This window comes from Microbacterium sp. Au-Mic1 (assembly GCF_021341785.1).
In the GTDB taxonomy this organism is placed as follows: domain Bacteria; phylum Actinomycetota; class Actinomycetes; order Actinomycetales; family Microbacteriaceae; genus Microbacterium.
Map to the genome: position 1 here is coordinate 1 of NZ_JAJTTF010000008.1, position 212,214 is coordinate 212,214.

Genomic DNA, 212,214 nt, shown 5'->3' on the forward strand with positions numbered 1-212,214 from the left:
GCCCGCGGGCCCGCCGACTCCGGCGACAGGGTTGACGACCAGTCCGATCACGCGATCAGGCTCCGACCGCTACCGGCTCGGCGACGACGAGCTCGGCGTCCGGCAGCGCACTCGCCGCGGGTCCGGCCGGCACCTCGCCGAAGTACTTGCGGCGGTAGGCGCGCCAGGTGATCGCCCAGCGCTCCGGGTCGTCCAGATCGTCGTGATGCGTGTGGTGCACGGTCTGGTTGTGCGGGGCGGTGCGCACGAGTTCAGGGTTCTCCCGCGCCTCCTGCGCGACCTGCGCGAGCGCCGCGACGTACTCGTCGATCTCGGCCTTCGAGTAGCACTCGGTGGGCTCGAGCGTGAACGGCTGCGGCACGACGTAGGGGTGGTGGCTCGTCCAGTAGTGGAAGCCGTAGTCGGCCATCCTGATGCCGATCTCCTCCGAGGAGATCCCGGTCTCCTCGAACAGCTCCTGCCACGAGTACCGCACCTGCTCGATGCGGCGGCGGCCCGTCGCGTAGGGCGCGGACGCCCCCGGGATCTCCAGCACCTTCTTCAGCAGGTAGTTGTTGTTCAGCACCGCGATCCGGGAGGCCTCGAGCATGCCCTCGGCCCCCAGCGCCATGATCCAGGCGTACGCCCGGACGACGTGCAGGATGACGCCGTGGGCCGGAGCGACGTGCCCGATGGACAGCGCGCCCGGCTCGCGGACCACGAAGCGTCCGTCGACTCGCTCGACGCGGGGGCCGGGCAGGAACGGCGCCAGGGCCGCGCTCACCGCGTTGGCGGCGGCCCCCGGACCGCCGCTGCCGTGCGGGGCGGAGAACGTCTTGTGCAGGTTGAACTGGCACACGTCGAAGCCGGCGTCACGGGCGCGCGTGATCCCGAGGATCCCCGCGGCGTTGGCCTGATCGTAGGAGGCGAGGGCGCCGACCTCGTGCGCGGCGTCGACCCACTCCTTGATCGCGGGGTTGTAGATGCCGGTGTCCTCGGGGTTCGTCACCATGATCGCCGCGGTGCGCTCCGAGAGCGCGGCCTTGAGCGCCGCGAGGTCGGGGTAGCCGTCGGCATCCGGGTAGATGGTGATGACCTTGTATCCGGCGACCTTGGCCGCGGCCGCGTTGGAGGGGTGGCTGAAGATCGTCGTGATGACCTCGTCGCGCTGCTCCGCCTCGCCGCGGGACGCGTGGTACGCGCGGATCATCGCGATGTTGGTCCAGATCCCCGCGGATCCGCCCGGGGACGCCAGGGAGACGGCGTCCATGCCGGAGATCTCGGCCATGAGCCGCTCCAGGCGCCAGATGGTCTCGAGCGCGCCCTGGGTGTCGGCCGGATCCTGCGCGGGGTGCAGTGCGCGCAGCTCCGGCACCTCGATGAGCTGGTCGTTGATCTTCGGCGAGTACTTGATCGTGCACGTGCCCTGGCCGATGTCGACGTTGAGGTCGGATCCGAGGTTCTCCTGCGAGAGACGCAGGTAGTGCTTGAGCACGCGCATCTGCGCGATCTCGGGCAGCGCGGGCGGGGTCGGCCGGCGCATGCCCTCGGGGAGGGCGGCCACGACATCGCCGACCGCCTCGCGCACGGCGGGCTCGACGGGCGTCACGAGCACGCCGCGCTCGCCGGGGGTGGACAGCTCGAAGACGATCGGCTCGTCCCAACTGGCCTGGTGGAACCGGCGCGGGCTCTGCTTGGGGGCGACGGGGAGGCTCATGCGGTCTTCTCCTCGGGGTGGATGGCCGCTGCGAGCGCGGCGGCGAGGCGGTCGATGTCGGATGCGGAGGTGGCCTCGGTCACGCACACGAGCAGCGTCTGCTCGTCCACGACGACGCCGGGCTCAATACCCTCGGCGCGCAGCGCGGTGACGACGTCGGCCGCACGGGCGCCGTCGAAGCGGATCGTGAACTCGCGCAGGTGCAGCGCGTCGTCGCCCAGGGCGACGCCGGCGATCGCGGCGAGCTTCTGCCGGGCGTACGCGGTGCGGGCGAGCAGCAGTTCGCCGAGGTCGGCCATGCCCTGCGGCCCCATGAGCGCGAGGTGCACGCCGGCGGCGATGCCCCACAGCGCGGCGGCGGTGCCGACCCATTCCTTGCCCTCTTCGCGGTGCGCGAAGGAGGTGCGGTCGTAGGCGACGTCGCCGAAGCCGTACTCGCCGGGTACGTCGGTGGACTCCAGGCCGAACAGGCGCGAGGGCATCTCCATCACGAACCGCGGCTCGTCGTGTACGGCGATGAAGCCGGCGTGCGCGCCGCCGAACCACTGGTGCAGGCCGAGCGACTGGATGTCGCCGGTGACGATGTCCGCGCCCTGGAGCGCGGGCGGGGTCAGCACCCCGTAGCCGACCGGGTCGGTGCCGACCACGACCACGGCGCCGGCGGCGTGCGCCGCATCGGCGATCTCGCGCAGCTGCGTCTCGACGGCGCCGGTGAAGCTCGGCGTCTCGATCCAGACGGCAGCGACGTCGTCGCCGAGCCGATCCCGCAGGGCCGCGACGTCCGCGATGCCGCCGGCGGTGGGGATCCGCTCGATCTCGAGGCCGGCGCGCGTGTAGTCGCGCACCTTCGAGTCCTTCTCCGGCAGCACGTCGCTCACCGCGAGGACGCGACTGCGTCCGGTGAGGCGCCCGGCCATCGAGAGGCCGGTCGCGGTGGCCTGGTAGCCGTCGTAGGTGGGCACGTTCACGACGTCCATGGCGAGCAGCTCGGCCATGAGCGATTGGTACTCGAACAGCGCCTGGAATCGGCCGTGGTCCTCGTAGGGCTCGCCGGCGTAGGCGGTGAGGAACTCGCTGCGGCGGATCACCTCGTCCACCACCGCCGGCACGTAGTGGTTGTATGTGCCCGCGCCGAGGAAGCTCAGACGCTCCTCGGTGGTGCGGTTCTGCGCCAGGATCCCGCGCACATGCCGGGCGAGGTCCTGCTCGGCCGGCAGCGGCGCGGGCACGTCCAGCGGACGGCGCAGGCGCAGCTCCTCCGGCACGTCGGCGTAGAAGTCCTCGACCGAGGCGGCGCCGACGGCGGCGAGCATCTCGGCGTGGACCTCGGGCGCCGTGTTCGGGATGTACGGGTGCACGAACGTCTGCGTCATGCCAGCTCCTTCGACGGGGTGGTGAGGGCGAGGGTGAGGAAAGGGATCTGCGCGGCGCGCGGCGTGGCGACGACGGCGACGCCGTAGGCATCCAGCGTCACGGCGTCGCCCGTGTCGGATCCGGTGATCAGATCGACACCGGCGAGCGGCAGGTGGAAGGTCACGGGGCCGGCCGCATGGTTCAGCAGGAAGGTGTAGTCGGTCGTGTCGTCCGAGCGGGTCACCGCCTCGGCCTGCACGGACACCTCGTCGCGCGCGGGCAGGCCCGCGGTGCGCACGATGTCGCGGAACACGGCGACGAGCCCCTCGGGCTGCAGCATCGCACTGACGTACCAGGCGGATCCGGAGCCGTGCGCGCGACGGGTGACCGCCGGCAGGCCCGCGAGCTCGCCCGAGGCGTAGGCGCCGCGGATCTCGACGTCCGCGTCGGCCTCGATCCATTCGCTCCAGCTCGGCACCTCGAGCTCCTCGGCACCGTAGGCCAGGGCTTCGGTGCACCCGTCGGCGATCGGCCACTGCTCGTCGACCTCCACGCCGAGCAGGTCGCGCAGCGGGCCGGGGGCGCCGCCGTCGTGCACCTTCTCGGTCGCATCGACGACGCCCGAGAACGGCCCGACGACCAGGGTGCCGCCGCGTTCCACGAACGCGCGCAGGGCGTCCGCGTGCTCCTCCTCCAGGATGTACAGGTTCGGCGCCACGATCACGTCGTAGCCGTCGAAGGGCGTCCCTGCGTCGGCGCCGCCCACGCGCACGGCGTCGACCGGATGCCCCAGGGTGTAGAGCGCGCGATGCCAGGCGCGGGCCTGCTGCGCCCACTGCAGCCGCTGCGACGGCAGCGATTCGATCGCGCTGGACCCCCACCAGGAGTCCCAGTCCACGACGAGCCCCACGCGCGAGCGCACCCGGCTGCCGCGCACCGCCTCGAGCCGGCGGAGCTCGTTGCCGAGCGCCTTCGTCTCCCGGAAGCTGCGCGAGCGCTCGCCGCGGTGGCCGAGCATCGACGAGTGGAACTTCTCCTGGCCGTACTTGGCCTGGCGCCACTGGAAGAACATGACCGCGTCGGATCCGTGCGCGACGGCCTGCAGGCTCTCCACGCGGATCTTGCCGGGAGCCTTGGGCACGTTGATGTCGCGCCAGCTGGTGGCGCTCGCCGACGACTCGAGCAGCAGCCAGGGCCGGCCGCCCTTGAGGGAGCGCATGAGGCCGTAGTTCAGTGCGGCGCCGACGTGCGAGGTCGGATCCATCGGGTCCGGGTAGCCGTCGTCGGTCACGACGTCCTCACGCTCGGCGAAGCGCCAGTAGTCGAGGTCGCGGAACATGCTCATGAAGTTCGTGGTCACGGCGATGTCGGGGGTGACCTCGCGCAGCACGTCGATCTCGACCTGGAAGAGCTCGAGCATCGCGTCGGAGGAGAACCGCTCGAAGTCGAGGAGCTTGGTGGGGTTGATCGGGCCCGGCGCCTTCTTCGGCGTCTCGATGTGCTCCCACGACGTGTAGCGCTGGCCCCAGACGTTCACGCCCCAGGCCTCGTTCAGCCCGTCGAGGTCGCCGTAGCGGGCCTGCAGCCAGCGCCGGAAGTGCCGGGCCGACTCGGGGCACCAGCACCGCGAGACATGATCGCCGTACTCGTTCGAGATGTGCCACATCGCGAGCCCCGGATGCGCGCCGTAACGCTCGGCGATCGCGCGGGTCATGCGGGCCACGTTCTCGCGCCAGATCGGCGAGGAGGGGCAGTACGTCTGCCGGGATCCGAACTCCAGACGGTGCCCGTCGGAGTCCCACGGCGCCATCTCGGGGTGCGCCCGCAGCAGCCAGGAGGGCGGGGTGGCGGTGGCCGTGGCGAGGTCGATCCTGATGCCCGCCTCGTGCAGCAGATCGAGGATGCGATCGAGCCAGGCCCAGTCGTAGACGCCGGGCTCGGGCTCGAGCTGCGGCCAGCTGAAGATCGGCAGGCTCACCATGTTCACACCCGCGTCGAGCATGAGGCGGATGTCCTCGCGCCACACCTCCTCCGACCACTGGTCGGGGTTGTAGTCGCCGCCGAACGCCAGGGCGTCGATCCGGACCTCGCGGATCCGCTCGTCGTCGAGATGCTGGGCCACCAAGGCTCCTCCCTGAGTCTGTACAGAAACGCTGTTCAATGTATTCTGTATACAGCAAGGGTATGGCGAATGCCGGATCCGGTCAAGCCGTAGGCTGACCGCACCGGCCGAAGGGGAGAACGAATGGCTATCGAACGCAAGAACCTGCGTTCCCAGGTGCGCGAGGAACTGCTCACCCGCATGCGCGCCGGACAGGTCAGGCCCGGCGAGGGCATCAACGAGGTCCAGCTCGCCGCTGAGCTGGGCGTCAGCCGCACACCCCTGCGAGAGGCGCTGATCGCCCTGGAGTCCGAGGGGCAGATCAGCAGCGAGAACGGCAAGGGATTCCGTTTCGTGCCGCTCAGTGCGGGCGAGTTCGAGGATCTCGCGCCGGTGATGGCGACGCTGGAGAGCCTCGCTCTCGAGCTCAGCCCCGTCGAGGACCTGAAGAAGGTCGGGGTGCGTCTCGTCGAGCTCGCCGACGCGTTCACCGACGAGCACGTCGAGCACGCTCTCGTGATGACCAAGGACGACGAGTGGCACGCGCTCATGCTGTCCGTGTGCCCGAACCGGCGCCTGCTCGATGTGATCGAGAGCGTGCGCGGATCCTTCCATCGCTATGAGGCCCTGCTCGTCGCGGACGACGTGAAGATCGACCGGGTCGCGGCCGAGCACGCCGCGATCGCGCATGCCCTGGCGGACGGCGACGTCCCTGCCGCCGTCGAAGCGCTCAAGGTCAACTGGACCCACGGCATGCAGCGGATCCTCGACAACTCCTCGAGCGCCTACTTCTCGGCCTGAGCCCCGCCCGGTCACGCGACCGTCTGCACGACCCAGGAACAGATGCACGACGGATCCGGTGGTCCCATCGTGCATGCGTCCCCGAGTCGTGCAGACGGCACGGCCACCGCACGGACGGCACGCCCGCCGGCACGGCCGGACCGGCCCCAGGCACACCCGGGCCGGCCTGGCCGGGTGCACTCAGCCCTTGACGGCTCCCCCGAGCAGGCCCGCCACGAACTGCTTCTGGAACACCAGGAACAGCACGAACAGCGGCAGCGTCGCCAGCAGGGATCCGAGCATCAGCCCCGAGTAGTCGACCCGGCTGAGCCCGATCATCGTGTTCAGCGCGACCGGAACCGTGTACCTGTCCTCGGAGTTGAGCATGAGCAGCGGCCAGATGAACGAGTTCCACTGGCTGATGAACGTGTAGATCACGAGCGCCGCGATCTGCGGACGGGCGACCGGCAGCACGATCCGGTAGAACGTGCGCAGCTCGCTCGCACCGTCGATCCGGGCCGCCTCGATGAGCGAGGTCGGGAAGTCGAGAAAACCCTGCCGCATCAGGAAGATGCCGAACGCGTTCGCGAGGAACGGGACGATGAGCGCCTGGTAGCTGTCGATCCATCCCGCACTGGCCATCATCTGGAACAGCGGCACGAGCAGCACCTGCATCGGAATCATCATGGTGACGAGGATCACGCCCAGGAGAACGCCCCGGCCGCGGAACCGGTAGGTCGCGAGACCGTAGCCGCACATGATGCTGATCAGCGAGCTGAACACCGTGTAGACCATGGCGACGAGCACGCTGTTGAGCATCACCTGCCCGAACCCGACGCTCTCCTGCAGCCGTCCGAGGTTCTGCCAGAACTCGCCACCCGGCAGGAGCGGCAGCGGAGTGACGAAGAGGTCGCTGGTCTTGTGCGTGGAGGCGATGACCATCCACAGGAACGGGATGAGCGCGAGCACGCTCGCCACGATCATGACCGCGTAGACCGGCGCCCGCAGCACGATCCGGCGCAGCAGCGGCTCACCGGCGCGGGTCGTGGGCTGACCGGCGCGCCGGCCGCGGCCGGTGGTGATCAGCTGCGTCGTCATGGCTTCTCCCTCATGATGCGGAACTGGATCACCGCGATGATCCCGGTGAGGATCACGAGCATCCAGGCGATCGCGCTCGCGTAGCCGAAGTCGAACTGCTGGAAGCCGATCTTGTACAGGTAGAGCACCGGGGTGAGCGTCGCGTTGTTCGGCCCGCCACCGGTGAGGATGAAGTTCTCGTCAAAGAGCTGCAGCGCGCCGATCGTCGACGTGACGCTGGTGAAGATCAGCACGGGCCGCAGCTGGGGCACGACGATGTGCCGGAAGGTCTGCCAGCGTCCGGCGCCGTCGATGCGGGCCGCCTCGTACAGCTCGGGCGGGATCGACTGCAGGCCGGCGAGGATGATGACCATGTTGTAGCCGGTCCAGCGCCAGGTGATCGAGGCGATCACGGCCACTCTCGCCCACCACTCGTTGTTGAGCCAGTCGATGGGGCCGGCCCCGAACAGGGCGAGCACCTGGTTCAGCATGCCGCCGTCCGTGGTCATGATCACGCGGAACACGACGGAATAGGCGACGAGCGTCGTGATGGACGGCAGGAACGTGAGCAGACGGAACCCCGCCCGGAAACGCAGCCATGCCTGATTCAGCAGATAGGCGAGCCCGACGGCGAGCGCCATCATGATCGGCACCTGCACGACCAGGATCAGCAGCGCGCTGCCCAGACTCTTCAGCACCAGCGGATCCCGGAACATCCGCGCGTACTGGTCGAGTCCGACGAAGGTGCTCACCCCGCCCGAGGTGCGGAAGAAGCTCTGCAGCAGCGACACCACGAGCGGGTAGGCGAAGAACAGCGCCAGCAGCACGGCCGCCGGAAGGGCGAACCACAGTCCGGGGCGCTGCATGCGAGCGGCGAAGCGCCGGCCCTTCGGAGGGGAGTCGCGACGGTTCTCGTCGTGGCTCCCCTCCGCGGAAGGCCGCCGCACAGTGGCGACCGTCATGTCAGCCCGCGATCTTGCGACCGGTCGAGTTCGCGATCTGCGCGGCCGCGTCGTCGAGCGCCTTCTTCGGATCCTCGCCGTTCAGCACGGCGGCGCCGACGGCGTTGATGACGGCGTCGCTCGCGACCGACTGGTCGGACGTGAAGGCGACGGACGGGATCTTCGGCGTCAGCTCCGCGAACGTCTGGAACACCTTCTGCCCGCCGAAGTAGTCGCTCGGCTGCTCGAAGAAGTCGGCCTTCAGCGCCGGCAGATAGGCCGGGAACAGGCCTTCCTTCTGCATCATGCTCGACTGGTTGTCGGTGTTCGCCAGCACGTAGGCCATGAAGTCGGCCGCGAGCTGCGGGTTCTTCGCCTGGGAAGGGATCGCGAGCCCGGATCCGCCGTTGTTCGAGGTCGGCGCGCTGCTGTCGTCGAAGACCGGAAGGTCGCGCACGGCGTACTTCCCGCTGAGCTCGGGGGCCTCGCCCTCGAGCGTGCCGATCCACCAGACCGCCTCGGGGGTGACGGCGGAGTCGCCGTCCTTCGCGCTCGTGACGCTCGCGTCCCAGCCCTTGGCGTTCTTGATGAGCCCCTTCTGCTGCATGGTCTGCAGCAGGGTGAGCGCACGCACGGCGTCCGGCGAGTTCACCGTGATGTCGCCCTTGTCGTCGAAGTAGCCCGCGCCCTGCTGCTGCAGATACATCGAGAGGGATCCGCCCGAGGCGAGATCGGCGGTGAGCAGCGTGTGCCCGGTCGCGGCCTTGATCTTCTCCCCTGCGGCGACGAGGTCGTCCCAGGTCTTGATCGAGGCGGGATCCACGCCCGCGGCCCGGAAGTAGTCGGTGCGGTAGTAGAGGCCGACGGTCCCGGAGTCCCACGGCGCCATGCGCAGCGCGCCGTCCTTGCCGGTGCCGGTCGACCACTTGAACGGGTCGAAGTCGGCCTTCTTGTCGCCGAGCACGGGCGAGAGGTCGACGAAGCCCTTGGGGAACTGCGTGAGGTAGCTCTGGTTGTGATCGGTCTCGAGCGTGATCAGGTCCGGAAGGCCGGTGCCGGCCTGCAGCCCGACCGAGATCTTGTCGTAGGCGTTGTCGTAGCCGATGTCGACGACCTTGATCGTGGTGCCCTTGTGCGCCTTCTCGTAGTCGGCGCCGAGCCGCTTGAGCGCGGTCGCGGCGACATCCCACGACCAGATCGTGATCGTGCCCGTCGCCTGGGCATCCGGCTTGAGAGCCTCACCACCGCTCGGCGCCCCGCCACCGAACGCGCACCCGGACAGGGCGATGGTCGCCACAGCGCCGATCGCCAGCGCGAGCATGCCGCGTCGCTTCATCATGACCTCCTCGTCAGAATTGGATACTGCATACAGTACACATGTGTTCACGTGAACACCAGAACCGTCGAGAACTCCGGAGCGGGGCACCCGGGCAGGGCCGTCCGGCGCGCACCCACCCTCTCGGAACACCGAAAACACCCTCTCCGCCGCGGCCGGTCGGCGCCCCGAACCCCCACGAAACGCCGAGACCCCCTCTCCGCCGCGCAGGCAGGAGGGGGTCTCGACGCTCTGAGGGGGTCTCGACGCTCTGGAGGGGGTGCGCCCGCCTCAGCGGCTGAGGGTGACCGCGAGATCCAGGAACAGCGCGGCCGACCAGCCGAATGCCGTCGTCGCGCGCTCGGCCTTGAGACCCGTGCGCGGATTGAAGTACTCGTGCGGTCCGCCGCCGTGGATCACCAGGCGCACGGTCTGCTCGCGCAGCTCCCTGGCACGCTCCGGCCGTCCTGCCTCGTCCAACCCCTCGGCGATGAGCGCGCTGGTGTTGATCCAGATCGGGCCGCGCCACATCCGTTCCGGGGAGAAGTCCGGATCCGACGCCGACACGGTCGGCAGTCCCCACTCCAGCGCGTACCGTTCCGGGTCGTCGATCGCTGCGAGCAGGGCGGCGCGGGCGTCCTGCGGCAGCCCTTCCACGCGCAGCGGCATGAGCCCCACCACGGTGTCGCTCGCGATGCGCACCCCGTCGCGGTCCGACACGGGCCCGCGCGCGATGAAGCGCCGTTCGGCCGGATCCCACAGCTTCTCCATCAGGAGCGCGACCGTGCGGTCGGCGCGAGCGAAGTGCGGCGCGATGTCATGACCCGGCAGGTAGCGCGCCGCGAGGGCGGCGATCTCGCGATCCTGTTGCACGAGGTAGGCCGCGAGATCGGGCGCCGTGGTGGGGATCGGCCCGTCGAACACCGGGCTGTCGTCGAGGCCGGAGGAGTACGGGTGGCCGTACTCCGGCAGCCCGTCGCCGTCGAGGTCGGATCCGTTCTGTTCGGGCCCCGCGAACCACCAGTCCTGCGAACGGATCACCCGCTCCAGCTGGTCCGCGGCCCATTCCGGCGCGTCCTCGACCTCGAGCACCTTCCGCAGCGCCCACGCGGCGAGCGGCGGTTTGGTGAGCGGCACGGGAGCGGTCGGATCCGCCACCTGCGAACCCGCACGCCGCAGCGTCGCCCGATCCGACTCGGGCAGGTCGTCGCTCGTGGCGAGCACGCCCTGCTCGTGCACGACGTCGGGCAGCTGCCCGTTGGCGCGCGGGAACCGGAACGCGAGCTCGAGCTGCTCCCTGGCGAGCTCCGGGTCGCCGTGGCGCAGCCCGACCGCGATGAAGTACGCGTCCCACTGCCAGAGCCCGACGTAGCCGATCTTCGACGGCACGATCGCCCGAGCCCCCTCGAGCGCCGGCAGCTCCACGATGTTGGCACCGAGCACCCACCAGCAGAACGCCGCCATGTCCTGCAGATCCTCGCGCACCCGCGGGCAACGGTCGAACCACTCCTCCCACAGCGCCCGCAGAGCCGCCACGGCATCGCGATGCGCGCCATCGGCCTGCGTCGCGACCGCGACCGTCCGGTCGGCGGCGACGTCGATGCGCAGACCGGATCCGATCTCGTGCCGGGACTCGGTGCCGTCCGGCAGCGTGAGGAGCACCGACGCCGAGGGGTCGCCGCCGATGCTGAGCGCGCGCAGGCCGTCGAAGGCGAGGGTAACGCTCCCGAACGAGATCCGGTGCGGTTGCACGTCGACGACCGGGAGGACCCGGCCGGCCCCGTCGTGCACGAGGAGCCCGTCCAGCACGCGGCACTGGTCGAGCCGCCGTTCGTATTCGGAGGTGTGCACGCGCACGCCGTCGCCCTCGCGGAAGACCAGCAGGCGCGAACGGGGCATCGTGAACGGGGCGGTCACCAGGTCGAGGTGCCCGCCCGCGGCGAGCGCGAGCTCCGCAGCGGACGGCGTGTCCGACACGGACGGCGTGTCGGACACGGACGGCGGGGCCGACGCCGCTGAGGTGCGGGGATCCGTCACGTCAGCGCCCGCCGAGGCCGGACGCGGCCATGCTGTTCAGGATCCGGCGCTGTCCGATCACGAACACGATCAGCATCGGCACGGTCGAGATCGCCGAGGCGGCCATCACCAGACCGTAGTTCACCGAGCCGAACTGCCCCTGGAACGACTGCAGTAGCAGCGGGACCGTGAACAGGTCGGGCGTGTTGAGCAGCACCAGCGGGAACAGGAAGGAGTTCCACACGTCGAGGGCGACGATGATGCTGAGCGCGGCGAGCCCCGGCTTGAGGTTCGGCAGGATCACCTGGAAGAAGGTGCGGATCCGTCCCGCGCCGTCCACGAGCGCCGCCTCCTCGAGCTCCCGCGGCAGCGAGAGCACGAACTGGCGCATCAGGAACACGGCGAAAGGGTTGGCGATCATGCCCGGGATGATGAGCGCGAGGTGCGAGTCCACCCAGCCCAGCTGCGACATCAGCAGGTAGAACGGGATGAGCGTGACCTGCTTGGGGATCATCTGCGTGGCGAGGAAGACGATGAACAGCACCTTGGACCCGCGGAAGCGGATGCGCGCGAACGCGTAGCCCGCCATCGACGCGGTGATGAGCGTGCCGATGACGACCAGCACCGCGATGTAGGCACTGTTCAGGTACGCCTGCGCGAACGGCACCGCGTTCCACGCCTGGACGTAGTTGTCGACCGTCCACGGGCTCGGCAGCAGCGACAGCGGGTTCTTGAGCAGCTGCGGCAGCGTCTTGAACGAGGTCAGCAGCATCCACACGAACGGGAAGACCATGCCGAGCCCGGCGACGATCAGCACCACGTGCAGGACGGTGGCGGACAGCCGGCGACGGCCCTTGCCCGCGGGGCGCGGACGGATCCGCCTGCCGGGCGCGACGAGCGCGATCGTGGAATCGGTGGCGGGCGCACGGTCGCCGGTGGCGAGGCGCGGGGTGTCGACGCTCATGCGGGGTCATCCTCGTAATGGACGAACTTCTTCTGCGCGGCGAACTGGATCCCCGTGATCACGAGGGTCAGCAGCAGCAGGATGATGCTCGCGGCCGATGAGAGTCCGAAGTCGAACTTCTTCATGCCGAGGTCGTAGATGTGGTAGACGATCGTGCGGGTGGCGTTGTCGGGTCCGGCGTTGTGCACGAGCACGTACACCGTGTCGAAGGTCTGCAGCGACGAGATGAAGGCGATCACCGAGGAGAAGAAGACGATCGGAGACAGCAGCGGCAGCCGGATCGCGGTGAACAGCCGCCAGGCGCCGGCTCCGTCGATCCGCGCGGCCTCGATCACCGACGGCGAGATGTTCTGCAGCCCGGCGAGGAAGATGATCACGTTGAGACCCAGCGACGACCAGATCGTCACGATGCACACGGCGATCAGGGCGAGTCGCGGATCCTGCAGCCAGTCCGGCGGCGCGACGCCGAAGATCTTGGAGATGGCCGACGACAGGATGCCGTCCGCGCGGAACATCTGCTGCCACATCATCGCGACCGCCACCGTCGAGGTGACCACCGGCGCGAAGAAGAGCACCAGGTACAGCGTGCGGGTCTTCAGTTTCTCGAGCGCGACCGCGATGGTCACGGCCAGCGCGAGGCCGATCGGCACCGTGATGATCGCGATGAGCAACGTGTTCAGGATCGCGCGGCCGAAGAGCGGATCGGCCAGTTCGGTGCTGAAGTTCTCGAAGCCGACCCAACTGAGGTCGGTCAGGCCGTCCCAGTGCGCGAACGCGAGCACGAGGCTCGCGAGGAACGGCACGAGCACGAACAGGCCCATGCCGATCAGCTGCGGCCCGACGAAGGCGTAGCCCCAGCGCCGGTCGCGGCGCCGCCAGGCGGCCTCGCGCCGCCACCCGGGCGCCGTCGACGACGACGCCCGGGTGCTCACCGACGGTGCGCTCATGCTCACTTGCCGTCCTGGACCAGCTTGCCGACCGCGTCGAGCGTGGCCTGCGCGTCCTGCTTGCCCTGGTAGAGGGCGAGGAACTGGTCGCCGATGCCACCGCGGATGCCCGGAAGGCGCGCCTCGGTCGGATAGTTGACGAAGCCGATGTCGCGCATGTCGAGGAAGCTCTGCGCGTGCGCCGGGTAGCCGTCCAGCACCACCTTGTCGGCACCCTTGATGGACGGCACCGCGTTGCCGCCGCCCTGCAGGCGGAGGGTCTGCCCCTCGGCCGAGAGGAACTCGGTCCAGAAGGTGAACGCCGCGTCCTTGACCTTGGTCCCCTTGTTGATCGCGAGGAACGAGGTGGCGACGCCCGTGGGCGCGGCCTTGCCGTCGGGCGTCGGCCACGGTGCGATGTCGTACGAGTCCTTCACACCGGCGGCCTCGACGGTGCCGATCGTGTAACGCCCCTGTACGAAGAACCCGGCCTTGTGCGAGACGAAGACACTGTCGGCGCCCGCCCCATCGGGAAGGGTGTCGGCGACGAGGAACGTCTTGTCCTGGAACAGGGATCCGAACTGATCGAGCGCCTTGACGGCGTCGGCGTCCTTGTTCGCGACGAACTTCCCGCTCTTGTCGTAGGGGGCGGAGACGCCCTGAGAGCTCAGCCAGCTCCACTGCGTGGCCCAGTAGTTCCAGAACATCGTGCCGGTGAGCCCGGCGTCGTGGAGCTTCTTGTTCATGTCCAGGAACGCGCTCGTGGTCCACTTGCCCTCGGCGGCGAGGGTCGCGGGGTCGTCGGTGACGCCTGCGGCCTTCAGCGCCTCCTTGTCGTACCAGAACACGTCGGGGTTCGAGTCGTTCGGAGCGGCGTAGATCTCGCCGTCCTTCTCCGCCGCACCGAACAGGCCCGGCGAGAAGTCGTCGACCTTGCTCTGGCTCTTGGGGCCGTTCATCAGGCTCTTGAGCGGCATCAGCCGATTCGATCCGACGAACTGGCCGATCATGTCGTCGCCGACGTAGAAGACGTCGGGCGCCGTGTTGCTGGTGAGCTGCGCGAGGAGCTTGGAGTGATAGTCGTCATAGCCGGCGACGGGCTGCAGCTTGACGGTGATGTCGGGGTGGCGCTTCATGAACTCCTTGTCGAAGTCCTGATAGCGCTTGAGCTCGTCGGCGCTGCCCCACGTGGACCAGACCACGGTGGTCTTCCCGCCGGCGGCACCGCCGGACGCGCCACCGCTGCACGCGGCGAGACCGAGCATCAGGGCGCCGGCGGACACTGCCGCGAGCGTGCGCAGGAGTCGAGGGTTCGAGCGGGGCATGGCGCCACCTCTTTCGTCGTTGAAGGGCAGATCAGAGGGTCGGGACGCACTCAGTATTATGTATACAGATGACATTTGTCAACGCCTGCCCGGCCAGGTCGGTCTGCGTCGGGCCCGGTCGGGCCACGCACTGTCGAGTGGTCCGATCCGGAGTCGCGCCGCGGGGCCTACGCTCGAGGGGTGAGCCTGCTCGTCACCGTCCCCACCGCCGAACTCGCCGCCGACATCGCCGCCCAGGGCCCGCTGCCCGAGGGCGTGGCGGTGCAGGTCTGGGACATGACCACGCCCCCGCCCGCACCTCGGATCGACATCGTCGTGCCGTCCTACCTCGGCCGGCAGCGCTTCTCCGCGCTGGACGGCGTCGACGTGGGCCTCGTGCAGGGGCAGATGATCGGCTACGAAGCCGTGATCGACCGGGTGCCCGCGGGCGTGCCGTTCGCCAACGCCGCCAGCGTGCATGAGCCGGCGACCGCCGAGCTCGCGCTCGCTCTGACCCTCGCGGCGCAGCGCGAACTGCCGAGGTTCGTGCGCGCGCAGGATGCCGGAGTGTGGGACAGGGCGTTCACCTCGAGCCTCGCGGACCGGCGCGTGCTGCTGGTCGGCATCGGCGGAGTAGGCAAGGCCGTCGCCCGGCGCCTGGCCGGCTTCGAGACCACGATCACCGCCGTCGCGCAGACCGCCCGCACCGAGGTGATCGACGGCGTCGGCGAGATCACCGTGCACGCCCTCGCCGACCTGCCCGCGCTGCTCCCCGACGCCGAGATCGTCATCCTGTCGCTGCCGGGCGGATCCGCCACGCACCGGCTGTTCGACGCCGGCATGCTCGCGCACATGGCCGACGGAGCACTGCTCGTCAACGTGGGCCGCGGCACGCTCGTCGACACGGAGGCACTGGTCGCCGAGAACGGCCGGATCCGCGCCGCGCTGGACGTCATGGATCCGGAGCCGCTGCCCGAAGGCCACCCGCTGTGGAGCACCCCCGGAGTGCTGTTCACCCCGCACGTCGGCGGCGCCTCGACCGCCATGAGCCCGCGCATCGCCGCGCTGATGCGCACCCAGATCGACCGCATGCGCGCGGGCGAGGAGCCGGTGAACCTCATCGCCCGCTGAATTCCGAGCGAAGACGGATCCGCTTCCGCTCGAACCGATTCGATCCGCGCGTTTCCGGGATTCACCGGGTCCCGGTACCCTGATCGCATGGCCGAGATCGAGCAGCAGTCCGCCCCCGGATCCGAGTGGTGGCGCACCGCCGTCATCTACCAGATCTACCCGCGCTCCTTCGCCGACGCCGACGGCGACGGCATCGGCGACCTGCCCGGCATCACCTCCCGGCTGGACGCACTGCAGGAGCTCGGCGTCGACGCGATCTGGCTGAGCCCGTTCATGCCCAGCCCGCAGAAGGACGCCGGCTACGACGTCTCGGACTACCGGGGCGTCGATACGCTGTTCGGCACGCTCGACGACTTCGACGCGATGCTGGCCGCCGCGCACGCCCGCAGCATCCGCGTGATCGTCGACCTGGTGCCGAACCACTCCTCCGACCAGCACCGCTGGTTCCAGGAGGCGCTGACCGCGGCCCCGGGCAGCCCCGAGCGAGCGCGCTACATCTTCCGCGACGGCAAGGGCGAGCACGGCGAGCTGCCGCCGAACAACTGGCAGAGCGTGTTCGGCGGCGGTATGTGGACCCGGGTCACCGAACCCGACGGCACGCCCGGCCAGTGGTACCTGCACATCTTCGATGAGAGCCAGCCCGACTTCGACTGGACGAACGAGGAGGTGCGCGAGGAGTTCCGCGGCGTGCTGCGCTTCTGGCTCGACCGCGGCGTCGACGGCTTCCGGGTGGATGTCGCGCACGGCATGATCAAGAAGGCGGGGCTGCCCGACTACACGCCCGGCGACGGGGCCGACTCGATGGGCGGCGATCAGGAGGACGTGCCGTACTGGGGCCAGCCCGGCGTGCACGAGATCTACCGCGACTGGCACGAGGTGCTCGCCGGTTACGACGGCGACCGCGCCCTGTGCGCGGAGGCGTGGCTGCCCACGCTCGATCAGATCGCGCTGTGGGTGCGCCCCGACGAGATGAACCAGGCGTTCAACTTCAACTACCTGATGACGCCGTGGGACGCCGCCGAGCTGCGCGCCGTGATCCGCGACTCCCTCGACGCGTTCGGCGCGGTCGGCGCGCCGAGCACCTGGGTGCTGTCCAACCACGACGTCGTACGTCACGCCTCGCGGCTCGCGCTCACCTGGGACAACCCTCAGGGCGAGGGCATCGGCCCGCGGGACGAGCCGAAGCCCGACCGTGCCCTCGGCCTGGCGCGCGCCCGCGCCGCGACCACCGTGATGCTGTCGCTGCCCGGATCCGCCTACCTGTACCAGGGCGAAGAGCTGGGCCTTCCCGAGGCGATGGAGATCCCCGACGAGTTCCGGCAGGATCCGACCTGGTTCCGCACGGACGGCGAGCGCTACGGCCGCGACGGCTGCCGTGTGCCGTTGCCGTGGAGCGGCACGACCCCGTCGTACGGCTTCAACGAAACCGGCGCCTCATGGCTGCCGCAGCCCGCCGAGTGGGCGGAGTATGCGCGCGCCGCTGAGGAGGGCGCGGGCGGGTCCACTCTGGAGCTGTACAAGACGCTGCTCCGGCTGCGCAAGGAGCGCGGGCTCGGATCCGGCTCCCTCGTCTGGGAGGAGCTCGGATCCGACGCGGTCGCGTTCCGGCGCGGCGACCTGCACGTCGCGGCGAACCTCGGCGAGACGCCCCTGCCGCTCCCGCCGGGTGCCGCGGTCGTGGTGCACAGTGCCCCGGAAGCGGGGACGGTATTGCCGCCGAACTCCGCCGCCTGGTACACGATCGGCTGAGGCGCCGACGATCGTCGGGTCGTCGAACACGACTTTCCCCCGGGGTCGTTGAGCGAGGACGCCGAAGGCGACCGAGACGAAACGCAGCGGTCTCGCGAGAGCGCCGCGTTTCGTCTCGCTCCTCGCTACGCTCGGTGCTCGCTCAACGACCCCGGGAAGCGACCCCTCAGGCGGGCTCGACCGCGCCGATCGGCGGCTCAGCGGGCCCGACCGGACCGGAGCCGAGGGGGCCGACTTCGACATGCGCTCGGGCGCGGCGCCGGTGCCCCACCGCCGTGGCGACCTGCACCCCGAGCGTCACCGCGAGCACGACGCCCGACAGCAGCAGGAGCTGATCCGGCAGGGCACCCTCGGCGAGCGCGAGTCCGCCGAGGGCGCTGCCCAGCGCGCTGCCCAGCATCATGGCGCTGTTGTTGAGCGCGAGCACGAGCGCGGCCACTGCGGGCGGCACCATCGTGGCCAGCCGCGTCTGGGCGGCCACGCCCGATCCGCCGTTGAAGAACGCGCAGACCAGGAACCAGGCGAGCCCGGCGACCGCGCCTGCAGCGCCCGGGAGCATGAGCCCCGCCCAGCCGAGCAGAGCGGCGGCGAGCACCGTGGCGACGATGACCGTGAGCACCGCGACGGGTCCGCGGCGGTCGGTCACGCGACCCGACACGATGTTGCCGGCCAGGCTCACGATGCCGTAGCCGAACAGCGCGCCGATGATGGGGTACCCCTCACCGATCCGCGGGCCCAGGATGAGCGTGGCGTAGGTGAAGCAGAGATAGCTCGCACACATGAGACCCATCGGCACCAGCAGCACCGCCAGGATCGCCGGGCGCGTGAGCGGACTGAGAGCCTCGCGCAGCGACAGCGGCGGCAGGTGCAGCGGGCGCACCTTCGCCAGGATCCCCACGAGTGCGGCAGCGCCGACGCCGACCACGAGGAACAGCGGGATCCGCCAGTCGCTCTGCCCGATCACGAGCCCGACGGGCACGCCGAGAGCGGTCGCGAACAAGAATCCGCCCATCACGAGCGAGAGCGCGCGACCACGGTACTGCTCGGGGGTGCGCGCGATGACGTAGGAACCGATCACGGCGTTCAGCAGCGCGCCGCCGAGGGCCGAGACCACCCGGCCGCTCATCGCCCAGAAGTAGGTGGGCGCGAGCCCGACCATCAGGTTGCCGAGCACGAACACGCTGAGGGACAGCACGATCGTGGACTTGCGCTCCCACCGTCCCGTGAGCGCGCCGAGCACGGGTCCGGCGATCGCGCCGGTCGCCGCGAACACGCTCATGAGCTGCCCGGCCGCCGCCGCATCCACGTCGAGGTCGGTCGCGATCTGGGGCAGCAGCCCCGCCAGCACGTAGCCGTCGATCCCCATCGAGAAGGTCGCGACAGCGAGCCAGATCAGCGCTCCGGGCTGGAAGCGGGTGTCGTCAGCAGTCGTTCGCACCAGGTCATCCAACCAGAGCGGATCCGGTCCCCGCTCCCCTTTTGCAAGGATTCCGGACGAATCGTCGGATCCGCCTCAGCCCACCACCTCGAACGCGGCCGACAGCAGGGTCTCCTCACGCGAGGACGGGCCGACCAAGAGCTCGAACGCGCCGGGTTCGACGCGGCGGATCCCCTCCGCATCGACGATCGTGCAGTCGCCGACCGGCAGCTCCAGCCGCACCCGAGCGGACTCCCCCGGCGCGAGCTGCACCTGGCGGTACGCCTTGAGCTCCTTGTCGGTCCAGCTCGCACTCGTCACGACGTCGCGCACGTACACCTGCACGGTCTCGCGGACCGGGCGGGATCCGGCGTTGGCCACCGTCACCTCCGCGATGATCGTGTCGTCCGCGCCCAGTGTCGAGGACACCAGCCCGAGCGCGGAGTACTCCACGGTCGTGTACGAGAGCCCGTCCCCGAACGTCCACGCCGGCGCCTGGGTCAGGTCGGCGTACCGCGTGCCGTGCTGCCCGCGGATCTGGTTGTAGTAGGTCGGCTGCTGACCGACATGGCGTGCGAACGAGATCGGCAGGCGCCCGGATGGCTCGATCGCTCCGGTGATGAGCTCGGCGATCGCACGCCCTCCGCGCATGCCGGGGTTCGCGGCCCAGATCACCGCGGCGGCCTTCGCCGTCGAGGCGGGCAGCACGAGCGGCTTGGAGGCGAGGAGCACGACAACCACGGGCGTGCCCGTCGCGATCAGCGCGTCCAGCAGGGCGTTCTGGCCGCCGATGAGCTCCAGGGTCGCGGTCGAGCGCCCCTCGCCGACGAGCTCGATCCGATCCCCGACCACCGCCACCACGACGTCCGCGGCCTCCGCGGCCCGCACCGCCTCGGCGAGGAGTCGCGGATCGGATGCGGCCGGCACCACGACCGGCGGCCGGGGCTGCCCGTCCGGGAAGGTCGCACCGAGCGGGTCGTCCTCGAGCGTGAGGATGTCCGCCCCGTGCGCGTGGCGCACGGCAAGTCCGTCGACGGCGCGGAGTCCGTCGAGCACGGTGGTGATCATCTCGCGGGGCTGCCCGTCGAGCCAGCCCGCCTGGCCGGATCCGCCGGCCCAGTCGCCGAGCTGCGTCTGCGCGTCGTCGGCGAGCGGGCCCACCACGGCGACGCGGATCGGATCCGCCGACGTCAGCGACGCGGCCCCACCCAGCGGCAGCACCCCGTCATTCTCCAGGAGCACGAGGGAGCGCCGCGCCACCTCGAGGTTGAGGTCGGAATGCGCTCCGCTGCCCACCACGGCGTCCAGCCCGGGCGAAGGCAGACGCGGGTCTTCGAAGAGGCCGAGGTCGAACTTCAGCGTGAGGATGCGCGCGACGGCGGCGTCGAACGCCTCGGGCTCGAGCATGCCCTGCTGCACGGCCTCGAGCGCGCCCTCGTAGAAGTGCGGTGTCGTCATGACCATGTCATTGCCCGCGGTGACCGCGGCGGCCGCCGCGTGCGCGTAGTCGGGCTGCACGCGCTGCTCCCAGACCATGCGGCCCACGTTGTCCCAGTCGGTGATGAGGGTGCCCGTGTATCCCCACTCGCCGCGCAGCACGTCGCTGAGCAGCCAGTCGTTGACCGTGATCGGCACCCCGTCGGTGGTCTGGTAGCCGAGCATGAACGTCCGGCAGCCCTCCCGGGCGACCCGCTCGAACGGCGGCAGGAACCACGATCGCAGCTTGCGGCGGGAGATGTCCGCCTCGGACGCGTCCCGCCCGCCCTGCGTCTCCGAGTAGCCGGCGAAGTGCTTCGCGGTGGCCAGGATCGCGGTCGGATCCGACAGCCCCTCTCCCTGGTACCCGCGCACCATCGCGGACGCGAGCTCGCCGATGAGGAACGGATCCTCGCCGAAGGTCTCGCTGATCCGCCCCCAGCGCAGGTCACGCGCGATGCACAGCACGGGCGAGAACGTCCAGTGGATCCCGGTCGCCGCGACCTCCTCAGCCGTGGCGCGGGCCACGTGCTCGATCAGGGCCGGATCCCAGGTGGCGGCCATCCCGAGCTGGGTCGGGTAGATGGTCGCGCCGGGCCAGAACGAGTGCCCGTGGATGCAGTCCTCGCCCACCAGCAGCGGGATCCGCAGCCGCGTCTCGGCGGTCAGCCGATTCGCCTCGAGGATCCGCTCGGGCGACGTGTGCAGGATCGAGCCGGCATGACGCCGCAGCACGTGGTCGCGCAGGTCGTCGCGCGCGTCGAGCTGCAGCATCTGACCGACCTTCTCCTCCACGGTCATGCGGCCCAGGAGGTCGGCGACCCGCTCGGCCGTGCCGAGGCTCGGGTCGCGGAAGGGCAGGAGGTCGCTCATACGGGGGTGCTCTCTTGATCGGATCCGGTCGTCGCCGGGGAGGGGATGGTCCGCACGGCGGTCACCGCGGCGTTCGCGTCGATGCCGCGCTTCTTCAGGGCGCGGGCCCGCTCACCGGCGGAGCGCAGGCGCGGGTTGACGTACTCGTCGATGCCGAAGTTGATGAGGGCAAGTGCGACGCCGAGCAGCGCGATGCACAGACCCGCCGGCACGTACCACCACCAGTAATCGGGGAACGCGCTGTTCTGCTGCGCCCAGAACAGGATGGTGCCCCAGTTCAGGTTCGACACCGGGATCACCCCGATGAACGCGAGGGTCGTGAGCCCCAGCACCGCGGCGGTCATCGTTCCGACGAAGCTCGAGGCGATGATCGCCATCAGGTTCGGCAGCATCTCGACCAGGATGATCCGGTGCAGCGGCTCGCCGTTGGCGCGCGCGGCCTGGATGAAGTCCCGGTTGCGCAGCGACATGGTCTGCGCGCGCAGGACCCTCGCTCCCCACGCCCATCCGGTGAGTCCCAGCACGGCCGCGATGACGACCAGCGGCGGATCCTCGAACTGCGAGGCGATGATGATCATCAGGGGCAGGCCGGGCAGCACGAGGAACACGTTCGACAGCGCCGACAGCGACTCGCTCTTCCACCCGCGCAGGTAGCCCGCGGTCACCCCGACGACGATCGCGACGACGGTGGCCATGATCGTGGCGAGGAAGCCGACCACGAGCACGCCGCGGGTTCCGTACACGAGCTGGCTGAACACGTCCTCGCCGATGTGCGTCGTCCCGAGCAGATGCTGCCAGGACGGGGGCTGCAGCGTCGCATCGAGGTGCTGCACGCTCGGTCCGTACGGGGCGATCCACGGTGCGAAGACCGCCACGAGGATGAACACGCCGAGGATGATCAGCCCGGCAGCCGACTTGCGGTTGCCGAACATCGCGAGCGAGGCCCCCAGCTGGGTCCAGAACGTCTTGCGAGGCGCGGGAGTGCGCTCTGCGGTGAGAAGGACGGCGGTGGCGGGGACGCCGGCACCGGTCCGGTCGTCTGCGGGAATCGTCATGATCAGGCCTCCGTCTGACGGGTGCGGGGGTCGAGGATGGCGTACGCGATGTCGGCAATGATGTTCGCGACGAGAACCGCCATGACGAGCACGAGGAAGATGCCCTGCATGAGCGCGTAGTCCTTCGCATTGGTGGCGCTCAGCAGCAGCAGGCCGATGCCCGGATAGGAGAACACCATCTCCATCACGATCGTGCCGCCCACGATGAAGCCGAGGGAGAGCGCGAAGCTCTGGATCTGCGGCAGCACCGCGTTGCGCGCGGCATAGCGCCAGAGCACGCGGCGGTTCGGCATGCCCTTGGCCTGCGCGACCGTGATGTAGTCCTCGTCGAGGACGGTGAGCATCATGTTCCGCATGCCGAGCACCCAGCCGCCCACCGATGCGATCACGATCGTGATCATCGGGAGCGCGCCGTGCGAGAGCACCTGCCCGATGAAGTCGGCGTTCCAGCCCGGATCCACACCGACCTCGTACGCGTGTCCGGCGGGGAACCAGCCGAGCACGGTCGAGAACACGGCGATGAAGATCAGCCCCAGCCAGAAGTAGGGCACGGTGCCGAGGAACGTCGTCACCGGGACCAGCACGTCGAGACGTCCGCCGCGCCGCCATCCGACCACGGCGCCGAGGCTCGTGCCGACGAGGAAGGAGACGATCGTGGCGAAGCCGACCAGCCCCAGCGTCCAGGGCAGCGCCGCGGCGATCGCGTCGCCCACGGGCGCCATGCCGGTGGAGATCGAGACGCCCAGGTCGCCGCGCAGCAGCATGCCCCAGTAGTCGAGGTACTGCTGCCACAACGGCACCGAGGAGTCGAGGCCGAACATGAGGCGCAGAGCCTTCTCCGCCGCCGGCGTGAGCTGCCCCTGGCTGCGGGCCATGTAGGAGTCGACCGCATCGCCCTTCATCATGCGGGGGATGAAGAAGTTGATCGTGATGGCCGCCCACGCGGTGAACAGGTAGAACGCCGCGCGACCGCCGATGAACCGCCACGGCACGCGGATCCGTCCGCCGCGTTCGGCCTTCGTCGCCGTGGTCCCGACGAGGGTCGGGTCGACGGCCGTCGAGGCGACGGCCTCCCGCTCGGTCGCGGGCGCGGACGTGTCGGCGCTCATCGCGCACCTCCGGAGGTCTGAACCGACCGGGCGCGGAAGAACGCTTCGGGGTCGGGGGATGCGGCGCGCAGCTCCCGGGTGTACGGGTCCTGCGGGGTGAGGATGACGTCGTCGGCGGGGCCGCGTTCCACGACCCTGCCCTGGTTGAGCACCATGATCTCGTCGCTGAAGTGCCGCGCGGTGGCGAGGTCATGGGTGATGTAGAGCACTCCGAGCCCCTCTTCGCGCTGCAGGTCGGCGAGCAGGTTCAGCACCCCGAGGCGGATCGACACGTCGAGCATCGACACGGGCTCGTCGGCGACGAGCAGCGCAGGGCGGGAGGCGAGCGCGCGGGCGATCGCGACGCGCTGGCGCTGGCCGCCGGAGAGCTCGTGCGGGCGGCGCTCCATCACCGCGTCCGGATCCAGGCGCACCCGCTCGAGCAGACGGCGCACCTCGCCCTCGATCTCCCTGCTCGGCACGACGTGGTCCAGGCGCAGCGGACGCTCGACGTGATGCCGGATCGAGTGGTACGGATTCAGCGACGCGAACGGATCCTGGAACACCATGCGCAGCTGCTGCCGATATCTGCGCAGTCCCTTCCCGCGGCTCGGGATCGGAGCGCCGTCGAGCAGCACCTCGCCGTGCGTCGGCGTCTCCAGCTGGGTGAGGATCTTCGCGATCGTGGACTTGCCGCTGCCCGACTGGCCGACGAGCCCGATCGTCCGGTGCGACTCGAGCGTGAAGCTCACATCGTCCAGCGCCTTCATCTGGCCGGAGCCGCGGACGTTGTAGATCTTGGTGACGCCCCGGAACTCGAGCGTGGTCATCGCACCACCACCCCCCGCTCGCCGGTCAGCCGCGGGAACGAGCGCAGCAGGTCGCGGGTGTACTCGTGCTGCGGATCGGTCCACAGCCGTTCGGCGTCGGCGAGCTCGACGATCTCGCCCTCGCGCATCACGGCGATGCGATCGCTGATCTCCAGCAGCAGCGGCAGGTCGTGGGTGATGAACACGACCGAGAAGCCGAATTCGTGGCGCAGCTGCGAGATCTGCTTCAGGATCTCGCGCTGCACGAGCACGTCGAGCGCGGTGGTCGGCTCGTCCATGACCATGAGCTGCGGTCGCAGGGCGAGCGCCATCGCGATCATCACGCGCTGACGCATGCCGCCGGACAGCTCGTGCGGGTAGGACCGGATCCGCTGCCCGCCCACCTTCACGATCTCGAGCAGGTCGATCACCTCGGCCCGCCGCTGCGCGCGGCTCATCCCCGGCCGGTGCACGCGGAACACGTCGTCCAGCTGCGCGCCGATCGTCGCCACGGGGTTCAGGGCGTTCATCGCACCCTGGAACACCATCGACACCTTGTCCCAGCGGAACCGGCGCATCTGCTCGGCGTCCAGCGCGTGCAGGTCGATGTCGGAGCCGTCGGCGTCGTGGAAGACGACGCTGCCGCCGGTGATCACCGCCGGCGGCTTCAAGAGCCGCTGCACGCCGTAGGCGAGGGTGGTCTTGCCGCTGCCGCTCTCACCGGCGAGGCCGACGATCTCACCACGGCGGATGTCAATCGTGACGTTCTTCACCGCCTGCACGGGCGGATCCACGTCGTACACGACGGAGAAGTCGCGCACCGAGAGAAGGGGGTCTGTCATGGGGTGCTTTCGTGCTCGAGCGGGCAGGATCCGCGGGGTGAGGGGCCGCCGGCCCCTCACCCCGCGTGCGTCGTGCGACCTACTTGGCCGGCTTGAGGTTCATGATCACCTGAACGGCCGACGGCTGCGTCGGGTCGGCGGTCGCGTACTGATCCTTCTCACTCGGCCATCCCGTGTAGGTGCGCGTGTTGTACTCGCCCAGCTGCGGGTGCGTGCCGATCGGAATGGCCGGGACGTCCTCGACGAAGATCTTCTGCAGCTTCTCGAGGGCCGCGGTGCGGGTCGACTCGTCCGAGGCCTGCGCGTACTCCTTGAGCAGCGCCGTCGCATCGGGGTTGTCGTACCGGCCGAAGTTGTCGGAGACCTTGCCGTCGGCGGCCTGCTCCAGGTAGGAGCCGTTCATGACGTCGTCATAGATGTGCCACGGGTTGGATCCGGAGCCCGTCCAGTGCAGTGCCGCGTCGAAGTTGCCGGTCGCCATGTTCGTGAACCACGTGTCCGCGTCGGGCGTCGCCACCTTGGCATCGGCGCCCAGCGTGCTCTTGATCTGCGTGGCGACCAGCTGGATGCCGGTGACGTAGTCGTTCCAGCCCTGCGGATCCTGCAGCGTGAACGACACCGGGTTACCGGAGGGATCGATCAGCGCGCCGTCCTTCCAGGTGTACCCGGCGTCGGTGAGCACCTTCTTGGCGCCGTCGACGTCGATGCTGAAGGTCTTGTCCTTGTACTCCGCGGCGATGTACTGGTCCCCCGTCGGCTGGGGGATGCCCGTCACGCTGGTGAGCTCGGGACCGGCGTTGCTGCGGGCCTTGTCCGCGTGCGCCTTGCGGTCGACGACCATGTTCACGGCCTTGCGGAAGGCGACGTCGTTGAACGGGGCCTTCGTGGTGTTCACGAGGATCATGTCGGGGCTGAGCACGTTGGCGCCCCAGAACACGTTGTGCGCCGGATCCTTGTCGACGTAGTTCGTCTTGTAGTCGGTGATGAAGATCTGCGCCCAGTCGGCCTCCTTGCTCTGCAGTGCGCGCAGCAGTCCGGTGTTGTCGTTGTACTCGAGGTACTTGAGCTGGCCCACCGGGACCTTGCCGCCCCAGTAGTCGGTGCGGGATTTCAGCACGACGCCCTGCGAGGAGAAGCTCTTGATCGTGTAGGGACCGGTTCCGACGGCCTCCTTGACCGGATCCTTGGTCGGATCGGCGATGCTCTTCCACTGGTGCTCGGGAACGATGCTCACCTGCAGCACATCGCCCTGCTTGACGAACTTGGACTCGCTGAAGGAGAGCACGACGTTCTCGCCGTCCTTCTTGACGTCGGCGAGCTTGAGCCCGCCGAGATCGAGGGCGGGCGTGTTCTTGATGAGGTTGTAGGTGAAGACGATGTCATCCGCGGTGAAGGGCTTGCCGTCGCTCCACTTCACGTCGGCGCGAGGGGTGACGGTCAGCTGCGTGTAGTCGGCGTTCCACTCGACCTTCGATGCCAGCCAGGGTGTGGTCTCGTTCTTGCCGACCGGGTTCACCATGGCGAGCGGTTCGTAGATCATGCGGTCGTAGCCGAGGGACATGCCGGATCCGGTGGAGATGAACGGGTTGTTCGTCTGGGTCGAGAGGATGGCGGCGCCGTCCGGTTTCGCGACCGTGAGCGAACCGCCGCTCGCGCCGGAGGCGCTGGCGCCTCCCGATGAGCAGCCGGTCAGCGCCACCGCGCTGATCGCCGCGAACGCCGTCACCGCGATCAAGGTCTTCCTGAGCCTCATTGCTTCTCCTTCTGGTGGGGCACGGCCGTCGTGCGCCCATCTGGTGCGGGGTCCCGCTTCCTGGGGAATTAACTTACTAGCGGGAAAGTAAGTAAAGGTGAGGTTACCGATCAGTAAGCTGGATGACAAGCAGGGGAGGGAAACGGAATGGTCACGACCACATCGAGCCGCGTGAAGTCGCGGCCGGAGACCGAGCGCAAGCGGACCGAGATCCTGAAGGCGGCGATCGAGATCTTCGGCGCCAAGGGATCCACGAACGGCACCCTCGCCGACATCGCCGAGCAGGTCGGCATGACGCACGCCGGAGTGCTGCACCACTTCGGATCCAAGCAGAAGCTGCTGCTCGAGGTGCTCGCCTACCGCGACGAGAGCGACGTCGCAGGACTCGCCGAGAAGCACATCCCCGACGGCCCCGCGCTTTTCCTGCACCTGGTCAAGACCGCCTTCGCCAACGAGCTGAGGCCCGGCATCGTGCAGGTCTACACCGTGCTCTCCAGCGAATCCGTGACCGACGACCACCCCGCTCGCGGATTCTTCGAGCACCGTTACGCGAAGCTCCGGGCCGAGGTGTCCGCCGCATTCGGCGAGCTGTGCACCCAGGAGGGCGTGACCGACACGTCGATGATCGCGCGCGCATCCGCCTCGATCCTCGCGGTCATGGACGGCCTGCAGCTGCAGTGGCTGCTCGACCCGTCGGCCGTGGAACTCGCCGAAGCCAGCGCGTTCGCGATCCGGGCGATCGTGAACGGGGTCCTCCACCCGGGTCCGGCCCTCGAGACCTACGTCGAGGAGGCCACAGCCGGCGGCAGCGCTCCCGCCGAACCCGCTTCGCGCACCGCCCGGGCGGACCGCACGTCCCGCTGACGACACCAGGGCGTCATGCGACGAATCAGGACCGATGGCGGATCCGCGTAGGCTCAGCCCTATGACGATCGACCTCGAAGCGCTCTTCATCGACCTGCACCGCAACCCCGAGCTGTCGTTCCAGGAGGTGCGCACCGCGGGCATCGCCGCCGGGCACCTGCGAGACCTCGGGCTGGAGGTCACCGAGGGCGTCGGGCACACGGGCGTCATCGGCGTGCTGCGCAACGGCGACGGCCCCGTGGTGTGGGCGCGCGCCGACATGGATGCGCTGCCCGTCGTCGAGGAGTCGGGCCTGCCCTACGCCAGCACCGCGACCGGTGTCGACGCCGAGGGGCACGAGGTCGGCGTCATGCACGCGTGCGGACACGACATGCACGTGACCGCGATGATCGGCGCGGTGGAGGAGCTGGTCAGGACCAAGGACGACTGGTCCGGCACGCTGGTCGTGGTCATCCAGCCCGCCGAGGAGTTCGGCGCCGGCGCGCGCGCCATGCTCGACGACGGCGCCCTCGATCGCTTCCCCCGGCCTGACGTCGTGATCGGCCAGCACGTGACCCCGTTCCCCGCCGGCATGATCGGCGTGCGGCCCGGACCCCAGATGTCGGCCTCCGACGGCCTGCACGTCGTGCTGCACGGCCGCGGCGGGCACGGCTCGCGTCCGCACTCCACGATCGATCCCGTCGTCATGGCCGCGGCGACGGTGATGCGCCTGCAGACCGTGGTCTCGCGAGAGGTGGACCCGCACGATCTCGCCGTCGTCACCGTCGGTGCGATCCACGCCGGCACCAAGAACAACATCATCCCGGCCGAGGCGACGCTCGACCTCAGCCTGCGCTATCCGGACGACGCGCTGCGCACCAAGGTGCTGGCGAAGGTGGAGCGGGTGATCAAGGCCGAGGCGATGGCGAGCGGCGCGACCCAGGATCCGACGATCGAGACGCTGCACACGCTGCCCGCGACGATCAACGACGACGCCGCGACGGAGCGCGCGACGCAGGCCTTCCGCGCCGCGTTCGGCGAGGAGAACGTGATCGATCCGGGCCTGTTCACCGGCAGCGAGGACGTGTCGTGGTTCGCCCGGGATGCGGGCGTGCCGCTCGTGTTCTGGTTCTGGGGCGGCATCGCGCCGGCGCGCTACGCCGCCGCGGTGGCGCAGGGCACTGTCGACAGCGACATCGCCACCAACCACTCCCCGTTCTTCGCCGTCGAGATCCACCCCACGATCGAAGTGGGTGTCAGGGCGCTCACGGTCGCAGCCCGGGAGTTCCTGGACTGACGGATGCCCCTGCGACCGCGTCTGCTCCGCGGTCGGAGTCACGGCGAGGGCGCCCGGCGGCCACGACGACACCGGCCAGCAGAACAAGAGCGGAGCCGATCACGACCGTCCACCAGGGGAACCCGGGGATGTCCGGCGGCGTTCCGGCGGCGTCGAGGTCCTTCTGCGGGGTCGGCGTCACGCGCTCACCCGTGACCAGGATCCTGTGGCTGTTGATGCCGAGCGGGGTGCACGTCACGAGAGTGACGAGGTCTTCTCCGGGCTGCGCGCTCAGGGTCTGCGTCTCCTCGGGGAGCACGACCTTGGTGTCGCGCACCCGATAGGTCAGCACCTGCCCGAACACCTCGACCGTGAACGTGTCTCCGACCTTCAGCTGATCGAGGTTGTCGAACAGGGTCGCGCCGGCCAGGCCTCGATGCGCGGTGAGAACGGAGTGCTGATCGGCACCGCCGATGGGCAGAGAGGTGCCCTCGAGATGTCCGACGCCCTTGGTCAGGGTGGAGTCGGACGTGCCGTGGTAGATCGGGAGGTCGACGCCGATCGAGGCGATGCGCAGGCGGCCCATGACGCCATCCGCGTCGGCCCGGAGGATGCGGGGATAGTCGAATCCGGGCGCTGCTGCGGTGCTCGTCGGGATGCGCGAGCCCGGCGCGACGAGCGCCCCGCCGACGAGGGCCCTGTTGTACGCCCTCGCCTCCTCGAGCGCCTTGTCGCGCGCATCGGCCGCGGAGCCGCCGACTTCGGAGTCCACCTTCACGATCAGCTGCGACTGGTTGTACTGCGACCACCAGCTCGCCACCGTCGGGTACATCAGCACGAGGACGCCGACGAAGGCGATGGCGGCGAGGATCGCCGTCGCCCAAGGCATCCGCCATCGCCGGCGGGGTGCGGGCCTCGCGTCGCGGCGACGCATCGGCGAGGTCTGGGACACGACTGCTCCTCTCAGCCTCGATGTGCTGGGGCTAACGGATCCCGACTCCGGCCCCGGACAGCACCGGGAAGGGGCGGGAAGAAGAAGAGGAGGGCAGGAGCCTGGGGGCTCCTGCCCTCCTCGGGTCCGTGAATGCGCCTTGTGGGAAGGATCACTCACGGACGACGGATCAGTGGCGACGAGCGCGCACGCGGCGCACCAGGATCGCACTGACACCGGCCACGACCAGCAGACCGCCGACGACGGCGAACAGCGTGCTGCCCGCACCACCGGTCAGCGGCAGGTTCGGGCCGAACTGCTGGGTGTTGGAGATCGTGATGCTGGTCGGGTTGGCCTGACCGTTGGCGGTCACCGTGACCTGCGTCCACGGGTCGGCAGGGAGCACGTAGCCGGCCGGAGCCTGGGTCTCCTTGAGCCAGTAGTCCTTGCTCTTCACGTCGTTGTTTCCGACCCACAGGCCGTCGATCAGGATCTGGCCGTTGGCGTCGGTCGTGACGGGGCCGGCGACCTTGGTGCCGTTCTTGGCGTCGTAGACCTCGAAGATCGCACCCTGGAGCGTGTTCTTCGTGGTGCCGTCCTGCTTGACGACCTTCAGCGGACCCCAGTTGGTCTGCGGGGTGTTGGTCGTGCGGTCGGAGCCGTTGGTGTTGACGACGGCCGTGTTCAGGATCTGGCCATCGGCACCGAGCGAGGTCACGGTCGTGGTGATGTCCGCGGTCACGGCGGTCTTGCCTGCGAGCTTGCCCAGTCCGGTCGCCGTGAAGGTGATCACGGTGTTGCCGGAGACGGTGTAGTCCGTGCCCTCCACGAGGGTGGTGCCGTCGACCTTGACCACGGCGCCGACGTAGGTCAGGCGCGGGTCGAGGTTGTCGGTGATCGAGAAGCTGCGGTAGGTGTCACCTGCGGCCAGGGCGGGGATCGGCGCGTTGACCGTCCACACGATCTGCGAGCCCAGCACCGGCGCCTTCGGGTCGGCGACGGTCTTGGTCGGCTCCGTGGAGTTCAGCTTGTTCTTCGGGTAGACGTGCACGTTGTAGAGCCAGGTGCCCTGGTTCGGGTACGGGACCGACACGAGGAACGGCTGCACCGGCGAGACGATCGGGTTCGCGCCGGGGCTGGTCTCGGTCACCAGGTACAGGCCGTACGGCAGGTTCGAGACCACGGCCTGGCCGGAGGCGTCGGTGGTCGCCGTGGTGCCGGCGGCGAGGGAGAACGGCGCCGACGACACGTTCGCGGGCGTCGCGGTCTTCGCCTGGTCCCAGCCTGCGGCAGTGGTGAGGTCGATCGGAGTGCCGTTCGCGCTCACGCGCTGAACGCTGAACTGCACACCCTCGAGGCCCTGCCCGAGTGCGGCGATCTTCGCGGGGTCGGTGATCTGGGTGCCGTCACCCGCGGCGCCGGGGTCGCCGGCGTGCTTGTGGATGGTGATGCTGCCCGTGGTGCCCGTGATGTTCGACGGGCTCAGGGTGTCGGCGGCGTTCGCGGCCGGCGACACGGCGAGGGCGCCGAGGGCGGCGAGAGCCGCGACTCCGAGCCCGGCTGCGAGCTTGCGCAGCCCGAGAGACCTGCTGGTCATTTCCGTTCCTGCTTTCTTTGTCGTTCGTCGACCGACACCCGTCGGCCGACAGTTGTCCTGCTGTCGGTTGAGGCGGGTGATGGGTCAGGAGGCGCGACGCGTGCTGCGGCGCAGGCGGAGGATGCCGAGGAGCGCGAGCGCGGCGAACACGATGGCGCCGCCCGCGAGGAGGAACGCGTCGCTTCCGACGCCTCCGGTCAACGGCAGCACCGCGCCAGGCTGCTGCTCGTTCGGCTGAGCACCGATGTCGAGCGTGGTGCCGGCATTGGCGGCGTTCACCGTGAAGGTGAAGGATCCGGCTGCGATGTAACCGGCGGGAGCCAGCGTCTCCTTGGCGGAGTAGGTTCCCCAGGCGAGCTTGTCGAGGCGGAAGGCGCCCGGCGCCGGGTCGAGGTCGGGGCCGGCGCAGGGCGCTGTGGTGCAGTCCTTGACGACGAGCCCCTGGGCGGGCAGGCCGGGGCCGGTGAGCGTCCACTCGGATCCGGCGAGCTGGGCGCCGGTCGCCTTCGACGTCTTGGTCCAGGCCACGGATCCGGGCTTGCTCGCGTTCGTGATCGTGCAGACCGCGTTCGCGTTCGCCGCGACGGTGACGGAGGATCCGGTCGCGGTCGCGCCGGTGCAGGTCCAGGCCCCTGCGGCATAGCCCGCGGGGCTGCCGCTCTCCGAGAGCGCGTAGGTCCCCGGGGTCACGACCGCGCTCGTCACGCTCGCGTCTCCGGTCTTTCCGGTGATCGTCTGCGTTCCGCTCGCGGTGAGCGTCCAGTCCGAGACCACGGAACCGCCGCCGTAGGTGTTGTCGACCTGCTTCTTCAGCGTCAGCGTCGCCGCCGACGGCTTGTTCGTGATCGTGCAGGCCACCGCATCGCCGGGGGCGACGCCGGTGACGTCCGCACCCGCGGCGCCGGGCAGGGTCACGGTGCGCTGCGAGCCGCCCAGCGACGTGACGGTGCAACTGCCGTTGACGAAGTCCCACCCGCTCTTCTGCGTCTCCGAGACGCGCACGGTCGCCCGCGACGTCGTCTTGTCGAACGCGACGGTCCAGTTCACATCGCCCGAGGTCGGCGTCGTCTGCGCGGTCGCGGAGGGCGTGGAGGTGGCGGTCCCTGTGGTCGCGGTGGTCGCCGCGCCGAGGCTCCAGCCGGCACCGGGTGCCGGGTTCTTGCCGGTGATGTCGAGCACGGTCTTGTGCACGACGACGGTCGCGAGCAGCGGCGCGTTCGTGATGGTGCACACGACGCTGGCGCCCGAGCGGTTCGGGATCGTGAGCTGGCCCGCGGCGTTGGTCGGCACCGTCGCACCGGTCTCGTCGACGCAGGCGAGCGAGCTCGCGTAGTCGGCCAGCGTGCCGGGCGACCCGGAGGCGATCGCCTCGGACACCGTGTACGCGTTGTTCTGGATCACCGGCAGCGGACCGATCTGGGCGGCCTGGACCCCCGTGGCGTTCCCGGTCGTCGTCGCGGTCGCGGACTCGGTCGTGCCGCTCTTGACGGACAGCCGGAACTGGTCGCCGACGTGGGCGCGGGCGACGACGTTCTTCTTGACCGTGAGGTTCGCGGGCGAGTTGCAGCTCGCCAGATCCGTGCTGGAGAGGTTGTTGGTGACGTCGCCGCCGATCTGGGCGCCGGTCGAGGCGTTGTACTCGCGAACGGTCGATGCGTTGCCGAGGTACATCGAACCGGTGGTGTTGAACGCCATGCCGTTGATGTTGGAGAACCCGGACGGCGTGAACGAGAAGGACGGCGACGACGCGAGCAGCCCGCCGTTGCCGGAGGCGAGCGCCGCCGCGGTCACCGAGTACACGGTCGTCGTGGACGCACTGCCGACGACGTACAGGTTGCCGTTCGCGTCGAAGGCCATGTCGCCGTTGGTGCCGCCCGCGGCCGAGGTGTCGATCGTGCCGACCAGCGAGAACGTCCCGGTGCTCAGCACGTACTTGTAGATGTAGAAGCTGCCGGAGGCGAACCCTCCGAAGAAGTAGTCACCGGTCTTCAGGTCGATCGCGCCGGCGATGAGCGTCGCAGACGTCGTGTAGCTGTCGCCCGTGGGCTTCCACGCGGATCCGTCGAAGTACCAGATGGTCGCGGTGCGGCTGCTGTTCGTCCGCTCGTACGCGATCGCCGTGGCGCCGTTCGCGCCGATGCCCAGACCGTTGAACGACGAGACCCCGGTGGCCGCGGTGCCGACCGAAGAGACGGCGCCGTTCGCGACGCGCTGCAGCTGTCCGGTGCCCGACAGCGCGTAGAAGGTTCCGGTCGCGCAGACCAGGCCGGCACTGGTCGCCGGTGCGACGCGCGCCGGCACCGGAGCCAGCGCGGCGGAACGCACCGAGGTCGCCGCGGGCGAACCGCTCAGCGAATGCGAGGCGGTTGCGGCCTGCGCGGCGGGCGTCGCGACGAATGCGAGCGCGATCGTCGTCCCCAGCGCCACGACGGCGCGCGCGAAGTGGTCCCCAAGCTTCATTGTGCTCCCCAGCCACAGAAGAAGGGCGCCCGCTCCCCGCGGAACGTCCTTCAGGAGGGCCGATCGCTCGACCCTCTCCTCCCCATCGGACCATCCCCTGGCCCGTTGTTCGGGAACCCATTTCCCGTGAGTCCCCTACGGCCGCCAATTCCCCTGACGACCTGGATCCCGTCTTCGCCCGCATCCGGCCCCAGGGTCGGATGCACGACCGCGCGCGGACAGTGGATCTGATCAAGACGCTACGACACGTTGGGTCGATTCACAAAATCGACCTCCGCACGGCACCTCGCACGAGCACGCCGTCGCGACCGCGGTCCGACGCGATGCGTCGCCCTGGATCCCTCGTGCCCGCCCGCGTGGGGAAGGAATCGGTTTCAGCCACGACCCCGGATTCTCATGGGCGGCTGATAGCAATCGGCAGAAGGATGGCAGCTGCTCGAAGGGGGAGCCATGTCCACACCGTCAGAGGAGACGACGACCGACAAGCATGCGGGCGGCGGTGCCGTCCTCGAGGTCGACGGACTCGTGGTGAGGTACGGCTCCCGCACGGCGGTCGACGGCGTCGCGTTCCGCATCGCGCGCGGCGAGATCCTGGGCCTCCTCGGGCCGAATGGTGCGGGCAAGACGACGACGCTGAGCGTGATCGAGGGCCTGCGCAGGCCGGCGAGCGGATCCGTGAACGTGGACGGGATCGACGCTCTGCGCCATCCGATCGATGCCTGCTCCCGGCTCGGCGTGCAACTGCAGAGCTCAGGCTTCCAGCCCGAGCTGAGCATCGAGCAGCTGCTGCGACTCTACGCAGGGCTGTACGGAGTGCGCCTGACCCGCGCGACCGCCCGGGAGGCGCTCGACGGCGTCGGTCTGGAGCAGGAGGCGTCGAAACGCCTCAAGGGCCTGTCCGGCGGCCAGGCGCAGCGCTTCTCCCTCCTCATCGCGACGCTCCACGACCCCCTGCTGCTCCTGCTGGACGAACCGACGAGCGGTCTGGATCCGCAATCGCGGCGCAGTCTCTGGCAGCGCATCGAGGCTTCCCGACGGCGCGGCGGCAGCATCCTGCTCACGACCCATTCGATGGAGGAGGCCCAGGCCGTGTGCGACCGCATCGTGATCATCGATCATGGCCGGATCGTCGCGACGGGCAGCCCCGCCGAACTCATCGCCGCGCATCGCGAGGATCCGCGCGTGCTCGCGATCGCACACGGCGAACCGACACTCGAGGACGTCTTCATCGCCCTGACGGGAAGTGACCTTCGTGACTGACACCACCATCACCCGGCCGCCACTCGGGCTGACTCTGCGCTCGCTCGTGGGCGCCGACTTCACCGTCCTCGTGCGCAGCAAGCAGACCCTGATCCTGAATCTCGCCGTGCCGATCCTGATGCTGATCATCACGAACCAGGCCGCCCGCCGGGGCGGCAGCGGATTCGGCGCCGCGGGGCCGGCCCTGATGATCGCCCTGGCGCTGAGCTACGGCCTGTTGTCATCGTCGCTGCTGGGCTACTCGATCATCGTCGCACGCGATCGCGAAGCGGGTGTGTTCCAGCGACTGCGCGTCACGCCGACGCCGACCTGGGCGATCATGCTGAGCCGTCTGCTCGTGCAGTTCGCGGCGGCGATCGCGACGGCGGTCGTCGTGATCGTCGTCGGCGGCATCATGCACGGGCTGAGCTACGGCGTGGGCACGTACCTGCTGATCTTCGTCGTCGCGATCTACGGCGCCGCGATGTTCCTCGGGATCGGGCAGGCCGTGGTCGGGCTGCTCCGTTCCTCCACCGCCGTGAACGCCCTCGGCCGGGTGCTGTACGTCGTGCTGCTCCTGCTGGGCGTCCTCGGCATCTCGGGCGTCCTCGGCGACACCTTCACCGCCATCGCGAAGTGGTCACCCGTCGGCGCCCTGATGACTCTGTTCACCGCGGTGCAGTCGGCATCGGCCTGGACGAGCGACGACACCTGGGCGATCGTCGCGATCGGCGCCTATCTTGTGGTCTTCGCCGGGATCGGGATCCGCTGGTTCCAGTGGGAGGCGCGTTGAGCGGATCCGCACGTCCCTGGCGCGGATCCGTCTCCGGCCGGCTCGGATCCGCACGCCGGCGCTGCCACGATCAGCACAGGTTGTGACGATCGGCACACGGATCCCCGGCGACACGCGTGCTGATCGTCACAGGGTGTGCTGATCGTCACACACCCCGCGAGCTCGCGCTCGCGCACCCGAGCCCGCGCCGCGCCGCGTCAGACGTCGAGGGGCACCGGCGGGAGCGCTGCGAGCGGAGCGTGCGCTTCGTGGTGCAGCCGCTCCATGCGATCGTCGAGCTCGCTCGCGGCGTCGGCCGCCGCGGTGAGGTCGTCCACGAGGCGGGCGGGCACCTGGCCCTGGAACTTGTAGTGGATCTTGTGCTCGAGACTCGCCCAGAAGTCCATCGCGATCGTGCGGAACTGCACCTCGACCGGCACCATGATCGGGCCGGAGGAGAGGAACACCGGCACCTCGAGGATCGCGTGCAGGCTGCGGTACCCGTTGGCCTTCGGTGTCGCGATGTAGTCCTTCACGATGCGCACGGTGATGTCGTCCTGCGCGGTGAGCAGATCGAACAGCCGGTACACGTCGGCGACGAAGCTGCAGGTCACACGCACGCCCGCGATGTCGGTGATGTGCTCGCGGATCGTGTCGAAGTCGGGCTCGATCCCCCTTCGAGCCACCTTCTCGACGATGCTGTCGGGCGACTTCACCCGGCTCTTCACGTGCTCGATCGGGTTGTAGGAGTGATGGTGGGTGAACTCGTCGCGCAGGATCGAGATCTTCGTCTCGATCTCGCGCATCCCGAACTCGTACTCGTGCAGGAAGCGCTGGAACTCGTCTCGCAGCTCTCGCGCCTCGGACAGGGTCTGGTTCAGCGCATCGTCATCGAGAGGGACCGTGCTCATGCCTGCGACGCTACGCAACAGGTGTTCGGATCTCCTGTGTGTTCGTTCTGAGCGGACCTCCGAACGCGCAGAGAGCGCTCTCCGCGAGTGCGCGGATACCCGATCCGGACACGCCCGGGATCCGTCGGCGGCAAAGAGTGATGGAACAGTGATGCAACAACCCGCGCGCGAAATTGCATCCGCGCCGTTCCAGGCGTAGTTTTGCCGCTCGTGGCAAATGACAGCCGTGAGAGCGCCGACGCCCCGCAGGTAGCCAAACGCATCCTGCTCGGCGAGCCGCTCAGCACAGAGAAGGCGAACGAGCAGCTCCTCCCGAAGCGGATGGCGCTGCCGATCTTCGCATCCGACGCGCTCTCCTCCGTGGCCTACGGTCCGCAGGAGATGCTGATGACCCTCGGCCTGGGCGGTCTGGCGTTCCTCACCTTCGCCCCCTGGGTCGCCGCGGCCGTGGTGCTGCTGCTGATCGTCATCGTGCTGAGCTACCGCAAGCTCATCCAGGCCTACCCCTCGGGCGGCGGCGACTACGAGGTCGCGTCGAAGAACCTCGGTGAGATCCCCGGCGTCGTGGTGGCTGCCGCGCTCCTCGTGGACTACATCCTGACCGTGTCCGTGTCGATCGCCTCGGGCGTGGACAACATCATCTCCGCGGTGCCGCAGCTCGACCCGTGGCGCGTGGAGCTCGCCGTCGGCTTCGTGATCCTCATCGTGATCGTGAACCTGCGCGGCGTGCGCGAGGCCTCGACGTTCTTCGCGGTCCCCACCTACATCTTCATCGGATCCGTCGGCGTCATGATCGTCACGGGTCTGGTGCGCACCTTCCTCGGCGACGCGCCGATCGCCGAGAGCTCGCAGTACGCGATGCACGGCGACCAGCTCGCGAACGCGGCGGTCATCCTGCTCGTGCTGCGCGCGTTCTCCAGCGGCTGTTCCGCGCTGACCGGCGTCGAGGCCGTCTCCAACGGCGTGCAGGCCTTCCGCATCCCGAAGATCGGCAACGCGCAGGCGACCTTGGCGATGATGGGCGGCATCGCCATCCTGCTGTTCACCGGCCTCACGGCGCTCGGCCTGATCACGCAGGTCCACTACGCGGAGGACCCGTGCCGCGACCTGGTCGGGTTCGCCTGCGGAACCCCGCAGCAGAGCCTCATGGCGCAGATCGCCTCGGCGGTGTTCGGCGGCGGATCCCTGCCGTTCTTCATCATCCAGGCTGCGACCGCCTGCGTCCTCCTGCTCGCCGCGAACACCGCGTTCAACGGCTTCCCCCTGCTCGGCGCGGTGCTCGCCCGCGACGGCTACGCCCCCAAGGCGCTGAACACGCGCGGCGACCGCCTCGTGTTCTCGAACGGCATGATCCTGCTCGGCATCGCCGCGATCGGCGTGCTGGTGCTGTTCCAGGCGAATCTGACGAACCTGATCCAGCTCTACATCATCGGCGTGTTCGTGTCGTTCTCGCTCGGCCAGGTCGGCATGGTGCGGCACTGGCGACGACTGCTCGCCGGCACCAAGGTCATGAGCGTGAAGGACGCGCAGCCGGTGCGCCGCACGGCCTACACGGGTCTGGCGATCAACTCCCTCGGTGCGTCCATGACGATCGCCGTGCTCGTGATCGTCACGGTCACCAAGTTCACGCACGGCGCATGGATGGTGTTCATCGCGATCCCGGTCCTCGCCCTGCTCATGATGGGCGTGAAGCGCTACTACCGCGACGTCGAGCACGAGATCTCGATCGACGACACGACCCACTTCGGATCCGAGGGCGACGTCGCGATCATCCTCGTCAACCGGCTGCAGAAGCCGGTGATCAAGGCGATCGACTACGCCATCGCGGCGAAGCATCAGAAGACCATCGCCCTGCACGTCGCCGCCAATCCGGAAGATGGCGTGCAGCTGCAGAAGGACTGGCAGCAGCACCGGATCCCGATCCCGCTGGTGATCGTCGAGTCGCCGTTCCGGCACTACGCGGCCCCGGTCGAGGCCTACATCAACAAGTACCGGCAGAAGCACGGTCCGGCGGTCGTCACCGTCTACCTGCCGCAGTACATCGTCGGGCACTGGTGGGAGTCGATCCTGCACAACCGCCGCGCGCGCCGCGTGGCGAACCAGCTGATGATGGTGCACGGCGTGACCATCACGCTGGTGCCCTGGCTGCTCGACTCCTCCGAGCTCATCTACGGCCGGCGCTCCCGTCCGGTCCCCGGCCAGCAGCGTGCGGGCCGCCCGCTGTACGGCGAGGACACCTCCAAGCCCGCACGTCGGGTGCAGCGTCCGGCGGGCCCGCCCGAGCTGGGCTGACCCCGCCCGGCCGACCCGTTTCGAAGCGCGCACGCTGCGGGATCCGCGCCCGAGACACCGCCACGTGCGCGCTTCGAAACGGGCATCCTTGGCGGGTCCTTGGTGACGGCTTCCTAGCGTCGAAGCATGACGACGACGAGCACGGCGAGAGCGGCGACCGCGGGACGCCTGCTGAACAAGGTCCCCGAGGTCACGATCTGGTTCTGGATCATCAAGATCCTGTGCACCACGGTCGGCGAGAGCTTCGCGGACTGGATCAACCTCACGCTCGGCGTGGGCCTGAGCAGCACCGCGTGGATCTTCACAGGCGTACTCGTGGTGGTCCTCGCGGTGCAGCTGAGCCTCAAGCGCTATTCGCCGTTCCCGTACTGGTTGACGGTCGTGGTCATCTCGATCACGGGCACCCTGTACACCGACATCCTGACCGACCAGCTCGGCGTGCCCCTGTGGGTGTCCTCGGCGGTGTTCTCGGTGCTGCTGGCGGTCGTGTTCGCGATCTGGTGGGCGCGCGAGCGCACGCTGTCGATCCACGCGATCGACACCCGCCCGCGTGAGGGCTTCTACTGGCTCACCGTGCTCGTGACCTTCGCCCTCGGCACCGCCACGGGGGACTGGACGCTGGAGCTGACCGGCTGGAGCCCGGGCGTCGCCGTGCTGCTCCCGCTCGGACTGATCCTCGCGATCACCGCGCTGTGGCGCGGCGGCGCGAACCCGGTGCTCTCGTTCTGGCTGGCTTACATCCTGACCCGGCCGCTCGGCGCCAACATCGGCGACTTCCTCGGATCCCCGGCGCAGCCCGCCAACCCGGGCGATCCCGTCGGCCTGGGCCTGGGCACTTTCGCGACGAGCATGATCTTCCTCGGCCTGATCCTCGCCACGGTGGTCTATCTCGCCGTCACCCGGCGCGACGTCGTGGAGACCTACGACGCCACGCACGCCTCCCGGGTGATCACGAGTCCGGGCCGCGAGCGCGCCGGACTGATCGGATTCGTCGTCCTCGCCGTCGTGACCGCGGCGATCCTCACCGTGGCCTCCCTCCTTCCGCACCAGACGGCCGCGGCCGCCGACGACGGAGCCTCGAACGGTCCGGTCGCGGCCCTCACTCCGCAGCAGGTCACCGCGCACCTGCCGAAGGACGCCGTCGCGAAGTACGTGACCCTCGCGCAGACCGCCGTGCACCAGGACAAGGCCGGCGACACGGCCGGATCCCACGCGACCGTTCAGAAGATGCGCGACACGTGGGATGCCGACCAGAGCGCACTGCAGGCGGCGGACTCCACCGCATGGACGTTTCTCGACCAGGAGATGGATGCCGTGCTGCGGGCGTACGCGATCGATCACCCCGGAGTGAAGGCGGCCGCACCCGCGGCCCAGGAGGCCGAGCTCGCCGTGCTGCTGAAGGATCTCGGCGCCTGAGCCGGAGGACGACGCCGTGCACCTTCTCGCCTCCTCCGTCCTGGCACCGACAGGACTCCTCCCCGATGCCTCCTCGATGCTGCACGCCTTCGGCCCGTGGGTGCTCGCGGGCATCGCGCTGCTGATCTTCATCGAGTCCGGCGTGCTGTTCCCGTTCCTCCCCGGCGACTCCCTGCTCGTCACGGCGGCGATCCTGGCCGGCCCCCTCGGGATCCAGCCGTGGCAGGTGCTCTTGGTCGGCATCCCGGCGGCCGTGCTCGGCGACCAGGTCGGGTACGTCCTGGGCAAGCGCTTCGGTCGACGGCTGTTCCGCGACGACGCGCGTGTGCTGCGCACCAGCCGCCTGGTGGAGACGGAGCGCTTCTTCGAGCGTTACGGCCCGCTGTCCCTCGTGCTCGGACGGTTCGTCCCGATCGTGCGGACGTACGTGCCGCTGGTCGCAGGAACCGCGCGCCTGCCGTACCGCCGGTTCCTGCCCTGGAACGCGATCGGCGCGGTGGCATGGGTGTGCGGGATGACGGCGATCGGCCTGCTGCTCGGCGGGATCCCCGGCGTCGTCGACAACATCGACCTGCTCATGATCGCGATCGTCGTCGTCTCGGTCGTGCCGGTCGCGATCGGCGGGGTGCGCGGGATGCTCCGCGCCCGCCGACAGCGGGAGGGCGCGGCCCAGGCCTCGCATCAGGGCCGCGTGCAGACGGCGGCCGACCCGGATCAGGCCGGCGTCCCCAGCCGGTAGCCGGATCCGCGGACCGTCTGGATGAGGTCCCGATCGGTCTTGCGGCGGAGGTAGTGCACGTAGGTCTCGACGGTGGTCAGGCTCTCGCCCCGGGCGAACACCGCCTCGAGCAGGTACTCGCGGGAGAAGGTGCGCTCGGGCTCGGAGGCGAGCACCGCCAGGAACGCCGATTCGGCCTCGGTGAGCAGGATCCGGCCGGCATACGGCGAATCGATGCTGTGGTCGTCGGGATGGAACGTCCAACTGCCGATCGCCGTCCCCGCGACCGGTGCGGCGTAGTCGCGCGTGAGGGCGCGCAGCCGGGCGCTCAGCTCCTCGAACTCGAACGGCTTCACCAGGTAGTCGTTGGCGCCGGCATCGAGTCCCTCGACCCGGTCGCGCAGCTCGCCGAGGGCGGTGAGCATGAGGATGGGCGCGCCGACCCTGCGCCGGCGCAGCTCGCGCACCAGCTCCTCGCCGCTCATGCCGGGCAGGCGCCGGTCCACGACGATCGCGTCGAAGCCGCGCGCCAGCACGGCATCGAGCCCTTCCTCCGCCGAATCGCACAGCTGCACCGACCACCCGGCCGAGAGCACGTCTCGCATGATCGGGCCGAGGCGGGGATCGTCCTCGACGATCAGCAGCCGGCCGCTCATCGATCCGCTCCCTCGTCGGCGAACGGCACGACGAGCTCGAACACCGTGCCCCCAGGCCCGGTCCGCGCCACGCGCACCGCGCCGCCGTGGCGCTCCGCGAGCTCGGCGACGAGCGCGAGTCCGATGCCGAACCGGGTGCGCGGCCCGCTCATGCCCCCGGCCGACCCGGTGGACATGCTTCCGGCCACGGGAGATCCGTGCGCGAAGCGGTCGAACACCCGGGCCGGATCGATCCCGGTGATCCCGGATCCGCTGTCGGCCACGGCGATGCGGGCGACGGCGCGCTCCGCGACGGCCGCCACGGACACGGTGCTGTCGGCCGGCGCATGGTCGACGGCGTTGTCGATCAGCGCGACCAGGCATCGGCGCAGGTCGGCGGCGGGGAGCGCGACCTCACGGGACAGGGGCGACGTGGCGATGCGCACCCCGCGGCCTTCCGCGAGCAGCGCCATGTCCGCGGCGGCGGCGTTCATGACCTCGGCGAGCGCACAGCTGCCGCGCTGCGGTGCCGTCCCGGTCGCTGCGGCCAGCATGTCGTCGACGATCCCCGACATGATCCCGGCGTCTTCGCGCAGCGCATCGAGGACCTCTCGACGCGGGTCGCCCGCAGGGGTGAGCAGCGCGAGCTGCTGCACACGCGCGTTGAGCACAGCCAGAGGCGTGCGCAGCTCATGACTCGCGTCGGCGACGAAGCGCTGCTGGATCCGCGCCGCCTCCTCGAGGGGGCGCACCGCCCGCCGGGCGATGAGCCACGCGGCGGCGCCGGCGCAGACGATCGCTCCGAGCCCGACCACGACCCCGCCGAGCACGAGATCCGCCGGGTCAAGGAAGATCCGCACGGAGCCCGGTTCGGGCGGCCCATTCACCTCGGCCGGCCTGGTCTGCCAGAACATGTATGCGAGGGCGAGCCCTGCGCCCAGCAGCACCAGCCCGGCGCACACGGCGGCGACCTGCCAGCCGATCGCCCTGCTCGAGCGCCGAAACTCCGCCTGCGTCTCCACCGTCCCATCTTCGCGCCCGCGGCTGTCCTCGCGCTGCAGGCGGGGAGCGAGGACCCACCACCCCACCGGTTTCGGGGAGCGATGTTCGCTCGATTCCGACCCCCAGGCCGACAGACATCGCTCCCTGAAAGCGGGGATCCGATCGCCAGGTCGTGTGGGACCCGCATGGGTTCCCGGCGCGCGGCGTGAGCAAACCGTGAGGAAGCCCCGTCTGCGGCGAGGGAGCCGGTTCGATCGGATCCGTGCTCGACATCATCTACGTCGCGGGAACGCTCGCGCTTTTCGCCCTGGTCGCGCTGATCGCGAAGGGGGTGGAGAAGCTGTGATCGTCATCGAGATCGTGGCCGCCGCCCTCGCGATCGCCGCGATCGGCTACCTCGTGGTCGCCCTCGTCGCCCCGGAGAAGTTCTGATGGGCGCGGCGGGCATCTGGCTCGGCGTGCTCCAGGCCGCCACCCTCATCGCCGTCCTCGTGCTGTTGTACCGCCCTCTCGGCGACTACATGGCCCGGGTCTACACCGGCTCCCGTCATCTGCGCGTGGAGCGCGGCATCTACCGCCTGATCGGCGTGGACGCGTCGTCCGAGCAGACCTGGCGGGCCTACGCGCGCAGCGTCCTCGCGTTCTCCGTCGTCGGCATGCTGCTGCTGTACCTGCTCCAGCGCGTGCAGCAGCTCCTGCCGCTCTCGCTCGGCCTGCCCGCCGTGCCGGAGGGGCTGGCGTTCAACACCGCCGCCTCGTTCGTCGCCAACACCAACTGGCAGTCCTACTCCCCCGAGCAGACCATGGGCCACCTGGTGCAGCTCGCGGGCCTCGCCGTGCAGAACTTCACCTCGGCCGCAGTCGGGATCGCGATCGCGATCGCCCTCGTCCGCGGCTTCGCCCGCCGCGGCAGCGCCACGATCGGCAACTTCTGGGTCGATCTCATCCGCGGCCTGATCCGGCTGCTGCTGCCCCTCGCCGTGCTCTCCGCCCTTGCGCTCATCCTGGGCGGCGTGGCTCAGAACCTCTCCGGGTTCACCGACGTGCACACGGTCGCGGGCGCCGCGCAGTCGATCCCCGGCGGGCCCGTCGCGTCGCAGGAGGCCATCAAGCTCCTCGGCACGAACGGCGGCGGCTTCTACAACGCGAACTCCGCGCACCCCTTCGAGAACCCGACCCCGTGGACGAACCTGCTCGAGATCCTCCTGATCCTCGCGATCCCGTTCGCACTGCCCCGCACATTCGGCCGGATCGTCGGCGACCACCGCCAGGGCTACGCGATCGCCGCGGTCATGGGCACGATCTTCCTGGTCTCGCTGTTCGCGCTCAGTGCCCTCGAGATCGGCGGCGGGGGCACCGCCACGCAGGCTGCGGGAGCAGCGATGGAGGGCAAGGAGCAGCGCTTCGGGATCCTCGGATCGGCCCTGTTCGGCACCGCGTCCACCCTCACCTCCACCGGCGCCGTTAACGCCATGCACGATTCGTTCACGCCGCTCGGCGGGATGATGCCGATGATCAACATGATGCTCGGCGAGGTCGCCCCCGGCGGCGTCGGATCCGGCCTGTACGGCATGCTCATCCTCGCGGTGATCGCTGTGTTCGTCGGCGGCCTGCTCGTCGGCCGCACCCCGGAATACCTGGGCAAGCGCCTCGGCCCGCGTGAGATCAAGCTCGCCAGCCTCTACATCCTGGTCACGCCGACCCTCGTGCTCGCCGGCACCGCGCTCAGCTTCGCGATCCCGCCGATCCGCGCCGACGTGGAGAAGACGTCGATCCTCAACCCGGGCCCGCACGGGCTCAGCGAGGTGCTCTACGCCTTCACCTCGGCGGCGAACAACAACGGATCCGCCTTCGCCGGCCTCACCGCGAACACGCCCTGGCTGAACACAGCACTCGGCGTCGCGATGCTGCTCGGACGGTTCATCCCGATCATGTTCGTGCTCGCGCTGGCCGGATCCCTGGCCCAGCAGCAGCACGTGCCGGAGACGGCGGGCACCCTGCCCACCCATCGCCCGCAGTTCGTGGGGCTCCTCATCGCGGTCTCCGTCGTGGTCACCGCCCTCACCTACTTCCCCGTGCTCACGCTCGGGCCGCTCGCAGAAGGACTCGTCCGATGACCGTCGTCGACACTCCGCTCACCCACCCCGCTCCCGAACCCGCATCAGGCAGCGGATCACCGAAGCGCCCGCAGCGCGCCTTCGGCTGGAGCCAGCTCGTCCAGGCGCTGCCCGGAGCCCTGCGTCGACTGAACCCCGCCCGGCTGCTGCGCAACCCCGTGATTCTGCTCGTCTGGGCCGGGGCCGCGGTCACGACCGTGCTCGCGATCGCCGAGCCGTTCCTGGGATCCGGGGCCGCCGAGTCCGGCGGAACCCCGGTGCCGAACGGGTTCACCTGGTCGATCGCGGTGTGGCTCTGGCTCACCGTGCTGTTCGCGAACCTCGCCGAGTCGGTCGCAGAGGGGCGCGGCAAGGCGCAGGCGGCGACGCTGCGCAAGACCCGCACGAGCACGATGGCCCGCCGCGTGACCGGCTACGACGCGGCGGTGGATCCGTCCGCCGAGCGCGCCGCGACCGAGGAGGTCTCCTCGTCCGACCTGCGCCGGGACGACGTCGTGGTCGTGGTCGCGGGTGAGTCGATCCCCGGAGACGGCGACATCGTCGCGGGCATCGCGACCGTCGACGAGTCCGCCATCACGGGGGAGAGCGCCCCGGTGGTGCGCGAGTCGGGCGGCGACCGCAGCGCGGTCACGGGCGGCACGCGGGTGCTGTCGGACCGGATCGTGGTGCGGATCACGTCCAAGCCCGGCGAGACGTTCGTCGACCGCATGATCGCCCTCGTGGAAGGGGCGGACCGCCAGCGCACGCCCAACGAGATCGCGCTGAACATCCTGCTCGCGAGTCTGTCGATCGTGTTCCTCGTGGTCGTGCTGGCCCTCAACCCCATCGCGTCCTACTCGGCGTCACCGGTGAGCATCCCCGTGCTGATCGCCCTGCTCGTCTGCCTCATCCCGACCACGATCGGCGCCCTGCTGAGCGCGATCGGCATCGCCGGTATGGACCGGCTCGTGCAGCGCAACGTGCTCGCGATGTCGGGCCGCGCGGTCGAAGCCGCCGGCGACGTCACGACGCTGCTGCTCGACAAGACCGGCACCATCACCTACGGCAACCGCCGTGCCACCGACGTGCGACCGGTCGGCGGGGTCTCCGCCGAGGAGCTGCTGCAGGCCGCCGCACTGTCCTCGCTCGCCGATCCGACACCCGAGGGAGCCTCGATCGTCGAGCTCGCCGCCGCCCGCGGCATCGCCGTCGCCACCCCCGAGGGTGCCGAGACCGTGCCCTTCACCGCCCAGACCCGCATGAGCGGCGTCGACCTCGCCGACGGATCCCGGATCCGCAAGGGTGCGGGCTCGGCGATCCGCGCCTGGATCGAGGCGGAGGGCTCCGGTGACGCCGCGGCGGCCGCTCAGGCCGCGGGATTCGCCGACGAGATCGCCGCCTCGGGCGGCACCCCCCTCGTGGTGGCCGTCGCCACCACAGGGTCGTTGAGCGAGGACGGCGAAGCCGACCGAGACGAAACGCGGCACCCCGACGAAGGCGGCGTTTCGTCTCGCGCCGACTCCGTCGGTGCTCGCTCAACGACCCCGGGAGGGAGCACCAGGATCCTCGGCGTCGTGCATCTCAAGGACGTGGTCAAGGAGGGTCTGGCCGAGCGCTTCGGCGAGCTGCGCAGCATGGGCATCCGCACCGTGATGATCACGGGCGACAACCCGCTCACAGCGAAGGCGATCGCCGCCGAGGCCGGTGTCGACGACTACCTCGCAGAGGCCACCCCGGAGGACAAGCTCGCCCTCATCCGCCGCGAGCAGGAGGGCGGCCGCCTCGTCGCGATGACCGGAGACGGCACGAACGACGCCCCCGCGCTCGCTCAGGCCGACGTCGGCGTCGCGATGAACACCGGCACTTCGGCGGCCAAGGAGGCCGGGAACATGGTCGACCTCGACTCGGATCCGACCAAGCTCATCGACATCGTGCGCATCGGCAAGCAGCTGCTCATCACCCGCGGGGCACTCACCACGTTCTCGCTCGCGAACGACATCGCCAAGTACTTCGCCATCATCCCGGCGATGTTCATGGGTGCGTTCCCGGGGCTCGCGGCGCTCAACATCATGCAGTTGCACTCGCCGGCGTCCGCGGTGACGAGCGCGATCGTCTTCAACGCGATCGTGATCGTCTTCCTCATCCCGCTCGCCCTGCGCGGCGTCAGGTACAAGCCGGCCAGCGCCTCGCAGATCCTGCAGCGCAACCTGCTCGTCTACGGCGTCGGCGGCGTGATCCTCCCGTTCGTCGGCATCAAGCTCATCGACCTCGTCGTCGCCCTCATCCCCGGCTTCTGACCCTCAAAGGAACGCACACCATGTCGAACCTCCGCGGCACCGTCCGCCTCACCGGCGTCGCCGTCCGCGCGATGCTCGTGCTCACCCTCGTCCTCGGGGTCGGGTACACCCTCGCGATCACCGGCATCGGCCAGCTCGCGCTGCCCTGGCAGTCGAACGGATCCCTCGTCGACGCGAAGGGGAACCCCACCGGCGGCTGGGCCGGCGGCGAAGCCGCCGCCGGCAGCGCGCTGATCGGGCAGTCCTTCACCGATGCGAAGGGCGATGCGCTGCCGCAGTACTTCCAGCCCCGTCCGTCCGCGGCGGGCAAGGACGGCTACGACCCCACCGCGTCGGGCGGCAGCAACCTCGGACCGAACGACCCCGACCTGGTGAAGGCGATCGGCGAGCGCCGTGCGGCCATCGCCGACCGTGAGCACGTCGCCGAGTCCGCGATCCCCGCCGACGCCCTCACCGCCTCGGCGTCGGGTCTGGATCCGCAGATCAGCCCGGCCTACGCGCTGCTGCAGGTGAACCGGGTCGCCGAGGCGCGCGGACTTTCCGCCTCCGCCGTGCGCTCGCTGGTGGAGTCTAGGATTCAAACGCGCGATGCGGGCTTCCTCGGCGAAGAGCGGGTGAACGTGCTCGCGCTGAACCAGGCCCTCGACGCCCTGCCGCGGTGACACGCGGCGACGAGAGGGCACGTGCAGTGAGCGAGGCGATGATGGGCGCGAGGCGCGAGGGCGGATCCGGCTCCCGCGGGCGCCTGCGCGTGCTCCTGGGCGCGGCGCCCGGCGTGGGCAAGACCTACGAGATGCTCGGCGAGGGCCGACGCCTCGCCGAGGCCGGGCGCGACGTGGTGATCGGGATCGTGGAGACGCACGGCCGCGAGGCGACGCTCGCGCAGACCCGCGGCATCGAGGAGGTGCCGCGCCGAGCGGTGTCGCATCGCGGGGTGCAGCTCGACGAGCTCGACGTCGACGCGGTGCTCGCCCGCCGGCCCGCACTCGCGCTCATCGACGAGATGGCGCACACCAACGCGCCCGGATCCCGCAACGGCAAGCGCTGGCAGGACGTGCAGGAGCTGCTGGACGCCGGCATCGACGTGATCACCACCGTGAACGTGCAGCACATCGAATCGCTCAACGCCGTGGTCGAGAAGATCACGGGCGTCGTGCAGCAGGAGACCGTGCCGGACGCGGTGATCCGCGACGCGGACGAGGTGGAGGTCGTCGACCTCGCCCCGCAGACCCTGCGCGACCGGCTGTCCGCGGGCCAGGTGTATCCGGCCGAGCGCATCGACGCGGCGCTGTCGAACTACTTCCGCCTGGGCAACCTCACGGCGCTGCGCGAGCTGGCGCTGCTGTGGCTGGCCGACGAGGTGGACAACGCTCTGCGCAGCTACCGCACCCAGCACGGCATCGACAGCGCCTGGCAGGCCCGCGAGCGCGTGGTCGTCGCCCTCACCGGCGGCCCCGAGGGCGAGACCCTGCTGCGCCGGGGCGCGAGGATAGCGGCGCGCTCGGCCGGCGGCGAGCTGCTCGCGGTGCACGTCACCACGCAGGACGGCCTGCGCGGCGATCGCCCCGGTGCCCTCAGCGCCCAGCGCGGTCTCGTGGAGTCGCTCGGCGGCAGCTATCACCAGCTCGTGGGCGACGACGTGCCGGGCACCCTGGTCGAGTTCGCGCAGTCGGTCGACGCGAGCCAGCTCGTGATCGGCGTGAGCCGGCGCTCGCGCCTCTCCGCGGCCCTCACGGGGCCGGGCATCGGCGCGGAGATCATCCGCCGTTCCGGTGACATCGACGTGCACATCGTGACCCACGCCGCGGCCGGACGTCGGGGACCGCTCCCGTCGATCAGCGGCGGGGCGCTGGGATGGCGGCGCCAGCTCATCGGCTTCGCCGTGGCGCTGGTCGGCGGACCGCTGCTGTCCTGGCTGCTGTTCGCGCTCAAAGCACCCGGGTCCATCACCACCGACGTGCTCAGCTACCAGCTCCTGGTCGTCGTGGTGGCCCTCATCGGCGGGCTGCGCCCCGCGCTGTTCGCGGCCGTGCTGAGCGGATTCACGCTGGACTTCCTCTTCGTCGAACCGCTTTTCACGGTCACGATCGCGGATCCGCTGCACGCCCTCGCGCTCGCCCTCTACGTCGTGATCGCGGTGCTCGTGAGCATCGTCGTGGACCAGGCGGCTCGACGCGCCCGCGCCGCTCAGCGTGCGGCCGGTGAGGCCGAGCTGCTCGCGGCCGTCGCCGGCAACGTGCTGCGCGGGGACAGCGCCCCCACCGCCCTCGTCGCGCGGGCGCGCGAGGCGTTCGGGCTGAGCGGCATCCGGCTGCTCTCCCCCGACGGTGCGGTGATCGCCGCGGACGGAGAGCCGCTCGGCGGCAATGTCGCCGGAGGGGATCCGGACCACGCCGCGGACGACGCGGACGACGTGGCGCACCCTTCGGTCGACCGCGAGACCGAACCTCGGTCCCGAGACCGAGGTTCGGATCGTCGGTCTCGCAGCGGAGGTTCGGTCTCGCGGCCATCCGGCGCGCCGGCCGGCGGCGGCCGACAGGATCCGCAGGTCGAGACCGTGCCCGTCGGCATCGGCGCGGACGGACAGCCGCGCGCGGTCCTCGAGCTGCACGGGGCGGATCTCGACGCCGCGGGCCGCCGCCTGCTCGACGCGATCGTGGCGCAGCTCGCCGCCGCGATCGAGCACACCGATCTGCGCGAGACGGCGAGCCACGCCGCGGTCCTCGCCGAGACGGATCAGGTGCGCAGCGCCCTGCTCTCCGCCCTCAGCCACGACCTGCGCCGGCCTCTCGCCGCCGCCGTCGCCGCCGTCGGCGGGCTCCGCAGCGCGCACCGCCTCTCGGCGGAGGACCGCGCCGAGCTCGTCGAGACCGCGGATGAGAGCCTCGCCACCCTGTCGCGCCTGGTCACGGATCTGCTCGATGTCAGCCGTGTGCAGGCCGGGGTGCTGGCGGTGTCACTGGGCCGCGTGGACGCCGCAGGCGGCGTGGTCTCGGCACTCGACGAGCTGTCGCTCGGGCCCGCGGACGTCGAGCTCGCCCTGGATCCGGCGCTGCCCGGCCTCCGCGCGGATCCGGTGCTGCTGCAGCGCGTGCTCGTGAACCTGCTCACCAACGCGGTGCGCCACTCCCCGGCCGGCGAGCGCGTGATCGTGTCGACGAGCCGGCTCGGCGAGCGCGCCGAGATCCGGGTCGCGGACCGCGGCGAGGGCATCCCCGAGGATCAGCGCGAGAGCGCGTTCCTGCCCTTCCAGCGGCACGGCGACACCGACAACACGACCGGCCTCGGTCTGGGTCTCGCCCTGTCCCGGGGTTTCGCCGAGGGCATGGGCGGTACGCTGACGGCCGAGGACACCCCCGGCGGCGGTCTCACGATGGTGGTGTCGCTGCCGCTCGCCGAAGCCCCCGCCGGTTTCGAGGAGCAGAGTCTGCTCGGTTTCGACGCCGGAACGGACGAACATCGCTCCTCGAACACTGACAGCGCCAGCCCCGCGACGGACGGAGACCCGCGATGAAACTGCTCGTGGCCGACGACGACCCGCAGCTCGTGCGCGCCCTGCGGATCACGCTCGCCGCGCACGGCTACGAGGTGATCGCCGCTGGAGACGGCGCCGCCGCGATCGCGATGGCCGCCCAGGCCCACCCCGACATCGTGCTGCTCGATCTCGGGATGCCGAAGCTCGACGGGATCGCGGTGATCGAGGCGCTGCGCGGCTGGAGCGACGTGCCGATCCTGGTCGTTTCGGGACGGACCGGATCCGCCGACAAGGTCGAGGCGCTCGACGCGGGCGCCGACGACTACGTGACCAAGCCGTTCCAGATCGACGAGCTGCTCGCGCGACTGCGCGCCCTCGCCCGCCGCCGCGGCGGAGCACCGGCCGAGTCGTCGGTGGCGTTCGGCGAGGTCGAGGTGGATCTGGCGGCAAAGGCCGTGACGCGCGGCGGATCCCGCGTGCACCTCACGCCGACGGAGTGGCAGATCCTGGAGCATCTGGCCCGCCACCCCGGCGCGCTCGTCACCCGGCAGGAGCTGCTGCGCGAGATCTGGGGCACCGAGCAGATCACCGACACCGGATATCTGCGGCTGTACCTGTCACAGCTGCGCAAGAAGCTCGAGCGCACCCCCAGCGCGCCGGAACACCTGCTCACCGAGCAGGGCATGGGCTACCGCCTGGTGCTGGACCCGGCCTGATCCGCGCGCACTGACAAGCGACCGAGCCCGGCAGTCTGAGATCCCAGACAGCCTCCTTCGGAGAGCCGTTGGTATCGCTCTCGTCGAGTGCCAGCATGAGGCAACGGCGGTCGAAGACGCCCGCCACCGGCCTTTGGGAGCCCCATGTCCACCAATCACACCCCGTCCTTCGGACGACAGCTGGTGCGTCGCAAGCCGATCATCTTTCAGCGCCGGCACCATCAGGGCGAGGAGCTGTCCCGCAATCTGGGCACGTTCCAGCTGATGATGTTCGGGGTCGGCGCCACCGTCGGCACCGGTGTCTTCTTCGTCCTCAGCAGCGCGGTCCCCCTGGCGGGACCGGCGGTCATCCTCTCCTTCCTGCTCGCGGCGATCGCCGCCGGGTTGTCAGCGCTGTGCTACGCCGAGCTCGCCTCGGCGATCCCGGTCAGCGGATCGAGCTACTCGTACACGTATCACGCGCTGGGCGAGGGGCCGGCGGTCCTGGTCGGCGGTGCGGTGCTGCTCGAGTACGGCCTCGCCGTCTCGGCCGTCGCGGTCGGATGGAGCGGCTACTTCAACGAGCTGCTGCTCCAGCTGTTCCACTTCGAGCTGCCGACGGCGCTGTCACTGACGTTCATCCCGAACCCCGACGGATCCCCGAACGGCGGGTTCATCAACCTGCCCGCCGTGGTGCTGATCGGCCTGTGCATGCTGCTGCTGATCCGGGGCGCGTCGGAGTCCGCGACGGTGAACGCGATCATGGTGTGCATCAAGCTCGGCGTGCTGCTGCTGTTCGTGGTCCTCGCGTTCACCGCGTTCAACTCCGACCACTTCGCGAACTTCTTCGGGCAGGCGTCCGGGATCAGCGGCGCGGCGGGTGTGATCTTCTTCTCCTACATCGGACTCGACGCGGTCGCCACCGCGTCCGAGGAGGTGCGCAACCCGCAGAAGGCGATCCCCCGCGCGATCATCGGCGCGCTGCTGATCGTCACCGTGATCTACGTCCTGGTTTCCGTCGCGGGCCTCGCCGCCGAGCCCGCCGGCTGGTTCGCGACGAAGGAGGCCGGCGAGGCCGGCCTGGCGAAGATCCTGCTGAACGTGACCGGGAACCCGATCTGGCCGATCATCCTGTCCGCGGGTGCGGTGATCTCCGTGTTCTCGGTGACGCTGGTCACCCTCTACGGCCAGACCCGCATCCTGTTCTCCATCTCCCGCGACGGCATGGTCTCGAAGAAGTTCGAGCGCGTCAGCCCGCGGTTCGGCACCCCGGTCTTCAACACCCTCACGGTGTCGATCATCGTCGCCCTCGTCGCCGGGTTCGTGCCGGCGGACTACCTGTGGGACAGCGTCTCGTTCGGCACGCTGGTCGCGTTCAGCATCGTCGCGATCTCCCTGATGGTCCTGCGCCGCACCCACCCCGAGATCGAACGGCCGTACAAAGTCCCGTTCGGCCCGTGGGTCGTGCCGATCCTCACCGTCCTGGTGTGCGTGTACGTGCTGACCCAGCTGCAGCCCATCACCTGGATCATCTGCGTGAGCTGGCTCGTGATCGTGTTCCTGTTCTATGTCCTCTACGGGCGCCGCAAGGCCACGCTGAACACCTACACCTCCGACGAGGAGATCTCCGAACCCATCCACCCCGAACTCGAGGATCAGAGCAAGTGACCTACCTCGTCGGCTACGGCCCCCACAACAACGACCGCTCCGCCATCGAACTCGCCTGCCAGTTCGCACGCTCCGAGCCACAGCCGGTCCGCGCCGTGTCCGTCGTCCCCCAGGGATGGCGCACCCCGCTCGCCGGCGGCACGGACCGGGAGTTCGAGGACTGGGCGGCGAGCGAGGGCGAGATCACCGCCGAGGAGGCGCGCGCCGACCTCGCACAGCACCCCGGCGTCGACGGCACCGCGGTCTGGGTGAGCGGGCGCTCCGTGCCGCAGGCCCTCGTCGAACAGGCGACGGAGCACGAGGCGCGGATGCTCGTCGTCGGCTCGAGCGGCGACGCCGAGCCCGGCCGCATCAGGCTCAGCTCGAAGACCGACCGGCTCGTGCACTCGTCGCCGATCCCCGTGGCCATCGCGCCGCGGGGCTACCGCACCGACAGCGGCGTGAACCGCGTCACGGTCGCGTTCCGCGACGACGACGCGAGCTGGTCGCTGCTCACCGGCGTCGCCGAGATCTGTCGGCGCACAGGGGCGCGGCTGCGCGTGGTGACCTTCGTCGTCGCTCCGCCCCGCCGTCCCGTGACGTCCCGGATGGGCCACGCCGAGACCCAGGTGATCGACCTGTGGCGGATGCAGGCGGGCAACGCTCAGCACGATGCGGAGGAGTTCCTGCGCTCGCAGGGCTTCGACGACGACACGCTCACGTTCACGATCGCCGAGGGATCCGATTGGGCCCGCGCGATCCGCCGGCTCGACTGGGAGGAGGGCGACATCCTCGCCATCGGCTCCTCGTCGACGCATCCGATCGCCCGCGTGTTCCTGGGATCCAGTGCGGCCAAGATCATCCGCTATGCGCCGGTCCCCGTCGTCGCCGTGCCCGGTGCGGCGACGACCGAGTGAGCCGGATCCGCCTGTCCGCCGCGACGAACGAGGACCTCCCATGCCCGACGACAAGACCCCCGACTACGACGCCGTCATCGTCGGAGGGGGCCACAACGGACTGACCGCCGCGGCCTATCTGGCCCAGGCCGGCCGCCGCGTGCTCGTGCTCGAGCGCGACGACCACGTCGGCGGGGCGGCCGTGTCCGCGCAGGCGTTCGAGGGCGTCGACGCGCGGCTGTCCCGCTACGCGTACCTGGTGAGCCTGCTGCCGCAGCGGATCATCGACGATCTGGGGCTGGACATCAGCCTGGTCCGGCGGCGCTACTCGTCGTACACGCCGGATCCGCTCGACCCGACCCGCGGCCTGCTCGTCGACCGCGCGGCGGACGCCGAGGGGGCCAGGGCCGACTTCGCCCGCGCCGGGGTCACGGCCTCCGACCTGGCCGCCTGGGGCGAGTTCTCCGACGAGACCCGGCGGATCGCGGAGGCGCTGTTCCCGACCCTGACCGAGCCGCTGCCGACGCGCGCTGCGGCGAAGGCGCTCCTCGGCGACGACGAGGTCTGGGACGCGTTCATCGAGCGCCCGCTCGGCGCGACGATCGACGCGCGGTTCCGCAGCGACCTGGTGCGCGGTGTCGTCGCGACCGACGGGCTGATCGGGACCTTCACGAGCCTCGACGATCCGGCGCTCGACGCGAACCGGTGCTTCCTGTACCACGTGATCGGCGGCGGCACGGGCGATTGGGACGTGCCGGTCGGCGGCATGGGCGCGGTCTCGGGCGAGATCGCCCGGGCCGCCGCGTCCGCCGGCGCGACCGTGCTGACCGGGGCCGAGGCGCTGTCCGTCGTCCCCGCGTCGGAGGCCGGCCTCGCGACCGTGCAGTACCGCCACGACGGCGAGCTGCGCACCGTCGCCGCCCGCACGATCCTCTCGAATGTCGCGCCCGCCGTGCTCGACCGGCTGCTCGGCGACGCCGCGGCGATCGACAGGCCCGGCTTCGCGGATGGCGCCGTCGTCGTCCGCCCCGAGGGCGCACAGGCGAAGGTGAACCTGTTCCTGACCCGGCTGCCGAAGCTGCGCGACGAGACCGTCGCGCCCGAGGCGGCGTTCGCGGGGACCTTCCACATCAACGAGCTCGGCGTGCAGCTGCAGGCCGCCTTCGAGCGCGCGGAGACGGGTGAGCTCCCGGATCCGATGCCGTGCGAGATCTACTGCCACACGCTGAGCGATCGGACGATCCTGGGCGAGTCGCTCCGCGACACCCCCGCGCAGACGCTCACCCTGTTCGGCCTGCACGTGCCGGACCGCCTCGTCGACCGGATCGGCAACGACGAGCTGCGGGACCGGATCCGCACCGCGGTGCTCGCCTCGCTGAACTCGGTCCTCGCGGAGCCGATCGAGGACGTCCTCGCCATCGACGCGACGGGGAAGCCGTGCATCGAGGTCAAGACGACGCGCGACCTGGAGGAGGCGCTCGCGATGCCGGGCGGCAACATCTTCCACGGCCCGCTGTCCTGGCCCTGGGCCGAGGACGACGCGGAGCTCGGCACCCCCGCCCAGCGCTGGGGTGTGGCGACCCGCTTCCCGGACGTGCTGCTGTGCGGATCCGGCGCGGTCCGCGGCGGCGCGGTCTCGGGCATCGGCGGGCACAACGCCGCGATGGCGGTGCTCGAGGCCGACGCCGCAGGCTGAGCCGACCGGAAATGGTTGAGCGAGCACCGGCGCAGCCGGCGCGAGGCGAAACGCCGCACCCTCTCAGCTGACCGCGTTTCGTCTCGGTCGGCTTCGCCGTCCTCGCTCAACGACCCCGGAAAGTCGGCTTCGCCGTCCTCGCTCAACGACCCCGGAGGGGGGAGGCCCGGCCTCACACGTCGCGGGAGCGCCAGAGCAGCCAGACGAAGTACGGAGCGCCGAGGACCGCGACCACGAGCCCGGCGGGCAGCTGCGCCGGCGCGATGACCGTGCGGCCCACCGCGTCCGCGAGACCCACCAGCACCGCCCCCAGCAGTACCGCGACCGGCAGCACGCGCGCGTGCCGGCCGCCGACCAGGGCGCGCGCGGCGTGCGGGGCGACGAGCCCGACGAATCCGATCACGCCGACGGCCACCACGCTGAACGCCGCGAGGAGCGCGGCCACCGCGAGGATCAGCAGGCGCGAGCGCTCGAGCTTCACGCCGAGCGCGCGGGGGGTGTCCTCGTCGAGGGCGAGCAGATCCAGTTCCCGATTGCGCATCAGCACCACGGGCAGCGCGATCAGCAGCACGACGGCCAGCGGCACGACCTGCTCCCAGATCCGGCCGTACGTCGTGCCGCTCAGCCAGGTGTAGATCTTCGGTGTGTCGAACGGGCTCGCCCGCAGCAGCACGAACGAGGTGAGCGCGACCGCCGCCGACGAGACGCCGAGCCCGATGAGGATGAACCGGTCCGCGCTGAGCCCGCCACGCCAGGCCAGCAGGTACACGAGTGCGAACGCCGCGATCGCGCCGACCACCGCCGCCACGAGCATGCCGAACGTCGAGGCCGCAGCGCTCGTCACCACGAGCACCGCGCCGAGGCCCGCGCCGCCCGTGATGCCGAGCAGGCCCGGATCGGCGAGCGGATTGCGGCTCACGGCCTGCGTCAGGCACCCGGCGAGCGCGAGCGCCGCACCCGCCGTGACGGCGGCGATCACCCGCGGCGCCCGCTCGTCCAGCGCGAACGCGATCTGCGGCGGCGCCTGACCCTGCAGCCAGAGCAGCACGTCGCCGGTGAGCAGCGGCGTCGCACCGAGCAGCAGGCCGCCGACGCTGACGGCGACAACCAGCACGGCCGAGATCGCGAGCATGAGCCGGAAGCGCAGCGGCCCTCGTACCCCGAACCGGATCGACGGCGGCCGCCGTGTGGGCCCGGAGTCGCGCAACCGGCGCGCCATCACCACGAGCACGACGGATCCGAGCACCGTCGTCGCCACGCCCGTGGGCACGGCGATCGCACCCTCAGCCCCGATGACGAGCCGCAGCAGAGCGTCGGCGAGGATCACCACGAGCGCGCCGATGAGTCCGGAGGCGGGTAGCAGCAGCGCGTGTCGGCCGAGCCCCGGCACGACCCGCACCAGCAGGCGGGCGAGCACGGGCGCGCACAGTCCGACGAACCCGAGCGGACCGGCGAGGGTGACGGCGGTCGCGGTCAGCAGCACCGCCAGCAGGATCCCGAGGATGCGCGTCGAACGGATCCGCACGCCCAGGGATGCGGCCAGGTCGTCACCGAGCGCGAGGACGTCCAGTCGGCGGGCGAGCAGCAGCGCCAGCAGTCCGGCGACCACGACGACCGGCGCCGCGCGCAGGAACGCGTCCAGCCCGAGCTGGGACAGGCTGCCGCTCCCCCAGGCGAGCAGTCCCTTGGTCTGCTCGCTGAACAGGATCAGCAGCGCCGAGGTCGCGGCCTGGAAGGCCAGGGCCAGCGCGGATCCGGCGAGCACGAGCCGGGTCGTCGAGGATCCGGCGCCTCCCGCGAGCCCCAGCACGATCACCGCGGCGACCAGCCCGCCGGCGAATGCGACGATCCCCGACGCCCAGAACGGGATCGAGATCCCGAACGCGGCGACCGCGGTGATCGCGAGGTACGAACCCGCCGTCACACCGAGCGTGTCGGGAGAGGCCAGGGCGTTGCGCGCCAGCGACTGCATGAGCAGGCCGGCCATGCCGAGCGCGATGCCCACGGCCACGCCGGCGGCGAGCCGGGGTAGGCGCGCGCCGAGCAGGATGTCGGGGTTCGCCCAGACCGCGCCGCTCGTACCTTGAGTGAGGTGCCAACCCGCGGCGGCGGCGAGCGCGATGGCGAGCAGGACCAGCACCCCGACGGCACCGAGGCGCGCCCGGACGCCGGACGCGGGGCTCCCGCCCGCTCCGGTCGTCGCCCGCGCGTCTGCGCGCGCCCCGGCCGGCGATCCCGGCACCTCCGCCGTGATCGCCGATCCCTGCTCTTCCACCCGCATCGTGCTCACCGCCACCGGCTCACTTGCGGAACGCGTCGACGTACGCGTCGGCGATCTTCTCGGCCGAGCGCGGCCCGCCGAACGTCCAGATCCCGGTGGGGAACGCGTGGATCCGCTTCTCCTTGACCGCCGGGATCGAGGCCCAGGCCGGGTTCTTCTCGGCTGCGGCGATGAAGCTGTCGCTGTCGGGATCGTCGGTGCCGGTGTGCAGCAGAGTGGCGGATCCGACCGTGGTCATGCCCTCGACGTCGGTGCTGCCGAGTCCGTATGCGGGATCGGTCTCGCCCTTCCAGACGTTCGTGAGACCCAGCTCGCCGCCGATCGCGCCGATCAGCGATCCGGTGCCGAACGGACGCAGCGACACCGTGCCGCCGTCCACCCAGCCGTCGAAGTAGACGAAGTCGGTGCTGGAGGGCTTCGCCGCGGCGAGCGTCTTCTTCGCCTCCGCGAGGTGGTTCTTCATCTCCGTCGCGACGTCCGCGGCCCGCTCGGTGCGACCGGTGGCCTGCGCGATGAGGTCGAAGGTCGCGAGCAGCTGCTTCACCGGATCCTTCGCGTCGGCGCCGACCGTGACGAGCACCGGCACGCCGTACTTCTCGAGCTGGCCGATGATCGCGTCATCGCGGGTCTGCGCCTCGACGATGACGAGGTCGGGCTTGGTCTGGAACAGCGCGTCGAGGTTGGGCTCCTGGCGGGTGCCCACGTCCTTCACGCCCTCGGGGAGAGTCTCGGCCTTGTCCCACTGTCGATAGCCGGCCGCGTCGGCCACGGCGACGGGTGTCACGCACAGGGTGAGCGCGTCCTCGACCTGCTGCCACTCCAGCACGGCGACGCGCTCCGCGGGCTTGTCGAGCTTCACGGTGCGGCCGAGGGCGTCGGTCATGGTGACGGGCCCCGTGGACGTCGCCGTGGCATCGGTCGCGCACTCGGCGCTCGCGGCGGGGGCGGCGCTGCCGGTGGGCGCGGCGACGGAGGTCGTTCCGCAGCCGGCGAGGGCGAGGGTGCTCGCGGCGAGCAGCGAGAGGACGGCGAGGGGCTTGCGCATGGTTCTCCAGGGTCGGTGGGGTGCGGGGTCGAGGGTGGTCGAGGACAGAGGCCCGGTTCGGCGGATCCGACGCCCGGGCCGCGAGGCGGCGGCGCGGTGCAGTGAGGCGGCCCGGCGGCGGACGCGGTGCCAGGGCTCCGGCCCGCGTCAGGCGAGTTGCGGTTCGCGGGCGAGGCGGCGGGCGCTGTGCCGGCCTCGCGGTATCACCCGCACGCGGCCGTCGTCGAGCGCGGTGTCGATGCGCAGCCCGTAGGCGGCCGACAGGTTCTCGCCGGTGAGCACTTCGGCGGGGGTGCCGAAGGCGCGCACACGACCGTCGTGCAGGAGCACCACCCGGTCCGCGACCGCGGCGGCGTGGTCGAGGTCGTGCAGCACGACGCCCAGCGCCGTGCCCGCGTCGGCGAGGTCGCGGATGAGGTCGAGCGTCTCGATCTGGTAGCGCAGGTCGAGGTGGTTGGTGGGTTCGTCGAGCAGCAGGATCGGCGTGGTCTGCGCGAGCGCAGTGGCCAGCCAGACGCGCTGCAGCTCCCCTCCGGAGAGCTCGTCCACCGGGCGGGCGCCCATGGCGCCCAGGCCCGTGAGCGCCAGCGCACGGTCGATGGCGGTGCGGTCCTCGTCGCGCAGACCCGAGAACCGGCCCCGATGCGGGTGCCGGCCGAACGCGACGACGTCGCGCACCTCCAGGCCGGAGGGGTGCGGCCGCGACTGCGACAGCATCGCGACGGTGCGCGCGAACTCCTTCGCATCCAGTGCGGCGGCGTCCCGGCGGGTGCCGTCGGCGTCGATGTGCACGGATCCGGCCTGCATGCGGTGCAGCCGCGCGATGGCCCGCAAGGCCGTCGACTTGCCGCTGCCGTTCGGGCCGATGAGCGCCGTGACGGTCCCCGGACGAAGGGCCAGCGCGACGTCGTGCACGACGGGTGTGCGGCCGTAGTGCAGCGTGAGGCCCTCCGCCTCGAGCCCGGACGGGGCGGAGGCGACGGAGAGGATCCGATTCGTCATGTTAGGGGAGCCTAACCTATCCTTGAGGGCGTGTCACATCATCCCTACCGGACCTACCGCACCACCGTCGCCCGCCGCGAGCAGCTGTCTCCGAACTTCCTGCGGATGACGCTGACCGGCCCCGATCTCGTGCATTTCGGCACGGCGGGCCTCGATCAGCGCATCAAGCTCGTGCTGCCGCTGCCCGACGGATCCTTCACCGATGTCGGCCAGTTCGACGAATCGGTCGGCATGATGGAGTGGTATCGCCGGTGGCGAGAACTCCCCGATGAGATGCGCAATCCGATCCGCACCTACACGATCCGCGCGGTACGGCCGCAGAGTCGCGAGATCGACGTCGACTTCGTGCTGCACGGCACGGAGGGGCCCGCGTCCGCCTGGGCCTCGGCCGCCGCGCCGGGCGCACCGCTGGTCGTGATCGGTCCCGATGCGCGCGCCGACGAGACCGGAGGGCTGGAGTGGAATCCGGGTGACGCCGACTCCGTTCTCATCGCCGGCGACGAGACCGCCGTGCCGGCGATCTGCGCGATCGTCGAGTCGCTGCCCGCGCACGTCACCGGATCCGTCTACATCGAGGTGCCCACCGAGGCCGACGCCCTGCCGCTCGCCGCACCCGAGGGCGTCGCGGTCCGGTGGCTGGCCCGCGGGAGCGCGGCGCACGGGCTGCGGCTGAGCGCGGCCGTGCACGCCTGGGGTGAGACACGGGCCGTCGAGAGCACGCCGCCGGCCGGCGCCGCAGCCACGTCCGGCGCCGCAGGTCCCGCCGCGCCCGGAGCGGGGCTCGACGCGGCCGCGGGGGCGGAACTCGCGGATCCGAACGAGGACGACGTGCTCTGGGAGGTTCCGGAGGCCACCATCGGATCCTGCTACGCCTGGCTCGCCGGGGAGGCGTCGACGATCACCGCACTGCGCCGGCATCTCGTGCGCGGCCTCGGCATCGACCGCCGCTCCGTCGCATTCATGGGCTACTGGCGCCGGGGTCGGGCCGAGGCTGCCTGAGAGCGCCACCCCATTCCGACGCCGACGTCCGCCTCATGATCGCCCCATGCCCGCGAGACCGAACCTCCGTCCCGAGACCGACGATCTGAGACGCGGTCTCGGGGTGGAGGTTCGGTCTCGCGGTCGGAGCGCGAGCCGAGGGCGCAGCGCGGATCCGCGGGGCGTCAGGCGGAGACGGCGCGCTGGATGAGGCGGTCGAAGACCCGCGTGGGCAGGATCCGGCGCGCGAGTACGAGCGGCTTCGCACCGAACCCGATGCGATAGCGAGGGCGCGGACGCCGCGCCGTCGCCGCCCTCACGATCGCCCGTGCGACGACATCGGGCGAGGAGGTCAGACGAGCATCCGGGCGCGAGCTGTTGCCGAGGGCGTTCGCGACCGCCTCCGCCTGCGCCCGGTACGGACCGTCGCCGGAGGTCTCGAGCACGGTGGCCGCGGCGATCGCGCCCCACTCGGTGCGGATGGATCCAGGCTGAACCACGACGACGTCGATGCCGAACGGCCCGAGCTCCATGCGCAGCGCGTCGCTGATCGCCTCGACCGCGTACTTGCTGGCGTGGTACCAGGCTCCGAGCGGTGTCGTGAAGTTCCCGCCCATCGAGGAGATGTTGATGATCGTCCCGCTGCGCTGGGCGCGCAGCTGCGGCAGCACGAGCCGCGCCATCCGGGCGAGGCCCAGCACGTTCACGTCGAGTTGCGCCTGCGCCTCGGCGAGCGGCACGTCCTCCAGCGCACCGTACGATCCATAACCCGCATTGTTCACCAGGACGTCGATCCGCCCCTGCTCGGCGAGGATCCGCTCGACCGCGACGCGCGCGGAGGCGTCATCGGTCACGTCGAGGGCGATCGTGCGGATGCCCGCCCGCTCCAGCCCGGCCATCCGGTCCACCCGTCGCGCGGCCGCGTAGACGATGAACCCGGCGTCCTTCAAGTGGCGCGCGGCGGACTCCCCGATTCCGGACGAGGCCCCCGTGACCAGTGCGACCTTTGCTCCCATGGCGACTTCTCCCGCTCTCCTCGCGTCCGCGTTCGTATCGGACCGATGGTCTCTAAGATAAAGAACCATTGGTCCCTTGTCAAGAGACCGCCAGTCTGTAGAATCGCGGGATGACCACGTTCCAGCGCGCGCGCACCGAGGAGCAGCGTGAGGTCCGGCGGCGGGCGATCCTCGACACCGCCGCCGCGATGCTCACGGAACTACCCCTGGCCGACGTGAGCCTGAACGAGCTGAGCCGCCGCGTGGGCCTGGCCAAGTCGAACGTGCTGCGCTATTTCGAGTCGAGGGAGGCGGTGCTCCTCGACCTGCTGGGCGAGCAGGCGGCGGAGCTGTTCGCCGAGGTGCACGCCTCGCTCCCGGGAGCGATCGACGCCCGCGACGACGTCCGCCGCCGTGTCGCCGCCACGGCGTCCGTGCTCGCATCCGCCTTCGCCCGGCACGAGATGCTCTGCGAGCTCATCGCCGCGCAGGCCGGGGTCCTGGAGCACAACGTCACCACCGACACGATCGTCAGGTTCAAGCGGAACGGCTATGAAGCACTCGCGCGCTTCGGCGCACTGGTGCGTCAGGTGATCCCGGAGCTGACCGAGCCGCAGGCGGACGAGGCGGCGCGATCGATCCTGATCGCCGTGGGCGGGTACTGGACGCACACGCATCCGCCCCAGGCCGTGCACGACGCCTACGCGCTCGACGCGACGCTGGTGTTCCTCCCCGAGCAGTTCCAGGGATCCCTCGCCCGGATCATCGAGGTGCTGATCCTCGGGACGCTCGCCGCCTGACGTTCGCCGCCTGACGCACGCGGCCGGCCTCAGCGAATCCGCTGGGCGACGGCGGCCTCCGTGCGGCTGGAGACTCCGAGCTTGCGCAGGATCGCGGAGACGTGCACGCTCGCGGTCTTGCCGCTGATGAACAGCCGCTCGCCGATCTGACGGTTGCTGAGCCCCTCGGCGATGAGGTCGAGCACCTGCTGCTCGCGCGCCGTGAGCTCGATGCTCTCCGCGGTGTGCGCACCGCGCGTCGCGGCGCGGTTGAGCCCCGCCGCGTCCATGAACTCCGTGGTGCGGCGGCGCAGCCGGTCGTGGCCCAGCCCCTCCGCGATCGCGGCAGCCTCGGTCACCAGCTCGACGGCGGTCGTCCTGTCGCCCTCCGCCACGAGCACTCGGGCGCGCTCCAGCCGGACGAGCGGGCGGAAGACAGCGGGCACGTCCTCACCGTCGACGAGCACGACGGCCGCCTCGAGCCGTTCCGGATCCGCGTCCAGCAGAGCCGTGAGCACGGCGGCCCAGTGCGGGTGCTGCAGCTCGGCGGGCAGGGAGAGCCATCGTGTGCGCACGAGCTCGGCCGTCGCGTCGGCGAGCGCGCCGTGTCCGTCGGCGCGGAGGTCGGCGACGACCCGCCCGCCCTCGAGCAGGATCCGCCCCATCAGGGCGAGCCGCTGACCCGGATCCTCGATCACGATGCGCAGCTCCGCGGCGGCGCGTACCGAGTCGCCGAGTCCGAGGGCGATGAGGATCTCGACGTCGTGCAGCGAGTACCAGACCTGCCGCTCCACGGCCGCGACGCCCTCGGCGATCGAGCGCCACTCGCCGAGCACACGGACGGCCTCGTCCATCTCGCCGCGCCAGGCCAGCGCCCGGATCCGCGACATCGTCGAGTACATCCGGAAGACCTGCAGCGTGCGCACGGCGAGGTCCCGCGCGGAGATCTCCTCCACCCGGTCGATCTCGCCGAGCTCGAGGAGGGGTTCGACCATGTTGTGCGACAGGATCGCACCGGTCGACCGCTCGACGCCGAGCGTCCGCGAATGCGCGACACCGGCCTCGGCCACCTCGACCGCCTCACGGAAGCGGCCGAGCATGTTGAGGCTGTCGGCGTAGTTGACGCGATAGCGCAGCTGGGCGTCGTGATCGGCCGCGTGCTCCCAGGACAGTCGGAAATCGGCGAGACCGGCAGCGACCTCTCCGAGATGGATCCGGCTGCAGCCGCGCAGATTCGCGGCGACGGACATCACGTTGTCGAAGCCGATCGACTCCGCCAGCCGGAACGCCTCGTCAGCGGTCGCGACGGCGTCCTCCAGCCGTGCGCCGATGAGGTAGCGGCCCGCGAGATAGCCGAGCAGGGCGGCCCTCAGTCGCTCCTGGCCCGGCTCGGACTCGACGATCGCGAGCGCCTCGAGGAACAGGTCGGCAGACCCGCCGCGGCCGAGATTCTGCAGGTAGAGCGCCTTGTCGCGCAGCAGCCGCGCATGCACCGAACGGTCGACGACCGCGGGGTCGATCTCGTCGAGGGCGAGCGAGACCACGGCGAGCGCGCGCTCCCCGTCGCCGCCGTTGCGCAGGATGGATCCGACCTGGGCGAGCAGGGGGATCCGCTCGATGCCGGCGACCTCCGCCGGGTCGGGCACCTGCTCCCACAGTTCCAGGGCGAGTTCGCCGAAGCGTGCCGCGGTCGAGAAGGCGTAGCTGTTCTTCGCCTCCTGCATCGCGGTGACCGCCGCCGCGAGCGCACGCGGGGAGTCGTGGGCGCGGTGCCAGTGGAACGCGAGGGTCGACGGCGCCGCGCCGGCCGCCTCCAGGGCGTCGGCATAGGCCCAGTGCAGGCGAGCGCGCTCACCGGGCAGCAGGTCGTCGTGCACGGCTTCGCGCAGCAGCGCGTGCCGGAACCCGTAGCTCTCCCGATCCGCGACCCCGACGATGCCGGCTCCCATGGCCTCGCGGACGGCCTCGTCGAGGCGCTCGTCGCCGAAGCCGGCGAGCGTGGCCAGCAGGTCGTGGGAGATCGCCCCGTCGGATCCCGAGGCGACCCGCACCACGCGCTTCGCGTCGTCGCCGAGGGCGTCGAATCGGGCGAGGAGGACATCCCGCAGCGTGTCGGGCATCGGGCCCTGCACGTTGCAGAGCAGCTCTTCGACGAAGAACGGCACGCCCTCGCTGCGCTCCATGAGCTTGGCCAGGCCGACGTCGCCCACCGGTCCGCGCAGGCGCTGCACGAGATCGCGCACGGCGTTCGCGTCCAGGCGGTCGAGGGTCACGCGGTCGAGGAGGCGGGCGCGCTCGGCCTCGGCGAGGAACGTGCGCACCGCTCCGCCGCGGCGCACCTCGTCGATGCGGCAGGTGAGCAGGAACAGCACGGGGCGGCCTGCGAGGGCTCGGAGCAGGAAGGACAGCATCGACAGGGTCGCGGCGTCAGCCCAGTGCAGGTCTTCGATCACGACCACCACCGGACGGACGGACGCGGCCGCCTCCAGCAGGTTCGCGATCGTCTCGCGCAGCCCCTCGGGGCGGATCGTCGAGCGATCGACCGGACCGACGGCGCGCTCGGGCAGCAGCAGCTGCAGGGCGTCGCGGCCCGGCCCCGCTGCCTCGTCGGCGCGGTCACCGAGTTCGTCGAGCACCCCGCGCAGGATCGCCGGGAGCGGGCCGAAGGGCGCCGGCGTGGATCCGTAGTCCAGGCACCAGCCGGTCAGCACCGTGGCCTCGTCCGCCACGCGGCGGCGGAACTCCGCCGTCAGCCGGGACTTGCCGATGCCCGCCTCACCGCCGACGAGCACGGAGGCGGACTCGCCGGCACCGGCACGGCGCAGAGCGTCGTCGAGGAGCGCGAGTTCGGCATCGCGCCCGACCATGGCGGCCGACGTGGTGGCGAGGGACATGTCTTCATCGTGCCATCCGCCACGGACATCGGGCGCCGCCGTGCGGGCGGCGCCGCTCTCGGCAGAACCGGCGGCGTCGGCGGCGGACGCGGAAGAGCCTCCCGACGGCAGCGGATCCTGTGCCGGATCCGTCGTCGGGAGGCTCTTGCGTTCGGGGGCGCCCGCAGTCGATGACAGGGCGGGCGCCGTGGCGGTGGGCACCGGGACGGGCGCCGCTTCGCTCATGCGGCGTGCGAGACGCAGCCGACGAGCTCGCGGTCGCGGGTCTCGTCCGACGCGGAGACGAGCTCCGCGATCTGCGTGGTGGGGGCGACCGCGGAAGCCGCGGGGGTGGCCACGGCCGTCTCGGCCTCGCGCGTCTCGACCGCGGGGGCCGGCACGACCGCGGCACGGCGGGCCTGCAGACGACGCAGCGCGCGGCGCAGGATCCCGTCGCGGCGGACGATCAGGTCGGCGTTCTCCGCGGCCATCCTGGCGCGCTCGGCGCGGATCGCGGCCTGCTCGAGCTCCAGCGTGGTGATGCGGTAGCTCATCGCGTAGTTCAGTTCCATGATGTCTCCTTCTCCGGTACTCATACGCTCGTCGCTAAGGCACCCTGCCCCCATCGGGCAGATGCCCTAACTTCCGACGCGGGTACCTCAGATCGCGGACTACCGTGGGAGCATGCGTCCGCTCGCCGCCCTCCGCGCCGCCCGACGCGCGCCGCTGCTGCAAGTGGCGAAGTCGGCGGCGGCGACGATCGCGGCCTGGCTCGTCGCCGGCTGGCTCGTGCCGGGGCACCTGCCCGTGTTCGCGGCGATCGCCGCGCTGCTCGTGGTGCAGCCGAGCGTGAACCAGTCGTTCGCGAAGGCCGTGGAGCGCAGCATCGGCGTGATCGCGGGCGTCGTGATCGCGGTGCTGCTGAGCCTCGCCCTCGGCGGCCTCAGCTGGGTCGTGCTGCTCGCGGTCGTGGTGGCGATGGTGGTGGCGTGGTCGTTCAAGGCCACCCCCGGCACCGCGAACCAGGTCGCGATCTCGGCGATGCTCGTGCTCGCGCTCGGATCGGCGAGCCCCGACTACGCGGTCGACCGGATCCTGGAGACGCTGATCGGCGCCGCGATCGGCTTCGTGGTCAACGTCGCCGTGGTGCCGCCCGTGCTGGTCGCCCCGGTGCGGCGCGATCTGGCTCTGCTCGGCGGGGAGCTCGCGGCCACCCTCGACCGCCTGGCCGACGCGATCGCCGTGGAGCAGAGTCCCGCCCGCCTTCAGGAGCTCATGCTGGAGGCCCGGCTGCTGCGCCCGATGAAGGATGCCGCCGACGCCTCGCTCACCGCCGGCGAGGAGTCGCTCACCCTGAACCCCCGCGGATCCCGCCATCGTGCGGAGTTCACCGCGATGCGTGCGCTGCTCGAGCGCCTCGGCCCGATCGTGACGCAGGTGATCGGCATGACGCGCGCCTTCGTCGACCAGTACGACGACACGCTCCCGGCTGAGCCCTCGGTCGCTCCGATCGCCGATCAGCTGCACCGGGCGGGCCACGACGTGCGCCTCGCCGTGCAGCTCGCCGAGGTGGTTCCCGAGCCCGAGGCGCTCACCTCGGCGATCCCCGCACTCACCTCACCGCTGGACATCCGCCCGCCGTCGTCGCGCAACTGGGTGCTGATCGGATCCCTCACCGAGGACCTGCGCCGGATCCGCGCCGGCCTGCGCGACGAGGCCTGAGCAGCGGGCGGACCCGGCCTCGGTCAGGATCCGATGAACTCCTCCACCGGGCCGAAATCGGGCTCCTCGCGGACCTCGACGGCGGATCCGATCCCGTCGGTGTCGAGCACGCGGATCTCGTTGCGTCCCTCCCGCCACAGCGGGCCGGGGGCGTAGAGCGTGACCTGCGGGCCGACCGCGCGGTGGCGCCCGAGCAGGAACCCGTTCAGCCACACCAGGGCGTTGACGGCGCCGGGGAACGCGAGCCAGGCGTCGGCCGGGTCTGCGACGTCGAACACGGCGACCGCGAGGCCGTCGGCCGACGCGGCCGCGGCGAAGGGGTCGCCCGCGACCGTGCCGGCCGGCGCGTCCTGCGGGATCACCCGATGGGTCCAGCCGTGCGCGAAGCGGCGTCCGACCCTCACCCCCGCCATGATCCCCTTGCCCTCGCCGGTGAGCGGTCCGTAGTTGACGCGCCCCTGGCTCTCCACGACGAGGGTGAGCAGGCCGGATCCGCCCGTCCCGGGAAGGTCGAGCGTCCGCTCGCCGTCGCGCTCGAGCACACCGAGGCGCACCCCGTCGAGGAACACGACCGCCCGGTCGTGCAGCACGTCGACGGTCAGCGCGGCGCCCGGAGCGAAGGAGATCTCCGCCTCGTAGGCGACCAGCCCGTCCTCGGCGCCGAGCTCCTCGAAGGTGAGCGGCATCGGCGCCGTGGCACCGGCGGGGACCGCCCGCAGGACGTCGAGCAGCGCGGTCACCGGCACCAACGGCGTCGACGCGGCGGGCTGCCGGCGGAGCGCGGCCGGGATCGGCGGCAGGTCGCCGTCGTGGAACGGGGCGAACGCGGCCCGCAGCGCATGGAACTTGTCGTTCAGGGATCCGTCCTCGCCGATCGGCGCATCCGAGTCGTAGCTCGTGACGGTCGGCTGCAGCACGCGATCGTGGTTGGCCCCCGCCCAGAGGCCGAAGTTCGTGCCGCCGTGCGCCATGTACAGGCTCACGGATCCGCCCTCGGCCAGCAGCTCCTCGACCGTGCCGATCATGCTCGCCGCCGAGCGCACGTGGTGCTGCTCGCCCCAGTGATCGAACCAGCCGCCCCACAGCTCGGCGCAGAGCAGCGGCTGGTCCGGCACGCGCAGGCGCTGCGCCTCCGCCACGCCGGTGCCGAACGTAAACGACCCCATCGCCCCCTCGACGCTGCCGTTTCGGACCATGTCCGCCGTCGTGCCGTCGGCGGTGGTGAGCAGCTCGACGATGCCCCGCGCACGCAGACCGTCGCGCAGGTGCACGAGGTAGTCGTGGTCGCTGCCGAAGGATCCGTACTCGTTCTCGATCTGCACCGCCGTGATGGGGCCGCCGTGCGCGGCCTGCAGCGGCGCGAGCCGCGGGATCAGCGCGTCGTACCAGGCGTCGACGGCGGCGAGGAAGACGGGGTCGCTCGTGCGCAGTGCGCGGGTGCGTCCGCTCAGCCAGAACGGGATCCCGCCGTTCGACCACTCGGCGCAGATGTACGGGCTCGGGCGAACGAACACGTCGAGCCCGACCTCGCCGGCGAGCCGGATGAACCGCTCGGCGTCGCGCCAGCCGCTGAAGTCGACGGCGCCCTCGACCCGCTCGTGGAAGTTCCACGGGACATAAGTGTCGACCGTGTTCGCGCCCATCGCGGCGAGACGGCGCAGCCGGTCCTCCCACTGGTCGGGGTGGATCCGGAAGTAGTGCACCGCGCCGGAGAGCATCCGGAACGGCCTGCCCTGGCGCTGCAGTACGCCGTCCTCGTAGGTGAGCGCGGCGCGCAGGGACTCGGTCATGGCTCTCCTCGGGGTGCGGCACGATGTTTGCGTCACCATTGTCGCATCCCGGGCCCCTCGCGCTGCTGCGACATAGGCTGGCGGCATGTCCACGACCCTCGCCCAGGCGCTCGCCGATCTGGCCGCCCTGGAGGATCCCAAGGCCCGCGCCGTCAATGAGCGGCACGGCGACGCGCACGGCGTGAACCTGTCGCAGCTGCGTGCGCTCGCGAAGCGGATCGGCGCCGATCCGGAGCTCGCCCGCGAACTGTACGACTCCGGGGATGTGGCCGGGCAGCTCCTCGGCATCCTGCTCGCGAAGCCCCGCGGCCTCGACGCCGACGACCTCGACCGCATGGTGCGCGCGACGCAGAGCGCCAAGGCGCACGACTGGCTCGTGGCATACCTCGCGAAGAAGTCGTCGCACGCCGAGGAGCTGCGCCTGCGCTGGCTGGACGACGCGGATCCCGACGCCCGCGCCGCGGCCTGGTCGCTCACCTCCGCGCGCGTCGCGAAGGACCCCGAGGGCCTCGACCTCGACGGCCTGCTCGACCGGATCGAACGCGAGCTCGCCGCCGCACCGGCCCGCGAGCAGTGGGCGATGAATGAGACGCTCGCCTACATCGGGATACACCACCCGGCACTGCGCGACCGCGCGATCGCGATCGGCGAGCGGCTGCAGGTGCTCGCCGATTACCCGACGCCTCCGAACTGCACCTCGCCGTTCGCGCCGTCGTGGATCGCGGAGATGGTGCGCCGCCAGGGCTGAGCCATGCAACGGGCAGGGCCGGCCGGACCGGTGCCCAGTGGCCTTCGGCCAGCGGCCCCCGTGAACGGCGAACGGGGCCCATTGCGCAGCCCCGGGGCTGCGGCGGATAGACTCCTATCCAGGTCGACCTGACCGACCGATAGCGAGGTTTGGTATGCCAGAGGCTGCTCCGCACCTGGACGAAGAGATCGACGTCGATCACGACACCGCCCTCGACGCACTCGCGTACGAGTGGATCCGCGACCGCATCATCGACGGCACGATGAAGCACGGATCCCGCGTGCGCGAACGTGACATCGCCGCCCAGCTCGGCGTCTCGCGCAACCCGATCCGAGAGGCACTGCCCCGGCTCGAGGCCGAGGGGTACATCCGCACGCTGCACCGGCGCGGCGCGGTGGTCACCCCGATGCGCGTGCGGGAGATCATCGAACTGTTCTCGGTGCGCGCCGTACTGGAGCCGCTGAGCGCCCGCGAGGCCGCGCAGCGCTGCGCCGAGGGCGCCTCCGCGGAACCGCTGCTCGCCTGCCTGGCTGCGGCGGAGGAGGCGATGAGCAGCGGCGACGCGCACCGGATCGCGGACGCGACGGCGGCGTTCCACGACGTGATCGTCGAGCTGAGCGGCAACGTGCTGCTGCAGCAGATCAGCCTGCCCATCAGCGGGCGAGTGCGGCGCTACTTCAACATCATCACGCAGGAGGGCGACGCGAACACCCACGACGAGCACCGCCTGCTCTGCGAGGCCATCGCCGGCGGGCACGTCGAGTGGGCGGGCAGCCTCGCCGCGGCGCACCTCGAGCACGGCAGGGTGAGTTCGATGAAGATCGTGGACCAGCTCTTCGAGCCCTGAGCTCCGGACGCACACCTGGCATGCCAGATCGCCCCCTCCTCGAAGGAGGGAGCGATCTGCATCAGAGGGTCGGGAGCAACCCGGACCAGTCCGGCGCGAAGCGCTCTCGACGCACCCAGAGGCGCTCGCTCCCGCCCTCGACGAGGAAGCCCTCGGCATCGCGCGAGAGCAGCTCCTCCCCGCGCGGCGAGTCGAACAGCCGCTCGGTCCAGTCCTCGACCGTCGGGAACGTCGACTCGTAGAACCCGTCGAACACGGTCGCGCCCGGCGTGCTCCAGATCCGGTAGCTCTGCACGTAGCGGACGGCGCCGGGGTGGTGCCGCCGAACCAGCTCTGCGTGCACTCCTCCCCAGTGCGCGACGAACCCGTTCCGATCCAGGTGACTCTGTCGCACCTGCGTGCCGATGCGGATCCAGCCGAGGGCGCCGTTCGGATCGCCTTCGTCGTGGCGGCGATCGAAGACCACCCGCTCCAGGATGCTGCACTCGGCCCCGCCGAGCTCGGCGCAGAGCGGGGAGGCGTCGGCCGGGCCGGATCCGACCGGCAGTCCGTACAGGTGCAGCAGCGCCCCGAACTCGCCGGGACCGGCCTCGGACTCGTTCACCAGCGGCCCCGGCGAACGCAGATCGAGCGACACCTCGACCGCGCTCCCCTGCGCGACGAGGTCCCGGGCCACGGCGCGCAGTGCGAGCGGATCCTGCGGACCGCGCAGCATCCAGACCCGCTTGTGCCGCAGCGAGACGTCGGAGAAGGACGGGCCGGTACGCACCACGTCAGACCACGTTCAGCCGGTTCGGGATGGAGTTGAGCTCCTCCACGCCGTTCTCGCCGAGCAGCACCGTACCGCCGACGCACACGCGCTGACCGTCGCGCAGGGCGTTCGGCTCGAAGGCGAACGCATGTCCCTCCTGGATGACGAAGTCGCCGTCGATGCCGACACCACCGGGCAGCTTCGGCAGACCGGCGAGGGCCGGGTCCACCTCGGGGTGCAGACGGGTGGCGCTGTTGTAGATCGGCGAGACGGTCTGCACCATCGGACCGGTGTTCCACGTGCGCGAGCTGCGCAGCGGCTCCTCCATGATCGCGGCGAGCTCGGAGAACAGCATGCCCGGCTTCAGTGCGGCCAGACCCGCCTGGTAGGAGTCGACGCAGACCTGCTCCAGCTCACGCAGCAGCGGGCTCGGCTCGCCGAACGACACGTCGATCTGCTGCTGCGATTCCTGACCGCCGTAGAACGCGAACACCTCGGCGGCGATCGTATCGCCGGTCTTCAGGATCCGCGGGGCCCCGCCCATCTCGAACCACTCCGGCACCGACCACGCGAACATGCTCTCCCCGGCGCGCTCCAGCATGAAGGGCCAGCGCACCCAGCCGCCGCCCGCGATCACGGCGTGGAACGCGGCCGCGGCGATCTCGTGCTCGCTGCCGCCCCGACGCGCGGTCTCGACGAACGCGCGGCAGGCGTCCTCGCCCAGCGATGCCGCCTTGCGCAGCAGCACCCGCTCCTCGGGGCTCTTGATGATGACGATCGACTCGTATGGATCCGACACGTCCACCCATTGCACGTGCGGCATCGCGGCGATCACGTTCTGCCACTGGGTGTGCGAGATCGTCCCGGCCCACTGCGAGACCATGCGGCTGGTGAGCCCGACGACCCCGAGCCGGGCGTCCTCCATGCCGCGCTCCTTCAGGGTCGCGGCGAGGTTGGCGATCGCGTTGCCGGGCACCCAGTCCTCGACCCAGCGCTCCCAGCGGTGGCCCTGCGCGTCGTATCGCTCGAGCGGCACATCGCCGATGAAGTACGTGGGGTCGTCGGTCGCGGTGAGCAGCACGACGCCCCGCTTGCCCTCGTTGGTGAGGTAGGAGTCGGCGATGTCGCGGCCGGTGCCGAACACGACGATGCCGTCCAGCCCCTCCTTCGCGATGAGGCCGCGGATCGCCGCCCAGCGGCGGTCGCGCTCCGCGAGGCTCAGCGTCGGGTAGTTCGCCTGGATGTCGGTCATTGCTCTTTCCTTCACTGCGTGTGTGTTCCTGTGGTCTCCAGCGCCGAGAGCTCGCTGCGGAGCCGTCGGACGCTGCGGACGATGAAGTCGAGGGCGTCGCCCTCTCGGGCCGGTGCGCGCAGGGCGTCCAGCCCCGGCGCGCGACCGCGTGCGACCCGTTCCTCGTAGGCGCGGGCGAGCCGTACCAGCTCGATCACCTCGCCGGGTGCGAGGTCGGGGTGCCCCTCGCGCCAGTGCGCATCGAAGAGGTGGATCCCCATCTCCGCGCGGCTCGAGATGATGCCTTCGATCGAGAGCATCACGTCCAGCTCCGGGCCGAGCGCCGCCAGCAGTGCCGGCCAGTCCAGCACGCCCTCGCCGACCGGGAGCAGGAACCGGCTGAGTCCCTCGTCGGTGAAGACGAGCGCGACATCCCGGATGTGCGCGGCCCGCAGGTACGGCGAGACGCGCACCGCCGCGGCGACCGGATCCTCCCCGCGCACGGCCACGTTCGCGCTGTCGAACGTGATCCCGAGCACGTCGGGGCCGACCGACTCCACCAGTCGCACGAGCTCGTAGGTGGTGATCTCCTCGTGCGTCTCGATGTTCAGATGGCTGCCGTGTGCGCGCAGCACCGGCGCGAGCGACTGCAGGAACCGCTCGGTCGCGACCAGCTGCTCCGGCCAGTCCACGTCGGTGCGGAACCGATCGAAGGCGAACCTGCCCTTGTCGGCCAGTCGGAACTGATAGTTGCTCAGCGCGCTCCACAGCTCGTGGATCCCGGCTGCGGCGGACACCTCGATCATCCGCACCATCGCCGCGCGGTAGTCACCGCCCATCCTGCGGATGTGCGGTGACTCGGGCGTCGAGAACGGGTTGACCTTGCCGACCCCTGCCTCGAGCCGCAGCCCGAGGTCGGCCGCGCACTGCGCGGCCGACCGCACTTCGTCCTCGTCGAGGTCTGCGCTCAGCTCGAGCACGGACCGGAAGTACACCCCGTCGAGGGAGTGCTCGGCCGCGCGCTCGAGCATCCAGCACGCCCCGTGCTCGTCCGAGCCGGGGAACTTGGTGCTGTCGACGCCGACCAGCACAGGCGCCTACTCCCCGGCCCACTCGACGCCGGCCGGAACCGTCTCGAGCTCGATGAGGCCGTGCGCGAACACGTTCGTCGGGTCGTACTGCGTCTTGATCGCGGCGAGACGGTCGTACTTGTCGCCGTAGATGTGGCGGGCCTCCGCTGCGTCGTTGTGCTCGGATGTGAAGTTGATGTAGCTGCCCGCCTCCCATTGCGCGACCGCCGCGCCGAAGCGCTTCACCCAGGCGACGAGCTCCGGGCGCTCGTCGGCGTACAGCCAGTCGGCGCCGATGTTGCCGCCCCAGCGGGAGTGGATGCCCGTGGTCGAGTCGTTGCTGTGATCGCGCGGCGTGAGCTTGCCGGCGATGAGTTCGAACGGGCACATCGTCTGGTGCGCGATGAAGGCGCTCGAGTTCAACGGCTGCCCCGGGTAGGCATCGGCATGCTCGATCGCGAGGTCGAGCAGCTCATCGGGCAGCTCGCCGAACGCGACGTGGCGCCAGTAGTGCGAGATGCCGTAGCGGAACTCGTCGTCCGTGGAATGCTGCAGCGTGACATGAGGGATGGAGCGCAGGCTGGTGTAGATCGGCTCGTATCCCTCGAAGATCGGCGCGGTGATCGCCGGCTCATCGGCCGGGTCACCGTAGGTGACGGTCGCGATGGAGATGATCGGCTTGCCGCGGTGCTCACGGGGCAGCTGACTCCAGTAGTGCGGTGCGCGGTAGAGGCGCACGTAGGTGGTCGAGCTGTCGGGCTGCGCGGGCCCGAGCTCGCGGAACCGCTGCAGCAGCGCCTTGCGGTCCTCAGCCGGGAACAGGGCGAGGCGCACGGTGGCGAGACCCGGCAGATCGACGTAGTCGAAGACGAACTGCGTGGCGATGCCGAAGTTGTGGCCGGCGCCCTTGAGCGCCCAGAACAGCTCAGGCTCGCTGTCCTTGTTCACGCGGCGGATCTCGCCGTCGGCCGTGACGATCTCGACTTCGCGAAGGAAGTCGACGGTCGATCCGAACATGCGCGAGAGGTAGCCCATGCCGCCGCCGAGCACCAGGCCGGCGACGCCGGTGTGCGAGACGACGCCGGCAGGCAGCGCCACGTTGAACGGCTCGGCGGCGCGGTCGACGTCGCCCCAGCGGCAGCCGGGGCCGACGGTGAGGGTGCGCTGCTCGGTGTCGACGACGACGTCACGCATGAGGCTCATGTCGATCATGACGCTGCCGTCGGCGACCGAGGTGCCGGCGAGGTTGTGGCCGCCGCCGCGCACGGTGAGGGCGACGTCGTTCGCGACGCACCACCGCAGCGCGTCCGCGGCGTCCTGCGCGGTGGTGCAGCGCACGATCGCGAGCGGGTGCTGGTCGATGTCCGCATTCCAGATCCGGCGCAGCGTCTCGTAGCCGGGCGCACCGGGATGCACGACGTCGCACGAGACGGCGGTGTCCAGCCCGGCGGGCAGAGTGGGGTACGGCATGGTCGTGATCTCCTTCGTCACTTTCTGGGTTCTGGTCGCAAGGCTCGTGGGGCTCATGAGACCCTCGCCTCGGTTCGCGCTCCGACGGTTTCGAGCACCGCCTGCAGGGCGGCGAGCGAACGGCCGAGGAATTCGCGCAGCTGGGCACCCGCGTCGCCGCCCTCGAGTCGCAGCTCCGCGAGCCCCGGGGCCTCGCCCCGCGCGGCGCGGATGGCGTGGTCGTCGGCGAGGCGGCCGAGCTCGGCGAGTTCGATATCGTCGAGTCCCGGATCCCCAGCCCGCCAGAGCGAATCCTCCGGGTCCAGGATCATCTCGGCCCGCGAGCCGCCGATGCCCTCGATGAACAGCTGCACGTCCGGCGAGGCCGTCAGCAGCGTCGCCAGGAGGGGTGGCCAGTCGATCGCACCGTCGCCGACGGGGGCGAGGAAGCGGCTGAGGCCGTGCTCGGAGCGGGCGACGATCGCGTCGCGCAGGTGGGTGGTGCGGGTGATCGCGGCGACCCGGTCGACCGCAGGGCCGAACGCCTCGCCGCGCACCGGCAGATTCGCCGGATCCAGGCAGACGCCCAGCACGTCGTCGCCGTGCTCCGCCACGAGACGCAGGAGCTCCCGGGTCGTGATCTCCTCGTGCGTCTCGATGTTCAGGCGCACGTCGGTCGCACGCAGCGTAGGCGCGAGCTTGCCGATGAAACGCGAGGTCGCCTCGAGCTGATCGGCCCAGGTCACATCGGTGCGGAACCGGTCGAAGCAGTACGGCGCGGGCAGGCCGTGCTTGTAGCCCCCGCTCGCGGTCCACGGCTCGGTCCAGCCGTATTCGGCGCAGATCCGGATCAGGCGCTGCATGCCGGCGAGGTAACTGCCGTCTCCGAGGTCGCGCACGCGCGGCAGCTCGGCGGTCATGTACGGGTTGATCTTGCCGACCCCCACCTGCACCGCGAACCCGCGCGCGTCGGCCTCCCGCGCGAATGCGGCGATGCCGACCGGGTCGAGCGTCGGGAACGCCTCGTCGAGAGTGCGCACCAGGATCCCGCGGAATCCGAGCTCCTCGAGCACGTCCAACGTGGCGACAGGAGAGGGCGCGAGCGTGGAGGATCCGCCGGAGAACTTGACGTCGGCGCCGATCCTCATCGTGCCCCCGATCCGGCGCGAGCGCGCAGCGCGATCCGCTGGGCGCGGCGCTCCCGCTCGATCGCCACATCCGGCACGGGTACGGCCTCGAGCAGCGCGCGGGTGTACTGCGCCTGCGGGTCGCCGTAGATCTGCGCGACCGGGCCGCGCTCCGCGACCACGCCGTGGTGCAGCACGACGATGCTCGAGCACAGGTACTTCACCACGGCGAGGTCGTGCGCCACGAAGAGCACGGTCAGATCCATCTCGCGCTGCATGTCCTTGAGCAGGTTCAGCACCTGCGCCTGCACCGAGACGTCGAGCGCCGAGACCGGCTCGTCGCAGAGCAGCACCTTCGGGCCGACGCTCAGCGCGCGCACGATCGCGATGCGCTGCCGCTGGCCGCCGGAGAAGTGCCGCGGATAGCGGTCGAGGTGCTGCTCGCCCAGCCCCACCCGCTCCATCAGCTCGATGACCCGGTGACGCCGTTCACGCGCGGAGAACCCGCCGACGACGAGCATCGGCTCCTCGACGATCTGCCGCACGGTCATCCGCGGATCAAGGCTGGAGTACGGATCCTGGAACACCATCTGCACATCTCGGCGGTAGCGGCGCAATTCCGCCGCGCTCGAGGAGCGCAGGGGCGTGCCGCGGTACGAGATCGTTCCCGCGGTGGAGTGCTCGAGACCCACGATGCAGCGGATGGCCGTGGACTTGCCGGATCCGGATTCGCCGACGAGACCCAGCACTTCGCCTTGGCGCAGTTCGAACGACACGTCGTCGAGGGCGAGGGCGCCTCTGCGGACGGAGCCGAACCGCTTGGTCAGGTTCTGCACCGAGATCAGCACATCGGACTCAGACATCGACGCTCACTCCCTCCGTGGCCGGTTCCGCCGCGGCCGCGTGCTCGGCCTCGGCATGCGCGGCCATGTAGTCCTGGACGGTGGTCAGACGGACGTTCGGATCCGCGTCCAGACGCGGGACGGATCCGATCAGCCCGCGCGTGTAGGGATGCTGCGGCGTCACGAAGAGATCCTCGACGTCCTGCTGCTCGACGAGGTTCCCGCGGTACATCACCGCGACGCGGTGGGCGAGCCCGGCGACGATCGACAGGTCATGGGTGATGAACAGCACGGCGAGGTCGAGCTCGCGAGACTGCTCCTCGATGAGGTCGAGCACCTGCTCCTGCACGCGCACGTCGAGTGCCGTGGTGGGCTCGTCGGCGATGAGCAGCCGCGGCTGCGCGACGAGGGCCGCCGCCATCACCACGCGCTGTCGCATGCCGCCGGAGAACTGACTCGGGTAGGCCCGCAGCCGCTCCTTGGCCTTCGGCACGCCGAGCCTGTCGAGCGTCTCCGCGGCCCGCGCGTACGCCTCCTTCTTGGAGGTGCCTCGTACCAGCAGCGGCTCGGCCACCTGCTCGCCGATCGTGAGCACCGGATTCAGCGCCGTCATCGGATCCTGGAAGATCATCGAGATCTCGGCGCCGCGGATCCGCCGCATCGACTTCTTCGACGCACCGAGCAGCTCGGAGCCGGCCCAGCGGATCGATCCCTGCAGTTCGACGTCGCGGTCGAGCTGCAGGATCGACCGCGCGGTCATGGTCTTGCCGGAACCCGACTCGCCGACCAGCGCGAGGCGCTCGCCGGGACGGATGCGGAACGACACGTCGTCGACCAGGGTGAGGTCGCCGTCGCCGCCGCCGATGCGGAAGCGCTCGGGGACCACGACGGAGAGGCCGCTCACCTCGAGGATGGGCTCGGTGGACATCATGCGCGCCTCCTCGAGGCAGGGTCGGCGATCGCACGCACGGCGTCGCCGACGAGACCGAAGGTGATGGCGGCGATCGTGATCGCCAGACCGGGGAAGAACGCGACCCACCACGCCGTGGTGATGTAGGCCTGGCCCTGCGCGATGAGGGATCCCCAGTCGGCGCTCGGCGGCGGAGCGCCCACGCCCAGGAAGGCGAGGCCCGCCATCATCACGATCGTGCCGGACATCTCCATGCTCACGTGCACGTAGATCGCGTCGAGCGAGTTGGGCAGCGCGTGCCGGAGCATCAGGCGCGTACGGGTCATTCCGGTGATCTGCGCCGACTCGACGTAGGCGCTGGTCATGGTCTCGCGCAGGATCGTGCGCATGATCCGGGCCGTGCTCGGCCACGCGGCGAAGATCATCGCGACGATGATCGAGACGAGCGACGGCCCGAGCGCGGCGGCCAGTCCCAGGGCGAGCACGAGCGAAGGGATCGACATGAACATGTCGCAGATCCGCATGATCGCCTCGTCCAGCCAGCGCGGGGCGAGCGTGGACAGGCTGGCGACGAGCACGCCCAGCGCGGTCGCGGCCAGCACCACGAACACGGCGGCGAGGAGGGTCATCGGCGCTCCGGCGAGCACGCGGGAGAGGATGTCGCGGCCGGTGTCGTCGGTGCCGAGCCAGTGCCCTGGCCCGGGCGGCAGCAGCGCGTCGGTCGGCTTGATCGCGTACGGATCCTTCGGCGCGAGGAGCGGGCCGACGAGCGACAGCACGAGCAGCAGGCCCGCGAGCACGAACGCGATCTTGTCGACGACGGGGGCGTGGCGACCGAGGAGCTTGCGCGAGATCGCACCGATCCCGCGCCCGAGGGCGCCGGGCGAAGCCATCTGGGACAGCCGTCGCGCGGTGCCGGTGCCTTCGACGGTCTCGACGGAGACGGTCACGGCGCCGGTGGGCTGTTGCGTCTGCGTGTTCATGCTCTGCCTACCTGGGAGGTGCGGACACGGGGATCGATCGTCATCTGCGTGACGTCGACGATGAAGGAGGTCACGATGAACACGAAGCCGATGATGAGCACGGCTCCGAGCACCGAGAACGTGTCGTGGTTGATGATCGACGCGTACATGTAGCTGCCCACGCCGGGGAGCGAGAAGACCACCTCGACCAGCACTGCGGCGCTGACCATCCAGCCGAACTGCATGCCGACGATCGCGAGAGTGGACCCGAGGGCCGAGCGCAAGCCGTGTCTCAGCACGATCCGCCCGCTCGGCACGCCCTTGGACACGGCGAACGTGATGTAGTCCGACTTGAGCGCGGTCATCATGTTGGAGCGCACGTTGCGCGCGAGCGTCGAGATGAACGGCGTGCTCAGCGCCATCGCCGGCAGCAGCAGGTGCCAGATCGAGTCGAGCACGTTGCCGATGTTCCCGAACAGGAGCGAGTCGAGCACGCTGAACCCGGTCACTTTCGGCGGGGCCATGCCGACGCTGTTCACGCCGGAGATCGGGAACCAGCCGAGGATCGAGCCGAACAGGAACCGCGCCATCAGCGCGAGCCAGAAGATCGGGATCCCGCCCTGCATCACGAGGATGATGCGCGTCGCGGTGTCGCCCGCACGACCCTCGTTGAGCGCCGCGACGAGTCCCAGCGGGATCGCCACGCACAGGGTGATGAGCATGCCCAGCACGACCACCTGGATCGTCGTCGGCAGCACGTGCGCGATGTCGGCGAGCACCGGCTGGTGCGTGTACGCCGAGCTGCCCAGATCACCGCGCAGCGCCCGGGCCAGGAAGTCCCCGTACTGCACGATGAGCGGCCGGTCGAGGCCGAGGACGTGGCGCATCTGCTCGATCTGCTGAGCGTTGGCCATCCGGCCCGCGGCGACAGCGGCGATGTCCCCGGGGATGAGCCGCGACATCAGGAAGACGATCGTGGCGACGCCCCAGAGGGTGAGGACCGCGAGACCGATCCTGCGAAGGATGAAGGAGAGCATGTTCTTCCGTCCGGGAGGAGGGACGGGGCGAGCCCCGCCCCTCCTCGGATCCGATTGCGCCGGCTTACTCGGCCAGCGTCAGCAGTGAGATGTCGTACGTGGCCGCGATCGGCGAGTACGGGATGGGCGCGAACTTCTCGTTCTGCACCTGGACGCGCGACGGGAACGCGATCAGCATCGTCGGGCGATCCTGGATGATCGCCTTCTGCGCCTGCTCGAAGTCCGCACATGCGGTCTTCTGGTCCGTCGAGGTCGTGCCCTCGGCGAGGAGCCTGTCGACCTCCGGGTTCGAGTTGCGCGCGAAGTTCGACTGCCCGATCGATGACGAGCTCCACGTGTGCGTCAGCATGGATCCGATGTCGGGGTACTGGGCCAGATCCCACAGGATCGAGACGTCCGGCGTGGTCTCCGGCTTCTTGATCATCTCCAAGTACTGCGAGTACGTGATCTGCTTCACGTCGACGTTCAGGCCGATGTCACGCAGATTGGCCTCGAGGATCGTTCCCGCGGTGCCCTGCTCCGGGATGATCGACTGGTACGCGATCGTCACGGTCTGTCCCGCGACGCCCGCCTCCTGGATGAGCTGCTTGGCCTTGGCCACGTCCTGCTTCGCCGGATCGGTCGTGTACCGGCACTGCATGTACGCCGGGACCAGGCTGTCGGCCGGCTTGCCCCAGCCCTTCAGCGCATTCTTGATGTGGGCGCTGTAGTCGTACGCCAGCTGGATCGCCTCGCGCACCTTGATGTCCTTCGTGATGCCGCTCTCGGTGTTCATCGCGCCGATCGTCACGAGCGGGCTCTGGTGCTCCGTGATCTGGAACCCCTTCTTGCCCTTGAAGGTGTCGAGGTCGCTGACTGCCATGCTGGTGCCGATGTCGGCCGTGCCCGCCAGCGTCTCGTCACGCAGCGCGCTGTTCTCCTTGAAGATGCGCATGACGAGGCTGTCCGGGCGGTTCTTCTTGTCCCAGTACTTGTCGTAGACCGCGAGGTCGACCTCGGACGCGGGGTTGTAGCTCTTCAGCGTGTACGGCCCGGATCCGGCGTCGTTGCTGCTCAGCCACTCCTGTCCGTCGTCGGATCCGGCGTGCTCGGAGACGAGCTTGGAGTCCACGACGTAGATGAGCGCCAGCGCGCCGGCGAATGCGAGGTTCGGCTTCGCCAGAGTGATGGTGACCTGGTTGTCGCCGATCGCCTTCGACGACACGTAGTCGGTGATGAAGCCGGCGCTGCCGGAGGCGATCTTGTGCACGCGCTCGAGCGTGTAGACCACGTCGGCCGCGGTGAGCTTGTTGCCGGAGTGGAACGTGACGCCATCACGGATGGTGAGCGTGATCGAGGTCGCGTCGGAGGAGTATTCGTACTTCGACGCGATGCTCGGCACGATCTTGCCGTTCGCGTCGTAGTTCAGGATCCGGTCGTAGAGGCCGGCGATGTAGAAGTCGTTGTTGGCGTTCGAGCCCTGCTGCGGGTCGAGCGTCTCGGGCACGATGTGCGAGGCGATCACACCGGCCTTGCTCTGCGTTCCGCCGGTACTGCCCGCATCTCCTTTGCCGGTGGACAGACCGCAGGAGCTGAGTGCGAGCACCGATGCGGTGACGAGGACGAGCAGTCCTGCCCTCTTTGGCAAGGTCTTCATCCCTTTTCCCTTCCTTACTGCGTCGAGTGATTGAGGACGGAGCGGATGCTCGATCGCGTTCGGGCGGGTTCCCGGGGATCTGATCGACAGCGCCGTCGGAATCAGGATGGCATACCAGAAGGCGCTTGTCACGCTCTTTCTTGACCAATTGATCCTGTTTGGCATTCCAAACGGGATTCGGACTCTCGCACTTCCTCCCCGGCGAGACCCGGGCCGGGACCGCGATCGCTAGCCTGGCCGCATGAGCACGCACATCGCCGCCGCACCCGGTCAGATCGCCCCCGTCGTCCTCTTCCCGGGGGATCCGCTGCGCGCGAAGTGGATCGCGGAGAACTTCCTCGACTCAGCGGAGCTCTACTCCGAAGTCCGCGGCATGCTCGGCTTCACCGGCACCTGGCAGGGACATCGCGTCTCGGTGCAGGGATCGGGCATGGGGCAGCCGTCGATGTCGATCTACGCGAACGAGCTGTTCCAGGACTACGACGTGCAGACTCTCGTGCGGGTCGGCTCCTGCGGTGCGCTCACCGAGAAGGTGGGCATGCGCGACATCATCATCGCGAACGGGGCGTGCACCGATTCGGGGATCAACCGGATCCGCTTCCACGGCCAGGACTACGCACCCGTCGCCGACTTCGCGCTGCTGCGCCGTGCCGTCGAGGCGAGCGAGCGGATGGACCTTGAGCACGGGGTCCACATCGGCCTGCTGTTCTCGGGCGACCAGTTCTACAACACCCGCCCCGAACTCACCGAGCCGCTCGTCGCGCACGGGGCGCTCGCCGTCGAGATGGAGACCAGCGCGCTCTACACGCTCGCCGCGTTCTACGGCCGCCGCGCGCTCAGCATCTGCACCGTGTCGGACCACCTCGTCACCCACGAGGAGACGACGGCGCTGGAGCGCGAACAGAGCTTCGGCGACATGGTGCGGATCGCCCTGGAGGCCGCGATCGCGGTCTGAGCCGGCCGACGAGGTCGATCAGCGCAGGGCGATCGGCACGTCGGATCCACCCTCGTGGGTGAGCCGGGCCCCCATCTGCACGAGCTGAGGCCGGGGAGCGAAACCGCCGGCGAAGAGCGCCTGCCCCTGCGCGAAGAGCGGCGACCGCGCGATGGCATCGGCCGGCGCGAAGCCGAACACCTCCGCCAGCTCGGCGAGGTCGCGCTCGGAGCTCATCTTCATGAGCGCGAGATTGTCGCACTGCGAGATCACATTCGGGTGCACCTTCGAGGGGCGCTGCGTGGAGAGCAGCAGCCACAGCCCGTACTTGCGCCCCTCGGCGGCGATCTGCTCGATCCGCTGCGCAAGCAGACGCTGCAGCGGGGTCGATGCATCCGGACCGCAGAGATTGTGCGCCTCATCGATCACGATCAGTCGCCCGATGCGCTCCTGACGTCGCGCCCAGAGCTCGTCGAGCACCGCCAGAGCGGCGGTCTGCATCTGCGCCGGGGTGGCGAAGTGCCCCAGGTCGATCACCGTCGCGTCCGCACGGTCTCCGACGATGTCGGTCACGTCTCGTCGATCCCATGCCCACATTTCCCAGTCCGGGAGGCCGAGGTTCTCGATGCGCTTGGCGATGCGCAGATAGCCCGGATCGCCACTCTCACGCAACCACTCGACGACGGGCTTCTGCTCGTCGGTGAGGTACTGGGCATCGATCCGCAGCATGAGGTTGTAGTCCTCCGCGTCCCGGATCGGATCCAATTGGAGGATGGCGGCCCGCGAGCGGACGTCCATGTCGACGAAGCGCACCAGGAGCCTGTCGTCTCGCCCCGGTGCGGAGTGCAGCACCCGCACGTCGCGCTCGCGCAGCGCGGCGGCCTCCGCGGCCGGGGCGTCGTCGCGCACCTTCCCCAGCGCGACGAAGTCGGAGTTCGGATCGAACACGACGACGGGAAGTCGCGTGTGCAGCAGCACCTGCTCGAGCAGCACACCGAGCGCGTAGGTCTTCCCGGATCCGCTCTGCCCGCACCAGAACGTGTGCCGGTTGAGCCGAGAGGCGTTCAGGAAGGCGGGCGCCTCCGAGTCGAGGAGGCTTCCGATGGGCAGATCCGCGGGCATGACCGTCATCCTAGGGCGGCGGGCGCGGCCGGACTCCTCGCGTCCCGCCGTTCACCCGTCGGTGGGATGATCGAGACATCATGTCTGCGCGCCTAGATCCGTCCGTCGTCCGCCCCGCCGAGGGGGACCCGGATCCCGACGCGGTCTACATGGCGTTCGTGGAATGGGCGGAGTCCACCGGGATCTCGCTCTACCCGGCGCAGGACGAAGCGGTCATCGAGATCGTGTCGGGGCAGAACCTGATCCTCAGCACCCCGACCGGCACCGGCAAATCGCTCGTCGCGGTCGCCGCGCACTTCGCCGCCCTCGCCGACGGGCGCCGCACCTACTACACCGCCCCGATCAAGGCGCTCGTCAGCGAGAAGTTCTTCAGCCTGGTCGACGTGTTCGGCGCCGAGAACGTCGGCATGGTCACCGGCGACTCCGCCGTGAACGCCGACGCCCCGATCGTCTGCTGCACGGCGGAGATCCTCGCCAACCTCGCGCTGCGCCAGGGACCCGATGCCGAGGTCGGCCAGGTCGTCATGGACGAGTTCCACTTCTACGGAGACCCGGATCGCGGGTGGGCGTGGCAGGTGCCGCTGCTCACTCTGCCGCAGGCGCAGTTCATCCTCATGTCGGCCACGCTCGGCGACGTGACGGAGCTCGCCGCGGACCTCACACGCCGCACCGGACGCGAGACCGCGGTCGTCACAGGCGTGGAGCGGCCCGTCCCCCTGCACTTCTTCTACGAGACCACCCCGATCCACGAGACGATCGAGGATCTGCTGCACACCGACCGCGCGCCGGTCTACATCGTGCACTTCTCCCAGGCCGCCGCGATGGAGCGCGCCCAGGCGCTCGCGAGCGCGAAGGTCGCCACGCGCGAGCAGCGCGACGAGATCGCGGAGCTCATCGGCGGGTTCCGCTTCACCACGTCGTTCGGCAAGACCCTGGCGCGCCTGCTCCGGCTCGGCATCGGCGTGCACCACGCGGGCATGCTGCCGAAGTACCGGCGCCTGGTCGAGCAGCTCGCGCAGCGGGGCCTCCTGCGCGTGATCTGCGGCACGGACACTCTCGGCGTCGGCATCAACGTGCCGATCCGCACGGTTCTTCTCACGGCGCTCACGAAGTTCGACGGCACGCGGATGCGCCAGCTCAACGCCCGCGAGTTCCACCAGATCGCCGGCCGGGCGGGCCGCGCGGGGTTCGACACCGCCGGGACCGTCGTCGCGCAAGCGCCCGAGCACGAGTCGGAGAACCTCGCCGCGATCCGCAAGGCCGGAGACGATCCGAAGAAGAAGCGCAAGATCATCCGCAAGAAGGCCCCGGACGGCTTCGTGTCCTGGGGGGAGCCCTCGTTCCAGAAGCTCATCGCCGCCGAGCCCGAGACGCTGACCTCGCACATGCAGATCACGAGCGCCATGATGCTCAACGTGATCGGTCGCGGCGGCGACGTGTTCGCCAATATGCGCGCACTGGTATACGACAATCACGAACCACGTGCGAAGCAGCGCATCCTCGCGATCCGAGCGCTCGGGATCTACCGGACGCTGCGGGAGTCGGGGATCGTCGAACGCGATCCCGACGGTTCGGTGCGGCTCACGGTGGACCTGCAGCCGAACTTCGCGCTGAACCAGCCGCTGTCGCCCTTCGCGCTGGCGGCGTTCGAGTTGTTGGACCCTGCTGACGCGGCCTTCGCGCTCGACATGCTCTCGATCGTGGAGGCGACCCTCGACGATCCGCGGGCGATCCTCAGCCAGCAGGAGTTCGTCGCCCGTGGCGAGGCCGTCGCCGCGATGAAGCGCGAGGGCATGGAGTACGAGGAGCGCATGGAGGCGCTCGAGGAGATCACCTACCCGAAGCCCCTCGAAGAGCTGCTGTCGGCGGCGTTCGAGACCTTCAGCGCCGCTCAGCCGTGGATCCGCGACTTCGAGCTGCACCCGAAGTCGGTCGTCCGCGACATGTACGAGCGAGCCATGTCGTTCGGGGAATACGTCGCCCTGTACAAGGTCGCGCGCTCGGAAGGAGTGGTGCTCCGCTACCTCTCGGACGCCTACCGCGCGGCCTCGCAGACCATTCCCGAGCACCTGAAGACCGAGGAGCTGCGTGATCTGATCGAGTGGCTGGGCGAACTGGTCCGCCAGGTCGACTCCTCCCTGCTGGACGAGTGGGAGGAGCTCGTCTCGGGCCACCCCGTCTCGCACTCCGACGAGCCCGTCGTGCCGCCGGCCCCGAAATGCCTGACGACGAACGTCCGCGCCTTCCGGATCCTCGTGCGCAACGAGCTGTTCCGCCGCGTGCAGCTCGCCGCCCGAGAGGATCTGGACGGCCTCTCCGCGCTGGATCCGGAGTTCGGCGCCGACGGCTGGGATGCCGCCCTCGACGCGTACTTCGCCGAGCACGACGAGATCCGCACCGGACCCGACGCCCGCAGCGCGGCACTGCTCATCATCGACGAGACCGGCGGGCCCGATCACGAGCGGCCGGCGCGCGCCTGGGCGGTGCAGCAGATCCTTGACGATCCCGTCGGCGACCACGACTGGCGGATCTCCGCGATGGTGGATCTCGACGCCTCCGATGAGGCCGGCGAGGCCGTCGTCGCCGTGACCGGCGTGGCCCGGCTCTAGCCGGATGCCCATCTCATCATCCCCGGAGGGATCCCCGCGCTCCCGGAGCCGATGTCCTCCGCCCGGCGTATCGTCGAGGACACGGAGCGGAACGGAGGACGTCATGACGATTCACGAAGGGCGCGGGGGGCCGCGAACAGCGCGGCGGGGGCCGATCCACCAGGGAATCATCCCCTCCTATCTGCTGGCGAAGCTCGCTGAGTCGGAGCGATACACGCAGGCCGCCGAAGCGGCCAGGCAGACCCTGATCGCGCCGGCGCCCGCGCAGCACCGCGCGCAGCTGCAGCTCTCCATCGACGAGAACGGCACGCTCGTCGCCACGGTCGAGGCCGCACCGAATCGCACCATCAGCGACGCGCACGGCACCGAGAACCTGCCCGGCACCGTGGTGCGCACGGAGGACGAGCCGACCGTCGCCGACGTCGCCGTGAACCAGGCTTTCGACGGGCTCGGCGCGACGTTCCAGATGCTGCTCGACGCCTTCCAGCGCAACTCGATCGACGGCCAGGGCCTGCCTCTGGACGCGACGGTGCACTACGGATCCGGATACGACAACGCGTTCTGGAACGGCGAGCGCATGGTGTTCGGCGACGGCGATGGCCAGGTGTTCCAGCACTTCACCGCCTCGGTGACCGTGATCGGCCACGAACTGGGCCACGGTGTGATCCAGCACACCGCGGGCCTGGAGTACCAGGGCCAGCCCGGCGCTCTGAACGAGTCGCTCGCCGACGTGTTCGGCGCTCTCACCGAGCAGCACCTGCTCGATCAGACCGCGGATCAGGCGACCTGGCTCATCGGCGCCGGCATCTTCACCCCTGCGGTGCACGGCAAAGCGCTGCGGTCGATGCTGCACCCTGGCACCGCCTACGACGATCCCGAGCTCGGCAAGGATCCGCAGCCGGCCGACATGAGCGGATACGTCACGACCACCGACGACAACGGCGGGGTGCACATCAACTCGGGCATCCCGAACCGGGCGTTCGCGCTGTTCGCCGTCGAACTCGGCGGTCTTGCCTGGGAGGCCGCCGGAGCCGTCTGGTACCGCGCGCTCACCGGCGGACTTTCATCGTCGGCGACGTTCGCGCAGTTCGCGAACGCGACGATCAAGGAGGCGGACGCGGTGAGCACGGCGACCGGGGACGCCGCGCGCATGGCCTGGGCCTCGGTCGGCGTGATCAAGGCGACAGGCGATGAGCGACACGCCGGCTGATCCGCCCGTCGGCCTCCCCGCCGACTCCGCTGCCGCCGGCGACGACGGCGTCGCGATCCGTGTCGCCCGCAGCGGCGGGATCGCCGGGATGACGCGGCGCTGGAGCGTCCAGCCATCCGGCGGCGAGACCGAGCACTGGATGCTGCTCGTCGAGCGCTGCCCCTGGGACGAGAAGCCGCCAGCCGGCACCGGGGCGGATCGCTTCGTGTGGCGGATCGAGGTGCGGATCCGTCGGGAGCGCCACGAGCAGGTGATCCCCGAGGAGCACCTGCAGGGTCCGTGGCGGGCGCTCGTCGACGCCGTGCAGGAGGCCGACGCCGGCACCCCCCGGGCCTGATCTCGTCAGCCGAGCCCCTCGCCCGAGGGGCGGGAGGCGACCCGCGTCACCCCCGCCACCCAGGGCGTACATCTCGCGCCGAGCGCGCCGGCCGTGTCGCTCCCGGCACCTGCCGGTCAAGACCTGCGGGACGCCGCCCAGCGCCGGCGGATCCTGTGCAGCAACGGCATGAGCCCGTAGATCACGATCGGGACGGCGATCGTCACCGTGATGATCGTGCGGGGGATCACGGGGATTCCCGCCATCAGCGGACCGAGCAGCAGGTTGATCGCCAGGAGGGTCGGCGTCACGGCGATCCAGATCATGAGGGCGAGCGTGTGCTGACTCGGCGGCCGAGGGGTCGCGGGAGCCGTCGAGGCGGGCGGAGCCGCAGCGGCGGGCGGGACCATCGGGCCGGACGGGTGAGTCATGCGCCAACCGCCTCTCCGCTCAGCGCCGGCATGCGACGTGCGCCGCGGACATCCTCGTCCACGAGATCGGCGTTGACGTCCATCGCGACCGCATTGGCGTGACCTGCGGCGGTGATCACCTGCGCACGCGGATTCACGAGGTTGCCCGTCACCCACACACCGGGAACGGCAGTGCGCCCCGACCCATCGACGTGCACGAAGCCTGCGCCGTCGACGCCGCCGCCGAGAGCCACCACGAGTTCGGTGCGAGGGCGGGAATCCGGCCGGAGGAACAGCGCGTCAACGGGGACGGCGTCACCGCTGTCGAGCCGCACTCCGCCGAAGCGCTCACCGTCGACGAGCAGTTCGGTGACTCTGCCGTCCTGCATGCGGATGTCCCGCGCGCGGAGCTGGTGCTCGTCCTCCTCCGTGAGCACGCTGCCGTTCGTGAAGAAGGTCAGATCCGGCGACCATTGACGGACGAGGAGCGCATGCCGCACCGCGCCCGGAGCGCCGCCGAGCACCCCCAGTGCCCGATCGCCGACCTCGTAGCCGTGGCAGTAGGGGCAGTGCAGGAGGAAGCGCCCCCAGGCCTCTCGGGCGCCGGGGATGTCCGGAAGCACATCCTCGACACCCGTGGCGAGGATGATCCGACGGGCGGAGATCTCGGATCCCTCCTCGGTCGTCAACACGAACCCGTCCTCGGCGTCGCCCGTGGCCGACCCCACGGGGTGCGGGATCAGGCGCACGCCGTAGGACGCGATCTCCTCGCGTCCGATCTCCAGCAGTCGCGACGGCGGGAAGCCGTCGCGCGAGAGGAAGCCGTGAATGTGCGCGGCGGGCGCGTTACGCGGTGCGCCGGCGTCGAGGAGCACCACAGAGCGGCGGGAGCGGGCGAGGACGAGGGCGGCACTGAGTCCTGCGGCTCCGCCTCCGACGATCGCGGTGCCGAACAGTTCTCGGGTCATGCGTCCAGGTTCGCGTCGGACTGCGCGATCTGGCAATCCTTCTTGCAGAAACCGCAAACCCCTGGTGTTCTTGTCGATGTGGACACGAACGCAGACCTCGCCGCCGCGCTGGACGGGATCGGACCGCGCCTGCAGCGCATCAGGACCAGTCGGGGCCTCACCCTCGCCGAGGTCGCGGAGCTCACCGGCACCTCGGCGAGCACCGTATCCCGGCTCGAGAGCGGCCTGCGCCGGCCCGGCCTCGAGCTGCTGTTCCCCCTGGCGCGGGCGTACGGGATGAGCCTGGACGACCTCGTCGGCGCGCCCGAGTTCGGGGATCCGCGCGTGCAGCTTCGTCCACGGCGCAGGAACGGGCGCATCGTGATCCCGCTGAGCCGCAATCCCGGGGGCGTACAGGCGTGGAAGGTCGTGCTGCCCGCCTCTCCCGGCCCCGGCGAGCTGCGCACGCATGACGGATCCGAGTGGATCTACGTCCTCAGCGGGCGCATCCGCCTCATCGTCGGCCAACGGGACCTCGTTCTCGGACCGGGCGAGGTCGCCGACTTCGACACCCGCACTCCGCACTGGTTCGGGGCCACGGGCGACGCGCCCGCGGAGATCCTCAGTCTCTTCGATCGCAACGGCGCACGGGTGCACATCCCGGAGGCGAGCGACGACACCGTCGTGCACTGAGCAGGACACCGGCGACGGCAGGTCGGTCGCGAGCGACATCGACGTCGACGCGTCCGCGCCCTCAGCCGGACGCCGCTACCAGGCGGGCGGCGACCGCGCGCAAAGCCGTGCGCACCTCGTCGCCCTCGAGGACGACGAAGCGGATCCCCGTGGCTCCGAGGTAGAGCGCGAACTCCTCCGGCGAGCGGGACCCCGCGACGAGGATGCTCGTCTCAGGCCCCTCCTCGGTCACGACCGCGACCGTGGCGTCGAAATGACGGCGCACCTCGGTCGCCGGAGCGCACATGCGCACCCGCGCGCGGTAGCGATAGGGCGCGGTCGTGATGCTGTGCGCCGTGAACTCCCGCAGCGCCTCCTCCGGGATCTCCCGGGCCGGGAAGCCCTCCCGCAGCATCAGCGGGCCGCGGATCCGGTCGATCCGGAGCGTGCGCCATGCCTCGCGCTCGGGATCGAGTGCGATCAGGTACCAGCGCCGGGCGGTATGCACGATCCGGTGCGGCTCCACGATGCGGCGCACCTCGACGCCGTCGTGGCGGGTGTAGTCCAGGCGGAGGCGCTGCCGGGCATGGATGGCGGCCGCGATCGCCGCCACCACACCCGGATCCACCGCCGCGTCCGCTGTGCGGGTCGGATCCAGCGGCACCAGGGCGCGCTCGACCTCGGCGATGCGGGTGCGCGCCGCCGAGGAGAGGGACTGCTCGAGCTTCGCCAGCGCGCGCCCCGCGGCCTCCTCCATCCCTGTGACAACGCTGTTCGCGGCGGCGCGCAGCCCCACGGCGATCGCGATCGACTCGTCATCGGAGAGGGCGAGCGGCGGCACGCTCGCCCCCGGCCCCAGCCGGTACCCGCCGTGTCGGCCGCGCGTGGCCTCGATGCCGTATCCGAGCTCGCGGAGGTCGTCGATGTCGCGGCGCAGCGTGCGATCGCTCACCTCGAGCCGCTCGCGCAGTTCGACGCCGCTCCACTCGCGGCGGATCTGCAGGAGCGAGAGGAGAGCGAGCGTGCGTCCGGTGGTGCGTGTCATGCGACCATGCTTCTTCCCTATCCGGTCATATTCTGGCCGTTGATGGCGAGAAGCTGAAGTCATGAACGCACAACAGAGCGAATCCGCCGTCCTCCCGTTCCGCATCGAGATCGCCGAGACCGCCGTCGAGGACCTCCGCGCCCGGCTCCGCGGCGCCCGTTTCCCCGCCCCTCTGCCCGGAGACACCTGGCACGACGGCGTGCCCGTCGAGGTGCTCCGCGACCTCGTCGCCCGGTGGGAGCGGCACGACTGGCGGGCCACCGAGGAGCGCCTGAACAGCCACCCGCAGATCGTGACGCGCATCGACGGGCAGACGATCCACGCCGTGCACGTGCGCTCTCCGCATCCGGGGGCGACCCCGATCCTGCTCATGCACGGCTGGCCGGGATCCTTCCTGGAGTTCGAGGGTCTGATCGGGCCGCTGACGGATCCTGTCGCGCACGGCGGGGACGCCGCCGATGCGTTCGACGTGGTGATCCCCTCACACCCCGGATTCGGCTTCTCCACGCCGCTCGAGGATGCGGGCTGGACCGTCGCCCGCACGGCTGCGGCCTACATCGAGCTGATGACGCGACTCGGCTACGACCGTTTCGCGGTGCAGGGCGGCGACCACGGCGCGGCGGTGGCGCCGGAGATCGCGCAGCAGGCGCCGGAGCGCGTGCTCGGCGTGCACGCGAACGGATCGCTCGGCGGATCCTTCCTCGGCGAGCTCGACGAGGAGACGACGGCCCGGCTCACCCCGCTGGAGCAGGATCGGGTGCGCCGCGTCGGCGAGTTCATGCAGCGAGAGTTCGGCTACATCGCGATCCAGGGCACACGGCCGGGCCTCATCGGCGCCATGACCGCGGACAGCCCGGTGGCCCAGTTCGCGTGGATCTACGACAAGCTGCAGGCGTGGACCCACCCGGTCGACGCCGACGCGGTCGACGTGCTGGGCGAGCGCTTCGTGTTCGAGAACGCCGCGCTGTACTGGTTCACGGCCAGCGGCGGATCGTCCGCGGCGCTGGTCTATGCGCTGAACACGGCATGGGAGGCGCCGAAGCCGAGCTCCGGAGTGCCGACCGCCGTGATCGTGTTCGCGCACGACATCGGCCTGCGATTCGCCGAGGAGCAGCACCACCGCATCGTGCGGTGGACCGACGTCGAGGATCGCGGCGGCCACTTCGCGGCCATGGAGGAGCCGGGCCTCCTCATCGACGACATCCGCGAGTTCTTCGGATCCTTGCGGGCCTGACGCGGACGGGGCCGTCGCTCAGCGCGCCGACTCGACACCGGGCTCAGCGGGCCGGCTCGACACCGGGCTCAGCGGGCCGGCTCGGCACACGGCTCAGCGCGTGGGCTCGGCCGCACCGCCCGTGTCCGGTTCCACGGGCGGCAGCGGGATCGCCACGCTCGCCGCGGACGTCGGCGTGCCGAGACCGAGCCCGAACGGATCCGCCGTCGGCTGCTCGGGGAGCAGATCAGCCTCGTCGCGGTCGAACAGCTCTCCGGGCAGCGCCGCCCATTCGCTCGGCTCTTCCGGCTTCTGCGTGAACATGCCCATGCGTCCATTGTGCGCCCGCCGGTGCGGGAGCGGATCCGCCGGATCCCCGAGGGTCAGCCGCGCAGGAGCGTCGCCCGGGCGCTGATCCGCGGAGCGTCCGGCACCAGCACGGCCAGAACGCGCACGAAGGTGGTCATCCAGACCAGGCCCAGCCCCACGGCGATCGCCTCGAGCCCGGCCGAGGAGTACAGCCCCATCGGCCAGTGCAGCAGCACCGCCGCCACCAGCAGCACGCCGAGGCCCACCGTGGCGATCACGAGCGCCCGCGGCGGGCCGGGCAGCGCCCGCGTCGAGATCAGGGCGGCGAGCGCGAACAGCGCGAGTGTGCCGATGGCCGCGATCCAGTGCACGACGCGGTTCAGCTCGATCGGCACGAAGCCCACGACGGCGAGAGCCGCCCCGGTCGCGCCCCAGAGGGCGACGACCACGGCGATCCCGCGCAGTGCGCCGTCACCGCGCAGCCGGTGCAGGTCGCGGCCGATGTACGCGCCGACGGTGGCGAACAGCAGCCCCGCCACGACCAGGGTGCCGTTGAACGCCCAGCCGCGGGCGCCGAGGCCGAGCTGCGAGAAGTTCTGCTGCCACCACAGCGGATCCGACGCGGTCGCCATCGCGAACAGCGTGCCGATCGTGAGGAACCCGAACAGCAGGGTCGCCAGATCCCGCGTGCGGATCCCGACGCCGGCGGTGTAGGCGAACCGTCCGCCGATCGCCGCTGCGACGCCGGCGACCAGGGCGCCGCCCAGGGTCGGGGCGGTGAAGTCGTGCAAGCCGGCGCCGAAGACGACGCCCCCCAGCAGCACCCCGAACGCGGTCACCGCCGCGAAGGCCACGGTCAGCGCGACGGCCGACACGTGCGACACCGCCGTCTGCCATGGCGGCATCGGGTCGGTCTCGCCACGGCGGTGCTGCACCGTGCTGACGACGAACGCGGCCGCCGCGATGACACCGGCGATCACCGCGACGGGCTGGCTCAGCGATCCGGGTCCGGTGAGCGCGCGGGACGGACCGAGCAGCGCGACAAGCCCCGCGAGCGTGCCGAGGGCGAAGCAGACCGCCGTCGCCCACACCGTGCGCGTCTCGTTGCGCAGCCCGCGCGAGGTGTCCATGCCGTCATCGAACCACGTCCCGCCGACGTCGGCCCGGCGACCGTCCGCGGGCCGTGGATCCGGATCCGATCGGCCGCCGCGGACACCGGAGTCCGTCAGCGCGCGACGGGGCCCGTGCCTCCGTGCATCTCACCGCGGAGGGGCCAGCGCCCGTTTCGCTGACGGAACTCGTTCGCGCGCAGGAGCGGCGAGACGTCGAAGAGACGTGGATTCAGCCGCAGCCGCGGACCGGACGAGCCCCGCACGGTCAGCCGGAACCCCCCGCCGGACGCCTGCACGGAGAAGTCGGTGATGTCGGCGTAGGCGATCACGGCCTCGCGCCCCCAGACCGTGCGGAACGCGATCTCGTCGACCCGGGGCTCGACGTAGAAGTTGCGGTACATCACGAGGAACACCACGCCACCGAGCAGGATCCCGATCGAGGCGATCCGCAGCGGCCACAGCATGCCGTCGCTGTTGTTCTCGGTGAAGGAGGCCAGCCCCATCATCAGCCCGACGGCGACGAACAGCGCGCCCGCGAGCGGTACGAACACCGGCATACGCTGCCGCACGGGTCCCACCGATCGGCGCCCGCGCATCCGCGACACGGCGGCCGCCACGAGGATCAGGACGGCCAGCACGAGGAGGACCTTCACCACGACCGCGGACACCCCTCGAAGGTACCGCGTCGAACCCCCGTCGATGTCCGCCCGCTCGCGCCCTCGCCCGAGGGCTGTGCCCGGAACGCAGGAGATCCCGGCCGGAACCGCTCCCGAGACGGGAGGGGCGACCAGGATCTCCTGCGTTCGGGGCGGCGGTCAGACCAGGACCAGGTCCTCCATGCGCGCGTACGACGCCTCCATGCCATCGACCATGCCGGTCGCCAGGATCATGTCGCGGGTCTCGACATCGGGGTACTCGACGAGAAGGGTGATCAGCGTCGCGCCGTCCTCCTCGTAGAGGTTGAGGTCGTTCAGCGTGACCGGGCCGTCGGCACCCTGCATCTTCTCGGTGGTCACCGCGCGGCGCGTGGCATCGACGAACAGCGCTTCTCCCTCGAAGCCGAAGGCCTGGCCCGCGGTGTCGCCGGTCGGAGCCCAGGAGTAGCGGTACGCCTGACCCGGCTCAGTGGCGATCACGCATTCGGTCATCTCCCAGCCGTCCGGCCCGAGCAGCCACTGCTTCACGAGTTCCGGCTCGTGGTGGGCCCGCCACACCAGATCCTGCGGACCTTCGACGAGCCGCGTGATGCGCACATGCGTGTCGTCCAGCAGCTCGACGCGGGTGCCCTTGCCCTGGGCGTAGGCGCGCAGATCCTGCAGCACCGTGTCGAGCTGGCTCATCGCGGCCTTCGTGCCCTCGATCACTCCCATCGCGACGACCTGCTCGAGCGCCTCGGCCGACTCGAAGTGGCTGGTGCCGGTCATGCGGGTGCCCTCGGCGGTCGGAGCGAACTCCAGCGTCATCCGCATCGCCGGGAAGCCGTCGATCGGCAGCCCGGAGTCGTCGACGAACGAGTCGAGCACCTCGAACAGCGCGGGCGCCTCGATGCGGGTGAACTCCCATCGCCCCGACGACTTCTCGCCGCGGGGGCCGTCGAGCCGGTACTGCGCGATGCCGCCGACCGTGTGGTCGAACTCGGTGAAGGTGGCCGGCCATCCGGGCGGGCCCCAGAAGCGCTCGAGCTGGCGCGGGTCGGAGTATGCGGCCCACACGCGCTCCACCGGGGCGGCGAAGTCGGCGAGGATCGTCAGCGTCAGGTTCTCGGGATCGGTGATCACGTCGGTGACAGGCATGTCACCCTCCTTCTGTGTCGGTCAGGTGGTGGTGGATCCGCGCGGCGCGGATCCGGGATCGGTGTCGGTGTCGACGTCAGGGCCGGAGTCCTCGGCGAGCAGCTGGTCGAGCAGCGAGATGCGGCTCCGCCACAGGTCCTCGTAGCGGGCGAGCAGTGCCCGGGCGCGCGCGATCATCTCGGGATTAGCGCGGACCAGCCGCTCGCGTCCCTCGGCGCGCTTGACGATGAGTTCGGCCGCCTCGAGCACCGCCACGTGCTTCTGCACCGCCGCGAACGACATGTCGTAGTCGCGAGCGAGCTCGGACACGGACTGCTCCTGGGCGATCGTGCGGCGCAGGATGTCGCGCCGCGTGCTCGCCGCCAGGGCCTGGAACACTCGGTCGATCTGTTCATCGCTCAGTTCATCTCGTACAACCATTTGGTTGTAGATTAGGCCGGCCGGATCCGGATGTCAAGACCCGGACTTGTCGGAATCCAGCGATCGTCCGCCCCGGTCGACCACGCCCGGACACGACACCCCCCTCCGATGCGGCCAGCCCCGCCGCCTGAGCGGGGTTCCCGGCCCGGGCGGCCCGCAGAGCCGCCCTACCGCCATGCCAGTCCCGCCAGGCCTATCCTGACCGCATGGACGAGAACCCGGATCCGCACATCGTCGCCGAGGGGCTGCTGCCGACGCCGTTCACGGCCGACGAGATCCGCGCGGCGCTGCGCCACGGGGCGGTGATCCGGATCCTCGATGAAGCAGCCGACGGCACCTCACTCGAACGGATCAACCGCTTCTCGGACGGCGATGACGACGGTGCCACGCTGACCAGCCACGCCCTCGCCAGCCCCGGCGCAGCCGTCTCGAAGCGCGTCACCTGGCGGGATCTGCAGGCGCACGCCGCGTTCCCCGCGGATCGGACCGCCGTGGTCACCGAGACGATCGAGCACCCGCTCGGGCGCCTCGAATGCCTACGCTACGACGTGAGCGATGGCGACGGCGGCGCCGTGTTCTGGTTCGCGCTCGCGCATCCGGGGATGCCGGTGCAGTACGAGGCGACGGACGCGGCAGGCCGCACCCGCACCACCGCGCAGGAGATCACCCCGGGCTGACCGCCGGAACAGCGCGCGCTCCGGATCCCACTCCCGCTCAGGCCCCCTGCGAACCCAGCACCGCGTCGAGCAGGCCGGGGAACTTCGCGTCGAGGTCATCCCGGCGCAGGGTGAGCATGCGGCGGCGGCCGTTGGGCTCGTTGCGGATCACGCCCGCCTCGCGCAGCACCTTCATGAAGTGCGACTTCGTCGACTTCGGCAGGTCGGGGTCCGTCGCGTGGCACGCCGCCATGTCGAGCGGACCGGCGACGAGCTGGCGCGCGATGGACAGTCGTTCCGGATCGCTGAGCGCGAAGAGCACCGCGGTGAGCTCGATCTCGGAGCGTTCCGGATGCGGAAGGTCGACGGCGCCTGGCATGGTTCGATAATACTTGAACCTTTCCGTCGGGGCGAGTAGTCTGCACAACGTTCGATAATTCTCGAACGGATGAGGAGCACTCATGACCACCCAGCCGATCGTCACTCCGCGGATCTCGGACTCGGGCGCCCTGACGCCGCGCCCCGCACGCACGCGGTTCGGGTTCGTGCTCGGGATCGTCGCGCAGATCCTGATGATGGCGGGGGCCAGCGCGCCGTCACCCTTCTACCCGGTGCTCGCGCAGCACCTGGGATTCGACGCCATCGTCATCACGGCGGTGTTCGCCGTGTACGCGGTCGCTCTGCTCCTCACCCTGCTGACGGCAGGCTCGCTCTCCGACCACGTCGGTCGCCGCCCGGTGATCGCCGTCGGCCTCGTCCTGCTCGCCGCGAGCATGGTGCTGTTCGGGAACGCCGGATCCGTGACGCTGCTCGTGCTCGCACGCATCCTGCAGGGCGTCGCGAGCGGATTGCTCATCGCATCGCTCTCCGCGACGGTCCTCGACCTCGCCCCGCCGGCCCGGCCCGGATCGGCCGCGCTCTGGAACGCGCTGAGCCCCGGGATCGGCCTGGCCGCCGGCGCGCTGATCGCCGCGCTCGCGCTCGACACGACCCCGGATGCGATGCTCGACGTCTTCACCCCGCTCGCGGTGGTCTACGTCGTGATCGCGATTCTCGTGCTCCTCGCGCCGGAGACCGCCCCGCGGCTGCCCGGCGCCTGGGCGTCGCTGCGCTTCCGGCTCTCGGTTCCGGCGGGGATCCGTGCCGAGTTCTGGCGGGCCGCGCCCGCCGTCATCGCGGGCTGGGCCACGGGCGGACTGTTCCTCTCGCTCGGCGCGACGATCGTCCGCAACGAGCTCGGCGGCACCGCGCACCTCTGGCAGGGGCTCGCCGTCGCTCTCCTGGCCGGGGTCGGCGCCATCACGGCGTTCGTGATCCGGCGCCGCAGCGCCCGGACCATCGTGATCTTCGGCACCGCCGCTCTGGCCGTCGGCACCGCGCTCTCGCTGCTGGCGCTCGGGCTGGGCTCGCTCGCCGCCTACCTCGCGGCCGCCTCGGTGACGGGGATGGGTTTCGGCACCGCGTTCTTCGGCGTCGTCGGATCCCTCGCGCCCCGGATCCCCGCGACCCAGCGCGCCGACGCCTTCGCCGTGCTGTACCTGCTCGCCTACCTCGCCTTCGGCGTGCCCGCAGTCATCGCGGGCGTGCTGGTCGCCCCGCTCGGGCTCGGCACGGTGTGCCTCGGATACGGCGTCGTCGTCATCGCGCTGTCGCTGATCGCACTCGTGCTGCGCGCCCGCCGTCGCGCCTGAGCCACGACCGGCGGTCGCACGCTCCGCCGAGGAAGGGCTACGGCGGCCTGCCGGGCGGCGGACGTCACCGACTGTTCATCCCTCCGCAACCCCGCGTCCGCCTGGGCTGGCCAGGGTCGAATCGGATCCCGCGCGTGGACGACTGACGTCCGGATCGCGGATCCGCAATCGACCACGCATCCCTGGAGACCCCCGTGCCCCTGCTCCGCTCGCGTCGCACGCTCGCCGTCGCGCTCGCCTCCTTCCTCACCCTGGGCGGATCCGTCCTCGCCGCCGCCCCCGCCTCCGCCGCGGACGCGCCGACCGACATCAAGGACGCGTCGTGCGCCGTCGGCGACGTCCGTGATCTGTGCGCACCCGTGGGCGATCTGCTCGACGTCCGCATCGGCGACGTGCACCCGACCCAGCCCTCGCTCGGCTACGACGAGGTGTACTACAAGCTCGGCCGCTACGACGCCGACCTCTCGAAGGACGCGATCAACAAGAAGTTCGCCGACTGGTGCGAGGCGAACGGCCAGCAGGACGCCGCGAGCGCCCAGCCGGACGCGACCCTGACGGATCCGTCCACCTTCACCTGCACGGTTCCGGTCGGCAGTGAGACGGCCGACACGATCGCCCCGATGAAGACCGTGGTGATCGGCCCGCGGGGCGTGCTGTACCTCACCGACGGGCACCACACCCTCACCTCGTTCCAGGAGAACAGCGGCCCCGACGTGCACGTGCGGCTGCGGGTGCTCGGCAACCTGTCCGGTCTCTCGGACGCCGACTTCTGGGCGGCGATGCAGGCCAACAAGTGGACCTGGCTGCGCGACGTGAACGGCGACGCGATCACGCCCGCCCAGCTGCCGTCGAACGTCGGCCTGTCGAACTTCGAGGACGACCGCTTCCGCAGCATCCTCTACTTCGCGCGCGACATCGGCTACTCCGCCGACGGCGCCGTGCCGTTCCAGGAGTTCTACTGGGGCACCTGGCTGCGCACCCGCGCCGACATCCCGGTGGCGGCCTGGAACCAGGACGACTGGGCCGGATCCCTGGCGCTCGTGAAGCAGCTCACCCAGGCGCAGGTCGCGCTCGGCGCCGGCACCGTCGTCGATCCGCAGTCCGGCTACACCGCCGGTGACCTCAGCGTGCTCGGCGCCTGGAACGACGGCAAGGCCGAGTCCAAGGGGGAGTGGGCCAAGCTCGCCAAGCCGTACTCCGACGCCAAGCCCGGAAAGCTCGCGTACATGACCGAGTATCGCCTGCGCCACGTGACCCCGGCGCCGACCGCGCCCGCGGCACCGGCCGCGCCCACCGCGCTCGTCTCGGGCGCTTCGACCGCGGGCTCCCACGTCGCGGCCTCCTGGGCCGCTCCGGCCGACGGCGGATCCCCGATCACCGGCTACACCGTCGCGCTCGGCGCCGGCCTGTCCGCGGAGGTCGACGCGCACAGCACGTCGTTCACGTTCGACGGCGTCGCACCGGGCTCGTACGCGCTGACGGTCACCGCGCACAACGCCATCGGATCGACCGCCTCCGCCGCGACGCCCGTGACGGTCGCCGACCCCGCCGCGATGCAGGGCTCGGTCGCGATCGCCGGCGACCTCCGCCCGGGCGGATCCGTGACCGTGACCGCTAACGGCCTCGCCGCGGATGTGGAGGGCTTCGCGGTCGAGGTGCACTCCGACCCGGTCTCGCTCGGAACCGGATCCACGGACGCGTCCGGCACGTTCGCGCTGCAGGCCGCACTGCCCGCATCCCTGCCCGCCGGGGCGCACACGGTGACCGTGTCGTTCAACGGCACCACGGTCGCCTCGGCCTCGTTCACGGTCTCGTCCGGCGGTGACAGCGGATCCGGCAGTGGCGACACCGGATCCGGTTCGGGCTCGGCCGGTTCCGGATCCGGAGCCTCGGGAGCGCTCGCGACCACCGGATCCGACGCGCCCATCGCCCTCGGCATCGCGGGCGCCGTCGTCATCGCCGTCGGCGTGCTGCTGCTCGTGCGACGCCGCGCCGGGCTCCATCAGGACTGACCGCCGCACGACGAGGGGCGCATGACCGGCGATCCGGTCGTGCGCCCCTCGTCGTGCGCGGTGCGCCCTACCGCGGTCCGCGGCGGAACAGCCCGGCGAACAGCGTGTGCAGCAGCGGCAGCACCGAGACGCTCATCAACACGGTTCCCAGCACCGGATTCACGGCGAGAACGACCGCCCCGCCGATGAGCAGCGCCGCGAACAGCAGGCCCGAGACGCCCCGGCGGATGAGGCCGTCGATGCGGTCGAGCCGGCGCTCGATGCGCGACGTGTCGAACGTGACGGATCCCTCGTCGACCCGGGTGATGATCTCGTCGATCCGCTTCGGCAGCCGCCAGAGGGTCGCGGCGTTCGCGCCGGCCTGCTGCGCGAAGTCGCGCACGAGGTTCCCGCTCTCATCCGCCAGCAGGCGGGTGGCGTAGGGCTCGATCGATTCCCAGATGTTGAACTGCGGATCCAGCCCGCTGCACATGCCCGAGGTGAGCGAGACGGCGCGGATGAGCAGGAGCAACCCCTCCGGAAGCTGCACCGGCAGCGAGCGCATCGTGTCGCCGAACTCGACGGCGAAGCCCTGGAACTCCCGCGGATCCACATCGCGCAGCTCGGCGAAGCCCATGCCGCCGAAGCGGGCGAACACGGCGGTGAGCGCGCGCTCCAGCTCGCGGTTCTCGGCGGAGGGCATGACCACGCCGATCTCCTGTGCGGCGGCGACCATGCCCTTCCCGTCGCGCGAGGCAGCGGCGATGAACAGCGTGCGCAGGCCGTGCCGGATCCCCTCTGGCACCTCCGCCATCATCCCGAAGTCGATGAACGTGAGTCGCCAGGCCGGGTGGGACTCACCGCCCTTCGGGAAGCCGCCCATCGCGGTCGCTGAGCCCGTCGAAGCGCCCGGCATCCCCACCCCACCGGCCCGGTGCGGGGTGACGAAGATGTTCCCCGGATGGGGATCCGCGTGCACGAACCCGTGGGTGAAGAGCTGGTCGAACATGACCTCGGCGAACACGCGGGCGACGTCGGCGGGGTCGATGCCGGCCGCGCGCAGAGCGTCGATGTCGTTGATCTTGATCGCGGTGACGTCCGAGAGCGTGAGCACGCGACGCGTGGTGCGCTCCCAGGCCACGAGCGGCGCATCGACCCTCGGATCATGGGCGAAGTTCTCGGCGAACCGCTCGGAGGCTGCGGCCTCGTGCAGGTAGTCGATCTCCTCGAGGCTGGTCTGCGCGAACTCCTCGACGAGGGCGGGGGCATCGACGCGGTCGGCGATGAACCTGATACGTCGCAGCCAGCCCGCCACCCGGCGGAGCGCGGCGAGGTCCGTGGCGACCACCTGGTCGATCCCGGGGCGCTGCACCTTGACCACGACCTCCGCGAATCCCGCGTCGGCGGCATCGAGCTCGGACAGCCGCGCGCGATGCGCCTGCCCCAGGGACGCGGCGGCGAGCGGCGCCTCATCGAACCATGCGAAGGCGCGCTCGAGGGGTACGCCCAGTTCGGCCTCGGCGAGCGTGCGGATCTCCGCCACGGGCACGGGCGGCACCTCGTCCTGCAGGCCGGCGAGCTCGGTCGTGATCTCGGGGGGCAGCACGTCCAGGCGCGACGACATGAACTGGCCGACCTTGATCATCAGCCCGCCGAGTTCGACCGCGAGCACATGGAACCGCTGCGCGAGCGTGCGCATCCGGCGCTCGCGGCTGTTGTCGGCGACGCGGGTGAAGCCGATCCGCGGCAACGCCAGCTCGAACCACCACGTCTGCACGAGCACGCGCGCCGCGAATCCCAGGATCCGCCGGTATCTGGCGCGCAGGGGCGGTCCCGCTTCGCCGCCAGGGCGGGAGGCCGACGTCGTGGGTGCGGATACCGCCGGCGAAGGTGCCGCCACCGGTATCGATCTCGCAGACGCAGCTGGAGCCGGCATCGCTGCGGCCGGCGCCGGCGCGGCTGCGTCCGGTGCGGCCTGCGCCGGTGCCGCCTGCGCGGCTGCGGCCGGCGCGCTCGATGCCGTCGCCGGATCAGTGGCTTCCGCGCGCGCGGAAGTCACCGCCGGCGCCTGATCCGGGGGCTGGCTCAGGAACCAGTCGTCGTTGTTCTCCCCTGCCGCCATCAGTCGGCGAGGATCGCGTACAGCTTGCGGCGAGCGTCGTCGAGCACCTCGATCGCCTGCTGCACCTGCTCCGGAGTGCCCGTGCGCGCGACCTGCGCCGCGGCGCCGGCGAGGTCGACCCCCGCCTTGGGCAACGCGCCGAACTGCCCGCCGAACGGCCCACCGAACGGTGCGCCGCCACGAGCGCCCTCCCACGGCGGCGCCCCGGCCTCGTCGGCGACGGCGCGGCCGGCCTCGGTGAGCGAGTAGGTCTTGCGGCCGCCCTGCTCGGCGGCCTCGATGAGGCCCTCGTCCGCGAGCAGCTGCAGGGTCGGGTAGACGGATCCGGCGCTCGGCTTCCACGACCCGCCGCTGCGCTCCTCGATCTCCTGGATGATCTGGTACCCGTGCATGGGCTGCTCGGCGAGAAGCGCGAGCACCGCGGTGCGCACGTCGCCACGAGCCATCCGCGGAGTGGTGGTGGGACGCTGCTCGAACGCGGAGCGCAGGTGCTCCATCGCCTCCCAGAGCCCGGCGGTCGGGTTCATCCCCGGGCGTCCGCCGAAGCCGCGGCCCCCGCCCGGACCGAACCCCGGTCCACCGAAACCGCGCGATGCATAGCTGTTGTCCATGACGACCTCCTCGAGTGGCACCCGTTTCGAGCGATAGTCAACGATATGTCGCTATGTATCGGAAGGGAAGAGCGGATCGAGATCCGATGTCAGAGACCGGCCTTACTGTCCGGGCATGGCATTCAAGACACGGAGCGGACGTACAGTCGCCATCGGACGAGGCGCGATGATAACTGCGAGGTGGATCTGGGGCGCGTCTTCGATCCTGCTGATAGCGCCTTTGGCCCTGGTTGTGCTCCACCTGGTCTGGTTTGCAGATCAGGATCGGCGCGAGGTGCTAGAGCCAGCGCTGCTATCAGCCGCACGGACCGCTCTTTACCTGATGCTGATGCTGATGCTGATCCGTGTCTTCGTCGTGCTGTGTGCCATGGGGACCTTCTTCGGGCCGAGCGCGCGGATTAGCGATGCGCTCGCCGCTATCATCCAGTCTCGGACTGGCCGCTGGACCACGCTCAGTGCAGCCGCAACGCTCACACTCATACCGATCCTTCGATTTCAGCCGCTCAGCACCGCGCTGATCACCGCACTCACACTGCTGCTCGTTGTCATGGACATCTTTGTCCTCCGGGGATTGCGCCACCTCAGTTTGGCCAGTCGCGCACGACCGTTCTTCGAGGGGATGACCGAAGAGGAAAAGACGGCAGCGGCCCGCCCCTGGCCACAGGGCGACCGGCCAAGCTTCCCAGACCCCACCACAACTGAATCGATCCGCGACGCTCTGCTATATCAGGCGCGGGCGACAAACATCGCCCTTGCACACAGCTGGTCGGGCGCAGGGATCGCACTAGTGTTCTCCGCATTCATCGGATCAGCCATCGTCGCGAGCTGGACCGATCAGGGGCCCGGGACCATGTTCTTGTTGATACTGGTCCTCGGCGCTGTATCGCTCGGATATTGGCTGCAGCGACGCGCTCAATCCTACGAAGGCCTTGCCGAGCGCTTCGCGGCGCGCGCCGAGACGCTTCGAACCGCTCGCCCACCTCGTACCCTGCATGCTCGTGGTCGAAGCAGAAGGCGCGAGACTGGCCGCCGGTCCATCCCATGACGCCACGCCCGGACCGCACCGCTTCACGCCCTACGGTTGAGGGATGACGATCACCGCCGCGGCAGACGGATCCGCCCTGGGAAACCCCGGACCCAACGGCTGGGCCTGGTACATCGACGACGACAACTGGGCCGCCGGCGGATCCCCTCACGGCACGAACAACCAGGGCGAACTGCGGGCCGTGCTGGAGCTGCTGCGCGCGACCTCGACCGCCGCGGGCGAGAAGCTCGTGATCGAGTGCGACAGCCGGTACGTCATCGACTCCGTCACGAAATGGATGCCGGGCTGGAAGCGCAAGGGCTGGCGCAAGTCCGACGGCGGGCCGGTGCTCAACCGCGACCTACTCGAGGGCATCGACGAGGAGCTTCGCGGGCGCGACGTCTCGTTCACCTGGGTCAAGGGCCACGCCGGGCACCCTCTGAACGAGGCCGCGGACCAGCGCGCGAACGGCGCGGCGACCGCGTACCAGCGCAAGCAGGAGCCCGACCGCGGACCGGGCTTCACCGCGGGCGCGTCGACGATGAGCACTCCTCCGGCGGTGCTCGACGAGCCCGCTGCGGCGGCACCTTCCGGAACCTCCTCTGCAGCGTTCGCGCTTCCCGTCGTCGCCTCCTCCGCCGCGCCCGCGCCCGCCCTCTGGGCCGAGGCCTCCGACCTGCTCGACGGCCTCGACCTCCCCGCCGACACGACCCCGATCGACCTGCGCATCACGCTCAGCGCCGAGGAGCACGCCCGCCTCCGCGACCGCGCCGATGCACAGGGTGTGTCGCTCGAAGAGGCGCTGCGCCGGTTGATCTGATCGGATCCGGTACCGGCGAGATGCAGATCCGCCGGATCCGCGCTATCGCCCCTCGAGCAGCTCGCGCAGCCGGGTGACCTCTTCGGCCGGCATCGAGTAGGTGTGCTCGGGCGCGGGGTACACGCGTCCGCGCACCTCGTCGGCGTAGGCGGTCACGCCGCCGATCGCCGCGGTCCGCAGATCTGCATAGCGCTTGACGAACTTCGCCGCGCCGCCGTCGTAGATGCCGAGCAGGTCGTGGAACACGAGCACCTGACCGTCGGTGGCGGATCCGGCTCCGATCCCGATCACCGGGATGTCGATGAGCGGCATGAGCGCGGCGGTGAGCTCGCTCGGCACGGCCTCGACGACGAGCAGCGCGCAGCCCGCGTCCTGCAGCGCGATCGCGCTGTCGATCACGGCGAGCGCGGCCTCGGCGGTGCGGCCCTGTGAGCGGTAGCCGCCGAGCGACGTCGCCGTCTGCGGGGTGAGGCCGACGTGGCCGACGACAGGGATCCCGGCCTCCACCAGCGCCCGCGCGCGCTGCACCGAGGTGCCGCCGCGCTCGATCTTAACGAGGTCGCAGCCGGTCTCCTTCACGAAGCGCTGAGCCGTGGCGAGCGCCTGCGCGTCGGAGGTCTCGTACGACCCGAACGGCAGATCGGCGACGAGCAGCGGCTTGGTGAGCCCGCGCCGCACGGCCTTCGTGAGCATGATCATCTCGTCGACCGACACCGGCACCGTGCTGTCGTAACCGAGCACCGTCATCGCCGCGGAGTCGCCCACGAGCACCATGTCGACGCCCGCCGCCTCGACGATCTGCGCACCGGGGTGGTCATAGGCGGTGACCATGACGATCGGCTCGCCTGCAGCCTTCTTCTCGGCGAGGTCGCGGAGGGTGAGGCGGCGGGTGGGGGCGGCGTGAGCGCTCATGCGACGGCCTCGGTCAGGAGAGTCTCGACGGCGTCATCGACCTGGATGATCCGGTTCGTCCGGTCGACGTGCACCACCACGGGTGCGTAGTCGGCGAGGTCCTCGCGGGAGTAGTCGGCGTACGAGATGACGATCACGGTGTCGCCGGTGTGCACGAGCCGCGCGGCGGCGCCGTTGACCTGGATCATTCCGGATCCGCGTTCTCCGGCGATCGTGTACGTCTCGAACCGGGATCCGTTGTCGACATCGACGACGTGCACCTGCTCGTGCGGCAGGATGTCGGCTGCGTCGAGCAGGTCGGGATCGATCGTGATGGACCCCACGTAGTGCAGATCGGATCCGGTGATCGTCGCACGGTGGATCTTCGACTTCAGCATGGTGCGTCGCATCAGGCGCTCACTCTCAGGAGGCGGTTGTCGATGAGGCGGGCGGCGCCGACGTAGGCGGCGACCGCGAGGAGGCCGTCGCCGGTCAGCGTCGTGACGGGCTGCAGCGTGTCCGCATCGCGCAGCTCGAGGTACTCGGCGCTGATGCCGGCGTCGTCCAGGATCCGTCGCGCGGCGTCTTCGATGACGGCGGCCCTGCGCTCCCCCGCTTCGACCATGGCGTCCGCGGCCTCGAGCGCCCGGTTCAGCGCGGCGGCCTGTTGCCGCGCCGCGGGGTCGAGGTAGATGTTGCGCGAGCTCATGGCGAGCCCGTCGGGTTCGCGCACGGTCGGGACGGCCTCGATCCGCACGTCGATGTTCAGGTCGCGCACGAGCCGTCGCACCACGAGTACCTGCTGCGCGTCCTTCTGGCCGAAGTAGGCGACGTCGGGGGCGACGATGCCGAACAGCTTGGCGACGACCGTCGCGACGCCGTCGAAGTGGTGCGCGCCACGACTCGCGCCGTCGAGCACGTCGGTGATGCCGGCGATGTGGATCGTGGTCGCGAACCCATCGGGGTAGACCTCGGCCGGCTCGGGAGCGAACAGGATGTCGACGTGCTGCTCCTCCGCCATCGCGGCGTCGCGCGCCTCGTCGCGCGGGTAGCGGCTGAGGTCTTCGTTCGGGCCGAACTGCGCGGGGTTCACGAACAGGGACACCACGACGAGATCGGTGCGCTTCCGGGCCTCCTGCATCAGCGACAGGTGTCCGGCATGGAAGGCCCCCATGGTGGGAACGAGCCCGACGGTCTTCTGTTGGCGCTTGGCCTCGCGGACCGCATCGCGGACCTCGGCGATGGTACGGATGATCCTCATGCGCGGGTCCCTTCGGAATCCGTGGTCGTTCCCTGGCCGGCACCCGGGATCGTTGAGGACCCCGCGCCGACCGCACCTGTGGTCGTTGAGCGAGCGAAGCGAGACGAAACGCCGTCGCTTTCGGGATCGGCGAGCACGCGGGTCCGCGCGATCAGTGCATCGAAGAACTCCAGGAGCTCCGGGTCGCCGTCGGCGATCGCCGCACGCTGCCGAGCGACAGTGGCGTCGTCACCGCGGGCGATCGGTCCGGTGAGCACTTTCGCGGCGCCGCGATCCGCCCAGTTGTCGACGGTCTGCCGGACGAGCGGCGCGAGGACCGCGCGCGCCTCAACCGACGGGATCCCCACGGATCCGGCGACCCGCTCGGCTGCATCGAGCACGGCCAGGAGCAGGTTCGAGGCGATCGAGGCAGACGCGTGATACCCGGCGCGGTGCGCGTCCTCGACCCGGAACGGGTGCGCGCCGAGAGCCCGAGCCAGCTGCTCGGCGGTCGCGAGCGCCTCCGACGTGCGCCCGTCGACCGCGGCGCCGATGCCGTGGAAGACGCTGGGCTGCTCGGATCCGGTGAAGGTCTGCAACGGGTGGATGCTGAAGTCGACGTCGTCCAGCCCCGTCGCTCCGGAGGCGTGGCCGACGAGCATCGCGTGCGGGCGCGCTGCCAACGCAGCAACGTGGATCGCCGCATCGGGCACGCACAGAATCGCGATGTCGACCGCCGGAATCGCGTCGTCGCGGCGGAACGGTCCGCTAACCGTGAACCCGGCGTCCGTCAGGGCTCGCGCGAGCACGCCACCGAGCCGCCCAGCACCGACGACGGCGATGCTGCGGTCAGGGCTCGCAGGCAGCGAGGGGGAGATCGAGTTCATTGTTGGACCCCGGCCGGGATCGACGTCCGGGACGGGTCGAGTATCCGCCCGCGACGGGATCCGAGCCAAATCGGAGATCATTAGGGCAACCTGCTTGGAGCATGCAGTGCGCAGAATGCTCACATGTTTCAGCTTCTGCTTTTTGAATCGATCCCACCGGTGTTTGCAACTTCAGCGCCCGTCCGCTATTCCGCCGGTTTGCCCGTCCCGGACCTTGCCGACGTAACTCACACCTCACGGACACGCGAGGCCGACCACACGCGTCGATAGGCACGGCACTTGACTAATCGCAGGTTGAGGACCGCCTTGAGTCAGGCTCCGCAATAGCCGTCCGCACGCAGCGGCACCGTCGCGTCTACACGCAGAGATCAAGCGGCAGGTCCGCAATGTCACGCAGACGCTTACCATTGATCAAAGTCTCCAGGATAGAAAGCGACTCGTCGTTGTCGAGCGCGCGGGTCGCCTCCACGAGTTCGGGAAGCGCGAAATGGTAGACGGTATCGACATCGCCGGTTCCGAGTGCAAGTGAGGCAATGCGGGCCGGGGACGGCTCGCCCGTCACGACCGCAATATGAGGGGCACGCCCCTTGCGGTTGCGCAGCACTCCGAGAGCTTCGGTGCGGGCGTTCTGTGCCCGATCCGACCGCAGCGTCCACTTGCACGAAACGACAGCGTGAACAATCCCGTGGGGCTGATTTGCCTGACGAATGGGAGTTAGCAATCCGTGCTCTCCGTCTACGAGGACACCCGCCGCGTTGATCTCGCTATCCGGCACCGGGAGACGGATGACGATTACGTCCGGGGAAACGTCATAGGCGTTGCCGAGTACGGCCGCCAGCGTTGGGCTTTCGTCGACCATCTGGGCCAGCTCCGCGAGATGACGATAAGGCTCGTATCTAGCAAGGTGATAGCCCTTCCGCGAGCTCCCGACATTTTCCACAGCCCAACGCCCAGGCCTCAGCATGTCAAAAAGCGGAAGCGTGCGTGCGAGGAACGTACGTACGGAAGCCTCAAACTGACTCCCTGCTCGCTGCCCATCCAACTTGACACCACCGCTCCCGGCTCCCAGGCGCGTCGCAATCGCCAACGCAGCTTCCCGCGAAAAGCGCTGGCTGGAGTCGGCGTTGGATGCGATTCCCTTGTCATCGACGACGAGAGTCCGATCGGCGATCAACTCGCGATGAAAAGTGGTGCGCGCCAGTGTGAGTTGAGCCTTTTCGTGCATGCTTTGCTCCCGTCAGCTCACACGGCTCGTGAATTTGGCAACCGCCTCGTGGCGCCAGTGGTTCGACTGTCCCGTGAAGCCCTTGAAATCACCGAGGCGATACCGCTGGGTGCCGTGGTCATCGATCACTTCTAGCTCGAAGTCGCGCTGCAGAGCCGCAAGCCGCTGCTGCACAGCGACCTCACTCCCCTCGTTGTAGACCTCGACAAGCTCGGCGAGGCTCAGTGGGTGCGCACTCTTGGCGAGAGCGCGATAGACCGGATCGTGCAGCTGCGCGACTCCCTCGAGGTCAGTTCGCGGTTCGCCTTCGTGGCGCAGCGCAGCGATAATGCTCTCCCCAATGGCCTGGGCCACCGGCGGCGGAAATGCGTTGCCGATCTGGCGATATTGAGAAGTCTTTCTCCCCGAGAACTCATACTCGTCCTCAACTCTCCAACCCTGAATGCGAGCGGCCATCTCGATCGTCAGGCGCGGCATCACGTCGGTCGGCGCTGGCGCATCGGCTCCCGGAACCGCATCCGCGATCCCCCGACCATCAACGCCGAGCTTGGCCCACGCCTGCTTGGCCCTCGTGGGTCCTAGGTCTGCTCCTCCATGTTTCTTGCTGCCCCCGACGAGTGTCGGTCCGATATCACTAGCAATTGCACGCCATGCGTCGGCGTGCTTCCACCCCTCGGAAGCCATTAGCTCATACAACGCGTCACCCACGGTGACACGCTCATTGGCATCCGTGTCTGGCCAACGGAAGTACTGCATGTCAGCCATCGGAAGCGCAACCAGAACGAACCGAGGCCGCAGTTGAGGAACTCCGAAGTCGGCAGCGTGAAGGAGCTTCCACTCCCCCACGAATCCCAGCTCATCCAGCCGGTCCAGGATCCGCTGCCGATACGCCGCGAAGCGCGGTGCAGCGAGACCACGCACGTTCTCGAGCATCACTGCCTTCGGACGGATCACTGGGATTTGCTCGATCGCCCACGCGAAAAGGTCACGCTCATCAGAGGTGCCGAGCTGTTTCCCCGCCGCCGAGAACGGGGGGCACGGGACGCCACCGGCGAAAAGCGTGACGCCGGAGTAGTCACCCGGGTCCCATACGCCCGGGTTGGCGACGTCACCGACGACGACGGGCGCATCCAGATTCCGACGAAGCGTGTCAGCCGCCGTCTGATCGATCTCGACGGCAAGCTTGTGGACGAAGCCCGCCTTGTGAAGCCCGAGCGACTGCCCGCCGGCGCCTGCACAGACTTCTACGACGCTGAACTCTTGCTTGCTAGCTGCGGGTGTCTTGGCCACGCTGCAATGGTAAGGCGACCATCAGACATAGGTCAGCTGCCTCTCCGCTGACCACGTGACGTGTGCGCGGCGCGCGTAGCCTGAACAAATGGATGGAGCGCGCGCCGCATCGGCCTCACCTGCACTTACTGCGCCGACCACTGGGCGCCGACGGAACATGCAGGCCAATCGCCGACGCGACACCAAGCCCGAGCTGGCACTTCGGTCGGCCCTTCACCGTGCCGGGATGCGCTTTCGGTGCGACCTCCGCCTCGACCTTCCCGGCGGACACGTTCGCCCCGACATCGTGTTCACACGGAAGAAGATCGCTATCTTCGTCGATGGTTGTTTCTGGCACAGTTGCCCGGTCCATGGGTCGCGCCCCTCGGTGAATCAGTCGTACTGGTCCCCCAAACTCGCGCGCAACGTCGAACGGGATGCCCAGAACACCGACTTGCTTCGGGAGGCGGGGTGGACAGTCATAAGGGTTTGGGAACACGTGTCGCTGAGCGAAGCAGTGGAGCAGGTCCGAGACGCAGTCGATGCGGCTCCTCATCGCTAGCTCGTCACCAGGTTCGCCAGCGTTGCTAGCCTCGGACCATGCCGTCCCTCACGACACTCGCCGCCCTCCGCGCCTTCGTCGAAGAGCGGGACTGGGATCAGTTCCACACTCCGGAGAATCTCGCGAAGAGCATCGCGATCGAGTCGGGCGAACTGCTGGAGTGCTTCCAGTGGAACGGCCAATTCGACCAGACGCGCGTCGAGGAAGAGCTCGCCGACGTCGTCACCTACTGCATCCACCTGGCGAACCGGATCGGTGCAGACCTCGACGACATCGTGCTGCGCAAGCTCGAGTCGAGCCGCACGAAATACCCCGTCGAGCAGGCCCGAGGCCGCATGGTCAAGTACACGCAGCTCGCGGCCGAGGGGACGCCCGACGGGCGACGGCAAAACTGACCACGACGCTCCCACAGCGATCACGCTCCATGCGAGAGGATGACGCCATGACTCCTCAGCGCACCGTCTTGTTACATGCGTCCGGGCAGCCAGGAGATGTCGCGCGAGCGATCGGCATGGCTGGGATCCTGCACGGAGAGCGACCCAAGACGCGGATCCGCATCATCGTGAATGGGCCGGCGATCCCCGGTGTCGCCGCGGCCTCCGCACCACTTCCCATGACGGACGACGCCACCGTCGAAGCATGCGAGGGTGGGCTCCGCAGTCACCGAATCGGAGTTGACGAGCTCCAACCCGGCGTCATCACGGTGCCCGCCGCGGTCGTCGCACTCAGCGATGCCCAGTTCGACGGAGCCGCCTACATCCGCGTCTGATCGGCATTGCGGATCCGGTCCGCGCCACGCGCGGGCGACGCGCCGGGAAAGTCCGCGGCCGCTGGTTGGCTGGACGGATGGAGATCTCCACGCTGGTCCTGCTCGTCATCGTCGCCGTGCTGGTGGTCGCGTTCGCGCTCACGGCGTGGGGGCTGAGCAGGCGCAACCGCCGGACGAGGGACGAGCTGCAGCGCCGCTTCGCCGACGAGGAGAGCTCACTCGTCGAGCGCCAGGCCAGCGCGACGCGCGAGCTGCAGAGCACGCACAGTGAAACGCTCGCCACCCTGACCACGCGGCATGACACCGAGATCAAGCAACGCCTCGATGCGCACGAAGAGCAGGTGCGATCCCTCATCGCCGAGCGCGACGCGGCGATCGCGAACGAGGAGGGGTCCCGTCTGCTCGCCGGTCGCGGATTGCGGTGGGAGCTCGCATCGCGCGAAGTTCTCGTCGACGCATGCGAGGCGGCCGGGCTCGACGCGATCGTCGCGACGAACATCGTCTTCTCGCCGCATGACGAAGGATCCATCGCGCCCTACTGCGCGCAGCTCGATCACCTGGTGATCACCGAGAAGGCCGTCGTGCTGGTCGACAGCAAGAACTGGAAGGGCCTCATCCTCGACGGCAAGAAGCCGTCGACGCTCGCGGGCGCACTGGGGGTGCTGTTCGACGAGAGCGCGCTGCCGCCGTCGTTCGCGATCGCCGTCTCGCGAGACGGCGGGGAGCGTCTCGACGTGCGCACGCTGCTCGGCTCTGAATCCCCTGCCTCGCAGGTGCGCCGTCAGGCCCGTCGCTTCTATCAGCACCTCTCTGCACGCCACGGATCCGCGCCCTACCTGCAGACCTGCGTGTTCTACTCGCACCCCGACGCGCGCGTATGGACCGGAGGCCTCGACGAGACCGCGAAGGCGCAGCCCACGCGGATCGCATCCGTCCGCACGATCCAGAAGGCGCTCCTCGACGCGCAGACGGGCGGCCCGGCCGGCCCCTCATCGCACCAGCTCACGCAGCTCGTCGCGACGGTGCGCGAACTCGGCGCCGACCTGTACGGCACAGGTCGCTTCGCCGCGGAGTTCCGCAGCTCAGTGCCGCTGAACTTCCGGATGCCCGCGCACGGAACGCTGTCTGCCCACACCGGGACCGCGGAGGGACCGCGGATCCGGGAGCGCCGCGGGGCGTAGGCCTGAGGCGGACGGCTTCGGCTCTGTATCGGGTCAGCAGCCGGGGGCCTTGGGACGCTCCAGGCAGGTGCCCTGAACCAGGGCCGTATGCGCCTTGACGACGCGGATCTGCTGGTTCGCGGGCGGGCCGTTCAGCGTGCCGTTGATCGGGATCCAGCCGGTGCCGAGATCGATGTCCGCAGCATAGGTCACTGTGACGGTCACCGTGTAGGTGCCGGGCTGCTTGTAGACGTGGCTCGTATCGGTAGGCGTGAACTGCGCCTGCCCACTCGCGTCCCAGGCCGTGCCCGGCGTCGTGCTCGTGCGCTGCTCACCGTCGCCGTAGTCGAACGCGTAGTTCACCGGCGTGAATCGGATGGTGAGCGCCCGGCCGAGGATCGTGCCCGAGATCGTCTCGGTCTTGGCGCTGCTCAGGAAGTTCGCCGGCAGTCCGACGACCGCGACGTTGTCAGGCTCGCCAGCGACAGTCGCTGTGGACGGGACGAAGCGCGCCAAGTCCGAGACCGTGACGCTCCAGCCGGGGACGGTGGGAGACGGTTGCCCGTTTGCTACACCCAGGGGTGCGAGAGAGCGACAGAAGGCACTGGGCGGCCCCGGGGTTGCGGCGCAGATCTCATATGGCGACGGTTCTGCGGTGCCGGCGTCACCTGGGGAACCCGGGTCACCGGGGCTGCCGCCGCCTGGACCTCCTGTGCCGTCGCCGCCATCCGTCACGGTGTCCCCGATCGTGACGCCGCCAGCATCCGCGCCACAGAGTCCAGCAGCTATCTCGTCGGTGCTGCAAGCAGGTGGTGCGCCTGTCGCAGCAACCTTGGAAGGTGCAAATGTGTCAGACATCATCGGGCTAATCAGAAGCACAGCGAGGATCAGTTGGGTTGTTGCCGACCTCAAGGGCGACATGAGTGTTCTCCTGCGACCGCGCTTGTTATCTCCAGATGGTCGCGCCGCTCGGTCATGGTGACGTGGAGCGCAACCAAGCCGGCTCGCGTCGACGGCGTGACGTCTGCGCCGGAATCATCAACGACCCGACTCTGAGTCACATCGACGCACAGGTTGGCACTTATCTGCCCTCGCGCTTGGTCATAGTCGATCGGGTCAAAGGAACTGACTCGGTTAGGGCCAACAATCTTCAGGTGTTTCTCTTTGAACATTCGCTGCGCGTTGATGTCATCATCGAGCGCCTGTCCTGAAAGGAAGCTCTGCGGGTCCACGTCTTCTTTGCCTTCTCGACGCTCATTGCTTGCTTCGTTGTAGTCCCGGTACACCTGTTCCGCGGCCTTGAATGCCTCCGCCTCGCTCGTGAACAGCGGGGTCGGGGTGGGCTTGGGAGCAGGGCCGGGGGTGCAGCCGACCAGACCTACTGCGGTGGCGACGAGCACCACGGCGATGCCCGCTCGCAGCGGCTCCATGAGGCGGCCGGCACGACCGGCCGGGGTCACGAGAGCACTGCGTCGAGGTTTCACTCCCACACCGTAACCGGATCCGGGGCGCCGCCGCGGGAGTTATCCACAGGCGCGGCTCCGAGAGCGTGCCGCGTTTCGTCTCGCTTCGCTCGCTCAACGACCCCAAAGGGCGGGCCCGGCGCTACGTTCCGTCGCTCACTCAACGACCCCGGAAAAGACACTAGGCGCGGGGTTTCGTCTCGCTGCGCCCGCTCAACGACCTCGGGGCGGCGCCGCGATCCCGTGCATCACGAGGTCCACGAGCCCGTCGACGCGTTCCGCCGTGAGGGGCCGGCCGAGCAGCGCCGCATACGACGTCGCCGCGACGAACTGGTCCGCGACGGCGGTCGGATCCGCGTCGGCGCGCACCGAACCGTCCTCCTGGGCGCGGGCGATGCGGGCGACGATCCACGACACGATCGGATCCGCGAACCGGTGGTTCAGGGCCTCGCCCAGCGCAGGATCCGTGGCGGTCACCGCGATGAGCGCACGGGCGAGCTCGACGTTCTCCGCACGGGACAGGTGCTCCCCCGCCGTTGCGAACCAGGCCCGCAGATCCGCTGCCAGATCGCCGGAGAACGGCAGCGCGACGTCGGCCCCAGGAAGCGCACCCTCCAGTAGCGCCTCGCCGAGGATCGCCGCCTTCGACGGCCACCAGCGGTAGATCGTCTGCTTCGAGACGCCGGCCTCGGCGGCGAGGCCCTCGATGGTCACGGCGGCGTAGCCGTCTGCGGCGAGCGCGCCTCGCATCGCGGCCAGCACCGACTGACGGGCGTTCTCACTGCGCGGACGGGGCACCCTTCGAGAGTAGCGAGGTGTACGCTCAGCAATAAGTGGACGCACCGTTGCGAAACTCGATCGCGACCCAGAAGGGGAGCGGCGCGACGGATCGGATCCACGAGCGAACGAAGGAGACACCCATGGCCCTGACCGCGAATTCCTCCATCGGCGACTGGCTGGCCGACCCGACCGGCGGCGACCTGATCCGCGGGCTGCTGGCGCAGTCCGGAGCGAGCGCCGACTCGCTCACCCCTGTGCTCGGACTGCCCCTGCAGCAGCTCGTCGTGATGAGCCAGGGCGCCATGCCGCAGTCCGTGGTCGACGACCTCGTCCGCGCGGCGAACGGCGGAGAGATCCCCGAAGACGTCGCTCCGAGCGGCTGGACCGAGCAGACCACCCCCGGCCGCTTCGCCGGCAAGACCGTGATCGTCACCGGCGCCGCCTCGGGCATCGGCAAGGCCACGGCTTCCCGCGTCGCGCGTGAGGGCGGCCGTGTCATCGCCTGCGACATCGCGGCGGACAAGCTCGACGCCCTGAGCACGGAACTGCCCGGCATCGTGACCGTGGCCGGCGACCTGACCCAGCAGGACGCGATCGACCGTGTCGTCGCCGCAGCGGGTGACCGCATCGATGGCCTCGCCAACGTCGCCGGCATCAACGACGACTTCTCCCCTGCCGGCGAGACGCCCGACGCCGTCTGGGACCGCGTGATCGCGATCAACCTCACCGCGCCGTTCAAGCTCATGCGTGCGGTGCTGCCGATCATGGAGGCGGCGGGACGCGGATCCATCCTCAACGTCTCGAGCGAGGCGGGTCTGCGCGGCAACGCGTCGGGCAACGCCTACACCGCCAGCAAGCACGGCATCATCGGCGTCACCAAGTCGGCGGCCTTCATGTACGGCCCCAAGGGGATCCGCGTGAACTCCGTCGCACCCGGCGGCGTCGCGACCGGGATCCCGATGCCTCCGCACATGTCGGAGTACGGATCCGGCCGGCTCGCGCCGTTCCAGCAGGCGATCCCCACTGTCGCGACCGCCGAGCATCTCGCCGCCTCGATCACGTTCCTGCTCTCGGACGACGCCGTGAACATCAACGGCGCGATCCTCGCCTCCGACGGCGGGTGGTCGGTGCAGTAGCGCGTCACTCGCCTGAGGCGGGCAGGAGCCCGAGGGCGGTCAGGCACCGAGCCCACTACTTCCGGCGGCGCACCACCAGCACGACGAACAACGCGACGAAGACGGCGACGAGTGCTCCTGCGGTGATCCCCACGGTTCCTCCCCAGCGATGCGGCCCGAGATGGGCGGCGGGCTTGGATTCTCGCACACGGATGTCGGCGCGCTCCCAGCCGCGATCGCCCTTCGCTCGACGTCGCCTAGCCGGAACGCCGCAACCGGTCAACCCCCTCCGCGCCGCGGCAGAACGCCGCTACGGTCGTGCTCGTCACCGGGAGATGGACGCAGGAGGAAGGTTCCCGGCGCATGCGGGACTCCCGGGCTTCAGGACCCCGCCAAGCCGCGGAACCCCGAGGATCCGGGCCGGACAGCCACCGGCCCGGATCCTCGCCGCCGATGACGAGCGGATCCACGCAGGTGTTCCGCGTCACCCGCAGGATCCGATCGAAAGGCGTAGCGTCCGGAGCATGGCAATCCTCTACTACGGCGGCTCCGAGCACCCGATCGAGATCGAAGACGTCGCCCTCGCCCACCTGAAGATCGTGATCGCGACGAAGCTCCGCCGCAACGAGAGCTTCACGCTGTCCTGGCGCCACGAAGGCGACCAGCCCCTCGGACGCTCCACGATCTGGCTGCACCCGTCCATCCCGCTGCGGTTCGAGTTCACCGATCCGACGCCGCCCGAGATCGACCCGCGACGCGTCCAGGCCTACGCGAACTCCGCCAACACCTCCGGAGGGATCCTGCTCCCCGACGAGGCCACGCTCGACCTCTGACGGGTGAGGATCCGGGAGCGCTGTGAGATCGCCGATCCTCGTGCGCGGGTGTGAGCGTCGCCGTCAGGGCGACCGAAGCGACGTCACGATCGGCACACCGTGTGACGATCAGCACACGATTCAGCCGGATCCCCGTGCTGATCGCGACACGGTGTGCTGATCGTCACTCGGGAACGAGTCGGCGACCGTCAGCTGCCGAGACCGTCGTCGAAGACCTGCAGCGCCGAGGTGTCGTTCGTGGCGTCGGTGCGCGTGAGGCGCTTGCCACGGAAGAAGTCGGGGGCGACCCTCGCCTGGACGAACATGAGGATCACGCCGAGGCCCAGCACGGTGACGCCGATGATGCCGACCAAGCCGACCCCACCGATGTTGCTGCCGGATCCGGCGTTCGGATCCATCGCGTCGATCGTCGTCTTGACGAACACGATCAGCAGCAGGATCCCGCCGAGGCCGGGCAGCACGATCTTCATCATGATCGAGCCGAAGCCCTCGCGGATCGCCGCCTTGCGGAAGTACCAGGGGCTCGCGAGCGCGGTGACGCCGTAGTAGAAGCACACCATCATGCCGAGGGCCGTGATCGTGTCCCACAGCACGTCCTCGCTGATGAAGCGCATCACGGCGTAGAACACCGAGGCGACGATCGACGAGAGCAGCAGCGCCACGTGCGGCGACTTGTACTTCGGGTGCACCTTCTTCAGCGACGCGGGCAGCGCCCCGTAGTGCGACATCGCGAGCAGGGTGCGTGCCGGCGAGATCGCCGTCGAGTTGATCGACGCCATCGCGCTGACCAGGATCGCGAGCGAGAGCAGGATCGCGGCCGGTCCCATAACCGGGTGCGCGAGCGCCGCGAACACGTTCTCGATGATGTCGGGATTGCCCAGCCCGGTCGGTCCGTCGCCGAGACCGGCGAACGCGACGGTGGCAGTCGCCGTGCCGACGTAGAGCACGACCAGGATCGCGACGAGGATCATCGCCGCCTTGCTCTCGGTCGAGAGGCGGCCCTTCGACGGCTTGGTCTCCTCACCCATGGTGAGCACCGTGTCCCAGCCCCAGTACACGAAGATCGACACCGCGATGCCGGCGGCGAACGCGCTGAAGCTCGACACCTCGAACGGGTTGAACCAGCTCAGCTCGGGCATCTTCGCCTGCGTGTTGGCCGGATTCCCCGCGCCGACGAACATGGCGACCACGAACCAGACCATGACCGCCATCTGGAAGATCACGGTGATGTACTGGAAGATCTTCGTCGACGTCATGCCGCGGTAGGAGATCAGCGTCGCGAGCGCCATGAACGCCAGGCACACCGCGATGTTGATGAACTTGTTCGCCGCGAGATCCGCGATCGACGGATCGCCGACGACGATGCTGATCGACTGGAACAGGAACTCGACGGCGATGCCGGCGAGGTTCGACAGCACCAGCACGGTCGCCGCGATCAGGCCCCAGCCGGCCATCCAGCCGATCCACGGTCCGAAGGCGCGGGTGGCCCAGGTGAACGACGTGCCCGAGTCGGGCATCGCCGAGTTCAGCGCGCGGTAGCCGAGCGCCACGAGCAGCATCGGGATGAAGCCCATGAGGAAGATCGCGGGGGTCTGATAGCCGACCTCGCTCGCGGCGGGTCCCACCGCGGCCGTCAGCGTGTACGCCGGCGCACAGGTCGAGATCCCGATCACCAGGGCGCCCAGCACGCCCACGGTGCCGGTCGGCAGACCCTTCTTGCTGATGCCCGTGACAGAGTCGAGGGTCCGCGTGGCCGGATCCGGCACGCCCTGGTCGTACTTCACACTCATGCGAGTCCTGCTTCCTGCGCTCCGTCGCACGGCCGCCCCGATGGCGACACGGTGTCCGGCAACGCTGCGCCCCACCGTCGATTCTATGGGTGGGCTGAAAACGGCGCAGGCGGGGATGCACCGATCAGGTGACGATCTGCACACCATGCGACGATCAGCACACCTTCCGGCCGGATCCGTGTGCTGATCGTGACGACGTGTGCTGATCGTGACGACAGCGCCTCGGAACCACGCGCGGATCCGGGCCTTCGACCGCCGGTAGACTAGACCCTGCCCCGCCTCCCCTCGCTCCAGGAGCCCGCGTGACCTCTCCGAACACCCCCACCGACCACGTCCCCGACTCGGTCGCGAACGCAGAAGCGACGCCGGAGAAGGAGCAGCCGTACGCGGCGCTCGGCCTCAAGGACGACGAGTACGCGCGGATCCGCGAGATCCTCGGCCGCCGCCCCACGTCGGGCGAGCTGGCGATGTACTCGGTGATGTGGAGCGAGCACTGCTCCTACAAGTCCTCCAAGAACTACCTGCGCCGGTTCGGCCAGAAGGTCTCGGACGAGATGAAGAAGCGCCTCATGGTGGGCATGGGCCAGAACGCGGGCGTCATCGACGTCGGTGAGGGCTGGGCCGTCACGTTCAAGGCCGAGTCGCACAACCACCCCTCGTTCATCGAGCCGTTCCAGGGCGCCGCGACCGGCGTCGGCGGCATCGTCCGCGACATCATCTCGATGGGCGCCCGCCCGGTCGCCGTGATGGACGCGCTGCGTTTCGGCGCGATCGACGACCCCGACACGGCCCGCGTCGTGCACGGCGTCACCGCCGGCATCAGCTTCTACGGCAACTGCCTGGGACTTCCGAACATCGGCGGCGAGACGGTGTTCGACGCCGTCTACCAGGCCAACCCCCTCGTGAACGCGCTCGCGGTGGGCGTGCTGCGCCATGAGGACCTCAAGCTCGCGAACGCCACCGGCGTCGGCAACAAGGTCGTGCTCTTCGGTGCCCGCACCGGCGGCGACGGCATCGGCGGCGCGTCGATCCTCGCCTCCGACTCCTTCGACTCGACCGGCCCGACCAAGCGCCCCGCGGTGCAGGTCGGCGACCCGTTCGCCGAGAAGGTGCTCATCGAGTGCTGCCTCGAGCTCTACCGCGACGAGCTCGTCGAGGCGATCCAGGACCTCGGCGCCGCCGGCATCTCCTGCGCCACGAGCGAGCTGGCCGCCAACGGCAACAGCGGCATGCACGTGTCGCTCGACAACGTGCTGCTGCGCGACCCCACCCTGACCGCTGAGGAGATCCTCATGTCGGAGTCGCAGGAGCGCATGATGGCGATCGTCGCGCCCGAGAAGCTCGACGCGTTCCTCGCCGTCGTGAAGAAGTGGGACGTCGAGACCTCGGTGCTCGGCGAGGTCACCGGCGACGGCCGCCTCATCATCGACTGGCAGGGCGAGCGCATCGTCGACGTGGATCCGTCCACCGTCGCCGTCGACGGCCCGGTCTACGACCGCCCGGTCGCGTACCCCACCTGGATCGACGCCCTGCAGGCGGACGCCGCGGAGCTGCTCCCCCGCGACAACGACCCCGAGGCCCTCAAGCAGCAGTTCCTGGCGCTGCTGGAGAGCCCGAACCTCGCCGACACCCGCTGGATCACCAACCAGTACGACTACTACGTGCTCGGCAACACCGCCCTCGCCTTCCCCGACGACGCCGGCATGATCCGCGTCGATGAGGAGTCGGGCCTCGGCTTCTCGATCGCGACCGACGCGAACGGCCGCTACAGCCAGCTCGACCCCTACGCGGGCGCGCAGCTCGCCCTCGCCGAGGCGTACCGCAACGTCGCCGTCACCGGCGCCGAGCCCACGGCGATCACCGACTGCCTGAACTTCGGATCCCCGGAGAACCCCGAGGTCATGTGGCAGTTCGGCCAGACGGTCGACGGCCTCGCCGATGGCTGCTTCGAGCTCGGCACCCCGGTCACGGGCGGCAACGTCTCGTTCTACAACCAGACCGGCGACGTGCCGATCCACCCGACCCCGCTGGTCGGCGTGCTCGGCATCATCGACGACGTCTCCCGCCGGATCCCCTCGGGCTGGCAGGACGAGGGCCAGAACATCTACCTGCTCGGCACCACCGCGACCGAGCTTTCCGGATCCGCCTGGGCCGACGTCATCCACGACCATCTCGGCGGCCTGCCGCCCAAGGTCGACCTTGCCGGCGAGAAGCGCCTGGCCGGCTTGATCGCCGCCGCACGCGACGAGTGGCTGATCTCCTCGGCGCACGACCTGAGCGAGGGCGGCCTCGGCCAGGCCCTCGCCGAGGGCGTCATGCGCTTCGGCGTGGGCGCCCGCGTGTGGCTGACCGAGCTCATGGAGCGCGACGGCGTGGACGCCGCGACCGCGCTGTTCTCCGAGTCGGCCGGCCGCGTGATCGTGACGGTGCCCCGGGAGGACGACGTGAAGTTCCAGGGCCTGTGCGAAGGCCGCGGCTACCCGGTGCTCCGCATCGGCGTGACCGACAGCGCCCCTCAGCTCGAGGTGCAGGACGTCTTCACCGTCTCCGTCGACGAGCTGCGCGCGACCGCCCAGGCGACCCTGCCGGCGGCGTTCGGCCCGACCGTCGCGGAGCCCGTCGGGGCCTGACGGCCCGGGAGGACGCTCATGAACAGCACCCCCGAGGAGACCGAGGACCTCTCGATCTACAGCGACCGGCGGCAGCGCCGGATCCGCATCACCGCATGGGTGGTGATCGTCGCCCTCATCCTGGTGGGCGGTGGCTCCACCGTGCTCGCCGTGCTGCTGGGCTGAGACGCCGCCTGTGCAGGGCGCCGGGGTTCACCTCGGGCGCAGTTCTGCAGGGAGGCTCGGCTGTTCTGCAGGGGGCGAGGGTTCACCTCGGTCGCCCTGCGGCGTACCCTCGGGCAGGGAACGGAGGCGCCATGACCGTCCAGCCCATCGACGTCGCCCTCGACGCGAGCGTCGAGGGGTATCTCATCGGATCCCCGGTGAGCATCATCCGCGAATTCGCCTCGACCCCCGGATCCGGTCCGCGACTGCACCGGCACCCCTATGTCGAGACGTTCGTGATCCACCGCGGCCGCGCACTGTTCACCGTCGGCGATGAGCAGGTCGTCGGCGGGGGCGGGCAGATCCTCGTCGTTCCCGCGCTGGTCGCGCACCGCTTCGAAGTGCTCGACGGCGGCACCTACGAGGCCACGCACGTGCACGCCAACGACCGCTTCATCACGGAGTGGCTCGAGTAGCGGATCCGGCGGTTCGGTGCCTGCGGACGCGGGGGCGGAACAGCCGCTCCTCCCGCACGGGGTAGGTTCGAGAGCATGCGACCCGAGCGTGCGGTGACACTGCAGGACATCGCCGATCGCCTCGGTGTCTCCCGCTCGACGGCGTCGTTCGCGATCACGGGGCGCGGCCGCGTGTCGGAGGACATGCGCCGCCGTGTGCACGAGGTCGCCGACGAGCTCGGCTACCGGCCCAACACCGTCGCCCGCCACCTCAAGGGGTCGCGGACCGGAATGCTCGCGCTGCGCCTGCCGCCGGACAGCACCACGATGTCGTACTACATGGAGGCGACCTTCGGCATCGTCGAGGAGGCGAACCGCGCCGGCATGACGGTCATCATGCTGCCCACCGAGCAGAACGCCGACCGCGCCGATCAGCTCGTCGCCGATGCGGTGATCCTGCTCGACCCCGATCTCAACGACCCTGCAGTGCACACGCTGCTCGCCGGGCGCCTGCCCGTGATCACCGGCGAGCCGACGCCCGACGGCCTCCCGGAGCCCCGCGCCTGGGTCACCAGCGAGCACGCGCCCGCGGTGCGCGAGCTCATGGATCACCTCCTCGAACGCGGCATGCGCCGTCCGGCGATGCTCTTCCCCGAGCTGCGCGGCTACTGGGCCCTCACGGTGCGCGATGCCTTCGTGGACTGGTGCGCCGACCGCGGCATCCGCCCCCGCATCACCGAGCTCGAGCACCCCGCCCCGCCGGAGGTCATCCACGCGGCCGTCTCTCAGCTCGTCGCGGCGGACGACGAGGATCCGGTCGACGCGATCGTGACAGTCTCCGACGGCACCGTGCTCAGCGTCGTCACCAGCGCGCAGCAGCTCGGCCGGACGGTCGGCGAGGACCTGCTCGTCGCCGCCCTCGTCGACACCGAGGTGCTCTCCCTCACCCGGCCCTCCATCACCGCGATCGACCTGCACCCCCGCGAGTTCGGACGGCGCTGCACCCTCGCCGCCCTCGACGTGCTCGACTCCGACGGCGCCGCCGAAGCCGCGCCGCGCCGCGATGTCGTGCCGATCACCGTGCACTACCGCGACTCCACCCGCGGGTCCGCCTGACAGGCGCCGACAGGTCCGCCGGGCCTGATTCCCGAAGATCCCCTTGTTTTGCTTTATCGATATTGCTACTCTTCTAGCACCTTGATCCACTGACCTCAGCGACCGACGGCGATGTCGTGTCGCTCTTCAGGAGCCCCTATGTCAACGCCCGACGAAACCCTGGCCTCACCGACCGAGCTCACGGCTCAAGTCACGGAGGGCCGCTTCAAACGGGTGCTCGGAGTGCCCTCGCTCGTCCTGTTCGGCCTCGTCTACATGGTGCCGTTGACGGCGTTCACGACGTACGGGATCGTCACCCAGCTCACCGGCGGACGCGTCGCCGCGACCTACATCATCACGCTCGTCGCGATGGTGTTCACGGCGCGGTCGTACGCGCGGATGTCGGTCGCCTATCCGTACTCCGGATCCGCCTACGTCTACACCCAGCAGTCGTTCGGCGGCGCCCTCGGCTTCCTCGCCGGCTGGGCGCTGCTGCTCGACTACCTGTTCCTGCCGATGATCAACTACCTCATCATCGGCCTCTACATGGGCAGCAGCTTCCCCGGGGTGCCCACCTGGGTCTGGATCGTCGCCGCCATCGCGATCGTGACCGTGCTCAACATCGTCGGGATCGTGTCCGTCGCCCGCGCGAACTTCGTGATCATCGCCGTGCAGGCCGTGTTCATCGTCGCGTTCATCGCACTCTCCGTCGGCGCCGCATCCGGTCACGGCGTCGACCCGCTCACACCGTTCACCGGAGACGGCACCGTCAGCAGCTTCCTTCCCCTGTTCCAGGGCGCGGCGATCCTGTGCCTGTCCTTCCTCGGCTTCGACTCGGTCTCGACCCTCGCCGAGGAGGCGAAGGACTCCCGGCGCACGGTACCCAGGGCCATCATGATCGTCACCATCGCCGCGGGGCTGCTGTTCATCCTGCTCACCTACGTCGCCCAGATCGCCTACCCGTCGAACCGCTTCACCTCCGCCGACACCGCGAGCATCGAGGTGGTCGCCTCGCTCGGTCAGCAGTGGCTGTCCACCCTGTTCATCGCGGGCTTCATCGCCGGCAGCATCGGATCCGCCCTCACCTCGCAAGCCTCCGTGGCCCGGATCCTGTTCGCGATGGGACGGGACGGAGTGCTGCCCCGCGCCGTCTTCGGACACCTGAACAAGCGCTTCGGCACCCCGGTGATCCCGATCCTCATCGTCTCGGTCGTCTCGCTCTACGCACTGTTCGCCGATCTGCTCACCGTGTCGAACATGATCAGCTTCGGCGCCCTCATCGCGTTCTCCTGCGTGAACCTGGCGACGATCAAGCACTACTTCGTCGATCGCGGCGAGCGCAGCGGATGGAACGCGGTCCGCAACCTCGTCCTGCCCGGCATCGGCTTCGCGCTCACGGTCTGGCTGTGGACGAACCTCTCCGGCATGACCTTCGTCGTCGGCCTGTCCTGGCTGGCGATCGGCTTCGTGTTGCTCCTCATCGTCACGCGGTTCTTCCGCCGTCCCACCCCGACCCTCGATCTGAAGGAGTGACATTGGTCGACACGATCGTCATCGCAGCGCGGGTGCACTCGCTCGCACCGGAGACCGCAGAGGGGGCGGACGCCGTCGCGATCACCGACGGACGCATCACCGCCGTCGGGCCCAGAGCCGAGATCCTCCCGCTCGCGGAAGCGGCCACGGAGCTCATCACCCACGCGAGCGCGACGATCGTCCCCGGCCTCGTCGACGCGCACAGCCACCCGATCTACAGCCTCGGGATCGTCCGCGGGCTGTCGTTGACGGGCGTGCACACCTATGCCGAGCTCGTCGCGGCCCTCGAGCGAGGGCGCGACGAGCAGGCCGGCGACGAGTGGTTCCTCGCCTGGGGCCTCGATCCGACCGCGTTCGAAGGACGCCCGATCGGCAACGCCGCGCTGCACGAGGTGCTCGGGAGCGACCGCCCCGCCTACATCAAGATGTTCGACGCGCATTCGGGCATCGCCTCGGCATCAGCCCTGGCCCGCGCGGGAATCGATGCTCCGGTGACGCATCCGGACGGATCCGGGGCGGTCGGCGACGAGGGCGGCCGCCTCACCGGGCACCTGATCGAGTTCCCGACCATGGAGATCGTCGAGCGGACCCTGCCCGTCCTGGGATTCGACGACCGGGTCGCACAGCTCCATCGCCTGCTGTCGGACATGGCCGCGGTCGGCATCACGGCGGCGCACGTCATGGACCTGCAGGACGACGACGCGCTCGACCTGCTCGCCGCGATCGAGGCGTCCGGCGACCTGCCCGTGCGGCTGCGGATCTCTCCCTGGGTCACGCCCGAGACGACGGACGCAGAGGTCGCCGCGCTCGTCGGAATGCAGGGGCGCGGCGGCCGGCGGTACAGGGTCGAAGGCGTGAAGTTCTTCATCGACGGCACGGTGGAGGGCGGCACCGCCTGGCTTTCGCGTCCCGACGCCGAGGGCGAGGGTCTGTCCTCGACGTGGACGCCCGCCGAGGACTACGCGGAGCGGGTGCGACAGTTCGACGACGCCGGTGTGCCCACCGCGACACACGCGATCGGCGAGCAGGGGATCCGCTTCGTCGCGGAGACGCTCGCGGCTCTGCCGAAGGGCGGCGTGCCGCACCGCATCGAGCACATCGAATCCGTCGAAGACGACGTCATCGCGATGATCGGCGCGAACGGCATCGTTGCGAGCATGCAGCCGACGCACTGCACGCACCATGTGCGCAGGGACGGCTCCGACGACTGGTCGCGGCGTCTCGGCGCCGAGCGCGCGTCGCGCGCCTGGCGCACCGCCGACGTGCGCCGCAGCGGTGCGGTGCTCGCCCTCGGATCGGACTGGCCGGTCGCGGCGTTCGACCCGTGGGAGATCCTGGCGGACGCCCAGGGGCGTCGATCCGTCGCCATGGCCGGCTCCGCGCCCGTCGGCCCGGAACAGGCGCTCACCGCCGTCGAGGCGCTCGAGGGGTACACGTCGCATGCGCATCGCGCGGTCGCGTCGGACGGAGGACGACTCGTCCCCGGTGCGCCCGCGGATCTCGTCGTGGTCGATCGCGATCCGCTGGCGGCCTCGCCCGAAGAGCTCCTCGGGGCTCGCGTGCTGCTCACCCTCGTCGACGGGAAGCCCACCGTCGGGCCGTGAGCACCGCCGGCCCGACCGAACACGGCGGGCCTAGAGTGAGCCGCATGGCTCCCGATCCCCGCGCTCTGCTCGAGGAGCTCCGCGCCGCGGCAGCGACCCAGGTCGCTGAGACCGACGCCGCGCTCCGGGAACTCCTGCGCGACCGGGAGGGCTCGAACGACGACGACGAACACGACCCGGAAGGCGTGACGCTGTCGTCCGAGTGGTCCCGCCTCCACGGGCTCGCCGATGCCGCGGCCGCGAAGCTGCAGCAGGTCGACGATGCACTCGCCCGCCTGGACGCCGGCACCTACGGCATCTGCGCCTCGTGCGGCCGGCCGATCCCCGCCAGTCGTCTCGAGGTGCGCCCGTTCGCCGAGCACTGCGTCGCCTGCGCCGAGCGTCTCGGACGCTGATGGCTCGCACCGAACCGGCGACCGCCTCCATCGTCGGTTGAGGTCGCGATCCCGAGTGCTGATGCTCGCGCTATGACGGATCCAGCTCGTTCTGCCGCCCTGTGGGCTGAGTTGTCGGGATCGCGGTCTCACAGCAGGCCGCGACCTCGCGCGACGGCGATCGCATCCTCCCTGTTGGTCACTCCGAGCTTGCGGTAGATGCTTCGGACCTGGGACTTGACGGTGTTCGACGAGACGAAGAGGGCCGACGCCACGGCTTTGATCGATGACGTGTGCACGAGCTCGCCGAGCACGACGGCTTCCCGCTCGGTCAGGCTCGCCTCGTCCTCCCAGTGGAGCAGGAGAGACCGCGCCGGAATGTTCTGAGCGATGTCGTCGCGACCGACGTCTGCGAGCGCCCGTCTGACCCGTTCCAGGTCGGAGGACGGGATCAGCACGAGTGCCAGACGTTGACCGCTGTGCTCCAGGACGGCGGCGAGCTGGCGCGCGAGCCCCGCGGTCCTGGTCGACGGCGCGGCGCGGAGAAGAGCAGCCAGTTCGATGGTCAGCCGCTCCGCTTCCGAGCGGGCGGAGAGCCCTGCGACGACGGCGCGCCGGGATTCGCTGAGAACCGTGTCGATGCGCCCGAGGACCAGAGCCACACGCGCGCGCTGCACGTGCGCGTCGGCGCCGAGGCCCAGATCGCGGCGGAGCGCGACCGAGGCGGCGTGGGGGTCGCCGAGGGCGAGATGGATCACGCCGCGGATACCGGCGAGCCGATGCCGCGCATCGACGGATCGTCCCTCGGCGCCGCGCCTCGCGACCAACGCGTCGAGTCGGGCGATCGCTTCCCCCGGTCGCCCGTCGACGAGCTCCGTCCAGGCCTCGACGATCGCGATCTCGACCCAGAACTCGATCGTGTCGCGGTCGTGGACCATGCTCGCCAGATGCTCGCGCGCCGTGGCGGTGTCGAATCGCTCGAGGGCGATCAACGCTTCGGCCAGGCGGTAGAAGGTGCCCGAGTACATCGATCTCTGGACATCCGTCCAGTGGTCGTCGCGCGCGAGCTCGGCGTATCGGGCGGCCGAGCCCATGTCGCCGCGTAGGGCGTGGATGCCGGCCAGCATCGAGATGTTCCCGAACCCGTTGTGCGGGTGTTCCGGCGCCGCTTCGGCGTAGCCCTTCGCCAGCGTTCCGAGCGCCTCCTCGACGTTTCCCGCGTAGTAGAACGACGTCCCGATCTGGCTGTAGATCCGTGGGATGTCGCCGACCTCCGCGCGCTGGTCGTCGCTCAGGCCATCGAGCGCGCGCACGGCCGCTCGCGCGGAGCGGATCCCGAGACGAGGACGGCCGAGGAGGCGATACGCAACCGCCTCGCTGGCTCGGATGAGAGCACGATCGATCGCGGGGAGTTCGTGCTTCCTGCCGTGCGCCACCCGCAGGACGGAGAGGAGGATGCGGGCGGAACGGAGACGGTGGTGCGGGAGGCCGAAGAACGACAGGCCGTAGACGAATCCGAGAAGCGGACGGCTCTGGAGATCGGCCGGCGGCAGATCACGGAGAAGTTCGCGGAGCTCGTCCGAATGGGCGGCGATCAGCGCGAACCACTCGGCGCGGAGCAGATCCATGACGACGTCGTAGTCCTCGATCGCGACGGCGTCCGAGATCTCCTGCACGGTCGCCGGAACAGCCAGCTCGGGAGGATTCCGGAAAGAGCCTTCTCTGCCGCGTGCGTCGCTCGTCTGTCCGTCTCCCAGAGCCGGCGTGCTCTCCATGTCCGATATTCTGCCGGAGTCGTCGCACCCCGATCGACCGCGGGTACGGCCTGCTCCGACGAGCCGATGCGCGGCCTGTTCATGCCGCCCGGACAGAGGGGGGCTCGCCGGACGAGAGGCCGTCATGAAGCACGTCGTGGAAGAACCGCTGCCCCGTGAACGCCAGGATCCGCCAGCCGAAGGCACGCGGCTGCTCGGCCTGAAGGCGAACCTCGCGAAGTTCTTCCTGCTCGCCGCTCTCGTTCCCCCGGCGACCGTGGCGATCGCCCGACGAGCGTCGGAGCTCGAGGGTGCCGACGCTGCGGCAGGCTGGACTGCAGCCATCATCGCGATCGGCTCCGGCAGCGCGATCGCGGGCGCGCTGATCGCAGGGTGGGCGGCCGACCTCGGAGCACGGACGCTGCGCAGCCGCTGGTGGGTGCTCTTCGGGGGCACCGCGCTGGGGGTTCTCGCGCTCGCCTGGATGAGCCTCTCCCGTTCCGGATGGGAGCTCGCCGCCGGCTGGGGTCTGGCGCAGGGGGGCCTGTCGGGAGCGATCGCCGTGTCCCGGGCTCTGCTGACGCATGTGTCGGCCGTGCATCGGGAGCGCAGCGCGGTGGTCATGATCGCGGTGTCCTCGGTGGGGCTGCTCGTCCCCATCGCGATGTTGATGCTCTTTCCCGGATCCGCGTGGGGGACGACGATCTGCCTCGCGCTGTGCGCTGCGGCTGTGCCCGCGATCGCACTGACGCGCACTTCTCCGCGGACCGGGGACCGGGACCGCGCTCGGGCCTCCGTTCCCGCGCGCGAGGCGGACCGCACGGCGGCGCCGCGGATGTCGTGGGTCGCGGTTCTCGTGCTCGGCTTCAGCTCGCAGGTCGCCTTGTCGGCGTACCTGACGTACCACCCGCTGGACATCGTCGCGCGTCTCGGTCTCGACTGGGATCGGGCGACTCAGGCGGGAACCCTCGTCCTCGCCGTAGCGCTCCTCGGTCTCGTCGGAGCGGCCACCGTCATGCTGATCCTCCCCCGCATGCTCAGATCCACACTTCCGCTTCTCTCCATCGCGGGGGTGCTGCTGGTGACGGGATTGATCCTCCGGGCGATGACGGCCTCCCTCGTGCCGCTGGCGCTGGCCGGCCTTCTCAGCGGGATCGCGATCGGCATCAGCACCACCTTGCTCTTCACCGCCGCATTGGCGCTCACGACGTCGGAACGAGCCGGCTGGAGGCTGGGCGTGTACAGCGCCGTCATCGGCATCGGCCAGCTCATCGGCCCGTCGCTCGTCCTCGGGGTCGTGATCGCGATCAGAGGCGTCCCGGACTATTCCACGCTCTTCCTGCTGCTCGCCGTCATCCCGTTCGGCTGGATCACCATCGCGATCGTGCTGATGCTCCGCCAGCGGCGCAGGGACGCGCTTCGGTCATGCTGACGGGCCCGAGACTCCTGCGGCGCGCCTCAGCGGCGCGACGCCCCGTTTCACCCCCATTTCACCCCGGAATCGATCGCTTCCCCCGCACGGCTCGGACAGGCTGTTGAGTATCCGATACCTGCCGCGCGTGGGGAGTGGAGCAGCGCTCCGTCGGCGTGGGCGCAAGACGTTCGCGCCTGATCGCGGCATGCGATCTCGCGCCCGCCACCCACGACGCGCACCTGATTCAGAGCGTGACGACGAAGGAGAGACATCACGATGATGCAAGGACGTGCAGCGGGAAAGACTCAGGGGCCGAACACGCCAGAGGGCGGGCCGTCAGTCGCCACGACGGGACGGATCAGCCGGCGCACGATCGTCCGAGGTGCGGTGTGGAGCGTCCCCGTGATCGCGACCGCCGCCGCGATGCCGCTGGCTGCGGCGTCGGTGGGTTCCCCGACTCTGAAGTTCATCAACGGCCCCTACAGCGTGGGCGGCTGCAGCGATCTGACCAACGTGACTCTCGCGGCGACGACGAACGGCACGACGCCTGCGGCGAGCACGACGGTGACCGTCGTCCTGCCGAGTGGTCTCACCTGGGCGGACGGGTTCACCGGCCCCCGCAGCTTCACGACGGACCCAAACGGCAAGGTGGTCCTGCCCGCGATCACAGCGAAGCCAAACGCGGCCTCCACCCCGTCTCTGGGTGCGTCGATGACCGGCGCGAACGCAACGGCGCCGGTGGTCGTGACCGCTCAGGTCGGCGCGAAGATCTACGACGTCGTCTCGACCGGGAACCCTCCCGCGACCGGGATCCCGCTCGGATCGGTGGCCGTCGGCCACGGAACCTTCCTCAACCCGGACGGCAGCCTCGTCTACTTCAACACCGTCGCGGGAAAGGCGATGCCGCTCGCGACCAACGTCACCAGCGGCACCACCATCCTCATCGGAGGAACCCAGTCCTACTCCACGTATGTGTCGGGCGGGGTCGCCACCGTGCAGGACGTGGCCACGGGAACCACGATCACGGCCGCCGGCGTGCCGAACGGATCCACCGCGGTCGGTCATGCGACCTTCCTCGCACCCAACGGAGACCTGTACTACTTCAACTCGGCCACGAACACGTCCGTCCTCGTCGCCTCCGGGGTGTCGAGCGCGAAGGTGTCGCTCTTCAACGGAACACAGCCCGTTCTGACCTTCGTCGCGGGCGGCGTTGCGAGGGCGTACAACGCCACCACCGGGAGCTACGTCACCGCGACCGGCGTCCCCGCCGGAACCACCGCCGTCGGCCATTCCACGTACCTCGCCCCGGACGGGCTGCTCTACTACTACCGGGCAGCCACCGGCACCGCGGTCGTGGTCAGTTCTGGCGTGTCCAGCGCGACAACGACGCTCTATGGCGGCACCGATCCGTACGTGACGTATGTGACCACCGGCATCCCCGCGGTCTACGGCGTCACCAACGGGACCTATCAGACCGCGACGGGCGTTCCCGCGAACTCGGTCGTCGTCGGACACGCGACCTACCTCGCACCGGACGGACGGTTGGTCTACTACAACGCCGGGGCCAACGCGCCGATCGTCCTCGACACAGGTGTGACGAGCGCCGTCGTGCACCTCTACGGCGGCACCGATCCGATCGCGACCTACACGCACAACCTGGTCTGTTGACCCGGTGATGGAATGGCGGCGCGTGCATGTGCGCCGCCATTTCCGTCGGCATCGCCCACCAGAATGGATCCATGACCGCCGACGCCGACGTCCTCGCCCGTGCCCTCACCTCCGATGCCCCGCTCACCTGGGTGCTGACCGGCGATTCGATCACGCACGGCCTGGTCCACACGCAGGGCGGTCGCACGTACGCGGAGCACCTGCACGAGATCGTCCGCGGCGAGCTCGGCCGGGTGCACGACGCGGTCATCGACACCGCGATCAGCGGATGGAGGGTGGTGCAGCTCCTCGACGACTTCGACCGCCGGGTCGCCACCTGGCGTCCGCAGGTGGTCACGGTCATGATCGGCACGAACGACTGCTCCGACGAGGGCGTGTTCCCCGTGATCACGCCCTCCGAGTTCGCGGCTTCGCTCACCGCGTTCGTCCGGCGCGTGCGCGAGCTCGGAGCGATCCCGGTGCTGCAGACGCCTCCCGCCGTGGACGTGCCGAACGCTCCCGAGCGCGGCCGCATCGCGGAGTTCGCGCAGGCGGTGCGCGATGTCGCAGCAGCCGAGGGCACGATCCTCGTGGATCAGTTCGCCCGGTTCGCCACACTCGGCAACGGCGGGGTGCCGTGGGGACTGATGAACGACCCGTTCCACCCCAACGCCACCGGGCACGAGGCCCTCGCGCTCGAACTCGCCGAGGTGCTGGGTCTGGACCCGGCCGAGTCCCGCGTGCTGCCGAAGCTTCGCGCCGACGTCGCCGCAGGAAGGCTGAACTGACGCGGAGAGCGCACCTTCGCTCGCTGGCCGCATGGCACCCTTCCAGGTCACCCGCTGGTCGCAATCTGCCCCTCCAGACCGCTCACTGGTCCCATGCCGCCCCTTCACGGGCATGGAAGGGGCGGTATGGGACCAGAGAACAGAGGCCGGCAGGACGCGACCAGCGGGCGGAACCGGGACGTCGGCGCCGGTCGCCACGGGGTGACACGGGGGCGGGTGCTGAAGAGACTGCTGTGACCCTGCGATCCACCGATGACGGGCGGATCCGTCCGGCATAGGCTGAGGGGCATCATGCAGGAGTTCTTGAACGGTTTCTGGACGTTCGCGCAGCACTATTGGTGGCTCGTGTTCCCGCTCATGGGCGTGGCCGGGGGCATCGCGCGGCGGTGGCAGGTGCTGTCGCAACAACGTCATCGGCAACGGCTCGAGACGCTGCGGTTGAAGGGCGAGATCAAGGCCGCCCAGCTCGCCGCGAGGGGTCAGGTCGCGCCGACGATGTCACCGCGCGAGGTCGCGCAGCAGCAGGCGAACTCGTCGAAGGAGCTCCTCGGACGCCTGTTCACCGAGCACGACGAGATCACCGCCCGCTGGCTGGACTACGAGCTCGACGTCGCCAAGATGATCGCGTTTCCCGCCATGAGCGACGGACGCCAGCCGCTGACCGCGGCATTCCTGCGCGCGAAGAAGACCGCCGATGCGCTGCGGCCGAGCTCAGCCGACGCGAGGGTGACCGAGCAGCAGGTGTCGGAGTATCTCGACGCGGTCGGCAACTACGCGGTCGCCTTCGAGATCGCGGAGAAGGACGCCCGTCGCCTGCGCGATTCCACATTCACCGAGACGGAGCGCAAGCGCCTCGAGCGCGCGCAGCACATGCTGAAGGTCGCCGTGGATCAGTCCGCCACGGCCGCAGAACGCCAGACCGCGTACCGCCGCGTGCGCGAGGAGCTGGACGGCCTCATCGATCTCTCCGACGCCGCCGTCGAGAACCTCGAGAAGAAGGTCGCCCTCCAGCTGGAGCGGGGCCAGGCTTCCGAGGCCGCCGTCCCCTCTCGCGAAGGGGCCGAGGCGGATCCGGCCCTCGCGCCGGCATCGGTCCCGCAGCCGGATCCGGTCGCGCAGGGAGATCCCGACGCGCTCGCGGATCCGATCCCGGTCCGGGATCCGCTCGCAGCCGCGGATCCGCGGCGCCAGGCCGCGCCGCTGCGGAATCCGGAGCGCTGAGGTCGTGACCGGCCGGGACGCGCCGTTGCGCGTCGGACTCATCGGCGCGGGCGGGATCGCCGCGTCGCACCTGGACGCCTGGCAGGCGCTCGGCGCGGAGTGCGTGATCTCCTCGCGCACCCGCCCCGCAGCCCTCGCCGCGCAGTTCGACGTCGGGATCGCGGATGACGCCGACGCGCTCATCGAGCGGGTCGACATCGTCGGGATCCTCGCCCCCACGCCCACGCACCCCGACCTGGCGCTGCGCGCGATCGCGCGAAAGCGGCACGTGGTGTGCGAGAAGCCGCTCGCGGTGAGCGCGGTCGAGGCACGGCGCATCGCCGACGCCGCCGACGCCGCGGGCGTGCGCCTGTTCCCCGCTCATGTCGTGCGGTACTTCGCGGCGTACCGGCGGATCCAGCAGCAGGTCGCCGCCGGCGCGATCGGCGCGCTGCAGTCACTGCGGCTCAGCCGCTCGGGAGCGGGCCCCGCGACGGCGTGGTTCTACGACGAGGGCGCGGGCGGGGGGCTCATCCGCGACCTGCTCATCCACGACATCGACCAGGCGCTGTGGCTCGCCGGACCCGTGACGTCGGTCGCCGCGCGGCAGGATCCGCAGAGCGTCGACGGACGCTTCTCGCCACCGGTCTCCGCGATCGTCGAGCTCACCCACGCGAACGGCGCCACGACGCGGATCGACGGCGGCTGGCTGGGCGCGGGGACACCGTTCCGCACCACGATCGAGGTGTCGGGCACGGAGGGGACGCTCGCGCACGACAGCGCTGCCGGCGGCGGCGAGACCGCGGTCGCGGGGCCGGACCCGTCGGCCGAGCCCGACGCCGGCTACCTCCCGCCGCAGACCGAGGACCACCCCTACCGCACCCAGATCGCAGACTTCGCCGAGGCGATCCGCACCGGGCGACCCGCTCGGGTGACCCCGGCCGACGGCATCACCGCGGTCGCCGTCGTGGATGCGGCGTATGCCTCCATCGCCGCAGGCGGCGCCGCCGTGCCGGTCTAGCGCGGAGTGCGGCCGGATGAGGGCAGGGTGATCCGGCCGTCGGGAGCGAGCGTCACCGCGCTCCCGCCGAAGTCGCGGCGCCCGCGCTGATCCATGAGCCGCGCCGCGCCCCCCGCGGTGTCAGCCAGCGGAGTGCCGTCCGGGTAGTCGAACCGGACCGACCGCACCCGGCCCGCGACCGCCGTCCCATCCGCGCGCAGCCGGATCGAGAGGTAGGCGCCGTAGCGCGTCGCCGGATCCTTGCCGAACACGCCCCCTCCGCCGAAGTTGCCGAGGCTGTAGGCGATGAGACGGCCGCGGTACCACTCCATGCCCCGGAGCACGTGGGGACCGTGTCCGAGGACGAGATCGGCCCCGGCGTCGATCGCCGCGTGGGAGAAGGCGACCGGATCCCCGCGGTCCTCGCCGTACATCGACTCCGTGCCGGGGGTGACCACGTCGGCACTCGGCCCCTCCGCCCCCATGTGCGCCTGCACGATCACGACATCGGCCCGTGCGGCGGCGGCACGCACGACGGCGCGCACGTGCCGGAGGTCGGTGACGCGGTTGAAGTCCGCATAGGGTGCGAAGCCGATCATCGCCACCGTGACGTCTCCGATCCGCATGTAGGCGATCTCGTCGCGACCGCCCACCGCCCGGATCCTTGCCCCGGCGAGCGTCGCTCTGGTGTCGTCGTAGCCCGCCTGCCCGAAGTCGCGGCTGTGGTTGTTCGCGAGGTTGAGGATGTCGAAACCCGCGAGGCCCGCGACCGAGGCGGGGTCGCTGCGGAAGGCGACGCAGTCCGGATCCTTCCCGCATTTGTCGTGCCCCGTGTCGGGCGCGATCGCCTGCTCGAGGTTGCCGGTGACGATGTCCTCCGCGAACCACGGGCGCACGCCGTCGAAGTGCCCGGCCCCGTGGTCCGCAGGCGTCGAGCGGCTCGCGTCGTAGAGCAGGATGTCCCCGGTCGCGCCGATGCTGACCTCACCGGCGCGCTGCGCGGACTGCTGCGGGATCGTCGCGGGTGGGGCGGGCAGTGCCGCCGCCCCGGTCGCGACGATGCCGACGACCGCGAGCCCCAGCACCGCGGCGGGGGTGCGCCACGGGAGACGACGGCGGGAGGACGACTCCGCGGAGCGACGGCGAGAGCGCGACTCCGCCGGGCGGCGCCCCGCGGGCAGGTCGAACAACCAGGACAGCCTGTCCCGAGTGACCAGGGCGCCGATCCCGACGCTGACGGCGATGACCACGGCTGTGAGGACCACCGGCAGCAGGACAGCCGCGACCAGCTGCACCGGCCGCCCGGCGTCCGACACCCGCTGCGCCACGAGGGCGTCGGCGAGCGCGAGCACCGGCATGTGGATCACGTAGATCTGCAGCGTGCGACTGCCGAGCCGGCCCAGGGCTCGACCGAGCCGGGGCACCCTCGCCAGCAGCGGCGCCACGGCGATCCCCGCGCCGACGCCGAGGAGGGCGACCGCCGGCCACACTCCCGGGATCTGCTCCGTCCCGGTGGCCCGCACCACGGCGAAGGCGCCGAGGTAGAGCGCCACGGACGAGGCCGCGAGCAGAGGGCGCGGGCGGGCCGCGAGACCGATGATCCGCCGCGAGAACGTCGTGCCGATGAGGAAGTAGAGCAGGCTGGCGAGCAGCGATCCGCGGTTGCTCACGATGTCGATGAGCCCCGCGCCCACGGCGGTCGTCAGCGCGGCGGCGGCAGCCAGGGGCATCCAGGCCGGCAGGCGGCGCAACGCCTTCGCGACGAGGAAGTAGAGCGCGAGTGCGTACAGGTACCAGGCATTCGGCGGGCTGATCGTGATCGCCTCGACGAACTCCGCGACGGACCTCGGGATCAGGGTGGGGAAGTCGGGGAACGCCCACATCGTCACCATGTGGATGAGCGTCCAGAGCAGGTACAGGTACAGGAACCGCAGGACACGGCTGCGGAACACGGCGGCCCACGGCCGGGCGACCGCGTTCGCGGCGAAGCAGCCGGAGATGAGGAAGAACAGCGGCATCCGCACCGGGTAGGCGAGATCGGAGATCAGGCCCCAGGCGCCGGGGATCGGCAGGCCGATGCGCCAGTCGATCGTGAGATAGCTCTTCATCACGACGTGCCAGAACACGACGAGGACGATCAGCAGCCCCTTGGCGGCGTCCGCCCACGCCAGCCGGTTCGTCGGGGCGGGCCCGGCGACCGTCACGCGGCGGATCCTGACGCGTGCGACGCCTCCCCCGCGTGCCGCGTCGCCCCCGCCGCCGGAATCGACGCGACCGCGGCATCCAGGAGCTCGGCGATCAAACCGGTGTAGTCGAGGCCCGTCGCCGCGTACATCAGCGGCACCTGGGACCGTTCGGTCATCCCCGGCGTCGTGTTCACCTCGTTGAGCACCGGGCCGTCGGCGGTGACGAAGAAGTCGAAGCGGGCCACGCCGGCGCACCCGAGTGCCTCGTACAGCCGCCTCGCCGCCGAGCGGACGGCAGCCTCTTCGGCGGGGTCGATCAGGGCCGGCACCGTGAAGCGGGCGGTGCCGTCGTACTTCTCCGTGGCGCCGAACACATCGCCGGGCGCCACCGCGATCTCGAGCGGGGCGCCGAGGCGCAGCGTGCCGTGCCGATCGCGGAAGACGGCGAGATCGACCTCGCGGCCGGTGACGTACTCCTCGATCAGCACCGGATCCCCGAACGTCCGCGCGCGATCGACGGCGTCCGGGAGACCATCGAGGTCGGCGACCACGAAGACCCCGTTGCTGGATCCACCGGCGGCGGGCTTCACGACGAAGGGCGGGGTCAGACCGGCCACCGTGATCCCGACCTCGTCCCCGGACGCGACGACGCGCCCGCGCGCCGTCGCGATCCCCAGCGACGCGGCGACCAGCTTCGTGGCGTTCTTGTCCATCCCCAGGGCGCCGGCGCGGACCGGGGATCCGGCAGAGGGCACTCCGCACAGATCGAGCAGCCCCGCGATCGTGCCGTCCTCGCCCCGTTCGCCGTGCAGCACCGCGAACGCGACATCGCAGCCCGCGACGAGCTCGACCGCGCGGTGCAAGGGCAATGCGACGCCCTGCTCGTCCCGCCACGCACCGTCCTCACCGATGGTGAGCGGGACCGCGATGTGCGTCAGTGCACGGACAGCCCGTGTGACGCCGGCCGCGGACGCGAGCGAGACCGCGTGCTCGTGATTCGCGCCGCCTCCGATGACGGCGATCCGGCGGCGGGGGTGCTGAGACATGCGGTTTCTCCTTGGGACGGGTGCGGGGTTCGGGGTGACGCGTCGAGGGTTCGACGGATGCGGGAGGCCCGAGCGCCGACGCCCGTGACGATCTCGTGCTCGATCGTGCGCGCCCACGCCGCCCACTCGGCGACCGTCGGCGCGCCGTCCCGACCCGGGCCGAAGATCGTGACGCGCTCGCCCGGGCGCAGCAGTCTGTCGCCGGTGTCGACGACGACCATGTCCATCGAGAACCTGCCCACCAGCGGCCGCCTCTCACCGTGCACCAGCACCTCGGCCCGCCCCGATGCCGCGCGCGGGAGCCCGTCGGCGTAGCCGAGCGGCAGCAGCGCCAGACAGGTGCGGGACGAGGTGACGAAGTCGTGGCCGTATCCGACGCCGGTGCCCGCCGGAGCCTCGCGGGAGGACACGACGGTCGAGGTCAGCGTCAGGGCGGGCCGCAGATCGTCGGTCGTGCGGGACGGATCGATGCCGAAGAGCCCGGCGCCGATGCGGTGCAGGTCGTACCCGGCCGCGGTTCCGGTGAGCGTCGCCGCGGTGGCGGCGAGATGCAGGAGGTGCGGACGCAGACCGCGACGACGGGCGGTGCGGACCGCGTTCTCGAACACCAGGCGCTCGCGCACGTTCTGACCGTTCCCCGGGTCGTCGGCGCAGGACAGGTGCCCCATCACGCCCACCACGCGGATCGCGCCCGCCGCCTCCTGCTCGCGCGCGAGCGCGCACAACGACGCCCAGTCCTTCGGCGGACAGCCGTCACGGCCCGTGCCGACATCGACGTGCAGGTGCACCCGAGCCGTGGTTCCCGTCGCCCGCGCGGATCCGGCGATCGCGAACAGCAGCTCGAGGTTCGGGGCGGCGAGGTCGACGTGCAGGTGCAGAGCCGTCTCGACGTCGGCGTCCGGCGTGTTGAGCCAGCTCAGGATCGGTGCGTCGATGCCCGCCTGCCGCAGCGCGAGCGCCTCGTCGATGCTGGTCACCCCGATCGAGCCGGCACCCGACTCGAGCACCGCAGCGGCGATGTCCCCGTGTCCGAACGCGTCCGCCTTGAGGACCGCCATCAGCCGCCCGCCGGTCAGCGCACGGAATCGATCGGTGTTCTCGCGGAGCGCGTCCTCATGGACGACGAGTTCCGAAGCAGGCGATCGCATGGGTTCGAGTCAATCGACGGCCGGGTTGCCGGGGCGTATCCGGTTCTCGATATGCGGACGATATGCCGGTGTCCGCCGGGTCGCCGGCGTGGTTCGACGGCAGTCAGGTCGCGCCCTCGTCGTCACGCAGAGACAGCGGCCGCACCACCACGCGCCGGCGGTCGCGGATCCACACGCGTCCGCTCTCGCGGTGCTGGGCGCGGGTCGTGAACCGGTAACGGTAGGCGACGGCGCGCACCTGCGCTGGACGCACCCCGCCGAACGGGTCGTCCCGCAGCAGCCGGAGCGTCGGCGGATCCGCCTCGAGCAGTCGCACCAGCAGCATCGCGAACCAGTCCTCGTACATCCGCCCCAGCGGCAGGAACCACATCAGCCAGTCCAGGCGCAGGTGGTACGGCGCGAACTGCCCGGGGATGCGCTGCCGATCGCCCGGCTTGCCCTTGAAGCCGTATTCGCGCCACTCACCCGCGAGCGGATCCGGATCCGCATCGGGCAGCAGCGTGCCCTCGACCACGATCTCGATCCGCTCCTTGGTCACCGTGCCGAAGGCACCGTAGGCGTTCGCGAGCTGCCAGCGGTTGAACGACGCGTTCATGGCCTGGCTGCGCGAGAAGAGGTTCCGCACCGCCGGCACCGAGAGCCAGACGTAGAGCACGCCGACTGCGGAGGTGACCACGAGCCAGGGCGACGGCAGGCCGTCGATCGTCCAGGGCAGGGCCGTCGGCGGGTGATGCGGTGCGCCCGTCGGAATCCCGATCGCTGAGACGGCGAGCACCACGGTCGCCCAGTTCAGCCAGGCGAAGTTGCCCGTCACGACGAGCCAGAGCTGGGTCGCGATGACCACGCCCGCGCCGACCGCGCCGACGATCGCCGGCACGGGGTCAGGAATCCACAGCCCCAGGATCGGGGCGAGCAGCAGCCAGGGCGCGCCGAGCTGGGCGACGTGGTTGCCCACCACCTCGAGCCGGTGGAACCAGGGCGGCAGCAGATGCGCCTGCCGGCTGAGCGGGCCTGGCATGGGCTGCGTCTCGTGGTGGTACATGAGCGCGGTGAGATCGCGCCATTCGCGACCGCCGCGGATCTTGATCATGCCCGCGCCGAACTCGAGCCGGATCACGAGCCACCAGAACAGCACGATCACCACGGTCGGCGGCGGCTGCGACGCGGATCCGAGGAACGCGGCGAGGAACCCCGCCTCGAGCAGCAGCATCTCCCAGCCGAAGCCGTAGAAGGTCTGCCCGATCGACGAGATCGACATGTACCCGAGCCACAGCAGCAGGAAACACGCCATCGGCACCCACGGCGGTGCGAGCTGCGGCAGGCCGGCCACCAGAGCGGCCGACACGACGAACCCCGCGACGCACAGCGCCACGAGCCGCCGATCGGTGTAGCGCACCCGCAGGAACAGCGTCGGCCGCAGGAGCCGGCGGGCGTGGGAGGAGGATCCGGCCCAGGCGAGCAGCTCCGGCGCCGGGAGCAGGCCGTGCTCGCCCAGCAGCGCGCGGAACTGGTTCAGCGTGCTGACGAAGGCGACCAGGTAGAGCGCCGCGATGCCTCGCTGCAGCACCTCTCGCGCGAAGCCGAAGTCGACCGCCGCGAAGCCGTCCATACCGGAAGGCTACGCGCGGGGCCCGGATCCGGACAGGTGGCCTCCCCTTGCCCTTCAGGTCTCCGCCACCCACTTCCGCGTCGTCCCCGTGAGCGCACCCAGGGGCTCCGCTGACGGGGACGACCCGAAGGTGGGTGGCCTTCCCCTGCGCTCCGCACGCGACACCTGCACGACGTCGCGACGCATGCACGATCCGATCGCGGATCCGGTCGTGCATCCGTGGCAGGGTCATGCAGGCGTCGCGCGTCGCGAACCGGCCCGCGAACCGGGCCGGGGCCCGGGTCAGAGCGCGGCGAGCAGGTCCTTCATCTCGGCGATCTCCGCCGTCTGCGCGTCGATGATCGCGGCCGCCAGGTCGACCGCGGCGGGAGCTGCGCCGTCGGCCTTCTCGGTGCGGGCCATGTCGACCGCGCCCTCGTGGTGCACGATCATCTGCTGCAGGAACAGCTTCCCGGCCTCGGCACCCGGAGCGGCCTCGAGCGCCGCCATGTCGGCCTCGCTCATCATGCCGTCGCCGTGGCTCATGGATCCGGGCGCCGCGGACGGCACGCCCCAGTCGGCGAGCCAGCCGCGCATGGTCGCGATCTCGGGCGCCTGCGCGGCCTTGATCCTCGTCGCGAGCTCCGTCACCCGCGCGTCGACGCCGGTCTTGGCGAGCAGCGTGTCGCTCATGTCGATCGCCTGCTGGTGGTGGCCGATCATCATGCTCGCGAACATCGCGTCGGCGTCGTTCGCGGTTCCCTGGACGGATCCGGTCGCCGGTGCGGACGCGCCATGCGTCATCCCGGGCATTCCGGAGTGGTCGGTCGTCGGCGCACAGGCGGTGAGGGCGGCCCCGGCGAGGGCGATCGCGCCGATCGCGAGGGCGCGGTGGAAGGTGCGGATGGTCATGTCGTTCTCTGCTTTCGTCGTCGATGACGCGCGCCGCCGGACAGCGGTGCGCGAGGCCGTGCCCGGCGCGTCCGCCCGCGGAACGGGGAGTGCGGGACGCGCCGGATCCGGCTCATCTGCGACTGATGCAGAGGGCGGAGATGCTCGGAGGGCGCGGCGCGGCGGGAACGTTCGCCGCAGAACCGATGGCGGGTGCGACGATCGCGGGGCGCAGATCCTCTGCGGGCGGTCCGGGCAGCGCGGCGGGCGCCACCGGAGCGAGCACGCAGCCCTCCGCCATCGCGGCGTGCTCGGCGCAGTCCGCGCAGCCGTCACCGGCCACGGCATCCACGGCATCCGCGATCTCGTGCGCCGCCGTGGTCGCCGGCATCGGCGACCCGGACATCGCGACGTGCGCGGACGGATCCGCTCCCGCCATCGGAGTGCCGTGCCCGTCGAGGACGTGCATCCCGAGCAGCCCCGCGATCACCGCGGCGACGAGGAGCGCGATCCGCAGCGACCACGTCGACGACGTGCCCACGACTCGGATCCGATACCCCACGGGGGTACAGCATACCGGCCCCGGTCCGCGAAGGACCGAGGCCGGCACGGTGCGCGAATGCGCCCGGTTACTTCTGCAGCCAGTCGAACTCGCCGCCGTGCTCCTTGACCCATTCGTCGATCGCCTGGGGTTCCTTGCCCTCACCGAACTGGTTCACGACCATGTCCTCGAGCGAGCCGTACTGCGCGTCGTCCAGCTTGATCTTGCCGATCAGAGCGGCGGCGTCGGGGTGCTTCTCCGCGAAACCCTTCGCGCCGAGGAAGTGCAGCCCCTCGGGCTTGCCCATGGCGCCCTTCGGATCCTTGAGGTCCTTGACGGGGTAGGCGCTGTTGGCCCAGAACGGACGCCACAGGGTCACCGCGATGTCCTGCTTCTTGTCGGTCGCCGACTTCAGCTCGGTGAGCATCGCGGCGGTCGACGACGTGACCAGCTGGTACTCGCCGTCCAGACCGTACTCCGGCATCATCTTCTGCGTCTGCGCGGTGAGACCGGCGCCGGGCTCGATGCCGATGATCTTGCCGCCGAAGGTCGAGGCGCGGCCCTTGAGCTGATCGATCGAGTCGATGTCGGAGTAGGTGGGCACCGCGATCGTGAGGCGGGCGTTGCCGTAGTAGGTTCCGAGGTCGTCGATCGAGCCCTGGTACTTGTCCATGTACGCCTTCTGCGTGACCTCGGGCCACGCCGACGGGAAGATGTCCACGTCGCCCTGCGACAGCCCCGCGTAGAGCGGGCCCGCATCGGAGAGCGTCTGCATCTTCACGTCGTAGCCCATCTTGCCGAGCTGGTCCTGCAGCAGGTACGCGGTGCTCAACCCGTCCGTCCAGCTGGGCAGGAACCCGATCGTGATCGTGCCCTTGTCGCCCTTGCCGGCGCCGTTCGTGGGGGCCTTGCCCGCCATCTCGAGCGTGCCGCCGGCGCCGTCGCTCGCGCATCCGGCCAGGGCGAGCACGGCCGCGACTCCGAGCGCCGCGAGAGTGGTGATCCTGCTCTTACGCATGCTGCAGCTCCTTCTCCTCGGCGGATGCTTCCGGGGTCTGATCGACCACGGCGGATGCCGTGGCCAGGCGCCGGGCCGCGCGGCGACGCGAGAGCATCCCGAGCAGCGACGCGGGGTGCTGTCCGAGCGATCCCAGCGACGCGGTGACGCGGTCCAGGAAGACCGCGATCAGCACGACGCCGAGTCCGGCCTCGACGCCCTTGGCGATGTTGACGGTCGAGATCGCCTCGACCACGAGCTTGCCGAGCCCGTCGGCGCCGGCCATGCCGGCGATCACGGCCATGGACAGGGCGAGCATGATCACCTGGTTGACGCCGGCGAGGATCGTGGGCATCGCCAGCGGCAGCTGGATCCCGCGCAGGATCTGACCCGGTGTCGCACCGAACGACTGTCCGGCCTCGACCGTCTCGGAGTCCACCCCGCGGATGCCGAGCTCGGTGAAGCGCACGCCCGGAGGCAGGGCGAAGATCACCGTGGCCACGAGGCCCGGCACGACGCCGATGCTGAAGAACACGATGGCGGGGATGAGGTAGACGAATGCGGGCATCGTCTGCATGAAGTCGAGCACGGGCTTGAGCACCGCGCGCACGGTGGCGTTGCGGGCCGACCAGATGCCGAGCGGGATCGCGATGACGACGGCGACCGCCCCGGCGACGAGCACCAGTGCGAGCGTCTGCATCGCGGGGACCCACAGGCCCATCGCGACGATCAGCCCGAACGAGATCACGGTGCCGATCGCCAGGCGCCAGGAGCGCACGAGCCAGGCGATGAGCGCCGCGATGATGATCACGACATAGAACCACGGCATCAGCAGCACGAAGCTCAGGCCGTCGACGAGGAACGAGACCACGGTCGAGATCACGTTCAGCAGGCCGTCGAGGTTGGCCTTGATCCAGTCGACCGCGACGGCGACCCAGGATCCGATGGGCAGGACGTTCATCGGGTGACCTCCTCGTTCGGCGCGTCCGGTGTGGTCGGCGTGCTCGGTGCGCTCTCGGATGCGGGCGCGGTCCAGCCGTCGTCGAGGATGGCGTCGACCTCGGCCTGCGGCAGCGGCAGCACCGGCAGGTTGATCTCGCCCGTGGCACCCGGGCCGGGGCCGAGGGCGGCGAGCAGCGTGACGCGCGGGATGACGCCGACGAGCCGTCCCTCCGCGTCGGCCACGGCGAGCGGCACCGGGGACTCCACCGCGGGGATGAACAGATTCATCAGGATCTCGTCCTCGTCGACGACCTGCGTGGCGGGCTTGAGCACCGACGTGATGGTGCTCTCGCCGCGGCGGATCAGCTTGACGACGTCTCGGTCGGTGACGACGCCCTTGAGCGTGCGGTCCCGGCCGACGACGTACGTCGCCGACATGAACGCGTCGCGCATCTGCTTCAGCGCGGTACGCGGGCCGGCCGTCTCCGCGACGACCGGACGCGGACGCTCCATGACGTTCGCCGCGGTGAGCACCCGGGCGCGGTCGACGTCCTGCACGAACTGCTCGACATAGCTGTTGGCCGGGTCCGTGAGGATGTCCTCCGGCGTGCCGATCTGCACGATGCGGCCGTCGCGCATCACCGCGATGCGGTCGCCGAGGAACATGGCCTCGTTCAGGTCGTGGGTGATGAACACGATCGTCTTCTGCAGCTTCTGCTGCAGCTCGAGCAGCTGCTCCTGCATCTCACGGCGGATCAGCGGATCCAGCGCGCTGAACGCCTCGTCCATGAGCAGGATGTCGGTGTCCGCCGCGAGTGCCCGGGCGATGCCGACGCGCTGCTGCATGCCGCCGGAGAGCTCGGACGGCAGCTTCTCGCCCTGGCCGTCCAGGCCGACGAGAGTGAGGATCTCCTCGGCCTTGGCCAGGCGCTCGGTCTTGCCGATTCCCTTGAGCTCGAGCGGATACGCCACATTCGCGGCCACGGTGCGGTGCGGCAGCAACGCGAAGTGCTGGAACACCATCGACACGCGATCACGGCGGATCTCGCGCAGACGGGAGGCGGGGATGCCGGTGATCGGGTCGCCGGCGACCAGGACGGATCCGTCCGTCGCCTCGTGCAGCCCGTTGAGCATGCGGATGATGGTGGACTTGCCGGATCCGGACAGTCCCATGATGACGAAGATCTCGCCGCGGTTGACGGTGAAGCTCGCGTCGATGACGGCGGCGGTGCCGGCATCGGCGACGGCGGATCGGGTCTCGCCGGCCTTCAGCCGGCGGACGGCCTGGTTCGGATTCCTCCCGAACACCTTGAACAGATGACGCGCTTCCAGAGCGGTTTCGGACACGTTTCCCCCGCGGCCTCACCCATCGGGGAGGCCTGCATCGGTCTCGCCCGGGTGATGATCACAGGGCCGTTTCGAACCAAGCCATGCTGGCGGCGCAGGAGGAGGATTTCGGATCCTCAGCAGAGATCATCGACCGTACGCCCACGCCTCTTCGTGCACAGCAGAATCGAAAGAAGGACGCGACCGCGGACTGGTCTTGGGGCCATCAGGCCCGCATTCCAACGTAACGAGAACCTGATCCCGTGGCAAATCCGAGGTCGATGGTCCACCCGACCGGATGCGGCGAGGACGGCGCTCGCGCGGCCGGCGTTCGCGCGTTCGGGGAGCAATGTCCGTCCTCGATCGGGCTCGGTAGCAGCAGACATTGCGCCTCGAAGCCCGCGATCAGCGCCGCACGGACCGGGTGACCGTGAACTTCGGAGTGCGCGCGAGCTGCTCCGTGACACCGACCGCTGCGGCGAGCGCGCGACGGTGATCGAGGTGCGAGTTGAAGACGGTCCAGACCTCGCCGCCCGCACGGAGCATCCGCGCAGCGGCGTCGATGAGCCGGCGTCCCGCTCCTTCGTGCACACTTGCGCCGAGGTGGAAGGGCGGGTTCAGCAGCACGAGGTCGACGGATCCGTCCGGGATCTCGGATCCGGCATCGTCGAGCGTCACGGTCACCCGGTCGGCGACGCCGTTGGCCGCCATCGTGGCCCGCGCAGACTGCACCGCTGCCGCGGAGCGATCGGTGGCGACGACGCGCGCGCTCGGCACCGCGAGGGCCAGCGATGCGGCGAGCGCACCCGTGCCGCAGCCGAGGTCGACGGCGGTGGCCCCCTCCCGTCCGGCGAGGGCGGCGAGCTCCGGGGCGCGCTCGCGCATCACGTCGAGCAGCACCCGGGTGCCGATGTCGATGCGGTCGCCAGCGAACGCCCCGCCGTGCGCGCACAGGGTGAGCCCGAACTCCGGGTGCATCGACGACACCGGGAACGGCGGGTCCGCACGCGCCGGCCGCGGATCGGTCGCGACGATCAGGCGCGACTTGCGCGCGGCGCGCTGCGGCTGGACATGGCCGAAGAAGCGGGCGAGCACCTCGTTCTGCGCCAGGGTCATGTGCTTCACGCGCCCCCCGGCGAGCAGCATGACGTCGGCCGCCGCCCAGCGCGCGACCGCATCCGCGATCTCCTCGAGTTCGGCGAGGCCCTTCGGCAACTGCAGCAGCACGAGCCGCGCGTCGCGCAGCAGCTCGGCATCGAGCTCGCGCGAGTCGAAGCCCCTCGCCCCGAGTTCGGCAGCGTTGCGGGCCAGTGCCCGGCGCCCCGACACCAGATCCTGGTGCACGCGCACGCCGTCCAGGCCCGCGGAAACGAGAGGCAGGGCGAGCGCGCCGTACCCGTCGCCGATCACGGCGATCGCGGATCTGTCGATCCCATGCTCGACGGCCGACGCTCGTGCGGCCTCGACGAGCAGCTCGTCCGTCGCGTCCCACGCCTGCAGATTCGGCGCCTCCACGTCGGGGAACCGGCGCAGGCGGGCGTAGGGGAACTCGGGCACCCGTTCAGCGTACGCGGACGCCGGTTTCGACCCGGAGGGCGGGAATCAGGATCCGTTTTCCTTCCCGTCGCACAGGCCGGGCGAGGATACTGGGGAACGATGAGCGCAACGTTGACCGTCACCCAGGTCGTCCTCCCCACCGCCCCCGTCGGATCCCCGAACCCCCTCCCCGCGATCGCCGCCATGCCACAGGCGCCGTACGAGGCCACCACGGAGGGGCTGCCCGCCGAGATGGCGGCGAACATCCGGTACGGGCAGGTCACGTCGATCCATCCGTACCTGCTCCAGGACGGCTACGACCGCGAGCGCACACCGGCGCCGATGCGCCTCGCCGTGCTCGAGAACGAGCAGCTGCGCGCCGAGTTCGCCCTCGACCTGGGCGGCCGGCTGGTGCGACTGTTCGATAAGACCACCGGCCGCGACCTCGTGTACCGCAACGCCATGCTGCAGCCGGCGAACCTCGCCCTGCGCGACGCGTGGTTCTCCGGGGGCGCGGAATGGAACATCGGCATGCGCGGGCACTGGCCGCTGACCTCCGCCCCGCTGTACGCCGCCGCGATCACCGGCGACGACGGCGAGCCGATCCTGCGGATGTGGGAGTACGAGCGCGTGCGCGGCCTGATCCTGCAGATCGACGCGACGCTCGACGGCGCCGCCCTGCACGTGCGGGTGCGGGTGCGCAATCCGCGCGACCGCGAGACGGGGATGTACTGGTGGACGAACATCGCCGTCGCGCAGACCGAGGGAAGCCGCGTGCTCGCGCCGGCGACGCACGCCTACATGACCGGTTACGACGGCACGCTCGGCCGGGTGGACCTGACCGAGACGGATCCGCGTCTGCCCGCGTCGGCACCCGCCGCCGCGGACTACTTCTTCGACCTGGCGCCGGGTCTCGCCGCGGACGCCGCTCCTGGCGCACCGGCACCGCGCCCCTGGATCGCCGCGGTCGACGCGGACGGATCCGGCCTCGCGCACGTCTCGACCGCAGGACTGGTCGGCCGCAAGCTCTTCGTCTGGGGCGACACCCCGGGCGGGCACCGCTGGTGCGACTGGCTCGGCGGCGAGACGGGCGCCTACTTCGAGATTCAGGCAGGGCTCGCCGCCACGCAGTACGAGCATCTGCGCATGCCGGGCGGGGCGACGTGGGAGTGGACCGAGACGTTCCTGCCGCTGACGCTTTCGGATCCGGCTCTCGATGGATCCTGGAACGAGGACGTCGCCGTCGTCGGCGCCCAGGTGCTCCACACGGCGGATGCGGCCGGATCCGCCGGCATCGCCCGGCTCGAGGCCGCTGCCGACGTCGCCCCGGACGCGCTGCTGTCGGCGGGCTCCCCCTGGGGCTCGCTCGAGCAGGAGCTCGCGGCCCGCGCCGGTTCGGCCTTCGCCTCGCTGCCCGGCGTGCGGTTCGCGCGCGAGGGCGAGGAGGGCGCCTACTGGGCGGGGCTGCTGGATCGCACGCCCGACGCGGCCGCGGACGCCGTGGAGCCGGATCCGCTCGACGCCCCTGCCTCCTACGTCACCGGCGAGGAGTGGGATCATCTGCTCGCCGAGGCTCCCTCCACGTGGCTGACCCACTATCACCGCGCCGTCGCCGCGCACGCCCGTGACGAGCACGGCACCGCGATCTCGCATTACGAGGCCTCGCTGCGCCACCGCCGCAGCCCTTGGGCGCTGCGCGGGCTCGGGCTCGCCCTGCGCCAGTCCGACGGAGGCACCGCCGCGCAGGCGCAGGGGATCAGCCGGCTCGCCGAGGCGCGCGAGCTCGCCCCCGACCTCGCACCACTCGCGCTCGAGCTGTCCGAGGCGCTGCTCGCCGACGGACGCGCCGACGAGGTGCGCACCCTGGTCGAGACCCTGCCGGCAGAGCTGCGCACGCTCGGGCGGTTCCGCGTCGTGGAGATCCGCGCCGCCCTCGCCACCGGAGACACGGAGGCGGCAGGCCGGGTCCTCGAGGAGCGCTTCGAGGTGCCGAACCTCCGCGAGGGCGAGCTGAGCATGTCGGCGCTGTGGCACGAGGCGTTCCCCGACCGCCCGGTGCCGGCCTGGTACGACTTCGAGATGGCGCCGGAGGGCTGAGGCCCGGATCCCGCAATCCCGCGGTCGGGCCCTGGTCCGCTCCCGCGTCCTGGTCCCGCGGCTGCTCCCACTCCTGTTCCCTGGTCGCGTAGCGCCCCTTCCGCGCCTGCGAAGGGGCGCTACGCGACCAGGAAGCGACGGGAGTCAGCCTCGGTCGAGGTCGTCCAGGAGTTGGACGGCAGCTGCCGCGTAGGCGCCGATCCACCGATCGTGGATCCGCTTGATCGGAAGCGGGGCGAGCGTGAGGTGGCGTTCCCTGCCCTCGCGGCGACCGATCACGAGCTCGGCGCGTTCGAGCACCTTGAGGTGCTGCAGCACCGTGGTGCGGTCGAGCTCGGGGAAGCACGCGCACAGCTCGCCCGTCGTCCGCGGCGCAGCGCGCAAGGCGTCGAGCATCCGGCGTCGGACGGGAGCGGCGAGCGCCTTGAAGACGAGATCGTCGTCCTCGGTTCCCTCCGCCGAATTCATGTTGTAATCTTACAACATGTCTCAGATCGAAATCGCTGCGGACATGGCTCCGCTGACCGAGCTGTCCTTCTCCGTCTCCGGCCGCGTCTCCCGCCCGCCCGCGGAGGTCTTCGAGGCTGTCGCCGATCCTGCGCAGCTCTCCCGCTACTTCACGACGGGCGGAGCTCGGGGCCGCCTCGAACCCGGCGCCGAGGTCAGCTGGGACTTCGCCGACTTCCCCGGACGCTTCCCCGTCGTGGTCCTCGAGGCGAAGGCCCCTGAGCGCATCGTGATCGAGTGGGCGGCGGCCCCCGGCAGCAACGACACCGGCACCACGCGCACGGTGTTCGAGTTCGCCCCGATCGACGGGGGCGCGCGCACCCTCGTCACGATCACAGAGTCGACGTGGCGCGCCACCACGGGCGGCGCGAAGAGCGCCTTCGGCAACTGCGAGGGCTGGACCGGCATGCTCGCAGCACTCAAGGCCTGGCTCGAGCACGGCATCAACCTGCGCGACGGCTTCTACAAGTAGCTCTCCCCCGAGGCAGGCAGTCCTCTCCAACGCCTCCGGGGCGGATCCACCTCCGCTCGCTGGTCGCATAGCGCCCTTTACACCGCCGCGAAAGGGCACTACGAGACCAGTGAACGAGTTGGAAGGGGCAACACGAGACCAGCGAACGACCTGCCAAGCCGCATCGGATCCGGCCCGTCAGCCCCGCATCCGCGGATCCTCGGTCGGGTCGCGGTACATCGCCGGGCATCCCTGGTCCTTCGCGGAGGGGCTCAGCTCGAAGTGCCAGGCCTCGTTGTCGTACGTGCGGCACAGTCCGAACTGCGCGCCGTGGCGGTTCAGCCAGTCCGCAGCGTCGTAGGGGGCGATGTCGACCGCCTGGCCCTTGACGTGCAGCGACGTCTCGGGCGTGCCCACCCAGCGCGACGCCTCGGCCTCGGATCCATAGGTGCGCACGGCGTCGCGCAGCAGCCAGGCCTGGTACGCCTTCGAACGCCATCCGCTCGCCACCCGCAGCTCGAGCCCGTCCTCCTCAGCCGCGGCGAGCGCCTGCTCGAGCGCCTCGCGCAGGCCGGGTTCCAGCTTCGACACCGCGGGGGCCGAGTCCTGCAGCGACACCGAGTCGCCGTCCGCGATGTAGCCGTCCTCGGCGGTCGGCATGCCGCCGCCGCGTGCGGACGCGGATCCGCCGTCGCCCGCCGCCACGGGGCCCGGATAGTCGGGGCGCGCCGTGACGGCGGCCGTGATCACCGCGGCGGCGGTGCCGGCGCCCAGCAGCGCGAGCACCGTCAGCGTCGCGAAGAACCGGAACAGCCGCCGACGCCGCCGGGGAGCCTGTGACGCCCGGTGCCGCGGGGCCGGGATCCGCGTCGCCGCGCGCATCCCCTCGACGTCGGGCTCCCGGGGCAGGATCCATTCCGGTGCGGATCCGGGTCGCAGCGGAGCAGAGGTGTTCGTGTCCATGCCTCCACCCCATCGAGGCGGACGTTGCCCGGCCGTTCGTGTTTTCGCATACGCCCGCGATATGCCGCTGTGCTTAGGCTTCTGGCATGCGCGTGCTGATCGTGGAGGACGAACCCGCCCTGGCCGGAGCGGTCCGTGACGGGCTGCGTCTCGCGGCGATCGCCGCGGACACCGCCGGGGACGGGCACCTCGCCCTGGAGCTGCTGGACATCAACACCTACGATGTGGCGGTGCTCGACCGGGACATCCCCGGTCCGAGCGGCGACGACATCGCCCAGGCGATCGTCGCCTCCGGATCCGGTCTACCGATCCTCATGCTCACCGCCGCCGATCGCCTCGACGACAAGGCGACCGGTTTCGAGCTCGGCGCCGACGACTACCTGACCAAGCCGTTCGAGATGCGCGAGCTGGTCCTGCGGATCAGGGCGCTGGCGCGCCGCGCCCCGCGGTCGACACCGCCGGTGCACGAGCTGGCCGGAATCAGGCTCGACCCGTTCCGCCGCGAGGTGTACCGCGACGGACGCTACGTCGCCCTCACCCGCAAGCAGTTCGCGGTGCTGCAGGTGCTCGTCGAGGCCGGCGGCGGCGTGATCAGCGCCGAGGAGCTGCTCGAGCGCGCCTGGGACGAGAACGCGGATCCGTTCACGAACGCCGTGCGCATCACGGTCTCGGCGCTGCGCAAGCGGCTCGGCGAGCCCTGGGCGATCCTCACCGTGCCGGGGGTCGGCTACCGGATCGACGTCGACGGCAGCGCGCGCGATGGCGATTCGGGCGACGAGGCGACGGACGAGGATGCGACGATGCCGGGGCGCACGAGGAATGCCTGACGCGTCATCGACCCCCGCAGAGCCGCCGAGGCCGGCACTCCCCTCGACGCCGGCCCTCCCACCCCGCCCGGTCCGCGCTGCCGGCCTGTCGGTGCGCTGGCGACTCACGCTCAGCTACGTCGCGCTCGTCGCGGTGGCGGGCGCCGTGCTGCTCGGCGTCGTCGCGCTGTGGCTGCTGCGCTACGTGCCCGACGGCACGGTCTACAACACCGACCCGATCGCCGGCACGAGCTGGGCGCCGAATCGCACCGACATCATCCGCGCGTTCGTTCCGCCCGCCACGTGGGCGCTGCTCGGGCTCATCGCGGTCGGCGTGCTCGGAGGCTGGCTGCTGGCCGGTCGGGTGCTGCGCCCGCTCACCGCGATCGGCGAGACAGCGCAGGCCGTGAGCGACGGCGACCTGGACGCGCGGATCGCGCTGCCGGGCCGCGACGACGAGTTCCGGCGCCTCGCCGACGTCTTCGACGGCATGCTGGACCGCATCCAGGGCGACCTGCAGCGCGAGCGCCGCTTCGCCGCGAACGCGTCTCACGAGCTGCGCACCCCGCTCGCGATCACCCGCGCGGTGCTCGACGTGGCCGAAGCGGATCCGGATCCCGACATCCCTCAGTTGCTCGTGCGCCTGCGCACCGCGAACGAGCGCGCGATCGCCCTGACCGAGGCGCTGCTGCTGCTCGCGCGGCTCGACGCCCGCCCGCCCGCACGCGTCCCCGTCGACCTGTCCCTGGCCGCGGAGGGCGCCGTCGAGCTGCTGCACGAGGTGGCCGCGGCTCGTGACGTGCGGCTCGACGCGGTCGGCGACCCGGTCATGGTCCGCGGGGACGCGGCGCTGCTCGACCAGCTCGCCCTGAACCTCGTACAGAACGCCCTCGTGCACAATCTGCCCTCCGGCGGATCCGCCACGGTGCGCACGCTCCGTCTCGGCGGGCAGGGTGCGCTGGTCGTCGAGAACACCGGAGACCGGCTCGACCCGGCCGTGGTCGCCACGCTGGTCGAGCCGTTCCAGCGCGGCGCCGGCCGCACCCGCGACGGGGCGCACGGCGGATCCGGCCTGGGCCTGGCGATCGCCGGTTCGATCGTCGACGTGCTGGGTGGGGCGCTCGAGCTGACCGCCCTGCCCGCGGGCGGCCTGCGCGTCGAGGCGACCTTCCCGCTGGAGTGACGCGGGTCGGCGCGGCGCGTCGACCTCAGCTCGGCGGGATCCAGATCGGGTCGGGGGCGATGGCCGCCGAGATCCGCCGGCTGGCGATGCCGAGCTGTCGCGCCTGGGCGGCGGTGAGGACGTCGAAGACGAGCGTGTCGACGAGCGCCTCGTGACCCGGGGTCGCCTGCTGGACCTTCGCGTGGCCGTCCTCCGACAGCACGGCGAGGGTGAACCGTCCATCCGTCTGGTCGATCACACGCCGGACCCAGCCGCGCTGCTCGAGGCGTGAGACCGCACGCGAGAGCCGCGAGAGCGTGCAGCTCGCGAACCCGGCGAGCACGCTCAAGCGCAAAGATCGCCCCTCGGCGGCGTCGAGCGCGTAGAGGATCCCGAACTCGAAGTGCGTCAGGCCGCTGTCCCGCTGCAGCTGGGCGTCGAGTGCGGCAGGAAGGCGCTCCAGGAGCGTCGCGACGGACGCCCAGATCTCCGCTCTGGGCAGCGGCGTCGTGGCGGATCTCGTGGGCTCGGGCACGAGGTCAGGATACCTCGAAATCGAAGAGCGTGACTTGCTCAAGCAACTGAATACGCGTAGGTTGACTTTCCCAAGCAAGTGAAACGGCGACACAGACGCCGTCCGGAACGGAGCGATATGAACCTGGAACTGCACGGCAGGACGGCTTTCGTGAGCGGATCCACCCAGGGCATCGGCTATGCCATCGCCTCCGCACTCACCGCCGAGGGGGCGGAGGTCATCATCAACGGGCGCGCCCCTGCCGCCGTCGACGCCGCCGTGTCCCGACTGCGCTCGGAGCATCCGGGAGCACTGCCGCGCGGAGTCGCCGCCGACCTCGCCGACACCGGGGAGACCTCCCGTCTGCTGCAGGACATCGGCGAGGTCGACGTCCTGGTGAACAACGTCGGCCTGTTCGGGGTCGCGCCGTTCAGCGACATCGCCGACGAGGACTGGCAGCGTTACTTCGACGTCAACGTGATGAGCGGCGTCCGGCTCTCGCGAGCACTCCTGCCGGGCATGCTGCGCCGCGGGTGGGGGCGGGTCGTGTTCATCGCCAGCGAGTCCGGTGTCGACGTGCCCGCCGACATGATCCACTACGGCGCCACCAAGGCCGCGATGCTCGCCCTCGCCAACGGCCTTTCCAAGCTCACCCGCGGGACGGGTGTCACCGTCAACAGCATCCTCGGCGGCCCGACCTATTCCGACGGAGTGGAGGCGGTCGTCACCCAGCTCGCCGCCGCCCAGGGCGTGGACGTCGGGACGGTCAAGGCCGCGATCATCGGCCAGAACCGCACGACCCTGCTCGAGCGGTTCATCGACCCTGCGGAGATCGCGAACCTCGTCGCCTACCTGGCCAGCCCCCGCTCCTCGGCCACCAACGGATCCGCCGTGCGCGCCGATGGCGGCGTGCTCACCACGATGCTCTGACCCGCGTCATCTGCGCCGGAGCGCAAGGCGCCTGAGGCACTGCAGCGACATACACGCGGGTGACCGACCGCCTCGGCGGGAACCTGCGCTCGGCGTCGGTATCGGATCCGCACTTGACACCCCTCAGGTTCGATGGTTAGTTAGTCGAGTAACTAACCGACTGACCGCAACGAGGACATCCGTGATCGACGAAGGCCGACCGCTCTTCCTTCAGATCGCCGAGGCGATCGAGGACTCCATCGTCGACGGCACGCTCGCCGAAGACGCGCAGGCCCCGTCCACGAACGAACTCGCCGCGTTCTACCGGATCAACCCCGCAACCGCCGCGAAGGGAGTGGCCATGCTCACCGACAAGAGAGTGCTCGTCAAGCGCCGCGGCATCGGCATGTTCGTCGCCGTCGGCGCTCGCGACATCCTGCTCCGCGAGCGCCGCACCGCGTTCGCGGACCGCTTCATCGATCCGCTCCTCGCCGAGGCCCGCACGCTCGGGCTCGGTGAAGACGATCTGGCCGCCCTGCTGCGCGAACGCGCCGCACTCGCTGCCCCGACCACCGCACGCACCGAAGGGAACCGCGCATGACCGCCGTCATCGAGGTGTCGAACCTCGCGAAGCGCTACCGCGAGAAGCTCGCACTCGACAATGTCTCACTGTCCATCGAACCCGACACGATCTACGGCCTGCTCGGCCGCAACGGCGCCGGCAAGACCACGCTCATGTCGATCCTCACGGCGCAGAACTTCGCCACCTCGGGCGACGTCCGGGTGTTCGGCGAGAATCCCTACGAGAATGCGCACGTGCTGAGCCGGGTGTGCTTCGTGCGCGAGAGCCAGAAGTACCCGGACGACGCGGCGCCGATCCACGCGCTGCGCGCCGCACGGCTGTTCTTCCCGAACTGGGACCAGCAGCTCGCCGATCGGCTCGCCGACGAGTTCCAGCTGCCGATGAAGCGCCGCATCAAGAAGCTCTCCCGCGGCCAGCTCTCCGCGGTCGGCGTGATCATCGGACTCGCCTCACGCGCCGAGGTCACCTTCTTCGACGAGCCGTACCTCGGCCTCGACGCCGTGGCCCGGCAGATCTTCTACGACCGCCTGCTCGAGGACTACGTCGAGCACCCGCGCACGATCATCCTGTCCTCGCACCTGATCGACGAGGTCGCGAACCTGATCGAGCGGGTCATCGTGATCGACGACGGGCGGATCCTGCTCGACGAGGACACGGACGCGGTGCGCGGTCGCGCCTCGACGGTGGTCGGGGATGCGGCGGCGGTCGACGCCTGGACCGCGGGACGGGAGATCCTGCATCGCGAGGCGCTCGGCCGGGTGGCCTCGGCCACGGTGCTGGGCCGGCTCACTCCGGAGGACCGCGCCGGCATCGTCGACGCCGGCCTCGACCTCGCCCCGGTGTCGCTGCAGCAGCTCATCGTGCGCCTCACACAGCGCTCCGGCGATGACGCACCGACTGCTTCCCCTCTCGCCGAATCGCACGGAGAACCGCTGTCGCTCACGAAGGAGGTGCGCTGATGTCCCGGATCCTGAACGTCGTCCGCCTTCAGCTCGTCAACAAGCAGACCTGGGTGTGGATCCCGCTGATCGTCCTCGGCTCCGCACTGGCGCTGTCGATCGTCATCTACGCGATGATCCCGTCCGACGGACCGAAGTACGGCGGCGCGGGCCAGGCGCCGCTCTGGTACTTCTTCGCGCTCGGCCTGCAGGCTCTGACGCTGACCTTCCCTTTCTCCCAGGCGCTGAGCGTCACACGTCGCGAGTTCTTCCTCGGCACTCTGCTCACCGCGATCGGCGGCGCGCTGCTTCTCACCGCCGTGTTCCTGCTGGGTGGCTGGATCGAGGATGTGACGCACGGCTGGGGCGTGAACGGCTACGTGTTCCGACTGCCTTGGGTCTGGGAAGGCGGTCCGCTCGCAGCGGCACTGACGTACTTCACCCTCGCCCTGTTCCTCTTCCTGGTCGGCTTCACCGGCGCCACGATCTTCAAGCGTGCCGGGGCGCTCGCGATCGCCGTCGTCGGCGTGGGAGTCGGCGCGGCGCTGGTCGGCGTCGTGTTCGTGATCACCAGGTTCGAGCTCTGGGGACAGGTGGGCGCAGGCCTCGCCGGGCTCGGCGCGCTCGGCCTGGCGCTCTGGGGCCTGGTCGCGATCGCGGTGCTCGCCGGGATCTCGTACCTGGTTCTGCGCCGCGCGATCCCCTGATCGGCGGCATGCAGGAGAAGGGCCCGGCCATGGCGGCCGGGCCCTTCTCCTGTCGCCGGGTTCACACGCCGTATGCGGCGAAGAACATGTCGAGCGCGGTGTCGACGTGTGCGGGGATCTGCGCCGCGGGCAGAGCGGCGTCATCCCCGAGCAGCATCGCACGGTTGATCGGCTCGCCCATCACCAGCCAGTTCAGCTGCGTCGCCGCCAGCTCGGCGTCGACCGCGCGGACGAGCCCTGCCGCCTGGAGGTCTTCGACGAAGGCCGTGAGCGCGATGATCGCCCGGCGGGGACCCCGCTCGTAGAGGGCCTCGGCGAGCTCCGGCGAACGTCGCAGCTCGCCGATCACGAGGCGGCGCAGCGCCAGGATCCGCGGCGCGAGCACGGCGCTCAGCTGCGCCACGAGCAGGTCGCGCAGGTCGCCGCGCGCGCGGGATGCGTCGGCGAATCGTGGCGCGGGTTCCAGCACCGAGGCGCTGGCCCCCTCGGTCTGCGCGGTCACGATCTCCAGGAACAGGTCGCGCTTGCTGCCGAAATGGCTGTACAACGTCTGCTTCGCGACGCCGGACTCCTGCGCGATCGAGTCCATCGTGACCGACTCGTATCCGGTCGCGAGGAACTGCCGCTCGGCCGCGGCGAGGGCCGCGGCGCGCTTGGGCTGCGAGCTCGGGCGCATCCGATCACCTCCTTGCCTAAATCATACTCGTGAGTCTAGTATCCAAAACAAGACTCATTGGTCTAGAAAATGGAGGTGTCCCATGGCAGAGAAGTCCGCCCTTCAGTTCGACGCCCGGCTCCGCGTCGCGCCCGAGGCCGCATCATGGACGGTGTTCGACGTCCCCGACTCCCGCGCGTTCTTCGGCACCGGCCGACCGGTGCGCGTGACGGGAACCGTCGACGACCACCCCGTCGCCACCACGCTCATGCCCGTCGGCAACGGCGCCCACGTCGGCCCGGTCAAGGCCGCCACCCGCGCGGCGATCGGCAAGGCCGCCGGCGACCTCGTGCACGTGCGCCTGGACGGACCGCAGGCATGATGCGGGTGCGCACGGCCCTCGGCGACACGGTGGGCGTCGAGGTGCGCGGCCCCGAGGGAGGCCCCGCCGCGCTCTTCGTCCAGGGCGCCGGGCTCGAGCGCGCGGCGAACCCGACCCCGTCCGAGACGGCGCGCCTGCTCGCCGAGCGCGGCTTCAGGGCCGCCGTGCCCGATCGCGTCGGACGGGGCGACTCGTCCGCGTCCGGCCCGATCGAACTCGAGCGCGAGCTCGCCGCGATCGCCGCGGTCGCCGACGCGCTCGGCGGACCCGTCGCACTGGTCGGGCACTCCTCGGGGTGCGCGCTGGCGATGCTCGGCGCCGACCGGATCCCCGCTCTCGCCGGACTCGTGCTCTGGGAGGCACCGCTCTGGCAGTTCCCCGAGGGAGCGCCGGCGTGGTGGGCGGACGTGCGCCGGCACATCGACGCGGGCGATCTCGAGGGCGCGATCGTGAGCTACATGGTGGGCATGCCGCCCGAGTGGATCGACGAGCTGCGCACGTCACCGCAGTTCCCGGCGCTCGTGCACAGCTGGATCCCGGACGGCACCGCCCTCGCCATCGTGGAGGAGCAGTCGCCGGGCGCCTTCCTCGCCGGGCTCGCGGCCCCCGTGCTCGCGGTCGTCGGTGCGGAGACCTTCCCCGGCATGGCCGAGGCGGCCGCCGCCATCGCCGCATCGGCGGCGCACGGAACCGCGGAGGAGCTTCCCGGCGCCTGGCACGAGTGGGAGCCGAACGCGATGGCGGACCGCCTCGCCCGCCTGCTCGCCGGAGCCGTGCGCTGAGGCGGGCGCGGTACGTCCTAGCGCGGCGTCACGGAACGGCGAGAACCACGGCTCAGGGCACCAGGACCACGTCGTAGCCGGCCTCACGCAGGGCGCTCCGATCGCCCGGCGCGATGCCGTCGTCGGTGAGCAGCGTCGGGAACAGGTCGGATCCGCCGACCGTGGCGAACGCCGAGGCGCCGATCTTCGACGAGTCGGCGACGATCACCGCGCGCCGGGCACGGCTCGCCATCATGCGGTTCACGGCCGCCTCGCGCTCATCGTGCGTGCTCGCCATCCCCTCGGCCGACACGGCGTTCACGCCGATGAAGGCGATGTCCAGTGCGATCCCCGCGAGCAGCTGCTCCACGAACGGCCCGACGAGCTCGTAGCTGCGGGAGTGGATCACTCCGCCCGTGACCACAACCTTGATGTCGGGGCGCGTCGCGAGCTGCGCGGCGATGTTCACGGCGTTCGTGACCACCGTGAGCCCCTGATCCGCGAGGTCCTCCCTCGCGGCGAGCGCCGTCGCGATCGCGGTGGTCGTGGTGCCCCCGGAGAGTCCGACCACGGATCCGGGCGCCACGAGCGCGGACGCGGCCTGCGCGATGCGCTCCTTCTGCGAGGTGCGCTGGTGGCTCTTGTACCGGATCGGCAGCTCGTAGGCGACGGACTGCGCCACCGCCCCGCCGTGGGTGCGGGTCAACAGGCGCCGCTCGGACAGACTGTCCAGATCCCGACGGATCGTGGCGGCCGAGGCGTCGAGGCGCTCGGCGAGCTCCTCCACGGACACGTCGCCGCGGGCGGCGAGCAGGTCGAGGATCGCCGTGAGACGGTTTGCCCGGTTCATGCGCGGACTCCGGATCCGGTGTTCGAAGCGCGCAAATGGCTGCATCTCAGGCGAAGATCCGGCCATGTGCGCGCTTCGAAACGGGAATCCGGCCCGAGGCGGAACGGCGTCACGACGCGTCCTGAAGGGCGAACAGCCTCAGCAGCCGTGCGGCCTCCCCGGCGACCGCGTCGCGGGCGGGCGCGAGGTACTTCCGGGAGTCGACGAGACGCGGATCCGCCTCCAGCCTCTCCCGGATCGCCCGCGTGAAGAAGCCGTTCAGGTGCGTGGAGACGTTGATCTTCGTCATGCCCGCGCGGACCGCGGCGGAGATCGCGTCATCCGGCACACCGCTGGATCCGTGCAGCACGAGCGGCACGTCGACGCCGTCCTCCCCCGCGCCGCGCAGGGCCTCGCGCAGACGTGCGATGAGGTCGAGGTCGAGCGCCGCGGTGCGGTCGGTCATCGCGTGCGAGGAGCCGACGGCCACGGCGAGGGCGTCGACCCCGGTCTCCGCGACGAAGGCCCGAGCCTCTTGCGGATCCGTGCGCACCCCGGGGGCGTGCGCTCCGTCCTTGCCGCCCACCTCGCCGAGCTCGCCCTCGACGTACACCTCGGCGGCGTGGGCGCGTTCGACGACCTGGGCCGTGAGGGCGACGTTCTCGGCGTAGTCGAGCTTGCCGCCGTCGAACATCACGGATCCGAACCCGAGCGCGAGGGCCTCGTCCACGAGCTCGGGACGCTCGGCGTGGTCGAGGTGCACCGCGACCGGCGTCGCCGCGCGCCGGGCGACCGCCAGCGTGGCCAGCGCGATGGGCTCGAGCCCGCCGTGGTAGTCGGCGCAGTTCTGCGAGATCTGCAGGATCACGGGCAGTTCGGCCTGTGCGGATGCGGCGACCAGCGCCTCGGCCGTCTCCAGGTGGATGACGTTGAACGCGCCGACGCCGGTGCCACGGCGGGCCGCGTCGTGCACGAGGTCGCGGGCGGAGACGAGGGTCATCGGGGGGTCCTTTCGGTGGACGGTCTGCTCAGCGCCGTCAGCGGCGGGCTGTCGACGATCAGGGCGGATTCGAGGTCGGGCCACGACGGGTGGATCTCGCCGGCGAGCGGCATCAGCACGGCGGCGGCCGACCACGCCGTCGCGCGTCGCAGCAGCACCGTCGGCTTCTTCTCACCCTGCGCCATCAGCACGGCGCACGCGGCGACGGCCGCATCGCCCGCACCGGTCGGGTTGCCGGCGAGGGGCTCGGCGAGCCGGGCGCGGACGATCTCGTCGGAGGTGACGGCCAGCATCCCGTCCGCCCCGCGGGAGAGCAGCACCAGCGACGCGCCGCGGTGCAGCAGCTCGCACGCCCCGGCGATGGGATCGGCGATGCCGGTCGCCTCGGCGAGCTCGGCCGCGTTGGGCTTGAGCACGGTCGCGCCGGCATCGGCGGCGGCGAGAAGCGCCGGCCCTGACGTGTCGGCGATCACGATCGCGCCGGCGTCGCGGCCGATCCGGATGAGCGACGGCAGCAGATCGTCGGGGGTTCCGGGAGGGAGCGATCCGGAGAGGACGAGGACGGGCTTGATCTTCTTCACCGCAGCACGTCCGGATGCGGATCCGGATGCGTCGACGACGTCTCGGACGGGACTCCCCGTCGCCAGCGCCCGGGCGACAGCGGCGCGGAGCGCGTCCCACTCCCGCGCGGTCGGGGCGACGCCGCGCTCGTTCACGACCGTGGTGTCGCCGAGATGCTCGTCGACGAGGGCGACGCTGCGGCGGGTCGCCCCCTGGACCGGAGTGAGTTCGTGGGGCACCCCGGACGAGGCGAGCTCCGCGGCGAACTCGTCGCCGGTCGGTCCGCCCGCGGTGGCGAGCGCGAGCACGGGGGCGCCCTGCGCGTGCGCCACCCGGGCGACGTTCAGGCCCTTGCCGCCCGCGCGGGCGACCCCGGTGTCGGCGCGATGGGTGCCGCCGGGCACGATCCGCTCGACGTGCCAGGTGAGATCCAGCGCCGGATTCGGAGTGACGGTGACGATCATGCGAGGCTCCTCGCGCGCAGCGCCGCGCCCAGGATGCCGGCATTGCCGAGCAGCTGCGCGGGGACCAGATCCGGGATGCGGTGGAAGCTGAGGCGCGCCTTCAGGCGCGCGCGCAGCTCGTCGAACAGGGCGCCGCCTGCCCGGGAGAGCCCGCCGCCGATGATGACGGCCTGCGGCGCGACGACCGCGGTGAGCTGCGCGAGGGACAGGGCGAGCGCGTCGAGTGCGTCGTTCCAGACGGCCGCGGCGACCTCATCGCCGGTACCGGCGAGCGCGATGACCTCCTTCGCACCGTCCACCGCGATGCCGGTGCGGTCGGTGTAGCGCCGGGCGATCGCTCCCGCCGAGGCGATGGCCTCAAGGCAGCCCCGCGCACCGCACGGGCAGAGCGGCTCGTCTGCGACCGGCGAGTGGCCGACCTCACCGGCGTAGCCGCCCGACGTGAAGGGCACTCCGCCCAGCAGCAGCGCCCCGGCGATCCCGGTGCCGATGATCAGCACGATCGAGTCCGGATAGGGGCGCGCGCCGCCGAGCACGTGCTCGGCCCAGCCGCCGGTGCGCACGTCGTGGTCGAAGGCGACGGGCAGGCCGAACGCCTCCTCCGCGAGGGCGCGGATCGGGGCGTCCCGCCAGCCCATGTTGCTGGCGAACACGCCGATCCCGGCCACCTCGTCGACGATGCCCGGCACGACCAGCCCCACCGCGACCGGATCCACCTCGGGATGCTCCTCGCGCAGCTGCGCCCCGAGCTCGACCAGGCGTTCGATGAGCCGCTCCGGCAGGTCGGCCCCGGGGTCGGGCGTCGGCGTGCGGCGCAGCCCGAGCATGGCGCCGTCGGCGTCGAACAGAGCCGACTTGATGTCGGTGCCGCCCACGTCGAACGCGAGCACGGGTGCGCCGGCACTGAGCTCCGCGGCCTCTGCAAGGAGGTCTCCGGAGGCATCGGCGATCACGTCGGGCACGGCGCGGGCAGCCTCGGCCGCTTCATGCGCGCGGATGTTCACCGCGACACCGTCGTCAGGGGTGGTCATCGCCGGCGCTCAGTCCTCGAGGATGACCGAACGGGTGAGGTTGCGCGGCTCGTCGGGGTTGAGCCCCTTGGCGAGCGCGCGGTCGAGGGCGACGCGGTGCAGGCGTGCGAGGTCGGCCATCGGGTCGATCGGGTGCTGCACCCAGCGTCCGCCGGTTGCGGCGACCTGCGCATCCAGCCCCTCGGGCGCGGCACCGAACTGCCACGTGATGCGACCGGGCGCGGCGATGGCGATCGGGCCGTGACGGTAGTCCATAGACGGGTACGACTCGGTCCACGACTGCGACGACTCGCGCATCTTCAGTGCAGCCTCGTGTGCGAGGCCGATCGTCCAGCCGCGCCCGAGGAAGGTGTGCTGCTCGGCGCCCGCGAGGGTCGGATCCACATCGGCGAGCGCGGTGCGGGCATCGGCGACGGCACCGGTGAGGTCCTCACCGAGCGAGGCGCGGAAGAGCGCGAGCGCGGTGGTCGCGAATCGGGTCTGCACGACGGACTGCTCGTCGGCGAACGGCAGCAGGATCGCGTCATCGACCATGCTCACCAACGGCGAGGTCTCGTCGCCGATCACGCCGATGATGCGCGGGGCGGATCCGGAACCAGTGAGCTCGTCGACGAGCTCGAGCACCTCGGTGGTCGTGCCGGAGCGGGTCAGGGCGACGACGGCGTCATAGCCGCGGTCCATGAACGCCTCGCTCGCCGCGTAGGCGTCGGTGATGCCGAAGCCCGCACGCTCGCGCAGGGCGGCGTAGGACTGGGCCATGAACCAGGAGGTGCCGCAGCCGATCACGGCGACGCGCTGCCCCTTCGCCGGCAGCAGGGCCTGCTCGGCCGTCATGCCGGCCGCGCGCTCCCACATCTCGGGCTGCGAGTCGAGCTCGGCGCGCATGTGGGCGCCGGGGGCGAGATTCTCGTTCGGGTCGGTCATGCGTCCTCCTCGGCGGGCTCCGGTCGCATTGAATGCGCGACCTTGCTCGATCTTACGACAAAACACGCACTTTCCATCACCTCTTCAGGAAATCGATCCTCCGACAAAACCTGAATGACACTAGGCTTTCCTCACTCGAAACCTTAACGTCGTACGGCTTTCGATGCCCATCCATCAAAGGAGATGACATGCCCGATCTTTCCCGTCGCACCGCCCTGCTCTCGCTCGGAGGCGCCGCTCTCGCCGGCACGCTCGCCGTCACGGGTGCTGCCCCTGCGAACGCCGTCGCCCAGGGTGCGCAGCCCAACCGCACCGTCACGGTCTACCTGGTCCGCCACGGCAAGACGTGGCTGAACCAGGCCGGCCGGATCCAGGGCTGGTCCGACTCCCCGCTCACGGACGCGGGCGTCGCGACGGCGGCGAACGTCGGCCGCAACCTGGCGGCTGAGATCGGCGGGTTCGACGCCGCCTACTCCGCCGACATGATCCGCCACTTCCAGACCGCGAGCGGCATCCTCGCCGCCGCGGGTTCGTCACTCACGCCCACGCGGGTCGCCGGCCTGCGCGAGGTCTCATACGGAGGCTGGGAGGGGGAGAAGCAGTCCACCGCGTTCCCGCAGCTCGCCGCCGCAGGGCCGCTGGACACGCTCACGCACATCATCGATGCCTTCGTCGCGAGCAACCCCGACAAGACGCTGCCCACCGAGACCTGGGCGCAGGTCGCCGCTCGCATGAACGACGCGCTCACCGCCGCGGCCACCGACCGAACGATGCCGATGCGCCATGGGGGGAAGATCCTCGCCGTCTCCAGCGGCATGTCGATCACCTGCCTGCTCGAGTCGCTCGGCGCCACCGTGCCCGCGCCGCTGGAGAACGGCGCGGTCAACGTCCTCAGCTACGCGAAGGGCGCCTGGACCGTGCAGTCGGTGAACGACACGAGCTACGCGGGCTGAGCTCCGCGCACCGAGGCCGTCGACTGCGGCGCGTCCTGCATGCCGTGCGATGCGATCGCGTTCAGCGGGATCCGGCGGCCTCGGTGTGATGGCGGATGACCTCCGCGACCACGAAGTTGAACCACTTCTCGGCGAATTCCGGATCCAGATGCGCCTCCTCGGCGAGCGCGCGCAGGCGGGCGACCTGCTGCTCCTCGCGGCCCGGATCCGATGCCGGCATCTCGTGCTCGGCCTTGAGTACGCCCACCTGCTGCGTGCAGCGGAACCGCTCCGCGAGCATGAAGATGAGGGCGGCGTCGATGTTGTCGATACTGGCGCGCAGTCGCAGCAGTTCGGTGCGGGGATCGGCAGCGGACATGGGGGCTCCTCACCGGACGGCGGACGGGCGGACCCTCCGACGATAACGCGTCCCCGCCCTCTACAGTGAAGCCATGAGCCGCGAAGACCGCACCCCCGAGGAGGCGGCGGACGACACCGCCGCGATGCCCGCCGGCACGGCGGAGACCGGGGGCACCGCGACCGCGACCGTCGCCCCGGCCGACGACACCGCCGCAGAGGACGTCGCCCCCTCCAAGTACATCGAGGCGGCGCCTCCGCGCGCATCGTTCTGGACGCGCATCGACAAGCCGTTCCGTTTCGGTTTCCTCGCCACGGTCGGCGGTCTGCTGGCGATCCTCCTCGGCCTGTCGCTCGGCAGCCTGTCGACCGTCCTGATCTACATCGCCTTCGCCCTGTTCGCCGCACTCGGCCTCGACCCGGCGGTGCGCTGGCTCGAGCGGCACGGGCTGAGCCGCGCCTGGTCGGTGGTCACGGTCATCGTGGCGCTTGCACTCGTCCTGGTCGTCATCGTGCTGGCGATCCTGCCGACCGTCATCGACCAGATCGCGACGTTCATCTCGGGGATCCCCGGAACGATCCGCAACTTCACGCACACGCAGTTCTATGCGTGGCTCGAGGGTCAGTTCGGCGTGGGCCTGACAGACCTCGTCACCGAGGTGCAGAAGTTCCTCAGTGACCCCAGCCGGATCGCGCAGATCGGCGGGGGCGCGCTGCAGATCGGGACCGGCATCGCGACGGGCATCGCCACGGGCATCTCCGGCGGACTGATCGTGCTCGTGCTGACGCTGTACTTCCTCGCGACGCTCCCCTCGATCAAGTCGGGGCTGCTGCGGCTCGCGCCGGCCCGCGACCGCAAGGCCATCGACCGCATCAGCGAGCAGATCATCGAATCGGTGGGCGGCTATGTGATGGGCATGGTGGGCCTCGCCTTCATCAACGCGGTGATCGTCTTCCTCCTCTATCTGGTGCTCGGGCTGCCGTTCCCCCCGCTCATGGCGACGGTGGCATTCCTCATCACGCTGATCCCGCTCGTCGGATCCGTTCTGTTCTGGATCATCGGCACCGGCATCGCACTGTTCAGCTCGCCACTCATGGCGCTGATCTTCGCTGCGGTCTACGTCGTGTACATGCAGATCGAGGCTTATGTCATCACCCCTCGCGTGATGAGCAAGGCGATCTCCATCCCCGGCTCGCTCGTCGTGATCGGCGCTCTCGTCGGCGGCACGCTCCTCGGCCTGCTCGGAGCCCTCATCGCCGTGCCGGTGACCGCCTCGATCCTGATCATCATCAAGCAGGTGTGGATCCCCCGTCAGGACGGTCGGGTCTAGCGGTCCGGCATCGACGGGGCGCGGCCTTCGCGGGCGCGGCTTCCGCGGGGGCGCCTTCCGCGGGGGCGGCCTTGCCTGGCACCGCATCGGCCCAGCTCGGCTCGGCATCGTCCGAGTGGTTGCTTGCGCGAATGGGTTCGCCGGTGACGAGTCGGAACCGGGCGCTCGTCATCTGGTTGTGTCCGGGTTCGCTCACCTCGGCCACGAGGCTCGACGGGGTGCGTTTGACCGACTCCGAGTCGTGACGTATTTGTGATCTTTTCCGGCCCGATCTGGTTCTTTCGGGGTCGGGAATGTCGGTGACCCCGGGTTGAATGGGGGTATGACGAGCTCGACCGGCACAGCGATCGATCCCGGGGTGGACCCGGTGGATCCAGTCGTCGTGCTCGCCGCGCTGACGTCCATGGTGCAGGACACGGAAGCGACGATCATCCGCCTGCAAGCGGTACGGGAGGCGCAGCTCGCGGTCGCGCAGCGCCTCGCCGAACACCTCGCCGCTGAGGCCGGCCCGGCCGGGCGGGGTGATGCGGTGGAGCTCGCATCACGATCCGTCGCGGCGGAGTTGGCGGGGGTGCTGCACATGTCCGACCGGGTCGTGCAGGCCCGGATGGCCCGCGCCGCAGAACTCGTCACCCGGTTCCCGGTGACGATGCAGGCGTTCACGGAGGCGCGGATCGGCCCGGCGCATGTGCGGCAGATCCAAGACGCCGGAGCCCGCCTGGACGACACTGCGCGGGTGGAGTTCGAGCAGGTCGCGGTCGCCGCATCCGTCGGGGAGACCCCGCATAGGGCGAAGCGGGTCGTGGAACGGATCGCCGAGCGGCTCGCGCCGCGGTCGCTCACGGACCGGCACCGGGAAGCGCAAGAACAGCGTCGGGTGTGGCGGGAAGAGCTCGAGGATGGGCAGAAGATGCTCGGCCTCATCCATGCCGCCGCGGTGATCGACGGGATCTACGACCGGCTCACCCAGCAAGCCCGGACAGTGCAGGTCGCCAACACTCAGGCGGGGAAGAACGCCGCCGAATGCGCAGCAGACGTGCTCGGCGATCCGACGGATGCCCGTGCGATTGACCAGCTGCGCGCGGACGTATGCGCAGACACCCTGCTCACCGGCACCCCATCCGGACACGACACAGCGGACGGGATGCTCGGCGCGATCCAGGCGCGGGTCGAGATCACGGTCCCCGTGCTCACGATGATCGCGACCAGCACCGGCAGCCCCGCATTCGGCATCCGCGCCGAACAGCCCGGGGAACTCGCCGGCGGGCAGCCCATCGACACCGACACCGCCCGGACCCTCGCCGGAGGTGCCTCCGCGTGGGAACGGGTACTCACCCACCCCATCACGGGCGCGATCCTCGCCGTCGACCACTACCGACCCAACACAGACCTCCGCCGACTCCTGCACGCCCGCGACTCCCACTGCCGGTTCCCCACCTGCGGACTCCCACCCGCCGCACACGACCTCGACCACACGGTTGACGCCGCATACGGAGGCCCAACCGAGGAAGGCAACCTCGGCGGGCTCTGCCGCCGACACCACGTGTTGAAGCATCACACCGCCTGGAAGGTGAAACAACGCGGCGCCGGGATCCTCGAATGGACGAGCCCCACCGGATCCACCTACATCGACCGGCCGCCCGCGCCCGTGACCTTCACCATCGACGAACCTGATCCACCACCCGCCGCCGCGGCACCCTTCTAGCGGTCACCCGGCCCGGATACTCGAGTCCGGATCCCGAACCGCCACAGTTCCGACACCGGAATCCGGATCCCCCGAAAGTCGCCGTTCTGAGGTCAGGGCTCCCACGCAGGACGAATCGGCTCACCACCGGATCCACTCATCACCCGATCCGGTCCCGCGCCAGTCCTGGAGAATCCGCCTCAGATCGTCCGCAGCGACGCCGCCGCCTGATCCAGTGCGCCCTCGTCGATCGCGAAGTACGCCCACTTACCCCGCTGCTCGCGGGTGACGAGGCCGGCCTCGGTGAGGAGCTTCATGTGGTGCGAGACTGTGCCCTGCGACAGCCCGACCGGCTCGGTGAGATCGCAGATGCACGCCTCGCCGCCCTCGCCGGCGCCGATGAGCGAGAGCAGCTTCACGCGCGTCGGATCGCCCAGCGCCTTGAACACCCGCGCGATGCTCTCCGCCTCATCGGCAGCGATCCGAGGCTCCCGCGCGGTCGCGCAGCAGGAGGCGTCGACGACGATGGTCACGGGGAGCGTCATGACGACATCCTCTCACGTATTGACATTCGTCGATACGTGTTGGACCGTAGTCATATTCACATCTTTCAATCTGAGACTGTTCCCGACCCCTGAGGAGTGCGGATGTCAGAGCTGCCTGTCGTCGTCGTGGGCGCGGGCCCCCAGGGGCTCGCCGCCGCTGCACATCTCCTCGAGCGCGGGCAGGAGGTCGTCGTGTTCGAGGCGGGCGCGACCCCAGCAGCCGCCGTCTCGGAGTGGGGGCACGTGCGGCTGTTCTCCGGGTGGCCGGAGCTCATCGACACCGCGGCGCATCGCCTGCTCGAAGAGACCGGATGGGTCGCGCCGGCCGAGGGCTACCCGACGGGTCGCGAGTGGGTAGACCGCTATCTCGCGCCCCTCGCGGCGGCGCTGGGAGACCGCGTCCGCACCGGCATCACGGTGACAGGCATCACCCGGGCGGGTCGCGACCGGGTCGTGGACTCCGGCCGCCGCGACGCTCCCTTCCTCGTGCACACAGTCGATACCGACGGCCATGAGAGCCGCATCCGCGCGCGGGCCGTTCTCGACGCCTCCGGCACTTGGTCGACGCCCAACCCGGCCGGCGCGAGCGGCCTGCCCGCACTCGGCGAGCATGTCGCCGGTGGGCGCGTCTCGTACCGGATCCCGGACGACGTCTCGCATCTGGCCGGGCAGCACCTGCTCGTCGTCGGAGCGGGCAACTCCGCCGCGCACGCCGTGCTGCGTCTCACCGATCTGGCACGCACGGAGCCGGGGACCCGGGTCACCTGGGTTCTCCGTCGCGGCGGCGTGGGGTCGGTCTTCGGCGGTGGTGCCGGCGACGGCCTGCCGGAACGCGCCGCGCTCGGCATCCGGGCTCGCCGCGCCATGGAGAAGGGTCTCGTCGATGTGATCACCGGGTTCCGTGTCGACGAGCTCCGCGCGCACCCGGACGGCATCACCGTCGTGGCCGACGATGGACGCGAGGTCACTGACGTCGCCCACGTCTTCGCGCTCACCGGATTCCGGCCGGACACCTCCTTCCTGACCGAGCTGAGGATCGCCCTCGATCCCGCCCTGGAGGCGGTCGCGGGAATCGCAGCCGAGATCGACCCCAACGTCCATTCGTGTGGATCCGTCGGCGCGACCGGAGCACGGGAGCTCGCGCAGCCGGAACCCGGGTTCTTCATCGTCGGGGCGAAGAGCTACGGCCGCGCACCGACCTTCCTCGCCCTCACCGGCTACGAACAGGTCCGCAGCGTCGCGGCGCACCTCGCGGGAGATGACGAGGCTGCGGACCGCAACGAGCTGGCACTCCCGAGCACCGGGGTGTGCGGTGGATCCGGAGACTTCGACACCGCGGGCGAAAGCTGCTGCGCCGTCCCGGTCCTGCAGATCGGCGTCCGTCCGGTCGCCGTAGGCTGAACCCGAAACGAGGAGAGAAGCATGACCACCGACGCCACCCCCGCCGTGCTCTTCGTCTGCGTGCACAACGCCGGCCGATCGCAGATGGCCGCGGGGTTCCTGCGCGAGATCGCGGGCGACCGCATCGAGGTGCGCTCCGCCGGGTCGCTGCCGGCCGACCAGATCAACCCCGTCGCCGTGGCGGCGATGGCCGAGCTCGGCATCGACATCGCCGCGGAGCAGCCCAAGGTGCTCACCACGGAGGCCGTGCAGGACTCCGACGTCGTCATCACGATGGGCTGCGGCGACGCCTGCCCGTTCTTCCCCGGCAAGCGCTACGAGGACTGGACGCTCGACGACCCCGCGGGGCAGGGCATCGAGGCGGTCCGCCCCATCCGCGACGAGATCCGCCGCCGCATCAAGGAGCTCGTCGGCGAGCTCCTGCCGGCCTGAGCCGGACGCCGCGGACGAGCGGTCGACGGCTCACTGGTTCGGATCCGACTCGTCACGATCAGCACACGAGGTGACGATCGGCACACGGATCCACGTCAACACGCGTGCGCATCGTGGCAGGGTGTGCTGATCGTCACAGCCGAAGGCCTTCAGGTCGCACTTTCGGCGCTTCCCCCGACCAGGTGCAGCAGAACCTGCGACGTGAACGCGAGGATCCGGCGGACCGCCACTGCCGCCGGTGCCCCCGGCGCTCTCAGCGTGCGGCCGGCGCTCTCAGCGTGCCCCCGACGCTCTCAGCGTGCCACCGGCGCTCTCAACCTGCGGCGCGTGCGGCGGAGTCGAGGATCTGGTCCACGCCGAGGAAGAACAGCTCACGGTCGCGCAGCGAGGCCAGCGCCACCGTGTGCTCCGCGATGCGGGGGTAGACCCGCGGATCCGCCAGCGGCGGCTCGTCGAACCAGGGTCCGTCGACCTCGCCGTCGGCGCGCTCCGCCCGCGCTCGCGCGATGCCCGCCGCGGTCGACAGCACGTGCGACGCGAGCAGCGCGTAGTGCCGCACCACGTCGGCCCCGCTCAACCCCGCGGTGGTGAACGCCTGCAGCATGAGCTCGATGGCGCCGAGTTCGCCCGGACCGTGCGTGGTGAGGATCGTCGCCTCCGCCCCGACGGCCGGATACTCGGAATACAGGTCGAGCGTCGCGCCGGCCATGGCGCGCAGCCGCCCTCGCCAGTCCTCGGCCGGGATATCCACACTCTGCACGGCGCGCAGCGTGACCTCGTCGAGCAGGGCGCGCATGAGGTCGTCCTTGCTGCGGAAGTGGCGGTAGATCGCTGTCGGGTCTGCCCCGAGCCTGGCGCCCAGCTCGCGCACGGAGATCGTCGTCGCCCCGGTCGCGGCGAGTTCCAGCCCCGTGGCCACGATGAGCTCGGGATCCAGGCGAGGCCGGGTCGGCCCGGCCTTCTCCGTCGATGCGGACACGTCGTCGAGTGCGGTCCGGCTGCTCCTCTTCACGGGCATGCCCCCTCCTGGTTCCTATCGTCCCACGTACACAACCACTCCGTCACCAGTTTAGTCAACACCGTTGACATCGCCGCGGACTCTGGTTAGCGTTATCGCGACCCGCAGCCCGGCGGGCCCTCTGCTTCAACGGCGAAAGGCGGATGATGACGACGCGCGTCTTCCACGGCGGATCGGTGTTCACCGGTACCGGAACCCCCCTCAGCGGCCAGGCCGTCATCGTGCGCGACGAGCGCATCGACCGGATCGTGCCCGAGTCCGAGCTGGCCGCACTGCTCGGCGCCGAGCCCGAGGGGTCGGTCGAGCTGATCGACCTCCACGGCGCGCTGCTCAGCCCCGGCTTCCAGGACGCGCACATCCACGCCGTCGGCGGCGGGGTGGAACTGCTGCAGTGCGACCTCAGCGGCACCGAATCCGCGCAGGAGGCCGTCGCGGCCGTGCGCGCCTACGCCGAGGCGAACCCCGACGAGGAGTGGATCCTGGGCGGAGGCTGGTCGATGGACAGCTTCCCCGGCGGCAACCCGACGCGCGACCTGCTCGACGCCGCCGCACCGGGCCGTCCCGTGCTGCTGTCCAGCCGCGACCACCACAGCGTCTGGGCCTCGACGACCGCGATCGAACGCGCCGGCGTCACCGCCGACACCCCGGATCCCTCCGACGGCGTCGTCATCCGCGAGGGCGACGGCCACCCGGCGGGGACGTTCCACGAGGGCGCCGGCGACCTCTTCGGCGCCGTCCGTCCGGTGACCAGCGAAGAACTGCGATACCGCGGCCTGCTCCGCGCCCAGGAGGAGCTCATCGCCCTCGGCATCACGGGCTGGCAGGACGCGATGGTCGGCGGCGGCGGCGCAGGCATCGCAGACCCGCTCCCGGCCTATGAGCACGCCCTCGCGGAGGGCACGCTGCGCGTGCACGTCACCGGCGCGCAGTGGTGGGAGCGCGACGGCGGCATCGAGCAGGTCGCGCACATGGTCGCCGAGCGGCAGCGCGTCACAGCCCTCGGATCGCCCGAGCGGCTCGAGATCGGCACGACCAAGATCATGGTCGACGGCGTCGCCGAGAACCACACGGCCGCGATGCTCACGCCCTACCGCGATGCCCACGGCCACGACACGCACAACCACGGGCTGAGCTTCATCGACCCGGAGCGCCTGCGCGCGTACGTGACGGCGCTCGACGCGGCGGGGCAGCAGGTGCACATGCACGCGCTCGGCGATCGCGCCGTGCGCGAGGCCCTCGACGCCCTGCGGGACGCCCGCGACGCGAACGGCCCGACCGACAACCGCCACCACCTCGCGCACCTGCAGATCGTGGCAGAGGAGGACGTGCCGCGCTTCGCCCCGCTCGACGCCGTCGCGAACCTGCAGGCGCTGTGGGCGACGCACGAGGATCAGCTCGACGAACTCACCCTGCCCTTCCTGCAGGAAGGGCAGGAGGCGCGACAGTACCCGTTCGGCGACCTCGTGCGGGCCGGGGTCCGCCTCGCGGCGGGCAGCGACTGGCCCGTCTCCAGCGCGGCGCCGATCGACGCGATCCACATCGCCGTCAACCGCACCGTGCCGGGGTCCGACCGGGAGCCCCTCGGCGGCGCGCACCAGCGCCTGGACCTGGCCACGGCCATGGCCGCGTACACCTCCGGCAGCGCCTACGTGAACCACCGCGAACACGACACCGGAAGCATCAAGCCCGGCTACCGCGCCGACCTCGTCGTTCTCGATCCGTCGCCGTTCGAGGTCGCGGCCTCGGAGATCCACACCAGCCGCGTCACCCAGACCTGGATCGACGGCGTGCTGCTGCACAGCGTCGAGACCGCCGATTCCGCCGCCACCCGCACCACCTCCATCGATGAAGAAGGGGAGCTGTCATGACCCGCACCCGCCCGAACCGCGGCGCCTCGCGCCGCCTGATCCGCGCCGCGGCGTTCGGCGCCGCCGCGCTCGTCACCGCGACCGCGCTCACCGCATGCTCCGGCGGCGCGACCGGCGGCGACTCCGCCACCGCCGACTGGAAACTCACCACCACGACCGCGAAGCCGAGCGGCGACATCGACTCGTTCTCGTTCGCGCTGTACGCCGAGCCGGCCACGCTCGACTACGCCTACGCGTTCGACTACCCGGACAACCAGGTGCTCGCGAACGTGTGCGAGTCGTTGCTGCGCCTGAACCCCGACTACTCGCTGAGCCCGGGCCTCGCGAAGAGCTTCTCCAACCCCGACCCGCTCACCTGGGTCTACGAGCTGCGCGACGGCGTGACCTTCCACGACGGCACCGCGCTCACGGCGGCGGACGCCGTGGCCTCGATGCAGCGGATCATGGACCCGCAGGTCGGATCCAGCTGGTTCTCCGTGTATCAGAACGTCGATTCGATCACCCAGACCGGGCCGATGGAGGTCACGGTCAAGACCAAGATCCCCGACTCCCAGTTCAACCAGGGCATGGGCGGATCCGCCGGTGTCATCGAGTCGGCTGCCACCCTCGCGGCCAAGGGCAAGGACTACGGCAACTCCACCGGCGGCGTCAACTGCACCGGCCCCTTCTCGCTGAAGCAGTGGAAGTCGGGCGAATCGCTCACCCTCGAGCGCTACGACGGCTACTGGGACACCGATCTGCGTGCGAAGTCGAAGGAGATGACCTTCTCGATCATCCCCGACGCCACCGCCCGTGTGAACGCCATGAAGTCGGGCAGCGTCGACGGATCCTGGATGATCCCGCTCGAGTCCGCCGCGCAGCTGCAGGCCTCGGGCAAGGGCGACGTGCTGTACGCCCCGTCCACGGCCACGAGCGACCTCGTGATCAGCAACATGAAGGGCGTGCTCGGCGACAAGCGCGTGCGCCAGGCGCTCATGCTGGCGCTCGACCGCCCCGGCATCCTGAAGGGCGCCTCGCAGAACATCGGCGAGGTCACCGATGTGCTGACGACGAAGCTGGTCTGGGGATCCGCCTCCGACGCGGCGAAGAAGGCCGCCTTCGACGACATCACGCACTACGAGCAGGATGTCGCGAAGGCCAAGAAGCTCGTCGAGGAGGCCGGCGCGACCGGCAAGGAGCTGGTCTACGTGACCGCCCCGATCGGCAACGACTTCTCCGTGGTCTCGCAGGCGACCATGGCCGCCGCTCAGTCGATCGGGCTGAAGCTGACCATCACGACCGTGAGCCCCGCGCAGTACACGGCGCTGTTCAGCGACCCGAGCGCTCGCGAAGGGGTCGACCTGTTCTACACCGTCTGGTACCTGTCCAGCCCCGACGCCCTGGAGATGTACGGCGTGCTGCGCACGGGCGACTTCAGCAACTACGGCGGCTGGAGCGACGAGGAGTTCGACAAGACCGTGAACGAGGCCGTGGGCACGATGGATCCGGCCGCGCGCAGCGCGCTGACCGCCAAGGCGCAGCAGATCGCGAACGAGGAGCTGCCCTGGATCCCGCTGGCCTCCGGCCCGCTGCCGCTGTTCCTGGGCAAGCGCATCACCGGCCTCGACCCCTCGATGGCGTTCCTCTACTACCCGTGGGCGGCCCAAATCGGCAAGCGCTGATCCGCCCGACCCCACCCGATGAGCCGAACCCCCGGAGCGACACGCACGCCGCGCCGCTCCGGGGCCGGCCGAGACCACAGGTGACGCCATGAGCACTCTCCGCCGCGTCGCGGGAAAGCTGGGCGGGCTGCTGCTCACCCTCTTCCTCGCTTCGCTCCTCGTCTTCTTCTCCCGGTTCCTCGTGCCGGGCGACCCGATCCGATTCCTGCTGCGCGGCCGCAAGCCCTCTCCCGAGGCGATCGCCGACGTCACCGCGCAGTACGGGCTGGACCTGCCCCCGTGGGAGCAGTACCTGCGCTGGATCGCCGGCGTGCTGCACGGCGACTTCGGCCGCTCCCTGCAGTTCCGCCAGGACGTCACGGTCGTGCTCGGCGACCGCCTCCCGGTCACCCTGATGCTCGTCGTGATGGCCGGCGCGATCATCGCCGTCGTCGGCCTCATCGGTGGCGCGATCGCCGCCCTGAACAAGGGCCGTGCCGCCGACCGCGGGATCCTCATCTCCCTCACGGTGCTCGGAGCGATCCCCTCATTCGTCGGATCCATCGTGCTCATCGCGATCTTCTCGGTGCAGCTGGGCTGGTTCCCGTCGTTCGGGTCCGGATCCGGATTCTGGGACATGGCGTACCACCTGGTGCTGCCGTCCATCGCCCTGGCGATCGTGTTCATCGTGCTCGTGGGCAAGGTCACCCGCTCGGCCATGGTCGAGCAGCTGAACCGCGAGCACGTCGAGGTCGCCACTTCCCGCGGCATCACCCGGCTGGCCGTGGTCCGCCGGCACGTGCTGCGCAACGCGCTCGGCCCGATCCTGACCGTGTCCGGCGTGCTCGTCGCCGGCCTCATCGTGGCGAGCTCGATCGTCGAGCAGGCTTTCGGCCTCGCCGGCATCGGCTCGCTCCTGGTCGGCTCCGTCGACCGCCTCGACTTCCCCGTCGTGCAGGCGATCGTCCTGCTCGTGGTCACCGCCTTCGTCGTCGTGAACGCGATCATCGACATCCTCGAACCCTGGATCGACCCGCGATCCGCCGCAGGAGCTGGTGCACGATGACCGTCCCCACCCCCACCCTGGCCGTGCGCGTGCTGCGCATGCCCAAGAAGCTGCGAGGGCGCGGCATCGTGATCACCAGCATGGTGGTCCTCGCCGTGGTCACTCTGGCCGCGATCCTCGCCCCGTGGGTCGCCCCGTACGACCCCGACGCCGTCGATTTCACCGCGTTCTACGCGGCCCCGTCGCCGGCGCACTGGCTCGGCACGGACAGTCTCGGTCGCGACCTGCTCAGCCGCATCATCTGGGGCGGCCGCACGGCGCTGCTCGGCCCGTTGCTCGTCGTCGTGTTCTCCACCGTGCTGGGCATCCTGCTCGGCCTGCTCGCCGGCTGGCGGGGCGGCTGGATCGACGCCGTGCTGGGGCGGGTCTTCGACGTGCTGTTCGCGTTCCCGTCGCTGCTGATCGCGATGATGGCCGTCGCCCTGTTCGGCAAGGGCCTGGTCGCCCCGGTCATCGCGATGAGCATCTCCTACGCGCCGTTCGTGGCGCGGCTGACCCGCTCGCTGGTGGCCGCCGAGCGCACCCGCCCGTACGTCGCGGCCTACCGCGTGCAGGGCTTCGGCGGCTCCTGGATCGCGCTGCGTCGCGTGCTGCCGAACATCGCCCCGATCGTGGGGGCGCAGTCGACGCTGAACTTCGGCTACGTGCTCGCAGAACTCGCCGGGCTGTCGTTCCTCGGCCTCGGCGTGCAGGCGCCGACGGCCGACTGGGGTGCCATGATCAACGAGGCCCAGTCCGGCATCGCCGCAGGCCAGTTCCTGCCCGCCATCGCGCCCGCCATCGTGGTGGTGCTCGTGGTCGTGGCCGTCAACATCGTCGGCGAGGATCTCTCCGACCGCATCGGAGGGGAGATCCCCGCATGACCGCCGCACTTCTCGACACGGCTGCGGCGCACTCCGCGTCCGCTCTGCTCGACATCCGCGAGCTCACGCTGGATCTGCCGAACGGCACGCGCCTGCTGCACGGCATCACCCTGTCCGTCGCCCCCGGCGAGACGGTGGGCCTGGTCGGCGAGTCCGGATCCGGGAAATCGCTCACCGCGCGCACGGTGCTCGGGCTCACGCCCGAGCGGGCGGAGATCGGCGGATCCGTGTCGGTGGACGGCCGCTCCCCGCTCGCGCCGGCGTCGCTGCGCGCGATCCGTCGCGCCGACGCGGCGATGGTGTTCCAGGATCCGCGCGCGGGCATCAACCCGATGCGCACGATCGGGGACCATCTCACGGAAGCGCTGCGACTGAATGAGGGTTGGTCACGGGGTCGTGCGCGTGCGCGTGCCGCCGAGCTGCTCGCCGACGTGCGACTGCCGTCCCCCGCCGAGCACCTGGATCAGCACCCGCATGAGCTGAGCGGCGGCATGCTGCAGCGCGTCATGATCGCGGGCGCCCTGACCACTGCGCCACGCCTGCTGGTGTGCGACGAGCCCACCACGGCGCTCGATGTGACCACGCAGGCCGAGATCGTGCAGGTGCTGCGCGAGCTCTGCGCCGAACGCGGCATGGGCATGCTCTTCATCACGCACGACCTCAACCTCGCCGGGTCCCTGTGCGACCGGCTGGTCGTCATGAAGGACGGCGCCGTGGTGGAGGAGGGGCCCGCGCTCGACGTGCTGCGCGCTCCGCAGGCCGAGTACACCCGCCGCCTGGTCGCGGCGACACCGCGGCTGAGCGGATCGGACAGCGCCGTGGGCTCGGCCTCCGGTCCGGGCTCCGCCATGGTCGAGGTCGCCGGCGTCTCGAAGACGTACCGGGTGCGCGGACGCGGCGAGGTCCGCGCCGTCGCCGACGCCACCCTCGAGATCCCGGTGGGCGGCGCCCTCGCCGTCGTCGGCGAATCCGGATCCGGCAAGTCGACCCTCGCGCGCATGATCGTGGGCCTGGAGCAGGCCAATGCGGGCACGATCCGGATCGGCGGGCGCGACATCGCGGGGCACGCGACGGGTCGCGAGGCACGGGTCGCGCGGGCGAAGAGCGTGCAGATGGTGTTCCAGGATCCGTACCTGTCGCTAGATCCGCGCATCCCCGCAGGTCAGGCCGTCGGCGATGTGCTGAGGCTGCACGCGGGTCTCGACAAGGCGGCCGCGGCCGATCGCGCCCTGGAGCTGCTCACCGCGGTCGGCCTGGGCGAGGAGCACGCGCTCGCCCGCCCGAAGACCCTGTCCGGAGGGCAGCGCCAGCGCGTCGCGATCGCCCGCGCCCTCGCGATCGAGCCCGACCTGCTCGTGATGGACGAGGCCACCAGCGCGCTGGACGTCTCCGTGCAGGCGCAGGTGCTCGACATGGTCGCCGACATCCGGCGCCGCCAGGGTCTGACCCTGCTGTTCATCAGCCACGACCTGGCCGTCGTGCGCCGGGTGTGCGAGCAGACCCTGGTGATGCGCCGCGGCGAGATCGTGGAGCGCGGCGCGACGACCGAAATCCTCACGAACCCGCAGCACGAGTACACCCGGCTGCTGCTGGACTCGGTTCCCGTCCCGGCCTGACCGGATCCACCCCGCGCCAGAAGCGTTCTCGCTCAACGACCCCATCTCGGAAAAGGATTCCCCATGGAGCTGCACCACCTCACTGCGACCGAGGCCGCCGCGCGATTCCGCCGTCGCGAGCTCTCCCCCGTCGAGCTGCTCGATGCGGTGATCGCACGCACGGCGGCGACCGAGCCCGCCATCAACGCCGTCACCGAGCAGTGGCTCGACGAGGCTCGCCTCGCCGCCGCTGCGTCCGAACGGCGGTTCGCCGACGGCGGACCCACGGGGGCGCTCGAGGGCATCCCGCTCATGCTCAAGGAGGAGCAGCCGATCGCCGGCCGCACCGCCGAGGAGGGCAGCCTGCTCGAGCGCGGGCACGTCGCCACCGAGACCCACCCGATCGTGGATCGCATCTTCGCGGCCGGCGCCGTGGTGCACGGGCGCACCACCACGCCGGAGTACTGCTGCGCCCCGGTCACCCACACCGCGCTCTGGGGCGTGACCCGCAACCCGTGGAACACCGACTTCACCCCGGGCGGGTCCTCCGGCGGCTCCGGCGCCGTGCTCGCGAGCGGTTCCACGATCCTCGCGACCGGATCCGACATCGGCGGATCGATCCGGATCCCCTCGTCGTTCTGCGGCGTGGTCGGGTTCAAGCCCCCGTTCGCGCGCGTGCCGGGGATGGCCCCGTTCAACTCCGACACCTACTGCGCGGACGGGCCGATGGGACGCAGCGTCGCCGACGTGGCGCTGCTGCAGAACGTGATCTCCGGCCCGTGGGCGGGGGACGCCGCGTCGCTGCGCGAGGTCGTCACCGTGTCGGGCGAGGTCTCGTCGCTCGACGGTATGCGGATCGCGGTCTGCCTCGACCTCGGCGGATACGCGGTGGATCCGGCGGTCGTCGCGAACACCATGGCCGTCGTCGCGGCGCTTCGCGCGGCAGGCGCCGCGGTGGAGCAGGTCGAGCTGCCGTGGGGACCGGAGCGGGTTCTCCAGACGAGCTGGCCGCACTTCGGCGCGGTCATGGGACCGTTCATCGAGTCCATCGCCGACGGCGATCCCGAGCGCACCGCCCAGCTCATGCCGTATACGCGGGCGTTCGCCGAGTCCGCCGCGAACGGCGGCGACTTCGTGACCGGGCTCGAGGCGGAGTCGGCGTTCTACCGACCGTTCGGCGAGCTCATGCAGGAGTTCGACGTGCTCCTCTGCCCGACCGTCGCATCGACCGGCCTGGCCGCCGACGAGCCCTGCACCGACAGCAGGGCGATCTTCTCCCAGCTCATGACCCTGCCGTTCAACGTGATCGGGCGGGTGCCGGTACTGGCCGTGCCGTCGGGGATCGCGCCGAACGGCGTACCCACGGGGGTGCAGATCGTCGGACGCACCTTCGACGACGCCACGGTGTTCCGAGTCGGCGCTGCACTCGAGCAGGAGCTCGGGCTGTGGACGGATCCGGCGTGGTGGCCGTCGCTCTGAGCCCCAGCGACCCCACCCCCGGGGGTCGCCCTCGACCTAGGCTGGATCCATGACGCGGATCTGGGTGGTGCGGCACGGGCAGAGCATGCTGAACGCGGCGGAGCGGATCCAGGGCTGGTCCGACGCGCCGCTCACTCCGACCGGACGCGAGCAGGCCGCCACCCGCGGGCTCGACTTCGCCGCGGCGGGCATCCGCTTCGACGCCGCGTTCTCGGGCGACGGGATGCGGCACCGCGAGACCGCCGCAGGTCTCCTCGCGGCCGCCGGTTCGGAGCTCGCCGCCGTGCCCGACCCGCGCTGGCGCGAGCTGAGCTTCGGGGCGCTGGAAGGCATGCACATCCGCCGCTTCTCCCGGCTCATGGAGGACCACGCCGACGCGGAGATGCCGTTCATCGCGACGCTGGATGCCCTCGCCGCCACGGATCCGTTCGCCGAGGCGCCTGCCGCCGTGGCCGTGCGGGCGATCGAGGCCCTGCACGATGCGGCGGAGGCCGGATCCGAGGTGCTCGTCGTGACGAGCGGCATCACGATCATGTCGCTGCTGCACACCCTCGGCGGCGCGCCCGACACCCGATCCGGTCCCGCCAACCTGTCGGTCTCCACGATCCGCCGCCATGAGAACGCCTGGATCGTCGACCGCGCGGCGGATCCGGATCCGATCGCGGTCTGACGGCAAGTCCCGTCCGGACGGCAGCGGCCTGTTTCGGGGCGCATCCCCGCGTTCCGGGGCGCGCCACGTCTCCGAAACCCGGCGGCACGCGCCCCAGACGCGACGGATCCCGCCCCACCGAGGGGACGGGATCCGGGCGTAGCGACCGCCGACTCAGACGGTGTAGCCGTCCGCGACGTCGAGCGCCTCGTCGAGCGCCGCGAGCCCGCGCACGAGCTCGTCCTCGGTGATCACGAGCGGCGGGGCGATGTGCGTGCGGTTGAAATGCACGAACGGCCAGACGCCGCCCTTCTTCGCCGCGGCGACGAACGCGCCCATCGGGGCCGCGTCGGCGCCCGCCGCGTTGAACGGCACGAGCGGTTCGCGGGTCTCCTTCGAGCGCACCAGCTCGACGGCCCAGAACAGACCCTGGCCGCGCACCTCTCCGACGCTCGGGTGTTTCTCCAGCCAGCCCTGCAGCGTGGGCTCCACGATGCGGGATCCGAGGTCGCGCACGCGCTCCAGGATCCCGTCACGCCGGAACACCTCGAACGTCGCGACGCCCGCGGCGCACGCCAGCGGATGGCCCGAGTAGGTCAGCCCGCCCGCGAACGGCACGGTGTCGAACGCGCTCGCGATCCGGTCGGAGATCACGACGCCGCCGAGCGGCACGTAGCCCGAGTTCACACCCTTCGCGAAGGTGATCAGATCCGGCTTCGCGTCGAACGCGTCGATGCCGAACCACTCGCCGAGGCGGCCGAAGCCGACCATGACCTCGTCGGCGATGTAGACGATGCCGTAGCGGTCGCACAGCTCGCGCACGCCCTGCAGGTACCCGGGCGGCGGGACCAGCACCCCGTTGGTGCCGACGACGGTCTCGATGATGATCGCCGCGATCGTGTTCGGGCCCTCGAGCTGGATGGTCTGCTCGAGGTGCGCGAGCGCGCGCTGCGACTCCTCGGCGAGCGTCGACGAGTGGAACGCCGAGCGGTACAGATACGGGCCGAAGAAGCGCACGGTGCCGTTGTCGACGGTGTCGTTCGCCCAGCGCCGCGGGTCGCCGGTCATCGAGATCGCCGTCGCGGTGGAGCCGTGGTAACTGCGGTACATCGACAGCACCTTGCGGCGTCCGGTCACGGTGCGCGCCATGCGCACCGCGTACTCGTTCGCGTCGGCGCCGCCGTTGGTGAAGAACACCTTCTCCATGCCCTCGGGCGCCACCTCGGCGATGAGCCGCGCCAGCTCGCCGCGCACGTCGTTCGCGAGCGACGGCTGGATCGTCGCGAGACGACCGGCCTGGTGCTGGATCGCGGCGACCAGATCCGGCTGCTGGTGGCCGAGGTTGAGGTTCACCAGCTGGCTGGAGAAGTCGAGGTAGGCGTTGCCCTGATAGTCCCAGAACGTGGATCCCTCGCCCGCGGCGACGGGCAGCGGGTCGATCGCGGCCTGCGCGCTCCAGGAGTGGAACACGTGCGCGCGGTCGTCGGCGCGCACCTGCGCCTCGGCCTCCACGGCGGGCAGGGCGTGCGCCTCGCCGTGGCGGTCGGTGAGCACGGCGGCTTCGGTGGTGACGGTCATGATCCGGATCCTCTCGGCGTCAGTGGTTGCTCGGGAAGCCGAGGTCGACCTGCGCGGGGGTGTGGTCGGGCCAGCGGGTGGTGACGACCTTGGAGCGCGTGTAGAAGTGGATCGACTCGGGGCCGTAGATGTGCGAGTCGCCGAAGAGCGAGGCCTTCCAGCCGCCGAACGAGAACGCGCCGATCGGCACGGGGATCGGCACGTTGACGCCGACCATGCCGACCTCGATGTCGAACTCGAACTCGCGGGCGGTGCCGCCGTCGCGGGTGAAGATCGCCGTGCCGTTGCCGAACTGGTGCGCGTTGATGAGCTCGACGGCCTCGGCGTAGCTGCCCACGCGGACCACCGAGAGCACCGGGCCGAAGATCTCGTCCTCGTACAGCTTCATGCCGGGCTTCACGTGGTCGATGAGGCTGATCCCGGTGAAGAAGCCGTTCTCGTCGAGACGCTCGCCGGCGGCGATCCGCTGCGTGCCGTCGATGAGCACGGTGGCGCCTTCGGCGGCGGCTCCCGTGACATAGGACTCGACGCGGTCGCGATGCTCGCGGGTGACCAGCGGGCCCATCTCGCTCGCCGCGTCGGTGCCGTCGCCGATGCGCAGGTTCTGCACCTTCTCGGTGATCGAGGCGATGAGCGGATCCGCGACCTCGCCCACGGCGACCAGCACCGAGACGGCCATGCAGCGCTCGCCCGCCGAGCCGTAGGCGGCGGAGACCGCCGCGGCCGCAGCGCCGTCGATGTCGGCGTCGGGCATCACGACCATGTGGTTCTTGGCGCCGCCGAGGGCCTGCACGCGCTTGCCGTTGGCGGAGGCACGCTCGTAGATCGACTTCGCGATCGGGGTGGATCCGACGAAGCTCACGGCCTTGACGTCCGGCGAGTCGAGCAGGGTGTCGACCGCGACCTTGTCGCCGTTGACGACGTTGAGCACGCCGTCGGGAAGCCCCGCCTCCTGGAACGCCTTGGCGAGCCAGATCGCCGCGGACGGATCCTTCTCGCTCGGCTTGAGCACGACGGTGTTGCCGCACGCGATCGCAGAGGCGACCATCCACAGCGGCACCATCACCGGGAAGTTGAACGGAGTGATGCAGGCGACCACGCCGACCGGCTGCTTGACCGAATGCACATCCACGCCGCGAGCGACCTGCTCCGCGTGCTCGCCCTTCAGCAGGTGCACGAGACCGGCGGCGAACTCGACGTTCTCGATGCCGCGCGAGACCTCACCCGCGGCATCGGAGAGGACCTTGCCGTGCTCGCTCGTGACGATGGCGGCGAGCTCGGGCGTGCGCTCGGCGAGGATCTGGCGCAGGCGGAAGAACACGTCGGCGCGCTTGATGAGGCTGGTCGCACGCCAGGCGGGACCGGCGGCCTTCGCCGCGGCGATCGCCTGCTCGACCTCGGCGGCGCTCGCGAACGCGACGGTGCGGTGGGCCTCGCCGGTGGCGGGGTTGTACACCGGGCCGGTGCGCTCGGTCTCGCCGGTGTCGGCTCCGTCGATGAAGTGGCGGATCACGGTCACGCGATGCTCCTCGGGTCGTGGGTTCGAATGCTGCGGACGCGGATCCGGACACTCTGATCGGACACGTCCGCGGGCTTGCTCTCCCATGCTGACAAAGGGGAGGATGGATCCGTGCCCGCAGATCGTCTGGACTTTGCCGCCGATCGGACAGATCGTCCGGACGCACGGCAGGACGCGCCTGCACGGTCCCCGAGCGAGCGCAGCGAGTCGAGGGGCGATCCGGGTCTTCCGACCGTCGCCGACGCCCTCGAGGTCGCCTCGCTGCAGGCGGGGATCCCCGAGCTGCTGGCCGGGTCCGTCGACGTGCCGGTGCGCTGGGTGCACGTGTCCGACAGCGAGCGGGTCGCCGCGCTGCTGGACGGCGGAGAGCTGCTGCTCACCACGGGCGCCGGCTGGCCCGGCGATGCCGCGGCGCTCGGCCGCCTCGTCGACGAACTGTCCGATGCGGGCCTGGCCGGGATCGTGCTGGAGCTGGGCACCCGGTTCGCGGTGGTGCCGCCGGCGCTCGTGGCGGCGTGCCGCGCGCGCGACCTCGCGCTCGTGACCCTGGACCGCGAGGTGAAGTTCGTCGCCGTCACCGAGGAGGTGCACCGCCGGATCATCGCGGGCCAGGTCGAGGCGCTGCAGGAGCGGCAGCGGCTGCACGAACTGTTCACCGGGTTGAGCCTGCGTGGCGCGCCGGTCGAGATCGTCGTACGCGAGACGGCGCGAGCCCTGCGTGCGCCGGTGGTGCTGGAGGACCTCGCGCACGAGGTCGTCGTCGCCGACTCGTTCGACCTGGCCGAGGCGGAGCTGCTCGCGGACTGGGCGGGTCGATCGCGCCGCCTGCCGCCGGAGTGGACGCGCGTGCCGGTCGCCGCCCGCGGCACGCGATGGGGCGAGCTGATCGCCCTGCCCGGCCCGGCGCACCCCGCGGGGCCGGCGACCGTGCTCGAGCAGGCCGCGACGGCGCTCGCGCTGTCACGCCTCGCCGACGGGGAGGACGCCTGGGCCCGGCTGCGCGCGGAGGGGCTGATCGCGGCGCTGCTGAGCGAGCGGTACGTCACGGTCGCCGATATCGAGGCGCGTCTCGAGTCCTCCGGGTTCCCCGTCCGGGGCCGGACACTGTACGTCGCCGCGTCGACTGCGGCCGGAACCGGAGCGCCTGGATCCGCGGGGTCCGGCAGCGGCCCAACCGGATCCGCCGGGGACGCGCGCGTCCTGAGCGCGGTCGTCGGCGCGGAGCGGATCCTGCTCCTCTCCCTGCCGGCAGGATCGCGCGTGCCCGAGTCGGTCCTCGAGTCGATCGGATCCGGCGCCGTCAGCGACCCCGCATCGTCGGCGGCGGAGCTGCTCGCGGCGATCCCGGTCGTGCGGCGGTTGGCGCGCCAGGCGGAGCCCGGTGCCGTGCTGCGCGTCGCCGAACGACCTCTCGCCCGCCTGGCCGCCGAGCTCAGCGGGGACCACCGACTCCAGGAGCACAGCGCGCGTCTGCTCGCCCCGCTGATCCGCCACGACGACGCGACGCAGGGCGACCTGCTCCGCGTGCTGCGCGCCGTGGTCGCGCACCCCGGCAACCGCACCGCGGCGGCGGCCGCTTCGCACCTGTCCCGCTCGGTCTTCTACCAGCGCCTCACCCTCATCGCGGACCTGCTCGGCGCCGATCTCGACGACGGTGAGACGCTGTCGGCGCTGCACCTGGCGCTGCTCGCGCACGGACGCTGACGAGCCTCGCCAGGTGCGAGGCCGGCCCCAGCGACCGCGGCCCCGACTCGGGTCTCACCCGGCGGCGGGCGCCCCGCCCATCACGCGCGCCACCATCTCCGGCGACGGCTGGCCGAGCGCGATGATGTTGTCCTCACTGTCACTGAACCACGCGGCCCGTTCCTCCCCCAGCTCCGCGATGCCGTCGACGGTCTTGAGCCCGGGGAAGTCGTACTCGTGGAAGGCGATCCCGCGGGCGCGCAGCGCCGCCACGTCGCGGTCGATGTCGTCGGTCAGGAGGTTCAGCGCCGTGTTCTTCGCCGTGCCCGCGAAGCTGGTGAGGTACACCAGCACCACGGTGCCGCCGACGTCGTAGAACACGTTCCCGGACTCGGCGTCGACCTCGACCGGATCCCGGTCGAGCACGTCGTGCCACCAGCGCTTGGCGCGCTCGAGGTCCGCAGCAGGGAGAACGGCCGTCGCCATGAATTTCTCGAACATGATGAGCCCCAGCTCCGGGGTGTTGTCATCCTCGCGTCGGCCCAGCACAACGCCGCGCCGCTCGGGCGCGCGAATGAGTTCCCCGCGCTGATTGTATTCCCGGATCCGACGCCCCGAAAGGCCTCGATGATGGGGTCAGGCGATGTAGACCTTGCGCAGCGTCTCGGTGACGATCCAGGTCGTGCGCATGCCCTCGGCGAGGCGGACGACGGATCCGGGGCCGACCTCGAGATCCGGCAGCGACGGGTCCTCGAACACGATCGTCGCCCGGCCCCAGAGCACGACGAAGAGCTCGTCGACCTCGGTGTCGCATGCGGTGCCGGGCGTCATCTCCCAGATGCCGATCTCGCGGTCGCCGGTGTCGTCGAGCACGGCGATCGCGGTGGTGGGCGAGCCCGATACGACCTCGTCCGTCGGCAGGGGCGTGTGCGCGAGCACGAGGTCCACGTCGGTCACCGCGCGCCCCGCCGCGGGCAGCGCGGTCACGAGTCGAACCCCATGCCGACGGCGTCGAGCGTCTTCAGGAACAGGTTGCGCCTGCCCTGGTTGTGGTCGGCCTGGTTCATCGCGGCACGCACGAGGTTCACGCCGATCGAGGCCGCCGGCTCCGGCGGGAACGGGATCGGCTTCTCCCGCACCATCTTCAGGCGAGTGCGCTCGGTGTCGAGCCCGGCGAGCTGGTCGAGCATCACATCGGCCGCGAAGCGCGTCGCACCGACCCCCAGCCCGGTGAACCCGGTCGCGTAAGCGACGCGGCCGCCACGGGCAGTGCCGAAGAACGCGCAGAACCGACTGCACGAGTCGATCGCGCCGGCCCAGCGGTGCGTGAAACGGAGCCCCTCGAGCTGCGGGAACGTGGTGAAGAAGTGCGAGGCCAGCCTGCGGAAGCTCTCCGGCCGCTCCTCGTACTCCTCGCGCACCTTGCCGCCGAAGTGGTAGACGGCGTCGTAGCCGCCGAACAGGATCCGGTTGTCGGCGCTCAGACGGTAGTAGTGGAACTGGTTCGCGCTGTCGGCGAGGCCCTGGCGGTTCTTCCAGCCGATCGCGTCGTACTGCTCGGCGGTCAGCGGCTCGGTCATGAGCGCGTAGTCGTAGACGGGCACCGTCATCAGCCTGTTGCGCTTGAGCAGCGACGGGAACACGTTCGTGGCGAGAGCGACCTGGTCGGCGATGACGGATCCCGTCTCGGCGGCGATCGTCTGCGCGCCTCTGCCGCTGAGACCGGTGACGCGGGTGCGCTCGAAGATCTGCACGCCGAGCCCGGTGGCCACGCGGGCGAGCTCGAAGGCGAGCTTCGCCGGGTGCACCATCGCGCAGCCCTGGCGATCCCAGGATCCGGCGAGGTAGGTGGGTGAAGCGACCTGCGCCTGCACGGCGGCCCGATCGAGGAAGTCGTCGCCCTCCATCCACTCGACCTGGTGCGGTTCGACGGCCACGGCCATCTGCCCCGTGCGCTCCCAGTCGACGTCCATGCCGTAGCGCTCCACCGCCTCCTGGATGCCGTCGAGGTTCTCCAGCCCGAGGCGCTCGAGCTGCTCCATCTCGTCGGGCCAGCGGTTCAGCCCGTTCTCCTCGCCGTGCGTGAGGCTCGCCTCGCAGAACCCTCCGTTGCGACCGGACGCGGCCCAGCCCACCCTGTTCGCCTCGAGCAGGACGACCGTGCGCTGCGGGTCGCGCTCCTTGGCGCGGATCGCCGTCCACAGGCCGGCATAGCCGCCGCCGACGATCGCCAGGTCGGCGCGGACCTCGCCCGTGAGCTGCGGGTACCCGGCGCGCTCGACGTCGTCGAGCCAGAACGCGGCGTGCGCGGTGTTCTCGAGTGAGCGCTCGATGACCGACGCGCTCGGCTGCCGTCGTTCGAAGACGGTCGTTCCCATGAGTGATTCCTTGTCCGGGAGGTGGTGTGGGCGGGGTTCTTCCGCAGGGCGCGACAGGGCGCCCCGGTGCCGCGATGCGGCCGGGTTCAGGTGAGCGACGGGTTCAGCGGATCAGCGCGTGCCCCAGTTGTAGAGGTCCTTGTGGAGCCCCGCGTAGAGGAAGCACTCGGTGTGCGAGACGCCCTCGATGGTGCGGATACGGGTCGCGATCAGCTCGAGCAGATCCTCGTCGCTCTCGCAGATCGCCTCCGCGAGGATGTCGAAGGATCCGAGCGTCACATTGACATATGCGATCTCGGGAATATTCGCGATCGCCTCGGCGGCGACCCGCGGATCCCCGTCGACGCGGATGCCCAGCATCGCCATACGGGAGAATCCGAGTTGACGAGGATCGGTCACCGCCACGATCTGCACCACGCCGCTGTCGGTGAGGCGCTGCACGCGCTGGCGGACGGCGGCCTCGCTGAGACCCACGGCACGGCCGATCTCGGCGTACGGCCGACGACCGTCCTCTTGCAGCAGTTCGATGATCCGCTTCGAGACGTCGTCGAGAACCGGCACCTTCGGCTTGTCGCTCATGTGACGATCTTGACATCCTCAGCAGGCCTCTGCAACTGATTTCGCAGAATCTGATCCTGATTTCTTCCGATTTCGTCGATTCTCTCCTATCCTTTCAGCATGCGGAGCACCCTGTCTGAATCAGCACTGTTGCAGAACTTCATCGGCGGCCGTTCGGTCGCCGCGCACGGCGAGGGCCGCATGGACCTCATCGACCCCGTCACCGAGCAGGTCTACGGCCAGGCGCCGATCTCGGACCAGAGCGACGTCGACGCCGCCTATGCCGCCGCATCGGCCGCCTTCCCGCTCTGGCGCGACACCACTCCGGCCGCACGCCAGCTCGCGCTGTTCCGGATCGCGGATGCGATGGCGGCCCGCGCGGAGGAGTTCGCCGACCTGGAGTCCCAGGACACCGGCAAGCCCCGCGCCAATCTCGTGGCCGACGAGATCGACCAGTCCGTCGACCAGCTGCGCTTCTTCGCGGGCGCCGCACGCAGCCTCGAAGGGCGCGCCGCCGCGGAGTACATGGCGGGGCACACCTCCTATGTGCGACGTGAGCCGATCGGCGTGATCGGACAGGTCACCCCGTGGAACTACCCGCTGAACATGGCCGTGTGGAAGATCGCGCCGGCTCTGGCCGCGGGCAACACCGTGGTGCTGAAGCCCGCGGAGTCCACGCCGCTCACGACGCTGCTTCTCGCCGAGATCGTCGCCGAGCACACCCCGGCGGGCACGCTCAACGTCGTGCTGGGCGATCGCAGCACCGGTGCCGCCCTCGTCGCCCACAAGACGCCGCAGATGGTCGCCATCACCGGATCCGTCCGTGCCGGCATGGCGGTCGCGGAGTCGGCCGCGGCCGATGTGAAGCGCGTGCACCTCGAACTCGGCGGCAAGGCGCCGGCGATCGTGTTCCCGGACGCATCGATCGCCAAGGCCTCGGAGGGCATCGTCACCGGTGCGTTCTTCAACGCCGGCCAGGACTGCACCGCGGCCACCCGGGTGATCGTGCACGCCTCGGTGCACGACGAGCTGGTGAAGGCGCTCGTGGAGCGGGTGCACACGCACGCCCGCACCGGCGCCCCGCACGAGGAGGGCGTGTTCTTCGGTCCGCTCTCGAGCGCGGCGCAGCTCGCGCAGGTACAGGGCTTCGTGGATCGTCTGCCCGCGCACGCGAAGATCGAGACCGGCGGGAAGCGGCAGGGCGATGTCGGCTACTTCTTCGAGCCGACGATCGTCTCGGGCATGCGCCAGGACGACGAGGCCGTGCAGAGCGAGATCTTCGGGCCGGTGCTGACCGTGCAGTCCTTCGAGGACGACGACGAGGCGCTGGGGTACGCGAACGACGTGCCCTACGCGCTGGCCGCGTCGGTGTGGACCACGGACCACACCCGGTCGCTGCGCTTCTCCCGCGACCTCGACTTCGGCTGCGTCTGGATCAACACGCACATCCCGTTCGTGTCGGACATGCCGCACGGCGGCTTCAAGCACTCGGGCTACGGCAAGGACCTGTCGCAGTACGGCTTCGACGACTACACGCGCATCAAGCACGTGATGAGCGCCCTCGACTGACGTCGGCGGAGGTGCTACTGTCGCCTACGCCGTGCGGGCACGAGAACAGGAGGTGATACCCATGAACGAATCGACGTGGGTGCTCCTCCTCGGGGACACGGTCGGGCGATAGGTCGTCCGGGAGCGCCGTACATGCGCACTCCCGAAAGGCACGACCATGAACATCACCCCTGAACTGACCTTCACCGCCGAGAGGCGGCTCTCCTCCGAGCACCATCGCGACAGCCTCATCGAGCGCGACTTCACCCTCGACGGGATCGACGGCGTCCTCTGGCTGCCCGGATCCGCCTCCGCGGAGCATCCCGTCCCGCTGATCCTGCTCGGCCATCCGAGCGGGCCGGGGCTCGCCCGGATGCGCCCGCGCCTGGAAGGGCGGGCGCGCTCATCCGCCGAGCTCGGTTTCGCCTCGGTCACTCTCGAGATGCCCGGCAATGGCGCGCGTCCGGCTCTGCCCGACCTCGAGAGCGCCCGCGCAGACCTGATGCGAGCGCTCGACGCCGGTCGACGACCAAACGAGGACGTCATCGACCAGCTGGTGCTCCCGCTGGTCGAGCGGACGGTGCCCGAATGGCAGACGGCGCTGGACGCGGTGCTCGCGCTTCCCGAAATCGGCGGCCCCGTCGCCTACTCGGGCGGCGTGCTCGCGGTCGGCATCCGGCTCGCCCTGAGGGAGCCGCGCGTCGTCGCCGCCGGCCTGTTCGCCGGCAGCTATGTTCCGCTGAGCATCCTGGCCGAGGCCCGGGGGGTCACCATCCCCCTGCACGTGCTGCTGCAGTGGGACGACGAGGGCAACGACCGGCAGCGATCGCTCGAGGTGTTCGACGCGTTCGGATCCGCCGAGAAGACCCTGCAGGCCAACCTCGGCGGGCACACGGGCGTTCCGGCATGGGCCGGAGAGGATGCCGCGCGCTTCTTCGCGCGACATCTCACGCGGTAGACACCCACGGGGTCGTTGAGCGAGGACGCCGGAGGCGACCGAGACGAAACGCGGTGCCCCCGCAAGGGCGCCGCGTTTCGTCTCGGTCCTGCTGTGCTCGCTCAACGACCCGTGTGGGCCTTGCGGGCGTCAGCTCAGGCCCTGCTCCTTCAGCCAGGCCTTGGCGATGTCGGTCGCCTGCTTCTTGTCCGCCGTGCTCTGCACGTTGAGCTTGACGAGCTCCTCGGTGCTGAGCTTGGCGCTGACGGCGTTGATCGTCTTCGAGACCTTGTCGGCGACGTTCGCGCTCACGATCGGCACGATGTTGGACGGAAGGATGAGGTTCTTCGGGTCCTTCAGCGCGACCAGGTCGCCCTTGGCGAACGCCGGGTCGGCCGAGTAGATGTCGGCCACCTGCACGGTGCCCGCCTGCAGCGCCTCGAGCGTGGTCTGACCCGTGGCCGAGAACGCCAGGTCGACACCGTAGAGGGTCTTCGCGGCCGCGGGACCGTAGGGGCGCTTCTCGAACTCGGGGGCGCCGCCGACCGTGACCGGGGCGGGCATCTTGGAGAGGTCGGCGATCGAGGACAGGCCGTACTTGTCGGCGTTGGCCTTGGTCACGGTGTAGGTGTCCTGGTCCGCGGCCTTCGCGTAGTCGAGCACGGCGAGGCCAGACGGCAGAGCCTTCTTCAACGCGGCGTACACGTCGTCGGGGCTGTTCGTGTCGGCCTTACCGCCCAGGTACTCCAGCAGGTTGCCGGTGTACTCCGGGAACAGGTTGATCGCGCCGGACTTGACGTCGGGCATGTAGGCGTCGCGCTGGCCGATGTTGAACTTGCGGTCGACCTTCACGCCGTCCTTCTCGAGGGCCTGCGCGTAGATCTCGGCGATGATCTCGTTCGAGTAGTAGGCCTGGGATCCGATCACGACTGTGTCGGAGGAGCCGGATCCGCTGGTCTCGGTGGGCTTGTCGAGCGGGTTGCTGGATCCGCAGGCGCTGAGTGCGAGCGCGATGGCGACCGCGGACGTCGCTGCAGCGGCGATGCGGGTGATGCGAGCGGTGAACATGGTGTGCCTCTCTTCGGTGGGGGAGTCGGTGCAGGTCAGGAGCGTGCCGCGCGCAGGGCGCCGCGCGTGCGGGAACGGGGTTCGTCGGCGCGTGCGCCGGTCGCGCGCACCCCGGCGGGCACCGCGGCGCGCTGGGCGATCGCGAACAGGAGGTCGGCGATGAGCGCGAGCGCGGCGACGAGAAGCGCCCCGGCGAGGACCTCGTCGAAGCGGCCCAGCGGGATCCCCTGGATGATCGGATAGCCGAAGCCGCCGAGATTCACGTAGCCGGCGATGGTGACCGTCGCGATCACCTGCAGCGTCGCGGCACGCAGTCCGCCGATGAGCAGCGGCAGCCCCAGGGGGAACTCGACCTTCCAGAACACCTGCCAGGGCGTCATGCCCATGGCCTTGGCTGCATCGATCACGCGCGGGTCGATCGCCTCGATGCCGGTGTACGCGCCGGCCAGCAGCGACGGGATCGCGAGCAGGACGAACGTGACGAGCGCGGCGGCGGGCACCTGCAGGACTCCGAACAGCAGCACGAGCAGGATCAGCAGACCGAAGGACGGGATCGCACGCGCGGCGCCCGAGATCGCGACGGCGACCTCGCGTCCGCGGCCGGTGTGCCCGATGAGCCAGCCCGCCGGCACGGCGATGGCCGCGGCGACCAGCACCGAGACGAGCGTGTAGAGCACATGCTGGGTGAACAGGACGGGCAGCGCATAGGAGCCCGTCCACTGCTCGGGATCGAGCAGCCAGCGGATCGCGTCGCCGAAGAGGTTCATGCCGCACCCCCGGTCACGACGGCCGGTCGCGCGCCGTGGCTCCTCGGCCTGGTCACGCGCTGCCACGGCATGATCACGCGGCCGAGCAGCACCAGCAGCAGGTCGATCACGACGGCGAGGACGACCACGGCGAGCACGCCCGCGAAGACCTCCTCGATGAGCCGGCGGTCCAGCCCGTTCGTGAAGAGGTAGCCGAGGTTCTGCACGCCGACCAGGATGCCGACCGTGGCGAGCGCGATCGTGGAGACCGCGGCGACGCGTACGCCGGCCATGATGACGGGACCCGCGAGCGGCAGCTCGACGGTCCAGAACCGGCGAGCGGATCCATAGCCCATCGCGGTGGCCGCCCGGCGGACGTCGGCGTCGACCGAGTCGAGACCGTCGGCGACCGCGCGCACGAGGATCGCGATGTTGTAGATGGTGAGGGCAACGACCAGGTTGGTCGGGCTGATCGCGGAGTAGCCGAGCAGCGCCGGCAGCAGGATCAGCAGCGCCAGGGACGGGATCGTGTACAGCAGGCCGGTGAGCACGATCAGCGGACCGCGCACGAGCCGGTAGCGCCAGGCGATCCACCCCAGCGGCACCGACGCGACGACCCCGAGCACGAGAGCGATCATGCTCTGCTGCAGATGCACGGCGGCGAGGCCCAGGATGAGCCCGAGGTTGTCGATGATCCAGGTCATGTCAGTGGGTGGTCCCTGCGTCGATGTCGACCTCATCCGCCGCCCGCGGCGGATGAGCGTCCAGCAGTGAGGCCGGCGACTGCACCAGCGTCCCCTGCGCGCGCCCGTCGGCGTCGACGATCAGGGTGCCCTGCGGCGTCTGCTTGAGGTGCAGGGCCCGCCGTCCGCGGTCCGCGCCGATGAATGCCGCCACGAAGTCGTCGGCGGGGGCGGCGAGGATCTCCTCCGGAGTGCCCTGCTGGACGATCCGCGCGGCCTTGTCGAGGATGACGATGCGGTCGCCGAGCAGGAGCGCCTCGTCGATGTCGTGGGTGACGAACACCACGGTCTTTCCGAGTTCGCGCTGCAGTCGGAGCAGCTCCTGCTGCAGTTCGGTGCGAACGATCGGATCCACCGCCCCGAACGGCTCGTCCATGAGCAGGATGTTCGGATCCGCCGCCAGCCCGCGCGCGACGCCGACGCGCTGCTGCTGCCCTCCGGAGAGCTGGCTGGGATAGCGGTCGGCGAGCGCCTGATCGAGACCGACCGTGTCGAGCAGCTCCCGCGCGCGGGCGTGCGCCTCACGCCGGGAGACGCCGTTCAGGCGCAACACCGTGGCGACGTTGTCGATCACGGTGAAGTGCGGCATCAGCCCGGAGTTCTGCATGACGTAGCCGATGCGGCGACGCAGGGCGACCGGATCCCCGTCGAGGACGCTCTCGCCGTCGATCTCGACGGCGCCGGACGTGGGCTCGACCATGCGGTTGATCATGCGCAGCAGCGTGGTCTTGCCGGATCCGGACGATCCGACCAGCACGGTGGTCTGCCGGGCCGGGATGACCAGGCTGAAGTCGTCGACGGCGCAGGTGCCGTCGGGGAACGTCTTCGTGACGGAACGGAACTCGATCATCGGCTCAGCGCCCCTCAGGGGAGCGCCCCCTCCTCGGGCACATCGCCCTCACGGATCGTCACGGTGCGGTCGAACGCGACGTAGCCGGAGAAGTCGACCCCGACCCGCTCGATCGCGGTGGGATAGGGGTGCGGGTACGCCCAGGCCAGATCCTTGTGGATCTGCTCGTCCACCCGGAGCGAGTAGTACTGGCACTCGCCCTTCCACACGCACGTGTAGGGCGTCGGGCTCTCCCGCAGCACGCCCTCGGTGACCGAGGTCGGCGGGAAGTACCGGTTGCCCTCGATGACCACCACGTCGGCGTCATCCGCGTTCGCGATGATCCGTCCGTCGAAAACTGCTTGCATGCTCGTCCGTCCTGTTCAGATCGATGAGACACGTGCTTCCGCGTGCGCTGCGGCGCCCTTCCGACAGTAGGCGATGCCTCCGACATCGGAAACAGTGGGCTCGCCGTCCGGATTCCCCTTTCGAGCGGACGGCCCCTGTTTCAGAGCGCGCAAATGGCTGGATCCGGGGCCGGAATGGAGCCATTTGCGCGCTCTGAAACCAGAAAGGGCGACCCTGGTCAGGGCAGCATTCAGGCCGACTGCCGGCCGTAGGCCTCCAGGAGGCGCAGCCACACCTCGCTCATGGTCGGATACGACGGCACCGCGTGCCAGAGCCGGGCGAGCGGGACCTCGCTGACGACCGCGATCGTGGCGGCGTGGATGAGCTCCGCGACATCGGATCCGACCAGGGTCACGCCGAGCAGCACCTGCCGCTCCTCATCCACGACCATGTGCGCGCGGCCGCGGTAGCCGTCGGCGTGCAGCGAGGCGCCGGCGACCGAGGAGAACTCGACCTCGACCTCGCGGACGCGGTGGCCGGCCTCGCGCGCAGCCGCCGCGGTGACCCCCACGGCCGCCACCTCGGGCTCACCGAAGACCACCTGCGGCACGGCGGCGTGGTCGGCCGTCGCGACGTGCCGTCCCCAGCGGTCGTCGTCGACGGGCTCGCCCTTCGCGCGCGCCGCGATCACGTCGCCCGCGGCGCGCGCCTGGTACTTGCCCTGATGGGTGAGCAGCACCCGGCCGTTCACGTCGCCGACGGCGTAGAGCCAGTCCACGCCGGGCACCCGCAGGGTGTCGTCGGTGCGGATCGAGCGCCCCGCAGCGAGGCCCACCGTCTCCAGGCCGATGTCGCCGCTGCGGGGCGTGCGACCGGTGGCGACGAGGATCTCCGCAGCGCGCACGTCGCCGCCGTCCGTGCTCACCGTGACCCCGTCGGCATCGCGCGAGACGCTCTTCGTGGCGACGCCCGTGCGCACGTCGACGCCGAGCGCGCGCAGACCCTCGGCGACGAGCTCGCCGGCGAACGGCTCGACGGATCCGAGCAGTCCGCTCCGGGCGAGCACGGTGACCTCAGCGCCGAGCGAGGCGTAGGCGGTGGCCATCTCGACGGCGACCACACCGCCGCCGATCACGACGAGCGAGGCGGGGATCTCCTCGGCGCTCGTGGCCTCGCGGCTGGTCCACGGGTTCGCCTCATGCAGGCCGGGGATCGGCGGGATCGCGGCGTCGGATCCGGTGCTGATCACGACCGCGTGCCGGGCGGTGAGGGTGCGCACGCTGCCGTCCGGTGTGGTCACGGCGACCCGCCGCTCGCCGCTCAGGCGCCCGTGCCCGCGGACGAGGTCGATCCCGGCGGAGTCGAGCCAGGCGACCTGACCGTCGTCCTGCCAATGGCTCGTGAACGAGTCGCGCCGGTCGAGCACCGCGCGCACATCGAGGGCGCCGGTGACCGCCTCGGCCGCGCCGCCGACGTGCTGGGCCGCGCGCAGCGCCTGCGGCGAGCGCAGCAGCGCCTTCGACGGCATGCACGCCCAGTACGAGCATTCACCGCCGACCAGCTCGCTCTCCACGATCACGGCGGTGAGCCCGCCCTGCACGGCGCGGTCGGCCACGTTCTCTCCGACCGGGCCGCCGCCCAGCACGATCAGGTCGTATTCGTCGGTCATGGGTTCCGCCTCTCGATCCGGGAGTCATCGCGGTCCAGCGCTGCACGCGACCTCATCCACCCTCCCAGAACAGGACGCGTGCGGTCGGGATTCCTGAGGAGGTCAGACCGGATCCACAGGGGAGGAGGACGTGATGACCGACGGATCCAGAACCTCGACGACCAGCGGATCCTCGGCCTCCGCGTCGCGGATCCGCCACATCCGCACACCCGCGCCCACCCCGGGCACCTGGGTCTGCAGGAGCACCCGGGTGCGGGCGGTGGGGCGCTCCCACGCCGCGGACGACCGGCCCGCGATGGTGTCGACGGTGAGCTCGAAACGGTCGACGCCGCCGTCCTCGATCGTCGAGACCGTGCGCGCGACGACCGTGCCGTCGAGCCGCTCGACCCGACCGGCCGCCGCACGCCAGGATGCGAGGGCGCGCGCCCTCGACGCGCTGTGAGCCAGCGCACCGATGTAGACGAGCCAGAGCACGACCACGACCGCCGCGATGAACGCGGTGAAGAGCACGGAGAACCAGACCCCCGGGGTCGGCATGGTCCAGAGCGGGACGATGCTCCCCGCGCCGACGACGGTGGCGAGCAGGAGCAGGATCACGAACACAACCCTGGCGCCCGCCCGCATCGCGCCCCGGAGCGGAAGTTCAGCCGGCGGAACCGGATCCGGCCAGCGCTCGAGCAGCACCACGACCTGGCCGACGGACGCCGAGGGCGAAGGGGTCATAGCGCGAGTCTAGGCGGGGACTCAGCGCGCGAGCAGCAGGTGCGTGGGGGCGGGCGCTGGTGTGCGGTGCCGCACACGACCCGGCGCACCGGTACGGTCATCCAGCTCCAGCACGCTGATCTCATTCGAGCGCTGGCCCGCGACGAGCAGCGCCCCGTCATGCACGAGGTGGTGGCGCGGCCAGTCGACGCCCGTGTCGGCGAGCGCCAGTGGTTCGACGCGCTCACCGGATCCTCGCACGCGGAGTGCGGCGATGGTGTTGCTGCCCCGCACCCCGGCGTAGAGCGTCTCGCCGTCCCGGGAGCGGCTGAGTTCGGCGGGGTAGTCGTGCCCTGGCGTCACGATCGCCGAGACCGGCGTGCCCGCGACCAGCCCCCAGCGCCCCTCACGGTCGGCGGCCAGCGTGAACAGCTCGCAGGAGTACTCGGTGACCACGTGCAGGTGCCCGCTGGGGTGCACCACCATGTGCCGCGGACCGGATCCGCGAGGCAGCACGACCTCATGATCGAGCGACAGCCCCGATGCCGCTGGGCGCCAGATCCGCACGAGGTCGTAGCCGAGGTCGGTCGTGGCGATCCGCCCGTCGGGCAGGAACACGGCGGCATGCGCGTGCGAGACCCGGGGGTCGCCGTTCGGGTCGAGGCGGTGCGGATCCGACGCGTACGGATCCACCGCCGCCTTGGCCTCGCGTGCCGGCCGTTTGGCTGGGGAATCACCGTTCGGCTGAACGGAACCCGGCGTTTCATCCGCCAGACGGCGCATCTCCCGCCATTCGTCCGGATCACCGGAGTCCGTGCCGCCTTCGAGGCCGTCCTCGCCGAACAACGCCTCCCGCAGCTCGGCGGCCTTGTCGCGAGCGTCGGGCACCAGCCCGCCGTCGGCGTCGAGCCCGATCCGCACCACGCGGCCGTCGCCGTAGCAGCTCGCGACGAGGAACCGGCCGTCGGGGGCGACCGCGAGGTGGCACACGTACTGTCCGGCCGCCACAGGACGGCCGAGCGGGCGCAGCGCGGTCTCGCCCGTCCGGGCGAACGCGGCGACCTCGCCGGATCCCTCGAGCGCCGCGTAGACCACATCGAGGTTCGGGTGCTGTGCGAGCCACGACGGTGACGGGGCGGGCGCCACCGCACCGCGGTAGGCGAGCGTGGTCGGGCCGTGTCCCTCGTCGACGGCGAGCAGGCCGAGCCCGTCGGCCGGCCCCTCCATGTCGACGCCGTAGCCGCCGATCCAGAATCGCGTCATCGCATCCTCACTCTCTCGCCGAGTGCACGCCCTGTTGCCGAGTGCACGAGTCGTTCGCGCCGGCAGCCCGTGCATTCGGCAGCATCCCGTACGCTCGGCGCGGGTGCTGCCCCGCAGGCGTCAGTCGACGAGGTCGTGCCGGACGACGACCTGGTCGCGCTCCGGGCCGACGCCGATCACCGAGATGCGGGTGCCGCTCATCTTCTCCAGCGCCAGCACGTAATCCTGGGCGTTCTTCGGCAGCTCCTCGAACGTGCGCGCCGAGGAGATGTCCTCCTGCCAGCCCGGGAAGTACTCCAGGATCGGCTTCGCGTGGTGGAAGTCGCTCTGGTTCACCGGCACGTCGTCGAAGCGCACGCCGTCGACGTCGTAGGCGACGCACACGGGGATCTGGTCGAGCCCGTCGAGGATGTCGAGCTTAGTGAGCACGAGGTCGGTGATGCCGTTGACGCGGGTCGCGTATCGCGTGATGGGCGCGTCGTACCAGCCGACCCGGCGCGGACGCCCGGTGGTGGTGCCGAACTCGAAGCCGCGCGCGCGCAGCCAGTCGCCCTGCTCGTCGAAGAGCTCGGTGGGGAACGGGCCGGATCCGACGCGGGTCGTATAGGCCTTCACGATGCCGACGATGCGGTCGAGGCGGCCGGGCCCGACACCGGATCCGGTCGCCGCTCCTCCTGCGGTCGCCGAGGAGGACGTCACGAACGGGTAGGTGCCGTGGTCGACGTCGAGCATCGTGGCCTGGCCGCCCTCGAACACGACGACCTCGCCACGCTGCAGTGCGTCGTCGAGCAGGTGGCTCGTGTCGGCGACCATCGGGCGCAGCCGCTCGGCGTAGGAGAGCAGGTCCTCGACGATCTCGTCGCAGGTGATGGCGCGGCGGTTGAAGACCTTCACCAGCAGGTGGTTCTTCTGGTCGAGGGCGCCCTCGACCTTCTGGCGCAGGATGTTCTCGTCGAAGAGGTCCTGCACGCGGATGCCCACGCGGTTGATCTTGTCGGCGTAGGCCGGACCGATGCCGCGGCCCGTGGTGCCGATCATGCGCTTGCCGAGGAAGCGCTCGGTGACCTTGTCGAGCGTGCGGTGGTACTGGGTGATGATGTGCGCGTTGGCGCTCACCTTCAGGCGCGACGTGTCGATGCCGCGGGATCCGAGGGCCTCGAGCTCGTGGAACAGCACCTCCAGGTCGATCACGACGCCGTTGCCGATCACGGGGGTCACGCCGGGCGAGAGGATGCCGGAGGGCAGCAGGTGCAGGGCGTACTTCTCGTCGCCGACGACGACCGTGTGCCCTGCGTTGTTGCCGCCGTTGAACTTGACGACCCAGTCCGTGCGCTCGCCGAGCAGGTCCGTGGCCTTGCCCTTGCCCTCGTCGCCCCACTGGACGCCGACGATCACGATTCCTGGCATGGGTGAACCCCCTTTGCGGCCGCAGTGACCGCCGTGCTTTTCGCCGGGTTTGCACCGGCTGATGAGCTGGCCCGATCGGGCGGGGCCAGTCTATCGGAGGGCGCCGACCGGCCGCGGGGCGGTGGCGCGCGGCCGGATCCTGCGACGACCGGCACCGCTCGGAGAGGCGCCTGCACGACGACGGGCCGAGGAGAAACCCTGCGGCTGCCGGTAACGTGAAGGACGCGGGGCCGGCGCAGTGCCCCGACGGAGACCACCACGATGACAGAGCCGACGGACCAGCCTTCCGCGGGCCCGCACGCGTCACCCGCGGCAGCCACGCGTCGTGAGGCGCGCCTGCTCCGCGAGTCGCAGGAGGCGGCGTCGCTGCGGGGACCTCAGCTCGCCGCGCCTCTCGCTGCGCCTCTCGCGCCTGCCGGGGCGACGCTCGCCGACACCCTGGCTCTGCCCGTCGCCGCGCCGATCGAACCGGCCGCGCCCGGGAAGGCCGCGCCTGGGAACGCCGCGCCGCGGCGCCGGGTCGCACTGTGGGTATCCGGCGCCGCCGTGGTGCTGTGCCTCGGCTTCGGTGCGGCCGGCCTCTGGCTCCCGCGCACGCCGGGCGATGCCGCGGCCCGTGGCCAGGACATCTCCGCACCCGGGGATCCGGATCCGCGCACTCAAGGCGGTTTCGAGGGCGGCGGATCCCCGACGTCCGCCGGACCGACGTCCCCCGCGGCGCCTCCCTCGACGACCCCGCCTCCCGTCGAGACCGTCGTCGCGCCCGCACCCGACGCGCCCGCCCCGGACGGTGACCCCGGGTCGCTCCCGCCGCAGAGCACCCCCGCTCCCGACGCGCCCGGCACCCCGGCGCCCGCACCGGCGCCGGCACCCGCGCCGCCGCAGGTCCCGGCTGCGCCCGCGCCCCTCGCCTTCACGGGGATCACCCCGAATCAGACCGTCGGCCTGCTCGGGATCCGGATCCTGAGCAGCTACACGCTGAGCCTGTCCGGGCAGCCCCGCTCGACCGCGTCCGTGACGTACGGCGGCGCATCGGCCGGATCCGTGACCTTCGACGGATCCGGCCGCGCATCGATCACGGTCGGCGCGGGCGCGCTCGATCTGGGTATCGGGAATCCGATGATCACCGCCGCATATGCGGACGGCACCGCCGGCGAGCCCATCCAGGCGCACCGCAACTCGATCTGACGGGGTGCGGGCGCCGCGCCGCGCCACGACCGCGTGTGATCCTCCGCCCGAGCGCCTGGCGGGATCTCGGCGACCGATGGCGGCCGCCGTGCTCGACCGATGTCGGAGGTCCCTGCGACGATCGAAGGATGACCGAGACCACCCCGGAACGGATGCGTGGCCCCGCACAGGGCGACGGCACGAGCACGCCCGCTCCACGGCGCAACGGAGCCCTCGTCCTGACGGCGGCCGTGGTCACGGTGGTGCTGTGGGCCTCGGCCTTCATCGGCATCCGCGGCGCGGGTCCGCACTTCGACCCTGGCGCCCTCGCCCTGCTGCGCATGGCGGTGGGCACCGTGGCCCTCACCGTCATCGCGCTGAGACGCGGGATCCGCCTGCCGTCACGACGGCACTGGCTGCTCGTCGCCGTGTGGGGCGTGGGCTGGTTCTGCGTCTACAACCTCGCGCTCAACGCCGCGGAGCACACCCTCGACGCCGGCACCGCCGCGATGGTGGTCAACCTGGCCCCGCTCATGGTGGTCGTCTTCAGCGGGCTGTTCCTGCGCGAGGGCTTCCCGAAGCCGCTGCTGATCGGAGCGCCGATCGCCTTCGGCGGCGTGGTCCTCATCGGCCTGAACTCCTCGACCAAGAGCGGGGCCATCGACATCGCCGGCCTTCTGCTCGCGCTGCTCGCCGCGGTCATGTACGCGGGGTGCACGCTGCTGCAGAAGCACCTGCTGAGCGCCGGCGCCGACGCCACCACGCTCACCTGGCTGGGCGCGGCGGCCGGCACCATCGCGCTGCTGCCGTGGACGGGCAGCCTCGTCGGCGCGCTGCAGTCCGCACCGCTCGACGCGACCCTGTGGGTGGTCTATCTCGGGATCTTCCCGACCGCGATCGCCTTCACCACCTGGGCCTACGTCCTGCAGCGCAGCACGGCGGGGCAGACGTCCGCGACCACTTACGTGGTGCCGGCGATCGCGATCCTGCTGTCCTGGCTGATCCTCGGCGAGGTGCCGACGCCGCTCATGTTCCTGGGCGGCGCGCTCTGCCTGCTGGGCGTGCTGGTGACGCGACTGCGCCGGCGCCCTGCCGCACCGGCGGATCCGCCGACGCCCGCGCCGACCGCACGGGGATGACGACGGCCGCCCCGCGGACAGCGCGGCAGCACGGAGCCGCCCTCGCGAGGATCGGCTTCAGCGCGGACGGATCTCGCCCCGGGCCAAGCCCGCTGCGGCCAGCACCTCGGCCGCAGCCGCCCGCTTGAGGTCGAGCGACTGTCCGATCTCGGCCGCGAGCCGAGGATGTGCGCGGATGAGCTCGTCGATCACCGCGAGGGGGATCCTCATCGCGGTGAGCACCTCGGTCGCGACGATCGTCACGGTCGTGCGCTCCCGGGTGAGCGCGGTCTGTCCGATGAGCTCGCGCGGGCCGCTCTCGGCGACGGTGATGCGCGCCCCGTCCGCCTCATGCAGCATCGCGACGCCGCCTGTCATGACCAGGTGCACCTCGTTCGGCACGATGCCCGCGCGCAGCACGGTCTCGCCGACACCGTAGCGCTGCAGCCGCGCCCCGGCGCGCAGGATCTCCTTGCCGGCCTCGTCCAGACGCAGGATCGGCGCCGCCTCCTCGATCGCGGCGTCGAGCATCGCGGGCTCGGCGATCGGATCCGACGCATCCCCATCGAGGGCGAAGCCGCGGCGGCGCGCGGCGTACCAGAGCCAGGACAGGTAGAGCGAGAGGGCGCCCGAGGCCTCGCCGGGGGCGTTGATCGGGATCGACACGGCGTAGCCGGCGGCACCCGTGTACTCCGCCGTGGCCCGCTCGTCGCGCCACCTCATCGGCAGGCCGTCGGCGAGCTGGACGAGGAGGGCCAGCACCTCCTGCGGCGGATCGTCGGTGCTGAACTTCAAGGACGCCGTCGCGTAGTAGGGCCCCGTGGGCTCGCTCATGTTCGTGAACGAGGCGCCGGAGAGCGTCGAGTTCGGCACGATCTGGATCCCGGATCCGGTGTCGATGTGCACGGCGCGCCAGTTGACCTCGACGACACGTCCCTTCACGCCGCCGGTGTCGAGCCAGTCGCCGATCTTGAACGGCTGCTCGAAGAGGAGCAGCAGTCCCGAGACCACGCCGCCCGCCGCGTTCTGCAGCGCCAGCCCGATGACGATCGAGGTGACGCCGAGGGCGGTGAACAACCCCCCGACGTCGGCGTCCCACACCCAGGAGAACAGCATCGCGAGGCCCACGACCACGAGCACGAGCCGCGCGATCTCGACGAAGATCGACGGCACGCGGCGCCGCCACGACCCCTCCTCCGCGTTGGAGAACAGCACCACGTTGAACGCGGAGAGCACGAGCAGGATCAGCAGGAATCCGAAGAGCGTGGCGACCACGCGCACCCAGACGTAGCCGTCGTCCTTCTGCCCGACCGCGAACGCGAGCAGCGCGAACAGGGCGCCTGCCGGGATGACCGCGTTCCGCAGCAGCGCGACCGGCTTGGCCAGCGGGTTGCCGCGTCGGCGCAGGGCGCCGAGCAGCTCGGTGAGCCCGACCAGCACCACCGGCACCCCGACCGCGAGCGCGATCAGCCCCCAGGTCCATCCCTGCTGGAAGACGCCCATGTCAGGCGACCTTCCACACGGTCTCGGCCTTGCCCCGCACCTCGACCGTGCCGGCCTCGGTGTAGTCGATCATCTCGGAGGTGCGCTCGTGCACGCGCTGACTGACATAGATCCCGGGGTCGCCGGAGACCGAGCGGACGCGGTAGGCGAGATTCACCGCGTCACCCCACAGGTCGTAGGCGAGCGAGGTGCGCGCGACCAGACCGCTCGTCACCGACCCGGTGTCGACGCCCGCGCGCAGCCCGATCGAGGTGCCGTACTGCGCGTTGAAGCGGTCGAGCACGTCCCGCAGACTCGTCGCGAACTCGACCGCGCGACGCACGTTGTCCACCCGCGGCACGATCAGTCCCGACGAGGCGAGGTAGCCGCCGTGCAGCGTGCGCACCTTCTCGACGCCGGCCTTCTCCGCGGCCTCGTCGAACCCCCGCATGAGCGCGTTGAGCTGCGCGATCTCGTCCTCGGCGGCGATTCCGCGGCCGTACTCGTCGAAACCGATGAGCTCGGCGAACACCACGGAGACGTCGTCGTGCGCCTCGGTGATCGCCTCGTCGCCCTGCTTGTAGCGCTCGGCGACGCTCTGCGGCATGAGCGTGTGCAGGAGCTTCTCGTTCTCGGTGCGCTGATCGTCGATGAGCTCCTGCTTGATGCGCAGGCTCGAAGCCATGTCGTTGAACGCGCTGCCGAGGTCGCCGAACTCGTCACGAGACCCGGTCGGCACCTGCACATCCAGATCGCCCTCCGCGACCCGGTGCACGGCTCCGACCAGCCGATTGATGGGGCGCGTGAACACCTGGGCCAGCAGCAGGGAGAGCAGCGCGACGGCCAGCATGATCCCGAGCAGCGAGATGAGCACGATCCGGGTGAAGTCGTCCACCGGCGCGAACGCCTCGGAGGAGTCGATGCGTGCGATGACGCTCCAGTCCAGGTCGTCGACCTTGAGCGGACCGTAGCTGACGACGCTCGACCCGCTGATGTAGTCGGATCCCTCCAACGTGCCGCTCTTGCCGCTCTGCGCCCGCGTGAGCGCATCACCGGTGATGGGCTGGATGAGCACCGTGCCCTTCACCTCGGCCGCGCGCTTCGCGACGGACGGCGACGTGCCGTGGTCGATCACGCGCTGCGCGTAGTCCTTCGGATGCTCGACCACTTCGCGCGAGGTGCTGCGCATCAGGCCGTCACGGCCCACCAGGTACACCTCGCCGGTGCTGCCCAGACCCTGGCCCTTCCAGCCGTTCTGCCCGGTCATGACGTCGTTCACGAAGCTCAGCGGCACCTGCAGCGCGAGCGCGCCGGTGATCGCGGTGTCGTTGCCGATCGGCGACACGATCCACATCGACGGGGTGCCCAGCGACGGCGTCCAGCGCTCGAAGTCGGTCATCACCACGGCGTCGACCGAGTTCGTCGCGATGGCTTCGCGGTAGGCGTCCGCCAGCTTCGAGTCGCGGAACGGACCGGTCTCGAGGTTCGTGCCGAGCTCGGGCCCCTTGTACGCCGTGTAGACGACATCGCCCGAGAGGTTGAGCAGCAGCGCATCCTCGTAGTGCGCCTGGTTGATGAGGCGCGAGAAGTAGTCCCCGTACCGCACCGCGGCCGCCGAATACGCGGATCCGTCTCCCGCGTCGTCGTTCATCAGGTTCGCCTCGTATCCGGCATCGTCGAGCGTCGTGTTGCGGGCCGTGTAATGCGCCTGCAGCCATTGTCCGGGTGCGGAATCGGGGATGAACGCGCGCGCCCCGTAGGCGTCGCCGGTGCGCTTCTCCAGCGTCGGCACGAAGGTGTCGGCGTAGTAGCTGCTCAGCGTCGCCGACTGAGCGTCGTCCAGCACGCTGCCCCGCAGCTGCTCGAAGCCGTCGTTGAGCGCCTTCGACATGTTCTGCGCACTGAGGTTGCGCGAGTTCAAGGAGGCGGTGCGCTTGACGTCGTCGAGCGCGACCTGCATCTCATGCGTGCGCATCTCGCGGATGGTGGTGAGCTGATCGATCGAACTCGCATGCAGCGAACTGCGCCCGTTGAGGAAGCCGACGGCCCCGATGATGAGGGCGGACACCAGGCTCACTCCGAGCAGCATGATCAGCAGCTTCGACTGGATGCTGAGGCCGGGCCTGGGGCGCCGACTCCTCGGTGCGCGCTCCGCGCGTGATCCTTCGTTGTCCATCCGTCCCCCTCTTGAGCACGAATCCCTCGACCAGGACTCCGGTGGCCACGCTGTGGCACTCGAACCGTACCGATATAACGGTCTGCCCGGGAAGGGGCCCCTCACGGCTCCTGCGTGAAACGTCGGATCGTTCAGACCGCGGATCCGCGGTGCTGTGCCCGGTACTCGGAGGGCGTCACGCCGTGTGCGCGGCGGAAGGCCCGCGAGAACTGATCATCGCCGCCGAAACCGCTCAGCCGGGCGATCGCCGCGATGGTCAGGTTCCGGGTGCGGGATCCGGCGAGCAGGGTCCCGGCGAGACGGATCCGGGTCTCGCGCAGCAGCGCCCCCGCACTCAGATCCTCGCCGTGGAAGAGCGCGTGCAGGTATCGCGGACTCACCCGCAGGTCTTCGGCGAGCGCGGCGACATCGAAGGAGGGATCCGCGAATCGGTCGGCGATCACCGCCTTCGCCCGCTCCCGGTACATGGCCTTCGCGTCGTACCCCGCCGGCACGCGATCGGCGGCCTCATGCAGCGCTGCAAGAGCGAACTCACGCAGCGCGTGGCCCACATGCGTGGCCGAGGAGGCCGGCACCGGGTTCGCACCGTTGGTCACCGCGCGCAGGACCTGGTGCAGCGCCATCGCCGACGGCGTGCTCTCCCAGGTCAGGCCCGCCCAGGCCTCCGGCGCGTAGCCGTGGGCGAGCATCAGGCGCAGCGGCAGGTACAGCTGGACGGACTCCGCCTCGTCGTCGATCCTGGTCCGGAACGGAATGCTTCCCACGAGCAGGCTGACCGTGCCCGGTCCGATCGCGCTCTGCCGGCCGGACTGTTCGATCCGCATGCGGCCGGACAGCACGAAGCCGATCTGCGCGTACCCCGAGTACGGATCATCGAGCCCCTCGGGGGTGCGCTCGGCGTGAAGGTGGCGGGAGCGGATCCGCGTCGCGAACATCTCGCCGAAGGTCGTCGTCGCGACGAGCGTGCGATGGCGGTGCGGACTCGGGCTCGACATGCGCGAGGAGACCGAGAGCCTCGCGAGCCCCTCCGGCCCGGAGAACAGCGCGCCGCCCTCGAAGGGGCCGCGCCGCTCCCGCATCGCGTGGTCCACCATCACCGCACCGCCCTCCGTCGTCGCCCGCCCCTGCCGGAAGCGTAGCGTCAGCCGGATCCGACATTTCGTGCACGTGCGAGCGCGTGCCGCCTTCAGCGGCGTACGGCGCGGGCGAGCCGCAGGGCGACGGTCACCAGCACCGCACCCAGGACCCATCCCGACGGCGAGGATCCGGCCGCGAGGATCGTGACGACACCGGCCGTGCCCAGCAGGGCGGACGTCGTCGCGCGCCCGGTGCCGACCGGGATCGACGGGGTCTCGCGGGCGGCCTCGCGGCGGCCCGTGCGCGCGACGACGAGGGCGACGGCGACCAGCACCGCCGCGAACCACAGCGGCCGGCTCGCCCACCACCCGGCGCTGAGCGGCACGGGCAGGGTGAGCGGCGAGAGCAGCAGCGCTCCGGCGAGCGCGACCACGACGAGCATGTGCCAGGAGTAGATCGTCATCGCCCGGGCGTTGATCCATCCCACCGCGGCCGCCGTGCGCGGGCCCGCGGCCCAGGCGCGAAGCCGCGGACGCAGGGCGAGGAACAGGGCGGTCTGCGCGACGCCGACCAGGACGAGGATCGCCATCGGCGGGTTGAGCGCCGTGATGAGGTCGGCCGGAGCGGCGCCGGTGAGGATCAGGACGCCCGCCACGACGACGGCCGAGGCGGCGATGACCGACAGCGACGCCCGGCGGATCCGATCGAGGGATCCGTCCGCGACCGCGAAGCCGAGCTGCTGCAGCAGCAGCCAGACGAAGACCATGTTCAGGAGCCCGATCGCGGTGACGCCGGTCGCGCCGCGCACGATGTCGACCGTGACGACGCCGGCGGCGAGCGCGGCCACCGTGAGGATCCGGTGCCGCTCGTGGAGTCGCACCATGACCGGCACGAGCGCGGAGCAGCCGAGGTAGACGCCCAGGAACCACAGCGGCTGACTGATCCGGAATCCGGCCGTGGCGACGATGTCCGCCGGCACCCCGGCGACCACCAGACCGGCCAGCACCACCGCGGTGGCGAGGATCGCGCCGGATGCGGGGAGCAGCAGCCGGCGCATGCGCCCCGCCACGTAGTCGCCGGCGGTCGCACCCTTCGCCCGCTGCCGCGTCCACTGCGTGTAGGACGCGAAGCCGCCCAGCACGAAGAACAGCGGCATGATCTGCAGGATCCAGGTGAGCGGTGCGAACCCGTCCCAGCCCTCCATCGCGTTGCGCAGGATCGGGGATCCGTCGGACGCGACGCTCACCCCGACCATGAGCGAGTGCAGCAGCACTACGACGCCCAGCAGGATCGCCCTCACCCCGTCCACGGCAGTGTCGCGCGCGGCCTTCGCGGGAGCGGAACCGGGGACGACGGTGGGTGCCGGGCCGGCGGGTGCCGGGGCGAGGACGGGGGTGAGGAGTGCCATTCCCCTACCGTCGGGCCCAGGTCACGCCCTCCGCGTCCCGCTGCGGAGCCGGATCCACCCCCTACTGCGGTATCACTCAGATCAAGCAGGCCGTCCCGAAGCGGTCTCGGCGTGGATCGCTCGCATTCCCTCCGGATAGGTCGTCACCGCGAACTCGGGGAAGCGATCCTGGAACTTGCCGGAGTCGAAGAGGTTGTCGTGCCTGTACCGAGGCAGGAGCTCGCGGATCTCGCGCGCCTGCCGATTCACCATGCCGCCGGCGCGGAGCACCCACTCCGGCACGACCCGGTACGCCGGGTCGTGCTCGAAGACGTCGGCGGCCAGACGGACGAACTCACGATAGGTGGGGTGCTGCGCATCGACGGGCAGGTGCCAGGTCTGGCCGTACGCATCGGGTGCGCTGCCCAACACGGCGAGAGCCCGGCTCGCATCCGGGGTCCAGATCAGCGTGCGCCTGCGGTCGTCGCGCACCGGGACGAGCGGCGACTTCCCCGCCTTCAGCCGATCGATCACCAGGCTGTTCGTGAAGCCTTGGGTGCGGCCGGGACCGTAGAACTCAGGGGCACGGGCGATCAGCACGGGGATGTCGCCGCGCGCCATCTCGTCGAGCACCATCCGCGCCATCGCGGCACGGACCCGTCCCTTGGGGCCGACCGGTTCGAACGGGGTGTCCTCGGTCTGCACGCGAGCGTCCTGCGGATACATGTAGGTGTTGTCGAAGTAGGCGAACCGCGCTCCCGCGGCCTTCGTCGCGTCGAGCGCGTTGCGGAGCATCGTCGGGAACTGCGCCTCCCAGAGCGCCGTGTCGGCGGGCAGACCCGCCGTGAAGTACACAGTCTCGCTCCCCGCGACGGCGGATCTGGTCTGCGCGGCGTCCAGGAGGTCGGCGCTGCGCGTGTCATCCACGTCGTTGACCTTTCGCGGATTGCGACTGACCAATCGGAGATCCGCGGCGTGCGCGCGGCCCAACTCCCGCGCCAGCCCGATCGCGATCTGGCCGTTCGCTCCCAGGATCGTCTGCATCTCTCTCCATCCTCTCGGCGAGCTGCCGACGGCCCGCAGGCCGGGGCGTGACGTGTCGCCGCCCGTCCGCTATGTTTGCACTGCACACATGAGCGTAGAGAGGGAAGTGTTCAGTGTCAACTTCCGAGAAGACCTACCACCACGGGGACCTCCGGGCCGCGCTGCTGACCGCGGCCATCGCATCCCTGGAGGGAGGGGAGCAGCTCTCCATGCGCGCCGTCGCCCGGCGGGCCGGGGTCTCGCAGACGGCTCCCTACCGGCACTTCGCCGACCGCGCCGCGCTGGACGCCGCGGTGGCCGTCGAGGGATTCACCGACCTCACGGACGAACTCTCCGATACTCTCGCGGCGCTGCCCGACGACGCGGCCGCGGCCGACGTGCTCGGCGCTCTCGGCATCGCTTACGTCGGATTCGCGCTGCGCCGCCCCGCCGTGTTCCGTCTCATGTTCGGCAATGAATGCGACCCGGCCGATGGCGAGCGCGTGCAGGCCGCCGGGCAGCTGCATGCCCTGCTCGGCGGCGTCACGGCACGGCTGTTCCCCGGAGTCGCCTCACCTGCGATCGCCACGGGCATGTGGAGCGTCGCGCACGGTCTCGCCTTCCTGCACTTGGACGGCAAGCTCCGCCCCGAGCCGTCCGACGACGTCGCGGAGCGCATCCGTGCGGCCATCGGAGCCCTGCTCGCAGCGGGCGCCGTCGCGAACGCCCCGGCATCCGGATCCTGACACTCACCCACCCGATCACCCCGAAGACAGACACCGAGGACAAGGACCGATCATGGCCGCACGCATCCTGCACGTCGTCACCAACGTCGCCCACTACGACGACCCCGCCCACCCGACCGGGCTGTGGCTCTCCGAACTCGCGCACGCCTGGGAGGTGTTCGAGCAGCACGGCTTCGAGCAGGCCCCCGTCAGCCCGAACGGCGGACCGGTGCCGCTGGAGCCGCGGTCGCTGAAGTTCCCGAACTACGACAGGGTCGCACGGGCCTGGCACGGTGATCCCGCCCGGATGGCGCTGCTCGAGAGCACTCTCCGCCCGGACCAGATCGACGCATCGGAATTCGACGCGATCTACTTCACGGGTGGGCACGCGACCATGTACGACTTCCCCGACAGCGACGGCCTGCAGCGCATCACCCGCGAGCTGTGGGAGCAGGGCGGGGTGGTCTCCTCGGTGTGTCACGGATACTGCGGGCTGCTCAACGTGCGTCTCAGCGACGGCAACCTCCTCGTCGAAGGCAAGCACCTCACCGGCTTCGCCTGGCGGGAGGAGGTGCTGGCGGGGGTCGACGAGCTCGTCCCCTTCAACGCCGAGGAGGAGATGAAGGAGCGCGGCGCCCTCTACGAGAAGGCACGCCTTCCGTTCGTCTCCTACGCGGTGACCGACGGGAGGCTCGTCACGGGTCAGAACCCCGGGTCCGCCAAGGAGACCGCGCAGAAGGTGGCCGCATTGCTCTGAGCAGGTGTCGCAGGTTCGCGACGACGGGCGCGAGCTCGGCACGACTGCGCTAGGAAGGAGTGGGGGCGCGTCGCGTCACCGGACCAGGGGGAAGCTCATGACCTATCCGCAGGACCCGCAGCCCGGGCCGCATCAGCCCGCGCCGCCGTATCCGATGGTGCAGCATCCGACCGGCGGCCAGCCGTACTACCCGATGCCCGCCTACCTCGTGGCGCCGGAGCCCAAGGGGATGAGCATCGCGTCCATGGTGCTCGCGCTCGTCTCGATCGTGTTCGGCTTCACGTTCCTCGTCCCGATCGCGGCGCTGATCCTGGGCATCGCGGGCCTGCGCAAGGAGCCGGCGGGACGCGGCATGGCCGTGGCCGGAGTGATCATCTCGAGCTTCATCCTGCTCGTGTGGGCGCTGATCCTGATCATCTTCCTCGTCGTCGGACTCTCCGTGTTCGGGGTCGCGGTCTCGACGGCGGGCTGAGCCGGTCCCGGTCGACCGGCCGAGCCGGTCTCAGCCGGAGGGCGCCACCAGGCCGGCGTCGTAGGCGAGGATCACGGCCTGCACGCGGTCGCGCAACCCGAGCTTGGAGAAGATCCGGCTCACATGCGTCTTGACCGTCTGCTCGGCGAGGAAGAGGTCGGCCGCGATCTCGCGGTTCGACAGCCCGCGCCCTACCAGCACGAGGATCTCGTGCTCGCGCTCGGTGAGCCCCTTCAGGCGCAGCTCGGCCGTGTTCGAACGCGGACGGTTCTCGGCGAACCTCTCGAGCAGTCGCCGGGTGATGCGCGGCGCGAGCAGGGCGTCGCCCGCCGCCACCACGCGCACCGCCTGAACCAGCTCCTCGGGCAGGGCATCCTTGAGCAGGAATCCGCTCGCCCCCGCGTGCAGGGCGTCGTGCACGTACTCATCGGCGTCGAAGGTGGTGAGCACCAGGACGGCGGGCGGGGTGCGGCGGTCGCGCTCGGCGGCGGCGATGATCCTGCGGGTCGCCTCGATGCCGTCGAGGTTCGGCATCCGCACGTCCATGAGCACCACGTCGGGGTGCAGCCGGCGCGCCTCGTCGACGCCCTCGGCCCCGTCCGCGGCCTGCCCGACGACGTCGAGCCCGTCCTGCGCCTGCAGGATCGCGGCGAAACCCGCCCGGAGCATCGCCTGGTCGTCCACGATCAGCACCGTCGTCATGCCTGCTCCTCCCGCGGAATACGCACCTGCAGCACGTATCCGCCGTCGCCCGTGGCGGCCGCCGCCACGGTCCCGCCCATCGCCTCGACCCGCTCGCGCATTCCGCGCAGGCCATGCCCGCCGCCGTCCGAACGCGGTGCGGCTGCTCGTGTCGGCGCCGCGTTGCGGATCCTGATCCCGCGCTCCGTCGGCGTCTCGGTCCAGTCGATCTCCGTCGCCGCGCCGGGGGCGTGCCGGGCGACGTTGCTCAGCCCCTCCTGCACCACGCGGTAGGCGGTGAGCCCCAGCAACGGGTTGCTCTGCTCCGCCGGCGCGAGCCGCCAGGATCCGGTCTCCGAGACGGGTGCGAGGTCGTTCGCCCGGGAGATGAGCACCGGGAGGTCGGCGAGCCCCGGCTGCGGCGCATGGTCCACCTCGCCCTCCTCGTCGCGGAGCAGCCCGAGGATCACGCGCATCTCCTTCATCGCGGATCGCGCGGTGGCGGCGACCTCGTCGAACTCCGCCGCCGCCTCGTCCGGCAGATCCGGCATGCGGTACCGCGCACTGGCCGCACGCACCTGGATCGCGGACATGCCGTGCGCCACCACGTCGTGCAGCTCGCGGGCGATGCGCGCCTTGTCCTGCACGGCCTCCCGACGGGCGAGCTCCGCGGCCGTGGCTGCACGTTCCGCCCGCAGCTGGGCGCGCAGGAGCGACCAGTTTCGGATCGCCACCCCGACGAGCACGCCGCCGAGCGTCACCGCGGCAAACACTATAAGGTCGGCGATCACGAGTCCGTCGTCAGGCCTGGTGGGTGCATCCACGGCGACCATGACCGCGGACAGCACGCTGAAGGCCCACCCGGCGACCGGCAGCCACCAGCGCGCCCGCAGTGAGACGCCGATCCAGACCAGGGTGTACGCGACGATGGTCGACGCTGCGATCGGCCACGGCCGATCCGGCCCCGGCACTGCGAGGCCGGAGAGCGCATTGCCCGCGATCAGCGCGAACACCGTCGCCCAGACCGGTGCGAACAGCGCGAGCACGATGGCTCCGGCCTGCACGAGCGACAGGATCAGCGCAGCCGCGAGCGGAATCCGGTAGAGGGTGACGCCGAGCGAGGCGGAGACCGCCAGCTGCGCCAGCGCGCACACGATCGCGAAGGCCCAGATCGCGAGGTTCGCGCGTCCCGGCGCGACGCGCAGCGGCAGGATCCCCAGGCGACGCCGCCACGGATGCGCTGCAGCCTGCAGGCTCTCGACAGTCATGCCGCCTCCTTCCGCGTTCGTGTGCGGTCCGATCCACGCTACGACCTCCCGCGGCCCTTCGCGTCACCCCGCAGTATCGGATGGGGAGTCCTCCCCATCCGGTCCGCGTCGCATCGTCAGACTCGGCGGTTACGCTGGCAGGGCCGCGTGCGATCGGATCGCGCGCGCCAGAACCACAGGGGGATCCGCTCGTGAGCCAGAACAACGACGCCGCCGCGTTCGCCGCGCAGACGCCGCCTCCGCCGGCGGGCGCATCCGCTCCGCTTCCAGCGGGCATCGTCACTCCCCCGCCCGCGATCCCGCCGGCCCCGCCCAT

The 212,214-nt window shown here is 70.5% G+C and carries 190 protein-coding genes; 83 read left to right on the top strand and 107 right to left on the bottom strand.

Features of this window, described 5'->3' with window-relative positions; all coding sequences use genetic code 11:
* Positions 1–55: 55 nt before the first annotated feature.
* The 3 genes from gcvPB to LXM50_RS12025 are packed head-to-tail and all read right to left on the bottom strand — an operon-like array spanning position 56 to position 5,171.
* On the bottom strand, positions 56–1,696 hold the full coding sequence (gcvPB, locus tag LXM50_RS12015; protein ID WP_233311564.1) for an aminomethyl-transferring glycine dehydrogenase subunit GcvPB: 1,641 nt from the start codon (positions 1,694–1,696) through the stop codon (positions 56–58).
* A complete protein-coding gene (gene gcvPA / locus LXM50_RS12020; RefSeq protein WP_233311565.1) occupies positions 1,693–3,069 on the bottom strand; it encodes an aminomethyl-transferring glycine dehydrogenase subunit GcvPA in 1,377 nt (458 codons plus the stop codon). The genes gcvPB and gcvPA overlap by 4 nt, the downstream gene beginning before the upstream one ends.
* Complete coding sequence (locus LXM50_RS12025; RefSeq protein WP_233311566.1) at positions 3,066–5,171, bottom strand: beta-galactosidase; 2,106 nt, start codon at positions 5,169–5,171, stop codon at positions 3,066–3,068. The genes gcvPA and LXM50_RS12025 overlap by 4 nt, the downstream gene beginning before the upstream one ends.
* A gap of 123 nt (positions 5,172–5,294) precedes the next feature.
* Between LXM50_RS12025 and LXM50_RS12030 the strand changes: the two genes are divergently transcribed.
* A complete protein-coding gene (locus LXM50_RS12030) occupies positions 5,295–5,951 on the top strand; it encodes a GntR family transcriptional regulator (RefSeq protein WP_233311567.1) in 657 nt (218 codons plus the stop codon).
* A gap of 180 nt (positions 5,952–6,131) precedes the next feature.
* Here the strand turns inward: LXM50_RS12030 and LXM50_RS12035 are convergent, their stop codons facing one another.
* From LXM50_RS12035 to LXM50_RS12065, 7 genes are all read right to left on the bottom strand, one after another.
* Positions 6,132–7,028 (bottom strand): carbohydrate ABC transporter permease, encoded by an 897-nt coding sequence (locus tag LXM50_RS12035; protein ID WP_233311568.1) that lies wholly within the window; start codon positions 7,026–7,028, stop codon positions 6,132–6,134.
* Positions 7,025–7,969, bottom strand: a complete 945-nt coding sequence (locus LXM50_RS12040) for a carbohydrate ABC transporter permease (RefSeq protein WP_233311569.1) — start codon at positions 7,967–7,969, stop codon at positions 7,025–7,027. Before LXM50_RS12040 ends, LXM50_RS12035 begins: the two co-directional genes overlap by 4 nt.
* Before the next feature lies 1 nt (position 7,970).
* A complete protein-coding gene (locus LXM50_RS12045; RefSeq protein WP_233311570.1) occupies positions 7,971–9,287 on the bottom strand; it encodes an ABC transporter substrate-binding protein in 1,317 nt (438 codons plus the stop codon).
* 267 nt (positions 9,288–9,554) lie between these two features.
* Entirely contained in the window at positions 9,555–11,240 is a 1,686-nt protein-coding gene (locus LXM50_RS18755) for an amylo-alpha-1,6-glucosidase (protein WP_233311571.1), read from the bottom strand.
* A 61-nt stretch (positions 11,241–11,301) separates the two neighbouring features.
* Positions 11,302–12,243 carry a carbohydrate ABC transporter permease gene (locus tag LXM50_RS12055; protein ID WP_233311572.1) on the bottom strand — a complete coding sequence of 314 codons (942 nt, stop codon included), beginning with the start codon at positions 12,241–12,243 and terminating at the stop codon, positions 11,302–11,304.
* Complete coding sequence (locus LXM50_RS12060) at positions 12,240–13,190, bottom strand: carbohydrate ABC transporter permease (RefSeq protein WP_233311744.1); 951 nt, start codon at positions 13,188–13,190, stop codon at positions 12,240–12,242. The genes LXM50_RS12055 and LXM50_RS12060 overlap by 4 nt, the downstream gene beginning before the upstream one ends.
* A 2-nt stretch (positions 13,191–13,192) precedes the next feature.
* Entirely contained in the window at positions 13,193–14,494 is a 1,302-nt protein-coding gene (locus LXM50_RS12065; RefSeq protein WP_233311573.1) for a sugar ABC transporter substrate-binding protein, read from the bottom strand.
* Between the two features lie 180 nt (positions 14,495–14,674).
* Here LXM50_RS12065 and LXM50_RS12070 point away from each other — a divergent pair, with 180 nt between their 5' ends.
* The gene (locus LXM50_RS12070) at positions 14,675–15,604 is read left to right on the top strand and encodes an NAD(P)-dependent oxidoreductase (RefSeq protein ID WP_308192525.1); all 930 of its coding nucleotides are present in this window, start codon (positions 14,675–14,677) and stop codon (positions 15,602–15,604) included.
* Positions 15,605–15,691: 87 nt separating this feature from the next.
* Positions 15,692–17,353 (top strand): glycoside hydrolase family 13 protein, encoded by a 1,662-nt coding sequence (locus LXM50_RS12075; protein WP_233311574.1) that lies wholly within the window; start codon positions 15,692–15,694, stop codon positions 17,351–17,353.
* 166 nt (positions 17,354–17,519) lie between these two features.
* Here the strand turns inward: LXM50_RS12075 and LXM50_RS12080 are convergent, their stop codons facing one another.
* The 7 genes from LXM50_RS12080 to LXM50_RS12110 form a co-directional block, all read right to left on the bottom strand.
* Positions 17,520–18,791, bottom strand: a complete 1,272-nt coding sequence (locus LXM50_RS12080) for an MFS transporter (RefSeq protein WP_233311575.1) — start codon at positions 18,789–18,791, stop codon at positions 17,520–17,522.
* Positions 18,792–18,866: 75 nt separating this feature from the next.
* The gene (locus LXM50_RS12085) at positions 18,867–21,119 is read right to left on the bottom strand and encodes a glycoside hydrolase family 3 N-terminal domain-containing protein (protein WP_233311576.1); all 2,253 of its coding nucleotides are present in this window, start codon (positions 21,117–21,119) and stop codon (positions 18,867–18,869) included.
* The gene (locus LXM50_RS12090) at positions 21,116–22,174 is read right to left on the bottom strand and encodes an ABC transporter permease (protein ID WP_374107829.1); all 1,059 of its coding nucleotides are present in this window, start codon (positions 22,172–22,174) and stop codon (positions 21,116–21,118) included. Before LXM50_RS12090 ends, LXM50_RS12085 begins: the two co-directional genes overlap by 4 nt.
* Before the next feature lie 2 nt (positions 22,175–22,176).
* On the bottom strand, positions 22,177–23,283 hold the full coding sequence (locus LXM50_RS12095; RefSeq protein WP_233311577.1) for an ABC transporter permease: 1,107 nt from the start codon (positions 23,281–23,283) through the stop codon (positions 22,177–22,179).
* Positions 23,280–24,092 (bottom strand): ABC transporter ATP-binding protein, encoded by an 813-nt coding sequence (locus LXM50_RS12100; RefSeq protein ID WP_233311578.1) that lies wholly within the window; start codon positions 24,090–24,092, stop codon positions 23,280–23,282. Before LXM50_RS12100 ends, LXM50_RS12095 begins: the two co-directional genes overlap by 4 nt.
* Entirely contained in the window at positions 24,089–24,913 is an 825-nt protein-coding gene (locus LXM50_RS12105; protein WP_233311579.1) for an ABC transporter ATP-binding protein, read from the bottom strand. Before LXM50_RS12105 ends, LXM50_RS12100 begins: the two co-directional genes overlap by 4 nt.
* 79 nt (positions 24,914–24,992) lie before the next feature.
* Positions 24,993–26,666: an ABC transporter substrate-binding protein gene (locus tag LXM50_RS12110; protein ID WP_233311580.1), complete on the bottom strand. Its 1,674-nt coding sequence runs from the start codon at positions 26,664–26,666 to the stop codon at positions 24,993–24,995.
* Between the two features lie 147 nt (positions 26,667–26,813).
* On the opposite strand from LXM50_RS12110, the gene LXM50_RS12115 reads away from it, so the two are divergent.
* Positions 26,814–27,530, top strand: coding sequence for a TetR/AcrR family transcriptional regulator (locus LXM50_RS12115; protein WP_233311581.1), 717 nt, complete (start codon positions 26,814–26,816; stop codon positions 27,528–27,530).
* A 61-nt stretch (positions 27,531–27,591) separates the two neighbouring features.
* A complete protein-coding gene (locus tag LXM50_RS12120; RefSeq protein ID WP_233311582.1) occupies positions 27,592–28,806 on the top strand; it encodes an amidohydrolase in 1,215 nt (404 codons plus the stop codon).
* Here the strand turns inward: LXM50_RS12120 and LXM50_RS12125 are convergent.
* From LXM50_RS12125 to LXM50_RS12135, 3 genes are all read right to left on the bottom strand, one after another.
* Positions 28,775–29,737 (bottom strand): class C sortase, encoded by a 963-nt coding sequence (locus tag LXM50_RS12125; protein WP_233311583.1) that lies wholly within the window; start codon positions 29,735–29,737, stop codon positions 28,775–28,777. The genes LXM50_RS12120 and LXM50_RS12125 overlap by 32 nt on opposite strands.
* A gap of 169 nt (positions 29,738–29,906) precedes the next feature.
* A complete protein-coding gene (locus LXM50_RS12130) occupies positions 29,907–31,313 on the bottom strand; it encodes a SpaH/EbpB family LPXTG-anchored major pilin (protein WP_233311584.1) in 1,407 nt (468 codons plus the stop codon).
* Positions 31,314–31,397: 84 nt separating this feature from the next.
* A complete protein-coding gene (locus tag LXM50_RS12135; protein WP_233311585.1) occupies positions 31,398–33,773 on the bottom strand; it encodes a SpaA isopeptide-forming pilin-related protein in 2,376 nt (791 codons plus the stop codon).
* Between the two features lie 450 nt (positions 33,774–34,223).
* On the opposite strand from LXM50_RS12135, the gene LXM50_RS12140 reads away from it, so the two are divergent.
* Both LXM50_RS12140 and LXM50_RS12145 read left to right on the top strand, forming a co-directional pair.
* Positions 34,224–35,033, top strand: coding sequence for an ABC transporter ATP-binding protein (locus LXM50_RS12140; RefSeq protein WP_233311586.1), 810 nt, complete (start codon positions 34,224–34,226; stop codon positions 35,031–35,033).
* Positions 35,026–35,805, top strand: a complete 780-nt coding sequence (locus LXM50_RS12145; RefSeq protein ID WP_233311587.1) for an ABC transporter permease — start codon at positions 35,026–35,028, stop codon at positions 35,803–35,805. Before LXM50_RS12140 ends, LXM50_RS12145 begins: the two co-directional genes overlap by 8 nt.
* A gap of 197 nt (positions 35,806–36,002) precedes the next feature.
* Here the strand turns inward: LXM50_RS12145 and LXM50_RS12150 are convergent, their stop codons facing one another.
* Positions 36,003–36,695, bottom strand: coding sequence for a GTP pyrophosphokinase family protein (locus LXM50_RS12150; RefSeq protein WP_233311588.1), 693 nt, complete (start codon positions 36,693–36,695; stop codon positions 36,003–36,005).
* A gap of 210 nt (positions 36,696–36,905) precedes the next feature.
* Here LXM50_RS12150 and LXM50_RS12155 point away from each other — a divergent pair, with 210 nt between their 5' ends.
* The 3 genes from LXM50_RS12155 (at position 36,906) to LXM50_RS12165 (ending at position 41,142) form a co-directional block, all read left to right on the top strand.
* On the top strand, positions 36,906–38,987 hold the full coding sequence (locus LXM50_RS12155; RefSeq protein ID WP_374107830.1) for an APC family permease: 2,082 nt from the start codon (positions 36,906–36,908) through the stop codon (positions 38,985–38,987).
* Between the two features lie 126 nt (positions 38,988–39,113).
* The gene (locus tag LXM50_RS12160; protein ID WP_233311589.1) at positions 39,114–40,403 is read left to right on the top strand and encodes a hypothetical protein; all 1,290 of its coding nucleotides are present in this window, start codon (positions 39,114–39,116) and stop codon (positions 40,401–40,403) included.
* Positions 40,404–40,479: 76 nt separating this feature from the next.
* Complete coding sequence (locus LXM50_RS12165) at positions 40,480–41,142, top strand: DedA family protein (RefSeq protein ID WP_267920874.1); 663 nt, start codon at positions 40,480–40,482, stop codon at positions 41,140–41,142.
* Here LXM50_RS12165 and LXM50_RS12170 read toward each other — a convergent pair.
* Together LXM50_RS12170 and LXM50_RS12175 are read right to left on the bottom strand one after the other, a co-directional pair.
* Positions 41,118–41,777 (bottom strand): response regulator transcription factor, encoded by a 660-nt coding sequence (locus LXM50_RS12170; RefSeq protein WP_233311591.1) that lies wholly within the window; start codon positions 41,775–41,777, stop codon positions 41,118–41,120. The genes LXM50_RS12165 and LXM50_RS12170 overlap by 25 nt on opposite strands.
* Positions 41,774–42,778 (bottom strand): sensor histidine kinase KdpD, encoded by a 1,005-nt coding sequence (locus LXM50_RS12175; protein WP_233311592.1) that lies wholly within the window; start codon positions 42,776–42,778, stop codon positions 41,774–41,776. Before LXM50_RS12175 ends, LXM50_RS12170 begins: the two co-directional genes overlap by 4 nt.
* A gap of 322 nt (positions 42,779–43,100) precedes the next feature.
* Here LXM50_RS12175 and LXM50_RS18760 point away from each other — a divergent pair, with 322 nt between their 5' ends.
* From LXM50_RS18760 to LXM50_RS12220, 9 genes are all read left to right on the top strand, one after another.
* Entirely contained in the window at positions 43,101–43,190 is a 90-nt protein-coding gene (locus LXM50_RS18760; RefSeq protein ID WP_233311593.1) for a potassium-transporting ATPase subunit F, read from the top strand.
* Positions 43,190–44,875, top strand: coding sequence for a potassium-transporting ATPase subunit KdpA (kdpA, locus tag LXM50_RS12185; protein ID WP_233311594.1), 1,686 nt, complete (start codon positions 43,190–43,192; stop codon positions 44,873–44,875). The genes LXM50_RS18760 and kdpA overlap by 1 nt, the downstream gene beginning before the upstream one ends.
* Positions 44,872–47,151, top strand: a complete 2,280-nt coding sequence (kdpB, locus tag LXM50_RS12190; protein ID WP_233311595.1) for a potassium-transporting ATPase subunit KdpB — start codon at positions 44,872–44,874, stop codon at positions 47,149–47,151. Before kdpA ends, kdpB begins: the two co-directional genes overlap by 4 nt.
* 20 nt (positions 47,152–47,171) lie before the next feature.
* Entirely contained in the window at positions 47,172–47,813 is a 642-nt protein-coding gene (kdpC, locus tag LXM50_RS12195) for a potassium-transporting ATPase subunit KdpC (RefSeq protein WP_233311596.1), read from the top strand.
* 41 nt (positions 47,814–47,854) lie between these two features.
* Positions 47,855–50,665, top strand: a complete 2,811-nt coding sequence (locus LXM50_RS12200; protein ID WP_233311748.1) for an ATP-binding protein — start codon at positions 47,855–47,857, stop codon at positions 50,663–50,665.
* Positions 50,662–51,342 carry a response regulator gene (locus LXM50_RS12205; RefSeq protein ID WP_233311597.1) on the top strand — a complete coding sequence of 227 codons (681 nt, stop codon included), beginning with the start codon at positions 50,662–50,664 and terminating at the stop codon, positions 51,340–51,342. Before LXM50_RS12200 ends, LXM50_RS12205 begins: the two co-directional genes overlap by 4 nt.
* Positions 51,343–51,486: 144 nt before the next feature.
* Positions 51,487–52,989, top strand: a complete 1,503-nt coding sequence (locus LXM50_RS12210) for an APC family permease (protein WP_233311598.1) — start codon at positions 51,487–51,489, stop codon at positions 52,987–52,989.
* Positions 52,986–53,885: a universal stress protein gene (locus tag LXM50_RS12215; RefSeq protein WP_233311599.1), complete on the top strand. Its 900-nt coding sequence runs from the start codon at positions 52,986–52,988 to the stop codon at positions 53,883–53,885. The genes LXM50_RS12210 and LXM50_RS12215 overlap by 4 nt, the downstream gene beginning before the upstream one ends.
* Positions 53,886–53,925: 40 nt before the next feature.
* The gene (locus LXM50_RS12220; RefSeq protein WP_233311600.1) at positions 53,926–55,560 is read left to right on the top strand and encodes an NAD(P)/FAD-dependent oxidoreductase; all 1,635 of its coding nucleotides are present in this window, start codon (positions 53,926–53,928) and stop codon (positions 55,558–55,560) included.
* Positions 55,561–55,732: 172 nt separating this feature from the next.
* On the opposite strand, the gene LXM50_RS12225 is transcribed toward LXM50_RS12220, so the two are convergent.
* From LXM50_RS12225 to LXM50_RS12235, 3 genes are all read right to left on the bottom strand, one after another.
* Positions 55,733–57,841, bottom strand: coding sequence for an iron ABC transporter permease (locus tag LXM50_RS12225; RefSeq protein WP_233311749.1), 2,109 nt, complete (start codon positions 57,839–57,841; stop codon positions 55,733–55,735).
* A gap of 19 nt (positions 57,842–57,860) precedes the next feature.
* On the bottom strand, positions 57,861–58,886 hold the full coding sequence (locus LXM50_RS12230; protein ID WP_233311601.1) for an iron-siderophore ABC transporter substrate-binding protein: 1,026 nt from the start codon (positions 58,884–58,886) through the stop codon (positions 57,861–57,863).
* A 147-nt stretch (positions 58,887–59,033) separates the two neighbouring features.
* A complete protein-coding gene (locus LXM50_RS12235) occupies positions 59,034–59,888 on the bottom strand; it encodes an ABC transporter ATP-binding protein (RefSeq protein WP_233311602.1) in 855 nt (284 codons plus the stop codon).
* Positions 59,889–59,918: 30 nt separating this feature from the next.
* Here LXM50_RS12235 and LXM50_RS12240 point away from each other — a divergent pair, with 30 nt between their 5' ends.
* Positions 59,919–60,887 (top strand): siderophore-interacting protein, encoded by a 969-nt coding sequence (locus LXM50_RS12240; protein ID WP_233311603.1) that lies wholly within the window; start codon positions 59,919–59,921, stop codon positions 60,885–60,887.
* 164 nt (positions 60,888–61,051) lie between these two features.
* Here the strand turns inward: LXM50_RS12240 and LXM50_RS12245 are convergent, their stop codons facing one another.
* The gene (locus LXM50_RS12245; RefSeq protein ID WP_233311604.1) at positions 61,052–61,882 is read right to left on the bottom strand and encodes an oxidoreductase; all 831 of its coding nucleotides are present in this window, start codon (positions 61,880–61,882) and stop codon (positions 61,052–61,054) included.
* Between the two features lie 110 nt (positions 61,883–61,992).
* On the opposite strand from LXM50_RS12245, the gene LXM50_RS12250 reads away from it, so the two are divergent.
* Positions 61,993–62,661, top strand: a complete 669-nt coding sequence (locus tag LXM50_RS12250) for a TetR/AcrR family transcriptional regulator (protein WP_233311605.1) — start codon at positions 61,993–61,995, stop codon at positions 62,659–62,661.
* A gap of 29 nt (positions 62,662–62,690) precedes the next feature.
* On the opposite strand, the gene LXM50_RS18765 is transcribed toward LXM50_RS12250, so the two are convergent.
* Positions 62,691–65,759 carry an AAA family ATPase gene (locus LXM50_RS18765; protein ID WP_308192526.1) on the bottom strand — a complete coding sequence of 1,023 codons (3,069 nt, stop codon included), beginning with the start codon at positions 65,757–65,759 and terminating at the stop codon, positions 62,691–62,693.
* Positions 65,756–66,085, bottom strand: a complete 330-nt coding sequence (locus LXM50_RS12265; RefSeq protein WP_233311606.1) for a hypothetical protein — start codon at positions 66,083–66,085, stop codon at positions 65,756–65,758. The genes LXM50_RS18765 and LXM50_RS12265 overlap by 4 nt, the downstream gene beginning before the upstream one ends.
* 112 nt (positions 66,086–66,197) lie before the next feature.
* Here LXM50_RS12265 and LXM50_RS12270 point away from each other — a divergent pair, with 112 nt between their 5' ends.
* A complete protein-coding gene (locus tag LXM50_RS12270; protein WP_233311607.1) occupies positions 66,198–67,235 on the top strand; it encodes an aromatic acid exporter family protein in 1,038 nt (345 codons plus the stop codon).
* A gap of 23 nt (positions 67,236–67,258) precedes the next feature.
* Here LXM50_RS12270 and LXM50_RS12275 read toward each other — a convergent pair whose 3' ends face one another.
* The gene (locus LXM50_RS12275) at positions 67,259–69,025 is read right to left on the bottom strand and encodes a beta-galactosidase family protein (protein WP_233311608.1); all 1,767 of its coding nucleotides are present in this window, start codon (positions 69,023–69,025) and stop codon (positions 67,259–67,261) included.
* Positions 69,026–69,110: 85 nt separating this feature from the next.
* On the opposite strand from LXM50_RS12275, the gene LXM50_RS12280 reads away from it, so the two are divergent.
* Together LXM50_RS12280 and LXM50_RS12285 are read left to right on the top strand one after the other, a co-directional pair.
* The gene (locus LXM50_RS12280) at positions 69,111–69,773 is read left to right on the top strand and encodes a DNA alkylation repair protein (protein ID WP_233311609.1); all 663 of its coding nucleotides are present in this window, start codon (positions 69,111–69,113) and stop codon (positions 69,771–69,773) included.
* Positions 69,774–69,927: 154 nt separating this feature from the next.
* Entirely contained in the window at positions 69,928–70,620 is a 693-nt protein-coding gene (locus tag LXM50_RS12285) for a GntR family transcriptional regulator (protein ID WP_233311610.1), read from the top strand.
* Positions 70,621–70,681: 61 nt separating this feature from the next.
* Here LXM50_RS12285 and LXM50_RS12290 read toward each other — a convergent pair whose 3' ends face one another.
* From LXM50_RS12290 to LXM50_RS12335, 10 genes are all read right to left on the bottom strand, one after another.
* A complete protein-coding gene (locus LXM50_RS12290; protein ID WP_233311611.1) occupies positions 70,682–71,392 on the bottom strand; it encodes an EthD domain-containing protein in 711 nt (236 codons plus the stop codon).
* 1 nt (position 71,393) lies between these two features.
* Entirely contained in the window at positions 71,394–72,623 is a 1,230-nt protein-coding gene (locus LXM50_RS12295; RefSeq protein WP_233311612.1) for a Xaa-Pro peptidase family protein, read from the bottom strand.
* 11 nt (positions 72,624–72,634) lie between these two features.
* Complete coding sequence (locus LXM50_RS12300) at positions 72,635–73,693, bottom strand: sugar phosphate isomerase/epimerase (protein WP_233311613.1); 1,059 nt, start codon at positions 73,691–73,693, stop codon at positions 72,635–72,637.
* A 6-nt stretch (positions 73,694–73,699) separates the two neighbouring features.
* Entirely contained in the window at positions 73,700–75,163 is a 1,464-nt protein-coding gene (locus tag LXM50_RS12305) for an FAD-binding oxidoreductase (RefSeq protein WP_233311614.1), read from the bottom strand.
* A gap of 32 nt (positions 75,164–75,195) precedes the next feature.
* The gene (locus LXM50_RS12310) at positions 75,196–76,269 is read right to left on the bottom strand and encodes a sugar phosphate isomerase/epimerase (RefSeq protein WP_233311615.1); all 1,074 of its coding nucleotides are present in this window, start codon (positions 76,267–76,269) and stop codon (positions 75,196–75,198) included.
* Positions 76,266–77,111, bottom strand: a complete 846-nt coding sequence (locus tag LXM50_RS12315; RefSeq protein ID WP_233311616.1) for an ATP-binding cassette domain-containing protein — start codon at positions 77,109–77,111, stop codon at positions 76,266–76,268. The genes LXM50_RS12310 and LXM50_RS12315 overlap by 4 nt, the downstream gene beginning before the upstream one ends.
* Complete coding sequence (locus LXM50_RS12320) at positions 77,104–78,018, bottom strand: ABC transporter ATP-binding protein (RefSeq protein WP_233311617.1); 915 nt, start codon at positions 78,016–78,018, stop codon at positions 77,104–77,106. Before LXM50_RS12320 ends, LXM50_RS12315 begins: the two co-directional genes overlap by 8 nt.
* The gene (locus LXM50_RS12325) at positions 78,018–78,983 is read right to left on the bottom strand and encodes an ABC transporter permease (RefSeq protein WP_233311618.1); all 966 of its coding nucleotides are present in this window, start codon (positions 78,981–78,983) and stop codon (positions 78,018–78,020) included. Before LXM50_RS12325 ends, LXM50_RS12320 begins: the two co-directional genes overlap by 1 nt.
* Positions 78,980–79,999 (bottom strand): ABC transporter permease, encoded by a 1,020-nt coding sequence (locus LXM50_RS12330; RefSeq protein ID WP_233311619.1) that lies wholly within the window; start codon positions 79,997–79,999, stop codon positions 78,980–78,982. Before LXM50_RS12330 ends, LXM50_RS12325 begins: the two co-directional genes overlap by 4 nt.
* Positions 80,000–80,063: 64 nt before the next feature.
* On the bottom strand, positions 80,064–81,635 hold the full coding sequence (locus LXM50_RS12335; RefSeq protein WP_233311620.1) for an ABC transporter substrate-binding protein: 1,572 nt from the start codon (positions 81,633–81,635) through the stop codon (positions 80,064–80,066).
* A gap of 241 nt (positions 81,636–81,876) precedes the next feature.
* On the opposite strand from LXM50_RS12335, the gene deoD reads away from it, so the two are divergent.
* On the top strand, positions 81,877–82,590 hold the full coding sequence (gene deoD, locus LXM50_RS12340) for a purine-nucleoside phosphorylase (protein WP_233311621.1): 714 nt from the start codon (positions 81,877–81,879) through the stop codon (positions 82,588–82,590).
* Positions 82,591–82,608: 18 nt separating this feature from the next.
* Here the strand turns inward: deoD and LXM50_RS12345 are convergent, their stop codons facing one another.
* Positions 82,609–83,691, bottom strand: coding sequence for an ATP-binding protein (locus tag LXM50_RS12345; RefSeq protein ID WP_233311622.1), 1,083 nt, complete (start codon positions 83,689–83,691; stop codon positions 82,609–82,611).
* A gap of 80 nt (positions 83,692–83,771) precedes the next feature.
* Here LXM50_RS12345 and LXM50_RS12350 point away from each other — a divergent pair, with 80 nt between their 5' ends.
* From LXM50_RS12350 to LXM50_RS12360, 3 genes are all read left to right on the top strand, one after another.
* Entirely contained in the window at positions 83,772–86,300 is a 2,529-nt protein-coding gene (locus LXM50_RS12350) for an RNA helicase (RefSeq protein WP_233311623.1), read from the top strand.
* Between the two features lie 166 nt (positions 86,301–86,466).
* A complete protein-coding gene (locus LXM50_RS12355) occupies positions 86,467–87,510 on the top strand; it encodes a M4 family metallopeptidase (RefSeq protein ID WP_233311750.1) in 1,044 nt (347 codons plus the stop codon).
* On the top strand, positions 87,491–87,847 hold the full coding sequence (locus LXM50_RS12360) for a protealysin inhibitor emfourin (RefSeq protein WP_233311624.1): 357 nt from the start codon (positions 87,491–87,493) through the stop codon (positions 87,845–87,847). Before LXM50_RS12355 ends, LXM50_RS12360 begins: the two co-directional genes overlap by 20 nt.
* Before the next feature lie 116 nt (positions 87,848–87,963).
* Here LXM50_RS12360 and LXM50_RS12365 read toward each other — a convergent pair whose 3' ends face one another.
* Both LXM50_RS12365 and LXM50_RS12370 read right to left on the bottom strand, forming a co-directional pair.
* Positions 87,964–88,257 carry a hypothetical protein gene (locus tag LXM50_RS12365; protein WP_233311625.1) on the bottom strand — a complete coding sequence of 98 codons (294 nt, stop codon included), beginning with the start codon at positions 88,255–88,257 and terminating at the stop codon, positions 87,964–87,966.
* Positions 88,254–89,204 (bottom strand): NAD(P)/FAD-dependent oxidoreductase, encoded by a 951-nt coding sequence (locus LXM50_RS12370; RefSeq protein WP_233311626.1) that lies wholly within the window; start codon positions 89,202–89,204, stop codon positions 88,254–88,256. Before LXM50_RS12370 ends, LXM50_RS12365 begins: the two co-directional genes overlap by 4 nt.
* A gap of 78 nt (positions 89,205–89,282) precedes the next feature.
* Between LXM50_RS12370 and LXM50_RS12375 the strand changes: the two genes are divergently transcribed.
* Entirely contained in the window at positions 89,283–89,876 is a 594-nt protein-coding gene (locus LXM50_RS12375) for a helix-turn-helix domain-containing protein (RefSeq protein ID WP_233311627.1), read from the top strand.
* 61 nt (positions 89,877–89,937) lie between these two features.
* Here LXM50_RS12375 and LXM50_RS12380 read toward each other — a convergent pair whose 3' ends face one another.
* The gene (locus LXM50_RS12380; RefSeq protein ID WP_233311628.1) at positions 89,938–90,900 is read right to left on the bottom strand and encodes a YafY family protein; all 963 of its coding nucleotides are present in this window, start codon (positions 90,898–90,900) and stop codon (positions 89,938–89,940) included.
* Between the two features lie 61 nt (positions 90,901–90,961).
* Between LXM50_RS12380 and LXM50_RS12385 the strand changes: the two genes are divergently transcribed.
* A complete protein-coding gene (locus LXM50_RS12385) occupies positions 90,962–92,134 on the top strand; it encodes an epoxide hydrolase family protein (protein WP_233311629.1) in 1,173 nt (390 codons plus the stop codon).
* A gap of 93 nt (positions 92,135–92,227) precedes the next feature.
* Here LXM50_RS12385 and LXM50_RS12390 read toward each other — a convergent pair whose 3' ends face one another.
* The 5 genes from LXM50_RS12390 to LXM50_RS12410 all read right to left on the bottom strand — a co-directional run bounded on the left by LXM50_RS12390 (position 92,228) and on the right by LXM50_RS12410 (position 95,747).
* On the bottom strand, positions 92,228–92,443 hold the full coding sequence (locus LXM50_RS12390; RefSeq protein ID WP_233311630.1) for a hypothetical protein: 216 nt from the start codon (positions 92,441–92,443) through the stop codon (positions 92,228–92,230).
* Between the two features lie 53 nt (positions 92,444–92,496).
* Entirely contained in the window at positions 92,497–93,552 is a 1,056-nt protein-coding gene (locus tag LXM50_RS12395) for a DUF998 domain-containing protein (RefSeq protein WP_233311631.1), read from the bottom strand.
* A gap of 95 nt (positions 93,553–93,647) precedes the next feature.
* Positions 93,648–94,202 carry a hypothetical protein gene (locus tag LXM50_RS12400; protein WP_233311632.1) on the bottom strand — a complete coding sequence of 185 codons (555 nt, stop codon included), beginning with the start codon at positions 94,200–94,202 and terminating at the stop codon, positions 93,648–93,650.
* Between the two features lie 147 nt (positions 94,203–94,349).
* On the bottom strand, positions 94,350–95,327 hold the full coding sequence (locus LXM50_RS12405) for an SRPBCC domain-containing protein (RefSeq protein WP_233311633.1): 978 nt from the start codon (positions 95,325–95,327) through the stop codon (positions 94,350–94,352).
* 21 nt (positions 95,328–95,348) lie between these two features.
* Complete coding sequence (locus LXM50_RS12410; protein WP_233311634.1) at positions 95,349–95,747, bottom strand: helix-turn-helix transcriptional regulator; 399 nt, start codon at positions 95,745–95,747, stop codon at positions 95,349–95,351.
* A gap of 206 nt (positions 95,748–95,953) precedes the next feature.
* Here LXM50_RS12410 and LXM50_RS12415 point away from each other — a divergent pair, with 206 nt between their 5' ends.
* Entirely contained in the window at positions 95,954–96,424 is a 471-nt protein-coding gene (locus LXM50_RS12415) for a hypothetical protein (RefSeq protein ID WP_233311635.1), read from the top strand.
* Between the two features lie 37 nt (positions 96,425–96,461).
* On the opposite strand, the gene LXM50_RS12420 is transcribed toward LXM50_RS12415, so the two are convergent.
* Complete coding sequence (locus tag LXM50_RS12420) at positions 96,462–96,782, bottom strand: helix-turn-helix transcriptional regulator (RefSeq protein ID WP_233311636.1); 321 nt, start codon at positions 96,780–96,782, stop codon at positions 96,462–96,464.
* Between the two features lie 82 nt (positions 96,783–96,864).
* Between LXM50_RS12420 and LXM50_RS12425 the strand changes: the two genes are divergently transcribed.
* Positions 96,865–98,094, top strand: coding sequence for an MFS transporter (locus tag LXM50_RS12425; RefSeq protein ID WP_233311637.1), 1,230 nt, complete (start codon positions 96,865–96,867; stop codon positions 98,092–98,094).
* Between the two features lie 194 nt (positions 98,095–98,288).
* Positions 98,289–100,106 (top strand): ParB-like protein, encoded by a 1,818-nt coding sequence (locus LXM50_RS12430; RefSeq protein ID WP_233311638.1) that lies wholly within the window; start codon positions 98,289–98,291, stop codon positions 100,104–100,106.
* A 67-nt stretch (positions 100,107–100,173) separates the two neighbouring features.
* Here LXM50_RS12430 and LXM50_RS12435 read toward each other — a convergent pair whose 3' ends face one another.
* Both LXM50_RS12435 and LXM50_RS12440 read right to left on the bottom strand, forming a co-directional pair.
* Entirely contained in the window at positions 100,174–101,910 is a 1,737-nt protein-coding gene (locus LXM50_RS12435; RefSeq protein ID WP_267920882.1) for an AarF/UbiB family protein, read from the bottom strand.
* A 296-nt stretch (positions 101,911–102,206) separates the two neighbouring features.
* A complete protein-coding gene (locus LXM50_RS12440; protein ID WP_233311640.1) occupies positions 102,207–102,818 on the bottom strand; it encodes a PadR family transcriptional regulator in 612 nt (203 codons plus the stop codon).
* A 115-nt stretch (positions 102,819–102,933) separates the two neighbouring features.
* Here LXM50_RS12440 and LXM50_RS12445 point away from each other — a divergent pair, with 115 nt between their 5' ends.
* Complete coding sequence (locus LXM50_RS12445) at positions 102,934–103,863, top strand: hypothetical protein (RefSeq protein WP_233311641.1); 930 nt, start codon at positions 102,934–102,936, stop codon at positions 103,861–103,863.
* 43 nt (positions 103,864–103,906) lie between these two features.
* The gene (locus LXM50_RS12450) at positions 103,907–104,662 is read left to right on the top strand and encodes a ribonuclease H (protein ID WP_233311642.1); all 756 of its coding nucleotides are present in this window, start codon (positions 103,907–103,909) and stop codon (positions 104,660–104,662) included.
* 42 nt (positions 104,663–104,704) lie between these two features.
* Here LXM50_RS12450 and panB read toward each other — a convergent pair whose 3' ends face one another.
* The 6 genes from panB to LXM50_RS12480 form a co-directional block, all read right to left on the bottom strand.
* Positions 104,705–105,574, bottom strand: a complete 870-nt coding sequence (gene panB / locus LXM50_RS12455) for a 3-methyl-2-oxobutanoate hydroxymethyltransferase (protein WP_233311643.1) — start codon at positions 105,572–105,574, stop codon at positions 104,705–104,707.
* A complete protein-coding gene (panD, locus tag LXM50_RS12460) occupies positions 105,571–105,963 on the bottom strand; it encodes an aspartate 1-decarboxylase (protein WP_233311644.1) in 393 nt (130 codons plus the stop codon). Before panD ends, panB begins: the two co-directional genes overlap by 4 nt.
* On the bottom strand, positions 105,963–106,814 hold the full coding sequence (panC, locus tag LXM50_RS12465) for a pantoate--beta-alanine ligase (protein WP_233311645.1): 852 nt from the start codon (positions 106,812–106,814) through the stop codon (positions 105,963–105,965). Before panC ends, panD begins: the two co-directional genes overlap by 1 nt.
* Complete coding sequence (locus LXM50_RS12470) at positions 106,811–107,680, bottom strand: DUF2520 domain-containing protein (RefSeq protein WP_233311646.1); 870 nt, start codon at positions 107,678–107,680, stop codon at positions 106,811–106,813. The genes panC and LXM50_RS12470 overlap by 4 nt, the downstream gene beginning before the upstream one ends.
* A gap of 355 nt (positions 107,681–108,035) precedes the next feature.
* Complete coding sequence (locus LXM50_RS12475; protein WP_233311647.1) at positions 108,036–108,905, bottom strand: NgoMIV family type II restriction endonuclease; 870 nt, start codon at positions 108,903–108,905, stop codon at positions 108,036–108,038.
* 12 nt (positions 108,906–108,917) lie between these two features.
* On the bottom strand, positions 108,918–110,195 hold the full coding sequence (locus LXM50_RS12480; RefSeq protein ID WP_233311648.1) for a DNA cytosine methyltransferase: 1,278 nt from the start codon (positions 110,193–110,195) through the stop codon (positions 108,918–108,920).
* 88 nt (positions 110,196–110,283) lie between these two features.
* On the opposite strand from LXM50_RS12480, the gene LXM50_RS12485 reads away from it, so the two are divergent.
* From LXM50_RS12485 to LXM50_RS12500, 4 genes are all read left to right on the top strand, one after another.
* Entirely contained in the window at positions 110,284–110,736 is a 453-nt protein-coding gene (locus tag LXM50_RS12485; RefSeq protein ID WP_267920867.1) for a very short patch repair endonuclease, read from the top strand.
* Between the two features lie 38 nt (positions 110,737–110,774).
* On the top strand, positions 110,775–111,131 hold the full coding sequence (locus LXM50_RS12490) for a nucleotide pyrophosphohydrolase (protein ID WP_233311649.1): 357 nt from the start codon (positions 110,775–110,777) through the stop codon (positions 111,129–111,131).
* Positions 111,132–111,178: 47 nt separating this feature from the next.
* Positions 111,179–111,505, top strand: a complete 327-nt coding sequence (locus LXM50_RS12495) for a hypothetical protein (protein WP_233311650.1) — start codon at positions 111,179–111,181, stop codon at positions 111,503–111,505.
* Positions 111,506–111,582: 77 nt separating this feature from the next.
* A complete protein-coding gene (locus LXM50_RS12500; protein ID WP_233311651.1) occupies positions 111,583–112,686 on the top strand; it encodes a nuclease-related domain-containing protein in 1,104 nt (367 codons plus the stop codon).
* A gap of 33 nt (positions 112,687–112,719) precedes the next feature.
* Here LXM50_RS12500 and LXM50_RS12505 read toward each other — a convergent pair whose 3' ends face one another.
* From LXM50_RS12505 to LXM50_RS12515, 3 genes are all read right to left on the bottom strand, one after another.
* Positions 112,720–113,181, bottom strand: coding sequence for a PKD domain-containing protein (locus tag LXM50_RS12505; protein WP_233311652.1), 462 nt, complete (start codon positions 113,179–113,181; stop codon positions 112,720–112,722).
* 392 nt (positions 113,182–113,573) lie between these two features.
* Positions 113,574–114,125, bottom strand: coding sequence for a hypothetical protein (locus LXM50_RS12510; RefSeq protein WP_233311653.1), 552 nt, complete (start codon positions 114,123–114,125; stop codon positions 113,574–113,576).
* A gap of 216 nt (positions 114,126–114,341) precedes the next feature.
* The gene (locus LXM50_RS12515; protein WP_233311654.1) at positions 114,342–114,926 is read right to left on the bottom strand and encodes a TetR/AcrR family transcriptional regulator; all 585 of its coding nucleotides are present in this window, start codon (positions 114,924–114,926) and stop codon (positions 114,342–114,344) included.
* Positions 114,927–115,048: 122 nt separating this feature from the next.
* On the opposite strand from LXM50_RS12515, the gene LXM50_RS12520 reads away from it, so the two are divergent.
* Positions 115,049–116,044: an SDR family NAD(P)-dependent oxidoreductase gene (locus LXM50_RS12520; RefSeq protein WP_233311655.1), complete on the top strand. Its 996-nt coding sequence runs from the start codon at positions 115,049–115,051 to the stop codon at positions 116,042–116,044.
* A gap of 503 nt (positions 116,045–116,547) precedes the next feature.
* Positions 116,548–116,856 (top strand): hypothetical protein, encoded by a 309-nt coding sequence (locus LXM50_RS12525; RefSeq protein WP_233311656.1) that lies wholly within the window; start codon positions 116,548–116,550, stop codon positions 116,854–116,856.
* A gap of 188 nt (positions 116,857–117,044) precedes the next feature.
* Here LXM50_RS12525 and LXM50_RS12530 read toward each other — a convergent pair whose 3' ends face one another.
* Entirely contained in the window at positions 117,045–118,646 is a 1,602-nt protein-coding gene (locus tag LXM50_RS12530) for an APC family permease (RefSeq protein ID WP_233311657.1), read from the bottom strand.
* 302 nt (positions 118,647–118,948) lie between these two features.
* Here LXM50_RS12530 and purL point away from each other — a divergent pair, with 302 nt between their 5' ends.
* The 7 genes from purL (at position 118,949) to LXM50_RS12565 (ending at position 126,502) form a co-directional block, all read left to right on the top strand.
* Positions 118,949–121,276 (top strand): phosphoribosylformylglycinamidine synthase subunit PurL, encoded by a 2,328-nt coding sequence (purL, locus tag LXM50_RS12535; RefSeq protein WP_233311658.1) that lies wholly within the window; start codon positions 118,949–118,951, stop codon positions 121,274–121,276.
* Between the two features lie 18 nt (positions 121,277–121,294).
* Positions 121,295–121,441 carry a hypothetical protein gene (locus LXM50_RS12540; RefSeq protein WP_233311659.1) on the top strand — a complete coding sequence of 49 codons (147 nt, stop codon included), beginning with the start codon at positions 121,295–121,297 and terminating at the stop codon, positions 121,439–121,441.
* Positions 121,442–121,572: 131 nt separating this feature from the next.
* The gene (locus LXM50_RS12545) at positions 121,573–121,896 is read left to right on the top strand and encodes a cupin domain-containing protein (protein WP_233311660.1); all 324 of its coding nucleotides are present in this window, start codon (positions 121,573–121,575) and stop codon (positions 121,894–121,896) included.
* A gap of 75 nt (positions 121,897–121,971) precedes the next feature.
* Positions 121,972–122,991: a LacI family DNA-binding transcriptional regulator gene (locus tag LXM50_RS12550; protein WP_233311661.1), complete on the top strand. Its 1,020-nt coding sequence runs from the start codon at positions 121,972–121,974 to the stop codon at positions 122,989–122,991.
* Positions 122,992–123,129: 138 nt separating this feature from the next.
* A complete protein-coding gene (locus LXM50_RS12555) occupies positions 123,130–124,503 on the top strand; it encodes an APC family permease (RefSeq protein WP_233311662.1) in 1,374 nt (457 codons plus the stop codon).
* Positions 124,504–124,505: 2 nt separating this feature from the next.
* Positions 124,506–126,107 carry an amidohydrolase gene (locus tag LXM50_RS12560; RefSeq protein ID WP_233311663.1) on the top strand — a complete coding sequence of 534 codons (1,602 nt, stop codon included), beginning with the start codon at positions 124,506–124,508 and terminating at the stop codon, positions 126,105–126,107.
* A 44-nt stretch (positions 126,108–126,151) separates the two neighbouring features.
* Positions 126,152–126,502, top strand: a complete 351-nt coding sequence (locus LXM50_RS12565) for a TraR/DksA C4-type zinc finger protein (protein ID WP_233311664.1) — start codon at positions 126,152–126,154, stop codon at positions 126,500–126,502.
* A 128-nt stretch (positions 126,503–126,630) separates the two neighbouring features.
* On the opposite strand, the gene LXM50_RS12570 is transcribed toward LXM50_RS12565, so the two are convergent.
* On the bottom strand, positions 126,631–128,256 hold the full coding sequence (locus LXM50_RS12570; RefSeq protein ID WP_233311665.1) for a LuxR C-terminal-related transcriptional regulator: 1,626 nt from the start codon (positions 128,254–128,256) through the stop codon (positions 126,631–126,633).
* Between the two features lie 124 nt (positions 128,257–128,380).
* Here LXM50_RS12570 and LXM50_RS12575 point away from each other — a divergent pair, with 124 nt between their 5' ends.
* From LXM50_RS12575 to LXM50_RS12595, 5 genes are all read left to right on the top strand, one after another.
* A complete protein-coding gene (locus LXM50_RS12575) occupies positions 128,381–129,667 on the top strand; it encodes an MFS transporter (protein WP_233311666.1) in 1,287 nt (428 codons plus the stop codon).
* Between the two features lie 384 nt (positions 129,668–130,051).
* Positions 130,052–131,317 (top strand): hypothetical protein, encoded by a 1,266-nt coding sequence (locus tag LXM50_RS12580; RefSeq protein ID WP_233311667.1) that lies wholly within the window; start codon positions 130,052–130,054, stop codon positions 131,315–131,317.
* A gap of 71 nt (positions 131,318–131,388) precedes the next feature.
* On the top strand, positions 131,389–132,084 hold the full coding sequence (locus LXM50_RS12585) for an SGNH/GDSL hydrolase family protein (RefSeq protein ID WP_233311668.1): 696 nt from the start codon (positions 131,389–131,391) through the stop codon (positions 132,082–132,084).
* 291 nt (positions 132,085–132,375) lie between these two features.
* The gene (locus tag LXM50_RS12590) at positions 132,376–133,305 is read left to right on the top strand and encodes a hypothetical protein (RefSeq protein ID WP_233311669.1); all 930 of its coding nucleotides are present in this window, start codon (positions 132,376–132,378) and stop codon (positions 133,303–133,305) included.
* Between the two features lie 4 nt (positions 133,306–133,309).
* Positions 133,310–134,305, top strand: coding sequence for a Gfo/Idh/MocA family protein (locus LXM50_RS12595; RefSeq protein WP_233311670.1), 996 nt, complete (start codon positions 133,310–133,312; stop codon positions 134,303–134,305).
* Here the strand turns inward: LXM50_RS12595 and LXM50_RS12600 are convergent.
* From LXM50_RS12600 to LXM50_RS12645, 10 genes are all read right to left on the bottom strand, one after another.
* Positions 134,302–136,488 (bottom strand): CapA family protein, encoded by a 2,187-nt coding sequence (locus LXM50_RS12600; RefSeq protein WP_233311671.1) that lies wholly within the window; start codon positions 136,486–136,488, stop codon positions 134,302–134,304. The genes LXM50_RS12595 and LXM50_RS12600 overlap by 4 nt on opposite strands.
* The gene (locus tag LXM50_RS12605; RefSeq protein ID WP_233311672.1) at positions 136,485–137,516 is read right to left on the bottom strand and encodes an ATP-grasp domain-containing protein; all 1,032 of its coding nucleotides are present in this window, start codon (positions 137,514–137,516) and stop codon (positions 136,485–136,487) included. Before LXM50_RS12605 ends, LXM50_RS12600 begins: the two co-directional genes overlap by 4 nt.
* The gene (alr, locus tag LXM50_RS12610; RefSeq protein ID WP_233311673.1) at positions 137,405–138,664 is read right to left on the bottom strand and encodes an alanine racemase; all 1,260 of its coding nucleotides are present in this window, start codon (positions 138,662–138,664) and stop codon (positions 137,405–137,407) included. The genes LXM50_RS12605 and alr overlap by 112 nt, the downstream gene beginning before the upstream one ends.
* Positions 138,665–138,767: 103 nt before the next feature.
* Positions 138,768–140,273 carry a lipase maturation factor family protein gene (locus tag LXM50_RS12615; RefSeq protein WP_233311674.1) on the bottom strand — a complete coding sequence of 502 codons (1,506 nt, stop codon included), beginning with the start codon at positions 140,271–140,273 and terminating at the stop codon, positions 138,768–138,770.
* Positions 140,274–140,555: 282 nt separating this feature from the next.
* Positions 140,556–141,164, bottom strand: a complete 609-nt coding sequence (locus LXM50_RS12620) for a DUF305 domain-containing protein (RefSeq protein WP_233311675.1) — start codon at positions 141,162–141,164, stop codon at positions 140,556–140,558.
* Between the two features lie 112 nt (positions 141,165–141,276).
* A complete protein-coding gene (locus LXM50_RS12625; protein WP_233311676.1) occupies positions 141,277–141,684 on the bottom strand; it encodes a DUF6153 family protein in 408 nt (135 codons plus the stop codon).
* 88 nt (positions 141,685–141,772) lie between these two features.
* Positions 141,773–142,702: a glycine betaine ABC transporter substrate-binding protein gene (locus tag LXM50_RS12630; RefSeq protein WP_233311677.1), complete on the bottom strand. Its 930-nt coding sequence runs from the start codon at positions 142,700–142,702 to the stop codon at positions 141,773–141,775.
* Positions 142,695–143,642, bottom strand: coding sequence for a proline/glycine betaine ABC transporter permease (locus LXM50_RS12635; protein WP_233311678.1), 948 nt, complete (start codon positions 143,640–143,642; stop codon positions 142,695–142,697). Before LXM50_RS12635 ends, LXM50_RS12630 begins: the two co-directional genes overlap by 8 nt.
* On the bottom strand, positions 143,639–144,970 hold the full coding sequence (locus LXM50_RS12640; protein WP_233311679.1) for a glycine betaine/L-proline ABC transporter ATP-binding protein: 1,332 nt from the start codon (positions 144,968–144,970) through the stop codon (positions 143,639–143,641). Before LXM50_RS12640 ends, LXM50_RS12635 begins: the two co-directional genes overlap by 4 nt.
* A 384-nt stretch (positions 144,971–145,354) precedes the next feature.
* Positions 145,355–146,506, bottom strand: a complete 1,152-nt coding sequence (locus LXM50_RS12645) for a class I SAM-dependent methyltransferase (protein WP_233311680.1) — start codon at positions 146,504–146,506, stop codon at positions 145,355–145,357.
* A 99-nt stretch (positions 146,507–146,605) separates the two neighbouring features.
* Here LXM50_RS12645 and LXM50_RS12650 point away from each other — a divergent pair, with 99 nt between their 5' ends.
* Positions 146,606–148,582, top strand: a complete 1,977-nt coding sequence (locus LXM50_RS12650) for a DUF5107 domain-containing protein (protein ID WP_233311681.1) — start codon at positions 146,606–146,608, stop codon at positions 148,580–148,582.
* Positions 148,583–148,726: 144 nt separating this feature from the next.
* Here the strand turns inward: LXM50_RS12650 and LXM50_RS12655 are convergent, their stop codons facing one another.
* Entirely contained in the window at positions 148,727–149,050 is a 324-nt protein-coding gene (locus LXM50_RS12655; protein WP_233311682.1) for a helix-turn-helix transcriptional regulator, read from the bottom strand.
* Positions 149,051–149,066: 16 nt separating this feature from the next.
* Here LXM50_RS12655 and LXM50_RS12660 point away from each other — a divergent pair, with 16 nt between their 5' ends.
* Positions 149,067–149,561, top strand: coding sequence for an SRPBCC domain-containing protein (locus LXM50_RS12660; RefSeq protein ID WP_233311683.1), 495 nt, complete (start codon positions 149,067–149,069; stop codon positions 149,559–149,561).
* 177 nt (positions 149,562–149,738) lie between these two features.
* Here LXM50_RS12660 and LXM50_RS12665 read toward each other — a convergent pair whose 3' ends face one another.
* On the bottom strand, positions 149,739–150,503 hold the full coding sequence (locus LXM50_RS12665) for a M15 family metallopeptidase (RefSeq protein WP_233311684.1): 765 nt from the start codon (positions 150,501–150,503) through the stop codon (positions 149,739–149,741).
* An 86-nt stretch (positions 150,504–150,589) separates the two neighbouring features.
* Between LXM50_RS12665 and LXM50_RS12670 the strand changes: the two genes are divergently transcribed.
* Both LXM50_RS12670 and LXM50_RS12675 read left to right on the top strand, forming a co-directional pair.
* Positions 150,590–151,330, top strand: coding sequence for a response regulator transcription factor (locus tag LXM50_RS12670; RefSeq protein ID WP_233311685.1), 741 nt, complete (start codon positions 150,590–150,592; stop codon positions 151,328–151,330).
* Positions 151,323–152,492, top strand: coding sequence for a HAMP domain-containing sensor histidine kinase (locus tag LXM50_RS12675; RefSeq protein ID WP_233311686.1), 1,170 nt, complete (start codon positions 151,323–151,325; stop codon positions 152,490–152,492). Before LXM50_RS12670 ends, LXM50_RS12675 begins: the two co-directional genes overlap by 8 nt.
* 25 nt (positions 152,493–152,517) lie before the next feature.
* Here the strand turns inward: LXM50_RS12675 and LXM50_RS12680 are convergent, their stop codons facing one another.
* Positions 152,518–153,006 (bottom strand): MarR family winged helix-turn-helix transcriptional regulator, encoded by a 489-nt coding sequence (locus tag LXM50_RS12680; protein WP_233311687.1) that lies wholly within the window; start codon positions 153,004–153,006, stop codon positions 152,518–152,520.
* A gap of 150 nt (positions 153,007–153,156) precedes the next feature.
* Here LXM50_RS12680 and LXM50_RS12685 point away from each other — a divergent pair, with 150 nt between their 5' ends.
* The 4 genes from LXM50_RS12685 (at position 153,157) to LXM50_RS12700 (ending at position 156,122) form a co-directional block, all read left to right on the top strand.
* Positions 153,157–153,915 carry an SDR family oxidoreductase gene (locus LXM50_RS12685; RefSeq protein ID WP_308192527.1) on the top strand — a complete coding sequence of 253 codons (759 nt, stop codon included), beginning with the start codon at positions 153,157–153,159 and terminating at the stop codon, positions 153,913–153,915.
* Between the two features lie 181 nt (positions 153,916–154,096).
* Complete coding sequence (locus LXM50_RS12690) at positions 154,097–154,495, top strand: GntR family transcriptional regulator (protein ID WP_233311689.1); 399 nt, start codon at positions 154,097–154,099, stop codon at positions 154,493–154,495.
* Positions 154,492–155,436, top strand: a complete 945-nt coding sequence (locus LXM50_RS12695; RefSeq protein ID WP_233311690.1) for an ABC transporter ATP-binding protein — start codon at positions 154,492–154,494, stop codon at positions 155,434–155,436. The genes LXM50_RS12690 and LXM50_RS12695 overlap by 4 nt, the downstream gene beginning before the upstream one ends.
* Positions 155,436–156,122 (top strand): hypothetical protein, encoded by a 687-nt coding sequence (locus LXM50_RS12700; protein WP_233311691.1) that lies wholly within the window; start codon positions 155,436–155,438, stop codon positions 156,120–156,122. Before LXM50_RS12695 ends, LXM50_RS12700 begins: the two co-directional genes overlap by 1 nt.
* Positions 156,123–156,183: 61 nt before the next feature.
* On the opposite strand, the gene LXM50_RS12705 is transcribed toward LXM50_RS12700, so the two are convergent.
* Positions 156,184–156,798: a TetR/AcrR family transcriptional regulator gene (locus LXM50_RS12705; protein WP_233311692.1), complete on the bottom strand. Its 615-nt coding sequence runs from the start codon at positions 156,796–156,798 to the stop codon at positions 156,184–156,186.
* An 82-nt stretch (positions 156,799–156,880) separates the two neighbouring features.
* On the opposite strand from LXM50_RS12705, the gene LXM50_RS12710 reads away from it, so the two are divergent.
* Positions 156,881–157,159 carry a DUF1905 domain-containing protein gene (locus LXM50_RS12710; RefSeq protein ID WP_233311693.1) on the top strand — a complete coding sequence of 93 codons (279 nt, stop codon included), beginning with the start codon at positions 156,881–156,883 and terminating at the stop codon, positions 157,157–157,159.
* On the top strand, positions 157,156–157,941 hold the full coding sequence (locus LXM50_RS12715; protein WP_233311694.1) for an alpha/beta fold hydrolase: 786 nt from the start codon (positions 157,156–157,158) through the stop codon (positions 157,939–157,941). Before LXM50_RS12710 ends, LXM50_RS12715 begins: the two co-directional genes overlap by 4 nt.
* A gap of 52 nt (positions 157,942–157,993) precedes the next feature.
* On the opposite strand, the gene LXM50_RS12720 is transcribed toward LXM50_RS12715, so the two are convergent.
* The 5 genes from LXM50_RS12720 to LXM50_RS12740 form a co-directional block, all read right to left on the bottom strand.
* Positions 157,994–158,770, bottom strand: a complete 777-nt coding sequence (locus LXM50_RS12720; RefSeq protein ID WP_233311695.1) for a DeoR/GlpR family DNA-binding transcription regulator — start codon at positions 158,768–158,770, stop codon at positions 157,994–157,996.
* A gap of 109 nt (positions 158,771–158,879) precedes the next feature.
* Positions 158,880–159,749 (bottom strand): class II fructose-bisphosphate aldolase, encoded by an 870-nt coding sequence (locus LXM50_RS12725; protein ID WP_233311696.1) that lies wholly within the window; start codon positions 159,747–159,749, stop codon positions 158,880–158,882.
* Positions 159,746–160,774 carry a 1-phosphofructokinase family hexose kinase gene (locus LXM50_RS12730; RefSeq protein ID WP_233311697.1) on the bottom strand — a complete coding sequence of 343 codons (1,029 nt, stop codon included), beginning with the start codon at positions 160,772–160,774 and terminating at the stop codon, positions 159,746–159,748. Before LXM50_RS12730 ends, LXM50_RS12725 begins: the two co-directional genes overlap by 4 nt.
* The gene (locus LXM50_RS12735) at positions 160,771–161,805 is read right to left on the bottom strand and encodes an ROK family protein (RefSeq protein WP_233311698.1); all 1,035 of its coding nucleotides are present in this window, start codon (positions 161,803–161,805) and stop codon (positions 160,771–160,773) included. The genes LXM50_RS12730 and LXM50_RS12735 overlap by 4 nt, the downstream gene beginning before the upstream one ends.
* 9 nt (positions 161,806–161,814) lie before the next feature.
* Positions 161,815–162,729: an SIS domain-containing protein gene (locus tag LXM50_RS12740; RefSeq protein ID WP_233311699.1), complete on the bottom strand. Its 915-nt coding sequence runs from the start codon at positions 162,727–162,729 to the stop codon at positions 161,815–161,817.
* A 188-nt stretch (positions 162,730–162,917) separates the two neighbouring features.
* Between LXM50_RS12740 and LXM50_RS12745 the strand changes: the two genes are divergently transcribed.
* Positions 162,918–163,682 carry a histidine phosphatase family protein gene (locus LXM50_RS12745; RefSeq protein ID WP_233311700.1) on the top strand — a complete coding sequence of 255 codons (765 nt, stop codon included), beginning with the start codon at positions 162,918–162,920 and terminating at the stop codon, positions 163,680–163,682.
* 61 nt (positions 163,683–163,743) lie between these two features.
* Here the strand turns inward: LXM50_RS12745 and LXM50_RS12750 are convergent, their stop codons facing one another.
* Positions 163,744–164,040: a chorismate mutase gene (locus tag LXM50_RS12750; RefSeq protein WP_233311701.1), complete on the bottom strand. Its 297-nt coding sequence runs from the start codon at positions 164,038–164,040 to the stop codon at positions 163,744–163,746.
* A 73-nt stretch (positions 164,041–164,113) separates the two neighbouring features.
* Between LXM50_RS12750 and LXM50_RS12755 the strand changes: the two genes are divergently transcribed.
* Both LXM50_RS12755 and LXM50_RS12760 read left to right on the top strand, forming a co-directional pair.
* Positions 164,114–165,349: an AI-2E family transporter gene (locus LXM50_RS12755; RefSeq protein WP_233311702.1), complete on the top strand. Its 1,236-nt coding sequence runs from the start codon at positions 164,114–164,116 to the stop codon at positions 165,347–165,349.
* Between the two features lie 322 nt (positions 165,350–165,671).
* Positions 165,672–167,054 carry an HNH endonuclease signature motif containing protein gene (locus tag LXM50_RS12760; protein WP_233311703.1) on the top strand — a complete coding sequence of 461 codons (1,383 nt, stop codon included), beginning with the start codon at positions 165,672–165,674 and terminating at the stop codon, positions 167,052–167,054.
* Positions 167,055–167,233: 179 nt separating this feature from the next.
* Here LXM50_RS12760 and LXM50_RS12765 read toward each other — a convergent pair whose 3' ends face one another.
* Positions 167,234–167,578 carry a helix-turn-helix transcriptional regulator gene (locus tag LXM50_RS12765; protein WP_233311704.1) on the bottom strand — a complete coding sequence of 115 codons (345 nt, stop codon included), beginning with the start codon at positions 167,576–167,578 and terminating at the stop codon, positions 167,234–167,236.
* Positions 167,579–167,680: 102 nt separating this feature from the next.
* On the opposite strand from LXM50_RS12765, the gene LXM50_RS12770 reads away from it, so the two are divergent.
* Both LXM50_RS12770 and LXM50_RS12775 read left to right on the top strand, forming a co-directional pair.
* Entirely contained in the window at positions 167,681–168,979 is a 1,299-nt protein-coding gene (locus LXM50_RS12770; protein ID WP_233311705.1) for an FAD-dependent oxidoreductase, read from the top strand.
* A gap of 21 nt (positions 168,980–169,000) precedes the next feature.
* The gene (locus LXM50_RS12775) at positions 169,001–169,411 is read left to right on the top strand and encodes an arsenate reductase ArsC (protein ID WP_233311706.1); all 411 of its coding nucleotides are present in this window, start codon (positions 169,001–169,003) and stop codon (positions 169,409–169,411) included.
* A 313-nt stretch (positions 169,412–169,724) separates the two neighbouring features.
* Here LXM50_RS12775 and LXM50_RS12780 read toward each other — a convergent pair whose 3' ends face one another.
* Entirely contained in the window at positions 169,725–170,429 is a 705-nt protein-coding gene (locus LXM50_RS12780; RefSeq protein ID WP_233311707.1) for a TetR/AcrR family transcriptional regulator, read from the bottom strand.
* 146 nt (positions 170,430–170,575) lie between these two features.
* Between LXM50_RS12780 and LXM50_RS12785 the strand changes: the two genes are divergently transcribed.
* The 7 genes from LXM50_RS12785 (at position 170,576) to LXM50_RS12815 (ending at position 179,610) form a co-directional block, all read left to right on the top strand.
* Positions 170,576–172,297 (top strand): amidohydrolase, encoded by a 1,722-nt coding sequence (locus LXM50_RS12785; RefSeq protein ID WP_233311708.1) that lies wholly within the window; start codon positions 170,576–170,578, stop codon positions 172,295–172,297.
* Entirely contained in the window at positions 172,294–173,958 is a 1,665-nt protein-coding gene (locus LXM50_RS12790) for an ABC transporter substrate-binding protein (RefSeq protein WP_233311709.1), read from the top strand. Before LXM50_RS12785 ends, LXM50_RS12790 begins: the two co-directional genes overlap by 4 nt.
* Positions 173,959–174,046: 88 nt before the next feature.
* Complete coding sequence (locus LXM50_RS12795) at positions 174,047–175,003, top strand: ABC transporter permease (protein WP_233311710.1); 957 nt, start codon at positions 174,047–174,049, stop codon at positions 175,001–175,003.
* The gene (locus LXM50_RS12800; RefSeq protein WP_233311711.1) at positions 175,000–175,866 is read left to right on the top strand and encodes an ABC transporter permease; all 867 of its coding nucleotides are present in this window, start codon (positions 175,000–175,002) and stop codon (positions 175,864–175,866) included. Before LXM50_RS12795 ends, LXM50_RS12800 begins: the two co-directional genes overlap by 4 nt.
* Entirely contained in the window at positions 175,863–177,482 is a 1,620-nt protein-coding gene (locus LXM50_RS12805) for an ABC transporter ATP-binding protein (protein WP_233311712.1), read from the top strand. The genes LXM50_RS12800 and LXM50_RS12805 overlap by 4 nt, the downstream gene beginning before the upstream one ends.
* Positions 177,483–177,545: 63 nt before the next feature.
* Positions 177,546–178,940 (top strand): amidase, encoded by a 1,395-nt coding sequence (locus LXM50_RS12810; RefSeq protein ID WP_233311713.1) that lies wholly within the window; start codon positions 177,546–177,548, stop codon positions 178,938–178,940.
* Positions 178,941–178,989: 49 nt separating this feature from the next.
* Positions 178,990–179,610 (top strand): histidine phosphatase family protein, encoded by a 621-nt coding sequence (locus LXM50_RS12815; protein WP_233311714.1) that lies wholly within the window; start codon positions 178,990–178,992, stop codon positions 179,608–179,610.
* 153 nt (positions 179,611–179,763) lie between these two features.
* Here the strand turns inward: LXM50_RS12815 and LXM50_RS12820 are convergent, their stop codons facing one another.
* Positions 179,764–181,167 (bottom strand): aspartate aminotransferase family protein, encoded by a 1,404-nt coding sequence (locus LXM50_RS12820; protein ID WP_233311715.1) that lies wholly within the window; start codon positions 181,165–181,167, stop codon positions 179,764–179,766.
* A gap of 19 nt (positions 181,168–181,186) precedes the next feature.
* Entirely contained in the window at positions 181,187–182,686 is a 1,500-nt protein-coding gene (locus LXM50_RS12825) for a CoA-acylating methylmalonate-semialdehyde dehydrogenase (protein WP_233311716.1), read from the bottom strand.
* A 111-nt stretch (positions 182,687–182,797) separates the two neighbouring features.
* On the opposite strand from LXM50_RS12825, the gene LXM50_RS12830 reads away from it, so the two are divergent.
* Entirely contained in the window at positions 182,798–184,390 is a 1,593-nt protein-coding gene (locus tag LXM50_RS12830; protein WP_233311717.1) for a PucR family transcriptional regulator, read from the top strand.
* A 54-nt stretch (positions 184,391–184,444) separates the two neighbouring features.
* Here the strand turns inward: LXM50_RS12830 and LXM50_RS12835 are convergent, their stop codons facing one another.
* From LXM50_RS12835 to LXM50_RS12850, 4 genes are all read right to left on the bottom strand, one after another.
* Complete coding sequence (locus LXM50_RS12835) at positions 184,445–184,870, bottom strand: VOC family protein (RefSeq protein ID WP_233311718.1); 426 nt, start codon at positions 184,868–184,870, stop codon at positions 184,445–184,447.
* A 135-nt stretch (positions 184,871–185,005) separates the two neighbouring features.
* The gene (locus tag LXM50_RS12840; RefSeq protein WP_233311719.1) at positions 185,006–185,356 is read right to left on the bottom strand and encodes a cupin domain-containing protein; all 351 of its coding nucleotides are present in this window, start codon (positions 185,354–185,356) and stop codon (positions 185,006–185,008) included.
* Entirely contained in the window at positions 185,353–186,747 is a 1,395-nt protein-coding gene (locus LXM50_RS12845; RefSeq protein ID WP_233311720.1) for an FAD-binding oxidoreductase, read from the bottom strand. Before LXM50_RS12845 ends, LXM50_RS12840 begins: the two co-directional genes overlap by 4 nt.
* A gap of 111 nt (positions 186,748–186,858) precedes the next feature.
* Complete coding sequence (locus tag LXM50_RS12850; protein WP_045271571.1) at positions 186,859–187,326, bottom strand: Lrp/AsnC family transcriptional regulator; 468 nt, start codon at positions 187,324–187,326, stop codon at positions 186,859–186,861.
* Positions 187,327–187,425: 99 nt separating this feature from the next.
* On the opposite strand from LXM50_RS12850, the gene LXM50_RS12855 reads away from it, so the two are divergent.
* Both LXM50_RS12855 and LXM50_RS12860 read left to right on the top strand, forming a co-directional pair.
* Positions 187,426–188,874: an aminobutyraldehyde dehydrogenase gene (locus LXM50_RS12855; protein ID WP_233311721.1), complete on the top strand. Its 1,449-nt coding sequence runs from the start codon at positions 187,426–187,428 to the stop codon at positions 188,872–188,874.
* Between the two features lie 157 nt (positions 188,875–189,031).
* Entirely contained in the window at positions 189,032–189,811 is a 780-nt protein-coding gene (locus LXM50_RS12860) for an alpha/beta hydrolase (protein ID WP_233311722.1), read from the top strand.
* A gap of 129 nt (positions 189,812–189,940) precedes the next feature.
* On the opposite strand, the gene LXM50_RS12865 is transcribed toward LXM50_RS12860, so the two are convergent.
* The 9 genes from LXM50_RS12865 to LXM50_RS12905 all read right to left on the bottom strand — a co-directional run bounded on the left by LXM50_RS12865 (position 189,941) and on the right by LXM50_RS12905 (position 198,565).
* The gene (locus LXM50_RS12865) at positions 189,941–190,858 is read right to left on the bottom strand and encodes an ABC transporter substrate-binding protein (RefSeq protein WP_233311723.1); all 918 of its coding nucleotides are present in this window, start codon (positions 190,856–190,858) and stop codon (positions 189,941–189,943) included.
* 35 nt (positions 190,859–190,893) lie between these two features.
* A complete protein-coding gene (locus LXM50_RS12870; protein WP_233311724.1) occupies positions 190,894–191,625 on the bottom strand; it encodes an ABC transporter permease in 732 nt (243 codons plus the stop codon).
* Positions 191,622–192,308: an ABC transporter permease gene (locus LXM50_RS12875; RefSeq protein WP_233311725.1), complete on the bottom strand. Its 687-nt coding sequence runs from the start codon at positions 192,306–192,308 to the stop codon at positions 191,622–191,624. The genes LXM50_RS12870 and LXM50_RS12875 overlap by 4 nt, the downstream gene beginning before the upstream one ends.
* A gap of 1 nt (position 192,309) precedes the next feature.
* Positions 192,310–193,197, bottom strand: coding sequence for an ABC transporter ATP-binding protein (locus tag LXM50_RS12880; RefSeq protein WP_233311726.1), 888 nt, complete (start codon positions 193,195–193,197; stop codon positions 192,310–192,312).
* A gap of 14 nt (positions 193,198–193,211) precedes the next feature.
* Positions 193,212–193,544 carry a DUF427 domain-containing protein gene (locus LXM50_RS12885; protein ID WP_233311727.1) on the bottom strand — a complete coding sequence of 111 codons (333 nt, stop codon included), beginning with the start codon at positions 193,542–193,544 and terminating at the stop codon, positions 193,212–193,214.
* Between the two features lie 230 nt (positions 193,545–193,774).
* Positions 193,775–195,193, bottom strand: coding sequence for an NAD(P)/FAD-dependent oxidoreductase (locus tag LXM50_RS12890; protein WP_233311728.1), 1,419 nt, complete (start codon positions 195,191–195,193; stop codon positions 193,775–193,777).
* A gap of 102 nt (positions 195,194–195,295) precedes the next feature.
* Positions 195,296–195,916 (bottom strand): hypothetical protein, encoded by a 621-nt coding sequence (locus LXM50_RS12895; RefSeq protein WP_233311729.1) that lies wholly within the window; start codon positions 195,914–195,916, stop codon positions 195,296–195,298.
* A 21-nt stretch (positions 195,917–195,937) separates the two neighbouring features.
* Positions 195,938–197,158, bottom strand: coding sequence for a beta-propeller fold lactonase family protein (locus tag LXM50_RS12900; RefSeq protein ID WP_233311730.1), 1,221 nt, complete (start codon positions 197,156–197,158; stop codon positions 195,938–195,940).
* A gap of 120 nt (positions 197,159–197,278) precedes the next feature.
* The gene (locus tag LXM50_RS12905; protein WP_233311731.1) at positions 197,279–198,565 is read right to left on the bottom strand and encodes an adenylosuccinate synthase; all 1,287 of its coding nucleotides are present in this window, start codon (positions 198,563–198,565) and stop codon (positions 197,279–197,281) included.
* Positions 198,566–198,826: 261 nt separating this feature from the next.
* Between LXM50_RS12905 and LXM50_RS12910 the strand changes: the two genes are divergently transcribed.
* Positions 198,827–199,753 (top strand): hypothetical protein, encoded by a 927-nt coding sequence (locus LXM50_RS12910; RefSeq protein WP_233311732.1) that lies wholly within the window; start codon positions 198,827–198,829, stop codon positions 199,751–199,753.
* Between the two features lie 128 nt (positions 199,754–199,881).
* Positions 199,882–200,871, top strand: coding sequence for a DMT family transporter (locus tag LXM50_RS12915; RefSeq protein WP_233311733.1), 990 nt, complete (start codon positions 199,882–199,884; stop codon positions 200,869–200,871).
* Between the two features lie 57 nt (positions 200,872–200,928).
* Here LXM50_RS12915 and LXM50_RS12920 read toward each other — a convergent pair whose 3' ends face one another.
* From LXM50_RS12920 to LXM50_RS12940, 5 genes are all read right to left on the bottom strand, one after another.
* The gene (locus LXM50_RS12920) at positions 200,929–202,353 is read right to left on the bottom strand and encodes a mechanosensitive ion channel domain-containing protein (RefSeq protein WP_233311734.1); all 1,425 of its coding nucleotides are present in this window, start codon (positions 202,351–202,353) and stop codon (positions 200,929–200,931) included.
* 1 nt (position 202,354) lies between these two features.
* A complete protein-coding gene (locus tag LXM50_RS12925) occupies positions 202,355–204,508 on the bottom strand; it encodes an adenylate/guanylate cyclase domain-containing protein (protein WP_233311735.1) in 2,154 nt (717 codons plus the stop codon).
* A 131-nt stretch (positions 204,509–204,639) separates the two neighbouring features.
* Positions 204,640–205,602, bottom strand: coding sequence for a helix-turn-helix domain-containing protein (locus LXM50_RS12930; protein WP_233311736.1), 963 nt, complete (start codon positions 205,600–205,602; stop codon positions 204,640–204,642).
* 92 nt (positions 205,603–205,694) lie between these two features.
* Entirely contained in the window at positions 205,695–206,993 is a 1,299-nt protein-coding gene (locus LXM50_RS12935) for an acyltransferase (protein WP_233311737.1), read from the bottom strand.
* A gap of 81 nt (positions 206,994–207,074) precedes the next feature.
* Positions 207,075–208,016: an NAD-dependent epimerase/dehydratase family protein gene (locus LXM50_RS12940; RefSeq protein WP_233311738.1), complete on the bottom strand. Its 942-nt coding sequence runs from the start codon at positions 208,014–208,016 to the stop codon at positions 207,075–207,077.
* A gap of 113 nt (positions 208,017–208,129) precedes the next feature.
* Here LXM50_RS12940 and LXM50_RS12945 point away from each other — a divergent pair, with 113 nt between their 5' ends.
* The 3 genes from LXM50_RS12945 (at position 208,130) to LXM50_RS12955 (ending at position 209,949) form a co-directional block, all read left to right on the top strand.
* Positions 208,130–208,741: a TetR/AcrR family transcriptional regulator gene (locus tag LXM50_RS12945; RefSeq protein WP_233311739.1), complete on the top strand. Its 612-nt coding sequence runs from the start codon at positions 208,130–208,132 to the stop codon at positions 208,739–208,741.
* Positions 208,742–208,793: 52 nt separating this feature from the next.
* A complete protein-coding gene (locus tag LXM50_RS12950) occupies positions 208,794–209,477 on the top strand; it encodes a type 1 glutamine amidotransferase domain-containing protein (RefSeq protein WP_233311740.1) in 684 nt (227 codons plus the stop codon).
* Between the two features lie 97 nt (positions 209,478–209,574).
* On the top strand, positions 209,575–209,949 hold the full coding sequence (locus tag LXM50_RS12955) for a DUF4190 domain-containing protein (protein WP_233311741.1): 375 nt from the start codon (positions 209,575–209,577) through the stop codon (positions 209,947–209,949).
* Between the two features lie 30 nt (positions 209,950–209,979).
* On the opposite strand, the gene LXM50_RS12960 is transcribed toward LXM50_RS12955, so the two are convergent.
* On the bottom strand, positions 209,980–210,651 hold the full coding sequence (locus LXM50_RS12960) for a response regulator transcription factor (RefSeq protein ID WP_233311742.1): 672 nt from the start codon (positions 210,649–210,651) through the stop codon (positions 209,980–209,982).
* Positions 210,648–211,898, bottom strand: a complete 1,251-nt coding sequence (locus LXM50_RS12965) for a sensor histidine kinase (RefSeq protein ID WP_233311743.1) — start codon at positions 211,896–211,898, stop codon at positions 210,648–210,650. The genes LXM50_RS12960 and LXM50_RS12965 overlap by 4 nt, the downstream gene beginning before the upstream one ends.
* Positions 211,899–212,214: the final 316 nt, after the last annotated feature.

Coding starts and splice junctions, on each gene's coding strand:
- gcvPB (WP_233311564.1), bottom strand. CDS start 1,696: ATGAGCCTCCCCGTCGCCCCCAAGCAGAGCCCGCGCCGGTTCCACCAG.
- gcvPA (WP_233311565.1), bottom strand. CDS start 3,069: ATGACGCAGACGTTCGTGCACCCGTACATCCCGAACACGGCGCCCGAG.
- LXM50_RS12030 (WP_233311567.1), top strand. CDS start 5,295: ATGGCTATCGAACGCAAGAACCTGCGTTCCCAGGTGCGCGAGGAACTG.
- LXM50_RS12035 (WP_233311568.1), bottom strand. CDS start 7,028: ATGACGACGCAGCTGATCACCACCGGCCGCGGCCGGCGCGCCGGTCAG.
- LXM50_RS12040 (WP_233311569.1), bottom strand. CDS start 7,969: ATGACGGTCGCCACTGTGCGGCGGCCTTCCGCGGAGGGGAGCCACGAC.
- LXM50_RS12045 (WP_233311570.1), bottom strand. CDS start 9,287: ATGATGAAGCGACGCGGCATGCTCGCGCTGGCGATCGGCGCTGTGGCG.
- LXM50_RS12055 (WP_233311572.1), bottom strand. CDS start 12,243: ATGAGCGTCGACACCCCGCGCCTCGCCACCGGCGACCGTGCGCCCGCC.
- LXM50_RS12060 (WP_233311744.1), bottom strand. CDS start 13,190: ATGAGCGCACCGTCGGTGAGCACCCGGGCGTCGTCGTCGACGGCGCCC.
- LXM50_RS12065 (WP_233311573.1), bottom strand. CDS start 14,494: ATGCCCCGCTCGAACCCTCGACTCCTGCGCACGCTCGCGGCAGTGTCC.
- LXM50_RS12075 (WP_233311574.1), top strand. CDS start 15,692: ATGGCCGAGATCGAGCAGCAGTCCGCCCCCGGATCCGAGTGGTGGCGC.
- LXM50_RS12085 (WP_233311576.1), bottom strand. CDS start 21,119: ATGAGCGACCTCCTGCCCTTCCGCGACCCGAGCCTCGGCACGGCCGAG.
- LXM50_RS12090 (WP_374107829.1), bottom strand. CDS start 22,174: ATGACGATTCCCGCAGACGACCGGACCGGTGCCGGCGTCCCCGCCACC.
- LXM50_RS12095 (WP_233311577.1), bottom strand. CDS start 23,283: ATGAGCGCCGACACGTCCGCGCCCGCGACCGAGCGGGAGGCCGTCGCC.
- LXM50_RS12100 (WP_233311578.1), bottom strand. CDS start 24,092: ATGACCACGCTCGAGTTCCGGGGCGTCACCAAGATCTACAACGTCCGC.
- LXM50_RS12105 (WP_233311579.1), bottom strand. CDS start 24,913: ATGACAGACCCCCTTCTCTCGGTGCGCGACTTCTCCGTCGTGTACGAC.
- LXM50_RS12110 (WP_233311580.1), bottom strand. CDS start 26,666: ATGAGGCTCAGGAAGACCTTGATCGCGGTGACGGCGTTCGCGGCGATC.
- LXM50_RS12115 (WP_233311581.1), top strand. CDS start 26,814: ATGGTCACGACCACATCGAGCCGCGTGAAGTCGCGGCCGGAGACCGAG.
- LXM50_RS12120 (WP_233311582.1), top strand. CDS start 27,592: ATGACGATCGACCTCGAAGCGCTCTTCATCGACCTGCACCGCAACCCC.
- LXM50_RS12130 (WP_233311584.1), bottom strand. CDS start 31,313: ATGACCAGCAGGTCTCTCGGGCTGCGCAAGCTCGCAGCCGGGCTCGGA.
- LXM50_RS12135 (WP_233311585.1), bottom strand. CDS start 33,773: ATGAAGCTTGGGGACCACTTCGCGCGCGCCGTCGTGGCGCTGGGGACG.
- LXM50_RS12140 (WP_233311586.1), top strand. CDS start 34,224: ATGTCCACACCGTCAGAGGAGACGACGACCGACAAGCATGCGGGCGGC.
- LXM50_RS12150 (WP_233311588.1), bottom strand. CDS start 36,695: ATGAGCACGGTCCCTCTCGATGACGATGCGCTGAACCAGACCCTGTCC.
- LXM50_RS12160 (WP_233311589.1), top strand. CDS start 39,114: ATGACGACGACGAGCACGGCGAGAGCGGCGACCGCGGGACGCCTGCTG.
- LXM50_RS12165 (WP_267920874.1), top strand. CDS start 40,480: ATGCTGCACGCCTTCGGCCCGTGGGTGCTCGCGGGCATCGCGCTGCTG.
- LXM50_RS12170 (WP_233311591.1), bottom strand. CDS start 41,777: ATGAGCGGCCGGCTGCTGATCGTCGAGGACGATCCCCGCCTCGGCCCG.
- kdpA (WP_233311594.1), top strand. CDS start 43,190: ATGGGCGCGGCGGGCATCTGGCTCGGCGTGCTCCAGGCCGCCACCCTC.
- kdpB (WP_233311595.1), top strand. CDS start 44,872: ATGACCGTCGTCGACACTCCGCTCACCCACCCCGCTCCCGAACCCGCA.
- kdpC (WP_233311596.1), top strand. CDS start 47,172: ATGTCGAACCTCCGCGGCACCGTCCGCCTCACCGGCGTCGCCGTCCGC.
- LXM50_RS12200 (WP_233311748.1), top strand. CDS start 47,855: ATGGGCGCGAGGCGCGAGGGCGGATCCGGCTCCCGCGGGCGCCTGCGC.
- LXM50_RS12205 (WP_233311597.1), top strand. CDS start 50,662: ATGAAACTGCTCGTGGCCGACGACGACCCGCAGCTCGTGCGCGCCCTG.
- LXM50_RS12210 (WP_233311598.1), top strand. CDS start 51,487: ATGTCCACCAATCACACCCCGTCCTTCGGACGACAGCTGGTGCGTCGC.
- LXM50_RS12220 (WP_233311600.1), top strand. CDS start 53,926: ATGCCCGACGACAAGACCCCCGACTACGACGCCGTCATCGTCGGAGGG.
- LXM50_RS12225 (WP_233311749.1), bottom strand. CDS start 57,841: ATGCGGGTGGAAGAGCAGGGATCGGCGATCACGGCGGAGGTGCCGGGA.
- LXM50_RS12230 (WP_233311601.1), bottom strand. CDS start 58,886: ATGCGCAAGCCCCTCGCCGTCCTCTCGCTGCTCGCCGCGAGCACCCTC.
- LXM50_RS12235 (WP_233311602.1), bottom strand. CDS start 59,888: ATGACGAATCGGATCCTCTCCGTCGCCTCCGCCCCGTCCGGGCTCGAG.
- LXM50_RS12245 (WP_233311604.1), bottom strand. CDS start 61,882: ATGGGAGCAAAGGTCGCACTGGTCACGGGGGCCTCGTCCGGAATCGGG.
- LXM50_RS12250 (WP_233311605.1), top strand. CDS start 61,993: ATGACCACGTTCCAGCGCGCGCGCACCGAGGAGCAGCGTGAGGTCCGG.
- LXM50_RS18765 (WP_308192526.1), bottom strand. CDS start 65,759: ATGAGCGAAGCGGCGCCCGTCCCGGTGCCCACCGCCACGGCGCCCGCC.
- LXM50_RS12265 (WP_233311606.1), bottom strand. CDS start 66,085: ATGGAACTGAACTACGCGATGAGCTACCGCATCACCACGCTGGAGCTC.
- LXM50_RS12270 (WP_233311607.1), top strand. CDS start 66,198: ATGCGTCCGCTCGCCGCCCTCCGCGCCGCCCGACGCGCGCCGCTGCTG.
- LXM50_RS12275 (WP_233311608.1), bottom strand. CDS start 69,025: ATGACCGAGTCCCTGCGCGCCGCGCTCACCTACGAGGACGGCGTACTG.
- LXM50_RS12280 (WP_233311609.1), top strand. CDS start 69,111: ATGTCCACGACCCTCGCCCAGGCGCTCGCCGATCTGGCCGCCCTGGAG.
- LXM50_RS12285 (WP_233311610.1), top strand. CDS start 69,928: ATGCCAGAGGCTGCTCCGCACCTGGACGAAGAGATCGACGTCGATCAC.
- LXM50_RS12295 (WP_233311612.1), bottom strand. CDS start 72,623: ATGACCGACATCCAGGCGAACTACCCGACGCTGAGCCTCGCGGAGCGC.
- LXM50_RS12310 (WP_233311615.1), bottom strand. CDS start 76,269: ATGAGGATCGGCGCCGACGTCAAGTTCTCCGGCGGATCCTCCACGCTC.
- LXM50_RS12315 (WP_233311616.1), bottom strand. CDS start 77,111: ATGTCTGAGTCCGATGTGCTGATCTCGGTGCAGAACCTGACCAAGCGG.
- LXM50_RS12320 (WP_233311617.1), bottom strand. CDS start 78,018: ATGTCCACCGAGCCCATCCTCGAGGTGAGCGGCCTCTCCGTCGTGGTC.
- LXM50_RS12325 (WP_233311618.1), bottom strand. CDS start 78,983: ATGAACACGCAGACGCAACAGCCCACCGGCGCCGTGACCGTCTCCGTC.
- LXM50_RS12330 (WP_233311619.1), bottom strand. CDS start 79,999: ATGCTCTCCTTCATCCTTCGCAGGATCGGTCTCGCGGTCCTCACCCTC.
- LXM50_RS12335 (WP_233311620.1), bottom strand. CDS start 81,635: ATGAAGACCTTGCCAAAGAGGGCAGGACTGCTCGTCCTCGTCACCGCA.
- deoD (WP_233311621.1), top strand. CDS start 81,877: ATGAGCACGCACATCGCCGCCGCACCCGGTCAGATCGCCCCCGTCGTC.
- LXM50_RS12345 (WP_233311622.1), bottom strand. CDS start 83,691: ATGCCCGCGGATCTGCCCATCGGAAGCCTCCTCGACTCGGAGGCGCCC.
- LXM50_RS12350 (WP_233311623.1), top strand. CDS start 83,772: ATGTCTGCGCGCCTAGATCCGTCCGTCGTCCGCCCCGCCGAGGGGGAC.
- LXM50_RS12360 (WP_233311624.1), top strand. CDS start 87,491: ATGAGCGACACGCCGGCTGATCCGCCCGTCGGCCTCCCCGCCGACTCC.
- LXM50_RS12365 (WP_233311625.1), bottom strand. CDS start 88,257: ATGACTCACCCGTCCGGCCCGATGGTCCCGCCCGCCGCTGCGGCTCCG.
- LXM50_RS12370 (WP_233311626.1), bottom strand. CDS start 89,204: ATGACCCGAGAACTGTTCGGCACCGCGATCGTCGGAGGCGGAGCCGCA.
- LXM50_RS12380 (WP_233311628.1), bottom strand. CDS start 90,900: ATGACACGCACCACCGGACGCACGCTCGCTCTCCTCTCGCTCCTGCAG.
- LXM50_RS12385 (WP_233311629.1), top strand. CDS start 90,962: ATGAACGCACAACAGAGCGAATCCGCCGTCCTCCCGTTCCGCATCGAG.
- LXM50_RS12390 (WP_233311630.1), bottom strand. CDS start 92,443: ATGGGCATGTTCACGCAGAAGCCGGAAGAGCCGAGCGAATGGGCGGCG.
- LXM50_RS12395 (WP_233311631.1), bottom strand. CDS start 93,552: ATGGACACCTCGCGCGGGCTGCGCAACGAGACGCGCACGGTGTGGGCG.
- LXM50_RS12405 (WP_233311633.1), bottom strand. CDS start 95,327: ATGCCTGTCACCGACGTGATCACCGATCCCGAGAACCTGACGCTGACG.
- LXM50_RS12410 (WP_233311634.1), bottom strand. CDS start 95,747: ATGGTTGTACGAGATGAACTGAGCGATGAACAGATCGACCGAGTGTTC.
- LXM50_RS12415 (WP_233311635.1), top strand. CDS start 95,954: ATGGACGAGAACCCGGATCCGCACATCGTCGCCGAGGGGCTGCTGCCG.
- LXM50_RS12420 (WP_233311636.1), bottom strand. CDS start 96,782: ATGCCAGGCGCCGTCGACCTTCCGCATCCGGAACGCTCCGAGATCGAG.
- LXM50_RS12425 (WP_233311637.1), top strand. CDS start 96,865: ATGACCACCCAGCCGATCGTCACTCCGCGGATCTCGGACTCGGGCGCC.
- LXM50_RS12440 (WP_233311640.1), bottom strand. CDS start 102,818: ATGGACAACAGCTATGCATCGCGCGGTTTCGGTGGACCGGGGTTCGGT.
- LXM50_RS12445 (WP_233311641.1), top strand. CDS start 102,934: ATGGCATTCAAGACACGGAGCGGACGTACAGTCGCCATCGGACGAGGC.
- LXM50_RS12450 (WP_233311642.1), top strand. CDS start 103,907: ATGACGATCACCGCCGCGGCAGACGGATCCGCCCTGGGAAACCCCGGA.
- panB (WP_233311643.1), bottom strand. CDS start 105,574: ATGAGCGCTCACGCCGCCCCCACCCGCCGCCTCACCCTCCGCGACCTC.
- panD (WP_233311644.1), bottom strand. CDS start 105,963: ATGCGACGCACCATGCTGAAGTCGAAGATCCACCGTGCGACGATCACC.
- panC (WP_233311645.1), bottom strand. CDS start 106,814: ATGAGGATCATCCGTACCATCGCCGAGGTCCGCGATGCGGTCCGCGAG.
- LXM50_RS12470 (WP_233311646.1), bottom strand. CDS start 107,680: ATGAACTCGATCTCCCCCTCGCTGCCTGCGAGCCCTGACCGCAGCATC.
- LXM50_RS12475 (WP_233311647.1), bottom strand. CDS start 108,905: ATGCACGAAAAGGCTCAACTCACACTGGCGCGCACCACTTTTCATCGC.
- LXM50_RS12485 (WP_267920867.1), top strand. CDS start 110,284: ATGGATGGAGCGCGCGCCGCATCGGCCTCACCTGCACTTACTGCGCCG.
- LXM50_RS12490 (WP_233311649.1), top strand. CDS start 110,775: ATGCCGTCCCTCACGACACTCGCCGCCCTCCGCGCCTTCGTCGAAGAG.
- LXM50_RS12495 (WP_233311650.1), top strand. CDS start 111,179: ATGACTCCTCAGCGCACCGTCTTGTTACATGCGTCCGGGCAGCCAGGA.
- LXM50_RS12500 (WP_233311651.1), top strand. CDS start 111,583: ATGGAGATCTCCACGCTGGTCCTGCTCGTCATCGTCGCCGTGCTGGTG.
- LXM50_RS12520 (WP_233311655.1), top strand. CDS start 115,049: ATGGCCCTGACCGCGAATTCCTCCATCGGCGACTGGCTGGCCGACCCG.
- LXM50_RS12525 (WP_233311656.1), top strand. CDS start 116,548: ATGGCAATCCTCTACTACGGCGGCTCCGAGCACCCGATCGAGATCGAA.
- LXM50_RS12530 (WP_233311657.1), bottom strand. CDS start 118,646: ATGAGTGTGAAGTACGACCAGGGCGTGCCGGATCCGGCCACGCGGACC.
- LXM50_RS12540 (WP_233311659.1), top strand. CDS start 121,295: ATGAACAGCACCCCCGAGGAGACCGAGGACCTCTCGATCTACAGCGAC.
- LXM50_RS12545 (WP_233311660.1), top strand. CDS start 121,573: ATGACCGTCCAGCCCATCGACGTCGCCCTCGACGCGAGCGTCGAGGGG.
- LXM50_RS12550 (WP_233311661.1), top strand. CDS start 121,972: ATGCGACCCGAGCGTGCGGTGACACTGCAGGACATCGCCGATCGCCTC.
- LXM50_RS12555 (WP_233311662.1), top strand. CDS start 123,130: ATGTCAACGCCCGACGAAACCCTGGCCTCACCGACCGAGCTCACGGCT.
- LXM50_RS12565 (WP_233311664.1), top strand. CDS start 126,152: ATGGCTCCCGATCCCCGCGCTCTGCTCGAGGAGCTCCGCGCCGCGGCA.
- LXM50_RS12570 (WP_233311665.1), bottom strand. CDS start 128,256: ATGGAGAGCACGCCGGCTCTGGGAGACGGACAGACGAGCGACGCACGC.
- LXM50_RS12575 (WP_233311666.1), top strand. CDS start 128,381: ATGAAGCACGTCGTGGAAGAACCGCTGCCCCGTGAACGCCAGGATCCG.
- LXM50_RS12585 (WP_233311668.1), top strand. CDS start 131,389: ATGACCGCCGACGCCGACGTCCTCGCCCGTGCCCTCACCTCCGATGCC.
- LXM50_RS12590 (WP_233311669.1), top strand. CDS start 132,376: ATGCAGGAGTTCTTGAACGGTTTCTGGACGTTCGCGCAGCACTATTGG.
- LXM50_RS12605 (WP_233311672.1), bottom strand. CDS start 137,516: ATGTCTCAGCACCCCCGCCGCCGGATCGCCGTCATCGGAGGCGGCGCG.
- alr (WP_233311673.1), bottom strand. CDS start 138,664: ATGCGATCGCCTGCTTCGGAACTCGTCGTCCATGAGGACGCGCTCCGC.
- LXM50_RS12615 (WP_233311674.1), bottom strand. CDS start 140,273: ATGGACGGCTTCGCGGCGGTCGACTTCGGCTTCGCGCGAGAGGTGCTG.
- LXM50_RS12620 (WP_233311675.1), bottom strand. CDS start 141,164: ATGACCATCCGCACCTTCCACCGCGCCCTCGCGATCGGCGCGATCGCC.
- LXM50_RS12630 (WP_233311677.1), bottom strand. CDS start 142,702: ATGCGTAAGAGCAGGATCACCACTCTCGCGGCGCTCGGAGTCGCGGCC.
- LXM50_RS12635 (WP_233311678.1), bottom strand. CDS start 143,642: ATGAACGTCCTGCCCATCGGATCCTGGGTCGCCGTCGCGGTCGACTGG.
- LXM50_RS12650 (WP_233311681.1), top strand. CDS start 146,606: ATGAGCGCAACGTTGACCGTCACCCAGGTCGTCCTCCCCACCGCCCCC.
- LXM50_RS12655 (WP_233311682.1), bottom strand. CDS start 149,050: ATGAATTCGGCGGAGGGAACCGAGGACGACGATCTCGTCTTCAAGGCG.
- LXM50_RS12660 (WP_233311683.1), top strand. CDS start 149,067: ATGTCTCAGATCGAAATCGCTGCGGACATGGCTCCGCTGACCGAGCTG.
- LXM50_RS12665 (WP_233311684.1), bottom strand. CDS start 150,503: ATGGACACGAACACCTCTGCTCCGCTGCGACCCGGATCCGCACCGGAA.
- LXM50_RS12670 (WP_233311685.1), top strand. CDS start 150,590: ATGCGCGTGCTGATCGTGGAGGACGAACCCGCCCTGGCCGGAGCGGTC.
- LXM50_RS12675 (WP_233311686.1), top strand. CDS start 151,323: ATGCCTGACGCGTCATCGACCCCCGCAGAGCCGCCGAGGCCGGCACTC.
- LXM50_RS12695 (WP_233311690.1), top strand. CDS start 154,492: ATGACCGCCGTCATCGAGGTGTCGAACCTCGCGAAGCGCTACCGCGAG.
- LXM50_RS12700 (WP_233311691.1), top strand. CDS start 155,436: ATGTCCCGGATCCTGAACGTCGTCCGCCTTCAGCTCGTCAACAAGCAG.
- LXM50_RS12705 (WP_233311692.1), bottom strand. CDS start 156,798: ATGCGCCCGAGCTCGCAGCCCAAGCGCGCCGCGGCCCTCGCCGCGGCC.
- LXM50_RS12710 (WP_233311693.1), top strand. CDS start 156,881: ATGGCAGAGAAGTCCGCCCTTCAGTTCGACGCCCGGCTCCGCGTCGCG.
- LXM50_RS12715 (WP_233311694.1), top strand. CDS start 157,156: ATGATGCGGGTGCGCACGGCCCTCGGCGACACGGTGGGCGTCGAGGTG.
- LXM50_RS12720 (WP_233311695.1), bottom strand. CDS start 158,770: ATGAACCGGGCAAACCGTCTCACGGCGATCCTCGACCTGCTCGCCGCC.
- LXM50_RS12725 (WP_233311696.1), bottom strand. CDS start 159,749: ATGACCCTCGTCTCCGCCCGCGACCTCGTGCACGACGCGGCCCGCCGT.
- LXM50_RS12730 (WP_233311697.1), bottom strand. CDS start 160,774: ATGATCGTCACCGTCACTCCGAATCCGGCGCTGGATCTCACCTGGCAC.
- LXM50_RS12735 (WP_233311698.1), bottom strand. CDS start 161,805: ATGACCACCCCTGACGACGGTGTCGCGGTGAACATCCGCGCGCATGAA.
- LXM50_RS12740 (WP_233311699.1), bottom strand. CDS start 162,729: ATGACCGACCCGAACGAGAATCTCGCCCCCGGCGCCCACATGCGCGCC.
- LXM50_RS12745 (WP_233311700.1), top strand. CDS start 162,918: ATGCCCGATCTTTCCCGTCGCACCGCCCTGCTCTCGCTCGGAGGCGCC.
- LXM50_RS12750 (WP_233311701.1), bottom strand. CDS start 164,040: ATGTCCGCTGCCGATCCCCGCACCGAACTGCTGCGACTGCGCGCCAGT.
- LXM50_RS12755 (WP_233311702.1), top strand. CDS start 164,114: ATGAGCCGCGAAGACCGCACCCCCGAGGAGGCGGCGGACGACACCGCC.
- LXM50_RS12760 (WP_233311703.1), top strand. CDS start 165,672: ATGACGAGCTCGACCGGCACAGCGATCGATCCCGGGGTGGACCCGGTG.
- LXM50_RS12765 (WP_233311704.1), bottom strand. CDS start 167,578: ATGACGCTCCCCGTGACCATCGTCGTCGACGCCTCCTGCTGCGCGACC.
- LXM50_RS12770 (WP_233311705.1), top strand. CDS start 167,681: ATGTCAGAGCTGCCTGTCGTCGTCGTGGGCGCGGGCCCCCAGGGGCTC.
- LXM50_RS12775 (WP_233311706.1), top strand. CDS start 169,001: ATGACCACCGACGCCACCCCCGCCGTGCTCTTCGTCTGCGTGCACAAC.
- LXM50_RS12780 (WP_233311707.1), bottom strand. CDS start 170,429: ATGCCCGTGAAGAGGAGCAGCCGGACCGCACTCGACGACGTGTCCGCA.
- LXM50_RS12785 (WP_233311708.1), top strand. CDS start 170,576: ATGACGACGCGCGTCTTCCACGGCGGATCGGTGTTCACCGGTACCGGA.
- LXM50_RS12790 (WP_233311709.1), top strand. CDS start 172,294: ATGACCCGCACCCGCCCGAACCGCGGCGCCTCGCGCCGCCTGATCCGC.
- LXM50_RS12795 (WP_233311710.1), top strand. CDS start 174,047: ATGAGCACTCTCCGCCGCGTCGCGGGAAAGCTGGGCGGGCTGCTGCTC.
- LXM50_RS12800 (WP_233311711.1), top strand. CDS start 175,000: ATGACCGTCCCCACCCCCACCCTGGCCGTGCGCGTGCTGCGCATGCCC.
- LXM50_RS12805 (WP_233311712.1), top strand. CDS start 175,863: ATGACCGCCGCACTTCTCGACACGGCTGCGGCGCACTCCGCGTCCGCT.
- LXM50_RS12810 (WP_233311713.1), top strand. CDS start 177,546: ATGGAGCTGCACCACCTCACTGCGACCGAGGCCGCCGCGCGATTCCGC.
- LXM50_RS12815 (WP_233311714.1), top strand. CDS start 178,990: ATGACGCGGATCTGGGTGGTGCGGCACGGGCAGAGCATGCTGAACGCG.
- LXM50_RS12820 (WP_233311715.1), bottom strand. CDS start 181,167: ATGACCGTCACCACCGAAGCCGCCGTGCTCACCGACCGCCACGGCGAG.
- LXM50_RS12835 (WP_233311718.1), bottom strand. CDS start 184,870: ATGTTCGAGAAATTCATGGCGACGGCCGTTCTCCCTGCTGCGGACCTC.
- LXM50_RS12845 (WP_233311720.1), bottom strand. CDS start 186,747: ATGGGAACGACCGTCTTCGAACGACGGCAGCCGAGCGCGTCGGTCATC.
- LXM50_RS12850 (WP_045271571.1), bottom strand. CDS start 187,326: ATGAGCGACAAGCCGAAGGTGCCGGTTCTCGACGACGTCTCGAAGCGG.
- LXM50_RS12855 (WP_233311721.1), top strand. CDS start 187,426: ATGCGGAGCACCCTGTCTGAATCAGCACTGTTGCAGAACTTCATCGGC.
- LXM50_RS12860 (WP_233311722.1), top strand. CDS start 189,032: ATGAACATCACCCCTGAACTGACCTTCACCGCCGAGAGGCGGCTCTCC.
- LXM50_RS12865 (WP_233311723.1), bottom strand. CDS start 190,858: ATGTTCACCGCTCGCATCACCCGCATCGCCGCTGCAGCGACGTCCGCG.
- LXM50_RS12870 (WP_233311724.1), bottom strand. CDS start 191,625: ATGAACCTCTTCGGCGACGCGATCCGCTGGCTGCTCGATCCCGAGCAG.
- LXM50_RS12875 (WP_233311725.1), bottom strand. CDS start 192,308: ATGACCTGGATCATCGACAACCTCGGGCTCATCCTGGGCCTCGCCGCC.
- LXM50_RS12880 (WP_233311726.1), bottom strand. CDS start 193,197: ATGATCGAGTTCCGTTCCGTCACGAAGACGTTCCCCGACGGCACCTGC.
- LXM50_RS12885 (WP_233311727.1), bottom strand. CDS start 193,544: ATGCAAGCAGTTTTCGACGGACGGATCATCGCGAACGCGGATGACGCC.
- LXM50_RS12890 (WP_233311728.1), bottom strand. CDS start 195,193: ATGACCGACGAATACGACCTGATCGTGCTGGGCGGCGGCCCGGTCGGA.
- LXM50_RS12895 (WP_233311729.1), bottom strand. CDS start 195,916: ATGACCCCTTCGCCCTCGGCGTCCGTCGGCCAGGTCGTGGTGCTGCTC.
- LXM50_RS12900 (WP_233311730.1), bottom strand. CDS start 197,158: ATGACGCGATTCTGGATCGGCGGCTACGGCGTCGACATGGAGGGGCCG.
- LXM50_RS12905 (WP_233311731.1), bottom strand. CDS start 198,565: ATGCCAGGAATCGTGATCGTCGGCGTCCAGTGGGGCGACGAGGGCAAG.
- LXM50_RS12910 (WP_233311732.1), top strand. CDS start 198,827: ATGACAGAGCCGACGGACCAGCCTTCCGCGGGCCCGCACGCGTCACCC.
- LXM50_RS12915 (WP_233311733.1), top strand. CDS start 199,882: ATGACCGAGACCACCCCGGAACGGATGCGTGGCCCCGCACAGGGCGAC.
- LXM50_RS12920 (WP_233311734.1), bottom strand. CDS start 202,353: ATGGGCGTCTTCCAGCAGGGATGGACCTGGGGGCTGATCGCGCTCGCG.
- LXM50_RS12925 (WP_233311735.1), bottom strand. CDS start 204,508: ATGGACAACGAAGGATCACGCGCGGAGCGCGCACCGAGGAGTCGGCGC.
- LXM50_RS12930 (WP_233311736.1), bottom strand. CDS start 205,602: ATGGTGGACCACGCGATGCGGGAGCGGCGCGGCCCCTTCGAGGGCGGC.
- LXM50_RS12935 (WP_233311737.1), bottom strand. CDS start 206,993: ATGGCACTCCTCACCCCCGTCCTCGCCCCGGCACCCGCCGGCCCGGCA.
- LXM50_RS12940 (WP_233311738.1), bottom strand. CDS start 208,016: ATGCAGACGATCCTGGGAGCGAACGGCCAGATCGCGATCGGGCTGGCG.
- LXM50_RS12950 (WP_233311740.1), top strand. CDS start 208,794: ATGGCCGCACGCATCCTGCACGTCGTCACCAACGTCGCCCACTACGAC.
- LXM50_RS12955 (WP_233311741.1), top strand. CDS start 209,575: ATGACCTATCCGCAGGACCCGCAGCCCGGGCCGCATCAGCCCGCGCCG.
- LXM50_RS12960 (WP_233311742.1), bottom strand. CDS start 210,651: ATGACGACGGTGCTGATCGTGGACGACCAGGCGATGCTCCGGGCGGGT.
- LXM50_RS12965 (WP_233311743.1), bottom strand. CDS start 211,898: ATGACTGTCGAGAGCCTGCAGGCTGCAGCGCATCCGTGGCGGCGTCGC.